The sequence below is a fragment of the Chryseobacterium sp. BGA-UO-ETr-SB22 genome (genome assembly GCF_059567885.1).
Genome location: NZ_JCAQOV010000005.1, coordinates 2,824,144 through 3,054,829, shown reverse-complemented (window position 1 = coordinate 3,054,829; position 230,686 = coordinate 2,824,144). Strand labels below are relative to the sequence as shown.

At 35.2% G+C, this 230,686-nt stretch carries 221 protein-coding genes, 2 tRNA genes, 1 other RNA gene, 1 pseudogene and 1 riboswitch (2 of these 226 running past the window's edge); of the genes and pseudogenes, 130 read left to right on the top strand and 95 right to left on the bottom strand.

Going from position 1 to position 230,686, the window contains the following annotated elements:
• The 3 genes in view from AC57AW_RS21235 to AC57AW_RS21225 are tightly spaced (at most 4 nt apart) and all read left to right on the top strand, a layout consistent with a single transcriptional unit that may run on beyond the window.
• On the top strand, positions 1 to 828 hold the 3' portion of the coding sequence (locus AC57AW_RS21235) for a TerY-C metal binding domain-containing protein (protein WP_318846713.1). Its footprint begins 216 nt before the window's first position; 828 of the gene's 1,044 nt are visible here — the last part of the coding sequence; its start codon lies beyond the left edge, outside the window; it ends in the stop codon at positions 826 to 828.
• The gene (locus AC57AW_RS21230; RefSeq protein WP_496353482.1) at positions 828 to 2,105 is read left to right on the top strand and encodes a PP2C family serine/threonine-protein phosphatase; all 1,278 of its coding nucleotides are present in this window, start codon (positions 828 to 830) and stop codon (positions 2,103 to 2,105) included. Before AC57AW_RS21235 ends, AC57AW_RS21230 begins: the two co-directional genes overlap by 1 nt.
• 4 nt (positions 2,106 to 2,109) lie before the next feature.
• Positions 2,110 to 3,621 carry a helix-hairpin-helix domain-containing protein gene (locus AC57AW_RS21225; RefSeq protein ID WP_496353481.1) on the top strand — a complete coding sequence of 504 codons (1,512 nt, stop codon included), beginning with the start codon at positions 2,110 to 2,112 and terminating at the stop codon, positions 3,619 to 3,621.
• A gap of 302 nt (positions 3,622 to 3,923) precedes the next feature.
• On the opposite strand, the gene AC57AW_RS21220 is transcribed toward AC57AW_RS21225, so the two are convergent.
• The 8 genes from AC57AW_RS21220 to AC57AW_RS21185 all read right to left on the bottom strand — a co-directional run bounded on the left by AC57AW_RS21220 (position 3,924) and on the right by AC57AW_RS21185 (position 10,350).
• Entirely contained in the window at positions 3,924 to 4,565 is a 642-nt protein-coding gene (locus tag AC57AW_RS21220; protein WP_496353480.1) for a T9SS type A sorting domain-containing protein, read from the bottom strand.
• 445 nt (positions 4,566 to 5,010) lie between these two features.
• Positions 5,011 to 5,451, bottom strand: a complete 441-nt coding sequence (locus AC57AW_RS21215; protein ID WP_496353479.1) for a GNAT family N-acetyltransferase — start codon at positions 5,449 to 5,451, stop codon at positions 5,011 to 5,013.
• Positions 5,452 to 5,473: 22 nt separating this feature from the next.
• A complete protein-coding gene (locus AC57AW_RS21210) occupies positions 5,474 to 5,995 on the bottom strand; it encodes a 3'-5' exoribonuclease domain-containing protein (RefSeq protein ID WP_318846718.1) in 522 nt (173 codons plus the stop codon).
• 180 nt (positions 5,996 to 6,175) lie between these two features.
• Positions 6,176 to 7,375 carry a tyrosine--tRNA ligase gene (tyrS, locus tag AC57AW_RS21205; protein ID WP_496353478.1) on the bottom strand — a complete coding sequence of 400 codons (1,200 nt, stop codon included), beginning with the start codon at positions 7,373 to 7,375 and terminating at the stop codon, positions 6,176 to 6,178.
• A 385-nt stretch (positions 7,376 to 7,760) separates the two neighbouring features.
• Positions 7,761 to 8,351 (bottom strand): NAD(P)H-dependent oxidoreductase, encoded by a 591-nt coding sequence (locus AC57AW_RS21200; protein WP_496353476.1) that lies wholly within the window; start codon positions 8,349 to 8,351, stop codon positions 7,761 to 7,763.
• 74 nt (positions 8,352 to 8,425) lie between these two features.
• Complete coding sequence (locus tag AC57AW_RS21195) at positions 8,426 to 9,244, bottom strand: helix-turn-helix domain-containing protein (protein ID WP_496353475.1); 819 nt, start codon at positions 9,242 to 9,244, stop codon at positions 8,426 to 8,428.
• 10 nt (positions 9,245 to 9,254) lie between these two features.
• Positions 9,255 to 9,752, bottom strand: coding sequence for a GNAT family N-acetyltransferase (locus AC57AW_RS21190; RefSeq protein WP_496353474.1), 498 nt, complete (start codon positions 9,750 to 9,752; stop codon positions 9,255 to 9,257).
• Positions 9,730 to 10,350, bottom strand: coding sequence for a TetR/AcrR family transcriptional regulator (locus AC57AW_RS21185; RefSeq protein ID WP_496353473.1), 621 nt, complete (start codon positions 10,348 to 10,350; stop codon positions 9,730 to 9,732). Before AC57AW_RS21185 ends, AC57AW_RS21190 begins: the two co-directional genes overlap by 23 nt.
• A gap of 97 nt (positions 10,351 to 10,447) precedes the next feature.
• On the opposite strand from AC57AW_RS21185, the gene AC57AW_RS21180 reads away from it, so the two are divergent.
• The 4 genes from AC57AW_RS21180 (at position 10,448) to AC57AW_RS21165 (ending at position 12,832) form a co-directional block, all read left to right on the top strand.
• Entirely contained in the window at positions 10,448 to 10,582 is a 135-nt protein-coding gene (locus tag AC57AW_RS21180) for a hypothetical protein (protein ID WP_496353472.1), read from the top strand.
• Positions 10,582 to 10,941, top strand: a complete 360-nt coding sequence (locus AC57AW_RS21175; RefSeq protein ID WP_496353471.1) for a hypothetical protein — start codon at positions 10,582 to 10,584, stop codon at positions 10,939 to 10,941. Before AC57AW_RS21180 ends, AC57AW_RS21175 begins: the two co-directional genes overlap by 1 nt.
• 236 nt (positions 10,942 to 11,177) lie before the next feature.
• Positions 11,178 to 11,753 carry a Crp/Fnr family transcriptional regulator gene (locus AC57AW_RS21170; protein ID WP_496353470.1) on the top strand — a complete coding sequence of 192 codons (576 nt, stop codon included), beginning with the start codon at positions 11,178 to 11,180 and terminating at the stop codon, positions 11,751 to 11,753.
• Between the two features lie 59 nt (positions 11,754 to 11,812).
• On the top strand, positions 11,813 to 12,832 hold the full coding sequence (locus AC57AW_RS21165) for an NAD-dependent epimerase/dehydratase family protein (protein WP_496353469.1): 1,020 nt from the start codon (positions 11,813 to 11,815) through the stop codon (positions 12,830 to 12,832).
• Positions 12,833 to 12,846: 14 nt separating this feature from the next.
• Here AC57AW_RS21165 and AC57AW_RS21160 read toward each other — a convergent pair whose 3' ends face one another.
• The gene (locus AC57AW_RS21160) at positions 12,847 to 13,470 is read right to left on the bottom strand and encodes a hypothetical protein (RefSeq protein WP_496353468.1); all 624 of its coding nucleotides are present in this window, start codon (positions 13,468 to 13,470) and stop codon (positions 12,847 to 12,849) included.
• 96 nt (positions 13,471 to 13,566) lie between these two features.
• Positions 13,567 to 13,947 (bottom strand): VOC family protein, encoded by a 381-nt coding sequence (locus tag AC57AW_RS21155; RefSeq protein ID WP_496353467.1) that lies wholly within the window; start codon positions 13,945 to 13,947, stop codon positions 13,567 to 13,569.
• A 188-nt stretch (positions 13,948 to 14,135) separates the two neighbouring features.
• Here AC57AW_RS21155 and AC57AW_RS21150 point away from each other — a divergent pair, with 188 nt between their 5' ends.
• Both AC57AW_RS21150 and AC57AW_RS21145 read left to right on the top strand, forming a co-directional pair.
• Complete coding sequence (locus AC57AW_RS21150; protein ID WP_496353466.1) at positions 14,136 to 14,699, top strand: TetR/AcrR family transcriptional regulator; 564 nt, start codon at positions 14,136 to 14,138, stop codon at positions 14,697 to 14,699.
• Between the two features lie 40 nt (positions 14,700 to 14,739).
• Positions 14,740 to 16,146 (top strand): MFS transporter, encoded by a 1,407-nt coding sequence (locus tag AC57AW_RS21145; protein WP_496353465.1) that lies wholly within the window; start codon positions 14,740 to 14,742, stop codon positions 16,144 to 16,146.
• 6 nt (positions 16,147 to 16,152) lie between these two features.
• Here AC57AW_RS21145 and AC57AW_RS21140 read toward each other — a convergent pair whose 3' ends face one another.
• The 10 genes from AC57AW_RS21140 to AC57AW_RS21095 form a co-directional block, all read right to left on the bottom strand.
• On the bottom strand, positions 16,153 to 17,262 hold the full coding sequence (locus AC57AW_RS21140) for a serine hydrolase domain-containing protein (protein WP_496353464.1): 1,110 nt from the start codon (positions 17,260 to 17,262) through the stop codon (positions 16,153 to 16,155).
• 103 nt (positions 17,263 to 17,365) lie between these two features.
• Positions 17,366 to 18,607 (bottom strand): serine hydrolase domain-containing protein, encoded by a 1,242-nt coding sequence (locus AC57AW_RS21135; protein ID WP_496353463.1) that lies wholly within the window; start codon positions 18,605 to 18,607, stop codon positions 17,366 to 17,368.
• 145 nt (positions 18,608 to 18,752) lie between these two features.
• Complete coding sequence (locus AC57AW_RS21130) at positions 18,753 to 19,484, bottom strand: class I SAM-dependent methyltransferase (RefSeq protein ID WP_496353462.1); 732 nt, start codon at positions 19,482 to 19,484, stop codon at positions 18,753 to 18,755.
• Positions 19,485 to 19,622: 138 nt separating this feature from the next.
• Positions 19,623 to 19,823, bottom strand: coding sequence for a YqaE/Pmp3 family membrane protein (locus AC57AW_RS21125; protein ID WP_318846734.1), 201 nt, complete (start codon positions 19,821 to 19,823; stop codon positions 19,623 to 19,625).
• A 28-nt stretch (positions 19,824 to 19,851) separates the two neighbouring features.
• Positions 19,852 to 20,235 carry a tetratricopeptide repeat protein gene (locus AC57AW_RS21120; protein WP_496353461.1) on the bottom strand — a complete coding sequence of 128 codons (384 nt, stop codon included), beginning with the start codon at positions 20,233 to 20,235 and terminating at the stop codon, positions 19,852 to 19,854.
• Between the two features lie 95 nt (positions 20,236 to 20,330).
• Positions 20,331 to 20,403: transfer RNA gene (locus AC57AW_RS21115), tRNA-Lys, on the bottom strand.
• Between the two features lie 4 nt (positions 20,404 to 20,407).
• Positions 20,408 to 20,482 (bottom strand) — tRNA-Lys (locus tag AC57AW_RS21110).
• Positions 20,483 to 20,495: 13 nt separating this feature from the next.
• Entirely contained in the window at positions 20,496 to 21,806 is a 1,311-nt protein-coding gene (locus AC57AW_RS21105) for a hypothetical protein (protein WP_496353460.1), read from the bottom strand.
• Between the two features lie 38 nt (positions 21,807 to 21,844).
• The gene (locus tag AC57AW_RS21100) at positions 21,845 to 22,261 is read right to left on the bottom strand and encodes a DUF1801 domain-containing protein (protein ID WP_496353459.1); all 417 of its coding nucleotides are present in this window, start codon (positions 22,259 to 22,261) and stop codon (positions 21,845 to 21,847) included.
• Between the two features lie 136 nt (positions 22,262 to 22,397).
• Entirely contained in the window at positions 22,398 to 24,416 is a 2,019-nt protein-coding gene (locus AC57AW_RS21095; RefSeq protein WP_496353458.1) for a M3 family metallopeptidase, read from the bottom strand.
• A gap of 198 nt (positions 24,417 to 24,614) precedes the next feature.
• Between AC57AW_RS21095 and AC57AW_RS21090 the strand changes: the two genes are divergently transcribed.
• Positions 24,615 to 25,145 carry an SRPBCC family protein gene (locus AC57AW_RS21090; RefSeq protein WP_318846739.1) on the top strand — a complete coding sequence of 177 codons (531 nt, stop codon included), beginning with the start codon at positions 24,615 to 24,617 and terminating at the stop codon, positions 25,143 to 25,145.
• A gap of 35 nt (positions 25,146 to 25,180) precedes the next feature.
• Here AC57AW_RS21090 and AC57AW_RS21085 read toward each other — a convergent pair whose 3' ends face one another.
• Positions 25,181 to 25,540 carry a DUF805 domain-containing protein gene (locus AC57AW_RS21085; protein ID WP_496353457.1) on the bottom strand — a complete coding sequence of 120 codons (360 nt, stop codon included), beginning with the start codon at positions 25,538 to 25,540 and terminating at the stop codon, positions 25,181 to 25,183.
• Positions 25,541 to 25,672: 132 nt separating this feature from the next.
• On the opposite strand from AC57AW_RS21085, the gene AC57AW_RS21080 reads away from it, so the two are divergent.
• The 4 genes from AC57AW_RS21080 to rimM all read left to right on the top strand — a co-directional run bounded on the left by AC57AW_RS21080 (position 25,673) and on the right by rimM (position 28,050).
• Entirely contained in the window at positions 25,673 to 26,122 is a 450-nt protein-coding gene (locus AC57AW_RS21080) for a hypothetical protein (RefSeq protein ID WP_496353456.1), read from the top strand.
• A 94-nt stretch (positions 26,123 to 26,216) separates the two neighbouring features.
• Positions 26,217 to 26,729, top strand: coding sequence for a nitroreductase family protein (locus AC57AW_RS21075; protein ID WP_496353455.1), 513 nt, complete (start codon positions 26,217 to 26,219; stop codon positions 26,727 to 26,729).
• A gap of 197 nt (positions 26,730 to 26,926) precedes the next feature.
• Positions 26,927 to 27,493 carry a 30S ribosomal protein S16 gene (locus AC57AW_RS21070; RefSeq protein ID WP_318846744.1) on the top strand — a complete coding sequence of 189 codons (567 nt, stop codon included), beginning with the start codon at positions 26,927 to 26,929 and terminating at the stop codon, positions 27,491 to 27,493.
• Between the two features lie 14 nt (positions 27,494 to 27,507).
• A complete protein-coding gene (rimM, locus tag AC57AW_RS21065; RefSeq protein WP_318846745.1) occupies positions 27,508 to 28,050 on the top strand; it encodes a ribosome maturation factor RimM in 543 nt (180 codons plus the stop codon).
• 60 nt (positions 28,051 to 28,110) lie between these two features.
• On the opposite strand, the gene AC57AW_RS21060 is transcribed toward rimM, so the two are convergent.
• The 5 genes from AC57AW_RS21060 to AC57AW_RS21040 all read right to left on the bottom strand — a co-directional run bounded on the left by AC57AW_RS21060 (position 28,111) and on the right by AC57AW_RS21040 (position 33,602).
• The gene (locus tag AC57AW_RS21060; protein WP_496353454.1) at positions 28,111 to 29,763 is read right to left on the bottom strand and encodes a serine hydrolase domain-containing protein; all 1,653 of its coding nucleotides are present in this window, start codon (positions 29,761 to 29,763) and stop codon (positions 28,111 to 28,113) included.
• Between the two features lie 115 nt (positions 29,764 to 29,878).
• Complete coding sequence (locus AC57AW_RS21055; RefSeq protein WP_318846747.1) at positions 29,879 to 30,793, bottom strand: helix-turn-helix domain-containing protein; 915 nt, start codon at positions 30,791 to 30,793, stop codon at positions 29,879 to 29,881.
• Positions 30,794 to 30,894: 101 nt separating this feature from the next.
• Positions 30,895 to 31,734, bottom strand: a complete 840-nt coding sequence (locus tag AC57AW_RS21050; RefSeq protein WP_496353453.1) for an SDR family oxidoreductase — start codon at positions 31,732 to 31,734, stop codon at positions 30,895 to 30,897.
• A gap of 138 nt (positions 31,735 to 31,872) precedes the next feature.
• Positions 31,873 to 32,676 (bottom strand): helix-turn-helix transcriptional regulator, encoded by an 804-nt coding sequence (locus AC57AW_RS21045; RefSeq protein WP_496353452.1) that lies wholly within the window; start codon positions 32,674 to 32,676, stop codon positions 31,873 to 31,875.
• On the bottom strand, positions 32,673 to 33,602 hold the full coding sequence (locus AC57AW_RS21040) for a helix-turn-helix domain-containing protein (protein WP_496353451.1): 930 nt from the start codon (positions 33,600 to 33,602) through the stop codon (positions 32,673 to 32,675). The genes AC57AW_RS21045 and AC57AW_RS21040 overlap by 4 nt, the downstream gene beginning before the upstream one ends.
• Positions 33,603 to 33,707: 105 nt before the next feature.
• Here AC57AW_RS21040 and AC57AW_RS21035 point away from each other — a divergent pair, with 105 nt between their 5' ends.
• The 8 genes from AC57AW_RS21035 to AC57AW_RS21000 all read left to right on the top strand — a co-directional run bounded on the left by AC57AW_RS21035 (position 33,708) and on the right by AC57AW_RS21000 (position 44,152).
• Positions 33,708 to 34,343, top strand: a complete 636-nt coding sequence (locus AC57AW_RS21035) for an LA_2272 family surface repeat-containing protein (RefSeq protein WP_496353450.1) — start codon at positions 33,708 to 33,710, stop codon at positions 34,341 to 34,343.
• Between the two features lie 2 nt (positions 34,344 to 34,345).
• Entirely contained in the window at positions 34,346 to 35,419 is a 1,074-nt protein-coding gene (locus AC57AW_RS21030) for a fatty acid desaturase family protein (protein WP_496353449.1), read from the top strand.
• 25 nt (positions 35,420 to 35,444) lie between these two features.
• Positions 35,445 to 36,086, top strand: a complete 642-nt coding sequence (locus tag AC57AW_RS21025) for a hypothetical protein (protein WP_496353448.1) — start codon at positions 35,445 to 35,447, stop codon at positions 36,084 to 36,086.
• Positions 36,087 to 36,240: 154 nt separating this feature from the next.
• Positions 36,241 to 37,980 carry a helix-turn-helix domain-containing protein gene (locus AC57AW_RS21020; RefSeq protein ID WP_496353447.1) on the top strand — a complete coding sequence of 580 codons (1,740 nt, stop codon included), beginning with the start codon at positions 36,241 to 36,243 and terminating at the stop codon, positions 37,978 to 37,980.
• Between the two features lie 479 nt (positions 37,981 to 38,459).
• On the top strand, positions 38,460 to 38,612 hold the full coding sequence (locus tag AC57AW_RS21015) for a hypothetical protein (protein ID WP_496353446.1): 153 nt from the start codon (positions 38,460 to 38,462) through the stop codon (positions 38,610 to 38,612).
• A 126-nt stretch (positions 38,613 to 38,738) separates the two neighbouring features.
• A complete protein-coding gene (gene asnS, locus AC57AW_RS21010; protein ID WP_318846755.1) occupies positions 38,739 to 40,187 on the top strand; it encodes an asparagine--tRNA ligase in 1,449 nt (482 codons plus the stop codon).
• Between the two features lie 160 nt (positions 40,188 to 40,347).
• Entirely contained in the window at positions 40,348 to 41,811 is a 1,464-nt protein-coding gene (rpoN, locus tag AC57AW_RS21005) for an RNA polymerase factor sigma-54 (protein WP_318846756.1), read from the top strand.
• A gap of 193 nt (positions 41,812 to 42,004) precedes the next feature.
• Complete coding sequence (locus AC57AW_RS21000; RefSeq protein WP_496353445.1) at positions 42,005 to 44,152, top strand: NHL repeat-containing protein; 2,148 nt, start codon at positions 42,005 to 42,007, stop codon at positions 44,150 to 44,152.
• Between the two features lie 181 nt (positions 44,153 to 44,333).
• On the opposite strand, the gene AC57AW_RS20995 is transcribed toward AC57AW_RS21000, so the two are convergent.
• Genes AC57AW_RS20995 through AC57AW_RS20985 form a run of 3 tightly spaced genes read right to left on the bottom strand, consistent with a single transcriptional unit; the run spans position 44,334 to position 47,173 of the window.
• The gene (locus AC57AW_RS20995) at positions 44,334 to 45,956 is read right to left on the bottom strand and encodes an AMP-binding protein (RefSeq protein ID WP_496353444.1); all 1,623 of its coding nucleotides are present in this window, start codon (positions 45,954 to 45,956) and stop codon (positions 44,334 to 44,336) included.
• Between the two features lie 58 nt (positions 45,957 to 46,014).
• Entirely contained in the window at positions 46,015 to 46,689 is a 675-nt protein-coding gene (locus AC57AW_RS20990) for a DUF8845 family protein (RefSeq protein WP_496353443.1), read from the bottom strand.
• Positions 46,682 to 47,173, bottom strand: a complete 492-nt coding sequence (locus AC57AW_RS20985) for an RNA polymerase sigma factor (RefSeq protein ID WP_062673949.1) — start codon at positions 47,171 to 47,173, stop codon at positions 46,682 to 46,684. Before AC57AW_RS20985 ends, AC57AW_RS20990 begins: the two co-directional genes overlap by 8 nt.
• 164 nt (positions 47,174 to 47,337) lie before the next feature.
• Between AC57AW_RS20985 and rnpB the strand changes: the two genes are divergently transcribed.
• The 4 genes from rnpB to AC57AW_RS20965 all read left to right on the top strand — a co-directional run bounded on the left by rnpB (position 47,338) and on the right by AC57AW_RS20965 (position 49,556).
• Positions 47,338 to 47,662, top strand: an RNA gene (gene rnpB / locus AC57AW_RS20980) — RNase P RNA component class A.
• 177 nt (positions 47,663 to 47,839) lie between these two features.
• Entirely contained in the window at positions 47,840 to 48,370 is a 531-nt protein-coding gene (locus AC57AW_RS20975; RefSeq protein WP_496353442.1) for a cysteine hydrolase family protein, read from the top strand.
• A 22-nt stretch (positions 48,371 to 48,392) separates the two neighbouring features.
• The gene (locus tag AC57AW_RS20970; protein WP_496353441.1) at positions 48,393 to 48,920 is read left to right on the top strand and encodes a hypothetical protein; all 528 of its coding nucleotides are present in this window, start codon (positions 48,393 to 48,395) and stop codon (positions 48,918 to 48,920) included.
• Between the two features lie 45 nt (positions 48,921 to 48,965).
• Positions 48,966 to 49,556 carry a glycine-rich domain-containing protein gene (locus tag AC57AW_RS20965; protein ID WP_496353440.1) on the top strand — a complete coding sequence of 197 codons (591 nt, stop codon included), beginning with the start codon at positions 48,966 to 48,968 and terminating at the stop codon, positions 49,554 to 49,556.
• Between the two features lie 11 nt (positions 49,557 to 49,567).
• On the opposite strand, the gene AC57AW_RS20960 is transcribed toward AC57AW_RS20965, so the two are convergent.
• Positions 49,568 to 50,437 carry a polyphosphate kinase 2 family protein gene (locus AC57AW_RS20960; RefSeq protein WP_496353439.1) on the bottom strand — a complete coding sequence of 290 codons (870 nt, stop codon included), beginning with the start codon at positions 50,435 to 50,437 and terminating at the stop codon, positions 49,568 to 49,570.
• Positions 50,438 to 50,741: 304 nt separating this feature from the next.
• On the bottom strand, positions 50,742 to 51,218 hold the full coding sequence (locus AC57AW_RS20955) for a DUF1573 domain-containing protein (RefSeq protein WP_318846764.1): 477 nt from the start codon (positions 51,216 to 51,218) through the stop codon (positions 50,742 to 50,744).
• 128 nt (positions 51,219 to 51,346) lie between these two features.
• Between AC57AW_RS20955 and AC57AW_RS20950 the strand changes: the two genes are divergently transcribed.
• From AC57AW_RS20950 to AC57AW_RS20920, 7 genes are all read left to right on the top strand, one after another.
• Entirely contained in the window at positions 51,347 to 53,962 is a 2,616-nt protein-coding gene (locus AC57AW_RS20950) for a valine--tRNA ligase (RefSeq protein ID WP_496353438.1), read from the top strand.
• Positions 53,963 to 53,984: 22 nt separating this feature from the next.
• On the top strand, positions 53,985 to 54,596 hold the full coding sequence (locus AC57AW_RS20945) for a DUF3239 domain-containing protein (RefSeq protein WP_496353437.1): 612 nt from the start codon (positions 53,985 to 53,987) through the stop codon (positions 54,594 to 54,596).
• A gap of 134 nt (positions 54,597 to 54,730) precedes the next feature.
• Positions 54,731 to 55,366, top strand: coding sequence for a DUF4241 domain-containing protein (locus AC57AW_RS20940; RefSeq protein ID WP_496353436.1), 636 nt, complete (start codon positions 54,731 to 54,733; stop codon positions 55,364 to 55,366).
• 67 nt (positions 55,367 to 55,433) lie between these two features.
• Positions 55,434 to 56,324, top strand: a complete 891-nt coding sequence (locus AC57AW_RS20935; protein ID WP_318846767.1) for a ribokinase — start codon at positions 55,434 to 55,436, stop codon at positions 56,322 to 56,324.
• 90 nt (positions 56,325 to 56,414) lie between these two features.
• The gene (locus tag AC57AW_RS20930; RefSeq protein WP_496353435.1) at positions 56,415 to 57,260 is read left to right on the top strand and encodes an alpha/beta hydrolase family protein; all 846 of its coding nucleotides are present in this window, start codon (positions 56,415 to 56,417) and stop codon (positions 57,258 to 57,260) included.
• Positions 57,257 to 57,901, top strand: coding sequence for an HD domain-containing protein (locus AC57AW_RS20925; RefSeq protein WP_496353434.1), 645 nt, complete (start codon positions 57,257 to 57,259; stop codon positions 57,899 to 57,901). The genes AC57AW_RS20930 and AC57AW_RS20925 overlap by 4 nt, the downstream gene beginning before the upstream one ends.
• A 220-nt stretch (positions 57,902 to 58,121) precedes the next feature.
• The gene (locus tag AC57AW_RS20920; RefSeq protein ID WP_318846771.1) at positions 58,122 to 58,715 is read left to right on the top strand and encodes a hypothetical protein; all 594 of its coding nucleotides are present in this window, start codon (positions 58,122 to 58,124) and stop codon (positions 58,713 to 58,715) included.
• A 54-nt stretch (positions 58,716 to 58,769) separates the two neighbouring features.
• On the opposite strand, the gene AC57AW_RS20915 is transcribed toward AC57AW_RS20920, so the two are convergent.
• The 6 genes from AC57AW_RS20915 to AC57AW_RS20890 all read right to left on the bottom strand — a co-directional run bounded on the left by AC57AW_RS20915 (position 58,770) and on the right by AC57AW_RS20890 (position 65,712).
• Positions 58,770 to 59,000: a hypothetical protein gene (locus tag AC57AW_RS20915; protein ID WP_496353433.1), complete on the bottom strand. Its 231-nt coding sequence runs from the start codon at positions 58,998 to 59,000 to the stop codon at positions 58,770 to 58,772.
• Positions 59,001 to 59,175: 175 nt separating this feature from the next.
• Positions 59,176 to 60,066 (bottom strand): DUF72 domain-containing protein, encoded by an 891-nt coding sequence (locus tag AC57AW_RS20910; protein WP_496353432.1) that lies wholly within the window; start codon positions 60,064 to 60,066, stop codon positions 59,176 to 59,178.
• Between the two features lie 98 nt (positions 60,067 to 60,164).
• On the bottom strand, positions 60,165 to 62,303 hold the full coding sequence (locus AC57AW_RS20905) for a T9SS type A sorting domain-containing protein (RefSeq protein ID WP_496353431.1): 2,139 nt from the start codon (positions 62,301 to 62,303) through the stop codon (positions 60,165 to 60,167).
• A 319-nt stretch (positions 62,304 to 62,622) separates the two neighbouring features.
• Positions 62,623 to 64,281: a ribonucleoside-diphosphate reductase subunit alpha gene (locus AC57AW_RS20900; RefSeq protein WP_496353430.1), complete on the bottom strand. Its 1,659-nt coding sequence runs from the start codon at positions 64,279 to 64,281 to the stop codon at positions 62,623 to 62,625.
• Between the two features lie 56 nt (positions 64,282 to 64,337).
• Positions 64,338 to 64,628 carry a hypothetical protein gene (locus AC57AW_RS20895; protein WP_496353429.1) on the bottom strand — a complete coding sequence of 97 codons (291 nt, stop codon included), beginning with the start codon at positions 64,626 to 64,628 and terminating at the stop codon, positions 64,338 to 64,340.
• 109 nt (positions 64,629 to 64,737) lie between these two features.
• The gene (locus AC57AW_RS20890; protein WP_496353428.1) at positions 64,738 to 65,712 is read right to left on the bottom strand and encodes a ribonucleotide-diphosphate reductase subunit beta; all 975 of its coding nucleotides are present in this window, start codon (positions 65,710 to 65,712) and stop codon (positions 64,738 to 64,740) included.
• Between the two features lie 424 nt (positions 65,713 to 66,136).
• Between AC57AW_RS20890 and AC57AW_RS20885 the strand changes: the two genes are divergently transcribed.
• From AC57AW_RS20885 to AC57AW_RS20675, 43 genes are all read left to right on the top strand, one after another.
• Positions 66,137 to 66,826: an ABC transporter ATP-binding protein gene (locus AC57AW_RS20885; protein ID WP_318846776.1), complete on the top strand. Its 690-nt coding sequence runs from the start codon at positions 66,137 to 66,139 to the stop codon at positions 66,824 to 66,826.
• A gap of 92 nt (positions 66,827 to 66,918) precedes the next feature.
• Positions 66,919 to 68,148, top strand: coding sequence for an ABC transporter permease (locus AC57AW_RS20880; protein ID WP_496353427.1), 1,230 nt, complete (start codon positions 66,919 to 66,921; stop codon positions 68,146 to 68,148).
• Between the two features lie 56 nt (positions 68,149 to 68,204).
• On the top strand, positions 68,205 to 69,476 hold the full coding sequence (locus tag AC57AW_RS20875) for an ABC transporter permease (protein ID WP_496353426.1): 1,272 nt from the start codon (positions 68,205 to 68,207) through the stop codon (positions 69,474 to 69,476).
• A 103-nt stretch (positions 69,477 to 69,579) separates the two neighbouring features.
• Positions 69,580 to 70,791 carry an efflux RND transporter periplasmic adaptor subunit gene (locus AC57AW_RS20870; RefSeq protein WP_496353425.1) on the top strand — a complete coding sequence of 404 codons (1,212 nt, stop codon included), beginning with the start codon at positions 69,580 to 69,582 and terminating at the stop codon, positions 70,789 to 70,791.
• A 120-nt stretch (positions 70,792 to 70,911) separates the two neighbouring features.
• Positions 70,912 to 71,484, top strand: coding sequence for a hypothetical protein (locus tag AC57AW_RS20865; RefSeq protein ID WP_496353424.1), 573 nt, complete (start codon positions 70,912 to 70,914; stop codon positions 71,482 to 71,484).
• Between the two features lie 48 nt (positions 71,485 to 71,532).
• Complete coding sequence (locus AC57AW_RS20860; RefSeq protein ID WP_496353423.1) at positions 71,533 to 73,059, top strand: glycosyltransferase family 39 protein; 1,527 nt, start codon at positions 71,533 to 71,535, stop codon at positions 73,057 to 73,059.
• 155 nt (positions 73,060 to 73,214) lie between these two features.
• Positions 73,215 to 74,120 carry an NAD(P)/FAD-dependent oxidoreductase gene (locus AC57AW_RS20855; RefSeq protein WP_496353422.1) on the top strand — a complete coding sequence of 302 codons (906 nt, stop codon included), beginning with the start codon at positions 73,215 to 73,217 and terminating at the stop codon, positions 74,118 to 74,120.
• 149 nt (positions 74,121 to 74,269) lie between these two features.
• Complete coding sequence (gene glyA / locus AC57AW_RS20850; RefSeq protein WP_318846784.1) at positions 74,270 to 75,535, top strand: serine hydroxymethyltransferase; 1,266 nt, start codon at positions 74,270 to 74,272, stop codon at positions 75,533 to 75,535.
• A 56-nt stretch (positions 75,536 to 75,591) separates the two neighbouring features.
• Positions 75,592 to 76,050, top strand: coding sequence for a regulatory protein RecX (locus AC57AW_RS20845; protein ID WP_496353421.1), 459 nt, complete (start codon positions 75,592 to 75,594; stop codon positions 76,048 to 76,050).
• Between the two features lie 355 nt (positions 76,051 to 76,405).
• The gene (locus AC57AW_RS20840) at positions 76,406 to 78,334 is read left to right on the top strand and encodes a polysaccharide biosynthesis protein (RefSeq protein WP_496353420.1); all 1,929 of its coding nucleotides are present in this window, start codon (positions 76,406 to 76,408) and stop codon (positions 78,332 to 78,334) included.
• A 39-nt stretch (positions 78,335 to 78,373) separates the two neighbouring features.
• Positions 78,374 to 79,198, top strand: a complete 825-nt coding sequence (locus tag AC57AW_RS20835) for a polysaccharide biosynthesis/export family protein (protein WP_496353419.1) — start codon at positions 78,374 to 78,376, stop codon at positions 79,196 to 79,198.
• Positions 79,199 to 79,204: 6 nt separating this feature from the next.
• Entirely contained in the window at positions 79,205 to 81,592 is a 2,388-nt protein-coding gene (locus AC57AW_RS20830; RefSeq protein ID WP_496353418.1) for a GumC family protein, read from the top strand.
• Complete coding sequence (locus AC57AW_RS20825) at positions 81,592 to 82,887, top strand: nucleotide sugar dehydrogenase (RefSeq protein WP_496353417.1); 1,296 nt, start codon at positions 81,592 to 81,594, stop codon at positions 82,885 to 82,887. The genes AC57AW_RS20830 and AC57AW_RS20825 overlap by 1 nt, the downstream gene beginning before the upstream one ends.
• A 6-nt stretch (positions 82,888 to 82,893) precedes the next feature.
• On the top strand, positions 82,894 to 84,084 hold the full coding sequence (lhgO, locus tag AC57AW_RS20820; RefSeq protein ID WP_496353416.1) for an L-2-hydroxyglutarate oxidase: 1,191 nt from the start codon (positions 82,894 to 82,896) through the stop codon (positions 84,082 to 84,084).
• A gap of 37 nt (positions 84,085 to 84,121) precedes the next feature.
• A complete protein-coding gene (locus AC57AW_RS20815; protein ID WP_496353415.1) occupies positions 84,122 to 85,246 on the top strand; it encodes a DegT/DnrJ/EryC1/StrS family aminotransferase in 1,125 nt (374 codons plus the stop codon).
• Positions 85,247 to 85,258: 12 nt separating this feature from the next.
• On the top strand, positions 85,259 to 85,831 hold the full coding sequence (locus AC57AW_RS20810; RefSeq protein ID WP_496353414.1) for an acyltransferase: 573 nt from the start codon (positions 85,259 to 85,261) through the stop codon (positions 85,829 to 85,831).
• 10 nt (positions 85,832 to 85,841) lie between these two features.
• Positions 85,842 to 86,855 (top strand): Gfo/Idh/MocA family protein, encoded by a 1,014-nt coding sequence (locus tag AC57AW_RS20805; RefSeq protein ID WP_496353413.1) that lies wholly within the window; start codon positions 85,842 to 85,844, stop codon positions 86,853 to 86,855.
• Positions 86,856 to 86,860: 5 nt separating this feature from the next.
• The gene (locus AC57AW_RS20800) at positions 86,861 to 87,496 is read left to right on the top strand and encodes a PIG-L deacetylase family protein (protein ID WP_496353412.1); all 636 of its coding nucleotides are present in this window, start codon (positions 86,861 to 86,863) and stop codon (positions 87,494 to 87,496) included.
• Positions 87,497 to 87,501: 5 nt separating this feature from the next.
• Positions 87,502 to 88,428, top strand: coding sequence for a hypothetical protein (locus AC57AW_RS20795; RefSeq protein ID WP_496353411.1), 927 nt, complete (start codon positions 87,502 to 87,504; stop codon positions 88,426 to 88,428).
• 2 nt (positions 88,429 to 88,430) lie between these two features.
• Positions 88,431 to 89,705, top strand: a complete 1,275-nt coding sequence (locus AC57AW_RS20790) for a lipopolysaccharide biosynthesis protein (RefSeq protein WP_496353410.1) — start codon at positions 88,431 to 88,433, stop codon at positions 89,703 to 89,705.
• An 85-nt stretch (positions 89,706 to 89,790) separates the two neighbouring features.
• Positions 89,791 to 90,894 (top strand): O-antigen ligase family protein, encoded by a 1,104-nt coding sequence (locus AC57AW_RS20785; protein ID WP_496353409.1) that lies wholly within the window; start codon positions 89,791 to 89,793, stop codon positions 90,892 to 90,894.
• The gene (locus AC57AW_RS20780) at positions 90,891 to 92,054 is read left to right on the top strand and encodes a glycosyltransferase family 4 protein (protein ID WP_496353408.1); all 1,164 of its coding nucleotides are present in this window, start codon (positions 90,891 to 90,893) and stop codon (positions 92,052 to 92,054) included. The genes AC57AW_RS20785 and AC57AW_RS20780 overlap by 4 nt, the downstream gene beginning before the upstream one ends.
• A 20-nt stretch (positions 92,055 to 92,074) precedes the next feature.
• A complete protein-coding gene (locus AC57AW_RS20775) occupies positions 92,075 to 93,286 on the top strand; it encodes a glycosyltransferase (protein ID WP_496353407.1) in 1,212 nt (403 codons plus the stop codon).
• Positions 93,287 to 93,314: 28 nt separating this feature from the next.
• Positions 93,315 to 94,007: an FkbM family methyltransferase gene (locus tag AC57AW_RS20770; RefSeq protein WP_496353406.1), complete on the top strand. Its 693-nt coding sequence runs from the start codon at positions 93,315 to 93,317 to the stop codon at positions 94,005 to 94,007.
• A 37-nt stretch (positions 94,008 to 94,044) separates the two neighbouring features.
• The gene (locus AC57AW_RS20765) at positions 94,045 to 94,956 is read left to right on the top strand and encodes a hypothetical protein (RefSeq protein ID WP_496353405.1); all 912 of its coding nucleotides are present in this window, start codon (positions 94,045 to 94,047) and stop codon (positions 94,954 to 94,956) included.
• Positions 94,953 to 96,098 (top strand): N-acetyl sugar amidotransferase, encoded by a 1,146-nt coding sequence (locus AC57AW_RS20760; RefSeq protein WP_496353404.1) that lies wholly within the window; start codon positions 94,953 to 94,955, stop codon positions 96,096 to 96,098. The genes AC57AW_RS20765 and AC57AW_RS20760 overlap by 4 nt, the downstream gene beginning before the upstream one ends.
• Positions 96,095 to 96,709: an imidazole glycerol phosphate synthase subunit HisH gene (hisH, locus tag AC57AW_RS20755; protein WP_496353403.1), complete on the top strand. Its 615-nt coding sequence runs from the start codon at positions 96,095 to 96,097 to the stop codon at positions 96,707 to 96,709. Before AC57AW_RS20760 ends, hisH begins: the two co-directional genes overlap by 4 nt.
• A 6-nt stretch (positions 96,710 to 96,715) precedes the next feature.
• Positions 96,716 to 97,480, top strand: a complete 765-nt coding sequence (locus AC57AW_RS20750) for an AglZ/HisF2 family acetamidino modification protein (RefSeq protein ID WP_496353402.1) — start codon at positions 96,716 to 96,718, stop codon at positions 97,478 to 97,480.
• A 99-nt stretch (positions 97,481 to 97,579) separates the two neighbouring features.
• Complete coding sequence (locus AC57AW_RS20745) at positions 97,580 to 98,614, top strand: polysaccharide biosynthesis protein (RefSeq protein WP_496353898.1); 1,035 nt, start codon at positions 97,580 to 97,582, stop codon at positions 98,612 to 98,614.
• Between the two features lie 14 nt (positions 98,615 to 98,628).
• Positions 98,629 to 99,051 (top strand): WxcM-like domain-containing protein, encoded by a 423-nt coding sequence (locus AC57AW_RS20740; RefSeq protein WP_496353401.1) that lies wholly within the window; start codon positions 98,629 to 98,631, stop codon positions 99,049 to 99,051.
• Position 99,052: 1 nt separating this feature from the next.
• A complete protein-coding gene (locus AC57AW_RS20735; RefSeq protein ID WP_496353400.1) occupies positions 99,053 to 100,171 on the top strand; it encodes a polysaccharide biosynthesis C-terminal domain-containing protein in 1,119 nt (372 codons plus the stop codon).
• A gap of 2 nt (positions 100,172 to 100,173) precedes the next feature.
• Positions 100,174 to 101,388, top strand: coding sequence for an O-antigen ligase family protein (locus tag AC57AW_RS20730; protein WP_496353399.1), 1,215 nt, complete (start codon positions 100,174 to 100,176; stop codon positions 101,386 to 101,388).
• The gene (wecB, locus tag AC57AW_RS20725; RefSeq protein ID WP_496353897.1) at positions 101,336 to 102,469 is read left to right on the top strand and encodes a non-hydrolyzing UDP-N-acetylglucosamine 2-epimerase; all 1,134 of its coding nucleotides are present in this window, start codon (positions 101,336 to 101,338) and stop codon (positions 102,467 to 102,469) included. The genes AC57AW_RS20730 and wecB overlap by 53 nt, the downstream gene beginning before the upstream one ends.
• A 5-nt stretch (positions 102,470 to 102,474) precedes the next feature.
• Positions 102,475 to 103,719, top strand: coding sequence for a glycosyltransferase family 4 protein (locus AC57AW_RS20720; protein WP_496353398.1), 1,245 nt, complete (start codon positions 102,475 to 102,477; stop codon positions 103,717 to 103,719).
• An 11-nt stretch (positions 103,720 to 103,730) separates the two neighbouring features.
• Positions 103,731 to 104,513 carry a methionyl-tRNA formyltransferase gene (locus AC57AW_RS20715; RefSeq protein ID WP_496353397.1) on the top strand — a complete coding sequence of 261 codons (783 nt, stop codon included), beginning with the start codon at positions 103,731 to 103,733 and terminating at the stop codon, positions 104,511 to 104,513.
• Positions 104,510 to 105,355 (top strand): polysaccharide deacetylase family protein, encoded by an 846-nt coding sequence (locus AC57AW_RS20710; RefSeq protein ID WP_496353396.1) that lies wholly within the window; start codon positions 104,510 to 104,512, stop codon positions 105,353 to 105,355. The genes AC57AW_RS20715 and AC57AW_RS20710 overlap by 4 nt, the downstream gene beginning before the upstream one ends.
• Positions 105,345 to 106,181: an NAD-dependent epimerase/dehydratase family protein gene (locus AC57AW_RS20705; protein WP_496353395.1), complete on the top strand. Its 837-nt coding sequence runs from the start codon at positions 105,345 to 105,347 to the stop codon at positions 106,179 to 106,181. The genes AC57AW_RS20710 and AC57AW_RS20705 overlap by 11 nt, the downstream gene beginning before the upstream one ends.
• 10 nt (positions 106,182 to 106,191) lie before the next feature.
• Positions 106,192 to 107,163: an MraY family glycosyltransferase gene (locus tag AC57AW_RS20700; RefSeq protein WP_496353394.1), complete on the top strand. Its 972-nt coding sequence runs from the start codon at positions 106,192 to 106,194 to the stop codon at positions 107,161 to 107,163.
• 19 nt (positions 107,164 to 107,182) lie between these two features.
• Positions 107,183 to 107,728 (top strand): dTDP-4-dehydrorhamnose 3,5-epimerase, encoded by a 546-nt coding sequence (gene rfbC, locus AC57AW_RS20695; RefSeq protein WP_318846808.1) that lies wholly within the window; start codon positions 107,183 to 107,185, stop codon positions 107,726 to 107,728.
• A gap of 96 nt (positions 107,729 to 107,824) precedes the next feature.
• Positions 107,825 to 109,126, top strand: a complete 1,302-nt coding sequence (gene rimO / locus AC57AW_RS20690) for a 30S ribosomal protein S12 methylthiotransferase RimO (protein ID WP_496353393.1) — start codon at positions 107,825 to 107,827, stop codon at positions 109,124 to 109,126.
• A gap of 385 nt (positions 109,127 to 109,511) precedes the next feature.
• Complete coding sequence (locus AC57AW_RS20685; protein ID WP_496353392.1) at positions 109,512 to 110,120, top strand: phage tail-like protein; 609 nt, start codon at positions 109,512 to 109,514, stop codon at positions 110,118 to 110,120.
• 24 nt (positions 110,121 to 110,144) lie between these two features.
• On the top strand, positions 110,145 to 110,879 hold the full coding sequence (locus AC57AW_RS20680; protein WP_318846811.1) for a hypothetical protein: 735 nt from the start codon (positions 110,145 to 110,147) through the stop codon (positions 110,877 to 110,879).
• A gap of 565 nt (positions 110,880 to 111,444) precedes the next feature.
• A complete protein-coding gene (locus tag AC57AW_RS20675; RefSeq protein WP_318846812.1) occupies positions 111,445 to 111,816 on the top strand; it encodes a septal ring lytic transglycosylase RlpA family protein in 372 nt (123 codons plus the stop codon).
• Between the two features lie 70 nt (positions 111,817 to 111,886).
• On the opposite strand, the gene AC57AW_RS20670 is transcribed toward AC57AW_RS20675, so the two are convergent.
• The 4 genes from AC57AW_RS20670 to AC57AW_RS20655 all read right to left on the bottom strand — a co-directional run bounded on the left by AC57AW_RS20670 (position 111,887) and on the right by AC57AW_RS20655 (position 116,360).
• The gene (locus AC57AW_RS20670; protein WP_496353391.1) at positions 111,887 to 112,651 is read right to left on the bottom strand and encodes an exodeoxyribonuclease III; all 765 of its coding nucleotides are present in this window, start codon (positions 112,649 to 112,651) and stop codon (positions 111,887 to 111,889) included.
• A complete protein-coding gene (locus tag AC57AW_RS20665) occupies positions 112,651 to 112,941 on the bottom strand; it encodes a YciI family protein (RefSeq protein ID WP_496353390.1) in 291 nt (96 codons plus the stop codon). Before AC57AW_RS20665 ends, AC57AW_RS20670 begins: the two co-directional genes overlap by 1 nt.
• 101 nt (positions 112,942 to 113,042) lie before the next feature.
• Positions 113,043 to 114,587 carry a T9SS response regulator signal transducer PorX gene (porX, locus tag AC57AW_RS20660; RefSeq protein ID WP_496353389.1) on the bottom strand — a complete coding sequence of 515 codons (1,545 nt, stop codon included), beginning with the start codon at positions 114,585 to 114,587 and terminating at the stop codon, positions 113,043 to 113,045.
• Positions 114,588 to 114,719: 132 nt separating this feature from the next.
• Complete coding sequence (locus tag AC57AW_RS20655) at positions 114,720 to 116,360, bottom strand: S41 family peptidase (protein ID WP_496353388.1); 1,641 nt, start codon at positions 116,358 to 116,360, stop codon at positions 114,720 to 114,722.
• 239 nt (positions 116,361 to 116,599) lie between these two features.
• Between AC57AW_RS20655 and AC57AW_RS20650 the strand changes: the two genes are divergently transcribed.
• From AC57AW_RS20650 to AC57AW_RS20610, 9 genes are all read left to right on the top strand, one after another.
• Positions 116,600 to 117,826, top strand: a complete 1,227-nt coding sequence (locus tag AC57AW_RS20650) for an HD domain-containing protein (protein WP_496353896.1) — start codon at positions 116,600 to 116,602, stop codon at positions 117,824 to 117,826.
• A gap of 71 nt (positions 117,827 to 117,897) precedes the next feature.
• The gene (gene lpxD / locus AC57AW_RS20645) at positions 117,898 to 118,929 is read left to right on the top strand and encodes a UDP-3-O-(3-hydroxymyristoyl)glucosamine N-acyltransferase (RefSeq protein WP_496353387.1); all 1,032 of its coding nucleotides are present in this window, start codon (positions 117,898 to 117,900) and stop codon (positions 118,927 to 118,929) included.
• The gene (locus tag AC57AW_RS20640; protein ID WP_318846818.1) at positions 118,922 to 120,319 is read left to right on the top strand and encodes a bifunctional UDP-3-O-[3-hydroxymyristoyl] N-acetylglucosamine deacetylase/3-hydroxyacyl-ACP dehydratase; all 1,398 of its coding nucleotides are present in this window, start codon (positions 118,922 to 118,924) and stop codon (positions 120,317 to 120,319) included. The genes lpxD and AC57AW_RS20640 overlap by 8 nt, the downstream gene beginning before the upstream one ends.
• Positions 120,320 to 121,114, top strand: coding sequence for an acyl-ACP--UDP-N-acetylglucosamine O-acyltransferase (lpxA, locus tag AC57AW_RS20635; RefSeq protein WP_318846819.1), 795 nt, complete (start codon positions 120,320 to 120,322; stop codon positions 121,112 to 121,114).
• Between the two features lie 23 nt (positions 121,115 to 121,137).
• Complete coding sequence (locus AC57AW_RS20630) at positions 121,138 to 121,473, top strand: hypothetical protein (protein WP_318846820.1); 336 nt, start codon at positions 121,138 to 121,140, stop codon at positions 121,471 to 121,473.
• 15 nt (positions 121,474 to 121,488) lie between these two features.
• Entirely contained in the window at positions 121,489 to 122,052 is a 564-nt protein-coding gene (gene efp, locus AC57AW_RS20625) for an elongation factor P (protein WP_318846821.1), read from the top strand.
• A gap of 70 nt (positions 122,053 to 122,122) precedes the next feature.
• On the top strand, positions 122,123 to 123,025 hold the full coding sequence (locus AC57AW_RS20620; RefSeq protein ID WP_318846822.1) for a UDP-3-O-(3-hydroxymyristoyl)glucosamine N-acyltransferase: 903 nt from the start codon (positions 122,123 to 122,125) through the stop codon (positions 123,023 to 123,025).
• Positions 123,026 to 123,115: 90 nt separating this feature from the next.
• Entirely contained in the window at positions 123,116 to 123,988 is an 873-nt protein-coding gene (gene sucD, locus AC57AW_RS20615; RefSeq protein ID WP_077419253.1) for a succinate--CoA ligase subunit alpha, read from the top strand.
• Positions 123,989 to 124,004: 16 nt separating this feature from the next.
• Complete coding sequence (locus AC57AW_RS20610; RefSeq protein ID WP_318846823.1) at positions 124,005 to 124,676, top strand: porin family protein; 672 nt, start codon at positions 124,005 to 124,007, stop codon at positions 124,674 to 124,676.
• Between the two features lie 110 nt (positions 124,677 to 124,786).
• Here the strand turns inward: AC57AW_RS20610 and AC57AW_RS20605 are convergent, their stop codons facing one another.
• The 3 genes from AC57AW_RS20605 to AC57AW_RS20595 form a co-directional block, all read right to left on the bottom strand.
• On the bottom strand, positions 124,787 to 126,097 hold the full coding sequence (locus tag AC57AW_RS20605) for an ABC transporter permease (protein ID WP_318846824.1): 1,311 nt from the start codon (positions 126,095 to 126,097) through the stop codon (positions 124,787 to 124,789).
• Between the two features lie 4 nt (positions 126,098 to 126,101).
• Positions 126,102 to 127,013: an ABC transporter ATP-binding protein gene (locus AC57AW_RS20600; protein ID WP_496353386.1), complete on the bottom strand. Its 912-nt coding sequence runs from the start codon at positions 127,011 to 127,013 to the stop codon at positions 126,102 to 126,104.
• A gap of 107 nt (positions 127,014 to 127,120) precedes the next feature.
• On the bottom strand, positions 127,121 to 127,471 hold the full coding sequence (locus AC57AW_RS20595; protein WP_103231678.1) for a T9SS type A sorting domain-containing protein: 351 nt from the start codon (positions 127,469 to 127,471) through the stop codon (positions 127,121 to 127,123).
• A 118-nt stretch (positions 127,472 to 127,589) separates the two neighbouring features.
• On the opposite strand from AC57AW_RS20595, the gene hemB reads away from it, so the two are divergent.
• Both hemB and AC57AW_RS20585 read left to right on the top strand, forming a co-directional pair.
• On the top strand, positions 127,590 to 128,579 hold the full coding sequence (gene hemB, locus AC57AW_RS20590) for a porphobilinogen synthase (RefSeq protein WP_496353385.1): 990 nt from the start codon (positions 127,590 to 127,592) through the stop codon (positions 128,577 to 128,579).
• Positions 128,580 to 128,711: 132 nt separating this feature from the next.
• Positions 128,712 to 128,858 carry a bacteriocin-like protein gene (locus AC57AW_RS20585; RefSeq protein ID WP_496353384.1) on the top strand — a complete coding sequence of 49 codons (147 nt, stop codon included), beginning with the start codon at positions 128,712 to 128,714 and terminating at the stop codon, positions 128,856 to 128,858.
• 81 nt (positions 128,859 to 128,939) lie between these two features.
• Here AC57AW_RS20585 and AC57AW_RS20580 read toward each other — a convergent pair whose 3' ends face one another.
• On the bottom strand, positions 128,940 to 129,233 hold the full coding sequence (locus AC57AW_RS20580) for a TM2 domain-containing protein (protein ID WP_496353383.1): 294 nt from the start codon (positions 129,231 to 129,233) through the stop codon (positions 128,940 to 128,942).
• Positions 129,234 to 129,386: 153 nt separating this feature from the next.
• On the opposite strand from AC57AW_RS20580, the pseudogene lptB reads away from it, so the two are divergent.
• Positions 129,387 to 130,112: pseudogene (gene lptB / locus AC57AW_RS20575) on the top strand (LPS export ABC transporter ATP-binding protein); the annotation flags it as partial.
• A 505-nt stretch (positions 130,113 to 130,617) separates the two neighbouring features.
• On the top strand, positions 130,618 to 132,345 hold the full coding sequence (locus AC57AW_RS20570; RefSeq protein WP_496353895.1) for an ABC transporter ATP-binding protein: 1,728 nt from the start codon (positions 130,618 to 130,620) through the stop codon (positions 132,343 to 132,345).
• 50 nt (positions 132,346 to 132,395) lie between these two features.
• Here the strand turns inward: AC57AW_RS20570 and AC57AW_RS20565 are convergent, their stop codons facing one another.
• Complete coding sequence (locus AC57AW_RS20565) at positions 132,396 to 132,860, bottom strand: carboxymuconolactone decarboxylase family protein (RefSeq protein ID WP_318846829.1); 465 nt, start codon at positions 132,858 to 132,860, stop codon at positions 132,396 to 132,398.
• A 120-nt stretch (positions 132,861 to 132,980) separates the two neighbouring features.
• Positions 132,981 to 133,553, bottom strand: a complete 573-nt coding sequence (locus AC57AW_RS20560) for a Crp/Fnr family transcriptional regulator (RefSeq protein WP_496353382.1) — start codon at positions 133,551 to 133,553, stop codon at positions 132,981 to 132,983.
• A gap of 95 nt (positions 133,554 to 133,648) precedes the next feature.
• Between AC57AW_RS20560 and AC57AW_RS20555 the strand changes: the two genes are divergently transcribed.
• Positions 133,649 to 134,602, top strand: coding sequence for a helix-turn-helix transcriptional regulator (locus AC57AW_RS20555; RefSeq protein ID WP_496353381.1), 954 nt, complete (start codon positions 133,649 to 133,651; stop codon positions 134,600 to 134,602).
• Between the two features lie 225 nt (positions 134,603 to 134,827).
• Here AC57AW_RS20555 and AC57AW_RS20550 read toward each other — a convergent pair whose 3' ends face one another.
• Positions 134,828 to 135,319, bottom strand: a complete 492-nt coding sequence (locus AC57AW_RS20550; RefSeq protein WP_496353380.1) for a DinB family protein — start codon at positions 135,317 to 135,319, stop codon at positions 134,828 to 134,830.
• A 172-nt stretch (positions 135,320 to 135,491) separates the two neighbouring features.
• Here AC57AW_RS20550 and AC57AW_RS20545 point away from each other — a divergent pair, with 172 nt between their 5' ends.
• From AC57AW_RS20545 to AC57AW_RS20520, 6 genes are all read left to right on the top strand, one after another.
• A complete protein-coding gene (locus AC57AW_RS20545) occupies positions 135,492 to 136,076 on the top strand; it encodes a hypothetical protein (RefSeq protein WP_496353379.1) in 585 nt (194 codons plus the stop codon).
• 327 nt (positions 136,077 to 136,403) lie between these two features.
• The gene (locus AC57AW_RS20540) at positions 136,404 to 138,824 is read left to right on the top strand and encodes a TonB-dependent receptor plug domain-containing protein (protein WP_496353378.1); all 2,421 of its coding nucleotides are present in this window, start codon (positions 136,404 to 136,406) and stop codon (positions 138,822 to 138,824) included.
• 195 nt (positions 138,825 to 139,019) lie between these two features.
• Positions 139,020 to 139,589: a cob(I)yrinic acid a,c-diamide adenosyltransferase gene (locus tag AC57AW_RS20535; protein ID WP_318846835.1), complete on the top strand. Its 570-nt coding sequence runs from the start codon at positions 139,020 to 139,022 to the stop codon at positions 139,587 to 139,589.
• A complete protein-coding gene (locus AC57AW_RS20530; protein WP_496353377.1) occupies positions 139,579 to 140,226 on the top strand; it encodes a thiamine diphosphokinase in 648 nt (215 codons plus the stop codon). The genes AC57AW_RS20535 and AC57AW_RS20530 overlap by 11 nt, the downstream gene beginning before the upstream one ends.
• Positions 140,227 to 140,318: 92 nt before the next feature.
• Positions 140,319 to 141,194 carry a tyrosine-protein phosphatase gene (locus AC57AW_RS20525; RefSeq protein WP_496353376.1) on the top strand — a complete coding sequence of 292 codons (876 nt, stop codon included), beginning with the start codon at positions 140,319 to 140,321 and terminating at the stop codon, positions 141,192 to 141,194.
• Positions 141,195 to 141,316: 122 nt separating this feature from the next.
• Positions 141,317 to 142,711 (top strand): type III PLP-dependent enzyme domain-containing protein, encoded by a 1,395-nt coding sequence (locus AC57AW_RS20520; protein ID WP_047378719.1) that lies wholly within the window; start codon positions 141,317 to 141,319, stop codon positions 142,709 to 142,711.
• 111 nt (positions 142,712 to 142,822) lie between these two features.
• Here AC57AW_RS20520 and AC57AW_RS20515 read toward each other — a convergent pair whose 3' ends face one another.
• Complete coding sequence (locus AC57AW_RS20515; RefSeq protein ID WP_496353375.1) at positions 142,823 to 143,482, bottom strand: HAD family hydrolase; 660 nt, start codon at positions 143,480 to 143,482, stop codon at positions 142,823 to 142,825.
• A 186-nt stretch (positions 143,483 to 143,668) separates the two neighbouring features.
• Between AC57AW_RS20515 and speB the strand changes: the two genes are divergently transcribed.
• From speB to AC57AW_RS20500, 3 genes are all read left to right on the top strand, one after another.
• A complete protein-coding gene (speB, locus tag AC57AW_RS20510) occupies positions 143,669 to 144,526 on the top strand; it encodes an agmatinase (RefSeq protein WP_496353374.1) in 858 nt (285 codons plus the stop codon).
• Between the two features lie 69 nt (positions 144,527 to 144,595).
• On the top strand, positions 144,596 to 145,438 hold the full coding sequence (locus AC57AW_RS20505; RefSeq protein WP_496353373.1) for a bifunctional helix-turn-helix domain-containing protein/methylated-DNA--[protein]-cysteine S-methyltransferase: 843 nt from the start codon (positions 144,596 to 144,598) through the stop codon (positions 145,436 to 145,438).
• 380 nt (positions 145,439 to 145,818) lie between these two features.
• Positions 145,819 to 146,427, top strand: coding sequence for an alpha-ketoglutarate-dependent dioxygenase AlkB family protein (locus tag AC57AW_RS20500; RefSeq protein WP_318847166.1), 609 nt, complete (start codon positions 145,819 to 145,821; stop codon positions 146,425 to 146,427).
• A gap of 223 nt (positions 146,428 to 146,650) precedes the next feature.
• Here the strand turns inward: AC57AW_RS20500 and AC57AW_RS20495 are convergent, their stop codons facing one another.
• The 4 genes from AC57AW_RS20495 to AC57AW_RS20480 form a co-directional block, all read right to left on the bottom strand.
• On the bottom strand, positions 146,651 to 148,510 hold the full coding sequence (locus tag AC57AW_RS20495; RefSeq protein WP_496353372.1) for a CocE/NonD family hydrolase: 1,860 nt from the start codon (positions 148,508 to 148,510) through the stop codon (positions 146,651 to 146,653).
• A 130-nt stretch (positions 148,511 to 148,640) separates the two neighbouring features.
• The gene (locus tag AC57AW_RS20490; protein WP_496353371.1) at positions 148,641 to 151,406 is read right to left on the bottom strand and encodes an outer membrane beta-barrel protein; all 2,766 of its coding nucleotides are present in this window, start codon (positions 151,404 to 151,406) and stop codon (positions 148,641 to 148,643) included.
• Positions 151,407 to 151,502: 96 nt separating this feature from the next.
• Entirely contained in the window at positions 151,503 to 151,922 is a 420-nt protein-coding gene (locus AC57AW_RS20485) for an SH3 domain-containing protein (protein ID WP_047387028.1), read from the bottom strand.
• A 6-nt stretch (positions 151,923 to 151,928) separates the two neighbouring features.
• The gene (locus AC57AW_RS20480; protein WP_318846843.1) at positions 151,929 to 152,420 is read right to left on the bottom strand and encodes a BON domain-containing protein; all 492 of its coding nucleotides are present in this window, start codon (positions 152,418 to 152,420) and stop codon (positions 151,929 to 151,931) included.
• 220 nt (positions 152,421 to 152,640) lie between these two features.
• Between AC57AW_RS20480 and AC57AW_RS20475 the strand changes: the two genes are divergently transcribed.
• Positions 152,641 to 153,891 (top strand): dicarboxylate/amino acid:cation symporter, encoded by a 1,251-nt coding sequence (locus tag AC57AW_RS20475; protein ID WP_496353370.1) that lies wholly within the window; start codon positions 152,641 to 152,643, stop codon positions 153,889 to 153,891.
• Positions 153,892 to 153,897: 6 nt separating this feature from the next.
• A complete protein-coding gene (locus AC57AW_RS20470; RefSeq protein WP_496353369.1) occupies positions 153,898 to 154,620 on the top strand; it encodes a phytanoyl-CoA dioxygenase family protein in 723 nt (240 codons plus the stop codon).
• 67 nt (positions 154,621 to 154,687) lie between these two features.
• Here AC57AW_RS20470 and AC57AW_RS20465 read toward each other — a convergent pair whose 3' ends face one another.
• Both AC57AW_RS20465 and AC57AW_RS20460 read right to left on the bottom strand, forming a co-directional pair.
• A complete protein-coding gene (locus tag AC57AW_RS20465; RefSeq protein WP_496353368.1) occupies positions 154,688 to 155,452 on the bottom strand; it encodes a hypothetical protein in 765 nt (254 codons plus the stop codon).
• A 10-nt stretch (positions 155,453 to 155,462) separates the two neighbouring features.
• Positions 155,463 to 158,264, bottom strand: a complete 2,802-nt coding sequence (locus AC57AW_RS20460) for a GH92 family glycosyl hydrolase (RefSeq protein ID WP_496353367.1) — start codon at positions 158,262 to 158,264, stop codon at positions 155,463 to 155,465.
• 94 nt (positions 158,265 to 158,358) lie between these two features.
• Here AC57AW_RS20460 and AC57AW_RS20455 point away from each other — a divergent pair, with 94 nt between their 5' ends.
• A complete protein-coding gene (locus AC57AW_RS20455; protein WP_496353366.1) occupies positions 158,359 to 160,701 on the top strand; it encodes a TonB-dependent receptor domain-containing protein in 2,343 nt (780 codons plus the stop codon).
• A gap of 108 nt (positions 160,702 to 160,809) precedes the next feature.
• On the opposite strand, the gene AC57AW_RS20450 is transcribed toward AC57AW_RS20455, so the two are convergent.
• The gene (locus AC57AW_RS20450; RefSeq protein ID WP_496353365.1) at positions 160,810 to 161,265 is read right to left on the bottom strand and encodes a hypothetical protein; all 456 of its coding nucleotides are present in this window, start codon (positions 161,263 to 161,265) and stop codon (positions 160,810 to 160,812) included.
• Positions 161,266 to 161,491: 226 nt separating this feature from the next.
• Here AC57AW_RS20450 and AC57AW_RS20445 point away from each other — a divergent pair, with 226 nt between their 5' ends.
• The 4 genes from AC57AW_RS20445 to AC57AW_RS20430 all read left to right on the top strand — a co-directional run bounded on the left by AC57AW_RS20445 (position 161,492) and on the right by AC57AW_RS20430 (position 165,755).
• Entirely contained in the window at positions 161,492 to 163,447 is a 1,956-nt protein-coding gene (locus AC57AW_RS20445) for a metallophosphoesterase family protein (protein ID WP_496353364.1), read from the top strand.
• A 40-nt stretch (positions 163,448 to 163,487) separates the two neighbouring features.
• On the top strand, positions 163,488 to 164,234 hold the full coding sequence (locus AC57AW_RS20440) for a hypothetical protein (RefSeq protein ID WP_496353363.1): 747 nt from the start codon (positions 163,488 to 163,490) through the stop codon (positions 164,232 to 164,234).
• Between the two features lie 119 nt (positions 164,235 to 164,353).
• Positions 164,354 to 165,460, top strand: a complete 1,107-nt coding sequence (locus AC57AW_RS20435) for an Mrp/NBP35 family ATP-binding protein (protein WP_496353362.1) — start codon at positions 164,354 to 164,356, stop codon at positions 165,458 to 165,460.
• A gap of 46 nt (positions 165,461 to 165,506) precedes the next feature.
• Positions 165,507 to 165,755: a NifU family protein gene (locus AC57AW_RS20430; protein ID WP_002977212.1), complete on the top strand. Its 249-nt coding sequence runs from the start codon at positions 165,507 to 165,509 to the stop codon at positions 165,753 to 165,755.
• A 111-nt stretch (positions 165,756 to 165,866) separates the two neighbouring features.
• Here AC57AW_RS20430 and AC57AW_RS20425 read toward each other — a convergent pair whose 3' ends face one another.
• The 7 genes from AC57AW_RS20425 to ppk1 all read right to left on the bottom strand — a co-directional run bounded on the left by AC57AW_RS20425 (position 165,867) and on the right by ppk1 (position 174,392).
• Positions 165,867 to 166,574 carry a barstar family protein gene (locus AC57AW_RS20425; RefSeq protein WP_496353361.1) on the bottom strand — a complete coding sequence of 236 codons (708 nt, stop codon included), beginning with the start codon at positions 166,572 to 166,574 and terminating at the stop codon, positions 165,867 to 165,869.
• 24 nt (positions 166,575 to 166,598) lie between these two features.
• Positions 166,599 to 166,991, bottom strand: coding sequence for a DUF3060 domain-containing protein (locus AC57AW_RS20420; RefSeq protein ID WP_496353360.1), 393 nt, complete (start codon positions 166,989 to 166,991; stop codon positions 166,599 to 166,601).
• 142 nt (positions 166,992 to 167,133) lie between these two features.
• Complete coding sequence (locus tag AC57AW_RS20415; RefSeq protein ID WP_496353359.1) at positions 167,134 to 170,172, bottom strand: choice-of-anchor I family protein; 3,039 nt, start codon at positions 170,170 to 170,172, stop codon at positions 167,134 to 167,136.
• Between the two features lie 141 nt (positions 170,173 to 170,313).
• Positions 170,314 to 170,463 (bottom strand): hypothetical protein, encoded by a 150-nt coding sequence (locus AC57AW_RS20410; protein ID WP_318846855.1) that lies wholly within the window; start codon positions 170,461 to 170,463, stop codon positions 170,314 to 170,316.
• A complete protein-coding gene (locus AC57AW_RS20405; protein WP_496353358.1) occupies positions 170,460 to 171,113 on the bottom strand; it encodes an NAD-dependent epimerase/dehydratase family protein in 654 nt (217 codons plus the stop codon). The genes AC57AW_RS20410 and AC57AW_RS20405 overlap by 4 nt, the downstream gene beginning before the upstream one ends.
• Positions 171,114 to 171,438: 325 nt before the next feature.
• The gene (locus tag AC57AW_RS20400) at positions 171,439 to 172,323 is read right to left on the bottom strand and encodes a Ppx/GppA phosphatase family protein (protein ID WP_318846857.1); all 885 of its coding nucleotides are present in this window, start codon (positions 172,321 to 172,323) and stop codon (positions 171,439 to 171,441) included.
• Positions 172,320 to 174,392, bottom strand: coding sequence for a polyphosphate kinase 1 (gene ppk1, locus AC57AW_RS20395; protein WP_496353357.1), 2,073 nt, complete (start codon positions 174,390 to 174,392; stop codon positions 172,320 to 172,322). The genes AC57AW_RS20400 and ppk1 overlap by 4 nt, the downstream gene beginning before the upstream one ends.
• 409 nt (positions 174,393 to 174,801) lie before the next feature.
• Between ppk1 and dnaK the strand changes: the two genes are divergently transcribed.
• A complete protein-coding gene (dnaK, locus tag AC57AW_RS20390) occupies positions 174,802 to 176,700 on the top strand; it encodes a molecular chaperone DnaK (RefSeq protein WP_496353356.1) in 1,899 nt (632 codons plus the stop codon).
• A 99-nt stretch (positions 176,701 to 176,799) separates the two neighbouring features.
• On the opposite strand, the gene AC57AW_RS20385 is transcribed toward dnaK, so the two are convergent.
• Positions 176,800 to 177,162, bottom strand: coding sequence for a winged helix-turn-helix transcriptional regulator (locus AC57AW_RS20385; RefSeq protein WP_496353355.1), 363 nt, complete (start codon positions 177,160 to 177,162; stop codon positions 176,800 to 176,802).
• Between the two features lie 93 nt (positions 177,163 to 177,255).
• On the opposite strand from AC57AW_RS20385, the gene AC57AW_RS20380 reads away from it, so the two are divergent.
• The 9 genes from AC57AW_RS20380 (at position 177,256) to AC57AW_RS20340 (ending at position 190,773) form a co-directional block, all read left to right on the top strand.
• Positions 177,256 to 177,699, top strand: a complete 444-nt coding sequence (locus AC57AW_RS20380; RefSeq protein ID WP_496353354.1) for a DUF3291 domain-containing protein — start codon at positions 177,256 to 177,258, stop codon at positions 177,697 to 177,699.
• 199 nt (positions 177,700 to 177,898) lie between these two features.
• Positions 177,899 to 180,616, top strand: a complete 2,718-nt coding sequence (locus tag AC57AW_RS20375) for a TonB-dependent receptor plug domain-containing protein (protein ID WP_496353353.1) — start codon at positions 177,899 to 177,901, stop codon at positions 180,614 to 180,616.
• A 20-nt stretch (positions 180,617 to 180,636) separates the two neighbouring features.
• The gene (locus AC57AW_RS20370; RefSeq protein ID WP_496353352.1) at positions 180,637 to 181,986 is read left to right on the top strand and encodes a DUF4876 domain-containing protein; all 1,350 of its coding nucleotides are present in this window, start codon (positions 180,637 to 180,639) and stop codon (positions 181,984 to 181,986) included.
• Entirely contained in the window at positions 181,976 to 183,568 is a 1,593-nt protein-coding gene (locus tag AC57AW_RS20365; protein WP_496353351.1) for a DUF6850 family outer membrane beta-barrel protein, read from the top strand. Before AC57AW_RS20370 ends, AC57AW_RS20365 begins: the two co-directional genes overlap by 11 nt.
• A gap of 5 nt (positions 183,569 to 183,573) precedes the next feature.
• Positions 183,574 to 184,713 carry a cytochrome-c peroxidase gene (locus tag AC57AW_RS20360; protein WP_496353350.1) on the top strand — a complete coding sequence of 380 codons (1,140 nt, stop codon included), beginning with the start codon at positions 183,574 to 183,576 and terminating at the stop codon, positions 184,711 to 184,713.
• Between the two features lie 360 nt (positions 184,714 to 185,073).
• Entirely contained in the window at positions 185,074 to 186,186 is a 1,113-nt protein-coding gene (locus AC57AW_RS20355; RefSeq protein ID WP_496353349.1) for a heparan-alpha-glucosaminide N-acetyltransferase domain-containing protein, read from the top strand.
• A gap of 308 nt (positions 186,187 to 186,494) precedes the next feature.
• Positions 186,495 to 188,042, top strand: a complete 1,548-nt coding sequence (locus AC57AW_RS20350) for a tetratricopeptide repeat protein (protein WP_496353348.1) — start codon at positions 186,495 to 186,497, stop codon at positions 188,040 to 188,042.
• 250 nt (positions 188,043 to 188,292) lie between these two features.
• Positions 188,293 to 189,831, top strand: coding sequence for a M20/M25/M40 family metallo-hydrolase (locus AC57AW_RS20345; RefSeq protein WP_496353347.1), 1,539 nt, complete (start codon positions 188,293 to 188,295; stop codon positions 189,829 to 189,831).
• 348 nt (positions 189,832 to 190,179) lie between these two features.
• The gene (locus AC57AW_RS20340) at positions 190,180 to 190,773 is read left to right on the top strand and encodes a carbonic anhydrase family protein (protein ID WP_496353346.1); all 594 of its coding nucleotides are present in this window, start codon (positions 190,180 to 190,182) and stop codon (positions 190,771 to 190,773) included.
• Positions 190,774 to 191,233: 460 nt separating this feature from the next.
• Here AC57AW_RS20340 and AC57AW_RS20335 read toward each other — a convergent pair whose 3' ends face one another.
• The 3 genes from AC57AW_RS20335 to AC57AW_RS20325 form a co-directional block, all read right to left on the bottom strand.
• The gene (locus AC57AW_RS20335) at positions 191,234 to 191,587 is read right to left on the bottom strand and encodes a cupin domain-containing protein (RefSeq protein WP_318846871.1); all 354 of its coding nucleotides are present in this window, start codon (positions 191,585 to 191,587) and stop codon (positions 191,234 to 191,236) included.
• Positions 191,588 to 191,606: 19 nt separating this feature from the next.
• Positions 191,607 to 192,023, bottom strand: coding sequence for a DoxX family membrane protein (locus AC57AW_RS20330; RefSeq protein WP_496353345.1), 417 nt, complete (start codon positions 192,021 to 192,023; stop codon positions 191,607 to 191,609).
• A gap of 150 nt (positions 192,024 to 192,173) precedes the next feature.
• Positions 192,174 to 192,965 (bottom strand): helix-turn-helix domain-containing protein, encoded by a 792-nt coding sequence (locus AC57AW_RS20325; protein WP_496353344.1) that lies wholly within the window; start codon positions 192,963 to 192,965, stop codon positions 192,174 to 192,176.
• A 163-nt stretch (positions 192,966 to 193,128) separates the two neighbouring features.
• On the opposite strand from AC57AW_RS20325, the gene AC57AW_RS20320 reads away from it, so the two are divergent.
• Positions 193,129 to 193,641 (top strand): thioredoxin family protein, encoded by a 513-nt coding sequence (locus tag AC57AW_RS20320; protein ID WP_496353343.1) that lies wholly within the window; start codon positions 193,129 to 193,131, stop codon positions 193,639 to 193,641.
• 68 nt (positions 193,642 to 193,709) lie between these two features.
• On the opposite strand, the gene AC57AW_RS20315 is transcribed toward AC57AW_RS20320, so the two are convergent.
• From AC57AW_RS20315 to AC57AW_RS20295, 5 genes are all read right to left on the bottom strand, one after another.
• On the bottom strand, positions 193,710 to 194,312 hold the full coding sequence (locus AC57AW_RS20315) for a hypothetical protein (protein WP_496353342.1): 603 nt from the start codon (positions 194,310 to 194,312) through the stop codon (positions 193,710 to 193,712).
• Positions 194,313 to 194,445: 133 nt separating this feature from the next.
• The gene (locus AC57AW_RS20310) at positions 194,446 to 194,841 is read right to left on the bottom strand and encodes a DUF7674 family protein (protein WP_318846876.1); all 396 of its coding nucleotides are present in this window, start codon (positions 194,839 to 194,841) and stop codon (positions 194,446 to 194,448) included.
• 51 nt (positions 194,842 to 194,892) lie between these two features.
• A complete protein-coding gene (locus AC57AW_RS20305; RefSeq protein ID WP_318846877.1) occupies positions 194,893 to 195,024 on the bottom strand; it encodes a hypothetical protein in 132 nt (43 codons plus the stop codon).
• Between the two features lie 80 nt (positions 195,025 to 195,104).
• Complete coding sequence (locus AC57AW_RS20300) at positions 195,105 to 195,461, bottom strand: DUF7674 family protein (protein WP_318846878.1); 357 nt, start codon at positions 195,459 to 195,461, stop codon at positions 195,105 to 195,107.
• A gap of 11 nt (positions 195,462 to 195,472) precedes the next feature.
• Positions 195,473 to 195,637: a hypothetical protein gene (locus AC57AW_RS20295; RefSeq protein ID WP_496353341.1), complete on the bottom strand. Its 165-nt coding sequence runs from the start codon at positions 195,635 to 195,637 to the stop codon at positions 195,473 to 195,475.
• A gap of 464 nt (positions 195,638 to 196,101) precedes the next feature.
• On the opposite strand from AC57AW_RS20295, the gene AC57AW_RS20290 reads away from it, so the two are divergent.
• The 5 genes from AC57AW_RS20290 (at position 196,102) to AC57AW_RS20270 (ending at position 200,453) form a co-directional block, all read left to right on the top strand.
• Complete coding sequence (locus AC57AW_RS20290; protein ID WP_318846880.1) at positions 196,102 to 197,115, top strand: nucleoid-associated protein; 1,014 nt, start codon at positions 196,102 to 196,104, stop codon at positions 197,113 to 197,115.
• Positions 197,116 to 197,177: 62 nt separating this feature from the next.
• Positions 197,178 to 198,140, top strand: coding sequence for a hypothetical protein (locus AC57AW_RS20285; protein ID WP_496353340.1), 963 nt, complete (start codon positions 197,178 to 197,180; stop codon positions 198,138 to 198,140).
• Between the two features lie 239 nt (positions 198,141 to 198,379).
• Positions 198,380 to 198,583 (top strand): bacteriocin-like protein, encoded by a 204-nt coding sequence (locus AC57AW_RS20280; protein WP_496353339.1) that lies wholly within the window; start codon positions 198,380 to 198,382, stop codon positions 198,581 to 198,583.
• A gap of 66 nt (positions 198,584 to 198,649) precedes the next feature.
• Positions 198,650 to 199,507, top strand: coding sequence for a GLPGLI family protein (locus AC57AW_RS20275; RefSeq protein ID WP_496353338.1), 858 nt, complete (start codon positions 198,650 to 198,652; stop codon positions 199,505 to 199,507).
• Positions 199,508 to 199,679: 172 nt separating this feature from the next.
• Positions 199,680 to 200,453: a cyclase family protein gene (locus tag AC57AW_RS20270; protein ID WP_318846882.1), complete on the top strand. Its 774-nt coding sequence runs from the start codon at positions 199,680 to 199,682 to the stop codon at positions 200,451 to 200,453.
• Positions 200,454 to 200,575: 122 nt separating this feature from the next.
• Here the strand turns inward: AC57AW_RS20270 and AC57AW_RS20265 are convergent, their stop codons facing one another.
• The 6 genes from AC57AW_RS20265 to AC57AW_RS20240 form a co-directional block, all read right to left on the bottom strand.
• The gene (locus AC57AW_RS20265) at positions 200,576 to 201,328 is read right to left on the bottom strand and encodes a succinate dehydrogenase/fumarate reductase iron-sulfur subunit (protein WP_496353337.1); all 753 of its coding nucleotides are present in this window, start codon (positions 201,326 to 201,328) and stop codon (positions 200,576 to 200,578) included.
• A 14-nt stretch (positions 201,329 to 201,342) separates the two neighbouring features.
• Entirely contained in the window at positions 201,343 to 203,259 is a 1,917-nt protein-coding gene (locus AC57AW_RS20260) for a fumarate reductase/succinate dehydrogenase flavoprotein subunit (RefSeq protein ID WP_496353336.1), read from the bottom strand.
• An 11-nt stretch (positions 203,260 to 203,270) separates the two neighbouring features.
• Positions 203,271 to 203,927 carry a succinate dehydrogenase cytochrome b subunit gene (locus tag AC57AW_RS20255; RefSeq protein ID WP_496353335.1) on the bottom strand — a complete coding sequence of 219 codons (657 nt, stop codon included), beginning with the start codon at positions 203,925 to 203,927 and terminating at the stop codon, positions 203,271 to 203,273.
• 16 nt (positions 203,928 to 203,943) lie between these two features.
• Positions 203,944 to 205,374 (bottom strand): anion permease, encoded by a 1,431-nt coding sequence (locus AC57AW_RS20250; RefSeq protein ID WP_496353334.1) that lies wholly within the window; start codon positions 205,372 to 205,374, stop codon positions 203,944 to 203,946.
• Between the two features lie 20 nt (positions 205,375 to 205,394).
• Positions 205,395 to 206,561, bottom strand: coding sequence for a porin (locus AC57AW_RS20245; RefSeq protein WP_496353333.1), 1,167 nt, complete (start codon positions 206,559 to 206,561; stop codon positions 205,395 to 205,397).
• A 170-nt stretch (positions 206,562 to 206,731) separates the two neighbouring features.
• Entirely contained in the window at positions 206,732 to 207,781 is a 1,050-nt protein-coding gene (locus AC57AW_RS20240) for a linear amide C-N hydrolase (protein ID WP_496353332.1), read from the bottom strand.
• 366 nt (positions 207,782 to 208,147) lie between these two features.
• On the opposite strand from AC57AW_RS20240, the gene AC57AW_RS20235 reads away from it, so the two are divergent.
• From AC57AW_RS20235 to AC57AW_RS20225, 3 genes are all read left to right on the top strand, one after another.
• On the top strand, positions 208,148 to 210,346 hold the full coding sequence (locus tag AC57AW_RS20235) for an ATP-binding protein (protein ID WP_496353331.1): 2,199 nt from the start codon (positions 208,148 to 208,150) through the stop codon (positions 210,344 to 210,346).
• Positions 210,347 to 210,367: 21 nt separating this feature from the next.
• Entirely contained in the window at positions 210,368 to 210,919 is a 552-nt protein-coding gene (locus AC57AW_RS20230) for a biliverdin-producing heme oxygenase (protein ID WP_318846890.1), read from the top strand.
• 117 nt (positions 210,920 to 211,036) lie between these two features.
• A complete protein-coding gene (locus AC57AW_RS20225) occupies positions 211,037 to 211,963 on the top strand; it encodes a malate dehydrogenase (RefSeq protein WP_318846891.1) in 927 nt (308 codons plus the stop codon).
• A 143-nt stretch (positions 211,964 to 212,106) separates the two neighbouring features.
• On the opposite strand, the gene AC57AW_RS20220 is transcribed toward AC57AW_RS20225, so the two are convergent.
• From AC57AW_RS20220 to AC57AW_RS20190, 7 genes are all read right to left on the bottom strand, one after another.
• Positions 212,107 to 212,781 carry an O-methyltransferase gene (locus AC57AW_RS20220; RefSeq protein ID WP_496353330.1) on the bottom strand — a complete coding sequence of 225 codons (675 nt, stop codon included), beginning with the start codon at positions 212,779 to 212,781 and terminating at the stop codon, positions 212,107 to 212,109.
• A 333-nt stretch (positions 212,782 to 213,114) separates the two neighbouring features.
• Positions 213,115 to 214,032, bottom strand: coding sequence for an alpha/beta fold hydrolase (locus tag AC57AW_RS20215; RefSeq protein WP_496353329.1), 918 nt, complete (start codon positions 214,030 to 214,032; stop codon positions 213,115 to 213,117).
• Positions 214,033 to 214,211: 179 nt separating this feature from the next.
• Entirely contained in the window at positions 214,212 to 214,784 is a 573-nt protein-coding gene (locus AC57AW_RS20210; RefSeq protein WP_496353328.1) for a Crp/Fnr family transcriptional regulator, read from the bottom strand.
• Positions 214,785 to 214,921: 137 nt separating this feature from the next.
• Positions 214,922 to 215,155, bottom strand: a complete 234-nt coding sequence (locus AC57AW_RS20205; RefSeq protein ID WP_496353327.1) for a hypothetical protein — start codon at positions 215,153 to 215,155, stop codon at positions 214,922 to 214,924.
• 112 nt (positions 215,156 to 215,267) lie between these two features.
• Positions 215,268 to 215,804, bottom strand: coding sequence for a GNAT family N-acetyltransferase (locus AC57AW_RS20200; RefSeq protein WP_496353326.1), 537 nt, complete (start codon positions 215,802 to 215,804; stop codon positions 215,268 to 215,270).
• 17 nt (positions 215,805 to 215,821) lie between these two features.
• Complete coding sequence (locus tag AC57AW_RS20195) at positions 215,822 to 216,214, bottom strand: VOC family protein (RefSeq protein WP_496353325.1); 393 nt, start codon at positions 216,212 to 216,214, stop codon at positions 215,822 to 215,824.
• 19 nt (positions 216,215 to 216,233) lie between these two features.
• Positions 216,234 to 217,019, bottom strand: a complete 786-nt coding sequence (locus tag AC57AW_RS20190) for a hypothetical protein (protein ID WP_496353324.1) — start codon at positions 217,017 to 217,019, stop codon at positions 216,234 to 216,236.
• 103 nt (positions 217,020 to 217,122) lie between these two features.
• Between AC57AW_RS20190 and pafA the strand changes: the two genes are divergently transcribed.
• From pafA to AC57AW_RS20175, 3 genes are all read left to right on the top strand, one after another.
• Entirely contained in the window at positions 217,123 to 218,769 is a 1,647-nt protein-coding gene (pafA, locus tag AC57AW_RS20185) for an alkaline phosphatase PafA (protein ID WP_496353323.1), read from the top strand.
• Between the two features lie 127 nt (positions 218,770 to 218,896).
• A riboswitch (cobalamin riboswitch) is annotated at positions 218,897 to 219,073 on the top strand.
• A gap of 32 nt (positions 219,074 to 219,105) precedes the next feature.
• Positions 219,106 to 220,932 (top strand): TonB-dependent receptor plug domain-containing protein, encoded by a 1,827-nt coding sequence (locus AC57AW_RS20180; RefSeq protein ID WP_496353322.1) that lies wholly within the window; start codon positions 219,106 to 219,108, stop codon positions 220,930 to 220,932.
• A 20-nt stretch (positions 220,933 to 220,952) separates the two neighbouring features.
• The gene (locus AC57AW_RS20175) at positions 220,953 to 222,008 is read left to right on the top strand and encodes a YncE family protein (RefSeq protein ID WP_496353321.1); all 1,056 of its coding nucleotides are present in this window, start codon (positions 220,953 to 220,955) and stop codon (positions 222,006 to 222,008) included.
• Positions 222,009 to 222,170: 162 nt separating this feature from the next.
• Here AC57AW_RS20175 and AC57AW_RS20170 read toward each other — a convergent pair whose 3' ends face one another.
• From AC57AW_RS20170 to gldB, 10 genes are all read right to left on the bottom strand, one after another.
• A complete protein-coding gene (locus tag AC57AW_RS20170; RefSeq protein WP_496353320.1) occupies positions 222,171 to 223,589 on the bottom strand; it encodes a CCA tRNA nucleotidyltransferase in 1,419 nt (472 codons plus the stop codon).
• Between the two features lie 37 nt (positions 223,590 to 223,626).
• Positions 223,627 to 223,971, bottom strand: coding sequence for a nuclear transport factor 2 family protein (locus AC57AW_RS20165; protein ID WP_496353319.1), 345 nt, complete (start codon positions 223,969 to 223,971; stop codon positions 223,627 to 223,629).
• A 108-nt stretch (positions 223,972 to 224,079) separates the two neighbouring features.
• Positions 224,080 to 224,628 carry an L-threonylcarbamoyladenylate synthase gene (locus tag AC57AW_RS20160; RefSeq protein WP_318846905.1) on the bottom strand — a complete coding sequence of 183 codons (549 nt, stop codon included), beginning with the start codon at positions 224,626 to 224,628 and terminating at the stop codon, positions 224,080 to 224,082.
• A 109-nt stretch (positions 224,629 to 224,737) separates the two neighbouring features.
• Positions 224,738 to 225,334: a hypothetical protein gene (locus AC57AW_RS20155; RefSeq protein ID WP_496353318.1), complete on the bottom strand. Its 597-nt coding sequence runs from the start codon at positions 225,332 to 225,334 to the stop codon at positions 224,738 to 224,740.
• A gap of 7 nt (positions 225,335 to 225,341) precedes the next feature.
• Positions 225,342 to 225,788 (bottom strand): hypothetical protein, encoded by a 447-nt coding sequence (locus AC57AW_RS20150; protein ID WP_496353317.1) that lies wholly within the window; start codon positions 225,786 to 225,788, stop codon positions 225,342 to 225,344.
• Positions 225,779 to 226,291: a DinB family protein gene (locus AC57AW_RS20145; protein ID WP_496353316.1), complete on the bottom strand. Its 513-nt coding sequence runs from the start codon at positions 226,289 to 226,291 to the stop codon at positions 225,779 to 225,781. Before AC57AW_RS20145 ends, AC57AW_RS20150 begins: the two co-directional genes overlap by 10 nt.
• A gap of 169 nt (positions 226,292 to 226,460) precedes the next feature.
• Positions 226,461 to 226,907: a GNAT family N-acetyltransferase gene (locus tag AC57AW_RS20140; protein WP_496353315.1), complete on the bottom strand. Its 447-nt coding sequence runs from the start codon at positions 226,905 to 226,907 to the stop codon at positions 226,461 to 226,463.
• 69 nt (positions 226,908 to 226,976) lie between these two features.
• Positions 226,977 to 228,116, bottom strand: coding sequence for a cystathionine gamma-synthase (locus AC57AW_RS20135; protein WP_496353314.1), 1,140 nt, complete (start codon positions 228,114 to 228,116; stop codon positions 226,977 to 226,979).
• A gap of 129 nt (positions 228,117 to 228,245) precedes the next feature.
• Positions 228,246 to 228,569, bottom strand: a complete 324-nt coding sequence (gene gldC, locus AC57AW_RS20130) for a gliding motility protein GldC (RefSeq protein WP_318846910.1) — start codon at positions 228,567 to 228,569, stop codon at positions 228,246 to 228,248.
• A 33-nt stretch (positions 228,570 to 228,602) separates the two neighbouring features.
• Positions 228,603 to 229,586: a gliding motility lipoprotein GldB gene (gldB, locus tag AC57AW_RS20125; RefSeq protein WP_496353313.1), complete on the bottom strand. Its 984-nt coding sequence runs from the start codon at positions 229,584 to 229,586 to the stop codon at positions 228,603 to 228,605.
• 52 nt (positions 229,587 to 229,638) lie between these two features.
• Here gldB and AC57AW_RS20120 point away from each other — a divergent pair, with 52 nt between their 5' ends.
• A complete protein-coding gene (locus AC57AW_RS20120) occupies positions 229,639 to 230,277 on the top strand; it encodes a leucine-rich repeat domain-containing protein (RefSeq protein ID WP_496353312.1) in 639 nt (212 codons plus the stop codon).
• Positions 230,278 to 230,289: 12 nt separating this feature from the next.
• Positions 230,290 to 230,686, top strand: partial view of a GNAT family N-acetyltransferase gene (locus AC57AW_RS20115; RefSeq protein ID WP_496353311.1) — the 5' portion only. 128 nt of this gene lie beyond the right edge of the window; only the first 397 of its 525 coding nucleotides appear in the window; its start codon is at positions 230,290 to 230,292; the stop codon falls past the right edge of the window.

Sequence of the window (230,686 nt, the reverse complement as noted above, 5' to 3'; positions counted from 1 at the left end):
ATTCCAATCGGGAGCGGGACATCACTTTCCCAGGGTTTGATCAAAGTTATGGATTGTATCGACAGGGATATTGTGAAAACTACCTATGAAAGAAAAGGAGACTGGAAACCCATCGTTTTCCTTTTTACAGACGGAGTTCCCACTGATGATGCCACCAAAGCTATTGAGAGATGGAATAACAAATACAGTGGAAAACCCAACACTATTGCCGTATCTATCGGCGAAAATACAAACTATAAACTCCTTGGTTCATTAGCCGATAATGTATTGCTTTTCAATAACTCTGATGAGAATTCCTATAAAGAATTTTTCAAATGGGTGACAGATTCTATTAAAACGACCAGCCAGAGCGTAACAGAAGCCAAGAAAGAAGGAATTAATTTGTCTAAAATCGATTCCCTTATTCTCGAGAAAGTAGATCCTGAAATGGAACAGAAATTCCCGGACAACAATTTTGTAGTATTGAACGGGAAATGTCAGGAAACTGAAAAACTTTATCTGATGAAATTTAAAAAAGCCTTTGCAGAGTCAAGTATTCCCGGAATGGCAACAAGATATTACAGACTGGATGGGGCTTATAAAATTGATGAAAAAGCATACTACAGGCTTTCTTCTAATCAGAAAACCCATCTTAAAATCAATATAGAAGAACTGGAAGGAGGTACTTCATGTCCTCACTGTGCCAATCCCATTGCATTAGCAACCTGTTCCTGCGGCGGAATCCACTGTCTGAGAGGAGAAGGATACAGCAAATGTCCATGGTGTGGAACTTCGGATTATTACGGATTTTCCGGTGGAGGATTTGATATTAACAGAACCCTGGGATAATGATGGGTAAATTTTTCAGGAAATCAACCTCTGAATCTAAACCGAAGACGATAGAACAAGCTGTTGTTTACAGGGAGAAAGAAGAATTTAAAGACGCTCATTGGATATTAAAAAATGCCAATGCAAAGCAATATTATGAATTCAGCCTTGATATAGACGATTTTCCGAACATAAAAATTCAGAATATCGGAAACCTGGAAGAAACAGGACTCACTTTTGAAAATAATACCCTATTAGGAACTCTGGTTACCAACAATATGTATCACCTGGATGTTCAGTTTTATCACATTCATGACCCAAGCCAGATTGAAATAAAGAAGATTCAGCTGTTTGTAAACGCAGACCCAAAAGACTTATGGAAGAATATTCCCAGTGATACAAATGCAGTTTTTTATAAATCAGAAGAAGACTCTTTCAAAGGTTTCTTTTCAGACAAAAAAATTGTTGTGGCATCCAAAAGAGGACGTTCCCATGCTCATGAAGGGAAATTTCGTGAAGATGATTTTGCAGTAAATAACCTTCCTGGAGACTGGAATATTGTTTCTGTTTCAGATGGAGCGGGTTCGGCAACAGCTGCAAGAGAAGGCTCAAGATTGGCAACGGCAACGATTAACCAATTTTTCAATTCGCAGGAAATTTTACACGATATTGAAAACAATATCAGTCGCATGTATGATATTGGATCTTCAAGGGAAGAGCAGTCAGATGCTGAAAAAAATATCAAAAATATTGTATCGGAGAGTGTTGTAGAGGTTTATCAAACATTAGAAAAAACGGCAGCAGAACATTCACTGTCTGTAAGTGATCTGCATGCTACACTGATTTTTATATTACTTAAAAAATTCAGTTTTGGATATGTCATTCTTAGTTTTGGAGTAGGAGACTGCCCGATTAACCTCATCAATTCTGATTTTTCTGAAGTGAAACTTTTAAATCAGATGGATGTGGGTGAGTTTAGTGGTGGTACCCGTTTTATTACCATGAAAGAGATTTTTAACGATCAATTGTCGTCCCGTTTTCGCATCACTTGTGTGGATGATTTTTCCTACCTCGTGCTGATGACAGATGGTATTTATGACCCGAAATTCATCACAGAAAATAAACTGGAAGATACAGAAAGCTGGAAATCACTTTTTGAAGATCTGGCCGGAAATAATGATGACCGTACTAAAGCAGATTTTATCAATGACGAAAAAATTGATGAACAACTTTTAATATGGAGCGATTTCTGGAGCAGAGGAAATCACGATGACCGAACATTGGCAATAATCTATTAATACCATGAAAAAGACCATTAAGGTTGTTTCTGTTCTGGACACAGCCAAATCCTATGAATACATAGATGAAAACCCTATCCGGGGCGGCGTGAAAGATGTGTACTTTTCTCCCGATAAAGATTATGTGGTGGCTTTTTACCGCAGTCCGCTGGATGAAGGACAAAAAGAAAGGATCATGAGAATTGTTTCTACCTATCTGCAGAGTATACAGAACGGGAATACCTCAGAGTACTTTCTGAACGAAATATTCAGATGGCCTTATGACATTGTTGAAAGAAATAAACTCACAGGAATTGTAGTTCCTGTTTATCATAATAAATTTTATTTTGCAAAAGGATACATCGGTTCAGATAATATTAAAGGACAGGATAAGGTAGGGAAATGGTTTACTGCACCCATGTTCAGGAATCAGCAGTATCCGTTGAGATTGGATCAGTCGGAATTGGGAGACTGGCTGAGTTATTTTCAGATTGCTGTCAATATCAGCAGAGGGGTGAAAAAACTGCATCAGATGGGGCTCGCGCATTCCGATTTATCTTATAATAATATTCTGGTAGATCCCGTAACGAAATCTGCCTGTATCATCGATATAGACGGTCTTGTTGTTCCCAAACTGTTTCCACCGGAAGTAATTGGAACTGCAGATTTTATTGCTCCCGAAGTGTTAAAAACCAAACATTTAAGCCTTCAGGATCCGGAAAGACATCTGCCTAACCAAAAAACAGATCTGCATGCCCTTGCTGTTCTGATTTACATGTATCTGCTAAGAAGACATCCTTTGCGAGGAGGAAAAATCTGGGATCTGGATTCCGAAAAAGATGAAATTCTGTCTATGGGAGAAAAAGCCCTATTTGTGGAAGATCCTGAAAACCCTTCCAATCAGGTAAAAGCAGATCATCTCCGGAAATGGGATGCATTCTGGGGCGATCCTCAAAAGATTCCTTATACCATAACCGGACCTTATATTTCAGATCTTTTCAGAAAAACCTTTATAGATGGATTACATGACCCAATCAGACGTCCCACAGCCAATGAATGGGAAGCAGCTCTGTTGAAAACCGTAGATCTGATACAGCCTTGCCATAATTCAAGTTGTACCGAAAAATGGTATGTTTTTGATAATACCAGCAGTCCTAAATGTCCGTTCTGTGGAACACCACATCAGGGAACATTACCGGTATTAGACTTATATTTCAAATTTGATGATGAGGTATGGAAACCGGAAAATCACAGACTGATGGTCTATCATAATCAATACTTATTCAAATGGCATGTTTCCAGGAAAGTGATACGTAACGAAAATCTGACAATGCAGGACAAAATGCCCGTAGGATATTTCACGTTTCATCAGGGAAGATGGGTATTGGTAAACCAAGGTTTATCAGGAATGAAAGATATTACAGAACAAAAAGAAATTCCACCCGGTTCTATGGTTGAGCTGACGGATGGTAAGAAAATATTATTGTCTGCAGAAGAAGGAGGAAGATTGATCTATGTAACAATGGCCAATCAGTAAAATTAGAATTAAATAGTTTTGTGAATAAAAATTTTGTCCAAAATAAGGACAGTAATTTTTATGATCGTAAAATATAATCTGGATCGTGAAAGAGAGGGGCGGAAGAGATAGTAGAAAGGCATAATTTTTATGAGAAACCATATCAGCAGTTCTTCCAGGTCACGGGGAAAAATATAATACATTTTATATTTTTTAACAACGATTTAAAATTCTTCCGGCTTTTAAATAACAGTTTTAAAATTAGCAGCCGGAAGAAAAAAGAGTAATATTAAAATAATTATGAGAATGTCTTAATCAGGTATTTATTCTTTAATCACGTTAGTTGTAGAATAGGTGTCATCAGAATTTTTTACCTTCAGAAAATACCTGCCTTTTATGTAAAAAGACATATTGATATTTTCTTTGTGAATATTTTTTGTATTCATTATTTGTTTGATGAACAGTAATTTTCCGCTGGCATCAAAAAGAGCAACCTCTTTTATATTTTCTTTTGATGTTATATGAAGTACATCAGTACAGGGATTGGGAAATACCTTCATTCCGTTGTCTTTTCCTGATGTCTCACTTACTTTTAAAGCAGCAAATGTTAAATTGATCCTGCTGTTATAATATTTATTCTGAGTCATATTCATATGGACAAAAGTAAACATGGTCTGGGTCTCTGATGTCAGTTCCAGCTCATAATATCCTCCCGGCTGAATATTGATCGCAATATTGCCTACAGGACCGCTTATAAAGCTGGTGTTTTGTTGACTGATAGCATAATTTAAATTGTTGGTAAAACGTATCTTATCTCCAATGACTACATTTTCGTTGATTTGATACAGAGAACCATCAGAATTGGCATTATTGACATTCAGTACAATTGTTTTACCAAAACTTTTTAAACTGAAAATGATAAAGGAAATCATTAAAATCCTTTGAAAAAGTAAATTTGTCTGCATTCGTTTTTAATTTAGTTGTTAGTATTCTTTAAGGTTTTTAAATCATTTATAATGATTAATTCACAATGCCTGATTTTGTGAAACGGCTCAAAGATATACAGGTTTGGAATGCTGAAAGCTGATGGAAATGAAATGCTGTAGCTGTTGAGTATGATAGATACGCATAGAAAGGAGAGTACCTCTATTCTTCCTTTAAAATAGGATCTCCTGATACCGGATTATTCTGGAAATAGAGTATGTGATAAGTAGCTGAATAATGATCAATTTACTGCAAAAGCAAAAAGTATATGAGTAATTGGCTTGTTTATTTTCAGATAGTGGTAGAATTTATGTTTACAGATTACTGATAAAATTGAAATGATAAATTATTCAATAGGAACAGGCTCCAGCCCGTTAAAAAAATAAAATGCCAACGGCTTTAGCCAAAACTTAGATGATTTTCAAATTATTGTTTTTCAGTTTCCATAAAATAAGAATACTGATCTTCGCCCACAATTCTAAAACCAAGAGTTGTATAAAGATATTGTGCCTTATTGGTTTTTAAGACGCTTAATGATACCGTTTTTCCAGCTAACGAAGCTTCCTCCAGAATATCAGCCAAAATCTTTTTTCCAAGTCCCTTACCTTGTTGGCTGGGATCAATCTGAAGTTGCAGAACCTCAATGTTGGTAAATGTTCGGTCTACTTTTAACAGTCCAATAGGTTGATTGTCTAAAAGAATAATATTGGCTTTTTCAAACTGATAAAGAACTCTTTGCAAAGTTGTTTCTCTGTCAGTAGATAGCCCCGAACTTTCATAATGAGGGTTCATAGTTTTCATTCTGAGATTAAGAAGAAAATCAATATCAGTATCGTCAGCTTGTTTGTAGCGCAGGTTAAGATCCATATTCAAAAATAAAAATTAGATTCTATTTTAATGCAATTTTCAGTCCCATTTCTTCTTTCATGTACAGCAAAACTTCTGCATTTCCCCGGGCATCATCTACCGGATTGTGCGTGTGCTCAGTCTTGCGAAGGTGCTTCCATTGTGCAAAAGTATCTCTTTCCAATCCACAGTAAAGATCAGAAAGCCTTCTGGAAGAAAAACCGAAAGGATTCCGTCCGAGAAAATGATGAAAATACCAGCAGATAAACATCCAGTCGAAACCATTATTATCACTGATGAAAATAGGTCTGCCTTTGGAATTTGTTTTAATCCAGTCTTCAAAGGCAAGCATCACAGTCTGAGGATCATCAAAATTCATTGTTTCTTCCCTGCTGAAACCGGAAACGGCTAAAGCATCAGGATTGAATTTCTCAGAAATGGGTTTCAGTTTTCCATAAAAAGTAGTGTCCAGCTCCTCCGTGACAAGTACTGCCCCGAAACAGACCATTGAAAAATCACCGGGAATCGGCCCATCCGACTCTATGTCAACCATGATGTAACTCATTGGAAATAGTTTTAAGAAAACGAAGATATTGAAATAAGTTGAAGGAGGGAAGCCGGAAGAAGGAAGCTAGAAGTAATTTTTGTGCTGTAAAGAACTTTTATTTAAAAAAAATCAATCAAATAATTTCAGGTGTTACTCGTCATCCAGAAACTTTTTTCTCCCGGCTTCCATTTTCTAGCCTTATATTAACTCAAAAAAGCCTCTTCTCCCGATTTTTATCTTCGTTTGAGGGATCAGTTCAATTTCTTCATCGGAGTCCGTTTTTTTGATGGTGTTGATTTGAACTCCTCCATTCTCAATTAATCTTCGGACTGCAGATTTGCTGAGGTCACTTTTAAGATGATGACAAAGCTCCACAAGAGATATTTTGTTTTGAATATTCGTTAAAGAACCTATAGAAAAAGTTTCATACACTTTCTCTTCAAAATTTTTATTTTGAAACTGATTGATAAAGTACTGTTCTGCATTCTCTGCTGAAGCATCATCATGGTATTGACTGATGATATTCTTAGCAATGATTTTTTTAATCTTCATAGGATTTTCGCCTTCTGTTATCCTGGAAATAAGAATGGTTTTTTCTTCCACCGAAAAATCTGTGGTCAGGTTGATAAATTCCTCAATCAATGCATCCGGAATAGACATTGTTTTTCCAAACATTTCATTTGGCTCGTCTGTCAGCCCGATAATATTGTTCAGGGATTTACTCATTTTTTCCTTTCCGTCAAGACCCTTCAGCAATGGCATACACATGACAATCTGTGCAGGCATTCCGTGTACCTCCTGAAGCTGTCTTCCCATTGTACAGTTGAAAAGCTGATCTGTGCCACCCATTTCGATATCACACTCAATTTTGACAGAATCAAAACCCTGAAGAATAGGGTATACGAGTTCATGCATGGCAATAGGAGTATTTTCCGTAAATCTTTTATTAAAATCGTTGCGGTGCATCAATTGAGCAACGGTAACTTTCGACAGTAGTTGGATAACCTCTGAAAAGTCAAGGGCATCCAGCCAGTCAGAATTGAAAACAATCTTTGTCTTCTGAACATCAATTACTTTGGAAAGCTGATTGATATAAGTCTGGGCATTATGCTGTACATCTTCAGCAGTCAGAGGTTTTCGGGCCTTATTTTTCCCTGTAGGATCACCAATTCTTGCCGTAAAGCTTCCTACGACTATAATGATCTGATGTCCCAGGTCCTGAAATTGTTTCAGCTTTTTTAGCACTACGGCATGTCCCAGATGGAGATCCGGAGCAGTAGGATCGAACCCCAGTTTGATAGACAGCTTTCTGTTTTCTACTTTGGCTTGTGTAAGTTTTTCCTCCAAACCGTTTTCTGGCAGGATGATAGCCACATTTTCTTGTAATAAATGAATCATGTTGAATAGTTTTAAAAATGAAAAAAGCCCGGACAGGTACTGTCCGGGCTCTATATATACGTGAGATTATTTTTATTGAATTACAGATATAGAAAGTCTTCCCGAACGATAGCTCGGAACGTAATATTCACTAAAGAATGGAAGACGTAATATACTGTTTAAGTGTTTCATTGTGATGTAATATTCAGGGATTTCCTGGAGAGCCAATATTTAAACCATTAAGACGTATTGCAAGGTTATAACAAGATTTGTTTTTAAAAAAAACTTAACCGTCCATCTATCCTAATGGCTTAAAATAATGGTTCAAAACAATTTTACTTGCGGTTTTTGAAGCTAATTTCATGCCATAAATCTCTTAAAAGCAAAATACAGGATGAATTGTTATTTAATAATTAAGGACATGCTCAGAATATAGATTTCTAATTTGATCTTTCCAGCTCTCAAGTTCTTCGGGAGTAGCTCTATCAGCCTTGTCGAAAAATAAATGTCTGATAATTTTCAGTCCGGAGTAGATGAAAATTCCGTTATCTGAGGTTAACGTGAGAGCTTTATCCATTCCAGTTTGTTCATATTCTTCATGAGATTTTCCGTGGGTATTGATAATGACAATTTTTTTACCTGTCAGAAGTCCTTTTTGTATGCCTTGGTCATAACGGTAGGCAAAGCCATAACTGAAAACACGGTCTATAAAGCCTTTCATCATAGCTGGAAGACCCGTCCACCAGATAGGATAAATAAAAGTAATCTGTTCAGCCCATGAAATATAGTCCTGTTCAAGTTGTATATCATCAGCTACCTTTCCCATGCGCTGTCCCTGCATATCAGCCAAAGAAAATACAGGATCAAAACCTGCTGCATACAAATCTCTCACAACGATTTCCTCATTTCTGGATTGAAGCGTTTCAACAACCGCGCTTAAAAGGCTATGATTTAAACTGTTTTCATTCGGGTGTGCGTAAATTATTAAATGTCTCATTGTTTTTCTTGTTAAGATTGATGAGACAAAAGTAGCGGGATGTACTTTGCAAAAATTGTAAGAAAACGAAACGCTTATTTAGACTTTGGATTACAGATCTCCTGCTGAAATTTCAAATACTGAGCAGGCGAAATATTCATAAAATGCTTGAAATCATGGATAAGCTGGCTTTGATCATAATAACCGCACCCATCAATGATGGTAAACCATTTCACTTTGCTTTGTTTTCCGGTTTCCTCTTCAATGATTTTTACAGCTTTTAAAAAACGGTTATAGCGGTTAAGTTCTTTCAAAGAATATCCAAACTGTTCCTTCTGTTTGCGCTGAATATTTCTTTCAGTCTGATGAGTCTGTTCCGCAATCACTTTGACAGGATTTAAAAGGTCATTTTCAAAACTGCTCAAAAGCTTGCTGGTAGCATCCTGATGCTGAAGATAAGGTCGGCAGAATTCAAGAATATGATTCACTTGCTCTGTGGTTGACCCTAATCCTGTCAGTTGATACCAAAGATCTGTAAAACAGTTTTCTTCCAGCAGTTCGTCCGGATGCCTTACCGGTTGTTCAATGGATACCTTTCCAAAAAATCTGAAGAAGGCATCATCTTTAAAATTAGCGACCAGAATAGAACAGCCTGTCGGAAGCGTATATTCAAAAGATTGTCTCACAGGGCCAAATATTATGCATTTATCTACTGTGACGGTCGTCTTTTCCCGGGTAGACATCGTAGCACTTTCACCAAAACAGAATAATAAAATAGTTTGATAAGTGGGCAAAAGAGTTTTGGTAACAGATAGATCAGAAGTATTTTCAGCAAAATAAAAATGGGTAAATACATTTTCAAATTCCTGAGGAACTGAAATTCTAAACTCATTATATTCTGGTGGTAATTCCATAAGTAAGAAATTATGAGATGAGATTTTTCTCCATTTTATAATTGGTAAGTGTAATTCCTTTTACATCGACAGTCTGTTCCTGAACAACCTGAAAGCCTATTTTCTCAAAAAAAGGTCTGGCTGTTTTACTTACATCTGCTGTGAGCCGCTTCTCATGATATTGCAGAGCTTCTTTTTCAATTGTATTATAAAGCCTGGATGCAATACCTTTCTGCTGATAATCTTTGTGTACAAAAAACAGATCAATATAATTCCCCTGATCAAGAGTACAGAAACCCACAATCTGATTTCCACCCTCAGCAATTAAAACATACTGACTGGTCATCACATCCATCCATCGTTCTTCATTCTCTGCACCGGATTTCCAGGCTTCGAGCTGTTGAAGAGTATAGTCTTTTTTGCACACTTCATCTATAGTGGTTCTAAAAAGCTCCAACATTTCCGGGAGATCATTTTTAATCCCTTTTCTGAGGATAATTTTGGGATTATCGGATGTACTGCTGTTCATAAAGTTTTTGCTGTTCTTTATTGAGAAGTGGATAGAAAAGATTCATCTGAAGAAGGGTATAATGCTGTATTGCTTCTGCTGGATTAAGCTTTAAAATAAGTCTGTTGTGAGTAAGCCAGTTGTCTGCAATAATGAAAATCTGTTCAGTAAGACAATCAACGATAAAATGAGGAACATCTTTCTGAAATATATTACTCTTTTGAAGATCTGAAAAGATCAGTTGGAATTCCTCTTTCCTGCTGAAATTGATCCCTTCATACCTGGATTCTATTTCAGGAATCTGGTTAAGAATATCTATAAAATTGATAAATATAAAACGGTAAGAATAAAAGATTCCACAGGTAGAATAGGTAAATTGATAAAGATCGTCCAGTGTTTTGTTTTCCAGTTTTTTCATTTCGTTCAGCAGCTCATCCATTTTCAGGGTAAGTTCTGCGAAAAGGATTTTAATGATGTCTTCTGAATGCCTGAAATGATAATGCAGATTGCCCGCACTGATGCTGAGTTCAGCTGCAATATGCCTTGTGGTGATATTGTTATATCCCTTGTCATTAAATAATTCCAGTGCTTTAGACAGAATTTTATCCTTGGTCTTCATCTTTCAAAGATAAGAATATAAGAGTGGATATAAATCATATTTTAAAAATTAGAACAATTGTTCTAATTTGATATATTTGCATCATAATCTTATGATAATGGAAGGAAAACGAAAATTCAATTACGAATCTGCAGATAAAAACGAAAGAGAAAATAGAACTGATCCACAGGAAGTGATATCCAAAATACTTCAGGTTATTCTCGGGATAATAATGGCGGTGCTCCACATGTGATGAAAAGGATAATTTCACATTGGTTTCTGTTGGGACTGGCAGTTTGGGGAGGAGTTATTTTAATGAGGCGAAACGGAATTTACATTCCCATTATTAACGATCATTTTACAGATTTTATTACCGTTCCTATGTATTGTTACCTGATAGAATATATCATGAATTCTATCATAGGATGCCATTGGAAGCCAGATTTAAAATTTGTATTGACGTCAGCACTTTACCTGTCTTTTTTGTTTGAAGTCCTTTGTCCTAATCTCTCTGCACGCTTTACCGGAGATTTTTTTGATGTGCTGGCTTATTTTGCTGGAGGAATGATATACTATTTTGTTAATGTAAGGCACTTGAATGTGCGTAAATAAAAAAGCCAACAGGTCTGCATCGTAAAAGAGACTGCTGGCTGTGGTATAGTTTTTATCCTGATTCAATAATTCTTACAATCTCAGTTATGCTTTTTTATCAGCAGTTTTCTTTCGATTATGTATACAAGACAATTATTGAATCCGGAATGTTACATGGGAAGGCGAATATTTTTTTAGCTAATAAATTTGAAGCTTTCTTTTGGTAACTTTGCAAAAGACTTAAAATATTCACTTCAATGCACGACAAGCTTTTACGATATATCCAGTCAGGCCATGACTTTACCGGTGAAGAAACAGAAGCTGTCAAACAATATTTCGAGCCGGTTGTGTTTTCAAAAAATACAGTGATAGAAGAAGCAGGGAAGACTCCTCATTATCTTTACTACATTGTTTCAGGCTATCTCAGGCTTTTTTATAATGACCAGAATGGTAGTGAAGTTACCACTCATATCAATTGTCCACCCGGATTTTTCACTTCTTATTCAGATTTTATTAATGGTACAGTTTCTGAAAATAATGTGGAATGCATCACAGATGCTGAACTTTTGAGAATTTCAAAAGAAAGTCTGGACTATCTAACTGCTAAAAGTCAGGCAATGAAAGATTTCAGTATTTCGGTTTTTCAACAGTCAATTGCTTACAATGAAAACCGTTCCAGAGAATTGTCCGTTTTGAATGCCGAACAGCGTTACCTGAAACTCATGCAGGACTATCCGGAAATTATTCAGAATGTTCCTATCCAGCACATCGCTTCGTTTTTAGGGATGAAGCCCGAAAGTCTGAGCAGAATCCGGAGAAAAATAATTAACTAACAAAAGTCAAGTGGTTCCGGTGACGAGATGATGAACTTTGCAGCATTAAAATCAATGCAATGACAAAGAATCATTTAAGTCTTGTTTCCGGAGCAAATGGACATCTGGGAAATAATTTAGTCCGATTTTTACTGAAACAGGGATTGCCGGTGCGTGCGGCAGTAAGAAATATCCATAACAGAAAACCTTTTGAAGGACTGAATTGTGAGCTGGTGCAGGCTGATATTACGGATAAAGTGTCTTTTGTAAAAGCCCTTCAGGGGGTTGAAACTTTCTATGCAGTAGGTGCTGCTTTTAAATTGTGGGCAAAAGATCCCAAAAGAGAAATCTATGATGTGAACATCGCAGGTACCAGAAACACCATCGAAGCAGCAGCAGAGGCCGGTGTGAAGAAAATAATCTATGTAAGTTCTATTGCCGCGTTGGATTATACTACATTGCCTACCAAAGAAAGTAACGGCTATAATCCGGACCGGAGAGATATGTATTATAATTCTAAGAATGATGGTGAAAAACTGGCTTTTGATCTGGCCGCAAAATTGGGAATAGAACTGGTTTCCGTGATGCCTTCTGCGATGATAGGCAGTGAAGCGTTTTCTCCGTTGAATGTTTCCTATGGAGTATTGAAACTGATCCTGAACAAGAAAATTCCGGTAGATACCAAAATTACTCTGAACTGGATAGATGTGAAAGATGTGGCCGAAGGGTGTTATCTGGCAGCTGAAAAAGGCCGCTCTGGTGAACGTTATATTCTGGCCAATGAAAAATGTATGACCATCACAGATACTACCATTTTAGCCAACCAGCTTTATCCTGAATTGAAACTGGAGATTCCCCGTTCAGTACCTAAAGGAATTTTATTCACAATTGCTGCCATTATGGAATTTACCGCAAAGCTCAGTGGAAAAGCTCCGGTACTCACAAGAAAAGATATTGCCATGTTTTCCGGATTACAGCAGGATTTTGATATTTCCAAAGCCCGAAATGAGCTTGGATTTAATCCCAAAAGTCCGGAACAGGCAGTGAAAGAAGCATTGGATTATCTGATGAAAAATCCCGAACTTTTAAAAGAGGCCTGAAAAAGTCTCTTTCTTTATTCCTGTTCAAGTTTGATAATAGGTCCTTTGTAAAACTTAGTAAGATCATACAGATCAGCAAAATGGTGCTGAAGGTCCGGGATGATGTTACCGTCAAATTCTTTTGAACCACATTGGTTTTCTGCCAGAAGATATAAAGACTGATTGTCCGGTTTCAGGTACTCACAAAGTATATTGTCCTGACGCTGCTCTCTGTTGATAAGCTCTGTAAGAAATATTCCGTAGATCAGAAATTGATTGAAGTTTTGGGAATCTACAATATAATTCATGTCTTGTTTCAGCAGTTTTTCATAGTCTGAAAGAATCTGAAGGAAGTTTTCGGCATGAACGGTTGTTGGTATTTCATAAAAAAGATCAATACCATTAATAAAAAGCTGTGTTTTAGCTTCCTCATGATCTGAAGAATACACTTTACTAAACCATTGAAAAATAAGGAGAAGTTCCTCCTGAGTAAGTTCTTCAACAGAGTCCTTAACCTTGTTTTTAATATTCTCAAGCGTATCTTTTGCATCAGATGGTAGGAATTTTAGAATATTTTCCTCCTCACGATCGAGCTTATTGTACAAATTAATTTTGGCAATAATTGGGTTGGTTTTGATGAAATAAAGTTCTTCCGCCATAGGTATTTACCAAATAATCTTTTAAAAATGGTTACTGAAAGATACAAAATATGCATCAACTTTATTTAAAAAAATAATATGTAGCGAATGGTATAACTATTTTACCACCTCATGCAGTGCAATTCTGTTTCCTTCTGAATCTTCAAATTCTGCTACGGCAAAACCATACTTTGCATCTGTTTTCTTAGGATAAAGAATAGTTCCTCCATGTTGTACAGCCTTTTCCAGGGTATAGTCAATACTCTCTGTTTTAAAATAAATAATAACACCGCTTTTGGAAGGTTTGTAGACATCACCTTTAGCCAGAGCTCCTGTAATCCCACTGTTTTTTTCTTCAAAAGGAAAGAGAGCCATCTCATAACGGTCTATTATTTCTTTCTCAAAACTAAAGTTGAAAACAGCAGAATAGAACTTTTCTGCACGCTCCAGATCATGCACAGGGATTTCGAAATATACTACAGGATTGGTCGATTTCATATTTTTTCCAAGATTGGGTTTCTGTGATTGACTGCAAGATACAGCTATTAGTAATAAAAACAGGAAAAGGGAAAATAAGGATTTCATGGCAGGGATTATTTCTTTGATCTAAAATAAAGTTTTTATCTGTATTTTAAAAATAGATAGACTTATCTATTTTTTTGTTTAGATTTGTAAAAATTTTCACGATGAAAAAAGAAAAAGTACGCGAGAGGATTACCAGGGTTGCTTCAGATTTATTTTATAAGCAAGGATACAATTCTACAGGAATCAATCAGATTATTGCAGAAGCGGATATTGCTATTGGCTCACTGTATAATCATTTTTCATCTAAAAATGATCTTCTTCAGGCCTATCTCATCAAAGAAGAACTAGACTGGTTTGAAGGATTTGAAAACAGTACATCTAAGATTTCAGAACCCAGAGAAAAACTCTTGGCACTTATTGATTTCAGGAAAAAATTACAGCAGACGTCTAAGTTTGCAGGTTGTCATTTCATAAAAATTGTTTCTGAAATAGGAGAAGGAAACCCATCTGTTTCTGGTTTTGCCAAACAGCATAAAGAAAAACAAAAAGATCTGATAAAAACACTCGTAACAGAATATGGGATAAAAGGACAACTTTATGATGTTGATTTAATAGCCGAGAATATTTTCCTTTTAATAGAAGGAGCGGTTGTAACATCTACAATCAGCAAACAGAATGATTCTTTTGATCAGGTGAAAAAAATTGTTCAGGGTTTACTACCCTAATTTTTTTTGAATCTTAAAGAATAGATATATCTATATAAAAATGAAACATAAGTATTTGAAATTATTGGTTATACTCTTTGGACAGTTGTTGACGATTATGGATATTTTTATCATTAATGTGTCTATACCTTCCATACAGCGTGATCTTCATGCTTCCAATGGCGAAATGCAGTTTATGATTGCAGCTTACCTGATCGGATTTGCTTCTTTTCTGATTACGGGAGGCCGGTTGGGTGATCTATACGGAAGAAAAAAGATCTATATCATCGGGTTGATAGCTTTTATGGTGAGTTCTATTGCCTGCGGAATTTCTGCAGGAGCAGAACAACTGGTTATTTCGAGATTTGTACAGGGAATTAGTGCTGCAATGATGGCTCCGCAGGTACTTTCGATGATTCAGGTTTTATTTCCTTTTCATCATGAACGTACAAAAGCAATGGGTTGGTACGGAATCACTATTGGAATAGGAACCATCATGGGGCAGTTTCTCGGCGGGTATTTTTCATCACTTACGATGATGGAAGAACCCTGGAGACTTATTTTTCTAATGAATATTCCTATATGTCTGCCCGCAATTTTTCTTAGTCTCAAATTATTAAATGAATCCAAAACTTTAGTAAAGCAGTCTTTTGATATAGGTGGTGTGGTAATGCTTTCTGCAGGATTGTTCTGTGCTACCTATACCCTTACGATGTCTGAACATGAAGGTTTTCATTTCAAAAATATTACACTGATGGTTATTTCAGCAGTAATTATTTTCGGGTTTATCATAAATCAGAAGAAGAGAATACAAAATGAATGTTCTTATCTGATTGATTTTGAACTTTTCCGTTATAAGAATTTCAATTTGGGAATTCTGGCCGTTTCCTTCTTCTTCATTATGTTGGATTCCTATTTTTATATTCTGTCGCTTTTTTTTCAGGATGGATTAAAGATCAGTCCGTTAGCAGCCGGAGAAATTATTGTCTTTCAGGGATTGGGATTTATAGTGGCATCCGCAGTTTCTGTAAAATTGATTTTGAGATATGGAAAAAAAGCCCTGATTGCAGGGCTCAGTTTTATTATCGTTATTCTTATTCTTCAGCTGTTTTTATTCAGAATACAGATCGGTTTTTCTATTTTCTGCCTGCTGTTGTTTTTGCATGGGCTGGGAGTAGGTTCAATCATTCCTTCGCTGGCCAATATTGCCTTGTCGGGAATGTCTGAAAAGCTGATTGGAAATGCTTCCGGGGTTTATAATACCTTTCAACAGGTGGCTGCCATCATTGGAATTGTTGCTGTAGGAAGTGTTTTTTACTATTTTTTGGGAACAAAACCTGCAGTACAGCATTATCACAATGCCTTTTCAGTGGCAGTATTAATCAATATTCTCTGTCTGATTTTTGTAATAGCTTCTATTTTTAGAGTTCCTGGCCATGTTCTCCCTGAAATAAGGCGTAAAAAATAGTCGGAATTATTTGTTTGCTTTTTTTGATGAGGTTTTGACTTCACTTAACGTCGCTTTCGCAATATTTCTGGTGACTTCAGTAGGAGAGTGGCAGTCGCAGTTGCTGAATCCTATCACATAGAGATCTTCACTGGGAATATAAACACCCATGCTTTTAAATCCGAATATACTTCCGCCATGTTCGCGGTCAGGTGTTCCATTACTATCTTTCAGATGCCATCCGTATCCATAGGTAAATTCTTCACCATTGTTCAGCTTATATTTCTGAAATGCTTTTTGGGTTTCTGTTGAATTCAACAGAGTATTCTGAAGTAAGGCCTGCTGCCATTTCACCATATCATCTACGGTAGACATCAATGAACCGGAAGAAAAAGGAACACTGAAACTGATGACCGTTTTATTGACAAATCCCTGTTCTTTTTTGTGATAGCCATAAGCTCTTTGCGGAATCACTTTTCTGTCTGAAGCATAGTAAGAATGGGCCATTCCTATTGCATCAAAAATATTTTTCTTGATAAAATCTTCATAAGAAGTTCCTGAAACCAGCTCAATGATATAGCCTAAAACTACATATCCGGAATTGTTGTAATCAAACTTTTCTCCGGGAGCAAAATCTACAGGTTCATTCTTGAAAAAATCAACCATTTCTTCAGGTTTCATCTCTTTTTGGGCAATAGAAGAAATGGATTTCATTTTGGTGAAATCTTTAATTCCCGAAGTATGGGTCAGAAGATGATGGATAGTGATTTTATCTCCGTTAAGGTAATTTTTAATGTATTTGGAAACGGGATCGCTGACAGTAAGTTTACCTTGTTGTTCCAGCATCAGAATAGCTACAGCAGTAAATTGCTTGGTCATCGATCCAATCTGAAAAACGTTTTCTGGGGTCATATTAACGTTGAGTTCAAGATTGGCTTTTCCAAATGCTTTCCGATAAAGAGACTTTCCATTTTGAGTAATCAGAAAAACACCGCCGGGTTCATTTCCGTTCCCGAATTCTGTCTGGATAATACTGTCAATTTTCTTTTCATATCCTTTTGTACGGATCTGAGCATCTGTTGTATTGCTAAAGAATAAAAGCAATATGAAGACAGAAATTAGTTTTTTAATAATCATATTTTTATACTTTGTTATGCAAAGATATAATTAATTACAATTACTATGTTATACAATATAGTTATTTGTGTTTTAAATTTTTTCAAAATTGATTTGCACTTGATTATTGTATTCGTTTGGTATTTAATTTAACACCGGTTGAAATAATGATCAGGTAATATTGCTGATCGCTGCCCTTTAAAAACAGATAACCATCTTCGGATTGAGGATTATCAAAAAAAGAAGTTGATGATTCAGGATAGATTTTGGTCTTTTCACCATCTTTGTCGAGAATATATAAAAAATGATCTTCTAAAATAACATTGAAAACTTGCGATTGATCAGCTTCAAGGGCAAATTTTCCAGTATATTGCCTAAGAACTTCATCAGGAACTTCAATTGCTTTTTTGTTAATCTTTTGAGGAATCGTATAAGACTGGCCATTCAAAAGATGAATAATATCTTCCGTCACTTTTTGAAAAGGAATATCGGTAAAATTGGAAGTGAAAATAAAGGTAATTCCCGATTTCAGATCCTGATAATAATAAGCTCTGTAGCCGGGCCTGCCTCCTGCCTGTGTCAGTTGGCTGTTCTTTCCAAACATTTTCAGAACAAGGTCTTTTCTGAGGTTCTTTCCGGAAATAAGCTGCTGACTGAAGCTGTACAAATCGTCAGTAGTAGAAAAATAATTTCCAGTTTCAAATCGATTGATGTTGGTATGTGCGACAGGAATGATTTTACCATTTTCACCCGAAAATCCATAAGCGAAATCAGATAATGTTTGAGCGGTATTAAACTCACCTGTATTTTTTAATTTATATTTTTTGATGATTTCAGTCTGAATAAAATTCCAGTATCCTTTATCAGACCGTTTATCAATGATAGAGTGCAGGATAAAGTATCCGACATTTGAATATAAAGTCTGGGTTCCCGGCTCGAATTGCAGCGTTTCCTTTTTGGCCAGTTCTATAATTTTTTCAAGACTCAGATGGTCATACTTTTCATAATCTTTGATTTCCCTTGGAAGCCCGGACTGATGAAATAAAAGTTGTTCAATAGAAATTTTTTCACCATTGGGAAAATCCGGAATGTATTTATTGAGGGTATCCGATAATTTCAGTTTTTCTTGCTCAACCAGTTTCAAAATTCCATACTTTACAAAAATCTTGGAAACCGATGCGATAATGAATTTACTGCTTTTAGTTACCTCTAATGCTTTACCTGCGTCCTGAATATTATAGGTTTTATCCAGAAGAACGGTGTTGTTTTTAGCAATCTTTACATTCCCATTGAAATTTTTCAGATCTGTTAGGGCTGTGAAATACTGATCCAGCTCTTTGCTATACTGTTGAGCAGGACAATTCATTGAAAAAATAAAAATGAAGAAAAAAGTAAAAAGCTTCATATTCTGTGATTGACAATGAAGCAAATATACATTTTAATCACTTATGAATCTTTCTAAAAACCAGGAGATTCCACGCAGAGTAATTGATCAGTCTGTCAGTTCAAAACTATTTTTCAACAGATATTAATAACATCATCGGTCTGCGGAGTTCTTCTTTCATCTCTGGGATTTCTTTCAACATTTCCTGACCCGGTTCCGGTTCAATAATCTCTTTGATGTTGAAGCCTTGTTTTAATAGGGTGTTTAAATAAGAAGTTAAGGTACGGTGGTATTTGATCACATTTTCTCCTAAAAAGGTAGTGTTTCTTTTTCCTTCCATGAAATACCGATCAACGGGCCAACAGATTTTTTCACCATTTTTATCATAGACCCAGTCCTGGCCACCTTCAGCAGTAAACACAGGATGTTCTACTGAAAATACAAAAGATCCTCCGGAGGTAAGCCATTTGTAAATATGCTGAGCAATAGTATCGAATGATTCCACATAATGTAATGTGAGTGAACTCAATATGATATCAAATTTTTCAGCAGGATAATCAACCTCTTCCAGAGCTTTTCTTTCATATTGAATTCCTTCCAGATTATTGATTTCCTGAGCTTTTGCAAGCATTCTTTCCGAAAGATCAATTCCTATCACAGATTTTGCGCCATTTTCTATGGCATAACGGCAGTGCCATCCAAAACCACAGCCCAGATCAAGAATATTCTTTCCCTGAAAATCCGGAAGCATATTTTTCAAGGTGTGCCATTCTCCAGCTCCTTCCAATCCTATCTGTGAGCGGAGCATTTTTTCGTACTGGTCAAAAAATGACGGATTGTCGTATTTATTTTCTTTCATAGCATAAAGATTGACGGTTCTTGTGATAGTAAACTAACGCGTTTCAGACTTTGAAAATCTTTCAGTCAAAGGAGTTTTTATTATTCCAGTACTGTAAATTTACGACAATTATATCAGACGGTTTTGAGAATAGCTGAATTACCTTTGGTTTTTGCGCATTGCTTTTATCAGCCTGTCATTACGTTGATCAGCTCTGTCATTGTTTAAAGAAAGAACAGCCCATATGGCGGCAGGAAGCCATCCTATCAGAGTGATCTGTAGAATCAGGCAGATAATCCCGGTGAGAACTTTTCCACGGACGATAAAGGATAAAAAGGGAAGTAATATGGCTAGTAACATGATTTTAAAATTTTAATTGAGAAGGATTCTATTGGGCTTGAGGATCAAAATAAGCTTTAAAAGTAAGTGGATCTTCAGTTTTATCTTCAACTTCTTCAAGATATTCTAAATATTCTTCCTGATGCTTTTCCATATAAACAAGTACAATGGCCAGGTTTACAAACAGGTTTTTGTCTTTAGAGCCTAAGTTTAAAGCTGTCTTTAAGTATTCCAGAGCCTTTTCATTTTCTCCCATATCGGAATAAACGGCACCAATATTAATTAAAGCTGAAGTGTTTTCAGGTTCAATCAATAAAATTTCATCTAATTCTTTGACTAATAAATCATTCAAAGTGTCCCAATGGTCTTCATTTTCCCATCTTTTAGCCTGAAGTTTTTTTACGTTTTCTAATCTTGATGTGATTGTACTCATTATTTATAGAATGGATGCTTGTTTTGTTTCCTGTACAAATTTAACTTTCTTAGAACAAAAAGATTCGTATTTTCTGTTCATTATTGTGTTATTAGGTCTGATAACAGGGCTCGAACCTGTGTCCTCCCGGTCCAAGAGCCGGGCGCTCTGCCACTGAGCTATATCAGATATCAGGATAGATGCAGGGCTCGAACCTACGTCAACCCGGGTGAAGAGCCGGGTGCTCTGCCACTGAGCTAACCTATCCTTTATTTTTTCTTTCAGATTTTTCCTGAAAAATATTTATTCTGTTTTAAAACCTTTGCTAAAAAAGGATTTGAAACCGTTACACCATGTACCAGTTCAGGAGTGGGTCTGAATGGACTTACTCTATGAGTACGGGGTGCAATCCATCCTGATTTTTCAGGATCTATGCCAGCTTCATTACAAGCATTGACAATGGTTTCCTTATTACAAAAAATTCTTTCCTGAAAAACTTCCCAGGGCAAAGGTACATTATTCCACACTTCTGTATTGGGATCAATCTTACCACCGGAAGATAAGTGCCATGCGATAACATCGGCAGCCATCAGACGCATCACTTTTCCAAAGCAAAGATCGTCAAGAACAGAATCGAGCCCTAGGGCATAAATCAGATTCATCCAGTTATCCCTGGCTTTATTCCAGGCTCCTGCTGTATTATTCCAGGTGGTGGAATCATTTCCTTTTTTTACAGCCATGGTTTTTCGGTAGATATCATTTTCATGCCAAAGTGTTTTCAGAAATTCTGAAATTTCTTCAAGAATAACGGTCCATCTTCCTAATAAATTTCCTTTCTGTTCATCTGTCAAATGCTGTAAAACTTCTTCAGAAGAGTAGATATAAGAAATAGCTGACCAATTTGTTTGTGACGGATTTTGTTTACATCGGTTGAAAAGCATCTCACATATTTCATCAAAAGGCTTGTCCTGACTTTGATTGGTAAAGGTGCTTCTCAGATTGCTGCGCGCATTGAAGTAAGCAATAAAACAGGCGGTATTCATATCAATGGAGAAATCTTCAAAGCTGATAGTATGAGAAAGCCCATGCTTGGCAATTTTCTGAAGCTCGATTTTTTTTGATTCCTGAATAAATTTCTGAAGTCTGATCTCAATTCGTTTCAACAGTCTCCATTTTTTATTGTAACTCCGCTTGGAAATATCCAGTCCAGCCAGTTTTCTCAAATCCTTATTGAGGCGGTCACTTCTGAAATCATTTTGTCCGATATCTTTGTGTATAATCGGAGAAACTTCTTTTAGAAAAGCTTCAATTTCATCCACATTGTTATACCCTGAATTTTCTTTTTCATTGATTTTAAAAATCTCAGTCGCTTTTTTGATCTGCTTTCCTGCTCCGATGGCTATTCCAAAAGTTTCCAGCATCGAGGTATATCCATAGAAATTTTTATTCAGAGAAAGTTTGGCTGCTTTACTTAAAATAGCATGTTCCTGAATTTTCAGATCGCTTTTTAAGATATTAACGATCATTTCTGCAACATCTTCTGGACGTCTGCGTTCGTCTAAGGTTGTATAAAGCTGTTTGATTGTTGCCATAATGACAAAGTTAAAAGATATTTTTACTCAGAAATATATTACTTAAGTCCATCCAGTATAGCAGCTTTCAGGATTTCAATGTTGATATCTTTCAATGCTTTGAATTTAATGCAATATCCGGTTACACTGGCTTTCCCTATTTTATCTCCATAGGTTGTGCTCAGATAGGTCTTATCAGCAATATTGAGAACATAAATTGAGATTCCAGTGGTGTTGGCACTCATTCCGATCTGATAGAAATCCCTGGTTTTTCCATCAGCATATTGTAAGGTATAGAATCCATATCCGATATTGGGATTGGAAACCGTTTTATTTTCACTGTTTTTACCATCGAGAAACCATAGTTGGCATTCCGGCATAAGTTCCAGAATAATGTGGTGCAGTTCCTGCATATCATTGCGTTTCTTTTCAGGCTGGCTGTTGATATAGTCTTTGATCTGTTCTTGGATGGTCATGTGAAATTTGAGATTATTGATCGACTAATGTACAAAATTTCATAAAGTACAGTATGCGTAATAATAAAACAAAAAGAACAGCAATTGCTGTTCTTTTGTATTTTCTTTTTCCTGATCTAAAATCAGTTTTTATTGGTTATCCAAATGCTCTTTTCAACAAACTCTCCACTTTTGGCTCACTGCCTCTGAAACTTTTATACAGTTCCATTGGATCTTTCGTTCCACCTGAAGAAAGCAAGATTTTATACTTGGCTGCAATTTCAGGATTGAAGATTCCGTTTTCTTTGAAGTACTGGAAAGCATCTGCATCCAGAACTTCCGCCCATTTATAAGAATAATATCCAGCAGAATATCCACCCTGGAAAATATGGGAGAAACTTGGGCTCATTGCTGTTTCAGAATTGGAAGGATAAAGCGTTGTCGCTTTGGTATACTTATCCTCAAAATCCTTTATACTTTCATTTTCTAACTCTCCAACTTTGGTATGATAGTTCATATCCAGAAGTCCGAAACCTAGCTGTCTTAAGGTTTGATAGCCTTCCATGAAATTTTTAGACTGCTCAATCCTTTCAATTTTTTCATCAGGTAATACTTCACCGGTTTTATAATGTTTGGCGAATGTTTTTAAGAATTCAGGTTCATAGCAAAAGTTTTCCAGAAATTGCGATGGAAGTTCTACAAAATCCCATTTTACAGAAGTTCCTGACAGCGTAGGATATTGGGTATCTGCCATCATTCCGTGAAGGGCGTGTCCGAATTCGTGGAACAATGTAGTCACTTCCTGGAATGTCAGTAAGCTAGGGGTATCTTTTGTCGGTTTGCTGAAGTTGCAAACGATTGAAATATGTGGACGGGAATTTTCACCGTTTTGTTTATACTGATTTTTGTAGCTGGTCATCCATGCGCCGGCTCTTTTCCCTTTTCTTGGGAAATAATCAACGTATAACAGAGATTTATAGGTTCCGTTTTCCTTTACTTCGTATACTTTTACATCTTCGTGGTATTTCGGAATGTCATTTCTTTCCTCAAAAGTAAGTCCGAAAAGTTTTCCAGCCAATCCGAATACGGCTTCCTGTACCTGGTTTAACGGGAAGTAAGGTTTTAATTCCTCATCATTAAGATCAAATTTCTGTTTACGAAGTTTTTCAGCATAGAATGTGTGGTCATAGCCCTGCATTTCTTCAATTCCGTCAGCTTTGGCTAAAGACTTTAATTCTTCAATTTCTTTATCAGCATAAGGTTTTGCTTTGGTTAAAAGTTCGTTTAAGAAATCAAAAACTTTTACCGGAGATTTAGCCATTCTTTCTTCCAGAACAAAATCTGCATAGTTTTTATACCCGATAAGTTCAGCTTTCTGCTGTTTCAGATGAAGAAGTTCCTTAATCAGATTTTGGTTGTCAAATTCTCCACCATCAAAGGATTTTTTACCATTTGATAACGCCAGTTCCTTTCTCAGTTCACGGTTTTCAGCATACGTCATGAACGGAATATAGCTTGGATACTGTAAAGTGACTACCCAGCCTTCAAGGTTTCTTTCCTTAGCTTCCTCTGCATATTGATCAATGATAGCTTCAGGAATTCCCGCAAGATCTTCTTTATTGGTAATGTGCTTAAAATAAGCATTGGTAGAAGCCAAAACATTCTGCCCAAACTGTAAAGATTTTAAAGAAAGATCCATGCTGATTTTCTTTAATGTTTCTTTGTCTTGGTCATTCAGTAAGGCTCCGCTTCTCACAAAACCTTTGTAGGTCTCATTTAAAAGCATTTTTTGCTCTTCGTTAAGATTGTATTTGTCCTTTTCATCATATACTTTCTTGATTTTGTTGAAAAGGGCTTCGTTTTGAGATATTTTTGAAGAATATTCTGTTAAGATCGGAGAAACCTCCTGAGCAGTCTGCTGGATCTCATCACTGGTCTCTGCAGAATTTAAGTTGAAAAAAATATTTGAAACCACATCCAGCTGTTCCCCGGAATACGCCAATGCTTCAATAACATTTTCGAAAGTAGGTGCTTCAGTATTGTTGACAATAGCATCAATCTCGGCTTCGGATTTTTGAATCAGTTCTTTAAATGCCGGAAGATAATCTTCATTTTTAATGTCACTGAATGGAGCTGAATGATATGGAGTGATAAATTTTTCTGTTAAAATATTCATTTTTTGATTTTTTATATAAGGTAAATGTAACGATTCATTGGGAATCACAGCTGAAACGCTCAAAAATAATGCCTTACTCACAAGTTATGACAAAAATACTTATCTTTAAATAATCTTGTCATATGGAAAGTGGGAGTGATGTGGGAATATTTAATTTTGAGAACAGATTTAAAATAAATAACCTTAAATATATAGACTATGAAAACACTCTTAAAAATCATCGGTGCCATCATTGTACTGGCTATCATCTATGCTGTAGTTGCAGTACTGGCTTTCAGTAAAGATTACCATTATGAAAAATCTATTGTCATCAATGCTCCAAAAGAAAAAGTATGGCCTTATGTAGGTACTTTAAAAGGCTACAATCAATGGGATCCTTTTTCCAAAGCTGATAAAAACATTGTCATTACCTATTCCGGAGACGGAGATAAAGTAGGAGATTCTTATCACTGGAAAGGAGATAAAAATGTGGGAGAAGGAGAACAGGCCATTACTGAGCTTGTACCGGATCAGAAAATGGCAACAAAACTTCACTTCATAGAACCGTTTGAGGGAGATATGAAAGCCAATTTCATTGTGACTCCTGAAGGTAGTGGAACGAAAGTGACCTGGATGATTGATAATGAACTGAACGCTATGATGAAGATTATGAAGCCAATGATGAATAGCAATATGGATAAAATGTTTAGTCAGGGACTCGGAGACCTGAAGAAACTTGCTGAAAAATAAAATGAAAGCCTTGTAAAATTTACAAGGCTTTTTTATTATAATTCTTTTTTGCCAATCTCATTGATTGAGTTATAATTTCCTTCCCCTTTAGGATTAGGTCCATATTCATTGGGTCCGTGGTCGCTCTCCGCAAATAACATCCATAAACCATAGAAAGGAATTAATTGATACCAACCGGAATTTCCTCTATCATGACATCTTTTTGCTCCCTGTGCAATAAGGAACCAAAGAAATGGAATCAGTAAAAGAAAGAAAACTATAGTAACACCCGCTGATGGTTCGTTACTCTGAAAATAAATATTGAATGGTACGGAAAATACCAGATATAGAAGATAGGACAATCCATATTCTGTCCTTCTGATTCTCCCATCAAATGAAAATGGTGCTTTAAACATGATTTTTAGTTTTAGAAAGGCAAAGCTAAAAATAATTTTTTTAAAATAATGATCTATTTTGTAAGAGTTATTTTATGATAAGCCTAAGAAATATTATTCAAAAATATTATCTTTATATAAAGAATCGATTGTATGGAGAAGATTGTATTTGAAAAAAGTGATATCAGAGACTTTGTGAAAATTACCATTGCAGAGAAAATTGAAAAGCTTAAAAACTTTATCGAGTTTACCCTGGAAGCGAGCCGTGACATCAAAAAAACTCCGAAATATGATAGTATGAGAGAAGAAATGCAGGAGGAAATTTACCAGATGCAGCGACAGCTGGGTGCTTTGAATGATCTTAATAGAAATATGGCAAAAGTCCTGAATACCGCTACAGAAAGAGTGCAGCTTGGCTCGCTGGTGATCACCAACAAGGCCCGGTTTTATATATCAGTGTCATTAGGGGAATTTTTTTTCGAAGGAGACCGGTTCTATGCAATCTCCCCCGAAAGTCCCATGGCCAAAAAAATGAATGGCATGAAACCAGGTGATGAATTTACTTTAAATAAAATCCATCAGAAGATCGTGGAAGTACTGTAAAAGTGATTATAAAGCTTATGAAATCGTATACAGATGGCAAATACTTAACATTTTAAATGAAAGAGATTGAATTCCATGTTGTAAATTTGCAGGTATGAATAAAGCATCCATCTTAAAAGAAATCATAGAGGAAAGAAGAAGTATTTTTCCAAAAGATTATACAGATACGGAAATTTCTCAGGAAGTTTTGGAGGAGATTTTAAACTCTGCCACCTTTGCCCCCAATCATAAACGGACAAAACCCTGGCGTTTTAAAATATTCAAAGGAGAAGAAAAAGCACAGCTGGCCTCAGAAATGCAGGCTATCTATAAAGCAATTACACCCGAACAGCTTTTCTTAGAAAAAAAATACAATGATATTGGTTTTAAGATCAATAAAGCGAATGTTGTCGTTTCTATTGTTGTCAATTTCAGCGGAATGGTTCCTGAGTGGGAAGAAATAGCAGCTGTTTCAATGGCGGTTCAGAACATGTATCTTACTTGTACGGCCAATAATATCGGATGCTATTGGAGTTCTCCCAAAATTGTAGATGAGTTGAAAGATTCTCTGACTATTGAAGAAAACCAGAAGTGTCTGGGATTATTTTACATGGGTAGCTTGGAATAAATAGCCCTGATCGAGTGGTTTGTTTAAGCTCTTTTTCTTTCTAAAAGAAAAAAGCGAGTAACGAGAGCAGGTTCCCGGCTTCTGAAAAAAATGAATTTATAAAACTTTTTACTTGTAGCTTTTTACTTCAAACTTTTTTACTATCTTTGCACTCTTAAATATTTAACTGGGACGAGTTCCCGTAAAATTCAAACATTATGTCAGTAAAAATCAGATTACAAAGACACGGTAAAAAAGGAAAACCTTTTTTCCACATCGTGGTTGCAGATTCTAGAGCTAGAAGAGATGGTAGATTCATCGAGAAACTAGGAACTTACAACCCAATTACTAACCCGGCAACTATCGAATTGAACGTTGATTCCGCTGTAGAGTGGTTAAACAACGGTGCTCAGCCTACTGATACTGCTAGAGCTATTTTATCTTACAAAGGTGCTCTTTACAAAAAACACTTACAAGGTGGTGTAGCTAAAGGTGCTTTTGATGAAGCTGAAGCTGAAAAAAGATTCAATGCTTGGGTAGACGCTAAAGACTCTAAAGTACAAGGTAAAGTAGAAGGTTTAGCAACTGCTAAAGCTGATGCTAAGAAAGCTGCTTTAGAAGCTGAGGTAAAAGTAAATGAAGCTAGAGTTGCTGCTGCTGCACAAGCTGACGCTGATGCTAAAGCTGCTGAAGAGGCTGCTAACGCACCTGCTGAAGAAGTTGTTGCTGAAGCTACAGAAGGAGAAGCTCCTGCTGCTGAAACTGAAGAAAACACTGAAGCTTAAGAACAAACCCTGTTATGCGTAAAGAAGATTGCTATTTTTTAGGTAAAATCACACGCAGACATGGACTTGCGGGTAACGTGATCCTTAAATTGGATACCGATCAACCCGAGCTTTACAATAAATTGGAATCAATATTCGTTGAAATCAACGGATTATTGGTTCCATTTTTTATTGAAAGATCATCATGGAGCAAACTTGATGCTCTGAATCTTGCATTCAAAAACTCTTCTGAGGCTATCATAGATCAGGTGTTGGGTAAAAATGTTTACCTTCCGCTTGCTTCACTGCCTAAGCTTTCAGGAAAACAATTCTATTACCACGAGATCATCGGGTATGACATCCTTGACGAAAACAATAATGAATGTGGAGTAATCCGTTCGATAAACGATCAGACGGCACAGAATTATTTCATTTTAGGTTTTGAAGGAAGAGAAATTGTAATTCCTTTGATCAAAGACTGGATTCTGGAAGTTAACAGAGAAGAGCGATTCATTAAAATGCAGCTGCCGGAAGGCTTGATGGACGTATTCCTGGTTCCATCTAAAAAAGACGAGTAATCACAATAAGCGATTACTCCGTCAATATTTCTATTATTATCTGAAACTTTATTATTGCAATTATTGATTATCCATCATCAAGGCGGGTAAAAGATATTCCTGTACCATTTTTTCAACTTGTGAGTGGGCATAAGGTTTATTGTAAGCTTGTGCGGTAATTACCATTACAACAGGTATCTTGGTGAAGATGATGATTTTGTTTCCACCATTTCCACTGGATTGAAAAGCTTCATAACTGCTATTTCCCACAGTATAAACTTTTCTCCAGAATAAATACCCATAGCCTTCAAAATCCTGACGGTCCGGGAAATAATTGGTAAAAGATTTTTTAATCCAGTCTTTACTCAAAATCGTTTTTCCATCCCAAACTCCATTACTGCTGTACAGCTGCCCGAATTTTGCAAAATCAAGAGCTTTCATACGCAGTCCTCCAGCCAGAGAAGGTTTTTGCTGTGGAGTAAACTGCCATTTATAATTGGTGATTCCAAGGGGCTGAAATAACTTTTTATCGGCATAATTTTTTAAGCCTTGAGGAACTGTTTTATCCAAAATATCTCCGGTTACCACAACTCCGGCAGTGAAATAATTCCAGTTTTTTCCTGGAGTATTCTCTGTCATTGGCAGATCCAATGTGAAATTCACCCAATTTTCGGTAGGATACATATTTTCTTCATTTCCGGCAGAGTCAGAATTTTCATCGTTTCCTTCAAATCCGGAGCTCATTGTTAATAAACTTTTTATCGTAACATTCTCTTTTTGAGAGGAGTAATTTTTAAATTGTTTCAGATCGTAAAACTCTTTCAGGTATTGATTTTCGCTTTTTATATATCCTTCTTTCACAGCAATTCCCGTCAATGCCGAAGAAAACGATTTTCCTACAGAGCGGGTATCCTGCACAGAATCTCTTCCGGATCCGTTGAAATATTCCTCAAGAAGCAATTTTCCGTCTTTTACAATGACAATTCCGGTTATGTTTTTAAACCTGGTTTCTGCAACTTTCTTATTCAGATTTCTGATGGTTTGCGTGTTGATTTTTTCCTGAGAAACTTTCCATCCGCTGTTGGGTTGGATAGGCTGAATAGCAATCTGCTGCTCTGAAATATTCTGTGAAGGTACATTGAGGGTGATTTGCCCTTCTGCGATAACAGATCCTATCTTGAGTGTAGAAGCATTGAGATACGGGCGCACTTCAATTTTTAAGGTATGATTTCCTTCTGCCAGAGCATCAATTCCGTTATGAGACATATAGAAACGCATCCATAAATATCTTCCCCATGAATCTTCGTTTTTACTGCTGAGAAGAGGAATTCGCAATGAAGTTTTGACTTTTTTGTTATCGGCAGTACCAGCACCTGTATTGAGGTTTTCTTTATAGATCAGCGTTCCATCTACATAAAATGAGAATTGATAATTCCCGTTTTTAATCAGTTCATCAACCGTCCAGTTGGGTTCAAGCTGATGTAGGTAATTGATAAGTGAGTTGTCAAAAAAAGCATGAATACCAAGATCTCCGTTTTCCTGAAATAGAGAAGAACTAAGAAAGTCCGAATCCTTCAAATTTTCAAGAGCAACAGTTTTGTTAAGGAAAACAATTTTTCCAGTATATTTTTTTTGAATGGGATTTTCAATTTTTTCAGGAGTGGTAATGTTTTTATTTTGTCCCTGATAAAGATAAAATGTGAAAGTAAAGATCAATAATAGGATAGGTCTCATCTTAAAAAAAGTATTTAAACAAAAATACTGAACTTCCTTATGGTAAAATAGAATGAAATTAACATTGTCATTTATTTTTATCCTGAATTTTATTGATATCCGCTTTATTTACATTCTAATTAAACAGCTTTCTAAATTCTCCCGGAGACTGATTGGTCTTCTGTTTAAAGAGCTTACTGAATGACTGAGGATGCTCAAACCCTAGTTCATAAGCAATTTCACTTACAGATAAACTCGTAGTACTCAAACGTTCTTTAGCAGAATCGATTAATTTATTCTGAATATGCTGCTGGGTATTTTGCTGCGTGTGTAAGCGGAGTAATGTTCCCAGATAATTGGGCGAAATATTCATTTGCTCAGCAATAGTTTTTACCGATGGAATTCCGGTTTCCAGGAGATTTCCACTTTCGAAATATAAAGAAAGAACATCTTCGAATTTATGCAGCAATTCATGACTGGATTTTTTTCTGGTGAAAAACTGTCGCTCATAAAAACGTTCAGAATAAATCAATAAGGATTCAATCTGTGAAATAATCAGTTCCTGCGTGAATTTATCAGTGTTTGCCTGATATTCACGTTCAATATTTTTAAGAATATCAACGATAATTCTCTCTTCTTTATCGGAAAGAAAAAGCGCTTCTTTTACCTGATAACTGAAGAAATCATAAGACTTTATTTTCTTGGTTAACGAAGTATTCCACAGAAAATCGGGATGAATCAACAGTAAAAATCCGGTAGGTTCTACTTCAACATCCTGTCTTATTTCCAGGCTTAAAAACTGCTGAGGAGAAACAAAGCACAATACTCCCGAATCAAAATCATATTGCTGCTGCCCGTAATTAAACTTTGGATTGACATTTTTTTTCAAGCCAATTGAATAAAAATTCTGAATCCACTTCAATTCATTATCCTCTATTACATACCGGACTTTGCTGTAATCCATCAAACTGATCAGCGGATGTTCAGGATTAGGAAGACCACAGAAGGCATGAAAATCTGAAATGGAATTAAAACGGACAGGTTGTTTCATAATAGCGAAGTTAGTTGTTTTTATAAAAGGTTTAATAGATTGTGTCAGAAAGCCTTCGATTCTGTTCTTAATAAACAAAGCCGAAGGATATAATTACAAAGTTAGATGGCCGTGTAAACAGTCAGGCTTTCCCATTTCTCAGCGTCTTTCTTTAAAATATCAATCTTATTATTCAGAAACTCCACAGTTCCTACACCTAATAATAAATGTACCGGTGGATTTTTTTCTTTACTGATCTGAATCAGTACATCAGCTGCCTTTTCCGGATCATTAGGCTGATTTCCGTTGATGTCATTAAGATGGGCCTGTTCAGAATTTCTTGCCGCTTCATAGGCTTGAATAGGATTGGCAGGTGTTTTCACAGAATCTTTATTTAAAAAGTCTGTACGGAAATATCCCGGATACACCACTGTAGCATGAATTCCAAAATCTTTTACTTCTTCAGCCAAAGCCTCAGTAAATCCGGCAACAGCAAATTTTGTAGAACAGTAAATTCCCCAACCCGGAAAATTAGCCGAATATCCGCCAACAGAAGAAATATTGAAGATGTTTCCTGATCTTTGCTCACGAAGATAAGGCATGGCATTTCTGATTACATTCAATGTTCCGAAAACATTCACTGCATAATTTTCTCTTGCCTCTTCATCCGTAAGTTCTTCCAGTGTTCCTATTTGACCATAGCCTGCATTATTGACCACTACATCTATTTTTCCGAAATGGTCAACCGTTTTTGCAATGGCAGATTTTATATCGTTATTGTCCGTAATGTTTACGCTAAGCGGAAGGAAGTTTTCAGAAGTTTCTCCGAGGGTTGAGATCAGGGATTCAACGGTACGGCTTGTGGCAGCAACCTGAAATCCTTCGGATAATAATTTTTTTACCAACTCGAATCCTAAGCCTTTTGATGCTCCTGTCACGAACCATACTTTTCTTGTTTCCATTTTTTAAATATTTTTTTGTTTAAATGATGGTACAAAGATGAAAAGTTACAGAAGGGAAAATGTATCCAAATCGGGGAATGATGTATCCAAATCGTGAATGATACTTTTGAGACAGTCTCCTTTACTTGCAGATATATTTTAAACTTTCAGAAGATTCCTGTATTTCAAAGGTGTAATCCCGATATTTTCTTTAAAACATCTGATAAAATGACTCTGATCTGAAAAGCCACATTCCATAGCAATATCCGTTAAAGAATGGGGTAAAGTGAGTAGTTCAAGTGATTTATTAAGTTTTAATTTTCTGAGATATTCACCAAGATTGCAGTGGAAATATTTATGAAAATCTCTGCTGAGATGAATAGGGTGAATGTTCAAAGTTTTAGAAAGTTCTGTAAGATTCAGGCTTTCTGTAAAACTTTCATGTAAGATCTCATTGATCTGACCTACCCAAATTGGTTTTCTATTAGTGCTTTCTTTCTGATGGGTCAATTGACTGAACAGATGTAATAATAGCTGATTGACAGCCAGATCAAAAGATAAGTCATTGGTTTTGGTTTCTTTGAACATCTGATAAACCAGTAATTTTAAAGCGGGATCTTTTATATTAAAACTGCCTTCCACTTTATTTCTCTGAATGTCAAAACGGTCAAACCAGCTTTGTGAAAGTTCAATGTGAAAACCTCTTGTAAAGATATCTGGCTTAATATTATAATGTGGATCTTCCCAATGGTGGTATAATAATGTTCCTGCAGAACAGCCATAGGTTTCTTTTCTATTTCCTTCCGTCATATTTCCCTGAAGAAGAAAAGTAAAATAAGCATTTTCATGATAATGCCAGTCTACATAAGGGTGCGTATACTCCGTATCGGTGATTGTCAATCCTTCTAAATTGACCATTTGATTGGTTTCTCCAAAATATTCGCCTTTACGAAGCGTATTCATGATAAATCTTGTTTTAATTGGTCAATTTGTTCATACATTTTATTAAAGAACATTTTCCTTTCCCGGTTTCCGGATTCGTTCAGTGATCTGGAGTTCTTGATCTGGTGCTCAAAATAGCTCAGAGAATCTTCACAGGTGATTTTATCATTGGTCATCATATATCCAAACATGCTGAAAGGAACAAAAAAAGAACATTGCTGCTCGTTTTTGAATAAAATACTATTGTTTAAAATTACTAAATCATTGACATATATCTGAAAATTAGTTTTTTCCAGTGTTTTAATTTCCAGCCCTTCCAGTAATTTTTTTAGGTCATCAAGAATAAGATCCACCTCATTTTTCTTTAATAATCCCATCTCATAATAAAATGAAATTTGTCTCAAAGCACTCATAATGGTGGTGTCATTCCAGATTTCTGTTACATTTTGTTTATCATAAAGATCTTTCAGCATGTCATTTTTTACAGAATGATATTCCATAGTAAACTCATGAAAAGGACTTAAAAATTTATCCTGATTCAATAAATTCATCCAGACATAGAACTTAAAACGTGAAAGCATTGAATCTGAAATGGTATAAAAAAACGGGATGTCTTTTGCAGAATAGTATACTTTAGAGTTGGTGATATTCTGAAAAACGTTTAGAATTTTCAGCGAGTTTTCGAAATAGTTTAAAAGGTCTTCGGTGGTTCTTACTGGTTGTGTTCTTTTAACGACCAATTGATTTTCTGTTCCCAGAAACTGATCCAATGAGATCTGATAGTATTTGGCAAGCTCCAGTGCTTCCTCAAAACTGAACTTAGCTTTCAAAGAAGTTCTTCTGTGTGCCGCATCATAACTGATATTAAGGATGTTGGCAATCTCATCATTTAAAGATCTTTCCCCGATTTTTCTTCGGATTTCCTTCAGTAGAGCTTCCTGGTGCATAGTTTTGTGATTTTCACAAATGTAGTATTTTTTTTAATTTTTTTTCACATTCGAAACCGGAACTTCTGCTGATAATTTTGAACTATAATTTTAAAATAACGAGTTATGAAAACACGAATTTTATTTACAATAGTTCTTTTATTCCATAGTCTGGCTTATGCTTCAGACAGTTTAAAAGTTGATTCTTTGAAACCGAGATTGATCGGAGCTTCACCCTCAAAGAATGTCAGAAATGTCAATGGAGTTTTATTCAAATATTATGATGAGGAAGATCATTTTAAGCCTAAAAAAGTAAACGGATTGGGAATGGGATTCAATTTTCTGGGTATTTTTCTTCCTCCGTTGATGCTTTTCAACCTACAATTACCAGATAATAATGATTATGTAGTAGTTCCCCGTGAAAAGATGAATATGATCAACGGACTTCAATTGTCTCTGATCAATATGGAACCTACCGTTACAAATGGTTTGGAGATCAATGTTTCAAGTAATATCAATACGTATGCAGTGACCAACGGCGTGGCTGTCTCTCCATTTTTTAATCTGCATCATGAGATGAAAGGTGTTTCTGTAGCGCCATTGGCCAATATTGGAAAGAAATGCAGAGGAATACAAATCGGGTTGTATAATAAATGTGATGATTTCAGAGGAGTACAGATTGGCGGATGGAATGAGAACGGGAAGAGAAAACTTCCTCTGATCAACTGGAATTTTAAGAAACAGAAAGTAAATAAAAAGTGATTATGAAACCTAAAATAAGATTTAAAAAAGCAACCTCTCCTTTTTATTCAGAATTGCGTGAAGAGGTGAAAGTATTGCTTACAGATGAAGTGACAAAAAAGGCAGGTAGATTGATGATTATAAAATTTATGTTTTATTCTATGAGTTTTCTGCTTTTGTATGCCAATCTTTTCAATCCTTATATGGAAGATAAGAATTGGCTGGTAGCTTTGAATTATATTGCTTTAGGTCTTACAGGGATATTATTGGCCTTTAATTCTGCTCATGACTGCGTACACAATACATTTTCCAGGTATAAAAAAGTGAATCAGATCATTTATTATATCACATTCAATCTGCAGGGAGTGAATGCCAGATTGTGGAGAAAAAGACATATTGCATCCCATCATGTGTTTCCTAATGTGGATGGCTGCGATGCGGATATTGATGATAATGTTTTTTTACGTCTGTCTGAGCATCATCCCAAAAGAAGAATCCATGCCTATCAACATTTTTATGCTACCGTGCTGTATTGCTTTTACACTTTACATTGGATTGTGATCAAAGATTTTATTTATGTCAGGAAAAAAGAGCTGGCCAACCTTAGAAATCAGTCCCATTCATTGATGTCTGTAGCGGAAGTTATCCTGTTAAAATTAGTTTACTTCACTTATATGTTGGTTTTACCTGTTCTTTTTACTTCTATTCCGTTGACAACGATTCTCATCTCTTTCATCATTATGCATGTGACGATTTCACTATTCTTTGTGCTGACTTTGATTATTTCTCACCTGAGTCTTGAAACAGATTTTCCACAAGCTGATGATGAAGGTTATCTTCCTTATGATTATTATGAACATCAGTTAGCCGTATCTCTTGATTATCATCCAACCAGCAGATTGGCCAACTGGATTTTTGGAGGATTCAATTCCCATGCGGCTCATCATCTTTTCCCCGGTTTGCCACACACGGTTTATACCATTATTACTCCGGCAATCAGAAAGGCTGCGCTTAGAAACAACTTTCCATATCACGAGAAAAGTATTGTGGATGCCGTGATTTCACACTACCAATATCTCAAAAAATTAAGTAAATGATGTTGAACCCTTAAATAATTAAATCATGAAAAATTATAAACTGATATTATTTTTACTGATGCTTTCCACCTGTGTTTTTTCACAAAATAAGAACAATGATACCTTGAATGTGAATACAGAAGAACCTTTTGATTATAAAAAATATTATGACTGTGATTTTGGAGAAGGAAATGTTTTGATTGTGATCAAAAAAGGAAAAGAATTTACAGATCTTAAAGATTTAAGAAAATCAGGGAAAGGTTTTGCTATTAAAATGGAAGCCATCTACAGTATGGAATTTACAGATGGAAAAAGATATGAATCAAGTGTGGTAAAAAATATTACCCAGGATAGCCTTTCAATCACGAATTTTTTTAACGAAAATGCAGCTAAACTTGTGGGAAACCCCTTTGAAATAATTACTTACCCGCTTTCATCTCTTAAATATATCCGCTTTATTGATGACCGGATGCTGTCCCTTTACAGCCGAAAAAATATCCAGAAGCATTTTGATCTGATTGTGAAAAAAATGGATCATGCAAAAATGTGTCCTGCTGTGATAGATTTTAAAGATAGAAACGGAGTAACAAAGGTTTGTCATTTTTATCTGACATCTCAGGGATATGATCTTCTTTATGAAAGTGATGGAAGAGTGTATTATCTTGAAGGCAGAGTAGAATGGAAATAATTTTTGAAGAGAGTGCAATTATCCGTTTGTACTCTCTTTTTATGGACTTATCAGCATTGATTTTAATGAAAATATCGACTAATAGCTGAAAAAAGCAAAAGCAGTGGTGTATCTACTGAAGAAAAATAATATTTTTGTAATATAGCTCGGATGAATGATGAAAATAAAATGTTTACTACTGTTTTTGATGATAGGGAATGTGTTTTTTCACGCACAGACCCATAATACAGAAAAAAATACTCTGGAAAAACGGACGTATAAAGAATTGGAAAAAGAATTCTATAACGCCCATGCCGGAGAGGAAAACAGTATAAAAAGTATTGCCAATGCTTATCTTAAAAAGGCAAAATCCGAAAACAATACCACTCAGATTGCTGAAGGGTATGTTATGCTTCAATTTGACGAAGATTTACCCATTGCATTGAAATATCTTGACAGCTTACAACACATCACCAAGAATTCAAAAGAAAATACCTATCCGGCAAGAATCTACCTGTTAAGAGGAAACCTGTATTTCAAGACTGATAATCTTCAGGCAGCCTTAAACAATTATATCCTGGGGCTGAAATATGCAAAAGAAAAAGGAAATAAGAGGCAGATTGCCATGGCACATATCAGTATTGCCTATCTCAACAATTATATAGGGAAACACGCGGAGACTGCAAAAGTACTGAGACACTACGCTTACGATACCGATTATATGAATGAGGCAGAGATAAATTCTCTCAAATTGAATCTGGCAGATGCTTATATAGAGACCAATAAAATGGATTCTGCTTATATATTGATAAAGGAAGGTTTACAGGGTTCCAGAAAGAATAAGGATGTTTACCGTTATTATCAAAACCTTGGGTTGCTGGGCTATTATCATCTTCATTCAAAAAACTACCAGAAAGCGATTGATGGCTTATTGGAATGTGAAAAATATTTCTTTACCAAGAATAATGGCAGTAAGAGAAACCATAATTATACTCTTTTATATTTAGGGAAATCCTATGCCGGACTTCAGAAAAAAGAAAAAGCAGTAGACTTTTTCAGGAAGATCGATTCCATGGTTCTTAAAACAAATTATATCTATCCTGAGCTGAGAGATGTATATACCTATCTGATTGATTATTATAAGGAAAACAATGCGAAGGAAAAACAACTGTATTATGTAGAACGGTTTTTAAAGGTTGATCAGGTTCTGGATACCCAGTTCAGATATATTTCCAGAGAACTTCCGAGAAGGTATGATACTCCGGAATTACAGCAGGAGAAAGAAAGCATTACCAATGAACTTACAAAAAGAAAGAGCCTCTTTTATATTGTGCTGAGCCTTTTATTGATATCACATCTCCTGTTTATCAACGTTTATTTTAAATACAAAAAATCCGAAAAGAACTATAAAAAGATTGCTCAGGATCTGATTCAGTCTGTTAATGAAAATAGAACAGATAAGAAATCTGAAACCCAAAGAGGAATTATGGCTGAGTCTCTTCCGGTAGAAAATACGGAAAATTCTGAAGACAAAACATCCAGAACTGTTTCTGAAGATATTGCCCAGACCATTTTAAAAGAATTAGACATCTTTGAAAGCAAAGACCAGTTTTTGAATAAAGGAATTACACTGGGAAGTCTTGCCAAAAAAATAAAAACAAACTCTAAATATCTTTCGGAAATTATCAATACTTACAAAGGGAAAAATTTTGCAACATATCTCAACGATCTCCGTATAGATTATGCCATCAGCAGATTGGCCACTGACAGAAAATTCAGGTCCTACAAAATTCCTTTTATCGCTGAAGAATTAGGATATAATAACGAACAGGCTTTCACTTTAGCCTTCAAAAAAAGAACCGGAACCCCTCTTTCTATCTATCTGAAAGAAATTGAAAATATGTCTTCAAATTAGGTTTAATTTACTGGTATTCATTTAATTATTGTTTATAGATTCATGATTTTAGGTATATAAATTTATGAATCTATAAACCATATACTTGTGTCCTTGTTTTCCTTACTGCATCTTTGCTTCAGGTAAAAACACAACCATTTATTTTGTATGTGCACAGTACAAGATATCAGTTCCAGACTGTTGATTAATTAAAAAGTCAAATCAGAAACTGTATCATAAAAATTAATAATGAAAAGGATAAAAACAGAATAATAACCACGAAAATAAAATGTAAATAATGAAGTATTTGTTTAGAAATTTAGAAATATAAAAGTGTAGTGATTATTTAAAAATCATCAATAAGTAAAACAAATCCGCAGAATCCATCCACAGTGTTTAAAAGTATAGTATAGTTTAATAGATGGATTCATGACCTGCAGTTTACCATAAAATTGTTACTTAAAAACTAATAACCATTTCAATAAATTAAAACTAATTCCATGAAAACTCAGAATAAAGTAAAATTTATTCTTTCTAAAAGTGATAGTGTAGTGTGTTCACTCAGGGTCAATGCGGATTTTATTGAAGTTCAGGACAATATTGAGTGGAAATGTAACCTGAAAATGAAGAGATGGATGAAGATGAACAGGTAAATTTCCTGAACTGAAAGTTTAAATACTTGTTAAATGATTTTTAAAGACAGCGCAATCATCAAGTTGCGCTGTTTTTTTGTAACTTTGCAGACATTAATTTTTATATAAAAAATTTATCATCAACAAATGAAAAAGCAAACGATCAAAGAAATCCTAAAGGATTACAAGAAAGTATTACATCATGACATTACCGTTTACGGATGGGTAAGATCCTTCCGTGCAAATCGCTTTATTGCGCTTAATGATGGTTCTACGATAAATAATTTGCAGATAGTTGTTGATTTTGAAAATTTTGATGAAGAGATTATCAAGAAAATTAATACGGCTTCTTCTCTGAAAGTAGTAGGTGAAGTGGTAGAAAGCCAGGGAGCTGGACAATCTGTAGAAATTGTTGCTAAAAAGATCATTATTTTAGGAGATAACTTTACAGAAGAACTTCAGAATACGATTCTTCAACCTAAAAAGCACAGCCTTGAGAAACTTCGTGAGCAGGCACACTTAAGATTCAGAACAAACCTTTTCGGAGCGGTGTTCAGAGTGCGTCATGCAGTAAGTTTTGCTGTTCACTCATTTTTCAACCAAAACCAATTCTTCTACATCAACACGCCGGTTATTACAGGAGCAGATGCAGAAGGAGCGGGAGAAATGTTCGGGGTAACCAACTTTGACCTGAACAATATGCCGAAAACGGAAGAGGGAGAAATTGATTTTGCACAGGATTTCTTCGGTAAAAAAACAAACCTTACCGTTTCAGGACAGCTTGAAGGAGAAACTGCAGCAATGGGATTAGGAAGAATCTATACATTCGGACCTACTTTCCGTGCTGAAAATTCTAACACCACAAGACACCTTGCGGAGTTCTGGATGATTGAGCCGGAAGTTGCTTTCAACAACCTTGAAGACAATATCGACCTTGCGGAAGATTTCTTAAAATATGTAATCCAGTATGTATTGGATAACTGTAAAGATGATCTTGAGTTCCTAGACAACCGTTTTGCAGAAGAGCAGAAAACAAAACCGGAAAAAGAAAGAGCAAAAGAAGGTCTTATCGAAAAACTTCAGAATGTAATAGCGAAGCGTTTCAAGCGTGTAAGCTATACAGAAGCAATCGAAATCTTATTGAACTCGAAAGAAAACAAAAAAGGAAAATTTGCTTACCCGATTGAAGAGTGGGGAACTGACCTTCAGTCTGAGCATGAAAGATATCTTGTTGAAAAACATTTTGAAAGCCCGGTAGTATTATTTGACTATCCAAAAGAAATCAAGGCTTTCTATATGAAACTGAACGATGACAATAAAACCGTTGCAGCTATGGACGTTCTTTTCCCTGGTATCGGTGAGATTATTGGAGGATCTGAAAGAGAAGCAAGATTAGATGTCTTAAAACAGAAAATGGCAGATATGCATGTAGATGAGCACGAGCTTTGGTGGTATCTTGATACCAGAAAATTCGGTTCTGTGCCGCATGCAGGCTTTGGTTTAGGACTGGAAAGATTAGTTCTTTTCGTAACAGGAATGACGAATATCAGAGATGTGATTCCTTTCCCAAGAACGCCGAAAAGCGCTGAATTCTAGAACCATAAAAAAAAGCCTTAATCACAAGTTAAGGCTTTTTTTATTTTTCAATAGTTTATTAAGATGGGATGTATAATGCAAAAATCATGCTAAATGCATTTTTTATCAAATAAATTTATTAAATTCGTAGAATATGTTATGTTAAAACGCAAATAAGAATATGCTTAAACAACACTTACAACTCAAATTAGGACAAAAGCTGGCCCCTCAGCAAATCCAGTTGATGAAGCTTATTCAACTTCATACTCTTGAATTTGAAGAGGAGTTGGAGAGAGAGTTAGAAGAAAACCCAGCTTTGGAAATTGCGAAGGAAGATTCTAAGGAAGATGAATATTCTTCCCTTGAAGAAGCTTATAAAGATGAGGGTACGGAAAGTATTGAAACAGATTTCGACGTCAATGAATATATTTATGACGACGAGCCAAGCTATAAAACCGCATCCAGCAACTATTCTCCGGATGATGAAGAATTTGACAACGAAAGCCTTCTAACGGAGGGACAGTCATTATACGATTATCTTACAGAACAGATTCACTTGGTTAATATCAGTGATGAAGACCTTAAGATTGCAGAATACCTTATCGGAAACTTAGATACAGACGGATATCTTAGAAGAGAAATCAAATCTATTGTTGATGATCTGGCTTTCTCACAAGGAATTTACACAACTAGAGAAAGAGTTGAGGATATTCTGGAGAACTATGTTCAGAAACTGGATCCATCAGGAGTAGGCGCAAGAGGCCTGCAGGAATGTTTATTGCTGCAAATTGAAAAGAAAGTAAGCTCAGATAAAGCAGTTTCTTTAGCTGCCAATATTTTGAGACATCAGTTTGAAGCCTTGACAAATAAGCATTACAACAAGATCATCCAGAAATATGATATTGAAGAAGAAGATCTGAAAGATGCACTGGATGAGATCTCAAAATTATCTCCAAAAGTAGGAGGAAATTTTGACACACAAACGATTACAATTAACCAGGAAATTATTCCGGATTTTGTGATTCAGGTAAAAGACGGTTTGGTAATTCCTATGCTTAACAGCAAAAATGCACCTACTTTAAGAGTCTCTGAAGAATATAAAGATATTCTGACAACTTATTCCCATGATAAAAATTCATCGGAACATAAACAGGCTGCATTATTTATCAAGCAGAAACTGGATGCTGCAAAATGGTATATTGATGCTATTAATCAGCGTCAGAATACCTTATTACAGACGATTACAGCGATTGTGAAGTTTCAGAAGGATTATTTCATTACCGGAGACGAAAAATCTCTGAAACCAATGATCCTAAAGGATATTGCAGATATTACAGGATTTGATATCTCTACTATTTCAAGAGTGGTGAAAAGTAAGTATGCAGATACACCTAACGGTATCGTATACCTTAAAGACCTGTTTTCAGACAGCTTAACGAATGATGACGGTGAAGAGGTTTCTACCAAGGAAATCAAAACCCATCTTCAGGAAGTAATCAGCAAAGAAAATAAGAGAAAACCGCTTACAGATGATGCATTAGTGGTAATCCTAAAAGAGCAGGGTTATAATATTGCCAGAAGAACGATTGCAAAATATCGTGAACAGCTCAATATTCCTGTAGCAAGATTAAGAAAAGAACTTTAAAAAATAGGAAAAAGCATCTCAATTTGAGATGCTTTTTTTATTATTGAACCTGTTTAAAATTTTCATTCTTCCTTTTTAATCTAATAAGTCCTTAGCAACCATTTCAGTACCGTATTTCTACTGAACAAAATTCAATCCTTTATCCCGACATTTGGTTAATAAATTTTTAACTGAACTCATTAACCATTTGCTTATGTCAACAAAAACCGTTCAATTCAGTGTTGAAGTGAAAAATATAACCATCACTTCAGGAAGTTTCCAAGTTTTTGGAATTGTTGAAAATTTTATTGGTGCTGTTAATAACAAAACCTCATTTGAAAACAATACTTTCAGTGTTGAAATTAAGAATGCAGAATCCGAATATTACGCTGTAACCGTTTGGGTACATGAATATATAATTGAAGATACTATATATAAAATTGAAGGCGAACCCTTGAGTTTATTGGCAACATTCTATCTTCCTGATGTCACTGCTCCTGTTATTGTGAATCCTGAATCCTCCATCGCTTCAATCTATGCATTTGCACGTATGGCAAAAGTAGATGATAATGGAACAGTTCACATTACAGGAACCGAGCGAAATATGAAAATCGCTTATGGAATGAAGAAGAATCTATACAAAACGGAAGGAGCCATCGGAGATATGATCAGTACATCACCGAATGGCTTTGAAACGAACAGTTATCCGATGTTCAACTCTTTATGTAATTTGTACTATTATTCTTTAACAAACCCAGTCATCAGCACAGGAAAGCCTTTTTACAGACAGTTTCTGGATTATGCCTGGCATGAACCTTCTGAATCAAACAAAAATTTCCTTCAGGCCATTCGAAATGTATTACATGATCCCTGTAATAATGCTGGCAATATCTATCAAATGCTTATTGGATTGGATGAAATTTACACCAATTCATTGATCTCGATGAAAAATATGACTGGTGATCAAAAAATTCCCAATAACTGGACCCTTACTTTAAAAAGTAATTCTTCAGGAGCTAAGAACTTTCTTCCTAGTGGTGCGGCATTTGTTGTTTTTGATGCAGATGATAATGCGTGGATTGCCAATAACTTCCGCGCCGGTTCTCCAGATTCCGGAACACATTGCCCTGTTTACAAATACGATGCTACACCTGCAGATTTTTCTCCGGTTCAGGGCGGTGGATTGCTTGGAGTAGCTTTTGGAGCTGCAATTAGCCCGGATAAAAAATATATTTCCTTCGGAAACTTCGGCTGGGGTTCAGAATATAACAATCCGCAAGAAGGAAGTATCTCCCGTTTTTATTATAAAGATGGAAAACCCGTAAGTCCTTCCAACGGTTTTACATTAGGACTTTCCCGGGTTCAGGGAATGGAATATGACAATCAGGGAAACCTCTGGATAGCTTCAGTGGGCAGTCAGGAACCTTTTGCACCTGCCAATCCGGGAGTTTATCCTTTTGAAAACAAACCGAGCGCAGTAGTTGTTTATCTAAAACCGGAAGATGATGACTTTGGGAAAGGTCCCACAGAGGCACTAACCCTTATCTGTAATGAATTTCCTGTAAAAAAGTCACCAGACTTACCTCCGCTACCCACGCAAACCCCTTATTTGAAAATATTTGATGTAATTCCTGATCATAAAGGGAGTGCATATGTTTCCTGTATCGGGAATTATGATAAAGATGTTCCTGAAAACTGTGCTTTTTCAGCAGTTTATAAAGTTACAATTGAAGGAAATCAATTGGTGGTAACAAATAGCTGGTTTAGCAATTATTCTGAAAGTGCCAATAAGCAGGAAGGTTATGAATCGCTTCGCCAGATTGCAATAAATGGTGATGGTGATGTTGTTGTGGTAGGTGTAAGCAGCAGCCGGGCTACAGTTCTTAGCCATGACCTTTCAACTGTTAAGAGATATTACGATGTCAATACCTATGCTCCCTGGGGAGTTAAAATAGATAAAAAACAGAGCGTTTTTCTAGCCAATTTTGGTCATGAAACAGATTTTAAGAATAATCCTGCGCTGGATATGCAGGGGCCTTTTGGAGTAACTATGCTTCGTGACCCGGCAAAACCGGAAACAGCAATGCTGCTTACTCTTCCTACGGGTGGTTCTGAGGTTACTTTAGCTAACGGATATCCTTTATATGGTACTCAGCGTAAACCAAAATTGAATGAGCCCAAACACGAAGGGGTACAAATGCAGTGCTATCAGCCGATTATGAGACTGACTTCAACAAATATTGACGGCGCCGGAAATCTTTGGTGCATGAACAACTGGAAACCGTCAGCTCTTGTAGATGTTTTTGATAACCCCGGAGGTGACGGAGTGGTCATTTTCCTGGGAATTGCAGAACCTGAATAAGCCGATTAATTTATTATATAACCACAAAAGTCACAAAAGCATTCATTTTAAAGTATTTTAGTCTAATGAGTAAGTTTAAAATGCTTCCGTTGGAAAGCTCACACAAGGTGAAAAATCAAACATTTTTATAAAACTTTTGTGCCTTTTGTGGTCAAATTTATCAATGTGAATTTAGACAGGCTCAATCTTTAAAACTGCCTAATTCAAGCTCTTTCATGGAGATTTCCCGCATTTCTACCTTTCTTATTTTTCCGGAAATGGTCATTGGGAATTCATCTACAAATTTCCAGTATTTCGGTACTTTATAGTGGGCGATTCTTCCTTTGCAGTATTCCTGCAGTTCTTCAGCAGTGATGGTAAAACCTTTTCTCACTTTTACCCAGGCCATCACTTCCTCCCCGAATCTTTCACTCGGAACTCCAATGATCTGAACATCCAGGATGTTGGTATAAGTATATAAAAAATCTTCAATTTCCTTAGGCGAAATATTTTCTCCACCGCGGATGATGAGGTCTTTTATTCTTCCTGATATGGTAATATATCCGTCTTTGTCCATTACTGCCATATCTCCGGTGTGCATCCAGCGGGCATCATCCAGTACTTTTTTAGTGTTTTTGGGGTCATTCCAGTATTTCAGCATGACAGAATAGCCTCTTGTACAAAGTTCGCCATGTTCCCCTCGCTTCAGAGTTCTGCCATTTTCATCAATAATTTTTATTTCAAGATGATCCTGAACAGTTCCCACAGTACTGACCTGCTTCTGCAGTGGTGTTCCTATTAAAGTCTGGGTAGATACGGGTGAAGTTTCCGTCATTCCATAGCAGATGCTCATTTCTTTAATATTCATCAGGCTCTCGACCTTTTTCATAATCTCCGGAGGGCATACAGATCCGGCCATGACACCTGTTCTTAGGCCTGAGAAATCATACTTGTCAAAATCCTTTACTGCCAGTTCGGCAATAAACATGGTAGGAACACCATACAAAGAAGTACATTTTTCATCGGAAACGGCTTTTAAAGTAATTTCCGGATCAAAGCTGTCGTTGGGAATTACCATACAGGCTCCGTGAGCTGTGCAGCATATATTTCCGATAACCATACCAAAGCAATGATAAAAAGGAACGGGAATACAGACACGGTCTTTCTCCGTATATTTTAATCTTATTCCGATAAAATAACCGTTGTTGAGAATATTATGATGAGAAAGTGTAACACCTTTCGGGAAACCTGTAGTTCCTGAAGTATATTGAATATTAACAGGATCATCAAACTGTACATGCTCTTCAAAACTGTGAAGAACTTCATCCGAAATATCCTGGCCGTTATTGACAAATTCTTCCCAGTTTTCATCAAAGAATATCTCATGCTCAAGGGTAGGGCATACTTCTTTGGCATACTCAACCATTTCTTTATAGTTGCTGCTTTTAAAACTTAAAGAAGAAAAGATGAAACGAACTTCAGACTGATTAAGAACATACGTCAGTTCATGAGTTCTGTAGGCCGGATTGATATTGACTAAAATAGTTCCTATTCTTGCAGTGGCATACTGCAAAAGAACCCATTCATACCGGTTGGAAGACCAGATTCCGATTCTGTCACCAGCTTTTGCTCCCAAAAGCAGTAGAGCTTTTGCAACAGCTGTTGTCTGATTGTAAAATTCCTGATAAGTAGCTCTGTAATTCTGATGAACACAGACTAATGCTTCCTGATGGGGGTGTTTTTCGACAGTACTTTTAAGATTGGCTCCGATGGTCTGTCCTAATAATGAAACCTCAGAAGTTCCATACACATAAGATAAGGGCATAGTTTAAGATTTGGTGGGCTAAAATTAATAATTATATCCCGAACTATGCCTATGTATATTAACTTTCCTGAGAATCTATTTCTCTAAGCTGCTTCAGATTTTTATCAAGCTTTTTAATAATCGTACCATATACCAGCCTGTAATAAAGCCAGATCATAGATATGCCCAATAAAGTGCTGACAACAATTCCTGCTATAATAATCGTAAGATTGGAGCTGCTAGGCTGTATATTCTGAGAATTTAAAGTGTAAAATATAAAAGCCGTTAATACAAACGTGAATACCAACAATATTACAATACTGATCAGAATAAAAGCATTGACCGTTGTTTTGAATTTAATGATTCTGGTGATAAGCCCCTTCAGATTTTCTTCAATCTTGATTCTTCTGTAATTCTGGTAGAATTTCAATACAAAATATGCTGTTATCAGTAAGCTTAAGACCTTTATAGCTAAATAAGCATGACCGAAGTTGTTTTCTACTTCTGGAGCTTCCTGGGCGCCTAATCTCTCCAGCATCTTACGGAAACTGTCTGATTCTTCTTCCTGGAAAAGGTAGAACAGTCCTAACACAGAAAAGAACAAAAATTCTATAACACTGATCCAGAAAATATACTTTATATAATTACGTGATTTTCTATTCAACATCTGGAGAATCTCCTTGCTGTCATATTTAGGCTGGACAGGTTGTTCCTGCCATGTTTTTTTTAAACTATCTAAATCAAATTCAGGCATATTTTTCCATCTGTTCTTTAAGGGTTTTCTTTAATCTGTTCATTTTCACACGTGCATTGACTTCAGTGATACCGAGGTTTTCTGCAATATCCTTGTAAGGCAGATCGTCAAGATACATCATGACAATGGCTCGTTCTACATTAGGAAGAGTTTTGATTACAGTATACAAAAGTGATACCTGCTGCTGTTTTTCATCGTCATCTTCCACAAAATCCTTATGGTTGATGTCCAGCTCATTCGTAGGAAGACTTTTGCTTTTTTTTCTAAAGAGAGTAATGGCTGTATTGAGTGCTACACGGTACATCCATGTGGAAATCTTGGAATTTCCTTTAAAGGAATCATAACTTCTCCAAAGCTGTAACACAATTTCCTGGAAAAGATCCTCTTCATCTTCCAGAGAATTGGTATACAGGCGCGATACTTTGATAATCAGACCCTGATTATCCTTGATAAGCTGCGCAAATTCTTTTTCTCTGGAATCCATAGATATATAATGGCACGAAGATAATAATAAAGTGGTAATTGTTGGAAATTATAATGTAAAATCATAAAAATGCAAAAATATAAAAAGTGAATTAACGCATTAGATTTCTCTGCTGCCTTAGCTTTCTCAGCATTCTTTGCGAAATTTATGTATCTTTGCAACCGCGAGAAAATCGGCTTGTTGATTTCCCGTTTTACGGGAGGTAGGAAAGTCCGGACACCATAGAGCAGCAAAGCGGATAACATCCGTCACCCGTGAGGGTAGGACAAGTGCAACAGAAAGCAAGTACAGTTCGGCTGTAGTGAAACCAGGTAAACTCTTTGCGGTGCAATGGTAAGTATATCGGTTCTTTTCAGTAATGGAAATAGGGGCGGCTCGTCCTGAAAGCCGAGGGGTAATCAGCTCAAGTGCTGCAGCAATGTATCACGTAGATAAATAACAGGCACTTCTTCGGAAGTACAAAATCCGGCTTATAGATTTTCTCGTTTTTTTTTTACAATATAATCTTCCTCAAATTTTATTCCTGAATCATACCTATCTTCATAGTTAGATGGGAAAGAGTATTGGTTTTTATAAGTCTAATATAAGACTTGTATGAAACCAAATGAGATAAAAGGACGACTTTTATATTTTTCTGTTATCACAAATTTGTACAAACAAATCCACATGAGAACAGCAATTACATTACATTCAGTTCCTGAAGAAAAACCTGGATATATTCTTATTCTACTCTATATTGCCTTTATATACGGTCTATTTTGGGCAATTGATCAATGTCTGGTTTATTTTTTAAGTAATATTACCAATATTGTACTGATAAAGATTCTTAATAAAATAATATGGGTCGGGGTGATGTTTTTACATTATTTGCTCATAAAACATTTCCTTTATCTGGTAAGAAAGCAAAGAAAACGCCCGGTTATATATCCTGTTGTAAACATTTCAAAAGAAGGAATAACTTATTATCCGGAAAACAAAAAAGCCGAATGGGAGTATATTTCTGAAATACAGATTATAGATTCAATATTGTCCGTAACTGTAGATTTTGATCCCCAAAAAGATTTTAAATTCAGCCTTTTCAATACGGATCTTCAGAAGCAAATGAAGCAGGAGGATTTTGAAAAGCTATTAAAGCATCATTATAAAAAAGAAATTTATACCTATACAACGCCAGTATCCTGCGGTTGCGGTTGTTAATTTTATTATATTAACATTCAGAATGAAAACTGAAATCACTTTATATAAATCCATAGAAAGAAAGCCGGGATACCCGCCGATTATTTTCTTTCTGCTGATATCAATTGCTCTATTGGCCGCTCTTTGCATAATGACTTATCTTTTGCTGACAAGCCGTAATTTCTTTAATTTTTTAATGTCCATTATTGTACTTGTACTGATATCCGTCTTCTTTTATACCTCAGTAAAAATCTTAATCAGATGCATTACGGAGCAAAGAAGGCCAGAACAAGAAGCGGTTGAAATACTATCCATCACCACAACAGGAATTTTTAACCATAAGACAAAAAAGCAATTGATCTGGGACGAAATTTCTGAAATTCAGATTATTGATGCCGTTCTTTCAGTGACAGTAGATATGCATCCGGAAAAAGATTTTCAATTACATTTAGCTGATACAGATGTTTATACGGATATGACCAGAGATGATTTTGCAAAATTACTTCAAGGTCATTACAAAAAAGAAATATATACTTATAACGCTCCTCCATCATGTGGATGTGGAGGTTGATGAATTTTTATTAAGAATTAGAGTAACCGATTAAATTTTGACATTATGAAACCAGAATTTACTTCCGTTTTATTGGATAGCACACAGTTAGATTATGAACAAAATCCTTTGTGGAAAAGGATTTCTGCATATCAGATTGATCATGCTGATGTCATTATTCCATTTTCCAGAAAACTGGCTCAGACTGAAGGGTGGACGAGAAGATTCTGTCTGCTTGCTATTGAAGAATATAAAAAGTTTGTTTATTTATGCTGTATCTCAAAAAACGGAGCTTCCCCATCAATTGTAGTAGATAAAGTATGGCATATGCATTTGCTCTATACCACCGAGTATTGGAAAGAATTTTGCCCAAAGATTCTGGAAAGAGAACTGCATCATTTCCCAAATGTAGGCGGAATTAATGATTATCATAAACATCAGGACTGGTATCTGGAAACATTAAAACTTTACATCAATATTTTCAGACAAAATCCACCCGACGTTTTCTGGCGCATTCCAAAGGAAATTGTCCCATTCCTACTATCGGAAAATGAAAATAGAATAAAAATAACCGGACAATTTACGTGGAAAAAAACCTTTGAAAAATTACATTCAAAGGTCTTTAATTATATTTACAGCAAATCGGTTTTGAAATAAACCATGACTGGTTATTCTTCCATTAATTGTTTTTTGGCCAGCTGAAGATCTTTCGTGTCTTTATCAGAAAGTGTAGGATATTTGAGATTCATTTTCTCAAGGGTATCAATAATGATCTGGATAGCAGCTACTCGTGCAAACCATTTGCTGTCGGCAGGAAGTACATACCAGGGAGCGTGATCTTTAGATGTTTCATTGATGGCTGTTTCATAAGCCTCCATATACTGATCGAATAATGCTCTTTCCGGAAGATCTCCCGCAGAAAATTTCCAGTTTTTTTCCTGCTCATTGATTCTGTCCAGAAGTCTTTTTTTCTGTTCATCCTTAGAAACATGTAAAAAGATCTTTACAACGGTTGTTCCGTTTTGTGAAAGGTGTTTTTCAAAATTTCGGATACTTTCATATCTGTTTTCCCAGAATGTATTGTCAAAATCTTTTACCGAAGACCAGGTTTTTTCACTTAAATTATATTCAGGATGTACTTTACAAACCAGGACACTCTCATAATGGGATCGGTTGAAAATCCCGATCATCCCTTTCTGTGGCAATGCGAGATAATGTCTCCATAAAAAATCGTGAGAATATTCTTTAGAACTTGGTGTTTTAAAACTGGTCACATTACATCCCTGAGGGTTTACCCCTCCGAAAACATGTTCTATCATACTGTCTTTTCCCGCAGCATCCATAGCCTGTAAAACAACCAGGAGAGACTGGCTTCCATCAGCATATAATTTTTCCTGCAGTTCACGGAGCTTTTCTTTCTCCTGAATCAGCATTTGCTCTCCCTCTTCTTTGGTGAGCTTTCCTTTATAAGATGTTGAAGCTTTTTTTATTGAAAATTTTCCATTTACCTTAAAGTCATCTGAGAAATTGGTGTCCATATAGTTTTAAGATTAAAAGATTAAAAGATTAAAAGATTAAAAGATTAAAAGATTAAAAGATTAAAAGATTAAAAGATGTTGTTAATTAACATTCAATAGGGGTGGGCTTTAGCCCAGCCTCTTTAAAGAAAAATAAATCCAAAGGCTTCAGCCAAAATCTAAATAATATGTTTTATAAATCCAATGCTATTTTTCTGCCACCTATTACCTATTATCCGCTACCTGCCATGCCACCTAAGCAAACATAAATGTAATAAAAAAACCGCCTCTATGGAGACGGTTTCTTTATTTTTTTGAGTAGAGATTACTTCGCAGCAGCCTTTTTAGCTAGTTTAGCAGCTTTTTTCTCAGCTTTAGCAGCTTCTTTCTGCTCAGCAGGAGTCAATACTTTTGCTTCAGCAACAGGAGCAGGAGCATTAGCGTCTACGTTACCTTTAATGTAGATTACACTTCTGCTGTTTGCAGGGTCGTTAGAGAAAACCTCAATCATTTTGTTGAAACCTCCAGGAATAGCAGTGTTGTATCCAACCTTGATCTTAGCGGATTTACCCGGCATGATAGGATCTTGGCTGAATTCAGGAGTTGTACATCCACAAGAAGGCTTTACGTTTGAAAGAATCAAAGGCTTATCACCTGAATTCGTTACAGTAAAGAATCTAGTACCGTCAGCATTAGGCTTAATAGTACCGTAATCGAAAGTTGTTTTATCAAATGTAATCGTTTGTGCAGATGCAATTGCAAATGTCCCCAATAATGCAATTCCTGCAATTAGTTTTTTCATATTCTTGAATGTTAATACGTTTGTTAGATAAATTTTGTGAAACAAAGTTAAAAATTATTTTAATTCATGCTTAAAAATTTTTTTCTTTAGACTATTTTTGCAAATTGCAAGCCAAAGAAATAGAATTTATGCAGATTTCAGAAAAGTACAATCCACAGGAAACAGAACAGAAATGGTACAATTACTGGCTGGAAAACAAATATTTCCACTCAGAACCTAATGACAAACCACCATATACCGTGGTCATTCCTCCGCCAAATGTAACGGGGATATTACACATGGGACATATGTTGAACAATACCATTCAAGATGTTCTGGTCCGTCGTGCAAGAATGCGCGGGTTTAATGCTTGTTGGATTCCGGGAACAGATCACGCTTCAATTGCTACCGAAGCTAAAGTTGTTGCTAAATTGAAGTCTGAAGGAATCAATAAGTCAGATCTTACCCGTGAAGAATTCCTAAAACATGCCTGGGAATGGACTCACAAATATGGAGGAACAATCCTTGAGCAGCTGAAAAAACTGGGATGTTCTTGTGATTGGGACAGAACCCGTTTTACAATGGAAGATAACCTTTCACAGCAGGTTATCATAAGTTTCGTAGACCTATATAATAAAGGGAAGATCTACAGAGGGCACAGAATGGTCAACTGGGATCCTGAAGCAAAGACCAATATTTCTGATGAAGAAGTAATATTCAAAGAACAGAACGGAAAACTATATTTCCTTAAATATAAAATTGAAGGCTCAGAAGAGTTCCTTTCAGTTGCTACTACACGTCCTGAAACCATTTTTGGGGATACTGCCGTATGTATCAATCCTAATGATGAAAGATATGCTCACTTAAAAGGTAAAAGTGTAATTGTACCGATTGTAAACAGAGTAGTTCCAATCATTGAAGACGAATATGTTGATATTGAATTTGGAACTGGAGCCCTGAAAATTACACCAGCACATGATGTGAATGACTACGAAATAGGACAGAAACATCAGCTGAAAATGATTGATGCTCTGGATGACGATGGAAACCTTAATGAGCACGGTTTACATTATGCTGGGAAAAACAGATTTGATGTAAGAAAGCAGATTGCAAAAGAACTGGAAGAAAAAGATCTTTTGCTGAAAGCTGAAGACTATGTAAATAAAGTAGGAACTTCTGAAAGAACAGGTGCTGTAATTGAACCTAAAATTTCAGTACAGTGGTTCCTTAAAATGTCTGAACTGGCTAAGCCTGCTTTAGATGTGGTAATGGATGATGAAGTAAAATTCTATCCTGAGAAATTTAAAAATACCTACAAACACTGGATGGAAAACATCCGTGACTGGAATATTTCCCGTCAGCTATGGTGGGGACAGCAGATTCCTGCTTTTTACTACGGAACTGGAGATGAAGATTTTGTAGTAGCTGAAACCGCTGAAGAAGCTTTAGAATTAGCAAAACAGAAGGCCGGAAATCAGGAACTTACTCTTGAAAGTTTAAGACAAGATCAGGATACATTAGATACTTGGTTCTCTGCGTGGTTATGGCCAATGTCAGTATTTGAAGGGCTTTTAGATCCTGAAAATAAAGATATCAAGTATTATTATCCAACTTCTGATCTGGTAACTGCCCCTGATATTATTTTCTTCTGGGTAGCAAGAATGATCATGTCCGGACTGGAATACAAAAAAGAAGTTCCGTTCAAAAATGTTTATTTTACAGGAATTGTAAGAGATAAGCAAAGAAGAAAAATGTCTAAATCTTTAGGAAACTCTCCGGATCCTATTGAATTAATGGAAAAATACGGTGCCGATGGAGTACGTGTGGGAATTCTATTGAGTTCTGCAGCTGGAAATGACCTTCTTTTTGATGAAGACTTAATGCTTCAGGGAAGAAACTTCATGACTAAAATCTGGAGTGCATTCCGTCTAATCAATATGTGGAACCATGAAGATAAACCTGCTATCGCTACAGATCTTCAGGCGATTGAATGGTTTGAAAATAAACTTAACAAAACAATCGTTGAAATTAATGATCAGTTTGAGAAATTCAGAATTTCTGACGCGCTTCATCTGATTTATAAATTAATTTGGGATGATTTTTGTGGATGGTATCTTGAAGCAATTAAACCAAATTATGGAGATGGAATTTCTAAGGAAGTGTATGACAGAACCATTATATTCTTTGAAGAATTAATGAAACTGCTTCATCCGTTCATGCCTTTCCAGTCAGAAGAGATCTGGCATTTGATTTCAGACAGAAATCAGGAAGAGGCTCTTGTTATTGCTCAACAGAAAAATGCAGCTGACTATAGTGAAGAAGTTATTAAAAACTTTGAAACTGCTAAAGAATTGATCTCTGGAGTTAGAAATTACCGTCAGACAAAAGGAATTTCACCAAGAGAAGCCGCTGAGGTATATACTAACGCGTCTGAATTTGCAAATGAAGCAGTAGTAAGAAAATTGGCTAATATTTCTGAAATCCATTTTGGTCAGAAAACAGATAAGCCAAGCTTTACCTTCCTGGTAGGAGCAACTGAAATTTCTATTCCTTTAAGTGAAAACTTAGATTTAGGAGAAGAAAAAGTAAAAACTGAAGAAGAACTGAAATATTTAAAAGGATTCTTAATTTCAGTAGACAAGAAACTTTCCAACGAGAAGTTTGTTGCCAATGCTAAACCTGAAGTTGTAGATGGGGAGCGTAAGAAGCAGAAAGATGCTCAGGATAAGATTGCGATCCTTGAAGAGAAACTGAAAAGTTTGTAAAATATTTAATACTCCTTAAAATATGGATGACAATAGGGATATTTTAACATTAGATAGTAGAACGGTTGCTTCAAATCCTGGAAGAGTTAGAGTAATGCCATTTGTATTGATAAAATACATTTATAAACCTATTTATTTGTTAATTGCTTTATTGTTTTCATTAGCTTTTGCATGGGATGTTTCATGGCTATGGGGAGGATTTGCTTTCATTATTCTTTTACTGGTAAATATTTTTTATTGGAGAAGACAAAAAGAACATTTTAAATATGGAGATTCTAACGGAGCAATAGTGATTTCTGAAAAACCTAAGATGATTGCTGTCACTACCAATCTATCCAAAGGTTTTGGAGGTGAGTTTCCTGTCATAAAGGTTTTGCCTTATAAAGGAAAAGGAAAACTCAATGATAGGATAGGAACAGTTGCTCTTTATGAAAATTCTGAAGAAAACCCCCACTGGAATGACTTTTTTCCAGTTCCTGTAAATTATGTTAATAATAATAAAGAGGAATTGAATGCTGTTTTGGAATCATATTCAGAAGAAAGCTGGGAAGTTTTGGAAAGCAGAATAAAGCAGCTAAAGCAACCATATAGAGAAGGATTATTTAAAATATTTGATGAAACAAGTAGTTGGTAAAAAGTATAGATATTTTTATCCTTGAAGAGAAACTGAAAAGTTTGTAAAACATAGACAATAAATTTTGTCAAAAATCTCAGGCTGGATACAGATGAAAAATTGTATCCAGCCTGATGGTTTAAAGAATAAATAAAATGACACATATAGAAAACATAAAAAAACTATTCTCGAAGGATTTTGTAGAAAATCCGTTGCTGGAAAGTTTTGAAGCAGGGAAGATTTATCTTTCCAGTGGAAAGCTGGTTGCCTGCGATCCACTGATCACCAATGATATGCTTCCTTTTACCACAGAGTTTCCGAAGGGAGATTTTTCTGTGATTGTGCACAAAGAAAGAAATAGTAACTGTGTGGCTTATGCCGAAATTATATTCAATAATTCTGAAATTAAAGAATGGAAACTGGCAACCACAGCAGGACAGAATATAAAGGAACTGGCAAAAGAAGAAATCTTTGGTTACCCCGTAGAAAGTGGGATGGGATGTTTTATGGATGTTGATACTCAAAACAGTCTCAACGAGCTTGAACAGAGATTATACCAGAATAAAGGAGGAGATTTTATGGGAATCTATGAAGAGTTTTTCCATGAGTATTTTTTTGATGAAAATGGAGCTATTGACCAGTATGCCTTCCTAAAACCTGCAAAGGAACATCCCGGAACGATATTTGGTTTTGAAACCGGATATGGTGAAGGGTTTTATGCCAGTTATATAGCGTATGATCAAAATCAACTGCCTGTGAAAATAATTACTGAATTTATAGAAATAAGTTAATTTAAAATTAGTTATTTTTGGAACACGATTTTGTCAGTTATAAATTTTAAAGCTAATACAAAACACAATGAATTTCTTATCAGAACAACCCCGAATTATTGTTGTGGGCAGCTCATCCATAGATTTGGTTCTTGAAACCGAAAAACTACCTTCACCCAACGAAACGGTTTTAGCCGTTAAGTCAGATAGCTATTTTGGGGGTAAAGGAGCCAATCAGTCGGTAGGTACTGCCAGGCTGGGGGCAAGTGTGTATTTTATAGGATGCGTGGGAATGGATCCTCTTGGGCAGCAGATCATGCGAAATCTGGTAAGTGAAAATGTAAATGTAGGTTTTGTACATGAAACAGATAGAGAATCTACAGGAACAGCCTATGTAACGACTTCTCATGGTAATGCCGCTATTGTTGTAGTGCCGGCAGCCAATAAATATCTAAGCAAATCACATATAGACGAAGCCGAGAAGTATTTTAATACGGCAGATCTTGTGCTGGTACAGCTTGAGGTTTCTATGGAAGTGGTAGAGCATACTGTTAAAAAAGCTAAAAAATATGGCAAGAAAGTAGGGTTGTATGCTTCTCCTGCAATGAGAGTCAGCGAAGAGATTTTAGAAAAGGTTGATTTTATTGTAGCCAAGAGCAACGAATTATATACCATTTTTGGTGAAGAAAAAAGAGAAGAGGTTCTTAAAAAATATTTCAATAAAGTTTTTGTAAGAGATGATACCAACTCAACCATTTACTTTGATGGTACAGAGATGAAATATTACAGAAACGATAAAGATGAGAAAGTTTACAAAATGGGAATGGGAGATGCATTTACTTCAGGATTTGCTATCGCGCTTTGCCATGGAAATTCTATCGAAGAATGTGTGAAATTTGGAAATGAAGTTTCATCAAGAGTTTCCGGAGGTAAAGGTTCACAGACTGGGCTGCCAAGAATGTCAGATTTCTTTTCTTAAAGCTATTTACGACATATCAAAAGTCTGAAACTTAACATAAAAATATAAGTAAAATGTCCACTTTTATAGTGGATTTTTTCTTTTTATACTATGGAAAAACTAATATTGACCACGGAAGATCATATTTCTCTGGCTGTCCATCTCTTTAAACCTGAAAAAAGTAATGGGAAACTGTTGCTGATCAATTCGGCGACAGGCGTAAAACAGCAGGTGTACTTTTCTTTTGCCAGCTATTTTTCTGAACAGGGATTTACGGTGATCACCTACGATTACAGGGGAATAGGACTTTCTAAGCCCAAAGAAATGAGAGGATTTCATGGTTCAATGAGATTGTGGGGCTCAAAAGATTACAAAGCTTTAACTCAATTTATCAAAACAAACTTTAAGGACTATAAAAAGTACTGTTTAGGCCATTCTGTAGGTGCTCTGATTTTGGGAATGAATAAGGATTCTGAAATATTTGAAGAATTTGTTTTTGTAGGAACACAAAATGCTTTTGTTGGCAACCTTAAAGGAACCACAAAAATTGAAGCCTATCTGGGATTTGGAATTGCCCAGCCTTTAACCACTTCATTATTAGGGTATTTTCCGGCACATTGGTTTGGATTGGGAGAAAGTCTTCCAAAAAATTGCGCATATGACTGGAGAACCTTAATTTTAAACAAGAAATCAACCAACAGACTGTTGGAGAAAATTGATAACTTTTCTAAAAATTTGACACAAAAAGTATTTGTAATCCGGGCAGAAGATGATATCTGGCTGACAGAAAGAGGCGTATTAAGCTTATTGAATACTACTTATCCTAATCTTAAACCCACTTACAGACTGATCGCTGTTTCAGAATCTGATAAGAAGGAAATTGGACATATCAATTTTTTTAGAAGTTACAATAACAAACTCTGGGATATTATTTTAAATGAACTGATAGATAAATGAAAAGTACGATTGAGAACACAATAGCATTTGTAAAAGAAAAATTAGAAGGAGCAGAAGCAGGACATGACTGGTTTCATATTGAAAGAGTCTGGAAACTAGCAGCTCAAATAGCAAAAACGGAAGATTGTGATAAAGAGGTGGTAGAATTGTCTGCGCTTCTTCATGATATTGCAGATCCTAAATTTCATAATGGTGATGAAACCATTGCTCCCAAAATATCCAGAGCATTTCTTGAAGAGCAGAATGTTCCTGAAGAGACAATATTGAAGGTTTTATTTGTGATTGAAAATATTTCATTTAAAAACAGAGATCAGGCACCGGTAAATCCATCTATTGAACTTAAGATTGTGCAGGATGCTGACCGTATAGATGCGATAGGAGCTATTGGAATTGCCAGAACATTCAATTTTGGAGGTTTTAAGAATAATCTGATGTACCATCCGGATATGAAACCTAAATTGGGAATGTCGAAAGAAGAATATAAAAAGTCTGATGGCACAACAATCAATCATTTCTACGAAAAACTATTGCTCCTAAAGGATATGATGAACACTGAAAAAGGAAAAAAAATGGCCGAAGAAAGGCATGATTATATGCTGAATTTCCTCGACCAGTTTTATAAAGAATGGAATGTAGATTAAGAATATTCTGGGTATTAAATTTTACATCGATATTTTCCAAAGTATAATTATCTACACTTATGTTGTGTAAACACCCATTTATCTGGATAGTTTTTTATGCATTAAACTCTGTAAATGCGAAAGAAAATAAGCTTCAAAAATTTTTTTAAATTGTAGGCTAAAATTAAAAATGTAGCCTTAGATATAGATAAAATAGAGATAAGAAGTATCTTTGTAAAATATGACACTCATTATTTTTATAATATTTCTGGCTTCTGTTCTTTCTCTGGTTTTGTTTAAGATAAAATCGGGAAGTATGGCAAAGTGGGCGAAGCTGTTTCGTATTGTAACAGTTGTTTTTTCAATCTCTGTTTTTACGTACTGGTTTATCAAGAAAAGTGCTGTGGCATTTGTAGATAATTCTGTGGGACTGCAGGTTGTCAATAAACTTCCTCAGGCATTGGATTTTTACCTGGTCAATGTAAATAAAACTGATAAAAATATAACACTTGAGCCTAAACATATTGGTAAAATACGTCCGGAATATTACAGGATAGAATACCTGAAAATGGATAAATCTGACGAATACTGGATCGTAGGCTATCTGGGAAAGAAGAATCTCGTGTATTTTTCCCAGCATTCCGTACCAAATAAAAATATTGATCAGATTGTAGAAGTACAGAATTACATCAATCAAAGTATGAAACTTTCTGAAGCTGCAAAAAAACAGGTAGACGCCTATAATTATGAAAATACAAAACTGGGGATCTGGATTGCGCTGGACTTCCTGCTTCTGTTTCTCAATCTGGTATTGCTTCTGAAGAAAAATAAATAAGAAAGAATGGGTAATGAGTATTATAAAAAGACTCATTACCCATTGTTATTTTTGCTAAGGATAATCCAGGATTTGCATAATTTGTTCCTTAAATTCCTCAGGACAAGATCTGATGAGTTTGTCTTTACTCTGTTTACTGATTTCTTTGGGGGTAATCCATTCCGTTTTATTGGAATTAAGACTGTGATGATCATATATCCTTTTTATGGTGTTATTTTCATAAAAAATATATTCATCACCAAGCCAGTTACTGGCAATACTGATTGTACAAATTTCCTTTTCCATGATTTATGTTTTAAAGCATAATGTTTAGTGAAATACATTATACTCTAATATACGAAATTTTTCTTTATGAAAAGGAGATGTTTGCTATTTATAAAAAAAGTAAAATAGAGTCTGTTTAATTTTTTATACTGAAATAAATTCTGTTTTTTGAATAATTCAGTACATTTTATGTCATTTAAAAGAGAGTTCCCGTACTTTCCGTTGCCATTTGTGGAATATGAATATCAGTTTTCCATTCTTCATTCAGTTTCTTGATAAAATAGGCAGATAATAGAGGAGAAGCTTTTTCAATATTCTGATGTACGAAAAAATAGAGATTCTGAAGACCTTCTTTCTTCCACTTTGTAAGATGCTTCAACCAGTCATCCAATCTTTCATAGTCACTTTCTGCATTAGCTCCTACATAACGGATGAATGCATTGGGCGTAGTAAGGCGCATATGGAGCATATCTCTTCTTCCGGCAGTATCTACGATGATATTGGTGATATTATTGGCTTCAAAGAGTTCACAGGTTGTATTAAGGATCTCTTCATCGGTAAACCATTCTGTATTTCTGAGTTCTATAGCTAAAGGAACTTCTTTAGGCCATTCTTTTACAAATTTTTCCAGTCTGTCATAATCCTTAGGCTTAAAATTGTCATGAAGCTGAAGAAAAGCCATTCCCAGTTTTTCATCAAAATTAATCACTGCCGAAGCAAAATGAGTCACCGGATCAGTCACATCAATCAGTCTTCTGAAATGGGAAACTGTATTCGTGATTTTAGGAAAGAATTTAAAATTCTCAGGCGTTTTTTCTTTCCATGTTTTTACCTGATCGGGAGTGGGCATTCCGTAGAAAGTAGCATTCAGTTCAATAGAATTAAACTGAGTGGCATAATAGGTCAGTTCATCTTTAGTTCCTTTAGGGTAAAATCCTTTAAGATCCGTTTTATTCCATTTTGCACATCCGATAGAAATGTTTTCCAGTCCTTTTTTATTAAGAGCCAGCATTTCTTTGGTTTTAGGATGATCTTTAGGTAATGTGAAATCTATTTTTGAAGGGTCTTCTACTTGTCCGAATTTCATATCTGTAGTTTTGGTATTAAACAATAAACACAAATATAAACCAAAAAAATCATAGAAATTTCTATGATTTTTAATGGAAATAATTGTATTGATGATATTTATTTTTTAATGATTTTTTTTGTAGCCTGAGTTTTATCAGTGGTGATTTTCATGATATAAACAGCAGCAGGGTAGGCTGAAAAATCAATGTTTATAATAGCTTGGCTGAAGTTTCTATCAAAAATAATTCTTCCCTGAGAATCTATAATTTTTATATTTTTTATAGGAGTATCGGAGCTGACCTGCAAGATGTCTTTTACCGGGTTAGGGAAAACTTTGACCTGTTTTATATTGAAGCCTGTATTGTCGCTCTTCAGGAAGGAATTACTGCAATTTGTTGTAAATGTGATATCAGGATATATTGTCTGAAGTTCATTAAGCTGGATATCATCTACACAAATGGATAAATTAGAGTTGTTATTGGTAATATCAATGAAATCTTCCGTAGAGCTGTTTCTCAGATTAGCAGAAATGAGATTAGACATATTCCATAAAGTAGCGGATTCCAGATGTGATGATGTGGAAAGATCAAGTTGAATAATCTGAGGACAGGTATTAAAATGTACATTCTTCAGATTAATATTATCGGAAGTGTTACTCTGGGTAAGCAAAGGTAGATTTGCTAATGTTAATGATTCTAAATTCGTATTATTTGAAGTATTCACTGAAGTAAGAAGGTCATTGTAGGAAAGACTTAATGATTGCAGAGATGTGCAGTCTTTGGTATCCAGAGTGGATATTTTTGTATTGCTTACCGCAATATCATTAAATCCGGTACATTGGCTGAGGTTGATTTCTTCTAAGTTGGAGAATGTATATCCAATTGACAAAGTCTGCAGCCCCGGACAGTTTTCTAAATCAAGTTTCTTTAAATTTCCGTTATTGTTAAATTCAAAATTGGTTAGCGAAACACAATTCTTAGTAATAATATTCTGAAGATTGCTATCCCCTTGCGTGCCATTAGTCACAAAACGATCTGTTTTTAAAGTATGCAGGAAAGGAAGATTGCTTGTATTCACGGTATTCATATATCCGCAGGAGTTGGTGAGGTCAATACTTTCCAATTTTTGGGCAACGCTGAAGTTTACATTATTGGTGATTTTTTGATTAAAAGCCTTCAGGGTTTTAAGTTTTGGAAGACCTGCAAGGTTCAGTGTATTTACATTCCCGAAATAAATTCCGGATGTGGTGGAGTATATATACCTGTTATAGAACGAACAGTCTAATTCTTCAAGATTAATCAGTCCTGCCGTACTAAAATCAATAGTTGGGGCATTTAAACCCATTATTTTATTTAAAGAAGAGCAGCCATTAAGGTTTACATTGGAGAAATAGGATCCTGTTGATTCATAATGATCTGTATTTGCAATAATCTCCTGTAGGTTTGTACAATTATTGGCGATCAGCTCAATATTCTGCTCTGAATACCCGGAAGAGTTGAAACCTCCTGTGACTGATATTTTTGTTAAAGTATTCAGGTTGGGAACGACAATCTTTTCCAGAAATTGACAGGAATCAAATGTAAGAGTCTGAATATTGGAATTTTCAATATACAATTCTTTAAGCTCAGCATAACTAATCACTGCATTATTGTTGATTTGCTGACAGTTTTTTATTCTTAAGCTGTTTTCATCAGGGTGCCATTGATTACCAGAGATTTGATAGGCGATGATATCGGCGATATTCTGAATTCCTGAACAGTTGTCAAAAGAAAGATTAATAGGAGATGCCATATATTGACCTCCCTGCGTTAAGTCATAATAAAAAGGTCTTCCCTGAACTTTTTTGATTTTAGTATTATTTGTAAAGCTGATGTTTGCAGTTTTGGTATTCCAAAAATAAAGTTCTTCGAGATTGGAAAACAGTAAAGCATCTGAAATCCCGTCTGGGAGATGGCTGTTGTAGTATGTACTGTTGATGTTATTCGGGTCAAATGTATCACCATTAGGATCAATATACATTTGGCCGGAATCTAACCTGATCGTCAGAACTTTAACCTGTTGCGCTTCTGAAAGCTGGATTTCACCATCTCCGTTATTGTCTATGGCAATAGAGTTTCCATTAAAGTCTATTGCAATCTGGTTCGTTGTGCTTGAGCTTAAAAGTAAAGCTTTAAATTTTGCATCAGAAAAATTCAGATTCTGAGAGTAAGCGATAGAAAATCCGCTTACCCATAAGGTAAATAAAAGTTTTTTCATATTTGAGTTTTAGTTATCAGAGAATGTTACAAATCCCTTCGTGTACAATCGGATGCCGTAAATATAATGTCTTTTTTTGAAAAAGATCCCTTTTAGATGTCTGTAGGCTTGTTTTCTGGTTTTATATAAAAATGAGTAATGAAAATTTATTATACTTAAACTTTATTTTAAATATCTTAAATATGGCTATCAATTTTTATTTGTAAAGAAAGGTTTATCTCTTGATTTTTTGGTATAAATTACCTGTAAAAGCTCTGATAAATAAAAAAGCACACTAAAAAGTGTGCTTTTTTAAATATAGCGTGTTTATTACTTGATCCTATGCTTCACAGCTTGAACATGAAACGAAGTTAACCATCATTTCTTTTGAAACAGATGAACTTCTTTGGTAGTAAAGTGTTTTTACTCCTTTTTTCCAAGCTTCAATATAAAGGTAGTTAACATCTTTTACAGGCATTGTAGAAGGAATCTGAAGATTCAGTGACTGTGCCTGGTCAATATATTGCTGTCTCTGTGCAGCCTGAGAAATAACTTCCATTGGAGAAATTTCTTTAAATGTTTTGAATACTGCCTTTTCTTCAGGAGTAAGCTCATTCAGATGTTGTACCGATCCATGGTTGAGCATGATTGTTCTCCATGTTTCTTCGTTATCCAATCCTTTTTCTTTCAATAATTTTGCAAGGTATTTGTTCTTACGCATAAAGTTTCCTTTCGCAAGACCTGCTTTATAATAGTTGGAAGAGAAAGGCTCAATTCCCGGAGAAGTCTGTCCTAAGATTGCAGAACTTGAAGTGGTAGGAGCAATAGCCATGGTTGTGGTATTTCTTAATCCGTACCCTTTCAATACTTCCGGTTCTCCGTATATGTTGGCAAGTTCTCTTGAAGCCTGCTCAGCCTGTTCTTTAATATGTCTGAAAGCTCTTGCATTGAACTGAGTTGCTTCAAAGCTTTCAAACGGAATCATATTTTTCTGTAAATAAGAATGGTATCCTAAAACTCCTAATCCAAGAGCTCTGTGACGCATTGCAAAAGTTCTTGCTCCCTGCAGGTAATAGTTCCCGTCAGTTTTGTCAATAAACTCAGATAAAACAGCATCCAGGAAGTATACTGCTAATTTTACAGCATCTGTATCTTTCCATTCGTCATACAGTTCAAGGTTCATAGAAGAAAGACAGCAGATGAAAGATTCTTCCATAGTAGATGGAAGCATGATTTCAGAACAAAGGTTACTTGCATTCACCGTCATTCCTAAATCTTTATAAACCTGAGGCTTATTTCTGTTCACGTTGTCTGTGAAGAAAATATATGGAAGACCTTTTTGCTGACGGCTTTCCAATACTCTTGCCCAAACTTTACGTTTCTCCATATCACCGTCTATCATATCCTGCATCCAGTAATCTGGCACACATACTCCGGTAAATAGGTTTTGAATTGGGCTACCGATATCTTTAATGGATAAAAATTCTTCAATATCTCCGTGGTCAATATCTAAGTAAGCAGCAAAAGCACCTCTTCTTACTCCTCCTTGGGAAACAACATCCATAGCTGTATCAAAAAGCTTCATGAATGAAACCGCTCCTGAAGACTTTCCGTTATCAGTTACAGCCGTTCCTCTATTTCTTAATTCTCCAAAATACCCTGAAGTACCGCCTCCAATTTTTGTCTGCATGATTACTTCACCCATTTTGTGAGTAATCCCTTCAATGCTGTCCGGAATGTGAGCGTTGAAACATGAGATAGGAAGACCTCTCTCAGTTCCCATATTCGCCCATACAGGAGAAGAGAAACTGATCCATCCTTTTGTGATCATTTCTTTGAACGCTGCTTGAAGTTCTGGCTTGTATAGTCTTTTTGCAGCAGCAGTGGTAATTCTGTCGATCGCTCCGTCTACCGTTTCACCTTTCAACAGATATCCTCTGTTCAGCATTTGCTCAGACTCTTCATTGAGCCACCATATATTTGAATTTTGCTCTTCCATAGATGTTATATTTTCGAATTCCGGAATGAGAGAATCACTCCGGAATTTTGTTTTTGTTATATTATTGATTGTAAAAATTCTACTTTGTGGGAATCGTTCAGCCCGCTTTCATCTCTTAATCTCTGAAATTCTTTAAAAGATGGAACATTCAAAACTTCATGCTGAACTTCTTCATTGATGTAGTTTGAATAATGTACAAAAGTAATACCGTCTTCCTTTACATAGACTTTATACTCAAAGGTGGAAGGATCTAAATTTTTGAAATCTTCCAGAAACTTTTGGATATTGGTTTTATTGTTTGGAACAAATTCGGGGTTTACCGTGTAGCTTACTATTACATTGATCATCTCTTCTGTATTTGTGCTTTTTTATTAATGAACTGGATTCCGCTAAGATCAGAAAGGAATAAATCCTGATACTGACTGCTTTGACGCTCGCTTCGCTCGCGCCCCGGTATTAAAACAAATCGTTTGCTGTAATACTCTTATCGTGCTTCGTATAGTCTACAGGTCTTTTTGCAAAGAAATCATCTAATGAATTGGCAAAAACTTCTTCCTCGAACCATACCATTGGTTTGTATTGTTCCGGAGTAATGTTATATCTTGTTTTCATGTTGATTTTCTTCAAACTGTCATCTACACGGTATTTCATGAAGTTTAACAGATCTTCTTTAGAAACATTGTCGATTTCTCCCAATTCGAAGATCCAGCTAAGGATATCTCCTTCTCTTGTGATAGATTCGTCTACTAATGTGTAGATGTCTTCAATATCGCTGTCTGTTAATAAGTCAGGTTGTTCCTCACGGATTTTGTTAATCAGATAGATTCCTGCATTGGCGTGAATCTGTTCATCTATTGAAGTCCATGCGATAATGTTGGAAACATTTTTCATGAATCCTTTAAACCTTGTGAAAGAAAGGATGATGGCAAACTGCGAGAAAAGAGAAACGTTTTCCACTAGAATACTGAATAACAATAAAGCAGAAACATATTCTTTCGGAGTAGCAGAATTAGCATGCTTTAAAGCATTTCCTAAAAACTCTATTCTTCCTTTTACAGCAGGAATTTCAATTACGTTAAGGAATTCATCATTATATCCTAATACCTCTAATAAACGGGAATATGCTTCAGAATGACGAAACTCGCATTCTGCAAAAGTAGATCCTAATCCATTGAATTCCGGCTTGGGTAGGTGGTTGTATAAATTCCCCCAGAATGTCTTTACAGACACCTCGATCTGTGCAATGGCTAACAGCGCATTTTTCACAGCATGCTTTTCATGTGGTTCCAACTGCGAATGAAAATCCTGAACATCTGCAGTAAAGTCCACTTCCGAATGTACCCAGAACGATTTGTTGATTGCCTCTACAAATTGAAGCACCTCCGGGTATTCAAATGGCTTATAACTTACTCTTTTATCAAAAATTCCCATATTAAATATCTTTATAATTAAATAATTTAGATCTCTGTGGATAACGTTCCGGAAATACTTAACTTTTTGTTTGTCTGCGTGTTGTAAAATAAAGTTATTCACTTTCGCAAATTCATATTTCTTGTAAAGAACTAATAGCAAAGTTCGAAAAAAAGAACTGATTTTGAAAGAGGTAAATACTAATAGGCTGACTTTTAGCCTGAAAAGTTTTCCACATTTACATGAAACTGGCTAGAATAATAGGCTAGACCACTATATTGAGGGTAAATACATGGAAAACTAAAGTTACAGTTAAACGAATTTTTATAAAGTACTATGAATAAAGGTTTATAATGTTAAACAAAAAAATATTTGAATAAATTTTTATTCTTGTAACAATTTGAAAATATCATCTACTTATTGGGTATAAAACATACATCACTTAATGTTAGTAATTCAGGATTTAAATAAGTCATACGATACAGGGAAAAGCAAACTTCATGTTCTTAAAGGAATTAATCTGAATATTTCTGAGGGCGAGTTTGTTTCTATTATGGGAAGTTCCGGTTCCGGAAAATCTACGCTTCTTAATATTATTGGGATTCTGGATGAAAAAGATTCGGGTACCTATGAATTGGATGGGGTTCCTATTGAGCATTTATCAGAAGTAAAAGCGGCAGAATACAGAAGTAAGTTTTTGGGATTTATTTTTCAGTCCTTTAATCTTATCAATTATAAAACAGCTTTGGAAAATGTAGCACTTCCTCTGTACTACCAAAACGTACCGAGAAAAGAGCGTAATCAGAAAGCTATGGAATATCTTGAAAAAGTAGGATTAGAACAATGGGCAACCCATCTTCCCAGTGAGCTTTCCGGAGGGCAAAAGCAAAGGGTAGCGATCGCGCGAGCTTTGATTACCAATCCAAAAGTGGTGCTTGCAGATGAGCCTACGGGAGCATTGGACTCCAAAACCACTCATGATATTATGAAACTTCTTCAGGATATCAACAATGAAGGAAAAACAATCATCGTTGTAACCCACGAACCGGATGTTGCTGCACAGACCAAAAGAAATGTAATTCTGAAAGACGGGGTTATTGAAAGTGATGAGTTTATTAAGCAGATTGTGCTTTAAGAATTTGATAATTTGAAAATGAGATAATTTGAAAATTTAACGATTCAATTTTTTAATCTTTAAATTTTTCAATCTTTTAATACCAATAAAAAATGTTTGACCTAGATCGTTGGCAGGAAATATTCAGTTCTATCCGGAGTAATGTACTTCGGACGGTGCTTTCAGGGTTTACGGTAGCTTTGGGGCTGTTTATTTTCATTGTACTTTTTGGAATTGGAAAAGGACTTCAGAATGCATTTTCTGAAGGGTTTTCGGGAGATGCTAAAAATCTTATTATTTTTTCTACAGGAAAAGCTTCTTTAGCTTATAAAGGTCTTCAGTCTGATCGAAATATAACAATGAATAACTCAGACTATGACTTTTTAATTAGTGCAGATAAGGAAAAAGCTGGACCTTCCAGTCCCAGATATAGTGCCAATTTAATGGTGAAATACGGAAAAGAAAGTGGCCTTTATCAGATTAATGGGGCTGAGCCCGGGGAGCAAGTCATTGAAAATAGAAAAATTATTGATGGCAGGTATGTGACAGCAATGGATTTGGAAAGGAAATTAAATGTTGCGGTTATCGGGAGAATGGTTCAGAGGGATTTGATCAAAAATGGAAGCCCGATAGGAAAAGAACTCGATATTAATGGAACAATGTATAAAGTCATTGGAGTTTTTTCAGATGATGGAGGAGATAGAGATGAGAGACATATTACCGTTCCGATTAGTACTTTACAACAGATGAAGAAAGGATCTGATACAGTAAATATAGCCTATATAACATACAATGATAAACTGACTCCGGATCAGGCCATTAAGTATGGTGATGAGCTTAAAGATAAACTAAAAGCGAGAAAAAGTGTTTCTCCTGATGATGAAAATGGGGTGCGTGTCTGGAACAATGCGAAAAACATGAATGATACATTTGCATTTATGGCAGTTCTTACAGCAATTGTTGGGTTTATTGGTATGGGTACGTTGCTTGCGGGAATTATTGGGATCAGTAATATCATGGTGTATATCGTAAAAGAAAGAACCAAAGAAATTGGGGTACGAAAAGCGATTGGAGCAAAGCCAAGCGGAATTGTAGGATTAATCGTTCAGGAAAGCGTTGTGATTACAGTGGTTTCCGGACTTATTGGTGTGGGAATAGGTGTTTTGGCATTAAACCTTATTGGGAACAGTCTTGAAGAGTTTTTTATTAAAAGCCCAAGTGTAGGATGGGGAGCTATTATTATGGCATTCATTGCTTTGATTTTTTCAGGATTGATTGCAGGATTTGTTCCCGCATACAGAGCTTCAAGAATTAAACCGATCGAAGCATTGAGAACAGAGTAATTGGTGCAAAAAAGAAATGAAGTAAATTCATAATTTATAACTTATAATTCAACAAGGTGAATATCATATTTAAAAAAGACACTTGGCAGGAGATTTATTACTCATTGAGGAATAATAAGCTCCGAACATTTCTTACCATGATCGGCGTAGGATGGGGGATGTTTTTGTATGTGAGCCTTCTTGGAGCAGCAAAAGGAATGGAGAATGGTTTTGATAAACTATTTTCAGGTTTTGCTACCAATTCAATCTTCCTGTGGGCACAGAAAACCTCTATTCCCTATGACGGATTTCCTAAAGGAAGAGAAGTTCATCTGAACTTAAATGATATGGAAATGCTGAAAAGAAAAGTAACTGCCATTGATTATATTTCGCCGCAAAATGCAAGAGGAAGCTTTACCGGAACACCGGGAGAAGCCATGTCAAGAAACGGGAAGAACGGAACTTATTCACTTACGGGAGACTACTCTGTAGGAAATAAAATTTCAGAAAAGAAACTGATCTTCGGACGGTATATCAATGACGCGGATGTTTCAGGGAATAAAAATGTAGTGGTCATTGGAGAAGAGATTTATAAAAACTTCTTTGATGCCAAGAAAAAAGAAAACCCAATTGGAAAATCGATTAATATCAAAGGATTATTCTTTAATGTAATTGGTGTTTTCCGGGTGAAAAAAGGAGGTGGATTTGAAAATGACCAGACCGCTTTTATTCCGCTTTCCACTTATACCAAAATGTATAATGCCGGAGACCAGATTGACATGTTTGCGATTGTAAGTAAACCTAATGCTAACGTCAATTCAGTAGAAGAAGACGTAAAGAACGTATTAAAAACAAAAAATAAAGTTTCCCCTGAGGATACCAATGCTTTCGGAAGTTTCAACCTTGGAAAAGAATTTAAAAAACTGACAGGTTTTCTTACCGGAATGCAGTTGTTGACTATCATCGTAGGTACACTGACAATCCTTGCAGGAGTTATTGCCATCTCCAATATCCTTTTGATTACAGTGAAAGAAAGAACCAAAGAAATCGGGATCAGAAGAGCATTAGGAGCAAAGCCGGCAGAAGTAAGAAATCAGATTTTGCTGGAAAGTGTGGTGATCACGCTCTCCTCGGGATTATTAGGTTTTATGTTTGGAATTTTTGTGTTAATGATTCTGAATGCTGTTACCCAAGGCCAGGATTCATTTCCTTTCTATAATCCGACAGTCAACTACGGAAACGTATTTGCAGCAATGGCTGTAATGGTGGTTTTAGGATTGATTATCGGGATGATCCCTGCACAAAGAGCCGTAAAAATCAGACCAATTGAAGCATTAAGAACAGAGTAATTAATTTGAAAATAAAAATAATTTGAAAATTTGATGATCATATACCCGATTCATCTTTTAATTTTTAAATCATCAATCTTTTAATAAAAAATAAACTATACATATGAAAAAGAAATTCACCTGGAAAAAAGCCATTTATATAGTGTTGGGGCTTTTATTTGCAGTGGCATTGTTCTCAGGGATTGGCTATCTTATCAAATCGAATTCTCAAGAAGGAGAAGCTTTCCTTACCCGTAAGCCTACGATCCAGAATATGGATGATAAGGTAATGGCTACAGGGAAAATTGTTCCCAAAGAAGAAATTGAAATCAAACCCAATATTGCGGGGATTATAGAAAAGATCTTAGTAAAAGAAGGAGATAAGGTAGAAGTAGGACAGCTGATTGCTACCGTAAAAATTGTTCCAAGCATCTCTGAAGTAAACGCTGCTCAGCAGGAAGTTCAGAATTCACAGATTCAGATCAGTAATGCTCAGATGAATGTAGGAAATATGCAGAAACAATTTGAAATGCAGGAGAAACTATACAAACAAGGTGTAGCTTCAAAACAGGAATATCTGAACTCTCAGCAGCAATTATTCTCTCAGCAGCAGACGTTGAAAAATGCTCAACAGCAATTGAATACTGCTCAAAAAAGATTACAGATTGCTAAAACAGGGGCAACTCCTGAGCTTAAAGGGCAGGGCTTAGCTACCACGGAGATTCGTTCCAAAGCTTCAGGTACCGTACTGGAAGTTCCTGTAAAAGCAGGAAGCCAGGTGATTGAAGCGAACAACTTTAACGCTGGAACTACAATCTGTTCAGTGGCAGATCTAAATGTTTTGATCTTTAAAGGTGAAATTGATGAAGCACAAGCTGGAAAGCTTAGCGAGGGAATGGATATGAACATCGTAATTGGTGCATTACAAAACAAAACTTTCCCGGGAAAACTTACCATGATTGCGCCTAAAGGAAAAGATAATGCAGGAACTATCAAATTTCCGGTAGAAGGGAACGTAACTAATCCTAATAATGAGTATATTAGAGCAGGTTTTTCTGCAAACGGTGAAATTGTTTTGAGTTCTCAGAAAAATGCATTGCTATTGGATGAGTCTTTAGTACAGTATGAAAAGAAGCAAGGAAAAGACGTTCCTTTCGTAGAAGTGAAACAAAAAGACGGGAAATTCAAAAAAGTATATTTGAAACTGGGAGCTAGTGACGGTATCAACGTTCAGGTTCTTCCGGGATCAGATATTACAAAAGATACTGAGATTAAAGTTTGGAATCCGTCTGATAAAGACAAAGAAGAACTGAAAGAAAAGTCTAAGAAAAAATAATAAACTACACTATACACTTTTAAACTGTAATCCTGGAGGAAATCTTTTTCTCCGGGATTTTTTATATAAAACCTTTACAAGAGTAAATTCCTATATTTGAGTCAGATAAATCCATGAAAAATGTGTCGATACGCTGTAAAAACTTATAAATCACATTATGTATGTTTTAAATGCCGGAAATCATTTAAACAGGCAGATGCCTATGATATTATACAAAGGATCGAAAAAGAAAAAGTATATCACGAGCCTAATGGAAAGGAAATTCGTAAAATAGGCTATGTCTTCACAAAAGCAGGATCAGAAGAGTTGCAGAAAATTGTTTCAGAGATAGAAAATAGAACTATAAAATGCCCTGAATGCAATAACGTGATGGCTGATCTTGGGAAGGACTTCAAAGCTCCTAAAAAAACAGCAGTCAAAGAATGGAAAATTGTAGAAAGTCTTTTTAAAACAGGAAAATGTTTTCATTCCTGCGGTTGTGATGGAATAGGATATATTCCCAAAAACCCTAAAGATTATGAAATATACCTGAATAATATATTAAAAACATATCAGGAATATTTAGCTGCCTGCCAGAATACTCCCATAGAAGAATGTACCAAGAAGATTGAAGAAATTAATTATTGGTCTGACAATATTCAGAAGATAAAAACTGAAATTATTAATAATAAGTTTGAAATAATTAAAGTGTAACGAAAAAGAGATTTAAACTGTCTTACCTTTAAATTCAAACTACATCCCATGAAAAAAGACTATTGGATTCTGCTTCTTTTTATCATTGTAAAGTTTATTCTTCAATACTCGCTGATAAGTCCTGAGTATGAACTCCACAGAGATGAATATCTACATCTCGATCAGGCCAACCATCTTGCTTGGGGATATTTATCCGTTCCTCCGGTAAATTCCTGGTTAGCATGGGTAATTAAAATATTGGGAAATTTCATTTTTTGGGTTAAGTTTTTCCCTGCTTTGTTCGGAGCATTGACGATGGCTCTTACCTGGAAAGTTGTTGAAGAACTTAATGGGAGTCTTTTTGCTAAAATACTTGCCTGTCTGGGAATATTATTTTCAGTGCTTCTTCGGGTAAATATGTTGTTTCAACCTACTTCTTTAGAAATTTTTCTGTGGCTGTTCCTTTATTATGCTTTGATTAAATATTTTAATTCAGAAAAAGTAAAATGGATTTACATTGGAGCAGTCATCTTCGGAATAGGAATATTAAACAAATACAATATCGCTTTTTCATTGTTGGGGCTTATTCCTGCATTGCTGGTAACAGATCAAAGGAAGATCTTCCTGCAGTCTCATGTGTATTGGGCTGCACTTTTAGCCTTAATCATTGTTTTTCCTAATCTTCTCTGGCAGTATCAGAATCATTTTCCGGTGATCCATCATATGAAAGAGCTTTCTGAAAAACAGCTTGTGCATGTGGATAGAATGGGTTTTATGAAATCTCAGCTTCTCTTTTTCATTGGGGTTGCTTTTGTTATGATAGCAGGCTGGGGCGCATTATTGTTATACAAACCTTTTGAGAAATTCAAGTTTTTCTTTTGGAGTTATATCATCACAATCGCTCTATTTTTGTTTTTTAAAGCAAAAGATTATTATGCGATAGGACTTTATCCGGTGTATATTGCCTTTGGTTCCGTTTTTCTGGGCCATTTATTTGAAAAAGGATGGAAGAGATTTTTGAAACCTGTCAGCATACTCATCCCTATATTGTTATTTCTTCCTTTGTATAATGTTGCCTTTCCAAATAAAAGTCCTGAGTATATTGAGTCCCATCAGGATCAGTACAAAAAGTTCGGGCTGCTTCGCTGGGAAGACGGAAAAGATCATCCATTACCTCAGGATTTTGCCGATATGCAGGGCTGGAAAGAACTGGCTCAAAAAGTAGATAAAGAATATTCCCGACTGTCAAAGTCAGGAAATACCATGGTGTTGTGTGATAATTATGGACAGGCAGGTGCTGTTAATTATTATTCAAAGGCAGGTGTTGTAGCGATGTCTTTTAATGCTGACTATATCAATTGGATAGATTTAAGCAAAAAATATAAAAATGTGATCAGAATCAAAGATGCCTCTGAAGCTGGAAAAGAACTTAAAGAATCAGGTTCTTTTTTTGAAGTGGCAAAATTATATGATTCTATTACCAATCCTTATGCAAGAGAAAAAGGAACGGCAATTTTTAGTTTACAGGGAGCGAAAATAGATGTCAATAAAAGGATTCAGGACGAAATTGATGAAACTAAAAATGAATGGAAATGATAGGATAAAACCATGATCAATAGTTTAAGATATAAAGATAATAGATAAAAAGCATTATCGCAATAATGTTGCATTAGTAAAATTTATTTTACCTTTGCGCTATCAACTATCAACTATCAACTATCAACTATCAACTATCAACTATCAACTGAACTATGGAAAACAAAAATTTTGATGTCATTATAATAGGAGGAAGCTATTCAGGATTATCGGCAGGTATGTCACTGGGAAGATCTTTAAGAAATGTCCTGATTATAGACAACGGAAAACCTTGTAACAAACAGACTCCGCATTCCCATAACTTTGTTACCCATGATGGGAAAACACCAGCAGAAATTGCAAAGCTGGCAAAAGACGATGTAGAAAAATATAGTACTGTCCGGTTTTATAATGGGACAGTTGTAAAAACAGTAAAAACAACTGAAGGTTTCGCGATTGAAACTTTATCTAGTGAGAAATTTCATTCTAAAAAGCTGATTCTGGCTTCCGGAGTGAAAGATATTTTGCCGGATATTCCCGGATTTGCAGAATGTTGGGGAATTTCTGTTATCCATTGTCCATACTGTCATGGTTATGAGATGAAAAATGAAGTGACAGGTATTCTTTCCAATGGAGATATGGCTTATGAATTTTCAAAACTGATTTTTAATCTGACCAAAAACCTTACCTTATTTACCAATGGAAAGGCTATTCTCACCCATGAACAAATCGAAAAACTGAATCAGAATAAAATTACCCTTAATGAGGATGAAATTGGAGAGATTAAACATGAAAACGGATCCATTCAAAAAATTGTTTTCAAAAACGGAAAAGAATTTCCTTTACAGGCTTTATATGCTAAAATTCCTTTTGAACAAAACATCAATGTATCCGGAGATCTGGGATGTGAGCTTACAGAACAAGGATTTATTAAAGTAGATATGATGCAGAAAACAAATGTTCTCGGAGTTTTTGCTTGCGGAGATAATGTAACAATGATGCGTTCGGTTGCTAATGCTGTTGCACAAGGGAATTTTGCAGGTGCTGTGGTTAATAAAGAACTTGTAGACGAAGAATTTTAAAGGATTTTTGATCAAATTAAAACGATCATAATATTTGATTTATTGATAATGTTTTTCGTTTTTTAGTGTTTAAAATCATTTTTTCAATAGAGAAATCTCGACGAAAATTCCGTACATTTGGGGTGGAAATTTCAAAAACTAAAAGTAAAATGGATATTATTTTCGACCTGATTGAAAAGGAAAGACAAAGACAAACTCATGGATTAGAGCTTATCGCATCAGAAAATTTTGTTTCTGAAAACGTGATGAAAGCTATGGGAAGTGTACTGACAAATAAATATGCTGAAGGATATCCCGGAAAAAGATATTACGGAGGATGTGAAGTTGTAGATGAGGTTGAAACATTGGCTATCAACAGAGCAAAAGAACTTTTCGGAGTAGACTATGTGAATGTTCAGCCACATTCCGGTTCTCAGGCGAATGCAGCCATTTATCTTGCAGTTTTGAAACCTGGTGATAAAATCATGGGGATGGATCTTTCAATGGGAGGACACCTTACTCACGGTTCTGCAGTGAACTTTTCTGGGATTCAATATAATGTAGTTTCTTACGGAGTACAGCAGGAAACAGGTCTTATTGATTATGACCAAATGAGAGAAGTTGCTCTAAGAGAAAAGCCAAAAATGCTTATCGCTGGTTTCTCAGCGTATTCAAGAGACCTGGATTATGCTAAATTCAGAGAAGTGGCAGATGAAATTGGAGCTACACTTTGGGCAGATATCGCTCACCCGGCTGGTTTAGTAGCAAAAGGATTATTAAATTCACCATTCGAGCACTGTCATGTAGTAACTACCACTACTCACAAAACCCTTAGAGGTCCAAGAGGAGGTATGATCATGATGGGCAAAGATTTTGAAAATACATATGGCCACAAAACTCCAAAAGGAGACATCAAAATGATGAGTCAGGTATTAGACGGAGCTGTATTCCCAGGTATTCAGGGAGGTCCGCTTGAGCATGTAATCGCTGGTAAAGCAGTAGCTTTCGGTGAGGCTTTGGATGTACAGTTCGAAACCTATGCAAAACAAGTTAAATCCAATGCTCAGGCATTATCAAAAGCGATGATCGACAGAGGATTTGATATTGTAAGCGGAGGTACAGACAACCACTTGATGCTGGTAGACCTTAGAAATAAAGGAGTAAACGGTAAAGAAACAGAAAAAGCATTAGTGCTTGCTGATATTACCTGCAACAAAAACATGGTTCCTTTTGATGATAAATCTCCATTTACAACATCTGGTATCAGATTAGGAACAGCAGCAATTACAACAAGAGGATTGAAAGAAAATGATATGGATACTATTGCAGGATTAATTTCTGAAGTGGTAGATAATATCAAAAATGAAGAAGTTCTTACATCTGTAAGAAAGAAAGTTAACGAATTAATGGAAGGAAAAGCTTTGTTCAATTACTAACAGGCGTTTCAATATCATATAAAGAATGGGCAAACGCTCATTCTTTTTTTATTCAAATGGAAAAGAAATCTTATACTTTCGAAGAAATCAAACAGAAACTGGTCAATTATTGTGTTTACCAGGATCGTTGTCATGTAGAAGTGGAACAGAAGATGAGAGAGTTTCTGCTTATTGATGAAGCTAAAGAAGAAATTATTTTATACCTCCTGCAAGAAAACTATCTGAACGAAGAAAGGTTTACACGAAGCTATATCAGAGGCAAATTTTATATCAAACACTGGGGCAGGACCAAAATAAAAATGAATCTGAAGCAAAAACAGATTTCAGAAAGATTGATCAATTCATGTTTTGATGAGATAGATGATTCTGATTATGAGAAAACGATCCTGAAAATTTTTGAAGGGTATTATTCCAAACAAACTGGTTTGAAAGAATATCAAAAAAAAACCAAGACAATAAAGTATTTGATGAGTAAAGGTTTTGAATATGAGAAAATAATTGATATTTTTGATTAATATATTAATAAATTAAAAAAAACTTGACATATGACTTTTAACAAAAAAACAATCAGTTCAGTGAAAGAGATTGATACATAAAGATTTAATAATTATTTTGAAGATAAAACAGCTGAAATAAAGAATTTCTATAGATAAAAATCGCCTTTATAAGACTTTATATGGTATGATTTTTGTCTGTGAGTTTAGCTGTACCGTAATGAAATTATTAAATTTCATAAATATAACATCAAATTTATTTTTGATTTCAACATATTGAAATAAATTTATTTTATTTTTGCATGATTGTATCGGAATTATCTTTGATCAGATGATCAGATATACACCTAATTAAATATGAAGACCAATATAGACAATGTACGATTCTCTTAGAAAAACAATATTTGGAGGGGATAATGTTGTCAATCTCTCAGACGTAAGATATCTTCCTAGATGGATAATTCTTGTAATAGATATTATTATTCTAGTTATATCTTTATTTCTTTCTACTTACATTATCGAAAAAATTACCAAGCAGGAATTTATATATCATGAAGATAAAAGCTTAATATTTGCTTTTATTATTATTGTGAATACTGCTTTTATGTATCTCTTCAAGACCTATGCCGGAATTATCCGCCATTCAACATTTATAGATTTATTTAAGCTTCTGATATCCTGTTTTTGCACAATGCTGGCTATTGGAACTGTAAACATTCTTTACTTCTGGACTACGGGAGCTAAGTTTATACTTACTCCTTATCTGATCCTTTATTTTGTAATTTCATTTATGGGATTGTTCCTTTTCAGATTATATGTGAAAGAGTTTTTTCATATTGTAAGGGAATACAGAAGAAGTGCACTGAAAAAAAGAATTTTGGTGCTGGGTATTGATGAACAATCAATTGCAATAGCACGTGCTATTCTGGATAATCCAAGCCTGCCTTATCAGGTTGTAGGTTTCTTAACTCAAAGAACAGATTCTAAAAGGGCATCTCTACTAGGAAAGCCCATTTACGGAAAACAAAAAATAGAAGAAAACACCAAAGAAGATCTTATTATTGATGGTATTCTCATTGTTAAAGAGATGATGGCCAGAGATGAGATGAATGCGTGGGTAAATTTATTTTTAGAGAAGGATCTTAATGTCTTCAAGGCACCATCTGTACAAAAACTGAGAGACAGTGATTTGGGTGGATCTATCAGGAATCTTCAAATTGAAGATTTATTAAATAGAAAACCTATTAAAATTCAGAACGAAAAGGTTAAGAGCAGACATTTTGATAAAACAGTATTAGTGACCGGTGGAGCTGGCTCCATAGGAAGTGAAATTGTAAGACAGGTGGCTAACTTCAATCCTTCTTTAATTGTCATTCTGGATCAGGCAGAAACTCCTCTTTATGAAATTGAACTTGAAATGAGAGATAAGTTTCCTCATATTGCTTTCAAATTTGTTTTAGGAGACGTTTCTAATTATCACAGAATGGAATCTCTGTTCCAGACCTATAACTTCTCGATGGTATATCATGCCGCTGCTTATAAGCATGTACCGTTGGTAGAAGAAAATCCGCATGAAGCAATTTTTGTTAATATATTAGGGTCAAAGATTGTTGCGACATTATCCAGCAAGTATAAAGTAAACAGGTTCGTAATGGTATCTACAGATAAAGCTGTAAACCCTACCAACGTAATGGGAGCTTCAAAACGAGCTGCGGAGCTTTTTGTACAGTCGCTGCAAAATGTAGATGGCAATGTTACTAAATTTATTACAACAAGATTTGGAAATGTATTAGGATCCAATGGTTCCGTAATTCCTCATTTTAAAAAACAGATTGAAGCTGGAGGACCAGTAACCATTACTCACCCGGATATTGTAAGATATTTTATGACTATTCCGGAGGCTTGTGAACTTGTACTGCAGGCCGGAACAATGGGCGAAGGAGGTGAGATTTTTGTCTTTGATATGGGTGAACCTGTTAAAATTCTTGATCTTGCGAAAAGAATGATCAAGTTATCAGGATTCGAACCTAATATTGATATTAAGATCATTTATACAGGATTAAGGCCCGGTGAAAAGCTGTATGAGGAACTCTTGAGTGACGATGCAAAAACACTTCCTACTCATAATGATAAAATTATGATCTCTAAAGATCCTTCTATTGGATTTGAAGAAATAGATACACTTACTAAGCAAATTACTAAAGCTTCCCTTAGAAGAGATAAAGTGGAAGTAGTAAGGATTCTTAAAACAATTGTGCCAGAATTCCGAAGTAATAATTCCATCTATGAGGCCTTAGATAAATAGAAAAAATATAAATGTATATTTGCACAATTTAACAATATAATGAAAGGAAAAATATTAGCAATAATCTTGGTGTCCTCTTTAGCGGTTTCCTGTAAAGTGAATCCTAATGCTAAGAATGATTTGAATTATATGCAGAATATAGAACAGGTTGCAATCAATGCCTCTGCTAAAAATTCAGCAAATACAATTCAAGCAGGGGATCAACTGGTTATTCTGATTACAGCAAAAGATATGGATGTTGTAAGACCTTTTAATCAGAATTATTCTTCATCAGAACTTATCCAAACAAATGCGATAGCAGGGGGAAATACTCCTAATCAGGGAACGACAGTATTGTCAGGACCTACATATATTGTAGATGCAAATGGAGATATTGATTTTCCAATATTGGGAAAGCTGAATACATCAGATAAAAGTTTGACAGTCTTTAAAGATGAGTTAAGAGAAAAAATGACGAAATATGTCATTAATCCAACAATTAATGTGAGGCTCTCGAACTTTAAGGTTACAATATTAGGAGAAGTAAATAGACAAGGGGACTATACTATAGCAAACGGGCAGGCAACTATTTTAAATGCATTAGGAATGGCTGGTGATTTGACTCAGTATGGAAAAAGAAATGATATCCTGGTTGTCAGAACAGAAAATGGTGTTGTTTCTCATGGACGTATTAATATTCATGATGCTAATTCAATTAACTCTCCATATTATAATCTGAAGCAGGGCGATGCCATTATTGTTTCTTCAAACAATACAAAAGATGTTATGGCAAAACAAAATCCCAATACTGGACTTTATCTGACCGCTATTTCTATCGCGGTTACAGCAATTGCCGTAGTAGTAAGTTTATTTAATAAGAAATAAAAATTGATGGATAACCAGCGAACTTCTCAATTTTCAGAAGCAGAAACAAAATCAAATAAGGTTAGTATTAATGATGTAATCAGACCATATTTAAGAAAATGGCCATGGTTCATTTTTAGTGCAATTGTAGCATTAGTAATCAGTTATTTTGCGATAAAATTTATCACACCAGTTTATTACGTAGAGACGACGCTACTTATAAAAGATTCAAAAAACTCATCATCAACTAATGATTTAGGTGTTCTTTCTGATTTATCAGGATTGGGAGGGATGAAAACAAATAGTATTTCTAATGAGATTGAAATACTGAAATCAAAAAAATTAATGCATGATGTTGTTATTAATCATAATCTTCAAACAACCATTATTGCTAAAGGTAGGATCAGAACTATTGAGCTTTACAAAGAATCATCCCCTATTGATGTAAAGATCATAAACGAAAAATCATCTAAAGGCTCAACTAATCCTATAACGGTAGAATTAAAAGGAGATCAGATTTCAATACAGTATGATGGGCTAAATAAAGAAATTACTTCCAGCTACGGTAGAATGATCAGTCTCCCGTTTGCTAATATTATTATTACTAAAAATAATAAATACAACGAAAAAGCTGCACAGGGAGCAAATACGAACAAATTAGAACTAAATATTTCGTCTGTTGAAGCAAAGGTTAATAGCTTAACCGGTGCTCTGAATGTAAGTCTTGCTAATAAAGATGCTACTGTACTTCGGCTATCAATGAATTATCCGCAAACTTCAAAAGCAGAAGATATCCTTAATTCTTTGGTTGTTGCTTATAATAATGATGCTATTTTAGATAAAAACCTAGAGTCTAAAAAGACATTGGATTTTATTGAAGATAGAGTGAAAAAACTTTCTGTTGAACTTGGACAGGTTGAAAATGAAAAAGAAAGTTTTAAATCCAAAAATAACCTTACCGATCTTGAAGTTGAAGCTAAAATTGATTTAGAAAGCTCAGCTACAGCTCGTGGAAAACAATTAGATCTTGATGCTCAGATCGAATTAACAAATTCTTTAATCTCTTTCATCTCTAGACAGGGGCAATATCAGGTTTTACCATCAAATATTGGATTAAATAGTACTGAGGCTAATTCTGGTATTACATCGTATAATCAGTTGATATTACAAAGAGGAAGGTTCTTAGAATCTGCAACTACGGAAAACCCAACGGTTGTAGAAATCAGCAAGCAAATCAATGTGCTTAGAACTTCTGTTGTTGAGACCCTTCAAAGAAATAAAAAAGGATTGGAGCTTGCTCGAAATGAATATGTAGGGGAGCAGAATAAAGTTTCTGGAAAAATTGCTAAAATTCCATCTATTGAAAAAATGTTTAGAGGAATAGAAAGACAGCAGCAGATTAAAGAGAATTTATATTTATTATTACTTCAAAAAAGAGAAGAAACAGCAATAGCACAATCTATTACAGCTCCTAAAGCGAGAGTTATTGATCTGGCTTATGCGTTAGCAAACCCTGTAGCCCCAAAAACAAAGGTTATTCTATTGGCAGCTTTATTTGTAGGGCTTTTTATTCCATTTTTAATAATTTATTTTTCAGAATTATTAAATAATAAAGTTGTTACTAAACACGATCTGGAAAAATTAGTACACGCTCCTATTATTGCAGAACTACCTAGTCTTGAGAAAGGAGATTCTGAGATCGTAAAAATGAATGATATTACTCCTATGGCTGAAGCATTTAGAATTCTTATCACCAATATGAATTTCATGCTTCCTAAAGAGAAAAAAGGGAAAGTTGTGTTTGTTACTTCAACAGTAAAAGGAGAAGGGAAAACATTTACTTCCGTCAATTTAGCTTTAACGTTGGCCAATCCTAAGAAAAAGGCGATTATCATAGGATCTGATGTCAGAAATCCTCAGCTTCAAAGATATAATCCGGCCAGAAAGGGACTTACCGGACTTACAGAGTATCTTTATAATGATGAGATGAAACTTGAAGATATCATTCATGTATCATCTTTTAATCCTTACCTGGATGTAATTTATTCAGGGATGATTCCTCCGAACCCAACAGAACTATTATCCAACGGTCGTTATGAGTTACTTCTAAGTGAATTGAAAGATAAATATGAATATATTATTCTTGATACTGCGCCATTGTTACTTGTTACAGATACTTTCCTTATTGCTGAACTTTCTGATGTCACTATTTATGTATCCAGATCCAGATACACAGAAAAAGCATTATTAGAATTTGCAAACAGCAATATCGATCAGAAAAAAATCAAAAATGTTGGATTTGTGCTTAACGATGTAAACAGAGAAGATTTAGGATACAGCAACAAATACGGTTATGGTTATAACCAGCATACAGAACAGTCTTGGTTTCAAAAAATAAAAAATAAACTTAGTTAATGATAACAACATATAAAATAGCTGTTATAGGCCAAGGTTATGTAGGTCTTCCTTTATCTCTTGAATTTGCAGATCACTATCCTGTTTTTGGATTTGATATCAATACGCAGCGTGTTGAGCAGCTTAATAATGGGAAGGATATAACGCTTGAAGCAGATGTTGATAAATTAAACAACGGACTAAAAAAATATAATGAATCTAACGGTTCTTTAGGCTATAAAGCAACAAGCCTGTTGTCTGATATTTCTGAAGCTAATGTATTTATTGTAACAGTTCCTACACCCATTGACAAGTATAATGCACCAGATTTAAACCCTTTAATTTCTGCCTCAAAAATGTTGGGCGAAATTATCAAAAAAGGAGATATTATTATTTATGAATCTACGGTTTTCCCCGGATGTACAGAAGAAGAATGCGTACCGGTTCTTGAAAAATATTCGGGACTTAAGTTTAACGAAGACTTTTTTGTAGGATATTCTCCGGAAAGAATTAATCCGGGAGATAAAGTAAATACGCTTACAAGTGTTAAAAAAGTAACTTCAGGTTCTACGGAAGAAATCGCTGAAGAAGTAGATAATCTATATAAGAAAATCATTACAGCTGGAACTCATAAAGCTCCAAGCATTAAAGTAGCAGAAGCCTCAAAAGCTATCGAAAATGCACAAAGAGATGTTAATATTTCTTTTGTTAACGAATTGGCTTTAATTTTTGATAGAGTAGGAATTGATACTAATGACGTATTGGAAGCTGCAGGGACAAAATATAATTTCCTTAAATATAAACCGGGATTAGTAGGAGGACATTGTATCTCCGTAGATCCTTATTACCTTGCACACAAGGCAGAGCAATTAGGATATCATCCAGATGTTATTTTATCAGGAAGACGTGTAAACGATTCTATTGCAAAGTTTGTTGCAGCTAAAGTAGTGAAGCTTCTTATTGCCAAAGGTGGAGTGATTAAAAATTCTAACGCCTTGATTTTAGGAGTTACCTTCAAAGAAAACTGTCCGGATGTCAGAAATACCAAAGTTGTAGATATTTATAGAGAACTTGCTGATTACGGAGTAAATGTAGATATTTATGATCCCTGGGCAAGCAAAGAAGAAGTAAGACATGAATATGGAATTGATATTCTGGATGTTCTTCAGGAAGGTAAAAAGTATGATTCTTTAGTTATTGCAGTATCTCATAATGAGTTTCTGCAAATGGATCTGGATCTGCTTAAAAAGGAAAATGCAGTGGTTTTTGATACCAAAGCATGTTTAGACAGAAATCTGGTGGATGCAAGACTGTAACAGATAATGAGCTATGATATTATAATCATTGGTGCTGGTTTAGTAGGATTGGCTACAGCCTATCAGACTAAGCTGAAAAATCCTGATTCTAAGATTTTAATTTTGGAAAAAGAAAACGATGTGGCATTGCACCAATCGGGACATAACAGTGGAGTAATCCATAGCGGGATTTATTATAAACCCGGTAGTCTTAAGGCAAAAAATTGTATCGAAGGGTATAACTCAGTCATTAATTTTGCTGAGAAATACGGAATAAGATATGATCTTTGTGGAAAAATAATCGTAGCAACTTCACAGGAAGAATTACCCCTTTTAGATAATATTTATAAAAGAGGTGTTGAAAATGGCTTACAGAATTTAAAATACCTTTCAAGAGACGAATTCCGTGAAATTGAACCCCATTGTGAGGGCGTAAAAGCAATCAAAGTTCCGCAGACCGGAATTATCGACTATCCGGGAATAGCAAAAAAAATAAAAGAACTTTTTGAAGAATTAGGAGGAGAAGTAAGATTTAATAATGAAGTAAAAAACATCATTGATAAAGGATCTGAAATTATTGTAAACACCAATATTTCCGAATTTAAAACAAAAAAGCTGATTTCCTGCGCAGGACTCTATTCTGATAAGATCACCAAAATGACCAACGAAAAAAACGATGTGGTCATTATTCCGTTCAGAGGAGAATATTATAAAATTAAGGATGAAAAAAAATATCTGGTAAAACATCTTATTTATCCGGTACCTGACCCTAGTTTTCCGTTCCTTGGAGTGCACTTTACCAGAATGATTGATGGTAATATTGAAGCTGGTCCTAATGCAGTGCTGGCTTTCAAAAAGGAAGGATACAATTTTTTCGATTTCAATTTCAATGAAACTATGCAGACCATGTTATGGCCGGGATTTAGGAAAATTGTAGCGAAATATGGGAAAACAGGGATGGGAGAAATGCATCGTTCACTTTCCAAATCTGCATTTACAAAAGCTCTGCAGAAACTTTTACCTGAAATACAGGAAAACGACCTTGTAACAGGAGGTTCAGGTGTAAGAGCTCAGGCTTGCGACAGAAATGGAGGATTGATTGATGATTTTGATATTGTGAAAAACGGAAACATCATTCACGTTAGAAATGCCCCTTCTCCGGCAGCCACTTCCTGTCTTTCTATAGGAAATAAGATCAGTGAGCTTATTGTGAATTAAAATATGCACCTCTACGTGCACTCAAAAAACTAAAGATATGAGAATTCAAATGGTTGACCTTAAAAGTCAATACCTGAAAATAAAAAAAGACGTAGATGCCGGTATTCAGGAATGTATAGACAATACAGCATTTATTAACGGTCCTGCTGTAAAAGAATTTCAACAGGATTTTGAAAAATATCTGGGAGTAAAACATGTTATTCCATGTGCTAACGGAACAGATGCTCTTCAAATTGCTATGATGGCACTTGATCTGCAGCCTGGTGACGAAATTATCTGCCCGGCTTTCACTTATGTGGCTACTGCCGAAGTTATTGGTCTTTTAGGATTAAAACCAATAATGGTAGATGTAAACGAAGATACTTTTGATCTTGAGCTGGAAGATTTACAAAAATATCTGACACCCAATACCAAAGCCATTGTTCCTGTTCATTTATATGGGCAAAGTGCCAATATGGAGAAAATTCTTGAATTTGCAGAAAAACACAATCTTTTTGTTATAGAAGACAATGCTCAGGCAATTGGTTCTGATTATACTTTTTCTGATGGAACTGTTAAAAAAACCGGGACCATCGGCCATATCGGGTGTACCTCATTTTTTCCGTCAAAAAATCTTGGATGCTATGGTGATGGGGGTGCTTTAATGACGAATGATGATGATCTGGCTTTAAAAATCAGAATGATTGCTAACCATGGTCAGGAAAAGAAATACTATCACAAAGTTTTAGGCTGTAATTCCAGATTGGATACCATTCAGGCAGCCGTTTTAAAAGTTAAGTTAAAACACTTGGACGAATACTCAGCTGCCAGAAATAGGATGGCTGATTATTACGATGAAAACCTTGTAGATATTGCAGAAATTCAAACTCCCAAAAGAGCTGAAAATTCTACCCATGTATTCCATCAGTATACTCTTAGGGTGAAAAATGGAACAAGAGATGGACTACAAAAATACTTGGCAGAAAAGAATATTCCAAGTATGATCTATTATCCCTTACCCCTTTACAAACAAGAGGCTTTTCTTCAATATGTAGAAGAAGGTTTTAGTCTTCCTGTTACGGAGCAGCTTTGCAGCGAAGTAATCTCACTTCCTGTACATACAGAATTTGATCAGGAAGTACTGGATGTTATTATTACAGAAATTAAGAACTATTTTAATTAATATAAAGCAGATATGTCAGATTTTTTTGCACACGAAACAGCTGTTATTGATGAAGGTTGCCAGATAGGGTCCGGGACCAAAATTTGGCACTTTTCACACCTTATGACCGGGTGTGTTTTGGGAGAAAAATGTAATATAGGACAAAACGTAGTTATCTCACCAAAAGTAGTTTTAGGAAAAAATGTGAAAGTTCAGAATAATGTTTCTATCTATGAAGGAGTAACTTGCGATGATGATGTTTTTTTAGGTCCTTCAATGGTTTTTACCAACGTAATAAACCCAAGAAGCGCCGTAAACAGAAAGAATGAATACCTGAAAACACATGTTGGAAAAGGTGCATCTATAGGAGCTAATGCAACTATTGTCTGTGGACATAACATAGGCCAGTTTGCTTTTATTGGAGCTGGAGCTGTAGTCACAAAAGAGGTGCTGGATTACGCATTGGTAGTAGGTAACCCTGCCAGACAAATGGGATGGATGAGCGAATTTGGACAAAGACTTCAATTTGATGCAGAAAATATTGCTGTTTGTGAAGAAAGTGGAGAAAAATACAGATTAGAAAATAATAAGGTTTCTAAAATTTAAAAACATACAAATGAGTGAAAAAATAAAATTTGCAGTAGTTGGCTGCGGGCATATCGGAAAAAGACATGCCGAAATGATCTCAAGAAATGAGGAATGTGAATTGGTAGGATTGATCGATGTTAAAGATAAATCTGTACTAGGCATTGAAAATTATGAGGTTCCTTTTTTTGCATCACTAGATGAGTTTTTAGCTTCCGGTATTGAAGTGGATGTTATTAATATTGCTTCTCCAAACGGATTTCACTTTGAACAGTCTTATAAAGTGATAGATGCAGGAAAACATGTTGTTGTAGAAAAGCCAATGGCTTTGAAAAAACACGATGCTGAAAAACTTATTTTCCAGGCATTGCACAAACATAAACAAGTTTTTGCCGTAATGCAAAACCGTTATTCTCCACCTTCTGTGTGGGTGAAAGAAATGGTAGAAAGCGGAAAGCTTGGTGAAATATACATGGTTCAGCTCAACTGCTACTGGAACCGTGATGACAGATATTATAAACCTGAATCATGGCATGGAAAACAGGATCTGGATGGTGGAACATTATTTACGCAGTTTTCTCATTTTATAGATATTATGTACTGGCTATTTGGTGATATTACCAATATTCAGGCAAAATTTGCAGACTTTAACCATGCAAATCTTACTGACTTCGAAGATTCAGGTTTTGTTAACTTTGATTTTGTAAATGGTGGGATGGGATCATTAAATTATTCTACTTCAGTATGGAATCAGAACCTTGAAAGTTCTATGACCATTATTGCTGAAAATGGAGCCGTAAAAATAGGTGGTCAATATATGGATAAAGTGGAAGTTTGTAATGTAAAAGATTATATATTGCCGGAACTGCCACCAACCAACCCAGGAAATGATTATGGTGCATACAAAGGTTCTGCCGCTAATCATCATTATATTATTGAAAATGTGGTAGATGTGTTGAAAGGAAGAAATGCCATTACAACCAATGCGTTGGAAGGATTAAAAGTTGTGGATATTATAGAAAGAATTTACGCTCTTAAAAAATAACGAATATGAACTTTAAGAAAGTTTTGGTTTTAGCACCTCATACAGATGATGGTGAATTAGGTGCAGGTGGTTTTATCTCAAAATTGATAGAGGAAGGTGCCGAAGTTTTTTATATGGCATTTTCTACTGCGGAAGAGTCTGTACCTGTAGGTTTTCCAAAAGATATTTTGAAAACTGAAGTTAAGGCAGCTACAAAAGTTCTCGGAATCAGAGAAGAAAATGTAATAATATTTAATTATCAGGTACGTAAGCTAAACTATGCAAGACAGGAGATATTAGAAGAATTGATTAAATTTAAAAGAGTTAATCAAGATATTGATTTAATATTGATTCCGAGTATTAATGATATTCATCAGGATCATTCTACAATCGCTAATGAAGGGATAAGAGCATTTAAAACAAAATCCATTTTTAGCTATGAGCTTATCTGGAATAATCTATCTTTTAATACACAGAGCTATGTATCTCTTGAAGAAAGACATATCAATAAGAAAATAGATGCATTAAAAGAGTATAAATCTCAAGGATTCAGAGATTATTTAAGTGCTGACTTTATCAGGTCTCTGGCAGTTGCAAGAGGAGTGCAGTTTGGAGTAAAATATGCTGAAACTTTTGAAGTCGTAAGATTTTCAATAAAATAATATATATGGTGATACTTAAAGAAATTATTGAAAAGCTTAAACCTATAGAAGTAATAGGAAATACTGATATAAATGTTATTAATGCTATTCAGTTAGATGAAGAGAATGAAAGGGACGACGTACTTATGTGGGTATCTGCCAAGTTTAGTGATAAACTTAAAAATATTTCTAAAGGTATCATCTTATGCGGAAGTTTGCCAGAACTTGTAAATAATGATTGTACATATTTACTGTTTGAAAACCCAAGATTAGCTTTTCAGAAGGTTCTTTCTGAATTTTTTATGCCAGCAAAAAAAATAGGAATATCCCGTACTGCAATTATTGGAAATAATGTTGAAATAGGAAAAGATGTTTATGTAGGAGAATATGTTGTGATAGAAGATAACTCTGTCATTGGATCTTTTACAACTATTGACCATCATACAACAATTAAGAATGACACTATTATTGGAGAGAATGTTATTATTGGAGCCAATAATACAATAGGCGGAGTAGGATTCGGATATGAGAAGGATGAAACCGGTGAGTATGTTTTTATTCCACATATTGGAAATGTTGTCATTGGTAATAATGTAGAAATAGGAAATAACACTTGTATAGACAGGGCTGTATTGGGAAGTACAATTCTGATGGATAACGTAAAGGTTGATAATCTTGTTCACATTGCTCATGGAGTACAAGTGGGAAGAAATAGTCTTGTTATTGCCAATGCAATGGTTGCAGGAAGTGTACAAATAGGTGAAAATACCTGGATAGCTCCATCTTCTTCAATTATCAACCAAAAAAAGATAGGAAACAATGTTACAATTGGATTATCTGCTGTGGTTGTAAAGAATGTTGAAGATGGGCAGACTGTAATAGGAAGCCCTGCGGAAGAGATATCTCAGGTATTGGCCAGGAAAAAAATTATGAATGAAAAATTATTTAAGTAGTTTTGAATTTTAGAAAAATTTTAAATAGTGTAAAATCGAATTCTTTTTTACAAAATGTAGCAATCCTGTCTAGTGGTACTGTTATCAGTCAGCTAATAGTAATTGCTACCTCCCCATTGCTTTCGAGAATGTATTCTGTTGAAGCATTTGGTACTCTTTCTATCTTTACCAGTTTTACAATTTTTTTAGCAGTACTTTCTACCGGACGTTATGAGCTTGCTATTGGACTTCCAAAAGAAGCTAATAAAGCTTCCACGATATTTAGGCTTATCATTTATATCAGTATATCAGTATCATTGATGTATCTCTTGATTATTTTCTTGCTAAAAAATGTATTTCATATTCAGGATAAAACCCACTTCCTTTCAAATAATGAGGCTTACATTGCCCCATTATATATTTTTTTAGGAGCTCTATATTCCGCACTAGGCTACTGGAATCAAAGAAATAAAAAATATAAAAAGATTACATTTACAAATGCAATACAAGTAGTTGTATCTTGTTCTGCTAGTATTTTACTTGGTTTATTGAGTTATGCTAATGGTATGATAATAGGATTGGTATTAGGTATACTCACCTCAGTACTATATTTACTTTTGACGGATAGAGAATTATTAATTTATTTAAAATCATATCCTTTAAAGCTGAAGGATGTTGCCAAAGAATATTCCTCCTTTCCCAGATATATGATTATCTCTGATATGTCGCTTACTGCAAGTCAACAGTTTATTCCCGTATTATTTTCTATTTTATACAGTACAACAATTGTTGGCTTTTTTTCAATGGCAAATAGAATGATACGACTTCCCAATATTATTATTACAACTTCTGTTGGAAATGTTTTCAGAAATGAGGCAATTGATGAAATAAGAAAAAAAGGTAATTGCAGCTCACTTTATAAAGCTACAATTAAAAAGCTTATCCTCATGTCGTTTCCAATATATTTAATTATTTTTATTCTTTCACCAAAATTGTTTGTATTTGTTTTTGGAGAAAAATGGGAAATAGCAGGGTATTTTTCCAGGATTTTATCTGTAATGCTTTTGATAGAATTTGTCGTAAGCCCACTTAATACTTTGTTTTATGTAGTAGGTAAACAAAAGATATTGATGAGGCTTCAGGTAATAAATGCTTTGTTGGTTTTTATTTCAATTTATTCTGGATATTATTATTTTTCAGATTATTATGTTTCATTAATATTATTTTCCGGAGTTTCTATTTTATCAAATATTGTTTTCTTAATTTTTACAAATAAATTATCAAAAGGTGTACATTGAAAAAGTAAATAAATTACAAGTCTTTTTTTTGGTTCTGATGCTTTATGGGTATGAGCTAATATCTTTTTTTCCTAGTTTACTGAACATGGAATCTTCAAGACCTGTTTCTGTAGGATATAGAGTATTTGTCTTTTTATTGGCTAGCTGGGTAATTCTTAAAAATAAAATTAGAATCACAAATAAACACCTTTTAATATATACTTTTTGGTTTCTGTATTTATTACGATTGCTTTATGATTCAGCATTGACTACAAAAATGATACAGTCTCCTATTGTAGATTATTGGGCTTTCTCTGCTGGTATTATTGCCTGTTCTTTGGCCTGTACAACAAATTTTTCTCAAAATACCATTATATCCGCACGAAAATGGGTGGTAATTGTTTTATATATTGTTAATTTATGGGGGCTGTATAATAACATTACACAACCCCAAATAGTACCGGATGATGTACTGATAAGAGCAGATGCAAATGCCGCTCTTAATACCGTTTCCTTTGGTAGAGCAGCTGGTGTTATGTTCTTTATTTGTTTTACTATATTTTTAGAAAAAAATACCCCCTGGCAGAAAGTTTTACTTGGTGTAGGGATGGGGATCAGTCTCTTCAATTTGTTTATGGCCGGCTCAAGAGGACCATTATTACAATTAGTGATAGTTATTGTTATATTTTTACTAAGTTCCAGAAAACTTATTAAGCCAAAATATATCCTTTTATTTGTTATTGTGGTAGTAATACTGATGAGCATTTTTCCTCAATATTTAAATATTTCAGAACTACTTTTTGAGAGATTTAAAGAAACAGGCTTTTCTTCTAATGATAGTGATCGGTATAGAGCAGAATTATTTAAGTCAGCCTGGAATCAGTTTCTTGATCATCCAATCTTCGGTGATTCCATTGAAACTATTTTTGGAGGTACTTATCCCCACAATCTGTTGCTTGAATCCTTAATGAGCATTGGTTTTGTAGGTGGAGTAATGATTGTTATAATTACCATAATAGCATTGATAAATGCAATCAGATATATAAAAATACCCTATTATAATTGGATAGGAGCAATTTTATTGATGGATGTGATTTCATCCAACTCATCAGGATCTATTGCCAATTATTTATTGTTCTGGCCATTACTAGCATTTACTATTAATAGCCATATTACAAAACAACAAAATGAAAAAATAATACAGACATGAAAATATTAATGCTGTGTGATGCCTACTTTATAAACTTTCAGTATCAGGAAAATTTAATTGCGAAGAGTTATATTAAATTAGGGTATGAAGTGGTAGTAATAACAAGTACAAATGAGAAAATTCTTGACTTTATTAATGATATTCATGATAATTCAGTTCCCGAAAAAATTGAATATGATAATGGAGTGAAAATTTACAGAGAACCTTATAGTATAAATATTCTAAACCGGATAAGACGGTTCAAGAATGTTAAAAGGATTCTGGACCAGGAAAAACCGGATTTTCTTTTTTCTCATGATATACAATTTAATATCGGGGATTTAGTAGATTATAAAAATAAGTATAATACCAGAATTATTATGGATTATCATGCTGATTCTACAAATTCTGGGAAAAATTGGCTGTCAATTAATATTCTTCATAAAATTATACGAAAAGGATATCTATATAAATATAAAAAGTATATTGATAAAATATATCCTGTAGTTCCTGCCAGTGAAGAATTCCTTCATAAAATTTATGGAATTTCATATGATGAGATGGAACTTCTTCCTCTTGGTTGTGAATATGATGAATGTGAAAAATTTAGAAATGAAACAGATATTATAAAACTGAGGAAGGAATACAATATTTTACCTAATGATATCGTAATCATCACAGGCGGAAAATTCCATAAGCTGAAACGTACCCATTTGGCTGTGAAGGCAGTAAAAAAAATAAATCAGAAAAATGTTCATATGATAGTATTTGGTACAGCAGATAAAGATCATGAAGATTATTTAAAAACCATGTTGGAGGATGCTGAAGGTACTAACATCCATTTTACAGGATGGGCGGACAGTAAAAAAATTTATGAACTAATGGCAATTTCTGATATTGCATTATTTCCGGCCAGTCAGTCAGTGCTTTGGCAGCAGTCAATAGGGATGCATCTGCCCCTTATTGTTGGGGATTTTGGAGGGCAGGATATGTCTTATCTCAATCAGAATAATAATCTTATAAAAATTGATACCCCTGATATTAATGAAGATTTTATTAAAGAAATTTTGTTAGATTTAATACTGCATCCTGAGAAAATTGAATCAATGAAAAAAGGAGCTGAAAAAACAGCAAAAGAGTATTTAGATTATTCTATTATTGCAAAAAGAACTCTAAGCTAAATAGCTGTCAGATAAGTCTTATGAAAATATTACAAATAAGCAGTGAAGTGAATATTGGATCTGTAGGTAGGATTGCCGAACAGATTGGAGAAAATGTCCTGAATGAAGGATGGAAAAGCTATATCGCTTATGGAAGAGAAGCTCTTCCCAGTAAGTCTGAAGTTTTTCAGATCGGAAATAAACTGGATGTTTATAAGCATGTTATATTGACAAGACTTACAGATAGACATGGATATGGGTCTGGAAAAGCAACAAAGGAACTTATTGAGAAAATAAAAGAAATTAATCCGGACATTATTCATTTACAGCATGTACATGGATATTTTATAAATATTGATATTTTGTTTAATTTTTTGAAAGAGATCAATTTGCCGGTTGTATGGACTTTCCATGACTGTTGGTCTTTTACAGGACATTGTGCCTATTATGAGCTGGTAGAATGTAATAAATGGGAAACACAATGTGGTGAATGTCCGCAAATTTCAGAATATCCAAAATCTATTTGGAAAGATAACTCAAAAAGAAATTATCTTGACAAGAAGAAACTATTTACCTCAGTAGCGCAAATGACGATTGTTCCCGTGTCTAATTGGCTCGAAGGTGAAGTGAAAAAATCTTTTCTTAAAAGTTATAATGTAAAAACAATTCATAATGGAATTGATGTTCAGCAGTTTGATTATAAAGAAAATGATTTCAAACAACGATATAACATTGAAAATAAATTTTTATTACTAGGAGTAGCTAGTCCTTGGGATAAGAGAAAAGGATTGAAATATTTTATAGAATTATCGAAAATACTGTCTGATGATTATAGAATTGTATTGGTTGGATTAAGTAAAAAACAAGTTGAAACACTACCTTTAAATATTATTGGATTTGAAAGAACGAAAGATGTAAACGAGCTCGCAGAACTTTATTCTGCTGCGGATGTGTTTGTAAATCCTACTTTGGAAGACACTTTTCCCACTACCAATTTAGAAGCTCAATCTTGCGGAACACCTGTTATTACTTTTAAAACCGGAGGTTCTCCGGAAGCGATAAGTGCATTAACAGGAATTGTGGTAGAAAAAGATGATGTTTCTGGACTTGTAAACGCCATTGAGAAAATTAGAAAAAATACCCGTGCTTTTTATTCCGAAAATTGTAGAAAAAGAGTCTTGGATTTATTTGATAAAAAAAATGCCTTCAAAAATTATATAGATTTATATAAAGAATTAATAACGAAGAATTAGTAACGAATAATTAGAAAACCAAATAGATATGAGTTTAACTGTAAAAATACGATCTACAATCAATGCATTGACCGGAAAAATTACTAATGTAAAAAGAAATATAAGTATAAAACATAAATGGTATGGTAATGATTATAGTGGTTTTTATGTTTCTCCAGTAAAACTTAGTGACCAATCTATTATCTATTCTTTTGGTGTGGGTGAAGATATTTCATTTGACGAAGCTTTGATCAAAGAATTTGGATGTAAAGTATATGCATTCGATCCTACTCCAAAATCTATAGAATGGGTTAAAAATAGAAATATTCCCTCAGAATTTACTTTTTTTTCCTATGGGATAGATGACCATACGGGAGTGGTTGAATTTTTGTTACCCAAAAATGATAACCATATTTCAGGAAGTGTTATAAATCAAGTCAATGTTGATGAAAAGAAAGCTGTAAAAGCATCAATGAAATGTCTCTCAGATATTGTTAAAGAATTGGGACATTCATATATAGATATAGTGAAAATTGATATTGAGGGTTCTGAGTACAAGGTTTTAGAAAGCATATTGTCTGCTCCTGTAGAAATAGGTCAGCTGTTAGTAGAAATTCACGAGAGATTTTTTTCAGACGGAAAAGATAAAACCAAAGAACTTCTTAATTTATTAGACCAAAAAGGATTTAAATTATTCGGGATATCGAATTCAAAAGAAGAATTATCTTTTATAAAAGTATAGTTGCTTATTTCTTTTTTATAATCGTAAACAGAAAATCATGAAAAGTTTATTACCATCATTATTTTTACTGTTGATGGCTTGTACATCAACTTCACAAGTTAAAAATAACCAGACAAAGTTCTATTACTCATTAGGTAAAATGGGAAATAAGGCTGATAATTATTTAAAACAGATAGGAGCTGTTGAAGCAGGTTTTTTAGATGAAGGACAGTTTATTTCCAGAACCGGAGATAAGTATTATCTGAACAAAGACTTATTAGAAAAAGAAATCAATAGGGGAGTACCCGATAAAAATGCAAAAGGGATTGTTTATATAGACCTGGAAATGCCATTTGAGGATATGAATGGTAAAGATAAAGATCTTGCTGCAAAAGGGATGAACTATTGCCTTGAAGTATTAAAATATGCAAAAAAAGCAAGACCAAATATAAAGTGGGGATTTTATGGATTTCCATTTGCAAGTGTTTGGGGAGCCAATAAAGAGTTTTTTGACGAACAAAACAAATTTTCACCCTTATTAAAAGAATGTGACGTTTTTTTTCCATCACTATATACCTTTTATAGTAATCCCGCAGCAGTTCTTGCTAATGGTAATTATTTGGAAAATAACCTAAGTGGACTTATAAAATTAGGAATTACCTATAAAAAGCCCATTTACCTTTTTATGTGGCATAGATACCATAACAGTAATGAAAAGGATGGAATGAAAGAAATCTCAGATAAGATATGGAAGGAACAGATGGAAACAGTTGCAAGTCAAAATGTAAATGGTAAATTTGTGGATGGAATTTTGTGGTGGGGGGCTGATGCCTATTTTTATGAAAGACCTGAGGCTGAAAATATGAGAAGAGAATTTAAAGGAACCCTCGATAATTTTATTTCTCATAATGATGAATCGATAATAAGGAAAGCAAAGATAATAAAAGACGTTTTACAAAGTAAAAAATGATGAATAATAGACCATATCAAATCTGTACTAAAACTATAATGGACACCACAGACCCTAATATCATTTTTAATGAAAAAGGGGAAAGTGATTATTATACTAATTTTAAAGAAAATATAGAACCCAATTGGCATACAGATAAGCAGGGATATGATGAATTGATGAAAATTGCTGATAAAATAAAAAAAACATCTAAAAATAAAGATTTTGATTGTATTATCGGTTTAAGTGGAGGATTAGACAGCTCTTATGCAGCTTATATCGCAAAAGAAATTATGGGAATCCGTCCCTTGATTTTTCACGTTGATGCTGGATGGAATACAGATAAAGCAGTAGGTAATATTGAAAAACTGATCAATGGTCTGAATCTGGATTTATACACAGAAGTAATCAATTGGGAAGAAATGAAAGACCTGCAGGTCGCATTTTTGAAGTCTCAAATCTCAGATCAGGATTTACCACAGGATTATGCTTTCTTTTCTGCATTGTATAAATTTGCAAAGAAAAATAAAATCAATTATGTGCTTACAGGAAGTAATTTTTCTACCGAATGCTGCCGAGAGCCTGAGGAATGGGGAGGTTTTCCTGGGATTGACTCTACCTTAGTAAAAGATATTCATTCTAAGTTTGGTAAAAGACCTCTTAAAACATTTCCGATAGTTGATATTCTTTCCTATAAAATCCTTTACAAATATGTATACGGGATGGAGGTATTCAAACCTCTGAATCTTGTTCCATTTGATAAAAAGGAAGCAGAATCTCTTTTGGTAGAAAAGTTTGGTTGGGAGCCTTTCCAACATAAACATCATGAATCAAGATTTACCCGTTTTTATGAAGACTATTGGTTACCAAGAAAATTTGGTTACCAAAAAAGAAAAGCACATTTTTCTTCGCTTATTCTTACCGGGCAGATGACCAGAGAAGAGGCTTTAGACAGAGTATCAAAGCCTGAACTTTCAGAAGAATTCTTACAGAAAGAGTTTGAATATGTTGCCAACAAGTTAGACCTTACAAAAGAAGAGCTACAACAGATTTTCGAAGGCGAAAATAAGACATATAAAGACTATAAAAATAAAATGGGTATTATTAAATTTGGTGCTCAGACTATGCAAAAGTTAGGTTTAGAAAAGAGATTATTCAGATGATAACAATTATTGACTACGGTGTAGGAAACATTAATGCTTTTGTAAATGTTTATAAAAGAGTAAATGTGCCAGTTAAAATTGCCAAAACAAAAGAAGATTTGGAAGGAGCACAAAAATTGATCTTACCTGGAGTAGGGCATTTTGATCATGCTATGACTCAGCTGAATAATTCGGGAATGAGAGAGAAGCTTGACGATTTAGTGCTCAACCAAAAAGTACCTGTTATTGGTATCTGTGTAGGAATGCAGATGATGGCTAACAAAAGTGATGAAGGAATCATGGAAGGTCTTAAATGGATTGATGCTACTGTTAAGAAATTTGACGAAACTAAAATTCAGCAGGTAACCAGATTACCTCATATGGGCTGGAATGATGTGAAACCTGTGAAAGATGTAGGATTATTTGAAGGATTACAAGATAATTCAATTTTTTATTTCCTTCATACTTATTATTTTGAATGTAATAATAATGAAGATATCATGGCAGTTACGGAATATGGAGGAGAATTTGCCTCTGCTGCCCATCATGAAAATAAATACGGAATACAATTTCATCCGGAAAAAAGTCACCACTATGGTGAGATTTTATTACACAATTTTGCAAAACTTTAAGAGTCTATGTTAAGACCCAGAATTATACCTTCTCTTCTGATACAAGATAACGGATTGGTAAAAACAGTCAATTTTAAGAATCCTAAATATGTAGGAGATCCTATCAATGCGGTAAGAATTTTCAATGAAAAAGAAGTTGATGAGCTTGCTATATTTGACATAGATGCCACTGTCAAAGGATTGGAACCTAACTATAGTTTGATTGAAAGAATTGCCAATCAATCCAGAATGCCTCTTTGCTACGGAGGAGGAGTAAGAACTGTAGAACAGGCCCAGAAAATTTTTGGTCTTGGAATAGAGAAAATTGCTCTCTCATCTGCTGTTCTTCAAAATCCTCAGCTAATTACTCAAATTGCAGAAAGAGTAGGGGCACAAAGTGTTATTGTTGTTTTGGATGTAAAGAAAAAAATATTTGGTGGATATGAGGTTTATACTCATAATGGTAAAAAATCCACAGGAATTAATCCTTTTAAATTTGCAGAAGAAGCTCAGAAATTAGGTGCAGGAGAAATTATTATCAATTCAATTGATCAGGATGGTGTCATGAAAGGATATGATATGGGATTAATAGATAAGGTAAGAGAGAAGATTTCATTGCCTCTTACAGTTTTAGGAGGAGCTGGCTCATTGAATGATATCAAGGAGGTAATAGATAAGCATGGGATTATTGGTGTTGCTGCAGGCAGTTTATTCGTGTTTAAAGGAATTTACAAAGCTGTATTAATCAATTACCCCTCCTTTGATGAAAAAGAAAAATTAAGACACAAATAATTTTATGATAGGAGATAATTCTTTTTAAGATTGAAGTTTATTTTTTCCGAAAAGCTTTCTTAAGAATTATAAAATATGATAAAGAAAAAAAATATTACTATGCATATAAAAGATAAAATACTTCTTATCACAGGTGGAACAGGTTCATTTGGTACAGCTGTTTTAAGAAAATTCATAAATACAGATCACTTCAAGGAGATCAGAATTTTTTCTCGTGATGAGAAAAAGCAGGATGATATGAGAAATCAGTTTAAAAATGATAAACTGAAATTTTATATAGGAGATGTAAGAGATTATAATAGTATTGAACCTGCAACGAGAGGTGTGGACTATATTTTTCATGCCGCAGCACTGAAACAAGTTCCATCATGTGAATTTTTTCCAATGCAGGCTGTAAAAACAAATGTAGAAGGAACACAAAATGTTATTGATGCAGCTGCCAGAAATAAAGTTAAAAAAGTTATCTGCTTAAGTACAGATAAAGCTGCCTATCCTATTAATGCAATGGGGATTTCCAAAGCTATGATGGAAAAAGTTGCTGTAGCCGCATCAAGAAATCTGGAAGAAACTGTAGTTTGTCTTACGAGATACGGAAATGTAATGGCTTCAAGAGGATCTGTGATTCCTTTGTTTATCAAACAAATCAAAAGCGGAGAGCCAATAACAATTACGGATCCTAATATGACCAGATTTTTGATGTCTCTTGAAGAGGCTGTAGAACTTGTATTATTTGCATTTGAACACGGAAACTCCGGAGACTTATTTGTTAACAAAGCTCCGGCAGGAACTATAGGTGATTTGGCACAAGCCTTAAAAGAAATGTTTAAGGCCGAAAATGAAATTAAAATAATAGGAACAAGACATGGTGAAAAGTTATATGAAACACTATGTACTCGTGAAGAAATGTTAAAAGCCGAAGATATGGGAGGTTTCTATAGAATTCCTGCCGATAACAGAGACTTGAACTATGCACAGTTTTTTTCTGAAGGAGTGGAGGATGTTTCGAAAATAGAAGATTATCATTCCCATAATACAGAGCAGCAGGATGTGGAAGGAATGAAAAATCTATTATTAAAATTACCTCTGATCCGAAAAGAAGTTTTAGGAGAAGATTTATTACAATATCCCGATTAAAAATATAATATCTAATGAATTTACCTGAGGTTTTCAAAGGAGGGAAATTTTCGGATGAAAGAGGAAGTCTTTTTTTTAATAATAACTTTAATGCATCTGAAATTAAAAGAGTTTACTGTATAGAAAATGCAGATCTGCAGTTTATCAGAGGATGGACAGGACATAAAACTGAACAGCGTTGGTTTTCAGCTTTATTAGGAAGTTTTATTATAAGGTTGATCAAAATTGATGACTGGTCTGCCCCATCCAAAGGATTAGATATTCTAGAATATCATTTAGACACCCACAAAATGGATGTGCTCCATGTTCCTGAAGGTTATGCAAGTGCTATTCAGGCTGGAGAAAAGGCTTCAAAATTATTAGTAATGGCAAATTATTCTTTAGGAGAAATAGATGATGATTATCGTTTTCCTATAGATTATTTCGAAAATTTATAAAATGAAAAGAATAGGAATTACGGGACAGAATGGGTTTGTAGGATCTCATTTATATAATACTTTAGGACTAAAGCCGGAAGAATTCGAAAGAATTGAATTTAAAAAAGAATTTTTCAATAGTTCCGAGCAGTTAGATCATTTTGTGGAACAATGTGATGTCATTGTACATTTAGCGGCTATGAATCGTCATTCGGACCCACAGGTTATTTTTGAAAATAATATCAATTTAGTTAAAGAATTGATTGCTTCTTTAGAGAGAACCGGATCAAAAGCTCATGTTCTGTTTTCGTCTTCCTCTCAGGAAGAAAAAGATAATCTATATGGAAGGTCCAAAAAAGAAGGGAGAGAACTTTTTTCAAATTGGGCAAAAGAAAATGGAGGAACTTTTACCGGGATGATCATTCCAAATGTTTTTGGACCTTTTGGTAAGCCTAATTATAATTCTTTTATAGCAACTTTCTGTCATAAACTTACTCATGGAGAAGTTCCGGTTATTGATAATGATGGAGAAGTCAGACTTATTTATGTAGGAGAGCTTGTTCAGGAAATTATAGATACTATACAGACAGGAGAAACTAAAGAATTGTATGAAGTTTCTTTTACTTCTGTAAATAAAGTTTCGGAAGTTCTGGAAAAACTAGAAAGCTACAAAAAACTTTATTTCGATAATGGGGAAATTCCGGAATTGAAAAGCAAATTTGATTTAGATCTGTTCAATACTTTCAGAAGTTATTTTGAACTCAAAGATCATTATCCTGTAAAGTTTACTCAGCATACAGACCCCAGAGGGGCTTTTGTGGAAGTTATTCGTTTAGGAATTGGCGGACAGTGTTCCTTCTCTACAACAGTGCCCGGAATCACTAGAGGAAACCACTTTCATACCAGAAAAATAGAAAGATTTGCGGTCATTAAAGGAAAGGCTTTGATACAGCTAAGGAAAATAGATACAGATGAAGTGCTGGATTTCTATCTGGATGGTAATGAACCTGCTTATGTAGATATGCCTATCTGGTACACCCATAACATTAAGAATATTGGAGAAGAAGAATTGTATACAATTTTTTGGATCAATGAACCTTTTAATCCCGAAGATGCGGATACTTACTTTTTAACTGTCTGAATATGATAACGGTAAATAAAAATTATATTGAGTATATTTTTATTTTTTTTCTGACTTTTGGGTATATCTTTTTCTACTCACTCGCAGTTCCTTTTAATGCCCCGAATACACTCTTTTCGGTTCCTTTTCGTGTTGTTATGTTGTTGATAAGTTTTTACATAATCTACACTAACTTTGACACGATAAAGAAAAGAAAAACAACAGTTATTTTTACTATTCTTTTTTGGGTATTTTATTTTGTGAAAGCTATTTGTAGCTTTAAAACAGATGCTTACCTGCAGAAAGTATTAAATAACGAACAACAAATTTATATAAGAATTATTTGTTTGAATTTAATACCTTATATAGCTGTTTTGAGTATTAATTTTTCAAAAGAACTTGTAACAAAGCTAAATAGCTTAATATTTAATTTTTTATTAATTATTTTAGGAATAAGCTGTTTATATACCATATTTGTCTTTCAGGCTTTTGAAAAATCGAGTGGAATATTTGCGGGATACTATATTAGCACTGGGCATTATGGTTTGTCTTTACTGATAATATCAGTCTACTGTTATTTTGTGTCACCACAAAAAATTAAATCGATTTTAGGGATACTTATTGGTGCTTTTACTATATTTAGTTCTTCCGCAAGAAGCCCCATGTTAGCAGCTTTTATTATTTTATTTATAGTATTATTATATATTAATAAATTAAAATACTGGATGGCATTAATGCTTTCAGCACTTCTTTTTATTTTAGGGATTTATATTTTGAATAAGACAAATTTTGCCGAATTTGAATTTGTTGCCAGAATGTATAATGCTATTTTTGAAGGGGATGGATCCGGAAGATTTTATTACTTAACAAAAGGTTGGGATATTTTTAAAAATAATATACCTTTTGGAGGACGTATTTTATTTGAAGATGGTATGTATCCGCATAATGTTTTTATAGAAGTTCTTATGAGTATGGGACTTGTTGGAATCATTTTGTTCTTTTCTTATTTTAAAGATATATGGAAGTTTAGGATGAAATTTATTAGTAAGAATACATACTACTTACCATTTATTTTGTTTTTTATACAATATTTTGTTCTTGTCCTGACTTCTTACAGTCTATTTGCGAACATGGAATTCTGGACTTTTTCAACAGTATTTATATCAATAATTTTATTTTGTCATGATGAAAAAATTAAAAGTAATGACTGTCGTGGGAACACGGCCGGAAATCATTAGATTATCAAGAGTATTATCAGCACTGGATGCATCCGAGGCTGTAGAACATATTATTGTCCATACAGGACAGAATTACGATTATGAACTTAACCAGATTTTCTTTGAAGATCTTGGATTAAGAAAGCCGGATTACTTTCTAGAGGCAGCGGGAAAATCGGCTACAGAGACCGTTGGGAATATTCTTATTAAGATTGATCCGGTTTTGGAACAATTGCAGCCTGATGCTTTTCTGGTTTTAGGAGATACCAATTCCTGCCTCTGTGCCATCCCAGCAAAAAAAAGACAGATTCCTATTTTCCATATGGAAGCGGGAAACAGATGTTTTGATCAGCGTGTGCCAGAAGAAACCAATCGTAAAATTGTTGATCACACTTCAGATATTAATCTGACCTATTCGGATATAGCACGTGAATATTTATTGAAAGAAGGGCTGCCTGCAGATAGAATTATTAAAACAGGATCACCAATGTTTGAGGTCTTAAATCATTATCTGCCTCAGATTACCAGTTCAGATGTTCTGCAGAGGTTAAATCTGGAAGAAGGAAAATATTTTGTCATTTCATCCCATAGAGAAGAAAATATTAATTCTGAAAAGAATTTTCTGGGATTAATGGAAAGTCTTAATGCAATTGCAGAAAAATTCGAATATCCAATTATTGTTTCTACTCATCCTAGAACAAGAAACATGATTGATAAAATGAAGATTTCTGTAAGACCTGAAATACAATTTTTAAAACCTTTGGGTTTCCATGATTATAATGCACTTCAAATGAGAAGCTATGCCGTATTATCAGATTCAGGTACTATTTCAGAGGAATCGTCAATTCTTAATTTCAGAGCCCTAAACATCAGAGAAGCTCACGAAAGACCTGAAGCTATGGAAGAAGCATCAGTAATGATGGTAGGCTTATCTCCTGAAAGAATTTTACAGGGATTGGTTCAACTTCAGCAACAGAAAATAGGGAAAGAAAGAAATTATAGACCGGTATCAGATTATTCTATGCCAAATGTTTCTGAGAAGATGGTGAGAATTATTCTTAGTTATACGGATTATGTAAACAGAGTAGTCTGGAGAAAATAGAAATAATGGCTAAAAAAGTACTCATCCACAGTATTGTTTTTGCTCCTGATGCCGTTTCTACCGCTTATCTTTATAATGACATTGCATATAATTTAAAAAAGAACGGCTTTGAAGTAGAAGTTCTTTCAACAATGCCACATTATAACAAAGTTGATCAGAGTAAAACAAAATTCAAAAAAAGATTTCTAGGACTTTATTATTCTAGTAATTATAAAGGCATCAAAGTATATCATGTACCTCAGAAGAAATATGAAAGTGTTCTTTTAAGAGGCTTTATTATGATTTACTGGCATTTGTTATCGTTTTTTTTGGGAATGAAAATTAAGAATGTTGATGTTATTATCAGTCCTTCACCACCTCTTACTATTGCATTAGTATCTATTGCACTGGCAAAACTAAAAAAGGCGAAGTTTATTTATAATGTGCAGGAAATTTATCCTGATTTTTTTGTGAATCAGGGCAAAATGAAATCTCAATTCGTTTTAAATATTCTTAAAAAACTTGAAAAATTTGTTTACAAACATTCAGATTCATTAGTAACAATAGATCAGAATTTTAAAAACACATTGATTCCAAGAATTGAAAACCCTGATAAAATTGAGATTATTGCTAATTTTGTAGATACAGAACTTTACTATCCAATAGATCGTCCGGTAGTTAATGCCCAGTTATTTCCTGCTAATGATAATTTGAAAGTAATGTATGCTGGTAATATTGGTTTTGCTCAGGATTGGAATCCACTTATAGAGGTTGCAAAAAAAACAAAAGGAATGCCTGTCAGTTATTTTGTTATTGGTGACGGTGCCTGCAAATCATGGCTTAAAACACAAATTGACGCACATCAGCTGAATAATATAAGTTTAGTTGATTATCAGGCAAGAGAAACTATATCTCACATGATTAATTATGCAGACCTGCACTTTATTTTTATGAATAAAAAACTGGAAAAAGATGGTCTTCCCTCCAAAGTCTATACAATTATGGCTTGTAAAAAACCTTTACTGGTAATCAGTAATAAGAATACACCTCTTTATGACCTGCTGGAAAATACAGGTGCTGCGTTTTTGATTGAAAATTCGTCTAATAACGTCAATGAAGAATTATTTACTGCACTGCAGGAAGCATTGAATCATAAAGATAGACTGAAGCAAATGGGGGAGAAAGGATTTGATATGGTGCAAAAAGATTATACTAAAGAAAAAGTTACTGAAAAGTATTATAAACACATAAATAATGTGATAAATAGCTAATAAAAACAACGATGAAAATAATTATTATAACTCAGGAAGACTCCTTTGTTGTTCCCAAAAATATTGAAAAGATTCTGCATTTAGAAAATGTGGAACTTTTAAAAGTAATAGATATTGATTCTAATTATAGTCTTGTTAACAAGAAATCATATTTTATTAAAGGATTTGGATTATTGCAGACTATAAAAATGGGACTGAAAGTAATTTCAGCCAAGGTTCTGAACAGTATAGATATCATTACATCTTACAAGCTTGATATTAAACCCAAAAGTCTAAAAGCTGTTTCGGAGAGATATAATATAAAATTTGAAAGAATCAAAAATCCCAATTCAGTAGAATTTTTAGAAGAAGTAAGAGCTTTGCAGCCAGATCTTATTGTATCCTACTCTGCACCTGTAGTATTTAAAGAGCCTTTATTGAAGATTCCCAAACATGGATGTATCAATTTGCATTGTTCATATTTACCTCATTATGCAGGAGTAATGCCCAGTTTTTGGACACTATATAAAAAAGAAAAAACAACGGGAGCTACAGTACATTATATGGATTCAAAAATTGATAACGGAGCAATTCTGAATCAACAAGAAATCCAGATTTCTCAGAATGAAACAATGTTTTCCCTAATTTTAAAAAGCAAAGAAATTGGTGGGAACATCATGTGTGAAACTATTCGTGATATTCAAAATTCTAATATTACAATTAAAGAGAATTTTGCAGAGAAAGGGAGCTATTTTACCTGGCCTACGGTTGACCAATTTCAAGACTTTACCAAAAACGGAGGAAAATTAATATGAATAAATATGCCGTGCTTAGTATGGATGTGGAAGATTGGTACCATCTGGACTATTTTACAAAAGATGAATGTGAGTTAAGCCAGTCTACTTTAGATGGATTAGATATTTATTTGGATATTTTGGATCAATATGATATTAAAACTACCTTTTTTATTGTGGGAGAACTTGTAGAAGTTTTAAAAGATAAGATTAAATACATAAAATCTAAAGGTCACGAAATTTGTCTGCATTCATATGCTCACAAAAGACCTCTTCAGCTTAGTCTTGATGAGTTTAGGAAAGATACAATTGACGGGATCAAGTCATTTAGAGAATTTACTGGTCTTGAAGTGGATGGATACAGAGCTCCATGTTTTAGCTTAGATAGACCACGATTAGAGATTTTAAGAGAATTAGGATTTTCATTTGATTCCAGCAAAATAAAATTTGATGCACATGACTTATATGGAAGCATTAATCTTGATGATTTTGAGGAATTCAGTCCAGCAATATATAAGAAAGAATCATTTTATGAATTTGAAGCTTCTACTGTAGAAGTATTAGGGAAGAACTTGCCGGTTTCAGGGGGAGGATATTTAAGGATCTTTCCTTGGATTGTTACGAAAATGCTTTTGAAGAAATATTTTAAAAAAAATCAGCATTATTTCTTTTATATTCACCCTTTTGAGTTTTCTAAAAATTATAATATTACTGTTCCGGAAAATACAGATTTTAAAACAAAAATCAGATTTACTCAAGGAAGGAAGAGTGTTGAAAATAAAATGCATAAACTCATTAAATTATTGAAAGAGAATAACTATAAGTTTGTTACATTTAACCAAATTATTAAAAATGAAGGCTAAACTGCTTTTGACAGGAGCAAGCGGATTTATAGGCTCACAGATATATAAAGCTCTAAAAGAAAATTTTGATGTTACTGCTATTTCTTCTACTTCTGTGGTAGAGGGTTACACAGCCCTTAACCTTTTGAATGAAAATGACTGTAAAATTTTTTTCAAAGATAAAGAGTTTGATTTTATTATTCATGCTGCTGCAATAGCGCATGGCAAAAATAAGATCAATGCAATGAATGTGGGTGAAGCAAATGTTTTGATGACAAAAAATATTTTTAACTTTCTTGATGTAAAAAATACAAATATTATTTTTTTAAGCTCAGTTTCCGTATACAGTTTTAAAAATAATAAAGAAATAATTTCGGTGAATGATCAGCCGTTACCTGTTACAGAATATGGGGAAAGTAAGCTGGTATGTGAAAATTTATTAAGCCAGAAAAAATCCAAATCACTACATATTTTACGACTAACCCCTGTTTATACAAGAAATAATTTAAAAGATTTAGGAAAAAGAATTTTTCTTCCGATATTGAATACTACATTTTTTACAAAACAAAAAAGAACTTATTCATTATGTCATGTTGATGAGGTTGTTAAAGAAGTAATAAACTCAATGAATGCTGGCCGGAATTCATTAAAGATTGTAAAGGATTCTAAAGATTATACACAGGAAGAGCTGTTGTCATTTTTTAAAATCCAAAAACCGCAAATGATTATCAATCAAAATATTGTTAAACCATTATTTTTTGCACTAAGCTTATTCCCTATTTCAAAGTCGAATGTTGTAAGGGATATGTTTACTAAGTTGTTTTATTCAGCTGTATATACTAACTAATTTTATTTTGATGAATGAATTTATTTATTTAGTGATAATAGTATTACTGTTTCTGGCTGAATTGATTTATTTCAAGATAGCCGATAAATATAATATTATAGATAAACCTAACCATAGAAGTGCCCATACGCAGATTACTTTAAGGGGTGGAGGGGTTATATTCCCTATTGCTTTTATACTTTTTTGCCTGTTCAATTTTAATGAAGTAATTCATAATTACTGGACTTTTGGATTAGGAATGCTTGCCATTTGTATCATTAGTCTTATAGATGATATTAAAACATTGTCAAATAAAATAAGACTTTCGATTCAGCTTATTTCTGTTGTTATGCTTTTATACTTTGTAAACGCATTTGCTTTGATGCCGTTTTGGGTGTGGCCAATAATGTTTATTATGATTATGGGAACTTTGAATGCCTATAATTTTATGGATGGAATCAATGGAATGACAGGGTTATATAGTTTGGTTACAGTTTGTTCTCTTATTTATATCAATAAGGATGTTGTTCAATTTACTGATAGTAACTTTATATACTATGCAGCTTTGGCGTGTATTGTATTCCTGTTTTTTAACTTTAGGAAAAAAGCAAAATGTTTTGCAGGAGATGTCGGAAGCATGGGAATTGGTTTTTGGGTAATAGGACTTATAACTCTATTGATCATGAAAACTCAGGATTATAAATATATACTGTTATTATCTATTTATGGGATGGAAGTCGTTTTGACGATCATTGAAAGAATTATATTAAAAGAAAATATTTTTGAAGCACACAGAAGACATCTGTATCAACTTTTTGCCAATGAGAAAAAAGTTTCCCATCTATTGATTAGCTTTGTATATTCCTTTTTACAACTTGTAATAAATGCTTTTTTAGTACATTCTACTCTTCCAGTATGGATAGTTGTTCTCATTGTATTTTTGCCTATCGGAGGGCTGTATCTATTATTAAAATGGAGCATTAAAAAACAATATAATCTGTAAATTTTTTTAGAAATAAATCATGAAAATTAAAGAAACCCCGCTTAAAGATTGCTATATCATAGAGCCTACAATATTTGAAGATGAGAGAGGCTACTTCTTTGAAAAATTCAACGAAAAAAAATTCGAAGAATTAACAGGAATGAACGGTCACTTTGTACAGGATAATATTTCCAAATCTTCTTTTGGCGTACTAAGAGGGCTGCATCTCCAGAAAGGCGAGCACGCACAGGCAAAACTGGTATCATGCCTGGAAGGTAGTGTATGGGATGTTGCTGTAGATCTTAGAGAGGATTCTCCTACTTTCGGAGAATGGTTCGGAATAGAGCTTACCGCAGAAAATAAACTACAGCTTTATGTGCCGAGAGGTTTTGGACACGGATTTGCAGTACTGAGTACTCACGCTGTATTTTCCTATAAATGTGACAATTTTTATAACAAAGAATCAGAAGGCAGCGTAAAGTTCAATGATCCCGATCTTGATATTGATTGGAAAGTTGATGAAAAAGATGCTATACTTTCGGAAAAAGACCAGAATGCTCCTGGATTTAAAGACAAAAACTTTTAAAATATATCACTGAAAACCACTTTTATAAGGTGGTTTTCATTTTTTAATTCTTAACTCTTCAATATTTTGTATCTTTGCAGACTCAAAATCAAAACGATGCGTACAAAATCTGTAGGGAAGAAGAAAATCAATGTAGTCACTCTTGGGTGTTCCAAGAATGTATATGATTCTGAAGTATTAATGAGCCAGCTGAAAGCTAACGGCAAAGAAGTGGTTCATGAAGACCGTGGTGACATTGTTGTAATCAATACCTGCGGATTTATTGATAATGCTAAAGAAGAATCTATCAATACCATCCTTGATTATGTGGATGCTAAAAATAGAGGTGAGGTTGAAAAAGTATTCGTTACAGGATGTTTGTCAGAAAGATATAAGCCGGATTTGATAAAAGAAATTCCGGATGTAGACCAATATTTTGGGACAAGAGACCTTCCGATGCTGCTGAAACATCTTGGAGCAGATTATAAACATGAACTGGTAGGTGAAAGGCTTACAACCACTCCAAAACATTATGCATACCTTAAAATTTCTGAAGGTTGCGACAGACCATGTTCTTTCTGTGCGATCCCATTGATGAGAGGAGGCCATATGTCTACCCCTATCGAAAAACTGGTTTTAGAAGCTCAGAAACTGGCGAAAAAAGGAACAAAAGAATTAATTCTTATTGCACAGGATCTTACTTACTATGGTCTTGATCTTTATAAAAAAAGAGCGTTAGGAGATCTTTTAAAAGAATTGGTGAAGGTAGAAGGAGTAGAGTGGATTCGTCTTCATTATGCCTTTCCTAGTGGTTTCCCGGAAGATGTTCTCGATATTATCCGTGAAGAACCTAAAGTTTGTAACTATATAGATATTCCTCTTCAGCATATCAATTCCGATTTGTTGAAATCAATGAAGAGAGGAACTACCCATGAAAAAACAGATGCTCTTTTAGGCAAATTCAGAGAAAAAGTTCCGGATATGGCAATCAGAACAACCCTTATTGTTGGATATCCTGGTGAAACAGAAGAAAGATTCCAGGAACTTAAAGACTGGGTAAGAGAGCAGAAGTTTGACAGATTAGGATGCTTTACATATTCTCATGAAGAGAATACTACGGCTTATGTATTGGAAGATGATATTCCACAGGAAGTAAAAGAGGCGAGAGTAGAAGAAATCATGGAACTACAGTCTCAGATTTCATGGGAAAAGAACCTGGGAAAAATAGGTAAGATATTCAGATGTATTTTTGACCGTAAAGAAGGGAATTATTTTGTAGGAAGAACGGAGTATGATTCACCAGATGTGGACAATACCGTTTTGGTTTCTGCTGAAGATACCTATATCTCCATAGGTGAATTTGCAGAGGTGAAAATTACTTCAGCAGAAGAGTTTGACTTATACGGAGAATTAGTCTAGCTAAATACTTACTAATCAATTAAAAATAAGATTTATAAATTAAATTATTAATAAAAATTAACGTAGAATTTTCTCGGGAGTCTATTTTTATTTTATTGATAATCAATTTGTTAATATTTTGCATAATTAAGATTTTTTAATTTTCTATTATAAAGTATATAAATTTGAAAATTATATCTTAAATTTGCGCAAGAAGCAATGTTTTTAAATTATATGCTTTCAATGAGTTAATCATTAATAATGAAGCTAGATTCAATTAAATGTATTAGTTTCAATATGAGATTCACAAGTTGGGATGTATTTTCCTCTTTTTGAAAATATTGATGAAAAAAATGTAATTAAAAATCTTTAAAAACTTATGAAAAAATTTTTATTAACAGCAATTATGCTTGTTGGCCTTTCGGCCCTTTCTAAGGCTCAGCAGGGGCGAGTGGGGATTAACACAACCACACCTGCCGCGACGCTAGACGTAGTAGCTAATACTACGGACAACGCTAGACCTGATGCCTTATTAGTCCCTCGTATGACAAGAGCTCAATTATTAGCTAAAGATGCGGCTTATACTGCAGCTCAGAATGGAGCGCTTGCTTTCGTTACGACGATTGACGGTACAGCAACTCCTAAAACAACAAACGTTACAGCAGTAGGGTTCTACTACTATGATGGCCAGACTACCAATACTTGGATTACTGTAGGTGGTGGCGGTGGTGCTGTAGCAGCTCCTTCTGTAAGAATCTCTACAACTGGATCAGATTTATCTGCTGCGGATTTAAATGGTTATGTATTTATTGATACAGCGGGTTCAGTAAACTTGGCAACTATTCCTGTAAGTGCTGCTACTAAAGGTAAAACAGTTACTATCGTAAGGATAGGAACTGCCACTGTTAGTATAACCGGAATGAATGCAAGTTCTGTTAACTCTATTACTGTTCAAGGTAGAGGTATTGCTTTTGTTTATGATGGTACTGCATGGCAGTCTTACTCTGTAAACTAATCTTAATTTTACACACATTTAGTTATGAATAAAAAAGTTTTATTAGCTTTTGCCTCTGTAGTGGCAATGCTTCAATATACGAATGCGCAGGTTAGAACAAATGGTTTTGCCAGCGGAAATATACAAGGACAAGGTGCTTTCCTTGATGCATCAGGAAGTACTGGAGGTTTTACAGATAGTGCTAGTGATGGGAAAGGACTTGTTTTTCCAAGAACAAACCTGACAGCCTTCACATTTGCAACTCCTGTTACAGATGAAGATAACTTCCCAACAGCTTATGATGGTATGATTGTTTATAATAGCGGAACTGGAACAACAGTTTCTGGTATTGCTACAAGCGTTACTCCGGGATATTATTATTTCTCTAATCCAACTGGTGGAACAGCAAATGGTTTTGCAACTTCTACTGGTAGATGGGTTTCACTTTCAACTTCACCTAAAGTAACTGTCGGAACAGCAGAAACAACAACAAATACATTAATTAATATCAGCCCGGGAGTTGATAAGCAGCTTTATGCTATCAAAGGAACTTTCACTGCAAGTGGTACTTCTACGGCAGTTAATATCCCAGCTCCTACAGGAATGACTACTATGTATGGTATTACAATCTATAAAGCAGGTACAAACACTGTTTATGATAGAAGTTTATATTCTTTTAATCCAGTTGCAACTCCAGGAAATGCTATTACAGGATCTCCTAGTATGTCTGTAGTGTATCCTAACGGTACATATGATTATGTATTAGAATATTTAAAATAAGACATTTATTTAATTACATATAAAACCAATGAGAAATCATTGGTTTTTTCTTTTTAAGAGATTTACGTTCATTTCTTTTTTCGGGTAACAGATCGTCACTTATTCATTTTTTTGAATGGCTTAAAGCTGGTATTTGTTGAATAACGGAACAGTCTATAAATTTTAACAAAATAAATAGGTGTTAAAAAATAGTTCAGACATCTTGTTTTATAAAAGCAGATGTCTTCTGTCAGAAAGTTTTTCAGGAATCATGTTCTTAAGACTTTAATTTTTTTAAGATTGATTTTTGGATTTTGATTTAACTTTATGAATTTTGTAATCTATTGATTATCAAAGGTATTTAGAATACGAAAATTTAAATTATGCATACATTAGTTAATTATGTTAACTTTTTAGATTTTTTTTTAACACTTTTTAACACTGTAACTTAAAAGCCCTATCCATAGGCGGTTACAACGATGTTTGACATTTGTTTAATCTTTTGTTAACTGTTTTTAACATATCGAATAGTGTTTTCTAAAGATTCCTGATACTTTTGTCCCGTCAAAACCAATAAAAGTTCAAGATGATGAAAAGATTCATTCTCGTAATCATAATGATGATTTCAACCTTAGGTGTTTATTCTTTTACGAGTAATGCCTTAGATGCGAAAAAAACAAGTTATGCATCGTACTACCACGATAAATTTAACGGTAGAAAAACTGCTAGCGGAGAAGTCTTTGATAACTCAAAGTTTACTGCAGCAAACAGAACGCTTCCATTTGGAACAAACGTTAAGGTGACTAACCTTAAGAATGGTAAAGAGGTAATAGTGAGAATTAATGATAGAGGGCCTTACCATTCATCAAGATCTTTAGACATGTCTAAAGCTGCGTTCGATGAGATTGGAGATATCAGTCATGGTACAATTCCGGTCGAATATGAAATTGTCGATTAGTTTTATGATTTAAATTAAAAAAAAGCCAGCTGAATCAGCTGGCTTTTTGTATGCATCTAGATCTTGTTGATTATACATCCAATTCCAATAAAGCAGGACAATGGTCAGAATGTACAGCTTCCTTTAAAATAACAGCCCTGGAGAGCTTATCCTTTAAACTGTAAGAGGTGAAGTTATAATCAAGCCTCCAGCCTTTATTTCTTTCTCTGGAATTTTGCCTGTAGCTCCACCATGTATAATTGTCCGGATCATTATTAAAAAATCTGAAACTGTCTATCAGTTCACATTCATTCATGAAATTGGTCATCCATTCTCTTTCCATAGGAAGGAACCCTGAAACATTCTTTAAACCAATTGGATTGTGAATATCAATCGCTTCATGACAGATATTAAAATCACCGGATATAATCAGATTGGGAATTTCTTTCTTTAAATTTTTGATATACTCCAGAAAGTCATGACAGAACTGCATTTTGAAATCCAGTCTCTCAATATTGGAAGCAGAAGGAACGTACACGGAAATCGCGGAATATCCGTCAAAATCTGCACGGATGATTCTCCCTTCATTATCATAGCTTTCAATGCCGCAGCCATACTCCACATGATTGGGTTTGATTTTTGAGGCAATTCCGACCCCGCTGTAGCCTTTTCTTACCGCTGAATGCCAATAACTGTGATAACCTAATTTTTCAAGGCTTTCGATGTCTATCTGATCGTTTCCGGCTTTACTCTCCTGAATACAGATGATATCCGGATCAGCAGTCTTTAGCCAGCCCAGAAAATCTTTTGTAAAAGCAGCTCTGATTCCATTGACGTTGTATGTGATTAATCTCATTAGTCTTCTATAAAAAGTTTAAAATTTTCATTGTATTTCGAAGGGATAAATTCTGTAAAATCATAGTCTGCTACCTGATGAATATAAAAAGGATCTTTAGAGATAATCTGTTCAATTTCATTTTTAGACTCTGCATTGGCTATGATGACACCTCCCGTTCTGGGTTCTTTTCTTCCTGAAGCGATAAACTTCCCGGATTCATAATATTTATCAAGGAAAATGTTGTGCTGGGGAATAAGCCGTTCTATATTTTCAATAGAAGTCTTATAGGTAAGCGAAATAATAAACATGATTTATTTTTTACGAAGATATGAACTATAAAAAAAGAAGCGGAAAAAATCGAATGATTTTTTCCGCTTTAAACCCAAAATTAAATAAACTATGAAAAAAACTACTTGGGTTCTAAAATACTGAAAGGAATAATACACTCTTCCAGTGAAATTCCTCCATGTTGGTAGGTTTCTTTATAGTAATTAACAAAATGATTGTAATTTTTAGGATAAGCCAGGAATATATTATTTTTAGCAAAAATATATTTCGAACTTAAGTTTCCTTTTGGAAGGAAAAGTTTTTCCGGATTGGTAATTGCCCATACATCACTGTCATCATACGTTAAACTTTTACCTGTTTTATACCTGATATTAGTAGAAGTTTCTCTGTCTCCTACCACTTTACTTGGCTTTTTCACATATACCGTTCCATGGTCTGTGGTGATAACCAGTTTATAGCCGTTTTCTGCTGCTGCTTTTACGATCTTCAGCAAAGAAGAGTTTTCAAACCAGTTGAAAGTAAGAGAACGGAAAGTCTTATCATCACGGATCAGCTGATCTACGATGTGGTTGTCTGTTTTTGCGTGAGAAAGAATATCAATGAAGTTGTATACAATTACAAGAAGATCATTGTTTTTATGCTGGTTGAAATCATCATAGATCTTTCTTTCAAAATCGGCATTCAGTACTTTAAGATACTTCATCGATTTTGATCCTAAACCAATCCTTTTCATTTGATCTTCCAGGAAGTCACGTTCAAATTCATTTTTGTTTCCTTCTTCATTATCGTTAAACCATTTATCAGGGAAACGTTTCTCGATCTCAGAAGGCATTAATCCAGCAAAGAAAGAGTTTCTCGCATACTGTGTAGCGGTAGGAAGGATACTGTAGTAATAATCTTCCGATATCTTATTGTAATATTTTGTAAATAAAGGTTCAATTACTTTCCATTGGTCAAAACGAAGATTGTCTACCATCAGTAAAAGGACTTTTTCTTTTTCTACTTCAGGTTTCACTTTTTCCTTGAAAAGCGTGTGGCTCATTAGAGGCTTGTCTGAATCAATAAGCCAGTCCGCATAATTTTTTTCAATAAACTTGGCAAACTGAATATTGGCTTCTTCTTTCTGAGACTGCAGAAGGTCAGCAAATTCATTATCTGCTACCTTATCAAATTTGATTTCCCAGCTAAGAATCTTTTTATAATATTCTGCCCATTCCTGATACGTTCTCAGGTATGAAAGTTCCATAGAAAGGTTTCTGAATTCCTGCTGGTACTGTAAAATCGTTTTTTGCTCAACAAGATTATCTTCCTGAAGATTTTTCTTTAGGGAAAGTAATATCTGGTTAGGATTTACAGGCTTTAATATATAATCGGCAATCTGAGATCCGATGGCCTCTTCCATAATGTGTTCTTCTTCGCTTTTGGTAACCATTACAATCTTTAAGGCATTATCTTTTTCCTTAATCATAGGAATGGCTTCCAGTCCGGAGATACCCGGCATATTTTCATCAATTAACGTTAAAGCAAATTTCTCTGAATCCATAAGTTCCAAAGCCTCATTCACATTATTAACGGGGGTTACCTGGTAGCCCTTTTTTTCTAAAAATACGATATGAGGTTTAAGTAAATCTATTTCATCATCGATCCATAATATCTTTTCTGACATAATTTATTTTTTACATGGTTATTCTATCAAAATGTTGACCAAATCCTTTTAAAATCTCACAAAATAGAAAGATTAAAAGTTAAATATTAGTTAAATGAAAATATCGTTTGATATTTCACTATTTTGTTTCATTTAATCAGTGGTTTTTATATATTCCAGAGCTCTTTCCAGGACTTCGTCTTTTCCGTTTTTAAGCCCTTCCACACTAGGTTTCACAAGAATATCCGGAATGATGCCAATTCTCTGTGTTTCCCGTCCGTCAGGATAATAAGCTCCAAGTCCTGTAAACTGAGTATCAAGATTGGCTATTTTAAACATAATGACATCTCCATTGGCTCCTGAAGTATTACTCCCTATAATTCTGGCTTTTGGATGCTGCTTAAACATCATTGTTGTGGTCTCTGCCTGGCTTTGGGTACTCTCATCTACTAAAACGATTACATTCCCTTTATAGTATTCAGAATTTTTCCTGCCGGTAACATTTTTTCTGCTGTAAAATTTACCGGGATAATTAGGATCAGGGAAAGTAAACTGATAATAAACGGACGGTGCAGGAAGCAAAAGATAGCTTAAAGGGATAACTGTTTGCTTGGGATAATTTCTAAGATCAAAGATAATAGATTTTGAAGATTTTAAACTGTTGTACATTTCATCCAGATCTTCCTTTTCTATAATCCCCATATTGACATACCCGATTTTCTTTTCCTTATCCAAAAATTTCCATTTTCGGGGAGCTTTACTTTTCTCATGAATAATATCTTTAGCAAAATACGTTTTGGTTTTGATTTCCATATTTTGTCCTTCTCTTTCAATTTTTACAGAAATAGAATCGCTGTTGCTGAAGAGAAGTTTGCCTTTTGCCTTGTTGAATTTACCCCATGAATTGGAGGCGGGAATATATTTTCCAAAATTGTTGACTATTTGTGGAATTGTTTTTCCTTCAATGTCATAAATAACATCACCTTCATGTAAAGGACTTTTATCCCGCGATCTTGTGGTATTGATTTTTGTAATCACGAGTATTCCTTCGGCGTAGGAATACTCTGCAGGAACTTTCCGGTTTCCATATAAAGTAAGTTGTATTTCTTTTGATGAAAGATAGGCGTGGGAATCATCTGTTTTGGTAACCAGTTCCGCCAATGTTAAATGATAATTTTCATCACTATCAACCATAAGGAATTTGGGAATCATTTCCGTAAGAACATCATTCCAGTTTTGATCCGTTTCATATTTATAAGGAAAAAAATACTCTACATAATTCCAATATCTGAATAGTTCTAATAAACTGATGTTTTTTGAAGTAAATTTTGAACCATAAGATTTTTCGTTTCTGAAATATATTTTTCTTCCGCCTTTTCCAAAGTAATGATTGTCATCAAGATTGCGGTTGTTTTCAATATAATGAAGCTTTTGAGATAGGTCTCTGGAGAAAATTTGATGATTATCTATCCAGCTCAGATCAAAATTTTTAAGAAAATACACTTTATCATCCTTTACTGAGCATTCTTTACAGGGTGTAACTTCTCCGAGACTTTTGATCCAGTCAACGTAAAAATTATTCAACGCCTCTTTGTCATTAATAGATTCAAGTTCGTCAATCTTCTGAAATAGCTGTTTATCCCAGTTCAGGTTTCCTTTTGCTACATGAGGATGATAATATTTTAAAAATCCCCAAACTCTGCAGAGGGATTCCAGTTTTTGTGTTTCAGTTATAAGTTGTGCGGATAAATTTAAACTTAAAAGTAATAAAAAGAAAAGAGAATATTTTCTCATTAAGGGTTGCCGTGTTTTCTCTCAAAGATAGTCCTTTACTACAAGAACAGCAAAAGGTTTCCCCAAAAAGATAGAATTAAAATTAAAAATGAATCGGAGAGATTTTTAACGTTATTAAATAGCTGTTGTTTGTGAAAAATATGAATGTTATCAGTTTTTAAACCACCTGTTTTAATGGAAATTTAATAAAAGTCTAAATTTAAAAATGCCTAACTTTGTTTACTAATATTGACGTTTCAATGCAGAATAAGCTAAAAATCATCAACGATCCTGTTCACGGATTTATCAAAATTCCCCACGAAATTTTATTTGATATCATTGAGCATCCTTACTTTCAGAGATTAAGAAGAATCGGGCAGACCGGACTTTTGAATCTGATATTTCCGGGAGCTACTCATACAAGATTTCATCATGCCCTGGGAGCAATGCATCTGATGTTTACCGCATTGGAGACATTGAAGCAGAAAGGGGTGAAAATTTCTGAAGAAGAGGAAAAAGGAGCAATGCTGGCTATTCTGATGCATGATATTGGTCATGGTCCGTTTTCTCATGCGCTGGAAAGTATGCTGATGGATGACTGGCATCATGAAAATCTTTCCTTACTCCTGATGAATAAGCTGAATGAGGAATTTGAGGGTCAGTTATCAATGGCTATTGAGATGTTTCAGGGGAAATATCATAGAAAATTTTTCAACCAATTGATCTCTTCCCAGTTGGATGTGGATCGTTTGGATTATCTGAAAAGAGATAGTTTTTTTACCGGTGTATCTGAGGGAAATATTAATACCCAGAGAATTATTTCCATGATGAATGTCTGTGAAGAAGGTGAACTGGTGATTGATGCGAAAGGAATTTATTCTATTGAAAATTTTCTGACGGCCAGAATGTTTATGTACTGGCAGGTCTATTATCATAAAACTTCAGCGTTAGCAGAGTTTCTTTTGGTTAAAATCCTTGAAAGAGCAAAATATCTGATTTCCCAAGGTACAGAGCTCCCTGCAACGGATAATCTTAAATATTTTTTATACCGTGAAAAGAGTGCTGCAACAGATGAAGATGTGGAGAGATTTACGAGTCTTGATGACAATGATGTGATTCAGGCGATGAAAGAATGGCAGAACTCGGATGACTTTGTGTTATCATATTGGTGTAAATGTGTAATTCAGAGAAATTTACCTAAAACAATTATTTCATCACATCCATTTGCACAGGAAATAATTGATGAAAAAGTAAAAAATACCAATGAATTTTTCAAAATCAATAATGGAAAAGAATTGGTTCATGAAATAAAAAGAAAACTTTTACCCTATCATGCGGAGAAGCAGCCAATCTATTTATTGCATAAAAATGGTAAAAGAACAAGGCTTCATGAGTCGGAAGATCAACTTTTATCAGGGTTAATTGTAAATAAGACTACCCGCTATATCCTTATGTTTCCAAGAGATATCTCCAGGCTAGACTCTTAAATAATATTAAAATTTACGATCTGAAACCAAAAAATGTTTGCAAATTCTAGAATTTCTTATCTTTGCAGAATATGGAATTTACAGCTTCGCAAATTGCAAGTTTTATTGACGGAAAAATAATAGGTGATGAGAATGCACTTATTAACGGGGTTTCACCAATTGAAAATGGGGAATCAGGACATCTTTCTTTTATAGCACAAGATAGATTTTCTCATTTCTTGGATACCTCACGATGCTCTGTTATCATCATTTCGGAAAATCTTCTGGAGAAAAATAATTATAGCCCTACCTTAATCGTTGTAAAAGATGCCTATCTTTCTTTTCAGATCCTGATGAATTTATATCAGGAAATGCAGGGAAGAAAAGAAGGTATAGAGAATGGTTCTTCCATTCATGATACAGCGGTAATAGGAGATAAAGCATATATCGGAGCATTTACTTATGTTTCTGAGAAAGCTAAAATCGGGGAAGGCTCACAGATCTATCCACATGTATATATAGGAAAAGGAGTGAAAATTGGTAAAAACTGTAAAATAGACAGCGGCGCCAGAATTTATGACTATTGTATCATTGGAGACAACTGTGTGATTCATTCCAATACGGTAATTGGGGGTGACGGTTTTGGTTTTCAGCCAACAGCCGAAGGTTTCAAAAAAATACCACAGCTTGGAAATGTAATTATTGAAGACGATGTTGAAATTGGCTCAAACTGCAGTATTGACAGAGCAACAATAGGCTCTACAATTATAGGAAAAGGAACCAAAATTGATAACCTGATTCAGATTGCTCACAATGTGAAAATAGGACAGAACAATGTAATTGCAGCACAGGCCGGAATTGCAGGCTCTACTACCATTGGTGACTGGAATCAGATTGGAGGACAGGTAGGTGTTGTAGGACATATCAAAATAGGAAATCAGGTGAAAATTCAGGCCCAGAGTGGCGTGAATTCCAGCGTTAATGATAGAGAAACATTGTATGGCTCACCAGCCATCAGTTATAATGACTATTTGAGAAGTTATGTTCACTTCAGGAATCTGCCTGGAATAGTAAATAGAATAAATAATCTTGAGAATAACTCAAAAGATAATACTAATGAGTGATATGCAAAAAACACTTCAGCAAGAGGTAACTCTTTCTGGAATTGGCCTTCATACAGGTAGAGAAGTAAAACTTACCATTAAACCTGCTAAAGAAAATACAGGTTTTGTATTTGTAAGAACAGACCTGGAGGGACATCCTCAGGTAGAAGCAGATGTAAATTATGTTGTAGCAACAGAAAGAGGAACTACATTAGAAAAATTAGGGGTAAAAATTACCACTTGCGAACACCTTTTGGCAGCTCTTGTGGGCTGTGATATTGATAACGCAGTTTTAGAAATGGATGCCTCTGAACCACCTATTCTGGATGGATCTTCAAAATACTTTGTTGAAGCTATCGAAAGCGTTGGTGTAGCAGAACAAGGGGTAGCAAGAGAATATCTTGTTGTAAAAGAAGTGCTTACCTATAGTGACCCGGCAACTGGCTCGGAAATCACAATCATCCCTTCAGATACTTACGAAGTAACAACAATGGTAGATTTTGGGACTAAAGTATTAGGTACTCAGAATGCTACTCTTAAAAATATTTCAGAATTTAAAGATGAAATCTCATCAGCAAGGACATTCAGTTTCCTGCATGAGTTGGAAATGCTTTTAGATCACGGTTTGATCAAAGGTGGAGATATTTCCAATGCTATTGTATATGTAGATAAAGATCTTACTCCTGAAACTACAGAAAAACTAAAGAAAGCCTTTGGAAAAGACAATGTGTCTATCAGACCAAACGGTATTCTTGACAATCTTAATTTAAATTATCCTAACGAAGCTGCAAGACACAAATTATTAGATGTGATTGGTGACCTGGCTTTAGCAGGAGTGAAAATAAAAGGTAAAGTTATTGCCAACAAACCGGGACACTATGTGAATACTCAGTTTGCGAAAAAATTAAATCGTCAGTGGAAATTGCAGAAAAAGAAAAACGTTCCAGATTTTGATCTGACAAAAGAACCCGTATTTGATATCAACGGAATTATGAAGCTTATGCCTCACAGACCTCCGTTCTTATTGATTGATAAAGTACTTGAACTTTCAGACTCTCACGTAGTAGGTTTGAAAAATGTGACAATGAACGAGCCATTCTTCGTTGGACACTTCCCTAAAGAACCTGTAATGCCTGGAGTACTTCAGGTAGAAGCATTAGCGCAGACAGGAGGTATCCTGGTACTGGCCAGCGTTCCGGATCCTGAAAACTATTCTACTTATTTCATCAAAATTGATAAGGTGAAATTTAAAAGAAAAGTAATTCCTGGAGATACTCTGATATTCAAAATTGAATTGATAGAGCCTATCAGAAGAGGAATTGTTCATATGCAGGGATATGGATACGTAGGAGATACAGTAGCAGTAGAAGCAGAGCTTATGGCTCAAGTTGCAAAAAATAAAGTTGATTAAATGATTCATCAATTAGCAGCCGTAGATAAACGTGCGAAAATCAGCAAAAATGTAATCGTAGAACCATTTACTACAATTGCAGGGGACGTAGAAATTGGAGAAGGAACATGGATTGGTCCTAACGTTACCATTATGGAGGGTGCAAGAATCGGAAAAGATTGTAAAATCTTTCCCGGAACTGTAATCTCTGCGATCCCTCAGGACTTGAAGTTCGATGGAGAGGATACACAAACAATTATTGGAGATCATACTACTTTAAGAGAATGTGTAACTATCAATAGAGGAACCAAAGCTCTAGGATATACAAAAGTAGGAAGCCACTGCCTGATCATGGCAACTTCACACGTTGCTCATGACTGTATTATAGGAGATAATGTGATTATTGCAAATGGTTGCGGTATTGCAGGACATGTTGAAATTGGTGACTTTACCGTAATGGGAGGTTTATCAGCTGTTCAGCAGTTCGGTAAAATTGGAAAACATACCATGATTTCCGGAGGATCTTTAATTAGAAAAGATATTCCACCTTATGTGAAAGTAGCGAGAGATCCAATTTCTTATGCAGGGATCAATTCTGTTGGATTAAGAAGAAGAGGTTTTTCTAACGAGAAAATCTTTGAAATTCAAAAGATCTACAGAGCTATTTTCCAGATGAAGATGAATGTTTCTCAAGCATTGGCATATATTGAAAAAGAAATGCTTCCAACGGCTGAAAGAGATGAAATTCTACAGTTTATTCAAAACTCACCTAGAGGTATCGTAAAAGGATATGGTACCGGAAAGGATAGAGATTAATTTAACTTAAATACTATCAGACAATGAAAGGTTTAATTGTACTTATTGCACTTTCTGCAACATCTTTTTTGTTTGCTCAGCAAACAGAAAAGTCTGAAACAGGAAAAAAAGAAAAGCCTTTTACTATAGAAAGAAAAATTTCCGAAGAGTCTAATGATAGTATTGCTAAGAATAACTTAAATGGTATTCTGAAACAGAAAAGTATCGGAAGTTCAATATTAGGAACAACTGATCAGTATAAATCTGATATTCAGATGAATGTAATCAGGTTGAATAACAACGTGAATACATTCAATAATAATACATTTAATAGAATGATGCCTCAAGGACAAGGTATCGAAATTAAAAAAAGAAAATAAATATTTATATAATTAATGGCAACAAGTAACGATATCAGAAAAGGTCTTTGCATCGAATTTAGCAACGATATTTTTAAAGTAATCGAGTTTCTTCACGTAAAACCAGGGAAAGGTCCTGCATTTGTAAGAACAAAACTAAAATCTGTGACAAACGGAAAAGTATTAGATAATACATTCTCTGCTGGCCACAAAATTGATGAAGTAAAAGTAATCACTAGAAAGTTCCAGTATCTTTACGATGACGAGAACGGTTTCCACTTCATGAATAACGATGATTTTTCTCAGTTATATTTAAATAAAGAAATGATTGAAAACTCAAACCTGATGAAAGCAGGTGAAGAAGTAACAATTATTTTGAAAGAAATTGACGAAACTCCACTTTCTGCTGAACTTCCACAGTCAGTATATCTGGATGTGATTGAAGCTGATCCGGGTGTAAAAGGAAACACTGCAACCAACGCTCTTAAAAACGCAATCGTTGAAACAGGAGCAAGAGTAATGGTTCCTTTGTTCATTGAACCGGGAGACAAAATTAAAGTAAGCACTGAAGACGGTAGCTACTTAGAAAGAGTGAAATAATAAATAAAATTTACATAAATTCGGTTTGCACTAGCACTCCGAATTTTGTTTTATAAGAAAATCTATTGTTATGAGATTCCATTCTCCACAAAAGCTTAAAACAATTGCAGATTTAATAGGGTCAGCATTTGTTGGTCCTGAAGACTTTGAAGTATTGGGAACGAACGAAATTCATATGGTAAAGCCAGGGGATATCGTTTTTGTAAACCACCCCAAATATTATGACAAAGCTTTAAACTCTGCCGCTACTATTATTTTAATTGATAAAGAAGTAGAATGCCCGGAAGGCAAAGCGCTTTTAGTTTCTGATGATCCTTTCAGAGACTTTAATAAAATCAACACTCATTTTACCAGAATATATAATTTCACAGAAGTACTTCATGATGTGGAAATAGGAGAGGGTACGAAGATTCACTCTTCCGCAGTGATTGGTAACAATGTGAAAATTGGAAAAAATACCCTTATCTTCCCTAATGTAGTGATTGGTGACCGTACGGAAATTGGTGATAATGTCATTATTCAGTCCAATACTGTTTTGGGAGGTGATGCGTTTTATTACAGAAAATTAAATGGAAACTTTGACCGTCTTATTTCTGTAGGAAATGTGATCATCGAAAACAATGTGGAGATCGGAAATGGCTGCACCATTGACAGAGGTGTTACAGATTCTACCATCATTGGTGAAGGTTCTGTTTTGGATAATCAGATTCAGATCGGACATGATACCGTTATCGGGAAAAAATGTCTGATTGCTTCTCAGGTAGGAATTGCAGGATGCTGTATCATTGGAGATGAGGTGACGTTATGGGGACAGGTAGGCATCGCTTCCGGCAATAAAATTGAGGCAGGATCTGTACTTTTGGGAAAAACAGGAGTGAACAGAGATTTGGAAAAAGGAACCTATATTGGGATGTTTGCAGAAGATTTCAAGACTTATCTGAAAAAAGAAGTAAAGCTGAGAAATCTCAAATAAACTATTCCAAAGGTTTTATCCAAAATCAAAGAAATTTAAGTAAATTTGTGAGCATTAATAAAATAATAAATAAATTAAAACAACAATAAAATGTCAATTTTAGTAAACAAAGATTCTAAAGTAATTGTACAAGGATTTACAGGGAACGAAGGAACTTTCCACGCTGGTCAGATGATTGAATACGGAACAAATGTAGTAGGTGGTGTTACTCCAGGAAAAGGAGGTAGCGAGCACTTAGGAAAACCGGTATTTAATACAGTGGCTGATGCTGTTGAAAAAGCAGGAGCAAATGTAAGTATCATTTTCGTACCACCGGCATTTGCAGCAGATGCTATCATGGAAGCTGCTGAAGCAGGTATCAAAGTGATTGTATGTATTACTGAAGGTATTCCTGTAGCTGATATGGTAAAAGTAAAATCTTATATTGCTGACAGAGACTGCAGATTAATTGGACCAAACTGCCCTGGAATCATTACTTCTGAAGAAGCTAAAATTGGTATTATGCCAGGTTTTGTTTTCAAAAAAGGTAAAGTAGGTATCGTTTCAAAATCAGGTACCCTTACTTACGAAGCTGCTGACCAGGTTGTAAGAGCAGGTTACGGTATTTCTACGGCTATCGGTATCGGTGGTGACCCAATTATCGGAACAACTACAAGAGAAGCATTAGAATTATTCATCAACGATCCTGAAACTGAAGCTGTTGTAATGATTGGTGAAATTGGTGGTGGTCTTGAAGCTGAAGCTGCAAGATGGTACAAAGCAAGCGGTTCTACGAAACCAGTTGTAGGATTCATCGCTGGACAAACTGCTCCAAAAGGAAGAACTATGGGACACGCAGGTGCTATCGTAGGTGGTGATGAAGATACAGCTCAGGCTAAAATGGAAATCATGAGAGAAAACGGTATCAACGTTGTAGACTCTCCTGCTGACATTGGTGCTACTGTAGCAAAAATTCTAGGATAACATAAAACCACATCATATGAAAAAACTTTTATTAGCCTCAGCTTTGACGCTTTCTGCATTATCTTTTGCACAGGTGCAATGGAATAATACAAGATTCGGTCTTACCGCAGGTTTAAACTACTCAAGAGTAGCAAATGCCCACAATCCCTCTGGCCCAAGATATACCTTCCAAGGTGGAGCTTTGGCTTTGATCCCCGTAGGGAAGGCAAACCAATTCTTTATACAACCCGAAGTCCTGTACTATGGTGCTGGAGAAACCGGGAAAGATAAAGATGCTAAAGGTAAAGATGGTTACGATGCAGTATATGCCAATAACTATTTGAGTGTACCACTTTATTTCAAAGGATACTTTTCAGAAGCTGAATCTGAATTCTTTGGAATGATTGGGCCTAGATTTAACTTCTTGGTAAGTCAGGACGTAAAGAATCCTCCTGTAGGAAGACCTTACTATGATCCGGACGTTACTGATCCTACACAACCGGCAGGAGTAAACGGAAAAGCAAAAAGCTTTAACTGGGGACTTGGACTAGGCGTAGGGTATAGCTATAAGAGACAACTTGAAGTAGCTTTGAAATATGATTTAGGACTTTCTGATACTTACCCTGGTCTTGTAAAAGAAAAAGGAGGTAGTGATAAGAAAAAATCAGAACAGGTAATTGCACTTACTTTAAGCTATATATTCAAATAGAATATCTCAGAATATATAAAATCCCGGAAAACTTAGTTTTCCGGGATTTTTTTATTATAAAATTGTAAAAAGGCTGATGGGTAATATTTACTCTCAGTCCTTTCGCTTATTTATCCTTTTATCCACTTCCAAAGCTCTTTTAGAGTAGCTTTATTGCCATACATCAAAATACCTACACGATAGATTTTTCCGGCCAGGAAGATCATGAAAATAGTGGTTGTCAGCAATAATCCAATGGACAATGCAATCTGCCAGGCAGGAACTCCAAATGGAATTCTTGCAATCATAGCAACCGGTGAAGTAAACGGAATGATTGACAGCCAAAAACCTAGTGGTCCGTCCGGATTGTTCATCAGCGTGAAGCTTCCATACATTCCCAGTGTTAAGGGTAAAATTGCAAATAAAGTAAATTGCTGTGTCTCTGTTTCGTTATCTACTGCAGAACCAATTGCTGCATAAATAGAACTGTAAAAAATATATCCTAAAAGGAAGAAAACGATGAATACAAAAATAATCAGTGGGAAATTCAGTTCCAGCAAACTGTGCGAGATCTGAGTAGCCAGCTGTCCCACATCCAGTTTACTTGCAATCTCGTCATTTCCACCCGGAATACCCTTCTGAAGAGGAGAGAAACCAGTATTTAAGACCAGTGCTCCTATGATAGACATGGTGATCCAGATCAGAAACTGTGTCAGTGCAACCATCGTTACCCCAAGAATCTTACCCATCATCAGCTCAAAAGGTTTTACAGAAGAAATAATAATTTCTACAACACGATTGTTCTTTTCCTCAAGTACACTACGCATTACCCTTACCCCATAAATAATGATAAACATAAAGGTAACATACATCAGAATCATACTCAGCCCGGATTTCACTCCAAAAGCCAGATCAGAATCTTCTTTATTATTATCCGTAACATTAATGGTCTTTAATGCGAAGCTTTTATCAAGATCAATTAGCTGAGTCTCCTGAATACCCAATTGCTTGATTTTTTCTTTTTTAACAACATTGCTGATGTCAGAAACAATTTTCTGCTTGGTGTCAAATCCTATTTTACTGTTGATCACAAGCCTTGCCTCTTTTTCAAGCGCATCGAAATTCTGATCTTTCAATTCCGGAAGAATCAAAATACCATCCAGAGATTCATTTCCTTTTAAATTGTTGATCTTGGATTTTTCATCTGCGGCAGAAACAAAAACGTAATTTAATTTATCATTAGATTTAAGCTGATTCATAAACAATCCGCTCTTATCAACCACTTCTATAATACTGTGTGACTCATTTGCCTTGAACATTAAGCCAACCACCGCTCCAAAAGCAATGATCATTATGGGCGCCAGCAGAGTTAATATGATGAAGGATTTTTTCTTAACCTGTGTAAGAAATTCTCTCTTGGTAATTAAAAAAATATTATTCATAAAATTAAGGATGGTTACTTACAGCATTAATGAACACTTCATTCATACTAGGAATTCTTTCGTCAAACGATCTCACTTTACCCACTTGTACAAGATCAAGAAGAACATTATTCTGACTCTCTTCATTTTTCAGATCAAAAGAAACAAGATTATTTTCGTTTGATACATTAAAGATGTCATACTTATTCTTAAAATTGTCAAACTGGTCGTTACTGACTTCAGAAAGTGTAACTCCAAAAATATTTTTCTTGAATTTTTCCCTTACGTCAAAAACCCTTCCGTCAATAATTTTTTTAGAATTGTTGATCAGAGCAACATAATCACACATCTCTTCTACACTTTCCATTCTGTGGGTAGAAAGAATGATGGTTGTTCCGTTATTCTTAAGATCAATGATCTGATCTTTGATTAAGTTGGCATTTACGGGATCAAAACCTGAAAAAGGTTCATCAAGAATTAAAAGATGTGGTCTGTGGAGAACGGTTACTACAAACTGGATCTTCTGTGCCATTCCTTTAGAAAGTTCAGATAGCTTTTTCTTCCACCATTGGTCGATGTTCAGCTTTTCAAACCATTTTTTGGCTTCATTCAGAGCATCGCTTTTACTCATCCCTTTCAGTTCCCCGAAATATAGGATCTGATCGCCAACACTCATGTTTTTGTACAATCCTCTTTCTTCGGGCATATAGCCGATGTCTTTAATATGATCTGGATTCAGTTTTTGCCCGTTGATGAAGATATCTCCGGAGTCTGCCTGAGTAATTTGGTTAATGATACGGATAAAAGAAGTTTTTCCGGCTCCGTTGGGTCCTAAAAGGCCATAAATACTGCCTTTTGGAACATGGATGCTGAAATCATCCAGGGCGACCTTTTTTCCGGCATTGTAGGTCTTTTTAATATATTCAGCTTTTAGCATTAAATTGTTCTTTTTACAATTAGTATAAGAAAGTCCCGAAAGTTACGGAAATATTAAAACAGAATTAATGTAAAAGAAAAAATCCTGATGATTATCAGGATTTTAATTTATTGTTTCACGATTTGAGTAACTTTCTGCGTGTTGTCGCTTAAAATATATCGGATCATATACTTTCCGGGTTTCAATTTTTCAATATTAATCTCACCGGAATTCATATTCACTGTATAGTTAGCGACCTGCATACCCAAAATAGAATAAAAAGTCACACTTTTGATTCTTAAAGAAGAATCTTTTGCCTTAATGATAAGGAAATCCTTTGCAGGATTTGGATAAGCAAGCAACACCCCATCATCCGCTTTCTGAGTGATGGAACCCGGCTCTCTAAGCTGAGCTTTTAAATTGTTGGAAAATCCAACAAAAGTGCCTACAAATAGAAATAAAAGTAAAAGTTTTTTCATCAAATTTATAATTTCTCGAATATATGTAACAAATGTAATAAATTCTATAATTTCATACAATAGTTTTTTGTAGAACTTATATTAAATTTGTAGAAACTTATTCAAAAAGTATTCCAAAATGATACATTCAAGAAATAGAAGACTTAGAGTTAATGAATCTATCAGAAGTTTGGTAAGAGAAAATGTGCTTACAACTGATGATTTTGTAATGCCGATCTTCGTAATGGAGGGCGAAAACAAGGAGGAGGCAATCCCGTCTATGCCGGGTATTTTTAGGCGGAGTATAGATTTAACGGTGAAAGAATGTAAGGAATTATTTTCTTTAGGAGTAAAAGCTGTCAATTTGTACATGAAAGTGTCCGAACACCTGAAAGACAATACAGGAAAAGAAGCCTGGAACAAGGACGGATTGATGCAGCGTACAATCAAAGCAATCAAAGATGCTGTTCCGGGAATGATCGTTATGCCTGATGTAGCACTGGATCCCTATTCAATTTACGGACACGACGGAATCATTGAAAACGGAAAAGTTATCAATGATCCTACCAATGATGCCCTGGCAAGAATGTCAGTATCCCATGCAGAAGCAGGAGCAGATCTTGTGGCGCCAAGTGATATGATGGATGGCAGAGTACAGGTAATTCGTGAAGCATTGGAAGAAAGCGGTTTTACAGACGTAGGAATTGTAAGCTATGCTGCTAAATATGCAAGTTCTTTCTATGGACCTTTCAGAAGTGCTTTAGACAGTGCTCCAAAAGATGACATGGAAATTCCGAAAGATAAAAAAACATATCAGATGGATTTCCACAACACCCGTGAAGCATTGAATGAAGTATTTAAAGATATTGACGAAGGAGCAGATGTTATTATGATCAAACCGGGACTTCCGTATCTGGATATTGTTTCCAAAGTACGTGAAGCTATTGATCTTCCAATTGCAGTATACAATGTAAGTGGAGAATATGCCATGGTAAAAGCGGCTGCTCAGAACGGCTGGCTGGATAATGACAAAACGATCATTGAAAGTTTAACTTGTTTCAAAAGAGCAGGAGCAGACATGATTTTTACTTATTTTGCAAAAGAAGCGGCTATCCTTTTGAATAAATAAACGGTTAAGATAGCAATGTTAATGTTAAGTTAATGGGCTGATTTGAAAACTTCCGCGTAAATAAAAAATATACTTTTGAGTAAAGCTAATTTCGAGAAACGAAAATAATTAAAACATCAAAAGAATTTATTTATGAGAAATCTAAAAAAGATTGAAAGAAATCAATTGAAGGAAATCAAAGGCGGAGAAGTGATTATTGATAATCCAAACTGTGGGACATGGTGTAAAGGAATCTGGCATCCATGTACAATTAATCATTTAGCTTGCCCGCCGGATTAATCATTTCAATATAAAAATAAAACAGGCTGTTCAGATAAGAACAGCCTGTTTTATTTTAAATAACTTGATGATTTAATATTGTTATAACCAACCTTTTTTCCCATAAACATAAGTGTCGTCAAACTGTTTATCACTCATAAAAAGATATAAAATACCTTCAATAAAAGGGATCACAGAAGCAGCTCCTAAAGTAACAATATTTAGGACTAACTGAATAACGCCTTCTTTTGTATAGCCCAGATAAAACTTATTTAAAGCCAGCCAGCCCACAAGAATTCCCAATAAAGCCGCAGGAAGTTTCTTTTCCGAACGGTATGGGACATTGCTTTGCTGGTTTTGTCCATTTTCTGTTTTTGTGTAGCCGTAATTTTCCATTTCTTAATGATTATAATTGATTGTGATGTTTTACGATAAGTAGCTAAAAATAGTAAAAAGTTACAATGATTTGGAAGTGAACAAGTTTACATTTAAATCAACAAGTTGATATTAACATAGAAGTGAAGTTTATATTTTTGATATATTTGTCCTATGATTTTACGAGGAGAAAACTTAATCAAGGAATACGGTCCTAAAAAAGTTGTAAAAGGCGTTTCTGTACAGGTTCAACAGGGAGAAATTGTTGGTTTGCTGGGTCCGAACGGAGCGGGAAAAACCACATCGTTTTATATGATCGTAGGGTTGGTTAAGCCCACTTCAGGAAAAATTTTCCTGGATAAGCAGGAGATTACTACAGATGCAATGTACCGCAGAGCCCAAAAGGGAATCGGATATCTTGCTCAGGAAGCTTCCGTTTTCAGAAAACTTTCTGTGGAAGAAAATATTATGGGTGTATTGCAGCTGACCAAGCTTTCAAAACGTGAGCAGCAGATGAAATGCGATGAACTTGTGGAAGAATTTTCTTTACAGCATGTCCGTAAAAACAGAGGAGATCTTCTTTCCGGAGGAGAAAGACGTAGAACCGAAATCGCACGCTGTCTGGCAACAAGCCCGAACTTTATTCTATTGGATGAACCTTTCGCAGGGGTAGACCCCATTGCTGTTGAAGATATCCAGAAAATCGTAAGAAGCCTTGTCGATAAAAATATCGGAATTCTGATTACCGACCATAACGTACAGCAGACATTGGCAATTACCAACAAAACCTATATCATGTTTGAAGGAAAGATCCTGAAAGAAGGACTTCCGGAAGACCTTGCCAATGATCCGCAGGTAAGAGAAGCCTATCTTGGTGAAAACTTCGTGTATCAGAGTATTTTGGATAAACCTAAAAAGAAAAAATACGCCTACAACATATGGGCAGGGAACTTTGATTCAAAAGGGCAGTTGCAGGGATTTGTCAGTGAAAATTTTAGTCAGTTTGATGATTTGAGACGCATGTACGGTTTTGAAGATATTAGTTTTGCTTCACTAGGAAACCCTGAAATTAAGCATATCTTTGATGAAGTTATAGATAAGAATGCCAACAACTCATTTATTTTCCAGAAAAAAGAAATCAATTCCCAATATTCTCTGGAACAGGCAGAGGCAGAGTCTAAAGAAGCCAGCACAAAAGAACTGCACTATCTTACAACTTATCTGTTTGAAGGATAAAATATAAAGCATTTATTTGCTGAACATCATAATAAAACGTACCTTTTTCTTTTGAAAGCGGTACGTTTTTCATTTAAAAATGATTTCTATGGCTAAACCTTTTAACAGAACCGTAACCTTATTCGGAATCTATAAACAGCTTGTCCCATTCATCAGACCTTACCGACCCATGATTTACGGAACCTTGTTTCTTACTTTTCTGGGTGCTCTGGCAGCACAGGTAAACCCGATTGTTTTGAAATATACGGTAGATGAGGTCACCAATCTTACCCATCTTCCGCATCCGATGACAGAGGGAATTCATATTCTTATCATCATTTCAATTATTTTGCTGGGAAAAGAACTGCTCAATATTTTCATCAATTTCGGACAGAAGTTTTATGGTGAAAAAATCAGAATCAATGTGAGTTCTGTGTTAGCTCAGTCAGCTATTGATAAAATTTTAACTTATAAAGTTGCCTATTTTAACGATGAAAATCATGAATCCGGAAAATTACAGATCAGAATAGACCGTGGTATAGAAAGCTTGACAAAACTGGTGCAGAATTTTTTTATTGATATTCTACCGCTCTTTTCCAATGCCATTATTGCGCTGATCATTATGTATATGCAGAATGTGTATGTGGGGCTTGTTTCTACGATTATTGTTCCGATTTATTTCTACATCAGTTCCCTGCAGGCAAAAAAACTGAACGGAGTACGCCGCCAGCTTAGAAATCAGAGAGAGAAAAAGACCTCGGGACTTCTGAATCTAATCAATTCCATTATGGTCATTAAAAGTTTTGTCCGTGAAAAATTTGAAGGAAAAAAACAGTATGATCTTCAGATGGAGCTGATGGAAAGCCAGATGATCACAAGAAGAACTAACTTTATTTATGATGGATTAAAAACGTTTATTGAACAGTTCGGAGTTGTTTTGATCATTCTTTTAACCGTTTATCTCGTTTTGGATCAGCAAATGACGATCGGTGCTATCATGCTTCATATTATGCTTTTCAACAACGTTTCGGCACCTATCCGCCAGCTGCACAGGATTTATGATGATATGAATGATGCCATGATCTATGCTGAAGGTTATTTTGATATCCTGAATGCAGATAACGAAACCGAATCAAACGGAACCTTTGTAGAAAAACAAATCAAAGGAACTTTTGAACTGAAAAATGTTGATTTTACTTATCCCAATGGTACAAAAGCTCTACATGATGTTTCTATGAAAATTGAAAACGGAAAAACAACGGCTTTGGTAGGATTGAGCGGTGCAGGAAAGTCAACGATCATTAATCTTTTGTGCAAATTTTATTTTCCTGATTCCGGAGAAATTCTTCTGGACGGCATAAATCTTAATGAATTTGACAATACTTTTCTGAGAAGTGATCTTGGGCTGGTACTTCAGAGAAATCACATCTTTCAGGGAAGCATAGAAGATAATATCCGCTATGGAGACATGAATGCAAGTTTTGAAGAAATTCAGGAGGCTGCCAAAAAAGCTTATCTCCATGAACAGATCATGGATCTTCCGGATCAATACCTTCATGATGCTACGCAGCTTTCCGGTGGACAGCAGCAGAGAATTGCCATTGCCAGGCTGTTTCTGAAAAATCCTCCGATTATCTTTCTGGATGAACCTACCGCCAGTCTTGATGCGATTGCTACAGAACAGATCAAAAACTCTCTGGATGCCATAAAAGAAGGAAGAACCGTTGTCATCATTTCTCATTCCCTGTCACAGATTCTGGATTCTGATATTATCTATGTGATGAAAAAAGGTAGAGTGGTGGAAAATGGAACTCATGATGAACTTTACAATAAAGAAGGTACTTACCGGGAGATATTTGATGCATCAGCCCGCAGTTTGAATCTCGATAAACTGGTGAATACTTTCAAAGAAAATTAAATAAAAAAACTCAGCGGACAGGCTGAGTTTTTTATTTTCATAACAATCGTTTAATGCGCTTTTTCAGGAACCTGATAGGTGCCTACATCCGCTCCGAAGGCAATATTTATCCTGTTGTAGCTGTTGATCGCAATAACTGCCATTGTTAAATCTACGATTTCGGTTTCAGAAAAATAATGACTTACCTTAGTATAAATTTCATCACTCACTTCCTTACCATTTAAAGCCGTTAAAGTTTCAGCCCATAGCAGTCCTGCTTTTTCTTTATCTGTATAAAACGAACATTCTCTCCAGGCGCTTACCAGAAATATTCTCTGTTCAGTTTCACCTTTTGCTATTAATTCTTTGGAATGCATATCCAGGCAGAAAGCACATCCGTTCATTTGTGAAACCCGGAAATACATCAGTTCAAGAAATGAATTGTCCAGTGATGAATTCTGTACCTGAAATCCCATGTTGTGAAGTGCATTTACAGCCTTGTTTCCGATCGCAAATGCATTGATTCTTTGTGACATAATATTTGTTTTTGATTAATTATGTGACAAATGTAGAACTGTATTTTCCTGATTTTTTTACAAATGATAAATTTTATAAGGAAAGATTTTAAAAGCTGGAAGAGAGAAGCTTCCTTTCCTCTAAAACTTCTGCGCTCTGATTCTGCTTAAAGAAACCTGAGTAATTCCGATATAGTCTGCCAGATCTCCAAGACTGATACGTTGAATAAGGTCAGGTCTTTGTTTCATGAAATTATGATAACGTTTTTTCCCGTCGTCTTCCAGCATTTCACTGATTCTTCCCATCATATTCACCGGAGCTTTTGAGTACAATTTGCTGAAAAGTGTTTCTGCCGTGTGATATTTTTTGCATAACCCTTCAATAACATCTTTGTGTATGCGAAGAACTTCAGTGGGTTCCAGAGCAACGATCATGTATTTTGACGGCTGTCCAGTAAGAAAACCACTCAACTCAGCGAAGAAAGCATTTTCTGCAAAAAATGTCATAATAAAATCTTTATCACCATTGTCGAAAAATAGTTTGACAAGTCCCTTTTCGATAAAATAAAAATACCTGCAGGTTTCATCACCTTTTAACAGAAAATCTCCTTTTCTGTAAGTTTTGGATTCCAGATGAGAAACAAGCCCGTCTATCACTGCCTGTTCCGGTTTTAAAATTTTTTCAATAGACTGAATGAAATGAGTATGATGCATAAAGAAGAGACTGTTTTGTGAAAAATAAAATTAATAAAAAAAGCAATCCCATTTATAAGACATACCTCGAAAAAGAATTTTAGCTTTGTGATATAATGAACGATCACTACCTTAAAAAACTTGATCGGGTAACCGCTATTCTTACCCAATTACAATCTAAACCTATTGTTCGGGCACAGGATCTGGCTGAAAAGTTCGATGTAAGTATCAGAACCATTTACCGTGATGTAAAAACCCTGGAAAATGCGGGGATTCCCATTGTAGGCGAAGCAGGTAATGGCTATTCTTTAATGGATGGGTACAAACTTCCTCCCATTATGTTTACCAAAGAAGAGGTTTTAAGTTTCATTACTGCCGAAAAGCTGATGCAGAAATTTTCCCATCAAAGTTTAGGAAGCCATTATCAGGCAGCCATGGAAAAAGTACGCTCAGTATTGAGAAATTCTGATAAAAATTTGATTCAGAATATTGAAAAACAGATTGATGTTTTTAGTTTTCATACCGATTCCGGAGATTCTCTTAAAAATGTGATTCCTATTATTTTAGAAAGCATCGCAGACAAAACCCAGTTGAATATTAGATATCAGACGGTAGATGGAAGAATAGACAACAGAACCATTGAAACTGTCGGGATGTTCTTTGAGTTTAATTTTTGGTACATCATGGCATTCTGTACTTTGAGAAAAGATTTCAGACAATTCCGGATAGACCGGATTTTAGAGATTTCAAAAACCTTAAATCCCTTTTTACAGGAATATGGACAGGTGAATGATTATCGTAAAAAATCGAACGGAAATAAAGTCAAAGCCAAACTGTTGGTAGACAAAAAAATAATGTCTCATTTGGTGAATTCCAAAAAATATTATGGACTTACTGAAGAAGTAGAAACTGAACAGGGAGTAGAACTTACTTTTGAAACAGAATGGATCAGTGATGGATTTCCCCGCTGGCTTATCACTTTCGCAGACTACGCTACCGTCCTGGAGCCGGAAAGTCTTCGCATCAGGTTGAACGAACTGCTTGTAAAGATGGCAGAAAGACATCAATAAAACCCCAACAGAGTAATTGTTGAGGTTTAAAGACTTAATTGAGGCAAATAAATGAAATGGTTAATAAGCCAAGGGCAAAATCGCAAAAAAGCTAAATTTGTTTAGTCGCAAAAAATGATATAAGTTGTTGAGATGGAGAAAATCACTAGTAATAAATGACATTGCAGATGTATTTTTCATGATTTCCACCTTTTTGCAATTTTACCGCTTCACTTTTATTTAAAATTAAAATCTTTCCCAGAAGAAAGGTGGTTCAATTCCTAAAGCTCTCAGATAAACATATCCCTGCCCGCGGTGGTGAACCTCGTTATCTACAAAATAAAGGATGTTCTGATATACCGGGAATTCATATTCTCCAAACAAATTGAAGGTTTCCTGGAAACGCTCTTCAGAAATCATATTAAAATAATGGTTGATTACTCCTGTTTCTTCATCCCACTTTTGTAAAAGTTCTTCTTTTGTTTTTGGATTAAAAGCTTCTTCATTGTAAGCTTCCATAGTTCCTTCAACAATTCCTTTTAAAGCAGGTCCACCAATGCCAATCAGCTCTACTGCCAGTTTTGCAAACGGTCTCATTCCGCCTATTGAAAATTCAAATAATTCTTTTTCAGGAAAAGCTTCAATTACTCTTCTTGTAAGATTTCTGTGTCCCTGCCAGTCATTTAATACCTGCTCAGAAGTCATGAATTGTTTTGTGGCTGTTGCTGTAGTTGTCATAATGTATTTGTTTTGTTTGTTGTTGATACAAAGGTAATGGAGGGTTATGACAACAGTTTGTCAGTAGTATTTTTGATTTTGAAAAAATATTTTTTTCTTTGCTAAAATATCCTGACCTACTTTTCCGTTAGAAGGAAGGATATTAATAACAAAAAACGCTATTATTAGAATTATGAAGAAGTATATTTTGCCTGTTGTTACCGCTTTTTTATTAGTATCATGCAATAAAATAGAGGAGAAAATTGATCAGACTGTTCAAAAAACAACAGAAACTGTGCAGCAAAAAACACAGCAGGTTGTGGAAGAAACAGTAAAAAAGACTGTCAATGAATCTATAAATTCTTTAACCAATTCCGAAGACGTTAAGTTTAATACAGTTTTCCCTGGTACGGGTGCTGCCATCGTATCTGAAGAAAAAGGAAAAAAGATTAAAATCCCGGGAAGATCTGAAGGTTACATTTTTAAATACAAAGCAGACATTGCCGTATTGCTCCCATTTTTAGAAGGACAGCCTACTTCTGATGAAAGTAAATCAGAAAAGAAAGCCCGAAAGATTGATGGACAAAACATCATAGATAAAATCAGTCTTTTATCAAAATTTCTTCCTGATAATACCTTTGATGCAAGTATTCTGGAAGATATAAAATCCGATAAAAACATTCAATATTATAAATTGAAAAGGTTTCCCAACAGTAGTACAATTATCTACAACCCAAAAAATCAGACCATCATACAATACGTAGAGGTAAATAAATAATTTGGATATGGCCGTTTTAACGGCCATTTTTTATATACAGTCATTGTGAGCTATAGGTGAAGCAATATCAAGCTACGAAAACTACTTATCAGAATGAAATCATATTTATTCTCTGGTGTAAGTTAATCGCTTTTTCAGACATAATTAGGAAATCATTACTACATTTCTTTTTATATTATTAATAAATTACTTGGTGTTTGTGAATTTGTATATTTTTGTAAATAAACATAACTTATGTGGTTATGGAGTATTATTCATATCATATGATTTATTTTTATATTTAATAGTGATATTTTTACTAGATTTATTGAATAATTGTCAATTGATATGAAAAAGGAATTATTTAATAAGAAAATTTGTGCACTGGTATTAAGCGGAGCTGGTGCAATGGGATATGCTCAGGACAGCATAAAACAAAATAAAATAGATGAAGTTGTGGTTACAACGGGTAGAACTAAGCCCAGAACCATCATTACTTCAGCAATTCCTATTGATAATATTTCGGCAGTACAGCTAAAATCTACAGGGCAAATTACTTTTGATAAAGCTTTAACTTATGCTGTACCCTCTTTTAATTCATCACAACAAACTGTTTCTGATGCAACGGCTCACTTTGATCCGGCAGATTTAAGAGGATTAGGCCCATCCAGAACATTGGTTTTGGTTAATGGTAAAAGAAAAAATCAAAGTGCTTTAATTTATGTAAATGATACACCTGGAAAAGGTGAGGTAGGGACGGATCTGAAAAGTATTCCATCTGCCGCCTTACAGAATGTAGAGGTATTGAGAGATGGTGCATCTGCACAATATGGTTCTGATGCTATTGCAGGAGTGATCAATATTATTCTTAAAAACAGCGTTGGAAAAAGTACAGTCAACCTTTTTTCAGGTATTACTTCGGAAGGAGACGGCTTTAATATCGGAGCAGATTTTAATACAGGAATCAAAGTTGCAAAAAATGGAAGTTTGAATCTTACATTGGGATATTCTTCCCAAAATAGAACTAACCGTGCGGGGTCTGTTACAAAAGACGGACTTTTTGGTGTGGATAATGCTTGGACGCAAGCGAATCCTGGTTTAGGAATGATTATAGGGCTGCCGGAGACAAGAGTTGCTAATATGTTTGTAAATTTTGAATTGCCAACAGGTGAAACGGGCAAATTTTATGCTTTTGGTGGGACAACTTACAGAAATGGAACTAGCTATGGTTTGTATAGAACACCTTATTGGGTAGCTTCAGATTTTGGTTTATTAACTCCAAAAGGACAACCTTATAATGGCTTTCAACCGGAATTTAAAACAGATGTTTATGATTATAATTTAACCTCCGGATGGAAAGGCATGTTTGGTAAATGGAGTTTTGATGGGAGTGCAACCTTTGGCTCTAATGCAGTAGATTATGTAGTAGGAAACACCATTAATACATCTTTGGGCAGCAATTCGCCAACCCGTTTTAAAGCAGGTGGCCATCAGTTCAGTAATATTATAGGAAACATAGATATCAGCCGGGATTTTGGTGCGCTTGTTTTAGGAGCTGGAGCAGAAGTGCGCAATGAAAACTATCAGGCGAAAGCGGGAGAGGAAGCATCTTATATAGGAAGTGGTGCAGAATCATTTCCAGGACTGCAGCCTCAGAATGAAGTCAATAAAAATCGTCAGAATATCGGAGCTTATATAAATGCTGAATGGGATGTTACGAAAAACTTATTACTGGGAGGAACTGTGAGATATGAAAACTTTAGTGATTTTGGAAATAATGTTTCCTGGAAAGGAACTGCAAGATATAAGTTGTTAGATGATAAATTAGTTTTCCGTGGGTCTGTTTCTACAGGATTTAGAGCACCTTCATTACATCAGATTTATTATTCCAATGTTCAAACCAAAATTACAGGGAATACTGTAGCTAATCAGGGTACTTTTAATAATGACTCTCAAATTGTAAGATCTGATCTTGGTGTACCAAAATTAAATGCTGAAAAAGCTTTTAACATTACTGGAGGATTTGCTGTAAAACCTTTTAAAAACCTTACTATTACAGCAGATTATTATAGAATAAAAATTAAAGACCGGGTACTTTTCTCAGGAGATATTGGTTACAAAACCGGTGCTCCGGGGAGTCCGGATATAACAAACCCTGTGGAAGTAATATTAGATAATAATAAAATAACTTCCCTGAAGTTTTTCACGAATGCTGTCAATACAGTTACTCAAGGGGTAGATTTCGTCGCAAATTATTATACTTCCGCTATTGGCAAAGGAAGATTGGGAGTTATTGCTGCTTTCAATTATAATGAAACTAAAATAGTAGATAATATCGCCGTTCCGAATATTTTGGCTGAAAATGGTTACTCAGAAAACTTTTTTGATAGAAAAGAACAATCCAGAATTACCTCTGCAAGACCAAAAACAAAAACTATTCTTAGTCTTTCGTATGATATTTCAAAGTTTAACTTTAACCTTAATAATACTTATTTTGGTTCTGTTACTTGGCAGCACGCAACTGATCCTGCTAAAGATCAGACATTTTCTGGTAAGGTAATTACAGACATTGTTTTAACATATAAAATCACCAATGACCTTAAAATTTCTGGAGTTGTGAATAATTTATTTAATATTTATCCGGATGTAATAGATAGTAAAGGAGATGTAGTAACAGATCTTGGAGGAAGATTCAAATATCCTTGGGAGGTGAACCAGTTTGGATTTAGCGGAACAATTTTTCAGCTAAATGTTAATTATACTTTTTAATCTATAAATAAATGAATAGACATTTGCTTGGTCATGTTTAACAAAGAATAAGCAATCTCAAAAGATATAGAACCCAGATATACAAATAGTAGCTGACATTAACTCCTAATGTCAGCTAATTATTTTTCAGGCAGAATAGGCGGTTATTACTACTTTTTACATTGTACTTTATACAAAAAAAGGTATTTTAGTAGTATGAAAATTTATACGAAAACAGGAGATAAAGGTCAGACGGCATTATATGGCGGAACAAGGGTTTCCAAAGCCAGCGCAAGAGTAGACAGTTATGGAAATATAGACGAGCTGAATTCATTCATCGGGATTGCAAAAAGCCATATTGAAGATGAAGAAGTGTTGAGACAATTGAAGAAAATACAGTTTGACTTGTTTACTGTAGGTTCTGAGGCTGCTACACCTGTAGATAAACTGATGCTGGCCAACGGAAAATCACGTCTGCCGATCATTATTTCAGAGACAGAAATTGAAGAACTGGAACAGTGGATGGATGCTTTTGAAGACAAACTTGAACCGCTTCAATACTTTATCCTTCCAGGGGGAGGGAAATCTGCCACTTTTTTACACGCTGCAAGAACCATCTGCAGAAGAGCAGAGCGTTCATTGGTATTTTTGAATGAATCAGAAGAAGTACGTCCTGAATTGATTAAATATTTAAACAGACTTTCAGATTATCTTTTTGTGTTGGCAAGATATATTTCAAAACTGAACAACGAACCGGAAGAATACTGGAACCCGAATGAAAGATAAAGCATTACTTTTCATCAACGGAGATGCTCCAAATTCGTTACCAAATCTGGAAGACTATGGTTTGATTGCCTGTACAGACGGTGCTTTTCATTATCTAAAAAGACTGAGCTTTCCCTTGGGTAAGCTGGATTTTATATCTGGTGATTTTGATTCGCATTCCGGATCAGACGAAGATATGTATCAAGGAAAATTTATCCTTACATTGGATCAGGAAAAAACAGATTTTCACAAAGCTTTGGAAATTATTCTGGAAAGAGGCTTTTCGGAAATTGATGTTTTTGGAGGAAGTGGGGGCGAACAGGATCATTTTCTTGGAAATCTCACCGTTGCTTATACATTTAAAGATCGGATGAATATTAAATTTTTTGATGAATTTTCAGAATATTATTTTATTCCCAATCATTTTAAATTGGAAGGAACGAAAAATAGAATGATTTCTCTCTATCCATTTCCATCGGTGAATAATATAACCATTCAAGGACTCAACTGGCCATTGACGAATGAAACTCTAAGTATTACCTCAAGAATAGGAACCCGAAATTTTGCTGTTGAAGATGAGATTTCCATAGAATATAAATCAGGTGATGTTTTATTATTTGTAGGAATCAATGAAATAGAATATCCGGCAATCTATTAAAAGGATCTGATTATATATCAATAGAAATGGGCTTTAGCCCATTTGATAAAAATACGAATCCACTGGCTTTAGCCAAAACTTATTAAAAACAATTGAATAGATTAATTAAAATATCAGTTTTCACCATTTCATTATGCTGTATTTTCTCATGCAAAACACAACATTTTGAAACACCTGAATATGGTAAAAATGAAACTGAAAAAGTAATTCATATTAAAAAAGTGAATAATTTCCGAACGGTTGGAAATATTAAAAATGCAGAAGGAAGAACTTTAAAAGAAGGAAGATTCTATAGAAGTGCCCATCTTCATAAGCTGAAAAAGAAATCTTTTGATGATATGGAAAAACTGGGCATAAAAGAAGTTATTGATCTTAGAAATTCGAAAGAAATATCTCAAAGTCCGGATCAGCTTCCGGCAGAAACTATTTATAAAAAATATTCAGCATTTGAAGATGAAGGTGATCAGCTTGCTCAGGCGAAAAAACTTGTCCTTAAAGGTAAAGTGAATGCTTCTGATGCAGACAAAAGAATGATCGATTTCTATCGTGAATATGTTACGGAAAATCCTGAAACCATCAAGAAAATCATTACAGAGATTCTGGAATCTAAAGATCCGGTTTTGTATCACTGTACTGCGGGAAAAGATAGAACAGGGATTACCACCGCGCTCATCTTAACGATTTTGAAGTTTGATAAAGAAACCATTTATAATGAATATCTGCTATCCAATAACTACAGAAAAGATATTATTCAGAAAAGACTTCGTCTTGCCAATCGCTTACATTTTATCTATCCAAAGATGGATTTAAAGGTGCTTGAAAAACTGAGTTGGGTGGAAAAAAGATACCTTGATGCTGCTTTTGAAGAGATCAATAAAAAGTATGGCTCTACAGATGCCTATATTCAGCAGGTATTAGGGATTTCAGATGCGAAAAGAACAGCGTATATTCAAAAGTTTACCTATTGATTATCAGAGATAAATTTTTGCAGGATATGATATTAGGTCTTAATTTAAAATTATAATAATTTTAACACCCAAAAATCAAACTTTTTTAGCAATTTTGCATTTCTTAATTCACTTGTTTAGAAATGAAAATAAAGTACTCGGAACTTATTGATCAGACATTATATTTTCCTACAGAGGAATTTAATGTATCTGAGAACAATTTGTTGTTCCACGACGTTCCATTGATGGATGTAGTTGAACAATTTGGCACTCCGCTAAAGATTAGCTATCTGCCGAGAATTTCTCAAAATATTCAGAAGGCCAAAAGCTGGTTCAAAGAAGCTTTTGAAAAAACCGGATATAAAAAGAATTATACCTATTGCTATTGCACAAAATCCAGTCATTTCAATTTTGTATTGGAAGAAGCTTTAAAGAATGATATTTCGATAGAAACATCTTCTGCTTATGATATGGATATTGTGAAATCTCTTTACGAAAAAGGGAAGGTAGATAAAAACATTGAAGTAATCTGTAATGGTTTTAAAACTGATGATTATCTGACAAATATTTCAGATATGATCAACAACGGTTTTGAAAACATCACCCCAATTCTGGATAATTACAGAGAATTGGACAAACTTACGGAAAGCATTGATTCTACTTTTAATATCGGAATCAGAATCGCATCAGAAGAAGAACCGAAGTTCGAGTTCTATACCTCAAGATTAGGAATCGGATATAAAGATATTATTCCTTATTACAGTCAGAAGATTGCTGAACATCCGAATGCAAGATTGAAAATGCTTCACTTCTTCATCAATACAGGGATCAAGGATACTTCTTACTACTGGAATGAATTGTATAAATGTCTTCGTGTCTACGCACGTTTGAAGAAAATCGCTCCTGAAGTGAATTCATTGAATATCGGAGGAGGATTCCCAATCAAAACTTCTTTGAACTTTGATTATGACTATCAGTATATGGTAGAAGAGATTGTTTCTCAGATCAAGAAATTCTGTGAAGAAGAAGGAGTAGAAGAACCGAATATTTATACGGAATTTGGAAGCTTTACGGTAGGGGAAAGCGGCGCGAATCTTTATAAGATCATTTCTCAGAAACGTCAGAATGACAGAGAAAAATGGAATATGATCGACTCTTCTTTCATGACCACACTTCCTGATACTTGGGCGATTTCAAGACACTTTATCATGCTTCCGCTAAACCGTTGGGAAGATTCTTATGAAAGGGTATTCTTAGGAGGATTGACCTGTGATTCAGATGATTATTATAACTCTGAACAGCATACCAACGCAATTTATTTACCGGTTTTCAGTGATACTAAGCCATTGTATATAGGATTCTTCCATACAGGAGCGTATCAGGAAACGATCGGAGGATATGGTGGAGTACACCACTGTCTGATGCCTCAGCCGAGACACGTCCTGATTCAAAAGGATGAAAACGGTGAGTTGCAATATGAAATTTTCCGTGAAAAACAGGAACCGGAAGATATCCTGAAAATTCTTGGGTATAAATAATTTTATGATCAATAGGGATGGGCTTTAGCCCATTTACAATCAATAGAAAAGTCAATTGGCCTTAGCCAAAACTTATAAAAATAAAGCTCTCAGATTCTGAGAGCTTTTTATTTAGAAATATTTTGAAATTTTATCCAGTTCCAATTCTTCATAATCAGAAACTACGGTGTCTGCCAATGTATAATCCTGATTTTTTGAATGAGGACTTCTGTAGGCCGCACAGAAAATTTTAGCCCGATGTGCAGCGAGAATTCCGTTGGTAGAATCTTCAATTACCATACAGTTTTCAACAGATTCACCTGCCATTTCTGCAGCCAGTAAAAAGACTTCAGGATGAGGTTTTGATTCTTTTAAATCGGCACCGCTGATTTTTCCGCTGAAATATTTTTTCAACCCGAATTTTTCAAAAACCATATTGATGGTTACCATGGTAGCTGAAGAAGCCAGAATAAGTTTTATTCCATTTTCATGATAATGTTCAATCAGTTTTCTTACCCCGGGAATTAAATCAAATTCATCATCATTATAAAAATAATCTTTGAAATGAGACCTTTTGATTCCTGCAATGGATTCATAAGTTTCGTTTAAATTAAATTGATTGATCAGAGTTTCAGAAACTCTTTTGGTAGAAGCTCCGGTAAAAGAGGTGTACAGCTCTTCGGAAACCGCAATTTCCAATTCATCAAACGTTTTGAAATAAGCTTTTCTATGCAATGGCTCTGTATCTACAATCACTCCATCCATATCGAAAAGAACAGCTTTTAAAGACATATTAAAAGTTTTGTGCAAAAATAACTTTAAAATTTAAACATTGAAAGATTTAAAAATTTAAAAAACAGAAAGGAAGGTTAAAAATTCATAACAAACCGTTCATTATTTATAACTCAGGTACTATTTTGTATCTTTGTGAAATCATTTAATCTTTCAATCATTTAATTTTTTAATTAATAATTATATATGAAAACATACGCAGGAATTCCCGAGGAAAACGCAACGCTAGAGAATTCGAAAGTAATGTTGGTAACTGTTCCTTACGATGGAACTTCAACATGGGGAAAAGGAGCTGATAAAGGCCCTGAATTATTCTTAGATGCTTCTGAAAACATGGAGCTTTATGATATTGAAACCCAAACAGAACCTTATCTTCAGGGAGTATATCTGGCAGGAGAAATTTCTGAAAACTCCAGTCCGGAGGCTATGACAGAAGCTGTTTACCAGAAAACCAAAGAACTTTTGAACCATGAAGAGAAAGTATTTACTTTATTTGGAGGTGAACACTCTGTGTCTATCGGTTCTATCCGTGCAGTAGGAGAGAAATTTGAAAACCTTACCGTTCTTCAGTTGGATGCTCATACAGACTTACGTCCTGAATTTCACGGTTCTACTTCTAACCATGCTTGTGCTGTGTTTGAAGCTAACGAGAAACATAATCTTGTACAGGTGGGAATCCGTTCTATGGATGTGGAAGAAGCTCAATATTTACCCGAAGGAAGAGTATTCTTTGCTCACGAGATTGCAAACAACGAAAACTGGGTGAATGATGTATTGGAGAAAGTTTCAGGAAACGTATATATTACAATAGATCTTGATGCTTTTGATCCTTCTATTGCTCCTTCTACAGGAACTCCTGAGCCAGGTGGGTTACAATGGTATCCAACACTGGAATTATTAAGAAAAGTATTCGAAAAATGTAACGTAGTAGCATTTGATATTGTAGAATTAATGGATTCTCCAATGGCTAAGCCAACCGCTTTCCTTGCGGCTAAGTTATATTATAAAATGCTAGCTTATAACGATATTTATAACAACAACTAATATTCCACAAGAATCGGATTTTTTCTGCCATATATTCTTTGGAAATTTGTGAGGTAAAATAACAATACAATGTCCACACAAAGTCAGATAGATTATAACAGAATTGCGAAGGCGATAGAATATATCCAGAGCAATTTCAGGCTTCAGCCAAGTTTGGAGGAAGTGGCAGAGAATATTCACTTAAGTCCCGCCCATTTTCAGAAGATCTTTACAGATTGGGCAGGAACAAGTCCGAAAAAGTTTTTGCAGTTCATTAGTCTTGAACATGCTAAAAGCTTGTTGAAGGAAGAAAAAGCAAGTTTGTTTGATACCGCTTACGAGACAGGATTCTCCAGTACCAGCAGGCTTCATGACCTGTTTGTGAAGGTAGAAGGAATGTCTCCGGCAGAATATAAAAATGGCGGAAAAAGCCTTAGTATTCATTACAGCTTTTCTGAAAGTCCTTTCGGAAATATAATAGTAGCTTCTACAGAAAAAGGAATCTGCTATATGGCTTTTGAAGACAATAAAGAAACAGCATTTGGGGAACTGAAACAAAAGTTCCCCAATGCTTCTTTTACAGAACATCAAGACGTTCTTCAAAAGAATGCACTGTCCATATTCGATAAAGACTGGACAAAACTCAATAATATAAAATTACATTTAAAAGGAACCGATTTTCAGCTTAAAGTCTGGGAAAGTCTGTTGACAATTCCAATGGGTAAACTGTCTACTTACGGCAGTCTGGCTGAAAAAATAGGAAATCCTAAAGCATTCAGAGCGGTAGGAACAGCTATTGGAAGTAATCCTGTTGCATTTCTTATCCCATGTCACCGTGTGATTCAGTCTACCGGACATCTTGGAGGATACCGTTGGGGAAGTGATAGAAAACAGATGATTGTTGGCTGGGAAGGTTCACAGATGTATTCGTAACGTATTTTTACCACAAAAGTCACAAAAGGATTTTGAGAGATGGATAATAAGATTAAAAATTATCTGTTATAAAGTTCACAAAAAGAAAATCAAAGATTTTCGAAGACTTTAGTATACTTTTATGCATGAATCTTGTTACTTAAATGTATTAGAACTTTTGTGACTTTTGCGGTTGAAAAATATTGAGCCTTAAGTTTTGGCTAAAGCCAATAGATTAAATCATTTTTTATTTAACGGATTAAAGTCCGTTTCTATTGATACAAAAGTTACTGTGTCATTTGTGAAAATATTGGTGTAATTTGTGTTTAAATATTAAGATCATAAATACATTTTACATCTTACCTTTTACAAAATAAAAGCATTTAAATTAAAAAACTATGATGAGTCTCTTCGAAGAAATATCAGACTATCCAATCAATATACTTCCGAATGACGGAACTGTTCATTATTACGGAAAGGTTTTTTCTAAAGAACTTTCTGATTCTTTTTATACCTATTTGCTGAACCAGATTCCCTGGGAAAATGATGAAGCAATGATCTTTGGAAAACTGATTTTAACGAAACGTAAAGTGGCTTGGTTCGGCGAAAAGCCTTTTGAATATACGTATTCTAAACGAACAAAATATGCCAAATTCTGGACTCCCGAATTACTGGAATTAAAGAAAAAATGTGAAGAGGTTTCAGGAGAAACCTACAATTCATGTCTGCTCAATTTATATCACGATGGAAGTGAAGGAATGGCCTATCACAGTGATGGTGAAACGGATCTGAAGAAACATGGTGCCATTGCTTCTCTGACCTTTGGAGCAGAAAGAAAATTCTTATTTAAACATAAAACCACCAAAGAAAAAGTAGAAATATTTCTTGAAAACGGAAGTTTATTAGTTATGAAAGGAACTACTCAGGACCATTGGCTTCACAGGCTTCCACCCACTACAAAAGTGAAAACTCCCAGAGTAAACCTTACTTTCAGAACCATTGAAGAATAATTTTTTTAGAGAGACGTTACCCACAACGTTTGTCATTCCGTAGGAATCTCAATACAGATTAGATCGATTACGCAGACTTTAATTTTTGATAATCGAAAATTAAGCTAATCATTTCTATCAATAGGAATGGGCTTTAGCCCACTAAACAAAAACAATAAATTCATCCGGCTTTAGCCAAAACCTGAAAAATAAAAAAGCTGTTCGTTTGAACAGCTTTTCCAATTTATTTTAAAACTTCAGCTTCAATAGAGCTGTCATCATATACTTTAATAAACGCTTTGGTGTAATCTTCTTTGGTTGCAAAATTGGGATTATCCATAAACTTCTGCGGATTGATGGCAAAAAGCGGAAACCATGTACTGCTGATCTGAATCTGGATTTTATGTCCTTTTTTGAAGGTGTGAACTACATCCTGAAGTCTGAAATTAACAGCTGTTTTCTGATTAGGAACCAAAGCTTCTCCTTTTTCTTTGGTATTTCTGAATCTGGCAGGCATTATTTCACTTCTTACCATCTGATGATAGTTACCATAGATAACGCCATCTTTCTTTTCTGCAGGTTTGAAATCTTCAGGGTAAACGTCAATTAGTTTTACCGCAAAATCCGCATCTGTAGAAGAAGATGCAATATTCAGTTTCGCCATGATCTCTCCGGCAAATGCCATATCTTCCGTCAGAACATCTGTTGTGAAAGTCAATACATCAGGTCTTCCGACTGCAAATCTCTGGTCTTCCGACATATAATTTTTTGGAGTAAAGCCATTGAAATCTTTTAAGTGATCTGAACTTAAAACAGGATTATTAGGATCACTATAATATTCAGAATATCCTTGTCCGGAAGTTTTCTTTAAGGTCTTGTCCGCTAAGTAAAAATTAACTTTCTGAGCATTTTTAGGAGGGTAAGAAGTAAATTCCTTCCATTCTTTAGCTCCGGTGTCATACATCAGTGCTTCAGGAAGTCCGGCATCTTCTTTTGTATTTCCTTTTAAATAGTGGTTGAAGAATTTTGTTTCAATATTTTTCTGGTAGTAGGTTGCAATACTGTCTCCAAAATAGGTTTCACTGTGGAAATGTTTCCCTTGCTCCTGAGACCATCCACCGTGAGAGAAAGGTCCCATTACTATCGTGTTTTTAGCCTTAGGACTTGTTTTTTCAATTGTCTTATAAATATTCAGAGGACCGGAAAGATCTTCTGCATCAAACCATCCCCCAACAGTCATTACAGCGTGATTGATGTTCTTCAAATGAGGAAGAAGGCCTCTTTTTTGCCAGAATTCATCATAATTGGTATGATTCATTATTTCTGTCATGAAGAAATTATTCTTATAATATTTTTCATACCCCTCTTTCAGGGTACCCATGTCTCTGTAGAATTTTAATCCGTCTTCAGAAGTCTGTTTGATGAAAGAATCCATATACCAGGCCTGTTTTTCAGGTTGTGTTTTCTGAACTCCAAAAACAGGGAATGTTCTGAAATAGCCTAACATAAACCTTCCGTTGTGAAGGAAGTCATCATTCCAGAAATCTGAGATAGGTGCCTGAGGCGAAGAAGCTACTAATGCAGGGTGTTGTGACAATGTTCCTACAGCAGTATAAAATCCCGGATAAGATGTTCCGAACTGACCAGCTTTACCATTATTGTCCTTTACATTTTTCAAAAGCCATTCGATGGTATCATACGTATCTGTACTTTCATCAACATCTTTTTTGGTTTTACGTTCTACCTGTGGAGTCATATTGGTAAAAGTACCCTCACTCATATATCTTCCGCGTACATCCTGATACACAAAAATATACTTGTCTTTCATAAGATAAGTATTGGGACCTACCTTTGTTTTATATTCATTTTCTCCGTATGGGGCGATGCTGTAGCATGTTCTCTGCATCAGAAACGGATATTTGTTTTTGTTTGATATATCTTTCGGGATATATACAGCTGTGAAAAGCTTCACTCCATCACGCATCGGAATATAAAATTCTTTCTTGGTGAAATTGTCTTTAACGAAAGTATCTTTCTGTTCCGTCTTCTGAGCTTTTCCAAGAATGAAAAAAAGAATACATAATACTGAAATATGGATCTTCATAAAAAAAATTTACTGCTAATTTAAAAATAAAAACACTGTTATTGATCAATCTTCTCTGTATTCATAAAAATAGCCGGAAATATCCGGCCATTATTAAAAATATATATATAAAAGTATGGTGTTGCTTTCTTTACAGTTTTTTACCTGCAAACTTGTTCAGTTTCATGCTGATAGAGAACATGATGTATCGTTTCAGGATCAGATCTTCACGGTCTTCAAAATAAGAATCTGTGATTGTTCTTCTTACGCTTTGATTTTGATTTAAAACATCATAAATCTTCACTTTTGCTGTAAACTGTTTTTTGTAGAATGAATAGCCCAGACTGGTATTCCAGAAATAGAAATCTTTTTTAAACCCTGGAGCAATATTGGAATTGGTATTATATTCAAAGTCGTTTCCAAACACAAATCCGCCCTTCAGCATATAATTGGTCAGTTCCAGTTTTAATGACTGGTTGGCTGTATTCACACTTTTTAAATTATAATTGGTATAATTTGAGAAGCTGTATCCAAGTCGGTAAGAAGGTTTTATGGTCATTTTATCTTTGATCTCATACACAAGATTAAGACCAGGATTTAGATTGTATGAGCTGCTGGTAAAAGATTGTCCGTCAACAAAACCATTATTGTAATTGTAATTCATGTTGAATGTCGGGTTAATGGTCAGTTTGTTATTTTTCCATTTCAGGTTTTTACTGAAGCCCCCGCCGGCATTAATGCTTTTATTTCCGCTTACGTTGTTATAAGTCACCACTTGTTTTCCTGCATTATCATAGGTAGAAAAATTAATGATGTCGTTATTTCTGTAAGTAAAACCAATATTGAAATAGTAGCTGAGGTTTTTTACTTTATTATAATTATTGAAATACAGGTAAAGATTGTTGATCCAGGTATTTTTCAAATTGGGATTTCCTTGATAGGTAATCAAAGGATTGGATTCATCTTTATAAGGAGTCAGCTGTTCTGCAGTCGGAATGTTGAAGTTAGAGTAATTATAGATACTTAAGGTTTTACCTTCTCCAAGCTGATAGTAAAGGTTGAGATTATATTCAGGCAATACGAAATTTTTCTGCAGGTCATATTGTTGTCCATTGTAGATAGAGTTTACTTTCATATCTGAAATGTCGAGGTTCACCGAAGCCCAGAAGTTTAGTTTATTTTTATTGATCTGATAGCTCAATTCAGGAGAGATCTGATTGATTCTCTGTTTCATATTATTTGATAAAAGCTGGTTGAATTTAGTGTAATCTCCAGTAGCGTTATCAAAATCGTTTACATTCCTTAAATCCCTCGCTGATCTCGCTTCATATTTTATTTTAAAATTTACACTGGACGAATCGGAAATGGGTTCTGAATATCCTGCACTGAAATTGAATGAGCTGTTCTGATTTTTATTTTTGGCTAATTGATCACGATTATCTTTTGTTATCCCATTTTCATCATAAAATGTATTCTGGGATTGGCTTAGATTATCCCTTTTAGACTCAGAAATAGAACTGTTCATATTGGCTGAAAGTACACGTCCCTTTTTCTTGAATTTTCTGGAAAAATAGATGTAAGGATTAAATGAATTGTTTTCCGAATCATTACTTGAATAGGAGTTGCTTTCATTCAGAAGACTGCCATTCTTCAAAGTAGATGATTGTGAATTATTGAAACTAAAACTGCTGTTTTTAGTAAATCTCGGGGAAAAATAAACACTTGTCATAGAATCTAGTTTGATTTTGACCGAAGTATCAAAGCTGTACTGCTTAGATTCATTTTCTCCGTTACTTTCAGAATTGGTCTGAAGCGTATAATTGGGTAGAAGGGTAGATCTGGAAACTTTGGATCTCGACTCTGTATTAGAATCCGAATGCATCAGACTGAAAGAATCCAGATCAGCATTTTTCCCCATTTTATCACTGTAATTCAATCCAATGGTTGTAGAACGCTGAATTCCTCTTGTACCGCCTCCCTGGTTATAATACGTCACATTTCCTACCGTTGATACTGATCCACCCTGCATCATCCATGCATTCCGGCCATTCCCCATACTGTCAAAAACCTCATCCCTGGAAAACCCTTGTGAGTTGATATTATTGGAAGAAGCAAGAATACTTACTTTGGTATCGCCTTTAAAATAACTGGCCAGCCCGCTTGCTTCATACCGTTTATCCGATCCGTAGCCGACCGTAAGCCTTGTCAGCAATCCTTTATTTTTCTTTTCATCAATATTAAAATTGATGGTGGTATTTTGAGATTGGGCAGCTTTCCCACTCAATTCTTCCTCCTTTGTTTTGGTGGTTGTAAACTGAATATTCTTGATGATATCTGCCGGTAAGTTTTGAAGGGCAATTTTACCATCTTTATCAAAGAAAGGCTTTCCGTTGATCATAATTTGATCCACTTCCTTTCCGTTGACTGTAATTTTTCCATCATTACTGATTTCTACACCGGGAATTTGCTTCAGAAGTTCCTCTATTTTACTGTCAGGTCTTACTTTTATTGCCGCTGCGCTGAATTCAATGGTGTCTTTTTTAATTTTTACCGGCGATGCCGTGATTTTTACCTCATCAATATTGTTGACAATACTTTGTTTCTCAAGCTGGATATCTCCTAAAGATAAGGGCTGATCTATTTTTTCAAATTTTTTCGAATAAGACGATAATTTATCAGCATCAATTTTCAAAATGGAAGGTTCTTTTACATCATCAATCTTCAGAGAAAATTTTCCTTCTTTATTGGTGGCTGTGTAATTGATAATGGATGAATCTTTTTCTTTCAAAAGGTAAACGGTGGCATTTTCTATCGCTTTCTTTTCAGAATCTGATATTTTTCCATCGATGTGTAATTTTTGTGCATGCAGAATAAAGGCTGTGAACATCAAAGCCAATAGCACCAAAGTTTTCTTCATTAGTTTTTTTTTCAGAGCCGTAAAAATATAAAAACATCCCAAAATTGGGATGTTTCTATGCTTTATTTGTGAAAATTTATTATTTTTTAATAAAAATTATGCTCTTAAATATCTTGAATAAGCATATCCTTCCTGGCCGTCAGCTGTTTTCACTTTCCACCAGTCATCAGAAGTTTGTTCAATCAGCGTTACAGAAGAACCTTTAGCAGCTTTCCCTACAACGGCAGCTTCAGTAGAAGGTTCCTGTCTGATATTCAGGTTAGAATCTTCCGTTGCCACTGTTAAAGAAGCTCCAGAAGTAAGACCTGCAACCTGTACATCAATATTGATATCTGAAGCAGAATAAGTAGAATCAATAGCTCCTAAAGCATTCCATACAGCATCTTTAGCCGCAGTGTTGGAAGCATTTCCGGAAACATAAAGAATTCCGTCCTGCTCCTGAACCTGAAGATTTGAGATCCCTGCAGACTGTGCTGCTGAAACTACGCTTGAATATTTATCTTGTAATTCGCTCATTTTAAATTATTTTACGATTAGGTTGTTGTTATACTTTCCGATTTTCAAAGCATCTACAGATTCTTTGATTTTTCTAGCCTGTAGGCCGGAAACATTTCCTGTAAGAGTAAGCTGTCCGTTTACAACTTCTACTTTTACAGAAGGGAAATCCTTCACCGCATCCTGAACTTTTTTCTGAACTGCAGGATCTACAGCAGAAGCAGTTTCAACTGGTGCTGCAGGAGTAATAGCAGCAGCTACAGTAGACATATCCATTACGTCTTTTACTCCAGTGATCGCTTTTAATTTTGCAATCATAGCGTCTTTAGACTGCTGATCTGCGAAAGTACCGCTTAAGTGAGCTACACCTTCTTTTACTTCAACAGAAGCATTGGGATTAGAAGTTACTACCGTTGTAGCCTGAGTCTGAAGGTCGGCATCAGAAACTTTCTTTTTACAAGAAATTGCACCGAAAGATACAGCTACAGCTAATGCAGCCATTGCAATAGTTTTTTTCATATTGTATATTTATTAATGTTGTTATACAATCAAATGTAATAATAAAATTTGTACCAAAAGAATAAAAATTCAATAAATGTTTCTTAATTTTTTTACAATATTTTCTAAATCAGGCTTTTAATTTTCAGGGATTAAAAACTTAATGTAAAATTAATCCCGTTTGAAGAAAATCTCCTGCCAATTGAAAAACCATTATATTTGCGCAAATTGAACTATATATATGAAAGGACAGAATAAACTTTTTATAGCAATTATCATTGCCCTTCTTGTAGGAGTAGGAATCGGAGGTATTGTACACGTAAAATATCCTGAAAATGCAGAACCTTTTGCTAAGAACATAAAACTGTTGGGAACGGTTTTTATCAGATTAGTACAAATGATTATTGCTCCTTTGGTTTTTACGACCTTGGTGGTGGGTATTGCCAAAATGAGTGATATTAAAATGATCGGAAGAGTAGGAACAAAAGCAATGCTTTGGTTTATTTCAGCTTCTCTGATTTCCCTTTTTATCGGGTTAATCCTCGTTAACTGGCTGGAACCGGGACATGTTACAAAATTACCTATTCAGGACGTAGCTTCTGCTGATGAACTTCTTAAAAGCAGTAAAAGTTTTTCTATGGAAGACTTTGTAAAGCATATGATTCCTAAAAGTTTATTTGAAGCCTTTGCTACCAATGAAGTATTGCAGATCGTGATATTTGCTGTGATGTTTGGAGTTGCACTGGCGAATTTAGGAGAAGAGTATTCTAAGCCTGTAGTGAAGCTTTTTGATATCATTGCTCATGCTATTCTTAAAATGGTAGGATATATTATGTGGTTTGCTCCACTGGGAGTATTGGGAGCTATTGCAGCAGTAGTGGCTACCAATGGTTTTGAAATCTTTAAAGTATATGCTATTTATCTGAGAGACTTCTTCTTTGCTATAGCAGTGCTTTGGCTGGTACTCTTACTGGTAGGTTATTTTATCTTAGGAAACCGTCTTTTTGATCTGTTAAGAAGAATTAAAGAGCCGTTACTGATCGCTTTCTCTACTACAAGTTCAGAAGCTGTATTCCCGAAATTGGTGGAAGAATTGGAGAAATTCGGGTGTAACAGCAGAGTAGTGTCCTTTATTTTACCTTTAGGATATTCATTCAACCTGGATGGAAGTATGATGTATATGACATTCGCTTCCATCTTTATAGCACAGATTTACGGAATCGAAATGAGCCTTGGACAGCAGATTACAATGCTATTGGTATTAATGCTTACTTCAAAAGGAATTGCCGGTGTTCCGAGAGCTTCTCTGGTAATTATCGTGGCAACATGTTCTATGTTTGGTATTCCGCCGGAAGGAATCGCTTTGATTTTACCAATTGACCATTTCTGTGATATGGGTAGAAGTATGACGAATGTATTAGGAAATACATTGGCAACTTCAGCAGTTTCCAAATGGGAAGGACAGTTGACTGAGCCATTAGACGAAATTTAAATATCAATGAGTTTAAATAACTTACAAAACAATAAAAGCCATATTCTTGAATATGGCTTTGCTGTTATCAATAATGTGTTTTCACAGAAAGAACTTGAAGAAATAAATCACGTTCTGCAGCATATAGATACCTCAAAAGAGAATTTCAGAAAATCTGAAGATCTGTTTGCAATTAGACAGTTTCTAAAAGAAGTCCCTGAAATCAAAGACCTTGTTTTTAATGAAAACATTCAGAAAGTAGTTAAAGAAATCTTCGGAGAACACTATTTTGTGGTAAAAAGCATTTATTTTGATAAGCCTGAAACTTCCAATTGGTATGTAGCCTATCATCAGGATCTGACTATTTCTGTGGATAAAAAACTGGAGCTGCCTGATTTCGGTCCATGGACAACCAAAAAGAATCAGTTTGCCGTGCAGCCACCACTAAACGTTTTAGAAAATATCTATACCATCAGAATTCATCTGGATGATACCGATGAAAATAACGGAGCTTTGAAAGTAGTTCCAAAGTCTCACGCAAAAGGCATTTACAGACCGGAAACCATCGACTGGACGATTGAAACAGAAGAAATCTGCAACGTTGAAAAAGGCGGAATTATGATGATGAAACCTTTGACACTTCATGGTTCAAACCGAACAACCAACGGGAAGAAAAGGAGAGTGATCCACATCGAGTTTTCTGATATGGAACTTCCGGAAGTCCTGCAATGGTCAGAAAGAATGAATTAAAAAACGCCCTTCGAATTTTCGAAGGGCATTTTTTGTTGGAAGCGGGAAGAAGGTATTATTTTAGTTTTTAGTCACAAGATATGACTTCACCGTATGGGTCATTTATATTCTCCTTATTATAAGAGAGGAATAGCAGAGCTTCTTTTGGATTGGTATTCCAGAAAGATGTGGGTGTGGAAACTATCATATTTGTTTTGAGTATCTTTTCGATTGTATCATCCTTACTTCCAAAAGTGGTAACAGGAGTAATTTCCTGAATTTTTGACCTATCATCTATTTTTACTTTATAGATGGCAAAAGGTTGCTTAGGTTTGAATCTACTGATTTTTGATAAATCAGATCCATATTCAGTTTGGGTTTCATCATAGCAGCTAGTAAACTGTAAGCCCATAAACCTGAATTTATTATTATCTAAGTAGGTAAAGGCTTTACCCAGATTTTTAAGCCATGAATTTTCAGTTTTTGTTGGTTTAATTCCCAGTTTTGTTTTTGGAGTACAGGATGAAATAGAATAGGTGCTATCGGATTTTAGAAAAATCAGATATCTTTCATTAGGCTGTACATCAATTTCGCATGCTCCGGAATACGAATTTCCAATCAGACCTCTCACATTCATCGTTTTGAATGTTGTTCCTTTATAAACTTTTTCGAATTCAACATCAGCTTTATAGTTTCGCTGTTGAGAATCTTCATCATAGACTCTTACAATTTTAATTATGCCTACAATGCTTGCATTTAAATAATTTTGTGGTAATGTTTCAAATACACATTTGCAGGCTGAAACGTTTATGATACTTAAAAGTAAAAAGAGCACCAATGATAATTTTTTCATATCTGTAGTTTTATTTAGCAGAAATCTCATCAATAAAGATGTAAGCATCTCCTCCTGCTCCCTGGTGCCATTCTGGAAGTTTTCCAAAGTAATATGCTTTTACTTTGATGTATCGGGCTTCAGTAGGAAGAATCTCTGTGGAAAAATCTTTGATCTGTACCTTTTCATCCTTAGGATCAAGGTCATTGTCAATGGTTTTCAGAAGAATAAAATCTTTCCCGTTCATGGAAGCGTAGTATTCCACTTTTTTAGGCATCAGAATCCATGCTCTGCTGTCCTGAAGATAAGTGGAAGATAGTGATTTGATGTGCTGAGGAGATTTAAAATCAATGATTGCTTCAAAATTCTGTCCCTGATAGCCATGCCATTCACCCTTTCTCCAGTTGACATCGCCTCTAATTCCGTCGATAAGAGCCAGCTTTCCGGTAGCACTGTACTGTGGAGTAACTTTAGACAGGATATTAATATCCCAATAATTAGGTCTTCTGTTGAAATTGGCTGTGGTTACAGAACTTTTTTCTCCACTTCTTTCAGCGTAAGCCATTACCTGGGTAGTTTTTGTGATAGAGAATGGTCCTTTATAAACAGAGAAAGTCTTTCTTTTATTGCTGTCACTTTCATCCATGGTCATATAATATACCTTGTCATTTGGATTCAAGGGAGTGATCTCAACTTTGGTAGAAAAATCAAAGATTCGGTCGGCTGCAATCACAGGTGAAGCTGTTTGTTCAGTATATTTAAAGTCCTTAACAGGTTTTACATTTTCGAAACCAAATTTTTTAAGTTCTGCTCTGCCGGTGTTTTTAGTAATGGTTTTTGTTGTGCCATCTTCCAGATGAAGCTTGATTTCATCAAAATAAGGTGTTGTCGTTTCCCATTCCGGTAATCCTGGAGTCACAGAATAAATTCCCATGGAACTTAGAATATACCATGCACTCATCTGACCGCAGTCTTCATTGCCGATCAATCCGTCAGGTGTGTTTTTATAGAAATTATCAAGGATATATTTTATTTTGGCATCTGTTTTTTCAGGTTTGTCAACAAAATTGTACAGGTAAGCAATGTGGTGGCTTGGCTCATTTCCCTGAGCATATTGTCCCATCAATCCTGTGATATCTACCTGCTCTCTTCCTGTTGTTGTATCTGGAGCAGTAAAGATGGCATCAATAAACTGTTCAAATTTTTCTTTTCCACCATGCGCAGCAATAAGTCCCGGAATATCCTGCTGTACAGAATAGGAATAATGCCATGAATTTCCTTCCGTATAATTGTTGTTGACTTCTCTCGGATCAAATGGTTCATACCAGTTTCCATTCTTTCTTGGCTGTATAAACCCTGTTTTAGGATTATAAAGGTTTTTCCAGTTTTGAGAACGCTTCATGAAATATTGGTAATCTTCTTTTTTGCCTAAAATTTTTGCCATTTGGGCAATACACCAGTCGTCATACGCATATTCTACCGTTTTGGAAACACTTTCATGTTCATCATCAATACTGATATAATTATTCTGTTTATAAGCATTCAACCCGAAAATATCCTGCATTGCTGAACCTTTAGCTGCCTGAAAAGCCTTTTCGTAATCAAACCCCTGAATTCCTTTAGCCATTGCATCTGCAATTACAGAAACGGAGTGATAGCCAATCATACATTCTGTTTCATTGGAAGCCAGTTCCCATACCGGAAGTTTTCCACCCTGTTCATATTGTTTGATAAAGGTGTTGATAAAATCTGTAGTTCTTTTTCTGTCGATTAAAGTCATTAACGGATGAGCTCCTCTGAAGGTGTCCCAAAGTGAAAAGACGGTGTAATAATCAAAACCATTTGCCGTGTAGAGTTTATTATCCCTGCCTCTGTATCTTCCGTCAACATCCATATTGATGTTTGGTTGGGTGAAAACATGATACAAAGCGGTATAAAAAACGGCTAATTTATTTTTATCATCAGATTTTACTTCAACTTTTGAAAGTTCCTGATCCCAATTGGCTTCTGCCTGTTTTCTTACAGCTTCAAAATCTTTGGACTGACCTTCTGCCAGCATGTTTTTTCCTGCCCCTTCATACCCTGTAGGAGAAATGGACACTTTTATATTGATTTTTTCTCCTTTTTTAACTTGGGTTGAAAATGCCAGGGCAAGCTTTGTTCCTGTAAAAAGATTGTTTTCCTGTTTTCCGTTACCCTCTTTTTTTGAAATTTTCATTGGCTTTGAAAACTCAATTCTGGCGTAGATGTATTGGTTGGTGGCCCAGGCTTCACTTCTTCTGAAAACCTCAATGGTTTTATCATCAATGATCTTTACTTCTCCTTCCAGAAGTTTATCTCTGTGGTTGAGGTCTAGAATAATATTGGCATCACCTGCAGTATTGAAGGTATATTCATGGTAACCAACTCTTTTTGTCGTTGTCAGACGTACTCCAATATTATGTTTATCTAATTTTACCGCGTAATATCCGGCAGCCGCTTTTTCATTTTTATGCGAAAACTTTGAAGAATACTCTTTACTGTTCAGGCTCGGTTTTCCCATTGTCGGCATCAGCATAATGTCTCCATAATCTGAAACTCCTGTTCCGTTCAGGTGGGTATGAGAAAAACCGTAGATCACGGAATCCGAATAATGATATCCGCTGCATCCGTCCCAGCTTCCATCAATTCTCGTATCTGGAGAAAGCTGTACCATCCCGAATGGAACAATTGCTCCCGGAAAAGTATGGCCATGGCCTCCGGTTCCTATAAAAGGATTCACATATTGGGAGTAATTCTGTGCAGAAATGACCTGAGTAATAAATAAAGAAAATGCTATAAGCCTTTTTTTCATGTTCTGATTTTATAAAGGCGAAGATATTGAAAAACAGTATAACAGAGGTAATAAAACAGAGGGGCAGGTTGTCTTATAGAAAACGATATAATTCATGAAGAAGACATTACTTTCTGTAATCATGCTGTTTCCTGCAGCTGTATTTGCCCAGACGATAGAAGGGAAGATCTCACAAACCGGAAATGCGGTTCCCTATGTTGAGATAATTGCTGTAAAAGGTGAGAAGAAGCAGACTGCTATTTCGGATGAAAAAGGAAATTATTCACTGAAACTTTTAGAAAACGGAATGTATACTATTAAGCTTATCCAGGATGGTGTAGAAATATCCAGTAAGGAACTGGCGGTAAATGATGAGGTAAAACACGATTTTTTTATTGAAAAAAAGAAAGAAAAACAGATCGAAGGAGTTACGCTTACCGCCAGAAAAAAGCTGATTGAGAGAAAAGCAGACAGACTAGTCTTCAATGTTTCCAATTCGGTGGCTTCACAGGGAATGGATGGTGCAGATGCTCTGGCAACAACCCCCTTGGTAAAAGTAGATGAGAATACAGGTGTCTCCATTGTCGGGAAAAGTGGAGTAGCCGTAATGATCAACGACAGGATTTTGAATTTGTCAGATGCAGAGCTCGTTACTTACCTTAAAAGTCTCAGATCTGAAAATATAGAAAAAATTGAAGTCATTACTTCACCTCCTGCTAAGTATGAAGCGCAGGGGAATAGTGGTCTGATCAATATTGTTTTGAAAAAAAATCAGAATCTCGGATGGAGTGGGAGCTTTACTTCCAGTCTGCAGCAGACGACCTATACAGGAAATTCAAACAGCGCAACAGTTAATTATCAAAATGAAAAATTGCGCACTTCATTGAAATTAAGACAAAATAAAAATGAAAAGCATTCTTACGAAAACTATTGGATAGAAGGTGCAGATGGCCTTAAAAGTAACGATAACAGAAGGGATTTTGGAGATGGACTTGGAGCGAATTTAAGTTTGGATTATCAGCTGGGTAAAAAGTCCAATATCGGATTTATTTATGATTTAGGATTCGGGCATTCCAATATGGATATCACGAATACTTCGGACTATTTTCAAAATGGCAACTATACCAATACTTTACTTACTTATGCGGAACACAGAGCTAAAAGTAAACAGCATACGGTGAGTGCTTATTATGATCTTAAATTCGGGAAACAGGACAATAAACTGAGTATTACAGGAAATTATTTTTCCAATACGCCGGAAACGACCATTGATTTTACCACTACAGAAACCTCTGGTGACCGATTTGTTGTAAAGTCGCCATCTATGGTGGATTATAAAATTTATTCCGGGCAGGCAGACCTTACATTGCCTTATCAGTTTGCAAAGACAGAAGCTGGGGTGAAATTCACCAATTTTGATAATAATTCTAATATTTTCTATCAGAATTTGACAAATGGAGATTACATTACAGATCCTCTGAAAAGCAATGAGTTTGAGTATAATGAGAAAAATTATGCGGCTTATATCAGTTTTGAAAAGTCTTTCAATGAAAAATGGTCGGCAAAAGCAGGCTTACGGTATGAATATTCTGTAGTCAACGGGAATTCTTTAACTTCAGGTCAGCAGAACGAAAATTCTTACGGAAAATTTTTCCCTACAGCTTATATCAGCTATAAAAGCAATGAGAATCATACATTCAACCTGAATTATTCCAAAAGGATCAACAGATCGGGATTCCGTGCTATCAATCCGTACCGATGGTATATCAATATCAATTCTTATTTTACCGGAAATCCTTTTCTGAAGCCCTCTATTAATCATAATTTCGAATTTTCTTATGTCTATAAAGGAAAATTATCTGCATCCGCTTATTTTCAGAGAACATTGGAGGCATTTGGCCAATTGGCGAATCTGAAAGGCGAAAACAGGGTAAGTACTTTTGAAAACTATTACAATCAGAATAGCATGGGAGTTTCGCTTAACTATTCGGATACTTTTTTCAAAAAATGGGAGGCTAATTATTCTGCCAATTATTCTTATATGAATACGGATGTTTTTGCCACTGATGCGTTGTCCAGAAAAGGGAGCAGTTATGATTTCGATTTTCAGAATAATATATCACTCAACTCAAGCAAAACGATACAACTGATCCTGAATTACTGGTTTCGTCTGCCTTCCAATTCCGGAAATTCATATATGAAGTTTGCCGGCAATTTTACGTCAGGTCTGAAACTGAGCTTTATGGAAAGAAGTCTTCAGCTGAATGTGTTTGTTTCTGATATTTTGAAGCAAGGGAAGAGTCTGGGAGAAATCTATTATACCACCGGAACTCATTCATACAATAATTATTACGATGCCAGAAGGCTTACGGTATCTGCAACGTATACTTTTGGAAATAAAAAAGTAAAAGGTACAGACCGCAATGTAAGATTTGATGAAAAAAACAGAGCGAACTAATTACTTGCATTTAAGTCACAAAAGAATTCTAAAACTTAAGTTCTTTTTTATGATTCATGTCATTCTGAATGAAACGGAGTGAAATGAAGAATCTCATTGCAGAAATGCTTAGACTTCTCCTTCAAAGAAAGCATTGAGATATTCTTCCTTATCTTTTTCTTCTCTTTCAGAACCCAGGTATTTTTTCCAGGACTGGGATTCATGATAGACAATGCCCATTTCCCAAACACAGTAAGTAGGGAGGTGGGTTTTGTTTCTGTCCCATATTTCAAAGTTGCCGGAACCGTCATAATAAACACTTTCCCATAATTCATTTTCATTTCGCCAGGTACATACTAACAGAAGGTAGTTTTCTCCACAACGGTGCATGATGATAAATCCAAGATCATTAATGTTTTGAAAGTCTTCTTCTGCATTTTCAACACATAATCGGGCATTGTGAATCTCCTGTGGAGAGATTTCTGCCGGATCCTCGGCCAGATCGTACCATTTGAATTTCGTTTTTCCGACCGTAAAAATTCCTTTTGGCAGTGCATATTTAGAAGGGTAGGTATTGGCTTTCATAATAATTATTTTACAATGATAATGGTGTTGATAAATCTAATTATTTTATTTTAAATAGCTATTCATAACTATTTTTATTAACGGATAAAATACCACAAAAGTGTTATTTGAATCAAATCGTAAATTTCATACATTTGATTGTAAACTAATAATTTTCTGTTCTTATATTCAAAAAAAACCTTAATACAAGAACATTAGGAAAACCAACACCAACTCAATACAAAATATGATGGAAACACTATTTTTTTACCTTTTGCTGCTCGTTGCAGTTACGTTTCTGATATTTTACTTCAAAGACAGTTTCTATTCTGCTAAAAAAGTGAAAATATTCAAAGATGTTGATGAGAAATATCCCTATTACTTTATTCCCCAAAAACCTGTCAAATGGTTTGATTTTACCGGGTTGATGAATAGTTTCAGAATGGTTTCTCTTTCTGCAGACATCCTTTCTATCATTGATAAAAGAGAAATGCAGACCGCTTTGGGAAAAGATACCGGCAGGGAGCTGACAGAGAATAATTGTGATGAATCGGAAGATGAATTCTGGTTTGATTTCATTGCAGACACTGGCGATGGTTTTGATGCTACTACCTCTGTTTTTTATCATTTGACGAGAGATAACTATACCTATTCTTTTAAAAATGAATTCAACAGGGATGTTGAAGATGAGGCTGAAATCAAACTGAAAAGAGGATCTGTTTTGGTCGTGGGAGGGGATCTGGTGTATCCCGTAGGCTCTGAAACCAATTATAGAGACCGTTTCAAAGGACCTTTAAGACTTGTCGCTCCTGATACAAGAGAGGCTGGCCCGATACTTATTGCAACACCGGGGAACCATGACTGGTACGATGGTTTAAGTGCTTTTTTCAGGCTGATGTGCCAGAGAAGTAAAATCAGTGATTACAGAACCGTACAGAACAGGAGCTATTTTGCCTATTCACTAAGGGACAATGTTCATTTAATGGGTATTGACAATCAGTTACTGGGTGATATTGATATTCCTCAAATGACTTTTTTTACGGAATATGTCGAAAAAATTTCAAAAGGAAATGATACTAACCATGTTATACTGCTTATTGCAGAACCTTATTGGTATAATTATCAGATAAAAGACAGACACAAGAGAAGACAGCGTATGGATAGCCTCGAATATATCATCAGAACGATGAAAGAAGCTGTTAGAAAACTGGAGGCAAGTAATATAAAATCAGAGATTATTTTTGATGTAGTGCTTACAGGAGATATTCATCATTATTCACATTATAAATTAGATGAAAATGAAAAAGGCTATGATAAAGAGATCAAACATTATATTACCTCAGGAGGAGGTGGCGCTTTCGGGCATATTACCGATTTTTTAAAAGATACCATCACTCTTCCTATCTTGCAAAATACAACGACTACAGAGCTGACGTATAAACTGGATGGAAGATATCCGTCTAAAGAAAAATCCGGTAAAAAAACATTCTGGAACCTTATTTTCTTTATCATCAATTATGAATTTACCGTATTGCTGTTTTTTCTCTCATTAATTGTTACCTATATCCATTGTTACTCAGATTCTATTTTGAAAGGGTTGATTTTATTTTTAATTCCTGTGATCTTTCATTTTACCATCACCAAAATCACCAATACAGAATGTTCCGAGAAAGAAAAATGGACGAGCAAAATTCTAAGGGGATTTTTGTTTGTGTTGTCATTTGCTATTCAGTGGTTTGTATTTATGAAACTTCCAACGTATGGATTTGCCTTTTTAGAGGACAGCCATTTGTCTTTTATTCATATAGATGAAATAAAAAGCTTTTTTAAAATTCCGCCGGGATGTGATTATTTTGTTTCTCAGCTGATCATTTCCGCCCTTTTGCAATCCATACTTTTTGGATGGTATATTCTTTTCGGATATCATTTTTTTAAATTGTATGTCACTGAAATCTCATCCGGAAAAATAAACACCGGAAATAAAAACTTTCTGAAGTTTAAAATAACGGATAACGAAATTGTCATCTATGTCGTTGCTATAAAAAAAACATACCCATGGATGAATTTATTAAAAAAGAAACAGGCTTCCCACCTGCAAAAAGAGATGCTTACGGAGGATCCGAAGAAATTTATAAAAGATAATTTCAAGCTGGATCCGGATAAAAATGTGAAAATTATTGATAAAATAACCATTTCATTATAACCTCAACTTCAAAATAACTATAACCTTAAAAACGAACCTCATGGAAACTAATTTTAAAAAACCTGCTCAGGATGATCATAACGGAGTGCTGATCTCTTATTACCAACTGCGAATGTTTATCGGATTACTTGGGTTTCTCCTTTCATTTCTTCTTTTTATAACCACCTATTTTCTCAATGATGAACATCCGCTCAAAGTAAGCATCAGCCATTATTACTACAGTTTCGGACATGTGATCTTTGTAGGAACATTATGTATTCTGGGCGGATTATTCGCTACTTACAGGGGAAAAGATAAATATGAAAATAGGCTTTCAAATTTTGCAGGCATAATGGCGGTACTGGTGGCTGTCTTTCCAACAAACTTTAAAGGGTATGGAGGAAATATTTATATTACGATTGATAAAGCAAATTATCAGGAATGGTTCAGCTGGGCTCACTATATCAGTGCAGGACTGCTTTTTGTGTCTTTTGCTGTTTTTTGTCTTTATTTCTTTCAGAAAAGTGATAAACAACAGGATGGTGAACCTATTTCCGAAGAAGAAGCGCTTAAGAAAAGCCGTAGAAACCTATATTATAAATTCTGTGGCTGGGGAATACTTATCAGTCTTGCCTGCATTGGGCTCATCGCTCTTTTAGGAGATGATTCGGCTTCTGCGAATAAATTTCTGATTTATTCTACCCTTATTTTTGAGACCACATCACTGTTTTTCTTCTCTACTTCCTGGCTGTTAAAATCCAGTGAATTCTGGAATAAAAATATTCCATTAGTGACCTATTTCAGGTAATAATTTGTAGAGACATAAAAGTCTGAAAGTCTGGGTTTACAAAAGAATTTATCTATGATAGTGTTTACTTATTCTAAATAGGTGAAAAATGCGTAAATTTGTAAACAATTTATATTTATATGTTGACGAAAGAAAAGGTTCAGGATTTCCTTAAAGAAATAGAAGTAGACGATTTGGTGAATAATTTTCAGATTATGGGTGATGATGTTTATATAGACATGACTGCTCATTCGCCTGCAATGCATGAAAAGAAAAAACTGGAGGCTGCAATGAAACAGGCTTTTGCCAGTGAGTTTGGAGAAAACGTTCATTTAAAACTTAAAATCGTTTCTCCGGAGCCTAGTGAAATTCAGCAAAGTCAGATCAAAGGAAAACAAATTCCGGGAATTCAAAATATTATTGCTATTGCTTCCGGTAAAGGAGGCGTAGGAAAATCTACAGTTTCTGCAAATATGGCAGTAACGTTAGCTAAAATGGGCTTTAAAGTAGGGTTATTAGATGCTGATATCTATGGTCCTTCAGTTCCTACCATGTTTGATACAGAAGGGGAGAAACCTATTTCTGTAGAAGTGAATGGAAAGAGCATGATGAAACCTGTTGAGAACTATGGTGTGAAAATGCTTTCAATAGGATATTTCTCCGGAGCCAATCAGGCAGTAGTGTGGAGAGGTCCTATGGCTTCTAAAGCACTGAATCAGATGATCAGAGATGCTGCATGGGGAGAATTGGATTTCTTACTAATAGATCTTCCTCCGGGAACAGGTGACATCCACTTGTCAATTATCCAGGAAGTACCGGTAACAGGTGCGGTGATCGTAAGTACACCTCAGCATGTTGCATTGGCAGACGTAAGAAAGGGTATTGCTATGTTCCAGATGGAAAGCATCAATATTCCTGTTCTTGGATTGGTAGAAAATATGGCTTATTTTACACCGGAAGAACTTCCTGAAAATAAATATTATATCTTTGGCAACCAGGGAGCGCAATATTTAGCTGAAGATCTGGGAATTCCTGTATTGGGAGAAATTCCATTGATCCAAAGCATCAGAGAAGCAGGAGATGTAGGAAGACCGGCTGCGCTTCAGGAAGGATCTAAAATTGCAGATATCTATACAGAAACTGCCAGAAAAATGATAGAAAGCTTAGTGGAAAGAAACAAAAGTCTTCCTCCTACTGAAGCTGTGAAGATTTCAACAATGGCAGGATGCTCACCAAAAGCAAAATAATAATAACTTTCAATAATTTTGAAAGTACCAAATTGAACTGAAAAATATGGAAACAAACATAACGCACGAAGATACAGTAACAAGAGTAATGGAAGCTCTGGAAAGCATCAGACCGTTTTTGAACAAAGATGGTGGTGATATTGAGCTTATTGATGTGAAAGATAATCAGGTGTTTGTGAAACTTTTGGGTAACTGTTCCGGATGTTCGTTGAATTTCTCAACCCTGAAATTAGGTGTTGAAAATACCATCAAACAACATGCGCCAGAAATCGAAAAGGTAATCAACGTAGAGTAAAATTATATCTGAGATATTTTTAAAATACAGACCTCATTGAGGTCTGTATTTTTTTTGTATAAAATGATGATGAATATAGTTTCCCAACCTCATAGGTTTCTGATTACAAAATTAATTCAGTAGAACTTTGACATTATAATCTTCAAAAATCTCAACAATTTGTGTAAACTTTGTTTTCAGTATTGCTTTACTTCTTTTATGATTAAGCCAATTGATTTCTGAGATGGATTTTACTCCGAAATCTCCACGAAGACAATCATATAATGAATATAAATTACGTCCGAAATATCCTGAAGTTCCATGGATTTCCTCTCCTAATGTGCAGAAAAAACCATCTAAACTATGGAATTCATTTCCATCAATCTGAATGTTAATATTTTCTCTGATTGTTTCAGGTTTACAAGAATGTAAAGCATAAACAAGCCACCCCTGAAGTTCGTCTTTTCTAAAGCTTTTCCAGATGTTTTTTTCAATCATTTTATTATTGAGTTTCATGTCCAGAGCTTTTTGATACCCTTTAGGACTGGTCCATGCAAAACCAGTTAGAATGATGTTTTTTTTTGATCTGCTTATTTTTATATTGCTGATAAAAGTACCTGATATAATGTTATTTTCCTGATCAAGGTTGTAAATGAAACCATTGTTTTCATAAATTTTAGAGGCATTTTCTATAGCAGAAATAATACTGTGTACGTTATGAACATTCACCAGCCTTACTTTTTTATAAGCAATAGGATTAGCTCCTTCAATATTCTTTACCTGATCTATGAATGTGATAATTTCAGGATCATTTCCTGTATCTAATGCAAATCCAAACATGCAACGTGTCTTTTCTAACTATTTTTATTGTTTTACGACTTTATTTCCCACTCCGGTAAGAGAAACATCCGGTTTTCCTGATTTTGTTCCGGAAGTCCGATAATAGACTATATTGCCACCACCTTCTATGGTTACTTTGTCTACTTTATCAATGTATACTTTATTGCCGGTTCCGGAAACAGCAATCTTTTTTGCACTTCCTTTGATGGTTACCGTGTTATCACCGCCTTCCACCTCAGCAGTTCCTTCGTTGAGTGTATAATTGAGTTTGTGGCCCACACCTTCTACCTGTATGGTTTTATCATTGTCTGTTTTCTCTACTCCTTTTGTAGATTCTGTTTTTCTGGATTGTGAAAAGGCAGTACCTGTTCCCAGTAACAGGATAGCCAGAATTCCTGCTGTCTTAATACTTTTCATTGTGAATTTGGTTTTGTTAAGGGTAAATATAAAAATAAAATGATTTTTTCATGCATTTTAAAAGTTAAATCATCTTAAATTTCCAGGTAACAAAAAAGCCCCGGAAGATCCGAAGCTTTTCAATCAACTAAATAGTATATGTTTACTTTACAATAACTCTTTTGATTTGCCCTTCTGACGTTTTTACAAGGTAAACACCAGTAGAAAGATTGGATGTGCTTATTGTTAAAGCATTCTTTTCTTTTCCGATTAATTTTCCGGAGATATCATACAACTCATAATCCTGTTTTCTGTTGAAGTAAAGTGTATTTCCTTTGTTCACAGGATTTGGGAATATGTTGAAGGTTGCCTGTTCAGTTTTTGTTTCACCAGTTCCCAGCGTAGCCGGAGTAGCCACTTCATACATGGATAATGTTCCGCTGATCTCGTTGGCAATAATCACATACCCTTTATTGGTAGTTGTGTTTTCAGGCGCAATATAGATGATTCCTTCAGGGCCGTTGTCTCCTCCGTAAGCTGAAGTAGAACGGGAATGTTTATAATCGGTGAAAGTAGGGTTGTTAGGATCTGTGATATTATACACCATAACGCCTCCGGTTCTTTCTAATGTGATAAAAGCATAGGTCTGTCCGCTGATATTTCCTAATGCTACACCTTCAGGTTCAGGACCTTTTGCACGGCTTCTGTTTTTAACAGCATTAGATTCATTATCTGCATTAAAAATTAACGGCTGATAGGCTGCAATATATCTTTCAAACTGATCTCCACTGTCATATACAATCTGTTTGGTATCAGCATTGAAAATAGAGAACGAACGCGCTCCCAAAGCCGATATTTCTTCAAATTCTGCATCTCCGTCTGTATTTCCTGTAGCAGATGAAACCCTGAATCTTCCAAGGTTATAAGAAGCCTTTAAAATACTTGAATTCGGGAAAAGTACAGGATCTAAAATATAGCTGTTTGCCCCCACAGTGGTTCTTTCGCTGTATCCTGAAAGGTCTTTTTCATCCCCTTCATTGGCTGTTACAATATAATGGGTGCTTCCTACTTTATAGTTCTGTACCGCATCCGGAACGTAATAAGTTTTTACCGGCCAATTGGCAATTAAAACCTCTCCATTATTGTCCGAAGCATCAAAACCATTCCCCGGAAGGCTCATGTCTTTTTTACCTAATCCCCAGATTCCTGTGATGGTTTTAGTCGCCAGGTTAATTTCAGCAACAGCATTGTTTTCCTGAAGTGTTACCCATGCTTTCTGACTGTCAGAACTGATGGTCACGTATTCAGGTTCCAGATCCTGAGAAAGAGTATTGTTGGTTCTTACCTTTCTTAAACCTGTAGCTGTTAATGCAGCAAGCTGAGACTCAAAACTGTTGAAATTGAGAGTCGTTACATTACTTTGCGTAAGATTTCCGATACCGCCGGAAATGTCAATGATACTGATTGTTCCCTCGGGATCTACGGTATAAGCATCATTAGGTTCGCCTTCGTTGGCTGTCACAACTTTTGTTCCGTCAGGGGAGAAGGTGATCATATCCGGTAAAGCTCCTACACTTACCTGCTTCAGGAAGTTTCCGTTAATATCGAAAAATATTACAGAACCATTTTGCTGAGGATCGGTATTAGGAGAAGCGGCTGCAATGATTCCGTTTTTCACAGCAATACTTGTGATTCCGCCATAAGCAGCCATATTAACTGTTTTTACAACGGATGGAATGGCCGGATTACTGAAATCAATAATGTCAAAAACATCTGTAATAGAGCTTATTGTGAATAAACGTTGAGTTGATGCATCATGAACTACAATTTCCGTAGAACTGTTATTATTTCCTGAAGGATCAAAACTTCCGAGATAATTCAGTTGGATCTGATGAGAAGGTACTGGTGCTGCTTTATCATTATCTACAATATAAACCGTTGCAGTATTGTCTCCGGAAATAGTTGCTCCGGTAGGATTTTCAAGGCTTACCACAAAATATTCGGCCTGCTGTTCTGCCACTGTGTCATCAATAATAGGAATGTTAACGGTATAACTCGTCGTAGATGGAGTGATGTTAATCGTCTGGTTGGCTAAAGTAAAATCATTAGCATCAGCGGTACTGAACGGTGCCGGTTTTACAACAAGATTTACCGTAGCCGTTGATGGATTGGTGATATTGATTTTAAATGCAAGATTTCCTGCATTTTCATTGACTTTAATGAAGTTTTTTTCCAGAGAAATCGTAGTTCCAGCTGTAGTGAAAGTACTGGATGTAACGGCAGTAATCCCATTATCACTGAAATCTTCTACCGTATTGGGCTTCAGTGCTACATAATAAGTTTGTCCTGGTACCAGCCCTGCAGTTGGGATCACAGTGATCATATTATTGCTAAAGGTCGTCGTAAAAGGAATGGGTGTTCCTGCAGCATTTCCAAGACGAAGTTCTATAAGATTTTGAGCATTAGAATTATTGATCGCAGAATTATCTGTTAATCTTACATTTTCATTAAAAGTTAATGTAGGATTTACAGTAGTTGAAGCATTATTGGTATTATGAGCAGGAAGGTAAGCGACTGTTGGTGGAGTGGTGTCAGCACCTCCGGCTGGAGCAGCATCTACCGTAAAGTTATCAAAACGGTTGTTACCTCCGGTTCCGCCTCCTGTTGCTGAGAATTCAACTTTTAATTTAAAATTAGGATTGTTATTTACTCCTTGTATGGCAGAGAAATCAAGAGTAACCAGTTGAGGATTGGCATCCTGGGGATTCACGGTCTGAAACTGTACAAAAGTAGTTCCGTCTGTTGAATAAGACCATGTCTGAGTACCTGCTCCCTGTCCTGATCTTCGGGTAGTGAACTTAGCAATAACATTGTTGTATCCTGTGGTAGGCAGATTAAACTGTAATCCTCCTCCAATTGGATTATTGAACCTTAAATGGGTTCCGGATGCATCTCCATTTCTGGCATTTAAATTTTCATCACTAAAATTCTGCCCGGTACCACCTGCAAAATCTATTATACTTGTACCTCCTGCTATAGCTGCAAGAGAACCATTCACCATGGTAGAAGATGGTGCAGTGACTGTGGCAGCAGAAGTGTTATTGTTGAAATTCCAGTAATGAATCAGTGTTTGTCCGAAAAGACCGCTCTGAAAAAAGAATGCGGCAATCACAGACCCTTTTAATAGGTAGTTGTTGATCATTTTTTACTTTAATTAGGTAAATGCAAAAATGAACTTTATGTTTCGTAACTATTTTAATGGAATTTTAAGAAATGTTTAAAAAATAGGTTTGTTTCCGATAAAAGATAAAATTATGTTCGATTGAGGGTTTGTAGGATGTATTTATTTTCCTGATTTTCCGGAGAAATTTAAAATTGTTCCTGACTTATTTTCTTCCAATGGGTGTTTCTGCATATAAAAATATCCTGAAACGGCAGTCACAAGCAAGAGTAAAAAAATAACCAGAACAATTCTTCTTAACATGTCTCTCATATCGCTAAATTTTTAATATCTCTAATTTCTAAAGTAGATGTGGGGTATCCTTTTTGTGTCACATTGATCATTGCTCTACCCACTTCCTGTAAAGTTAATGATTTTGATTGGAAAAAAACAGGAAAAATCCAAATAAAAGGTTTAAAAAACCATTTTACATTCAATTGACCATCAACGGGTTTCATGAATCCGGGACGAAAATTGTAAGCCCCTTTGAACTTCATCTTTTTCAAATCATTTTCTGTTCTGCCTTTTACTCGTGCCCACATCAATTTTCCACTCTCAGTACTGTCTGTGCTTGCTCCAGACACATAGTTGAAAACTATTTCCGGATTTTGATTCAAAACGGCTTTTGCAAAGTGCAGGGTTGTATCATAAGTGATTTTGGTGTAGTCTTCTTCCTTAATGCCCATACTGCTAATTCCTGCACAGAAAAAACAGGCGTCATAGCCTTTCAGTTTTTCATCATTTATATCTATGGATAAAAAGTCTGGGACAAGATATTCTTTCAGTTTGGGATGTGATTTTCCGGAGGGTTTTCTGCTTATGCTGAGGATTTCAGAAACATTAGGATTCTCAAGACATTCCATTAAAACGCCTTCACCTACCATTCCTGTAGCTCCTGTAAGAATTATTTTGATTGAGTTCATTGTTTTGCTATTGATATTGGTATGACGAATGGGGATGAGGTTTTACTTTAAATTTTGGTAAAATTTTTAATAAAAGATAAAAGATAAAAGATAAAAGATAAAAGATAAAAGATAAAAGATGTTGGTGTTAAAATTCAATAGGGCTGGGTTTTAACCCATCTGACAAAAAAATGATTCATCTATTGGCTTTAGCCAAAACTTAATAACAGAAGAGAATATAGAGATTGCTTCGTCGCTTCGCTCCTCGCAATGACAATGCGGGATGGATGCCAAAATAAAAAGCCAACACAAAAAATGGCTGGCTTTACTATATTATTAATTATTGTTACTTTTTGTGTTGTAACTGGCTGTAAATATTATGGATCAATCCGTCTGCTACGGATATTTTAGGGACAAAGATCCTGTTGATATCAGACCAGGACATTACATTATTGAAGATGCTCAGGGCATGTACCAATACATCGGCACGGTCTTCTCTAAGGTTGTAATTGCTCATTCTTTCTTCCACAGACAGCTCATTGAATTCTTTATACACTTTTTTCAGATGAGACAAAGACATTGGCTTCCCGTCTTTGGTTTTGCTCATGGAGAATACTTTGTTGATGTTTCCTCCTGACCCAATGGCTACAATTGGTTTTTTGCTGACGATATTTTTTTTGATTTCATCCTTCATTTCTTTCCAGTTGTCCATTGTAACCAGATTGTTGAGAAGACGGATGGTTCCGATATTGAAAGATTTTTCGTAGACCATTTTACCATTTTCGTAGAAGGTAAGCTCTGTAGAACCTCCGCCAACATCAATGTATAAATAAGCGAATTCTTTGTCAAGACCTTCTGCAACATGGTTTTCATAGACCAGGGTAGCTTCTTCATCACCGGAAATGATTTCGATATCAATTCCTGATGCTTCCTTTACGAGGCTGATAATTTCATTACCATTGGCAGCATCACGCATGGCACTGGTAGCACAGGCCCTGTAATGTTCTACTTTGTATATTTTCATCAGGTCGCTGAAGATTTTCATGGAATCAATAACCATTTTTTCTCTTTCCGGACCTATTTTTCCGATGGTGAAAACATCCATTCCCAGTCTCAGAGGAATTCTGAGAAGGTTGAGTTTGATGAATTCAGGTTTTCTGTTATTTATCTTAACTTCATTGATAAGAAGGCGGGCTGCATTACTCCCTATGTCTATCGCTGCTATCTTCATTTTTTGCTTGTTTTAGCTTTTAAATATTTATAGGTTTCTATTTGTGAACGACATTCTTTTTTATCATTTCTTATGTATTCGTTGCTGAGCTTTTTATCCAAAATTCTGGCTTTTACATTATCCCTAAGCTGAATGTCAAGAATTTCTTTTAATTCTTTCTTAAGGTTCTTGTCAGTGATTTTAGCCGCAGCTTCAATCCTGTAATCCAGGTTTCTGGTCATCCAGTCAGCGGAAGAAATGTACATGTCTTCTGTTCCTTTACTGTAGAAATACATTACTCTGGCATGCTCCAGGTATTCATCTACAATACTTATGGCTTTTATTTTTTCTTTAAACTCTTTCTGGTTTACAGCACAATAGATTCCTCTTACGATCAGCCTGATTACCACACCAGCCTGGGCAGCAGCATATAGTTTTTCTATCAGCAGTCTGTCGCTCATAGAATTTACCTTGATAATGATTTCTGCTTTTCGGCCTGCTTTAGCTTCTTCGATTTCTTTATCAATATGGTGAACAATCTTTTCACGCATAAATTGAGGGCAAACTAATAAATTTTTACAAGTTTTCAAAATCGTAATAAAATCATCCTTCGGTTTTTTCAGTACATTGAAAACTTTATTGATGTCTGCCATGATACCGCGATCAGCTGTAAGCAGCAAATGGTCACCATATATTCTTGCTGTTTTTTCGTTGAAATTTCCAGTACTTACAAATCCATATTGAATGGTTTTATTGTGCGCTCTCTTTTTTATCACACACAGTTTAGCATGTACTTTTTTGTTGGGAATTCCCACAAGAACTGTAATTCCCTCCGGTTCAAGCATGTCTTTCCATTTCAGATTGGATTCTTCATCAAATCTTGCCTGAAGTTCCAGCATTACGGTGACTTCCTTACCATTTCTTGCAGCATAGATAAGCGCGTTGATGATTTTTGAGCTGCTTGCCATGCGGTAAGCCGTGATCTGTATAGATTTTACATCCGGATCTAGGGCTGCTTCACGTAGAAGGTCAATTACCGGATTATATTTGTGATAAGGGAAAGTAAGAAGAACGTCTTCTTTTAAAATAACATCTGTCACTCTTTCACCATGCTCAAATGCCTGATGAGTAAATGAGCTTCTTTCCACAGGTCTTTCATACGTTTTAAAAACATCAGGAAAATCCATGAAGTGCTTGAAATTATGGATTTTACCTCCCGGAATAATGCTGTCTTTTTTCGTTAAATTTAATTTTCTGATCAGGAGTTCCAGCAGGGCTTTATCCATATCTTTATCAAAAACGAAACGGGTAGGCTTTCCTTTTCTTCTATTTTTGAGTCCTTTTTCTATTTTTTCTGCGAAGTTGGTTCTGATGTCATTGTCAAGATCCAATTCTGCATCTTTTGTCACTTTAAAAGCATTGGCAGAAAATTCATCATATCCAAAATAAGAAAATATATGCGGAAGGTTGAATGTGATCACATCCTCCAGCAGCATTACATTTTTCTCTTCGGGATCTTCCGTTGGAAGTAATACGAATCTCCCTACAAAGCGGGAAGGAATCTCAATGATAGCATAATTGCTGGAATATTGCCAGTCTTTTTTTCTCATTGCAACCCCCAGATAAAGACTTTTATCTCTCATGTAGGGCATTGGCGTATTTTCATGAAGAAGGATAGGAATTACATTGGATTCTACCACCTCATCGAAATATTGTCTCACAAATTCTTTTTGTCCTGCTGTCAGATTTTTGGAATTTTTAATGGAAACTTTATGATCAGCCATTTCAGCCTGGATTTTTTTCCAGGTTTTATCGAAATTCAGCTGCTGTCTCATCACCACTTCATTGATTCGCTGAAGGATCTTGGAAGGTGGTTGGTAGAAAGATTCAGCAATCACTTTTTCCTTAAAATCCATGGCACGCTTTAATCCGGCAACACGTACTCTGAAAAACTCATCTAAATTGTTGGAGAAAATTCCTAGAAAACGTATTCTTAAATGTAAGGGTACATTTTCATCCATGGCTTCCTGTAAAACTCTTTCATTAAAGGCAAGCCATGTGATATCTCGTGGATTAAAGTGTAATGACATTCTAAATGTGTATATTTTATCAAAAATAATAATTCGTAAAGATTCTGCCTCTATTTCTTAGGTTAAACTTTGATTAATTTTTAAAGGTTGGTGAATTAATTTGCGTTGTTGATAACAATTGTGTTGATAATCAATAGATTTTTGGTATTAAAGATAAAGGGATCCCTAACTTTATGTAGAAAAATATAATATATGTATTATTAATCTTTAGGAAGGACAGCACTTCTTATCTATGCATTTTGTTGAAGCTTGCATGAAAATATTTCCATATTAAATCATACAAAGCCTCGATTTTATCGGGGTTTTTATTTTTATTGTGTCATTTTGTCATAATTCTTTGAATGGTACAGATATTGAGAAATTGAGAGTGTAAATTAAATATTAGAAATTAGAAAAAATATAAAATATTATGAGTAAAATAATTGGAATTGACTTAGGAACAACCAACTCTTGTGTTGCTGTAATGGAGGGTAAAGACCCTGTTGTTATTCCTAACGCAGAAGGTAAGAGAACTACTCCTTCTATCGTAGCTTTTACGGAAGACGGAGAAAGAAAAGTAGGTGATCCTGCAAAAAGACAGGCTGTAACGAATCCAACGAAGACTGTTTACTCTATCAAAAGATTTATCGGAACACACTTTAAAGATGATGCTTCTGAAATCACAAGAGTACCTTATAAAGTGGTTTCCGGACCTAATGATACTGTAAAAGTAAAAATCGACGATAGAGAATATACTCCGCAGGAGATTTCTGCAATGACTCTTCAGAAAATGAAGAAAACTGCTGAAGATTATCTTGGACAGGAAGTAACAAGAGCGGTAATCACTGTTCCTGCATACTTCAACGATGCACAGAGACAAGCTACTAAAGAAGCTGGTGAAATTGCTGGTCTTAAAGTAGAAAGAATTATCAACGAACCTACAGCTGCAGCGTTAGCTTACGGTCTTGATAAGAACCATAAAGATCAGAAAATTGCAGTATATGACCTTGGTGGTGGTACTTTCGATATCTCTATCCTTGATTTAGGAGATGGTGTATTTGAAGTATTGTCTACAAACGGTGATACGCACTTGGGAGGTGATGACTTTGATGATGTGATCATCAACTGGATGGCTGATGAGTTCAAAGCTGAAGAAGGTGTTGAATTAAAATCTGATGCTATTGCTCTTCAAAGATTGAAAGAAGCTGCTGAAAAAGCAAAAATTGAATTATCTTCTTCTCCACAGACTGAAATCAACTTACCTTATATCACGGCTACCGCTACAGGTCCTAAGCACTTAGTGAAGTCTTTAACGAAAGCTAAATTCGAGCAATTATCTGCTGATCTTGTAAGAAGATCTATGGAGCCTGTTGCTAAAGCATTAAAAGATGCTGGTCTTTCAACTTCTGATATTGACGAAGTAATCTTGGTAGGTGGTTCTACAAGAATCCCGATCATTCAGGAAGAAGTAGAAAAATTCTTTGGTAAAAAACCATCTAAAGGAGTTAACCCGGATGAGGTTGTAGCTATTGGTGCAGCAATCCAGGGAGGTGTATTGACAGGTGATGTAAAAGACGTATTACTACTTGACGTTACTCCACTTTCTTTAGGTATTGAAACAATGGGTTCTGTATTCACAAAATTAATTGAAGCGAACACTACGATCCCAACTAAAAAATCTGAAGTATTCTCTACTGCTTCTGACAACCAGCCAGCTGTAAGCATCAGAGTAGGACAGGGAGAAAGATCAATGTTCAACGATAACAAAGAAATCGGTAGATTCGATCTTCAGGATATTCCACCAGCACCAAGAGGAGTTCCTCAAATTGAAGTAACTTTCGATATTGATGCTAACGGTATCCTAAGTGTATCTGCTAAAGATAAAGGAACTGGTAAAGAGCAGACTATCAAAATCCAGGCTTCTTCAGGTCTTTCTGACGAAGAAATCGAAAGAATGAAGAAAGAAGCTCAGGAAAACTCTGCAGCGGATGCTAAAAGAAAAGAAGAAGTTGAAATCTTCAACAAAGCTGACGGATTGATCTTCCAGACTGAAAAGCAATTGAAAGAATTTGGTGAAAAACTTTCTGCTGACAAAAAAGCAGCAGTTGAAGCAGCTCACACAGAATTAAAAACTGCTTTCGAAGCTAAAAATGTTGATGATGTAAAAGCTAAGACTGAAGCATTAGATGCAGCATGGATGGCAGCTTCTGAAGAATTATATGCAGCAGGTCAACAGCCAGGTGCTGATGCAGGTGCTGGAGCTCAGAATGCTGGTGGAAACGCCGGAGCTGAAGATGTACAGGATGCAGACTTCGAAGAAGTAAAATAATAAATGTAACATTAACATTTAATTATAAATCAACCCCGCAGTAATTTATTTACTGCGGGGTTTTATTTAGACTGATATTCAGATTTAATACATCAACTTTTAAAGTGTTTTTTTACTTTCTAAGATGGTTTTGCCCCAATCGTTAATATGATTTAACAAAGGAATAAATGATAATCCTAAATCTGACAAACTATATACAACTTTTACGGGAGGCTTTGTTCCAAATACTGTTCGTGTTATTAATTGATCTCTTTCTAATTGCCTCAGTTGAATACTTAAGGTTGTTTCAGTAATAAAAGAAAGCTCTTTTTTTAGTTCGCCAAACCTTTTATCACCATTTTTTAAGTGACAGAGAATAACTGCTTTCCATCTTCCTCCAATGAAATCCATAACAAAACTTACTGCACAGGGATATGATTTTTGATCAACATTGATGTATAAGGTCTTACATTCTTTTTCCATCTTTTTTATAGTATCTAAATTGATAGTTATTTTATGCTAATAGTACAGAATCTATTTTTACACAATATTAATCAGAATAAAAGAAATAAAAAAATGTACCAGCTAGCACAAATTAATGTTGCCCGAATGATAGGAGCTAACATAGAAGATCCGGTAATGAATGAGTTTGTCAGTCATTTGGATTCAGTAAACCAATTGGCAGAGGAAAGCGATGGGTTTATTTGGAGACTGAAAGACGATGAAAATAATGCTACAAGTTTTAATCCGCTTAATGATGAAAAAATTATTATCAATATCTCTGTATGGAAAGATATAGAATCGTTGGAATATTATACTTATAAGACATTTCACGTTGATTTTGTAAGAAGAAGAAAAGAATGGTTTCAAAAATATGGAAAGGCCTATTATGCTTTATGGTGGATTAAGGATAACGAATATCCAAATATTGACGAGGCATTAAAACGTTTGAAATATTTGCAGGAAAAAGGTTCATCTTCCTATGCATTTAATTTTCAATCTGTTTTTCAAAAGCCATAGCTAAATATATAATGATAAAGAGCAACTTTAATACACTATAAATGCGGTATATTAAAGTTGTATTATTATTGTATTCTTTATATGGGGAATTAAATACGTATATTGTTTTATTTTAAGTTAAAATAGCTTAAACAATTTCAAAAACTTACTTTTTATTTAGAATAATTATAATTAATTTTGCGGTCTAAATATTTTAAGGGTGAAATTATCGTTATTAGCAGGTGCTGTTTTTCTAACAGCAGGCGGATTCTTGTCTGCCCAAAAAGTAGAAATTTTTCACAATGGACAACGCAAAACGGGAGAACTTGTCAGTGGTGGTTTGAAAGAATGTAAAGAACTGCATAAAAATGGCAATTCTATGATTCTTAAAGGAAAATGTCAGATCACTTTTCTGAATGACAATAATAGAGAAGAAACCATTATAATAAAAGAAGGGGAGGAACTGAATTTGCAGATTCTATCACCTAAAAGTTCACCTCGTGAAAGATCAGAAATCAGAATCGAAGGTGTACAGCTTACAGCGAGAAAAAAACAATTTTCTGAGATCGTTATTCAACAGGAAGCGCTTCAAAACCTGCAGTCATTTTCAATCGGTGACGTATTGCAGCAATTACCCGGTCAATATGTACAGCAATTTGACAATACCCAATTTAAAAATATTGTATTCAGAACCGCCAGCGGACCTTCAATTACGGGCTCCGGAACTGTTCCGGGAGGTGATGATTTTGGAAACAGAGCGTTTGGAGTACAGTTGATGGTCAATGATATTGCATTATCTAATAACGAAAATATGCAGAGCTATGATTCTGCCAACAGCGGTCCTTTTGGAATAAGCTTTAATACTTCTACCAAAGGAGGAAACTTAATGCCGGGACAGCCTAACTATGGGGTCGATTTAAGGGAAGTTCCTACAGAAAATATAGAAAGTATTGAAGTTATACAAGGAGTTCCAGATGCCAAATATGGAGATTTAACTTCCGGATTAATCAAAGTTACCACAACGGCGAAAGCATCACCATTACGATTGGATGCCTCTCTGAGAGAAGGAACTTATCAGGTTGGCCTTACCAAAGGTTTTAAAATTAATCAAAACAATGCCCTGAATGCTTCCGTTGATTATATGAATTCGCTTTCAGATCCCCGAACCAGTCTTGTAGGGTATGACAGAACAAATGTCAATTTTCTTTGGTCAAGTAATAAAAATGGCTTTAGAAATAAGCTGTCTGCTTCATTTTCTACCAATAGCAGCAAGGGAAAAAGAGACCCGGATGATGTGGACGGAATGATTATCAATGTCGAAAATAAAAGCTTTTCATTAGGAAATAATATCAGCTATTTTTTCGCACAGAATGGTAAAAAAACGTTCTTTAAATCAATCAATGTCGATATGGGGATAAGCTATGCAACTCAGCTTACAGAGCGAAGATATTGGCTGAACCAAGGTGCTCGTCCTTATGGGAACTCTACAACAGATGGTGTTTATTATGCACCTTATACACCACCAAGTTATGAGAATCAGGCGTTTTCAGATGGTAAACCTCTTAATATCTACACCAATTTTAGTATTAACGGAATAAAATTAACTTCTTCCAAATGGGCTCACAATTATAGTGTGGGTGCTAACTTCCGTTATGGAGATAACTTTGGAAAAGGAAGATACGGAACGGCAGGTCAGCTTACGACAATTAATACTGCAGGACAAGGATCCAATGGGATGAGAGATTTTAATTACAGGGATAATGTATTTTCCAGTAAACAGTATGCACTGTATATTCAGGATAATATTACCAAAGTCTTTGCTAATAAACACATTTTTAAAACAAATCTGGGTCTTCGTTATGATCTGCAGAATTCATATTCTACCTATTCGCCAAGGGTAAATACATCTTATCAGATGGGAAAATTTTCTGTGAGAGGAGGATTTGGATTAACATCTAAAGCTCCTTCCCTTAATCAGATCTATACATCACCGAGATATTTTGACTTTTTATTAGGGGATTATCGTTTGCCGGGATATTACTCAGCAGCAATTATGCAAACAGTAGTGACTCCAGGAGATAATGCAAACCTTAAACCTTCAAAAAGCTGGAAAACGGAAATAGGAGTTGATTACAGATTTCCTTTCGCAGTAGTAAACCTTACAGCATATTACAATAAACTGGTTGATGGTTTTACCACTTTAAGTGTTCATAAGATCATGGATAAAGCCAAAGTGGATGTCAATATATCAGGAACAAACGTGCCTACTTTCGAAGTGGTAGGAACTGAAAAATTTAATTACCTCCAGAACAGAATTATTAACGGATACCAGTCTTCAGATAAAGGATTGGAACTGATGGCCAGTTTCAAAAAAATAGAGGCCCTTAATCTTGTGATTGGTTTTAATGCCAGTTACGTAGAAACTTCCGGACAAAAAGATGAGGGACTTTACAAAATCAGTGCGCCGGAGATTATGGATAAGGATTTCCAATATGGGATTTATAATGATATTAAAAATAAAAGATCCATGGCCAGAGCGAGTTTCAGCTTTGATTATCACCTGGCTTCATCTGGGTTAATTATTGGCCTGAGAACAGATCATTTTCTTTCAGACAGATCCCTGACAGGAATGAATGACATTTATCCGATAGGGTATATCAAACATGATGGAGAAACGCAGATGATTCCTGAAAATGAACGTACCAATCCAAAATATCAGGGATTATTCCTGAAACCTTCTGACGAAAAACTTTCAGGGTTATATAACAAAACACTTCATAATGTTCATTTAAGGGTTACAAAAGATTTCTTAAGTGGTTTCAGATTGTCAATATATGTAAGTAATGTTTTCAATTTAAAAGCATATGACGAAAGAGGAAGTGTCTACGGCAATTTTACTTCTACTTCGTTCGGAGGAAATATTTCATACAGATTTTAATAATACTAAAAATAAAAATAATGAAACGATTAATACTATTGTTAATAGTTCCCGTTCTTACCCTTGTTGGATGCAACAGAGATGATGACTTTGGAGGAAATAACGAGATTAAGCCTGTTCCGTTTACGATAAATATTAAATATGATGCTTCCAAATATCCTTCTGTAGCAGATAAAGGCGTAGCGAATGTAACTGTTATCCTGAAAAATACAGCAACAGAAGATCAGATTGTTGGAAAAACAGATGCCAACGGAGAACTGAAATTAGATGCCGTTCTGCCGGGAAGCTACAGTGTCCAGGCTGAACTTCAGCTAAAACAGAGTGAATATGAACAGCAGCTAGGGGAGGAAACAAGTTATGAAATTGTTCACTTCGGAGGGTTTGATGAAAAAGTAACCATTAATGCCAATACTTCTTCCAAATTGGTCAGAATCATCAGTGGAAATCTTGGTGATCTTGTGATTAAACAATATTATTATGCAGGTTCTGATAATAAATTAGGAGCCAATTTCAGAGACCAGTTTATTGAGATTCACAACAATTCAGATCAGACTATTTATGCTGACGGCTTATACCTGGTATTTCTGGAAGGAAATGTTAATAGTAACGTGACCACCTATACTTTATCCAACGGACAGTATGACTGGAGCAAAACTGCCGGAGGAGGTGCATCAGCCAATACAGATTATGTATACTCTAATATACTTATCAAAATACCTGGAAGCGGTAGTCAATATCCGATTTTACCAGGGAAAAGTATTATTGTAGCTCAGACAGCCATTAATCATAAAATGCCTTTCGATGATATTAACGGTATAGGAATAGCGATACAGGAGCCTGACAGAACTGTTGATCTGAGCCATGCTGACTTTGAAACATATATGGGAGATTATAATATAAGTATGGGTAAGAAGCCTTTCGCATGGGATATTCAGAATATTATGGTGCCGGATATGCAGGTTACTTACTGGAGTATTGCCTCTAATGACCTAATCCTGAATGTGAATTCTATGCTGGGATTGGGGATTCTGAGAGCAACGGATGCAGAAGTGGCAAGCTGGCAAAAAGTAGCAGCTCCTAAAGCACCTACAGGAACCCTATTTTTGCAAATTCCTAAAAACTATATCATAGACGGAATAGATATTACAGATAAAGAGCAAAAAGTACCTAAAGATTTCCCTGCAGATATAGATGCTTCAAGAACTTTCATTGTCAACCCACAGGGGCAGGCTGAAGGTACTTTTAGCGGATTTTCTGTCATCCGTAAAACGAAGGAAATTATAAGTGGACGTGTGGTATTGCAGGATACGAATAATTCTGCCAATGATTTTGTAACGATTAAAGCAAACCCTAGAGGATATGCGCAATAATAAAAATAAGACAATTAAAGTTTTTCAATACGGTATGTTAGGATTAGCTGCATTAGGCAGTCAGTTTTTCCATGCTCAAACTAGTCATTTAGATAGTATTAATATAAGTTCTGTAGAAAAAGACATTAGAATAAATGATCCCTATATTTCATTTTTCCAGCCTTTGGATTTTTCACGGACAACCTTTCAGTATTCTTCTGTAAAACAAAATTTTAAAAGAGTACAGACTGCAGGAGAAACAGGCAGTTTTACGTTTCAGTCTGAAGGAGTCTATAAGCTGAATAACAAAATTGCCTTATCTGGAAGACTTAAAGCAGACAAAACTACCGAAGAAGATGTTCCCTATATTCTGAGTGATGAAAGAACTACGAATTCTTCTTTTATTTATAATCCTTCATATTATTGGGTTCCGCGTTCGGCAAGATGGCAGAAACAAAACTATTTTATCAACGGACAGTTTGCCTATAATCCTGTAAAACCTGTAATCCTGCAATTGGGAGGAGAAGGAAGTTATTCCAAATCTTACCGTCAGAATGCAGATCCAAGACCGAAGGTAGATGATTACAAATACAAAGCATTTGCAAAATTGGGTCTGAAATGGAAGCAGCATGCCATTTTCGGAAAACTGAGCTACGTACATCATTACAAGGGAAATGACATCATGTTTGTCAATATGAAAGGAAATGTACCTGCGAATGACAGTATTTATATCCGTTATAATGAAGGATATGGTAATCAGTATATCGGGAATACTATGTATAAAACTTCAGAATATAAATTAGGAGGTTATATCTGGGGTGGTGAATATGCCTTTAATAATGGAAATACCCATTTTTCTGCAGGATACGATTATAAAAATCTGATTGAGCGTTTTTACAGAGTTTTTGAATATCAGGATGGCAGCTTTAATTGGCATAAAGACTATACAAAATATTCCGGGCTGAAAACGGATCTTCATAGTTTCTATCTTAATTTTCTAGGGAATTATAATGGTAAAAAATGGGCTTCTATGTTGAAATATCAGGATCAGCTTGATACCAACTACAACTATCCTTTGGACTACACATCGTATCGCCTGGAGCAGAAAAATCTTTTCTGGCAAAATAGTGTGATATGGTTTAATCATAAAAATGAAGCATTTAAAATACTTTTCGACGCTGCATATGGAAAAAATCATGTAAAGGATTTATCCGTAGTAATGGACAGGAAACTTTCTTTCTTCAATTACCGTCTTGGAGCGGAAAAAGAATTTGCTTTAAAACCTTCCCATAAAATAGCGATTGGGCTTTCTCAAAATCTTTATGTGCCTTTGGAAAAAGAATTCAATTATCAGCCTTACCAAAGCACAAAAGAGAATATCTTTGCAACTAAGATCGCTCAGCCGGACTTTGCTTATGATGCAACACCTAAAATAGGTCTTAATTTTAATGCAAGTTATATTTTTGATCAGAACAAAATAAGGTATGAGCTGTTTGGGAGTTTTTCTCAAACCTGGCTGATGAACAGTACGTATAAAAATCAAGTGGACTACAATGGCAGAGCTAATCATGTTGCCATGGTAGGATTGAATGTGTATTATTAAAAATAATGAAAGACAGATATATTGCTTTTCTGGCCATTGCCGGAATCGTATGTTTATTAAGCTATACTTCAAATGACCCTACGGGATATACCGTAGAAGAGCTTCGTACCTTATACAGCAGCGGCGATCAGAACAAATGGCCGGCTGCTCATTTATTTGATGAAGCGAAAGAAGGTTTTCAGGATATCGGACCTTTGTCTAAAATGAAATTTCCTGAAGATAATCCTTATTCCGAAGATAAAATGGAACTGGGAAAAATGTTGTTTTTTGATCCGAGATTATCCAAAAGCGGACAGATTTCCTGTGCCAACTGTCACAATCCTGAAATTGGATGGTCAGACGGGAGCAGAGTTTCCTTTGGTCACGACAGGCAGACGGGAACTAGAAATGCACCTACTTTGGTAAATATTGGATATGCTAAAACATTTTTCTGGGACGGCCGTTCAGCGACTTTAGAAGAGCAGGTGAAAGCCCCTATTGAAAATCCGGTAGAAATGAATCTGCATATGTCAATGGCGACAAAGAATATCAGGAAGATTAAAGGTTATAAAGCCTTCTTTGTAAAAGCTTTCGGAAATGGGGAAGTGACGGAAGAGAAAATTGCAAAAGCCGTTGCTACATTTGAACGCTCTCTGATAAGTCCGCCATCAAAGTTTGACAAATTCGTTACCGGGAAAAAGGATGCTTTAACGGATTCTGAAATCAACGGACTTCATTTATTCCGTACCAAGGCGAATTGTATCAATTGTCACAACACCCCTTATTTTTCTGACCAGAAGTTCCACAATTTGGGACTGACGTATTACGGAAAGAAATATGAAGATCTGGGAAGATATATCGTTACCAAAGAGAACGAAGATGTAGGAAAATTCAAAACCCCTACGCTGAGAGAAGTTTCTGAGAATAAGCCTTACATGCATAACGGACTTTTCCCCGAACTGGCGAACATAGTTATGATGTACAACGCCGGAATGGGAAGAGAAACTCCAAAAGGAGATCAGCTCAATGATCCTAAATTTCCCCATAAATCAGAAATGGTAGAAAAACTGAATCTGACGGACGACGAAGTTTTTGATATCGTAGCATTTTTAAAAACGCTAAACAGTTACAAATACAAAATGCGCCCACCGGAATTACCAAAATAATGATTATAGTAAAAACTCTTCCAGCTCTGGAAGAGTTTTTTATTTTATGAAATAGTAATTATTGAATTCAATGATGAAGAATTCTCGCAATCGGATATTTGGTGATTAATAAATATCGCTTTTATCAATTTAGTATCTGGTTTTTTGGTTTGGTTGGGGTGGAAATTTATTCCAAAATGCTCTTGGATTTCATAATAAATATTTAAGCATTAATTGTTTATGAAAATTAATTTATGAATTATGAAATGTGGTTTTAATTTGTATATTTGATTTTATTTAGAATAAATAAAAATATTATTTAAAGAAATAATAATGAATACAATTTTATCCATCTAATCCACCATTTTCACTAAAAAAACTATGGAACAACTAAACAAAAGAATCCTCACACTGGATTTAATAAAAGGTATAAGTGTCATCGGAATGATCATCATACATACCTTATTGGTGTATGCCAATGTAAAATCACAATATGAAACAGCAATTGGCAGTTTTATTGTTTTTCTCGGAAGGGGAACTTCCATTTTCCTGATCTGCATGGGAATTACCTTCATGACTTCCAGCCATCAAAGTCTTAAGAGTTCTTTGAAGCGGGGTGTTTTACTTGTATTTGCAGGCCTGTTCATGAATTTTATGAAGTTTATGATCCCTGTGATTTTTAATTTTGCTCCTGATAATTTTATCCAAAAATACGGATGGCATGCTCCTATAGAGCAGCAATATGTTTATCTGGTACAGCTGGGTGATATTTTACAGCTGGCAGGAATGTCTTTGCTGTTTGTCGGGTTTATCAGAGAGTATGTGAAAAATAAATATATCATTCTGGCGATAGGTCTTTTCGTTGCACTGATATCCAGAGAAGTTAGTGGAATTAATTTTGACTATCCTGTGATCAATTATGTTCTGGATCTTCTTTTTAATACTGATTATCCGGCATATGTATATTTTCCTGTTTTTCCATGGATGGCTTTTATCATCATCGGAATGTTTTTCGGAAAATGGTTCCAGGAGTTGAACTACAACAGCAAGCAGTTATTTAGAAATATGCTGTATGTGGGATTGGTTTTCGTGGCAGTTGGTGCGCCATTGGTTTTTCTATATGGCGAATATAACTACAACGGTTTCTATCATATGGGACCCGGCGGAGTTGTTTATTTTGCAGGCTGGACGCTGATCTTCCTGTGGATTATCTATACTCTCACCGTAAACAGTAAGGAAAATAAGGTGATTAAAGTTTTAAAATACTGCAGCAGAAACCTGACTTCCATGTATATGATCCAATGGATACTGATCTCGTGGGGAAAAGGAATTTTTGGGTACAGACAGCACAGTATTGGCTATGTATTGGTATTAATCGTATTCTATATTATCCTCACATTTTCAGTGCAGACTTTGGTAGATCTTATAAGAAAGAAAAAAACGCTATTCTATTTCCAACAGACTTCAGTGGATGAAACGGTTTTGAAGGAATAGCAAAAGTGAATCAGTAAGGTATTTCCGTAAATGGAATGATATTCAATCATCTCAGTTTGGATTTATATATTAAGCTTTTAATGATATCAGGGAGGTTAAAGTCGGAAGAGCGAAATTTCTGAAGTTAAAAAACCGTACTACAGGTGAATTTTATTAATTTTTAGTTTTATGATTAACCTTTATTCTCCTCTTCCAGTTACAAAAGATTAATTTTTTACACCGAACTCTGGTGAAATAACTCCTTAGAAAGGAAATACCACTTTTTTTCTCATAAATTCATATATTTAACACGAAAACACAATGGATTTATGAGAAAAAATATTTTATTTTTTTGCCTTTTTTTCTATTTATTTGTTCCCTCACAAAATAAAATAGACCGTATTCTGGACGCAGGAATAATAAAAGATCAGCCTCAGGGTATAAGAAAAGCAATAGAAGATGCTGCGGCCATCATAAAAAATGAGGATGCAACAGACATACAAAGAATAAGAGCTTATAACATGATGAACAATGCCTATTTTATAATGGGCGAAACTCCAAAAGCATTAAATGCCATCATGAAAGCCAGGGAACTTTCAGAAAAAATAAAAAGCCCTGAGTACACTGCATTGTCTTTATCTCTGATAGCGCAGGATTACCGCCAGTTGTGCTTAAATGAGCAAGCAGTAGATTATTATAATCAGGCACTCCGTTTAGTATCAAAAATTAATACCCATCAGAAAGAAACTGTCTTTTTAGCAGCTGGTGCGGCCTATGAAATCGGGAATATAGAGTATGCAAATGAGAATGACAGATCCTCTTTAAAATATTACCAAAAATCAATTCAGTTATTACAGGATATTCCGAAAGAATACAAGGCTCATCAGAAATTTAGTTATCTGCTGGCCAATAACTATCTAGCAATGGGTAAAAGCTATATAGAAATGAAAAAAAATGATTCGGTCAGGATCTGTTATAATAAAGCCAGAGATATTATTTACCCTGTAAAAGATAAAATATTACAAGTTTACCTTCTTAAAAGTTATGGCGAATTGTATTTTGCTGAAGGTAATTATAAGGCCGTTATAGATTCTGCAGGAAAAGCTGAGAATATTATTTTTTTCGATGGTTTTGGTTTAAAAAGCGGTCTGTATGAATTACTTGCAAAAAGTTATGCAAAGCAGGGAGATCATCTCAATTCCGAAAAGTATTATCATCTTTTGGAAAATCCTCAAAAGCAGAGAGATCATGATCTGAATAATGCCACTTCCCTTGCCTTCACCAATTCGAAAAAAGAAATGCTGCATGCAATTGATATTCAGGAAAACTGGAAGTACATGCTTATCATTACCATTGTAGTGATTATATTGGCCGCGGGCATCGTCATATTGATACTAAGAAAAAGAGCGCTTAAAAATAAAAACCGGTATCAACAGGTTATTGAAAATCTAAAACAGGAAAATGAACTGAAAAAACAAGTTCCTATTAAAAATTCTGAAATCATAAAATCTTCATCCTCTATCACTGAGAAAACAGAAAAAGAGTTATTAACGAAGCTCTCAGAATTTGAAAATTCTAAAAAAATTGTCAATAAAAATCTCACTATAGCATCTCTGGCATTTCAGTTGGGGACCAATACAACTTATTTGTCTGAGGTTATCAACAAACATAAAAATAAGAATTTCAATTCCTATGTGAATGATCTTAAAATTGGATACATCATCAATAAAATATATACTGATCCCAAATATCATACCTATAAAATAACGTATCTAGCTGATGAGTGCGGGCTTCCCTATAGCAGCTTTGTATCTGCTTTTAAAGAATATACAGGGATGACACCCTCTGTTTTTATTAAACAGAAAGCCAAAGAATAATTTCTGAATAATTGGTTATAACTGTTTGATTTAGTTAAGGTAATGTATTTTAAAACACCTCTGGATTTAATAATTTCAGAGGTGTTTTATTTTGTGGCAGTAGTATTCACGTTTAATTTTGAAAATGAAAGAAGACGAAAATTATAACAGATCAAAGTAGTTTACCATGTTGGTATTGGTGCTACAATAAATTGAGATGAAGATCTCTCTGGATTTATAATTGAAGGGTCAGGATAAAAACACAATCAACATGAAAAGGAAAAAAATTCTCATTACAGTCTTTGCTTTTTTAGGACTTCTAATTGTATTCTTCGTAATCCGTACGCTTACTTATCCGTTTACCAAAATGGAGAAAGTCAGCAAAGATTTACCTAAAATAATGGTCAGTGATTCTTCAGTATACAGGCTTTCGGGAGGAATCAAAATTCCTACAGTTCCCTCAGGGGATTCTCTGAAATTTGATTATACCAGTTTTGATGCATTTCATGAATTTATAAAAAAAGAATATTCCTATATATATCAACATGCTGAAAGCTTTACAGTGAATGGCCATGCGCTTGTATTTAAATTAAAAGGCACAAATGATGATTTAAAACCTATCTTATTCCTGTCCCATATGGATGTTGTACCTCCAGGTTCTGCCCGGATCAGGAATACCCAGGAAAATATATTCCGTCCAAAAGATAAACCTGGTACTGCGGTGAATACTATTGCCAAAGAATGGGATTACGGACCTTTTTCTGGTGCTGTTACAAACGGGAAGATATATGGAAGGGGAGCTTTGGACATGAAGGGAATGCTGTTCGCTCTTATGGAGGCATTACAAAATACAATAAAGAGCGGGCAACAGCCTAAACGTGACATCTATCTTGCTTTTGGTTTTGATGAAGAAGTAGGTGGAGAACTTGGAGCTGCGAAAATAGCGGCATACTTTAAAAATAAAGGTCTTTGGTTTGATGCCATATATGATGAAGGAGGATTTATTCTTGAAAAAGGAAATCTAAAGGGTATAGATGCTAACGTAGCATTGATAGGTTGTGCTGAAAAAGGATTTCTGTCATTGAAAATTAAAGTTAAAGGTTTAGGTGGTCATTCTTCAATGCCGCCGTCAGAAACGGCCATTGGAAGAGCGGCTATTATGATGCAGAGATTGGAGCAAAATCCTATGAAGCCTATGGTTATCCCACTGATGCGTAATTTTTTTCAGAATGTAGGCGGTTCTATGTCCTTTACATCAAGGTTGGCTATTGCCAATGCATGGCTGATGGAGTCTGTTTTATTATCAGAACTCTCAAAAAATCATTCAACAAATGCTCTCATTCGTACAACAACGGCATTAACTATGATGAAGGGAAGCGATGCTCCTAATGTACTTTCTTCTGAGGTGGAATTTGTGGCCAATTTCCGGTTGTTACCGGGAAATACAATTGAAGAAGTGAAAAAGCATGTTGCAAAAGCAACTGAAGGATTCGATGTTGAAGTAAGTATAGTGGATAATGCCAGAGAAGCTTCAAAAGTTTCACCGGTGGATACAAAAGCATATACAATAATGAAATCTTCGCTTAATCATGTTTATTCTGATCTTCTTATAACACCTTATTTAACAGTTGGAGGAACAGATGCTATTAAATATCAGGAGCTGAGTGATCATATTTACCGTTTTATGCCCATCAAAATTAATAATTCAGAACAGCAAAGTATGCATAGTACCAATGAACATATCAGTATAGAGAACTATACGAAAATGATCAGTTATTTTGAGTTTATTATGAAGAATTATGATAATTAGAATTAGTCAGAAAGCTTTATAGTTTCTATGATCAGCTGATGCAAAGTCATGCTAAAATAAACAACATTTTGTATGTCTAGAGAATGATGGTTTGAAACTATTCGAGGAGGGTGATTTTTATGAAAGTTTAGACAGCTTTGCTAAATAAGGACTAAGCAGTTTATATAAAAATAACATTAAAATAACTAATAAATGCAAATAAAAGATAATTTCATTAAGGTAATGATGATGACTTTAATTATTATAATGAGCTTCACATGCTGTAAAAAATCAGAAAAAAGACGGGAAACTATTTCTGAAAATGAAATGATTGATGAGCAGTTTTTAACCGAAGAAGACTAGTCGAAATTGACTCCGGATCTTGTTTTGGATATTCTTAAAAAGAGAAATAATGATTTTGCTAATGATAATTTGACCATTCGGAATACCTCGCAAAGAATAAGAAAGGCTTCTTTAGGACAATATCCCAAAGCCGTTGTACTGTCTTGTCTGGATTCAAGGGTGCCGGTGGAGGATGTTTTTCATTCAGGAATTGGAGACTTGTTTGTAGCGAGGGTTGCTGGAAATATTAGCAATGAGGATATTTTGGGAAGTTTGGAATTTGCATGTAAAGTATCCGGTGCAAAAGTAATTATAGTCTTGGGGCATGAACATTGTGGTGCTGTAAAATCAGCAATTGACCATGTGGAACTCGGTAATATTACCGCTCTTTTATCCAAAATAAGACCGGCTATAGAGAAGGTCAATGGTTTTAAAGGAGAAAAAACCTCTGGTAACAATGAATATCTGGAGGCTGTTACAAAGGCAAATATTAATCAGACTATATTCAACATAAGAAATAGCAGTCTTATCCTAAAAGAAATGGAAGCAAAAGGAGAAATAAAAATAGTTGGTGGGGAATATCATATGGAGACAGGAAATGTAGAGTTTCTAAGCAATTAAAAAAATAGCGGTTATCACTTATACGGATGTGTAGGATAAAGAGAAAAGCTCCGGTTGTACTGTGTTTGTGAATAAATAGAAGGTAAAATGAGGGACTTTTTTTCCTGAAGATTCCAAATACGAAATGAAGGTATTCTGGCAGATTTGGCTGGTGATAAAGAGTAAACCTTTGATAGCCAGTAATACTCCGGAAGTGGTAACTGCTTTTTTGATAATTAAAACCTAATTACAGTCGAACATTCTGCGAAATCAGCTGATTCTCAGATTGTCAATTGTATATAATTTGTGCTAAGGTTCATCGTTTTATATATTTTCTCACAGTTTCATTCCAGGTATTAGTAGATTATGAAAGAAAGAGAATATTTTAATTTTCAATCTGATCTACTTTTTGCCTAAAGTATTTGTAACAGTTTATAGGTAACCACAGTAAAATTTTTACTGTGGTTTTTTGATAGTCATTTTAAAGAAGTTCCACCTCCTCAGGTATTACAAAAAGAATAATACAGCCTTTTTCAGATTTTACGGAATGTTTAAAATTAGGTGGGGTATACAAATAATCTCCTCTTTCAAGCTGGGCTCCTGCAATACTGGCATCACCTTCCATGATAAATAGTTCTTCTCCGGCGGGATGATTGTGATAAGGATAGCTGGCTCCCGGTTCAAATTTTAAAAGAATGCTGGTAGAACGGTTTTTCTCTGGATCAAATTTTAAAGATTTTACAAAAATACCTTCATAATGAATCCCTTTTTCAATTAATGGCTGCCATTCTTTTTGTTCTGTTTTTACGATGTAATCGTGGATGTTGGTGTTCATGATATATAAATTTTAATTGTTATTGTAAAAATTGGTCTAAACTCCACTGATAGCGGGAGAAAGTACTCAGGAGAAATGCTCCGGCACTGAATGCAAAGACAGAATAATCTAAAGGTTCTTTAATGCCGAAAGAAATACTCATTGCAACCGCAAATAATAAAGTGAGAATGGAGGCGCATTTTGCTGTTCCTTTTATCTGATAGCCTAGCAGCAGCAGAATACCGATTGATAATTCAGCTGCAGTAGACAATACGGCAATAATAGAAGCCCATGTCTGCGGTAAAAATGAATTTGTTTCAGCGGTATAATCAACAAAATTTTTCCAACCTGAAGATTGCGCTCCCCAAAGATTCAGCCTGCTTGCTACGGCAGATAAAAATCCAAATGCCAAAGTGATCCTTAATAAAAAAAGGGCGGTGTCCTGTTGAGTTTTCATACTATAATTTTTAGGTCTTAATTACAGGTACAAAGTTCAACGAAAACCTTTGCCTAAAGAATAGACAATTCCAGAAAAAGCATATAATATTTAAATGCTGAAAAGAAGAATAATCGAAAAGTTATGAGCTTTTTTTATTCAAACGGAAAACTAAACTTCCTTTACCGCTTTCTGATAATCTTTGGGAGAACGGGAAGTATGTTTTTTAAAGAAATTCGAAAAGTAAAAAGGATCATTGAAGCCAAGCAGGTAAGCAATTTCTTTTACCGTTAGTTTTTCATACAGTAAAAGTCTCTTTGCTTCAGAAATAATAAGACTGTAGATGACATTCTGAGCCGTTTTGCTGGTATGGAGTTTTGAAACCTCATTCAGTTTAGCTTCAGTGGTTCCAAGGATATCAGCAAAATGAGAGACCTGATAATTATTTTTGAAATTGTTTCTGACACTTTCAAGGAATTTTAAAAATAAAGCATCCGGTTTCCAGATTTCATCACCGTTGGCAATTTTACTGCGGTTGATTTCCACCAACAGCAATTCCACCAGAGAATGGGTAGAGATCAGATATTGATAAGGCTGATCCAGAATTTCTTTTTCAATGGTGTTCAATGTTTCAGTGAAAAATTCAGGATGTTGTACGGTGATCATTTCATTCATTCCGAAATGACAAAAAAGTCCGTTGTGAAAAATAAGTTCGATATCACTGTCACTTTTACAGAAAAAATCCAGCGTAAATTCCAACGCAGTAAGTTCTCCATCCACAGATTTTAATTGATGAAACTGTCCGGAAGTAATTGTGATGGTCTGTCCGGTTTTCAGGATAAAAATATTTTCGTCAATCAGAATTTCAGCACTTCCGTGATGGCACCAGAATAATGTGTATCTGATGACCCGTCTTGGTTCAGGATGGCCTGCCTGATTAGAATATTTTTTTATTTCAATCATGTTTAAACCTATTTAAGAATAGAAAATTCCATTTTTATACTGTATCAGAAAGCAAATTTATCATGGACTAAATTACAAAATGTTTAACTAAATTGATTAGTCTCAAAGTCATATTGTTAAAGAAAAATACTTAAATTCGTGTAGATTTAAACAAAAATTCAGAATGAAATACTCTAAAATTATTATCGTTGTTACTCTGTTTTTATTTCAGTTAGGAGCCGCACAGGAAAAAGCAGATGTAGTATTAAATACAGCTTTCAAAGAAGCTAAAGCAGGCAAGAAAAATGTTTTACTGGTATTCCATGCTTCATGGTGCAAATGGTGCAAGATGATGGAGAAAAATATGGATCTTCCTGAAGCCAAACCTATTTTTGATAAACGATTTGTTACTGCTTATGTAGATGTTCAGGAAAGAGGTGACAAGAAAAGCCTTGAAAACCCAGGTGGACAAGATCTGATGAATAAATATAAAGGTGAAAATGCAGGACTTCCTTTCTGGCTGATTCTAAATCCAAAAGGAGAAGTATTGGCAGATTCCTTTAATGCCAAAGGAGAAAATCTGGGATCACCAGCCACGCCGGAAGAAGTAACCACTTTCATTGCCAAGCTGGAAAAATCCTCAAAACTAAATAATGAAGAAGCACAGACCATAGAAAAGGTATTTGTGAAGAAATAAGACTTAAAAAAATAGAAAAATTCCTCCAACGAATTCATTGGAGGGATTTTTATTATATCATCGGTTGATTAAAGCTTCTTATAGTAATATTCAATATTCGTCCATAAAACCTGATCTCCTGATTTTGTCATATCAGATGGAGTGATAAAAAGAATTCCAAACATATTGTCATATTGGGTAGTGCCAAAAGATACATTCTGAACAACCGTCAGACCATTACCACTTTCTCTCGATTCACGTTTCATATACTGTAATGTTCTCTTCAAAGTAAAGGTAGAATTCTCTTTATTGAAATCACCAATGTAAGTTGGTTTATTAGTATTATTCTCTTTGATGAGTACAGAGTCATTTTCGATCGTGAAACTATACGTGAAATCTGTAGATGAGGTTTCAGAAATCAATTTGATGGTCTTGTTTGTGAGATCAAGACTTATCTTTTTCCACGCAGGTTCCTGGTACATGCTCCAGTATTTGTTTAGATAAGATTCATCAGGATTAGATTTACTTCCGAATGATCCGGTATAAAGAGTGGTTCCTTTTACTGCATAGCTTTTGAATTCAAATTGATACATTTCTTTATCAATTGGCTTCGGATCATCAATGGTGTTATCATTATTTCCACATGAGATCATCGAGAGCGATATCATCGCAGCATAAAAAGGGTACTTCATCGTTATTTTTTTTACAAAAATAGAGGTTTTACACGTCTTGGTGAAATAGAATAGGGTGTCATTTGTCAGTAATAAAGCGAAAAAGCAAAAAGACGAATTCACTTATTTGCCTTTTTGCTTTTTATTTTACATGTTATTTCCCAAAATACATCATATCCTGCTTCTGTTGTTCATTATAAATGATCTGGAAGCTTACAGGCATATATTGATAAAGGAGTTTCCAATGTTGAATCTTTGCGTGTTTTTTGAAGCTTTCAAAGGATCTTATAAACAGATTTTCAATCATGGTTCTTACATAAGAATCCCCATTTTTATAGATTGAGTCCATCAGTTTAAGGTGATGGGCAATAATACTGATTTTAGATTCCTGTAAAAGATTCTTCAGATAGTTCACGGTAGCCTGCATGATCCCAGCGAAATTGTCCTGAACAGACAATTGTGTGATTTCATTGCGAAGTGGCGGATAGAAAAATTTTAAGTATTCAACAGCTATTTTTTGATTAATAGTTTGCATTTGTACTTTCATCATAATTTAGAATTTTTCAAACACTTTTTATTGCAGCGAAATGTATACCAAAATTTAAAGGCATGCTGCAAAAATAAATACTCCTGCTATCACAGCGATGTGAGTGAGTAATATCTCTGCATTGTGTCTGTTAGTCGTAGTTTTCCAGGTTTTCCAGTCTGAAATCCTTCTTATTTTATTTTTCATAATCTATTGATTGTGAGTTATTTTTAATTTTGTTTAATTTAAACACTTTGTAATGAAACGGATAAAAAATGTAATAAAACCTATATACCGTGACTGTAAATTTGTCTTGAATACACCTTCTGAAGATTGGTAGAAATGTGACTAAAAATCACTTTTCTGTATTCTTCACTGCAGAAAGCGGTACAATTGTCCAGAGAATAGATAAAAGTAGTCTCAATAGCATTCTTTAATACCGTATCTCCGTCAGTGTAAATTTTGTCCATTTTCTGTAAACTTCTGAACAGCAGATTTCTGTCATTTTGGCGGATCATGTTTTTAATACGCTCTGTGAAAGTGCGGATGATGCTGTAGGAGTTTTGAATTTTGATTTCTTTCACTTCTTGTTCAAAATCAGGAACCACATCTGTGATTTCCTTTACGGCTTGTAGATAATTCATAATATTATATTTTAATGGTGAGTTTGTTCCAGCATTCTGATGATGGCGCCAAAGATGAAAATGGTTAAAAAAGCAAAGAAGAGCAGATGATAGGGCTTCAGCCACTTTGGAGTTTCAGGTCCTCTGCTTTTTAATCTTCTCAGCTTGTCTATTCTGTTTAAAGTCTTTAAGTCCATATTTCTATGTTTTCAAATCATGATGCCAATGGTATTCCGTTGGAAATGGATTTTATATAAACTACTGTTATTTAGTTTATTGTGGTTTTATCCTTGTTGTTTTTAATTAAAAAAGCATGTCAAAATGATAAGGATTTTATCAAAATGGAGAAGGTTTAAGAATAAATTACTTGCCTTAAAACTCACCACAAAGTCACAAAAGAGTTGAACTGTTAAATTATTTAAGGTCACCAGCTTTATGTATAAGAAGTACTCATAAGTTTTGAAAATCTTAGATTTTCACCTTTAGTGAACTTTTTAGTGTTATCATTAACCTTCTAAAATGTGCTAAAGTGTTTAAAATAAAACCTTTTGTGCCTTTTGTGGTAGAAAATAAAGTTTACATTCTACCAAAATCAATATTATTTTTAAGTTTCGCAGAAAGAATAAGAATGAATATCTTTGCAGTCCAAATATTCAGAAAAATGTTTTCAAAAATAATAGTACACAGAGTCGGAAATAAAATCAATGGAGATTCTCTGACGCTTTCGCAGGAGGAATTGAAGCTGGAAGAAGGAATGGCAGAAATGCTTGAGGATTACTTTTTAGGTTCTTTTAAATCGGAAGAAACTTTCCATTTTTATAGTGATACTTACCTGGTGAATAATCCGGTTTACAGTGCAGTATCAGAAATTTTTGATGACAAATCCAAATTTATCTGGGAATCTGAAAACCTTGCAAAGCATCTTTTCGAAGCTGCAGAAAACCCAAGAGTTCAGAGTGGGGAACTTTTCATTGTTCTTTTTGAAGATGAAAGTGACCGTCCGGATAGAGTAGACAAAATCGGGATCTTTAAAACGGAGAAGAGAGAATCTTTCTTGAAAATTAATCCTTCCGAAGAAACATTTGATATTGAAAAAGATCAGGGAATCGGTTTGTCTAAAATTGATAAAGCGGCTTTGATCTACAACAACAATAAAGAAACCGGATATGTACTTTCTGTAGTTGATAACAACAAAAACGGAGATATGTACTATTGGTTCGAAGATTTCCTGAAAGTAAAGCAGCGTGATGATGAATATTTTCACACGCAGGAAGCTTTGATGGTCTATAAAGACTATATCACAAAACAGCTTCCTCAGGAATTTGAAGTTTCCAAAGCAGACCAGGCCGATTTCCTGAATAAATCTATCAATTTCTTCAAGGAAAAAGAAGAGTTTAAACTGGATGAATTTGCCAGTGAAGTATTGGGAGATGAGCACGTGATTGAAAGTTTTGTGAACTTTAAAACAGATTACGAACAGGATATGCAGGTGAATATTGCTGAAGAATTTCCAATCAGTGAAGCAGCGGTAAAAAAGACTCAAAGACACTTTAAAAGTATCATTAAGCTTGATAAAAATTTCCATATCTACATCCACGGAGACAGACAGAAACTGGAAATGGGGGAAGATGATAAAGGAAAATACTACAGACTTTATTTCGAAAAAGAGGTATAAAAAAGAATTCTCCCATTCAATAATAATATCATAACTTTATCTCACCACACAAAATAAAAGTTATGAAATTTTTGATCATTTTCTGGGGGGCTTTTTTCTTTTTTTTCAGTGCTCCTTTTCCCATTTTCATCTATATGATGGGTGAGGAACTGGCGACAGAACCGAGAAATTCATTAGCTGTGAGCTATGGATATCTCGGTTTTTCTTTGCTTATATGGCTGTATGTTATTGCCTTTTTTGTCAATATTCTTTTTATAAAGACCTTTAAAGAGAAGAATACTATTCAATCTATATTGCGGAACGGAATTCCGAGAGACGCAAAAATCATCAACTATAAACTCCTGAAGTATATTCCGAAAACCAATATGAATATTATTCAGATTGTTCTTTCGTTTCCTAATCTCAGAAATACATTGATTGAACATGAAATGATGTTTCACGACTCCAAGCCAAAGGAAAAAAGGTTTGATGTCGGAAATAAGGTGAAGGTTCTGCTTAATCCTAACGTTTCACAGGAGCCTTACTTTATTTTAAGTGATCAGAAAGTGGGATTCAATACCTCCGGAATTGTTTTAAGAATTGTGTTTGCTGTATTTCTGATTGCTTACATAACCGGACTCTATTATTATTTCTATATGAGGGAATCTTTTGATTTTGGCTGGAGATTTCTGACTTTTATGCACCCGATTATTTTCAGTGGAGTAATGACCCTTATTTATATATTGGTTTTTCAGTTACTGATCAGCAGGCTTTTTAAAAATAAAAAAGAAGAACGAATCCTCTTCTCAGGAAGAAATGCGGAAGCCAATATTATCAGTGTAAGCCAGACGGGTCTTCTTGTAAATGATCAGCCACAAATTATGTTTCAGGTAAGTTTTAAAGATTTCAGAGGAACTGAACATATCACCGTTTACAAGAAAGTTGTCAGCCTTTTAAATCTTTCTTCTGTCCCTAAATACGGAAGCATTGAAATCATGTATGATGAGAACGATCCGAAGAAAATTATGATTCCTAAAGGGTTTTAGGGTAAAATAAAGTAATGTATCGAATTAATTATTTAACATAAATAAAAATAACAAAAAGCATTTTTTTAATAAATGCTTTTTATTTAAGTAATATGATAAATCAATTCAATTTTATACGAAAAAAAATTAAGTAAAAGATATATTTTTTTTCAGAAAATCAACTGCTTAACATAATAAAAAACATCCTATAGATATGAGGTTGTTGTATATATTTGAGACCTAATTAAAAAATGTATTTTATGAAAAAAATTAAAAAAATGACTCGTGAGGATCTTAAAACTGTAAAGGCAGGCCAAGTTTGGTATGCTGAAACTTCTTGTGGCGTACAAGCTACCACTACCCAAGATTGGACAGCAGAGCAAGCAAATGCTTGGGTTGAAGCTCTTGAAGCAAATTATTGTAAGGCAGCTTCTCATTACGGACCTAGTAATAATCTAGCCTAATTAATGTAAATGCACTTATAGTAAAAGTTAACATTATAAGTGCAATTTATAATGAAAATATTTCTTATGCATTACCATAAAAAACTAATACAACTGTTCATTTTATTTTATAGTGCTATATTCTTTACCCAATCATACAAACAGGATACTCTGCGTGGGGAATTCACTTATCAATTAAAAGCAAAATTTGACACACGAACTGATTATCTACATGAAGAAAAATTTTCATTACAGATAGGAGATAACCGTGCATTTTTTGCCAGTGTTATATCGCTAAAAGGTGATTCGGTTATGGCAAATTCAGGAACAACTACAAAGAATGCTGATGGCAGTATAACTCTTGGTTGGAAAAAAGGAGTTGTGATTCCGAAAACAGGTTTATCTTTTACCATAATTCAATCTAACGAAAATATACAATATTTTAAATCAGTTGGAATGTCTTTACTTACTTATAAAGAACCAATAATAAAGAATTGGAAGCTTGCGGATGAGACCAAAGTAATTAATACAATTAATTGTAAAAAGGCACAAGTTACTTTTAAAGGTCGGAACTGGATAGCATGGTATTCTCCTGAAATCCCGTTGCCTTACGGTCCATATAAGTTTAGCGGATTACCAGGACTAATTGTCAAAATAACAGATGATAAAGGAGATTTTGATTTTGAGCTGATAAAATCTATACCTGCATCTAAATTAAAAGGTAAATTAATTACCATTAAAAAAAGCAGATATACAGAAGCGATAGAGACCACGCAGCAAAAATTAAAGCAAGCAGTTAGAAATGCTGATGCCAATGCTGCCGCCGTACTTGCAAGTTATGGAACAACAATTATACAAGGTCAAGAAATGATGAGGCAAAGACAAAAGGAAAGAGACGAAAATAAAAAATACGAAAACCCGATAGAATTAGAAAAAGATCAGTAACTAGCTGATCTTTTTTCGTATACTGATCAGACTGTAACCCAATCAAACATTCAAGAATCTGAAATCTTGTTTTGTTAAAAAGAGACCTTTCTTATTTAACTAGGAAGGGGTTGAAGTTTCCTCTTTGCCTTCTTCTCCTCATTAGCTATCTTTGTTTCTTTAGCTGAATCATATGAAAACAAAAATAGTCGATCTTACAAAACCCATTCAATACAATGCAGGTGACCCCTGGTTCATGAGGGTGAAAATTAAACATAAAGCACACAGAAAATCACACTGGCTGATTCGGTTGGCACTAAGACTTCCCGCGAGACTTTTTCCTAAAAACTGGACGGGCTGGGCAGATGACACGATCAAAAATATGGGACTTCATGCTACAACCCATATTGATGCTCCATGGCATTATGGTCCTGTCGTAGAAGGCAAACCGGCTAAAACCATAGATCAGATTCCTTTGGAGTGGTGCTTTGGAGATGGAATTGTGATTGATTGTACTCATAAAGAAGATTTTGTGGCCATCACTATAGATGATCTGAAAAAAGACCTTGATAAGAACGGAATTACTATAGAGGAAGGAAATATTGTTTTGATCAGAACCGACCGTGACAAAATGATGGGAACCTCAGATTTTGTAGAAAAAGGAACCGGAATGAGCAAAGAAGCTACAGAATGGCTGATTGATCAGGGCGTGAAAGTAATGGGAATCGACCAATGGGGTTGGGATCTTCCTCTGAAATATATGGCGCAGAAAGCCAAAGAACTCAATGATCCCGAATTCTTCTGGGAAGGGCATCGCGTAGGTATCGAAAAAGAATATTTACACATTGAGCAGCTTACAAATCTTAGTGCATTACCTCCATCCGGATTTAAAATCTGTGTATTTCCGCTTAAAATTGTCGGTGGTTCTGCAGCTCCGGCAAGAGTGGTAGCGATGATGAATGAATAGAATGCAAAAGGAGAATTTGTTCTATTTTATCGGTGTTCTCACAGTAATTTAGCACAAAATAAAAAAGGGTAAATCTGCCTATTGACAAATTTACCCTCTTATCTTTCTATTCTTTCGCTTGACTAGTTTTTCTTTCTGAAAAACAATGATCTGCTATACTCAAAATTCATTCTGGCGATATTGAGTACGGAAATTCCTTGCGGACATTCCACTTCACAGGCTTCTGTATTGGAGCAGTGCCCGAATAATTCGGTATCCATCTGAGCCACCATATCCAGAACCCTTTTGCTTCTTTCTTCTTTCCCCTGAGGAAGAAGAACCATATGGGTGATCTTGGCAGACGTAAACAAAGCTGCACTGCCGTTTTTACACGTAGCAACACAAGCTCCACATCCGATGCACGCCGCAGAATCAAAAGCTTCCTCGGCTGTCTGGTGGGTAACCGGAATGGCAGTGGCATCAGGAGCCTGACCTGTATTTACAGATACAAAACCTCCTGAAGATATAATTCTGTCAAAAGCAGAGCGGTCTACTTTTAAATCTTTCTTTACAGGGAATGCCTCGGCACGGAAGGGTTCTATCAGAATCGTTTCACCATCTTTAAAAGACCGTAAATGAAGCTGACAGGTCGTTGTATTTTTCAGAGGACCATGGGCAATACCGTTAATCATCATTCCACATTGTCCGCAGATTCCTTCACGGCAGTCGTGATCAAATTCTACAGGTTCATCACCTTCGATGATCAGTTTTTCGTTCAATGTATCCAGCATTTCTAAGAAAGACATATGAGAATTCAATCCTTTCAGGTCATAACCTACCAGTTTCCCTTCACTTTTTCTGTCTTTCTGTCTCCATATCTTAAGATGTAAATCCATAATTTTCTGTTTTTCTATTTGTAACTTCTTACCGTTGGCTGAATTTCTTCAAAGGTTAAAGGTTCCTTGATCAATTCTGGTTCGCTATTTTCACCTGCCCATGCCCATGCAGAGATAAACTGGTATTCTGCATCATTTCTCATGGCTTCTCCGTCCGGAGTCTGGAATTCTTCGCGGAAATGAGCACCGCAGGATTCGTTACGGGTTAAGGCATCATAGCACATCAGTTCTCCAATTTCGAAATAATCGGCAACACGGCCTGCTTTTTCCAGTTCGGTATTCATTTGACCTCCCTGTCCGGAAACCCTTACGTCCTTATAAAATTCCTCTTTCAGTTTTCGGATTTCCTGAATGGCATATTTCAGACCTTCTTCATTTCTGGCAAGTCCGCAATAATCGTACAGGAGTTTTCCTAATGTTTTGTGGAAATAATCTACAGTTTTGCTTCCTTTGATATTGATAAAATCAGTAATTTGGTTTTTAACGGCATTTTCAGCCTGTTCAAATTCAGGCGAATCCGGTGAAATTTTCCCGGTGTGAATTTCATCTGCCAGATAGTTTGCAATGGTGTAAGGCGCAATGAAATATCCGTCTACAGAAGCTTGTAAAAGAGAGTTGGCTCCCAATCTGTTAGCTCCATGATCCGCAAAATTAGCTTCACCTAAAGCAAATAATCCCGGAACGGTAGTCATCAACTCATAATCTACCCAAAGGCCACCCATTGAAAAGTGGGCAGATGGAGAGATCATCATGGGTTCTTTATAGGCATCATATCCCGTTATTTTAAGATACATATCAAATAAATTTCCATATTTCTCTTTGATTTTATCCTTTCCCTGTTCCTGTATTGCTTTAGAGAAATCAAGATACACTGCATTTTTCAAAGGCCCGATTCCAAAACCTGCATCAATTCTTTCCTTTGCAGCACGGGAAGAAATATCTCTCGGAGCAAGATTCCCGAAAGCCGGATATCTTCTTTCAAGGTAATAATCCCTCTCATTTTCCGGAATATCATTTACTGGCCTGTTTTCAGCTTCCTTCAGCGGTACCCAGATACGTCCGTCATTACGTAATGATTCAGACATTAAGGTCAGTTTAGACTGATAATCTCCGGATTGCGGAAGAGAAGTAGGGTGCACCTGAATCCAGCTTGGAGAAGCCATTAAAGCCCCTTTTTTATGAGCTCTCCAGATGGCAGAACCATTACATCCCATAGCAAGAGTGGACAGATAATAGATTTTCCCGTAACCTCCCGTTGCCAGTACTACAGCATGAGCTGCGTGTCTTTCAATATCTCCTGTGTCTAGATTCCTTACGATAATTCCTCTGGCTTTACCATCAACCGTAACCAAATCAAGCATTTCATGTCTTGAAAATAATTGTACCGAACCTTTTCCAACCTGTCTCATTAAAGCCTGATAAGCTCCTAGCAGCAGCTGTTGTCCAGTTTGTCCCCTTGCATAGAAAGTACGGCTTACCTGAACCCCTCCGAAAGAACGGTTGTTCAGATACCCTCCATATTCACGTCCGAAAGGAACTCCCTGAGCTACGGCCTGATCGATGAGGTTCAGAGAACATTCTGCCATGCGGTATACATTGGCTTCACGGGCTCTGAAATCTCCTCCTTTCAGGGTATCAACAAACATTCTGTACACACTGTCACCATCATTTTTGTAATTTTTAGCGGCATTTACACCTCCCTGCGCTGCCACAGAGTGTGCTCTTCTCGGGCTGTCCTGGAAACAGAATGATTTGACATTATATCCCATTTCTCCCAAAGAAGCTGCAATAGAGCTTCCTGCAAGTCCCGTTCCTACAACAATCACATCCAGTTTTTTACGGTTGGCTGGGTTGACGAGTCTTGCTTTCTTTTTATAATTTTCCCATTTATGTTCCAATGGGCCTTGTGGTATTTTCGAATCTAAAATCATGACCGTTCTGTTTAATGATAAGTAAAGAATACATACACCGGCATCAATGCAAAACCTACACAGATAATGATTGAATAGGCAATTCCGATAGTTTTGAACCATTGTACAAACTTAGGGTGATAAAGCCCCAGAGTTCTTACAGCACTGTATATTCCATGAATCAGGTGATAACACAATGCGATCATTGATAAAACATAAATGATAACGTACCACCATTCTTTAAAGACATTCACTACTAAAATGTATAGGTCTTTATTTCCGTTCTCATCCAAAGGAGGATTTCCGAATTTGTAGATATACCAGAAGTTCTGGAAATGGATTACTAGGAAGATCAGGATTAAGGTTCCGAGGATTCCCATATTTCGGGAAGCCCATTTACTGGCTCTTCCACGTCTGTCTGTCTGATAACCGCCACCGGACTTTCTATTTTTTAAACTAATAATCAATCCATCTACAGCATGCAGAATAATACTGGCATACAAAACGTAAGAAACTATTTTGATAATAATATTTCCAGATAAAAAATGCGAATAGGCATTAAACTGCAGATGTGCTTGCTCTTGTGGCAGAAAAAGCTGAAGATTTCCAAGGAAATGAATCAACAGGAAGAATCCCAAAAAGAGTCCTGTAAGGCACATCAGCATTTTTCTTGACAATGTTGATAACATATTTTTGATTTAAAAATTAATAATATCCTAAGACTTTCATCCACAATCCTCCTACAACCATATAAATGATCAAGAGAACGATTCCTATTTCAAGACCTCTGAGCCACCATACTTTCAGGTCTACATATCCGCTTCCGAAAAATACCGGAGCAGGACCGTGTCCGTAATGGGTAAGCACACCATAAATAGAACCCATGAAACCTAGCATCATCGCCAATAGCATAGGAGGAATTCCCAAAGAAACACCAACCCCTAACAATGCAGCATACATGGCTGCTACGTGAGCTGTAGCACTTGCAAAAATATAGTGACTGAAGAAATAGACGATAATAATAACCGGGAAGGCTACCTGCCAGCTCAGACCTCCGATCTGAACTTTGATAAGGTTACTGAACCAGCCAATGAAGCCTAATTCATTCAAAGAACTTGCCATCATTACCAATACGGCAAACCAAACAATGGTGTCCCATGCTCCTTTTTCACTTTTTACATCCTCCCAGGTTAATACTGAGGTTAGCAGCAATAATGTTAATCCGATAAATGCAGTAGTTGTTGCATCAATAGAAAGCGCTCCTCCAAATATCCAAAGGGCTAACAGAATAAAGAATGCCAAGAGCATCAGCCATTCATTTTTAGAGATAGGTCCCATTTCTTTTAATTTCTGAGCGGCCATTTTCGGAGCATCACCTGTTTTTTTCAGTTCTGGCGGATATAATTTGTATAATACCAAAGGAACCACAAAGAATGCTACTGCACCGGGAATAAAACCAGCAGCAGCCCATGACATCCAGGTAATATCAATCCCCAGATTGGCTGCAAATTTCTGACACATCGGGTTACTTGCTGTCCCGGTAAGGAACATAGAAGAAGCGATGAGGTTCATATAATAACTGTTTAACGTCAGGAATGATCCTAATTTTCTATGGGTTTCCGGTTTGTCAGGTACGGAATCAAAGCTTATCGCCATAGACTTCATGATTGGGTAAATAATTCCGCCACCTCTTGCTGTATTGCTCGGAATAGCAGGTGCCAGACAAACATCGGCAAGGCCCAATCCGTAAGCCAATCCCAATGAGCTTTTACCAAAAACTCTGATGAACAGAAAGGCAATACGGTTTCCAAGTCCTGTTTTGATAAATCCTCTGGCGATAAAGAAGGAAATCCCGATCAGCCAGATTACTTTATCTCCAAAACCGGAAAGAGCTTTTGTAATAGATTTTCCTGCATCTCCGGGAGCAACAACCTGTGTAAGGGCTGTGAAACCAATGGCCATCATACACATCGTACCCATTGGAGCAGCTTTAAGGATGATTCCTAAAATAGTGGCTGCAAAAATGGCAAACAGATGCCAGGCATTCTCGGCAACACCTTCCGGAGCAGGAATGAACCATATGATCAACGCAACAACAAATGTGATCGCTACGTTTCTGATATTTATTTCTTTCATAATACTAACTATTTAATGGGTTAAAACCTACTTTGCACTTGCACAATAAATAGATTATTGTTGTATTGTGAGGTGTTTTCCACCTGATATTTATAGCGGTCAAACTGTACTCCCAGCTGAATTCTTGCACCGTAATTTTTCAGGAATTCTAGGCCGAACATCGGGGTAATCGTTTGTCTTGGGTTGGAAGCCAATCTGAAATTGGTGTCAAGATATTCATATCGGCAGGACAGTTCGAAGGCACTCAGATTTTTGTGGTTGATCTCATATCTTAGATTTGGAAGGAAGTATGCTCCGCGGATCAGATATTGGTCAGGATTCTCAGGTCTCAATTCAGGTGCAATGGAGTTATACAGGACATGGTTGGTAGCCTGTTTTGCTTCCAGCTGCATATCAAGACTCCATTTCGGATCAAACTGAATCAGTGAGCTTAGGTCTACTCCCAGTGCATATACTTTTTTACTGAATACTTCTCCAGTACCACCATTCAAACCTACATTGAAATTGTATTTTTTGGATAATCCAAAAACAAGGCGGGTAGAATACTGTTTTCCGTTGTCATTATCATTAATCTGGTTTTTTCCATTTCCGTTCACCACTGAAACAGCGTATTGGAAAGGAATTTCTCCCAGCTGAAGCTGTCCTGTAGCAGACATTCCGATCTGGAAACTCGTCCAGCCCAGTTTTCCGAATTCTGTATACTGATTAGACCAGTCTAAAGATTTAATAATATCAATGGGATAAGTTTCTTCAATACCAAACCAAGGTCTGAATTGACCGACTGTAATGGCTAATTTAGGATTGAAAGTATACTTCAGATAAGCATTTTCAAGAACCCTGCTTTTAGGATCATTTTTAAAATCGGCAAGATTGGCCAAAACAACAACTTCTGTGCGTTTGCTGATCTGTGCCCGAACCTGAACTCTCATGTATTTAAGCATGAAATTATTATCAGTTCCGGAACCATCCATATGATGAAGTCCATTAACATCTACATCTTTACTCATCCCAACCAGATAACGTGCCTGAAAAAGGCCTTTGATCTGCAGTTGCGGATATTTTACATTGTCTTCTTCCTGTGGAGGAGAGGTGGTCTTCAGAGAGTCCTGATTTTGTGCATAAGCTGATAACCCGCAGGCCAGCAAGCACAGGATCAGGCTTTTCTTTTTTATCGAAAAAAAGGCCATATCTATTTTTGTTTTTTACTGTGAATATTATTTTACCACACCGACTTTATAACCACTTGCAAATATTGATTTGACTTCCTTCAGAGAAAGAAAATGGTGTTCGGTTAATCATAATGCAGTATGCTTAGGGTATTATTTTGCTAAGCAGAAGCATTGTTGTGATGAAATATCTATTTTAATCCTAAGAATGTGAACGGTGCAGATTCTTTAAAATTTGCATTGGATTTACCGTTGTAAGTGTTGTTATTACTCAGATCCAGTTTCATCACTTTTCCCTTAGCACTTAGGTCGAAATCTTTAAGATCTACCCAAAAAGTATTCGGTGTGAAAACCGTTTCAAAATAATATACCAGGTTTTTCTGATCTGATACAGAGCGCCATCTGGTTGATGAAATATTAGGCTCTGTTGCAGAAGTAATTCCATAAGGGACGGAACAATTTCTGATGACACTGAAAACACTCGCTATAGCTGTACGGGTATCAGCAGTCTGCGGTATTGCATTCACATAGTAAGAAGCTCTTACGAAGCGGTCTGCAGCTCGGTTAGTTCCCGGAAGCATTACCGTTCCCGGAATTCCTTTCCAGTAATTGTTTAGAGCCAGCTGTTCTTCAAAAACAGGAGAATTGGTCATTACCGTATAAGACGGATCATGATGAATAACCAGTTTACCGTCAATATACTCAAATACGGCATTGTCTCCTGAAGCATCGGAAATGGAAAGATGAATTGTTGTAAATCTTTCCGTCCCAGGAATATAATCACTTACAATAACGAAAGGTTCTTTTCGTGAAAATTCTACTGCTTCTTTTACTGTGGCGAAATTATCGAGATAATATTGTGCCCATAATGATATGGCAAGTCCCTTTTTACTTCCTTTTCCATCAAATTTCGGATACTGGGATTCTCCTAACCAAAGAAGGTTGGCAACCAGTCCTTTTTCGTTCATTCCGTCTGCAGATGCAATATCCCAGGAAGAGCTGATCAGGCTTCCATATTTGGAATTCCATTTTACAGATTTAGAGCCTACTAGTCCGTTGCGGTCTATTCCTTTTGGGAACACCCACAGGTTAGCAGGGATTTCGTCACGCCAGTCCATAGAACGGGCTGTAATAACGGTATTCTGAGGGCCTTTGTAAACTACTCTTGTACATGCTTCTGATGGATTCCATAATCCTATAGAGAGGACCAGAGAAAATAAAATTAATGGGAACTTTTTCATAATAGTATTATTTGAATTTAAATTTTATATTGAATTTATTGTGAATAATTCAATTAATTTTGATCATATTCATTATTTGGTGATATAAATTTAGATAAATTTGTTTAAATAAAATAATTATTAAGGTTAATAATGTGTAATTCATGTTATGAATCATGGTTAAAGAGTGAAAACGTGATTAATGGATTTTTTTTTGTAAATTTTAGATATATCTCATAAAAAAGAGGTGAAAATGAAGAATATTTTAATGTGTTTTTTACAGGTGTATTGTATGAAAATAGAAGGGGCAGAAATTTGAAATAGGTACCACAAAATAGAAAGCTGTTTCAAAAAGCACTATATTTGATAGTTAGACTGAAGAGATATATGAATTTTATAGAATGCCATGAAGAACCTATCCATATTCCGGGTTCTATACAAAGTTTTGGTTATTTGATTGGCATTGATGCGGAGTCCCATACCATTACTTTTTTTAGCCGGAATATTTCGGATATATTTAAAATCGGGAGTTCAGAGGAGCTGTTCGGAAGAAAGCTTGCTGACTTTCCGGAAAGTTTTCAAAGCATTATTGATTCAGAAATCTATACTTCACTGGATAAGTTTACCAGAAGGAAGAATGAAACTTATTTTGACAAGATTTTTATTGGTGATACAGAGTACCATTTTTCTGTTTTCAGAAGTGAACTTTATATCTTCATGGAGTTTGAAGAAGTTCTGATTAACCCTAATAAACGGATTTCAAATAAGTACGATAACTTTTACATCATCGATAATGAAAAGGAGCTCTGGAATCATCTTCTGGAAACCCTGTCGAAGGTGGTGAACTATGACCGTATGATGGTTTACAAATTCATGATGGATGGTTCAGGAAAAGTAATCGCTGAAAAGAAAAATGAGAATATGGAAAGTTTTCTGGGGCTTCATTATCCGGAGTCTGATATTCCAAAACAGGCACGGGATCTTTATCTGAAAAAAAGAAAGAGAATCTTCAGCAATGTATATGCGGATACGGTTCCTATTTTGAGCAAAAGTCCTGAAAATATTGACCTTACTTTCTCTGCATCCAGAGGAATGTCGCCTGTTCACGGGCAGTATCTTAAAAATTCAGGAGCGGCTTCAAGCTTCAGTGTTTCAATTATTATTGATGATCATCTTTGGGGGTTGGTAACCTGCCAGAATGTAGAGCCTAAGCATATTGACCTTGAAGACAGGGTACAGGCCGGAATTTTCACGACTCTGGCTGCGAATGCTTATTCATCATTTAAATCCAAAAGCGAACTGAATTACCGTTTGGAACTGAATGAGAAAGTATCTCAGCTTAAAACGGAGTTCTTAAAACATAATATTCTGTTTGATTCTCTTATTGAGTGTAAAACAGAGATCAGAAATTTACCCGAGGCAGATGGGCTTGCCATTGTTTCGGATGAGAGCATCGTAACAGACGGTAAAACTCCTAATCCGGAAAGTCTTAGTAGAATTGTACAGTGGGCACTTGAGAATACCAATGAACGGATCTATGTGAACCGCAGCTTCCTTAAGGATCACGGTGGAGAACTGGATGTGCCTAAAAATGCTGCAGGTATGATTATTTATTTTATTGAAAGAGATAAAAATGAAATGCTGATCTGGTTTCGGAAAGAATTTGATGAACATATCAACTGGGCTGGCAATCCGGAGAAAAAAATAGGTGTATTTTCTCAGAATGGAGAAGAAAAGCAAATGGTATCACCGAGAACTTCCTTCCACATTTTTACAGAAAATATCAAAGGGAATTCTAAAAGATGGAATTCCAGAAACGTAAGTGCGGTACAGGCTGTAAGAGATTTGATTTTAGAAACCTCTCACAAAAATTATAATGCCATTAAAAGGCTTAATGATGAGTTGAAAAAAGTGAATGACGAACTTGATAGTTTTTCTTACACGATTTCACATGACCTGGGAACTCCGCTTACAGTAATGAAACTGAATGCACAAATGCTTTTGGGAAATCTTACCAATGATTCTACAAAAAGCAAAACCAAAATCAACACGATTATCGAGGAAATCGACAATATGGCGGAAATGATGCATGATGTACTGCAGCTCAGCCGCGCCAAGCATAGTGAAATACAGCTTGAAAGTCTGAAAACGGCTCATACGATTGAAAAAATTTCTCTAAATGCCAAGATGACCTACGGCAGTCCGAATAGTGAAATTATCATTAAGGAATGCCCGGATGTATTGGCTGATAAAACCATGCTTCATCAGGTATTCCTGAATATCATCAATAATGCCGTGAAATATTCATCCCACAAAGATCTTCCGAAAGTGGAAATTGAAGGGACAGAAGACGGGCAGACTGTTATTTACAGGATTTCTGACAATGGTATCGGTATTCCTGAAGAGGAGAAGCACAAGATGTTTAAAATCTTCAACAGGATGGACAATGCCAAGAAATTTAAAGGAAATGGAGTAGGGCTGTCTATTGTACACCGTATCATGAAAAGAATAGGAGGAAATGTGGATTATGAAAGCAGTAGTGAGGGAACTTCCTTTATTTTAACGTTCAAAAAGCCTTATATTTGAGAAACTTTTAAAACGTTATTTATGGTATCAGAATATCTTAAACAGAATACAGCAGATTATCACGATGCAGCAGAGAAACTTTTTAATTCTGAAAAGATTTTTAACAAAACTTTCACTTTAGAGGATTATAAAAAGATCATCCATACCAATTACCTGATGCTTCTTCACAGTGAAGCCAAAATATTCAGCAGCCTTTCTGATAAGTATGCAGAAAAGCTTCAGCTTGATGCAAGAAAGAAGCTTTCTCTTATTGAAAAAGACCTTAAAAGCCTTTCTCTGGAAAATCAGGCTGCTACCCACAATCTTGAATTCAACAATGAGCATGAAGCGCTTGGAGCAATGTATGTGATTGAAGGTTCTACGCTTGGTGGGAACGTAATTGCTAAACAGCTTTCTAAAACGGAAGGTTTTGATGAGGTTACTTTCAACTTTTTCGGATGTTATCAGGAAAATACAGGGCCTATGTGGAAAAATTTCAAGGAGGTTCTGGATACGGAAGTGGCTGAAGAAAACTACCATGACGTGCTTTCCGGGGCGAAAAAGCTGTATACGTTTTTACTGAACGTCAACTAATTTATTTTAATTCTAATTAAATTCCTGAAAAATTGCGCATTTTTTCAGGAATTGTTAAATTTGGGGAGTTTCAAATTTAAACTTAACTAACAAAAAATAATTTTAAAAAGTAACAATATGAAAGTAACTGTAGTAGGTGCAGGCGCTGTAGGAGCAAGCTGTGCGGAATACATCGCAATGAAGAACTTCTGTTCAGAAGTAGTTTTGGTAGACATTAAAGAAGGGTTTGCTGAAGGGAAAGCAATGGATCTGATGCAGACAGCATCTCTTAACGGATTTGATACAAAAATTACGGGTACAACAGGAGATTACAGCAAAACTGCAGGTTCTCATGTAGCAGTAATCACTTCAGGGATCCCAAGAAAACCTGGAATGACAAGAGAAGAATTGATCGGTATCAACGCTGGTATCGTGAAAGAAGTTACTGAAAACTTAGTAAAACATTCTCCGGAAGTAATCATTATTGTAGTTTCTAACCCAATGGATACTATGGCTTATCTTGTTCACAAAACTTCAGGTCTTCCTAAGCACAAAATCATCGGAATGGGTGGTGCATTAGACTCTGCAAGATTCAAATACAGATTGGCTGAAGCGTTAGAAGCTCCAATTTCTGATGTTGACGGAATGGTAATTGCTGCTCACAGTGATACAGGTATGCTTCCATTATTGAGCAAAGCTACAAGAAATGGGGTTCCTGTAACTGAATTCTTAAGTGAAGATCAACAAAAATATGTAATCGAAGAAACTAAAGTAGGAGGAGCTACTCTTACGAAATTATTAGGAACTTCTGCTTGGTATGCTCCAGGTGCAGCAGTTTCTGTAATGGTTCAGGCGATTGCATGTGACCAAAAGAAAATGATTCCTTGTTCTTTAATGCTTGAAGGTGAGTACGGACAAAACGATATCTGCTTAGGAGTTCCTGCTATCATTGGAGCAAACGGAGTAGAATCTATCGTAAACGTAACGCTTACTGCTGAAGAGCAATTGAAATTCTCTGAAGCTGCAAATGCAGTAAGAGAGGTGAATGGAGATCTTAAATTCTAATTTACTGTATTTTATATAAGAAAACCGCGTCATTTGGCGCGGTTTTTTGTTTTTTTATTAAAACTGTTTATAGATGTCTCGCTTATACATTTGTGGAAGCAAGCTGGAAACCCAGTAATGTCCAATTTGTATTTGCTTGTCAATCAGTTAGTCTGATTAACAACTGCAATGGCCATTCCATCATGTTCTTTAGCGCCAACAGTTTGAAGAATAGTGGCCGTAATATTTTTGTTATTGCTTAATAATTTGTTTAATCTTTGAACTCCTTGTACTTTTTCATCCTGACTGTTATCGTCAAGAACCTTTCCTTCACGGATCACATTATCCAATATTATGATTGTACCGGGACGCGATAGTTGAAGAGCATACTTGAAATATTCTGTATAAGGAGGTTTATCTGCATCAATAAAAATCATATCAAATTTTTCATTCTTTTCCTTTATCATCTGAGGAAGAAGGTCCAGTGCTTTACCGATTTTTATTTCTACTTTATCAGAAAGTCCTGCATTTTCAATGTTTTGCTGAGCAACTTTTCCGTGGTGTGCATCAACTTCTATTGTAATTATTTTACCGTTGATGGGTAAGGCTCGTGCAAGCCAAATGGTACTATATCCTCCTAATGTTCCTAATTCCAGAACTTTTTTTGCATTGCAAGCCATCATCATTACCTGCAAAAATTTTCCCTGATTGGCCGAAACACTATGCTGAGGAAGTCCTGCGGCATCAAGAGATTTAATTGTATCTTTTAATATCTGATCTTCAGGGGCAAGTAAATCACTGATGTAGTGGTCAATTTCTAGAAAAGAATCCGTTTTCATAGTATTAGAATTAGAGTTAGGTGAATGTTTATTTCTTACTACTTCATTATGCTTTTCTAAATTTACATTTATTTCAAATATTACTAAGTATGTTTTTTACTGATATTTGTTGTAAATAACTGAATATTAGTAAACAGAACTCTAGTTGTGAAAGTTTATATTTTTTATTGAGTATAAATAGTTTCGGGGGGGGCCAAGGGCGCGCCGCAAAAATTTTATTATAAAAATTGAAAAAAAAAAAAAAAAAGTTTTTTTTTTTTTTTTTATTTATGTGGGGCGCCCCCCCCCCCGCCCCCCCCGAAACTATTTAATTATAAAATTGCCAATACAACATCACTTCGTTGTTTTCACAAAATGGGTGACAGCAGTCACAAATTCTTTATTTTTCTCATAATACAAAAGGTGTCCACCATCAATGGAAACTAATTTCTGATTAGGAAACTGAAAGGTTTTATAATGCTGAGTTCCGACTGCTTTATCCTTTTTTCCGGTGATAATCAATACAGGAACATGGATGTCTTTTGTAATGGGGGCATAATCAGCATAATATTCCGGGAAGTCTTTGGGTTTTGAAATGACTGCCATTCCGAAGTCGATGATACGAGGATGGAGAGAATCGATCTTATCAGATTCTTTTATGGTTTCGATATCTTCGGTAAGGAATTTATATCCAATTCTTTTTTTCCTTAATGCACTGCTTATTTTTGAAAGTTCTGAAGAAAGGCTGTCTTTAGGGATTGCTCTGTTTTTTGTCTGTAAAAGACTGTTTCCATATTCAATCTGTTCTTTGATAGATTCATTATTCAGAAAATGAAGGGTAATATTGGCAAGAATGAGTCCTTTGGTATACTGGGGATATTTTTTTGCATAACTGACTGCAATAATTCCACCAAAAGAATGTGCCAGTAAGAAGACCTTTTTCAACTTGAGATGCTGTCTCAGCTCTTCAATATCTTGAACCATTTTATCAAGATGATAATTTTCTGAAGTGCCGGATCCCCCGGAACCCCGCTGATCCATATAGACCATCTGCATATTTTTTTCCAGACTACTTCCTCCCATCAGTTCAAAGGATGGATAACCCTGACCAGGACCTCCGGGAACATAAATACAGGCTTCTCCTTTTCCGGAGACTTTATATTTGATCTTTACGTGATCTGAGGTTTCATAAAAACATTCAGAGTGATGTTTCTGAGCCGAAACAACAGTCAGGGAAGTGAAAAAAAAGAGTAGGAGAGCAATTGTTTTCATATAATTATAACAACTGTAAGGGGCTGTTTATTACTAAGATTAGAAATTATCTTTCTTTGCTTTGTCACTTCATAAGGTCTTTGGGGCTTGAAGACTTTCCCTTTTTAATAGAGCATTCCTTTCCAGATCAATGTCTTCATATATTATTTTGTTTGTGATTAGATTTTTGGATGGTGATTTCAACGGATCATCCTTCGTTTCCGGATTCTGCTTAATGTTTCTCTTGCTACTCCCAGAAATGAAGATAGTTGGGTAAGGGATATGCGTTGCAGCATTTCGGGATGTTTGGTTTCAATATATTCCAGTCTTTCCTGTGCAGTATAGAGTTTGAATAGATTTGCAAACTCTTCCTGTCTGGAAGCAAACTGACGAATGCAATGGCGCCCCAATGTTTCAATTTCAGGAACCTTTCCGGCAGCTTCAAATAATTTTGCCTTATCAAAAATAATGGTATGAAGTTCTTCACAAGCGATGATATTGAATTCAGATTGCTGTCCGCTTCCAAAACTGCTGATATTGGTCGCTATTTCGTTCTCAAAGAAAAATCCAGTGTTTTTTATGACTCCTTCTATTTCATAATAGCTTTTACAAAATCCTTTATCAATATAAAATAGAGAATCACAGATTTCACCTTCTTGTAACATCAGTTCATTTTTCTTGTAATGTCTTTCCGAGAGGGCAGGTTGAAGTATTATCCAGCTCTCGTCAGAAAAGGGAGTAAGGGATCTGATATAGTTAAGTAGATTTTCCATAGTATTGTGAAATCCTATTTCTGCGAAAATAATAAAATTGACCGAGATTACTTGTAAGAGTCATTTTTCTTCAGAATAGAGCCACAAAAAAGAGCGGTAAAAACCGCCCTCAACAAGATTTTATCTAACAAAATATATTACATATAAACACACCCGCATCCGGTTTCCCATTCCTGGCAAAGACGCATAGGTTCATTGCAGCCGGGGTTACCACCACCACCTCCGGAAACTCTGTAACAAGTACCATCGCTACAATAGTATGAGCCTAGTGTTGGTGGACAATTACCATCCATATCACATAATGCATAAGGAGTATCACCACCACTTATCAGCACAAGCTGGCTTCTCTTTAGTTTTTTGAAATTTTTCATAGTAATAATCTTTAATTTGTTGATTACTAATATATAGAAAAATTAGAACACTAACAAGTGTTTTAATTGGGAAAGTTTAAAATATTCTATGATAATATCCGTTTTATCAGATTTATTCCACATCTAAAGTCATGAAAAAAGCGATCTCGTCCGAATTATTGTATAGTCTTGTATTCAGTCCGGTAATATTGAACCCCATTCTTCTATAAAACTGGATAGCAGGGTAGTTGGTATTTTGTGTTTCGAGCTCAATGACTCTGCAGTTTAATCTTCGGGCTTCTTTAATGGCACTTTTAATCAGCATAATTCCGATTCCCTGTCGCCTGTGTTTTTCGTCAATCAGGATGTTTTCGATGTACAGGCTGTTGTTCCATGTTCTGTGCTCACAGATGATCCAGCCTGCAAGTTCTTCATCAACAAAGGCACCGAAAGAATTTCCCTTTTCAATGATGGTATTCAGTTCTTCCAGATCTTCAGAAGTAGTCTCCCAGTTTTTAGTATAAGGCAGAGTCTTTTCTTTTAAGCTGAATTCAAAAGAACCTCCAAATTCAATAGAGGAAACTGAATATATTCTGTCTGTTGTATAGCCGTTATGTCCCCAGTTTACACTTAGATCAGAGATTAATTTTTGTAATTTTCTTATTTCCACGTGAGATATTTTTAAGCTTATTGAATTTCAGTACAGATTTCTACCAGATAATTGTTGGGATCTTTGATGTAAGCTGTTTTTTGCCCCCAGGGTTTTACTGCAATATCTTCGTAAAGAGAGGCGCCGTTTTTTATGGCTTTTTCCACCAGAGCTTCTACATTATCCGTTGTAAACCCAAGTTCCATCCCGAAAGGTTGATTTTCAGTTTTTGATGTTAAAAATCCTTTCTTAATATTAGAACCTGCAAGATCCACAGAGGCAAATGACAAACTGGTTTCTCCGGTAAGCAGCTCTCCATAATCCTTTTCAGGAGTGATAAATTTTATTTCGGTATCAAAGGTGTTTTTATAAAAATTCATAGATTGCTCTACATCTTCTACATACAAAATGACATATTTGAATTTGATCATATGATTGAATTAAATGGTTTTATTTTTTATTTAAAATATATTCTTCATCCACTATGAGTTCTGCGTGAGGACCCTGTAAAGGATATTCTTTGAAACTTCCGAAGTGACCGAAATGAAGAGGGTATTTCTGGGTAAGCTGGCGCACTTTACTCCCAAATGAATTGATGTCAACTTTTTGAACAGCTTCTTTGTTCTGTCTGCCATTGCTGAAAAAGAGCATCAGGTTGCAATGATCTTTAAAATCAAAATCATTATAATAAAATACATTGAGATTTTCTTCTTTGCATATTGATGCTAAATCATCAATAAGACTTTGTTTAAATTGTAAAGGCAGATTACAATCAATTCTTACAGCGTAATTTTCAGCATTGTTTTTCTTGAAATCCGAGCCAACTATTTGAATAAACCGATGTTCTATACTTTTGAATTCTTCTCTTTCCGGAGCATAACTTTTGCTGGATTGAATGGTAAAAGGGATACTGGAATCTAATAATACAGCATTTTCACGAATCAATAGTTCTTCTATTTCTTCTGCCAGCTGAAAATGAAAATCAAAGAGCTGATAATCTCCGATATTGATGATCAAATTATTTCCATCGATATCCAAATGTAAATAGGTTTCTTTGAAACGTCCTTTCAGTTCTTCCAGCTTTCCGATAAAATCGTCTGTATTTTTCACCTGAACTTTTGCCGCCAGTTCTGCAGGATTATCAGCATGTCCACCATATCCCGGGAAAAAATTGAAAAACTGAAAGTTATATAAATGATCCGGAAATTTGAAATACCAGTATACGCCTAGAATCATAGCAGATTGATTGATGAATTGTGCAATAATCAAATTTAAATAAAATTTCACACTCCAAAACTTTCAAAACCCTTAAATTTGTTGTCAATAAAAATTTACTTGGATGCTTAGGAACATTTCAATTGCGGCAGCTACTTTTTTGTCCGTAGTTACAATCAATGCACAGAAGAATAAAAATACCCAACTGGAAAGACCAAAACTAGTCGTAGGTTTGGTTGTAGATCAGATGCGTTGGGATTATTTATACCGTTTTTATGGTAAATATGGGAATGACGGTTTCAAAAGACTTTTGAATACAGGATATTCTTTGAATAATGTACACATTCCATACGTTCCTACCATTACCGCGTTGGGACATACATGTATCTATACAGGTTCAGTACCGGCTATTCACGGAATTGCTGGAAATGACTGGACAGATAAGGAAACAGGAAAAGGAGTGTACTGTACAGCTGATGAGAGCGTTCAGCCAGTAGGAACAACCAATGTAAAAACAGGAAGTCACTCTCCAAAAAATCTTTGGTCTACTACAGTAACTGACGAATTGAGATTAGCAACCAACTTTCAGGGGAAAGTAGTGGGTGTTTCTTTGAAAGACCGTGCTTCTATTCTTCCTGCAGGACATACTCCAAACGGAGCATTCTGGTTTGATGACAGCACAGGAAATTTCATTACCAGTACCTGGTATATGAATGATCTTCCACAATGGGTAAAATCATTCAACGCTCAGAATCTTCCTGAAAAATTAGTAGCCAACGGCTGGAATACTTTACTTCCAATCAATCAATATACGGAAAGTGCACCGGACAATTCTTCTTGGGAAGGACTGCTGGGAAGTGCAAAAACGCCTACTTTTCCTTACAGCAACTTAGCAAAGGATTATCAGACTAAAAAAGACAACATCCGTTATACACCTTTCGGGAATACGCTAACATTGAAGTTGGCAGAAGCTTCTGTAGAAGGTGAAAAACTGGGTGGAGATAATATTACAGACTTCCTGGCCATCAACCTTGCATCTACTGATTATGCAGGTCATAAATTCGGACCCAATTCTATTGAGGTAGAAGATGTGTATATCAGATTAGATCAGGATTTAGCAGAATTCTTCAATTATTTGGATTCTAAAGTAGGAAAAGGAGAGTATACAGTTTTTCTTTCTGCTGACCATGGTGGAGCGCATTCTGTAGGATTCCTTAAAGAGCATAAAATCCCGACAGGTTTCTTCGGTGAAGATGCAGAAAAGAATCTGAACCAAAAACTAAAGGATAAATTCGGAGCTGATAAACTGATCAATGCGATTGATAACTATCAGATTTATTTTGACAGAAAAGTTTTGGCAGACAGTAAACTTGAATTGGATGATGTAAGAAACTTCGCTGTAAAAGAACTGGAGAAAGATCCTACAGTTTTATATGCAGTTTCTGTAGATAAAGTTCAGGAAGCAAGCATTCCGGAGCCTATCAAACAAAGAATTATCAACGGAATCAACAGACAGAGAAGTGGAGATATCCAGTTAATTTCTCATGATTCTATGCTTCCTCCATATTCTAAAACAGGAACTACTCATAGCGTTTGGAATTCTTATGACTCGCATATCCCATTGATCTTTATGGGTTGGGGAGTTAAGCAGGGAGAAAGCAACAAGGCTTATCACATGACCGATATTGCACCTACCGTATCTTCTCTACTGAAAATTCAGTTCCCAAGTGGAAATGTAGGAAACCCAATTACGGAAGTTATTGGTAAATAATTGTATACGATTATTCTATGATACATGGCTGCTTTCAACCGAAAGCAGCTTTTTTTGTGAGTTATTGCTTCAAATTTTCAATCCGCTACACACTATTCTCACTTTTTGGCAAATACATATAAAAACCTATCTTTGCAAAAATTTTGGTTTCCAGTATTTTGGAATGAAAAGGGAATCGGGTGTAACTCCCGGACTGTCCCCGCAACTGTAAATCGCAATAAAAGTTTCTGTAAACAACCACTGTCTAAAACGGGAAGGAGCAGAATGCGAAAGTCAGGAGACCTGCCGGAATTATAATAAAAAAACATATTGCTTTCGGAGGAAAAGTAAAAAAGTATGGATATAAAAAGATCTTTAGTACTGCTTTTTTCATCTTATGGCTGTTTTCTTTTTGGACAAGAGAAAACCATCGACACTATTTATGTCTTCGATAACCAGATGAATAGGGTGAAACTTTTTCATCCCGTAAAAATAATTTCGGCAGAAGAGGCCGAGAAAAACTCCAGTAATCTTTCAGAACTTCTGAGATTTCAGTCACAGGTATTTATCAAAGAAAATGGCCGTGGGGCTGTTTCTTCGCCATCTTTCCGGGGTACTACTGCCCAGCAGACTGCCTTTGTATGGAATGGGATAAATATCAACTCCAGTTTTTTAGGACAGGGAGATATCAATAATATTGCTTTGTTCGGATATGACCAAATCGGTATAAAAGCCGGCGGAGGAAGCGTAGTCTACGGAAGTGGAGCTATCGGGGGAAGTATTCACCTGAATAACACCCTTGATTTTAATAAAGGCTTTCATGGTTCTGTATTTTCTGAAGTTGCTTCTTTCAATACCTATAATAATTTTGTAAAAGGTTCTTACAGCAATGATAAGTTCAGTTTTAAAGCTTCCGGAAATTATTCTGTAAGCGAAAATAATTATGAGGTAAGTGATCTAAACTATCTCAACAGAAACGGGAATTACTACAATACGACATTCAATGCAGGTGCATCTTATAAGATAAACAACGATCATAAAATTTCGTGGCAGAGCCAGTTTTTCGATTCTTCACAACATTATCCTGTATATGAAGAAACGGGAACAAAAACAAAATATAAGACTCAAAGTGTAAGAAGCCTTCTTTCCTGGGACTGGAACAAAGCGAAGTTTAGCAACTCCCTTAGAGCAGCCTATACAGAAGAGAATTTTCAGTATTTTGGTTCTTTAAACCTGCCTAAATCCAGTGGCGGAACAGGGAAAAATTACATCTTTAAAAATGATTTCAATTACTTCCTGAATTCTAAGTGGAATTTTAATCTTATCGGAGAATTTCAGATCAATAAAGGGGAAGGATATGCGAGCGGAATATCCAGTGTCAGCAGAAATGTTGGTTCTGTTTCCGGATTGTTGAGATATTTTGCAACAAAAGATCTGCGTTTTGAAGGTGGATTCAAGAAAGATTTTGTGGAAGATGTGAAGTCACCAATTATGTATTCATTCTCCGGAAAATGGAGTGTTGCAAAATGGTATGATGTAAGCGTTAACGTGTCAAAAAACTTCAGATATCCGTCATTTAATGATATTTATTATGAGCCGGGAGGAAATAAAGACCTGAGACCGGAAACCTCTACTCAGGTAGATATGACCAATGAGTTCAAAGTGGGAGATTTCAGACTTGCCTTGTCTCCGTATTATATGAACATCACAGATCTTATTGCATGGCTTCCAACGGCTAAAGGATACTGGCAGGCATTCAATGTCAATAAAGTTGAATCTTACGGATTAGAATCTCAGCTGTCTTTTAGTAAACAATTGGGAAATCATAAATTCAGAGCGAATGCAGGGTATTATTATGCAAGATCTATAGATAAAGAAACGCAGCTGCAGAGACCTTATGTTCCTATGCACAGAGGATCTGCCAATATAGATTATGAATATGGTTTCTTTAAGTTTTTTGCACAGGGATTACTGAATGGTGTTACCTATACCACAAGTGATGAAAAGAGATCAGAAGCTATTGATCCTTATTTTCTTTTGAATATGGGTGTTTCAGCAACTTTAGCGAAAAAATATACCTTAGGGTTTAAAGTGAATAATCTAACAAATACCTATTATAAAACGGTTTCTTTTTATCCTTTACCGAAAAGAAACTATAGTGTATACGCAGCAATAAATTTTTAAAAATTAAAATTGAATAAATTATGAAAATAACTAAACTTTTAACTGTACTATTTGCAGTAGTGTTATTATTTAACATGTCTTCATGTACAAGTGATTCTGCTGAGTTTGAAATCTCTCCGATCACTTACCAGAATGGATATTTTATCTCTAATGAAGGTAACTTCAACAGCCAGGGAGCTAAAGTAACCTTCCTGACAAGAGATTTGAGTATGAAACAGGATGACGTATATGGTTATAACAACAATAAAGAAATTTTGGGTGACGTTCTTCAGACGATTGGTCTTAACGGAAATAAGGCTTATCTTGTAATCAATAACTCAAACAAAATTGTTGTAGTAGACCGTTATACATTCAAAAAATTAGCAGTAATTACAGATCAGATTGATAACCCAAGAGGGATTACTTTTGCAAATAACTTTATCTATGTTGCCAACCTGAATTTCTCTACGAATGCAACAAGCGTAACGAAATATAAAGCTTCTGACTATTCATTTGTAAGCAAAATCACTATGACAGGCGGGGCTGATAAAACAGTAGAAGCTGGTGGAAATGTTTTTGTACAGAATGCAACATCAGGATTCGGAAATATGATTACTTATATCAATACTTCCAATGACAGTAAGACTGAAATGACAGTTCCAAATGGTAAAATTAACAGTACTATTTCATACAAATCTAATGTTTACACAATTTCTTCAACAGCTGCAGATTCTTATGTCTATAAGATTTCAAGCACTGGAGCAATGACTCCGGTAGTAACACTGACAGGAATTCCAAACGCTACCAACCTTCAGATTGATAACGATAAAATCTACTTCAGTTCTGCAGATAAAGTATATACAACAAGTTTAGCGACCCCTACAGTTCCTACAGCTCCATTGCTAACAGCTGCAGATGGTGGTCCTTATTTTACGCTTTATGGATTTAACGTTATTGATGGAAGAATCTTTGCATCAGATGTTAAGCAATTTACAGCAGAAAGTGAAATGGTAATTTATTCAGCAACTACGGGTAACAAAATTAGTTCTCTTAAAACAGGAGGTCTTGGTGCTAACGGTACTTTCCTGAATCCATAAACCTTACAACATATAAAAAAATAATTTTTTATTTTTTCATCATTTGTGTTTTTTTCCGGTCGGTTTCTTTGAAACCGACCGGCTTTGTTTTCATAAGTGGAAATAAAAAAGCCCGGCGGGATGGAACATCCCGCCGGGCTTTTTATTATTTATCAATTGAACTTATATTGTCAATCCCAGTTTCTCTGCCTCAGCAATCACAAACTTTGTAGCTTCTTCTTTTTCATTAGGAATTTCCCCTTCAAGAATAGCTTCTTTTACTTTCTCCTTTAAGATACCGATTTCGCGGCCTGGCTTAAGATTAAACATTTCCATGATCTCTTCTCCTGTAATAGGCGGCTGGAAGTTTCTTACCTGATCTTTTTCTTCCACTTCTTTGATCTTTACCGCCACATATTCAAAATTTCTTTTGAACTTCTCCTGCTTCTTAGAGTTTTTAGTGGTGATATCTGCTTTACACAGGGTAAAAAGATCTTCAAGGTTTTCACCGGCATCAAATAAAAGTCTTCTCAATGCAGCGTCTGAAGCATCATCAGTTATCAGAGCAATAGGTCGCGATGAAAGCTTAACCATTTTCTGAACATATTTCATATCATTTCCTAATGGTAACTTCAATCGCTGGAAAAGTGTCTTGGTCATTTTTGAACCTAAAAACTCATGACCATGAAATGTCCATCCTGTACCTTCTACAAATTTTTTCGTAGGAGCTTTACCAATATCATGTAGCAAAGCAGACCAACGAAGCCAAAGATTATCTGTATTCACAGAAATATTATCTACAACTTCCAGGGTATGGTAAAAATTATCTTTATGAGTTTGGCCTTCCACTTCTTCCACTCCTTTTAATTCTATCAGCTCCGGAATGATCAGTTTCATAAGACCGGTTTGCTCCATCAGTCTCAATCCGATAGATGGCTTTTCAGAAAGCATAATTTTGTTGAATTCTACCATGATTCTTTCCATAGAAACAATCTTGATTCTTTCAGCTTCCTGCTGGATAGCCTGCAGAGAATTCTCCTCAATTTTAAAATTTAAAGTTGAAGCAAAACGCACCGCTCTCATCATTCTCAAAGGATCATCAGAATAGGTCTGAGCCGGTTCTAAAGGAGTTCTTAAAATACCCTTTTCAAGATCATCAACCCCATTGAAGGGATCAATCAGTTCTCCAAAATTAGCTTTGTTTAAAGAAATAGCCATCGCATTGATGGTGAAATCTCTTCTTTTCTGGTCATCTTCCAGGCTTCCGCCTTCCACTTCGGGTTTTCGGCTGTTTTCGGTATAACTTTCTTTTCTTGCTCCCACAAACTCAAGTTCAAGTTCTTTATACTTGATCATGGCAGTGCCATATGTTTTGAATACGGAAACCTTTAATTTAGGATCTAGATCCTGAGCTACATTTTGAGCAAGCTCAATACCACTTTGCTCGGTCACAAAGTCTATATCTGTAGAAGCTTTTCTTTTCATCAGAAGGTCACGAACATAACCGCCCACAATATATACAGACTGGTTATTCCTTTCTGCTGCTTCAGAAATTATTTTAAAAAGTTTTAAATTCTTATTTTGATTAAGATTAATTATCATCGTTAATAATAGTGTCAATTTCTACCAATGTTACTCATTAATCGTAATGAGCATACATTCTACTAATTTTTCCGTCTTCATTAAAAAACATGACTTCAACAGCATGTTTATCCATGATCGACTTATAAAATAATGCTGCTGAATCTACTCCTGCCGTGGAATGAATGAGATCAAAATGAAGATCCGGAAACTTATCCAAGGCCTTTCTCCAATATTCACGGACGGCTTCTTTTCCTTTTAAAGAGCTTTCTTTGCCGCCTGTAGCCATAACTATCATGGGTGTGGTGATCTCAATATCATCTGAATAATGGGTGAGAATAGCCTCTAAATCATGAGAATTCCATGCACTAATCCACATTTGAGCAAATTCCTGATGATTCATAGCAAATAATTTATGAGTTGAGTTTGCAAAGATAGAATTAAAAAAAAGAAATCCTGCCGATATGAACTGACAAGACTCTAAAAAAATAAACAGAAAGTTCCCGGATTTCTATTCCCGAAGAACCTTTATTCTATTATCGCTCCATATTTTGATAACGGAAGAACCTGAGTATTTTGAAACTTTTTCTCTGTCTTCTTCCACTGCATAATCTACAAGACTGATCATTTCCTCAGAAATATCAGAAAATTTTAACGGACTTTTCTCACCACTGAAGTTGGCAGAAGTAGACACCAAAGGTTTGTTTAGTTTTGTAATCAGTTTCTTGCAGAAATCATTTTTTACCAATCGGATTCCGATGCTTCCATCCTCAGCAAGAAGTTCTTTGGGCAAGCCTTTTGGGTTTTCATAAACAATGGTTACCGGTTTTTCGCTGAGATCAATAATTTCCCAGGCCATCTCAGGAACATCCACCAGATCCTGAAGTCTTTTTTCAGACTCCACAAGAATAATCATGGATTTATTTTTTTCACGCTTTTTGATGTCAAAAATTTTATTGACAGCTTCTATATTGGTGGCATCGCAACCAATTCCCCAGATCGTATCTGTAGGGTAAAGGATTGTTCCTCCAGATTTTAATATTTCAATAATATGTTCCATAATTGTATGTGAATTCAAAGAGTGGATAAAGGTAGAAAATCTGTGAATTTTAGACAAAAAAATAGGATGTAAATGTGGTTTATTGGTTTGATTCTTACCATAAGACAGATTACAGTCCGTGAAAAAATGAATTGAAATAAGTTGTTCGCTTAATTGGTTCAATATATTCTGGGCGCAGTATTTTTTTAAAATCTCTTTTGGTAAGATGCTGTGAAAATAATACGGTAAAATTTGACCTTAATCCTTCTTTAATTACTGTATAAAGAATAGCATTGTCTTTAAAGAAAATAATAGTTGTTTGCTCATAATTACCCGAAAAACTATAAAGATCAGAAGCTTCGTTAAGAAAAATCAGATTGTCAGAGATTTTACTGATTCTATAATTATACTTTTTTCCATATTCAATAATTCTTTTTTTAGCTTCTTGTTTATGGATATCAAATGTAATTTCTTTTAAATGCTTTTCTGTGAATTTGCAGTATAGAACATATACGCTAAATATAAGTGAACATGTAAGGATAAAATATTCTAAACTACTATTGAGGGAAGGTTTTATTTCTCTAAGACAAAGTATCGAAGCACTTGCCAATACTAAGAAACCCAAGTAGATAGAAATAGTATCAAACTTATCATATGAGCTTTCTTCAAAAACTAATTTTTTAGATTGAATACTTTCAGTGATTCTTAAATTTTTTAGAGATCTCATTGGATATTTAAGATAATCTTTGGCTGCTATTAAATTTAGGTTTTATGGATAAATAAAATGAGCTAACTACTAAAAAAATAATAGAAACTACCCATAAAAAATAACCTGTTTCTAAACTGTATATTTTTCCCATCCTTCCATTTTCAGCGGCTAAGATTTCTTTCCAGAAAAAAAATGAGATAGCAGGTACTATGGCCATTAGACCGAATATAAGTGATAGTAGAGAATACTTTTTATAACAACACATTACTGAAATGAAAAACCAAATATTGGCAGTCCATACCAAAAACTCAAATATTCCACCACCCAAAAAGCTAATGGGACCTATAAGGAATGCTTCAAATGATTTATAATTTTTAATCTCTCCCATGTCTTCAATTGTAAAAGCTGTAAAACAAAGGGAGAGTGTAAAGATCAGCATACTGATTAGTGCTGTACGTTTTCCTACATCCATCCTAACTTCGATAAATATCTTTCTTCAATAATATTCAGGTGATGGTAATTGTGTCCTACAATCAGTTTTCCTATGGTTTCTACAGTTATTTCATGGCCATTGGCTGTACCTGTATTTTGTAAAGCCGAAGGTTGAAGTGTTTCTAATAGAATCTGGGAAGATTTCCTCACCAGTTTGTATTCATCCAAAAGAGATTCAAGTGTTCTTTCACTGGCAAAAGACTGATCGGCATATTCATTTTCATCAAATCCCGGAAGATTGTTTTTTTCTCCTCTGGCAAAAGCTAATATTCTATATTGGAAAACTCTTTCCGTATCAGATAAATGGAGTAGAAGTCCTTTCAATGTCCATTTTCCTTCTGCATAAGCAAAATTAGACTGTTCTTCGGTAAGATTGGAATAGATTCCTATGGTTTTATCAGCTGATATTTGCAGTTCGTTTAACCAGTCTCCGGATGGAATCTGATCTAGATATCTTTGAATGTATTTTTGAAAATCGGTCATATTATTTTTTTTGTTTTTATAAATTGATTTTGAGGTGCGGGACTCGAGGTGCGAGTTCCTAGATTTGGGGTTCGTGATTCGAGTTTTTGATATAAATAACAGAGGAGTTTTTGAATATTTTATAAATTATACATTTTACAAAAATTATTTACTACCTATTGCTCATTACTCATGAATTGCTCCACTCGTAAAAATTAGAAGAGTCATACTGTTCAAATCCGCAGGCCGGATACAGCTGATTCCCGATATCATTACTTTTTCCTGTTTCTAAAAGGATACCGCACGCTTTTGATGAACGGCAGAGTTCCTTAGATTCTTCAATTAATTCTTTTGAAAAGCCTTTTCCTCTGTGATTTTCATTCACGTAGAGATCATTCAGCAGCCAGTAACGCTGCATTCTTGTAGACGAAAATATAGGGTATAATTGTACGAAACCTGTTAGCTTCCCATTTTCTTCTGCAACAAAGATTTCTGAATCTTTATTTTCAAGTCTTTCCTGAAGAAAACTTGTAGCGGCAGGAATATCTGAGGTCTTATGATAAAATATTCTGTACTGGTCAAATAGTTCAGCCAGCTGAGGCAAGTCGGAAATGTCTGCTTTTCTTGTGTTTTTCATAGTATTAGGTGGTGTTTATAATAAAATGAGAAGGATTAATTAACCCTTCTCATTTTAGTTTATAGTATGTTAAGAAAAAGCTTTCTCAAGATCTGCAATAAGATCTTCTGCATCTTCTATTCCTACGCTTAAACGAACAAGGTCATCAGTGATTCCCAGTTCAGCACGTTTTTCTGCCGGGATTGAAGCGTGAGTCATCAAAGCAGGGTGGTTAGCCAAAGATTCTACTCCTCCTAAAGATTCTGCCAAAGTGAAAACTCTTACTTTTTCTAAGAATTTAATAGCATCTTCTTTCTTTCCGGATTTAAAAGTGAATGAAACCATTCCTCCAGCTTCCTTCATCTGAGATTTTGCCAACTCATACTGAGGATGAGATTCTAATCCAGGATAAATTACTTTATCTACAGCAGGATGATTTTCAAGATATTGTGCTACTGCAAGTCCATTGTCAGAATGTCTCTGCATTCTTAATGCCAGTGTTTTGATGCCTCTCAATACAAGGTAAGAATCATGAGGTCCTAAAATACCACCACTTGCAAACTGAATAAAGTGAAGTTTCTCTCCCAGTTCAGCATCTTTAGCAATAAGTGCTCCTGCAATCACATCAGAGTGTCCTCCTAAATATTTCGTTGCAGAATGCATTACGATATCAGCTCCCAGATCAATAGGTCTCTGGATATAAGGTGTTGCAAAAGTATTGTCTACTGCTACTAAAATATTTTTTCCTTTCGCAATCTCTACAACCGCTTTGATGTCTACTAATTTCATCAATGGGTTGGTAGGTGTTTCTACCCAGATCAGTTTCGTTTTATCTGTGATAACATCAGCGATTTTAGAAACATCATCAAAATTAACGAATGTAAACTTCAGCTGATATTTTTCAAAAAGTCGGGTAAACATTCTGTAAGTACCTCCATAAAGATCATCTACAGCAATTACTTCATCACCAGGATTTAATAATTTCAAAACACAGTCGATGGCAGCAAGACCAGAACCGAAAGCTAAACCTCTCGCTCCATTTTCAATACTTGCCAAAGAATCTTCCAATGCCTGTCTTGTAGGGTTGGCAGCTCTTGAATATTCATATCCGGAATGTACTCCAGGGCTTTTCTGTGCAAACGTAGAGGTTAAAAATACAGGAACATTTACAGACCCTGTTGCAGACTCATGGTGCTGCCCTCCGTGAATTACTTTTGTATTAAAATTCATAATTTTTTGCTTTAGGCTTGAGCATTAAGCAATAGGCTTTAGGAAATATTGCTTAAGCTGATTGTTTTTTATTAAAATTGCTCTATGCTGAATACAAAAAGCTTACCGCTTACTGTATATCATGCATTTTTACTTAATGGCAGATTTTACAGCAAATTCTTCTGCAACCTCTTCCATCCATTGTGCTACATCCTCTTCTCCGGTTGCTCTCTGATATGTGCTTCCTAAAGATATTAAAATCTGGTGGATAAACATCTTCATCTGGTCTACAGGCATTTCTTTGGTCCAAAGATCAATTCTTAATGCCTCTTTTGTTTTTTCATCCCATACAGAAATCATGGTTGCTTTAGTATCTTGTTTATCAATACCTCCATCCTGAGCGTTCCATGTAATGTTTTCAGGAACATGATTTTCATCAAGCTCTACATCTATCGTAATCTGAGTCTTTCTCATTTTTCTATTTTTTTCTAAATTCTAAATTTTCTATTATTTAAGTTTCGGCTTATAACCGGATTGATTAAAAATGGTAGTGGCATCCATTTTCAGGAAAGCGGTAAGTTTTGTCTCAGGCTTTTCCTTAAGGTATGCCTTACAGATTTGCCATCCTGTAAAAATTCCGATTTGTGGTGAAGATTCATTATCGATCTCCGTATAAAATTTCGAGAATGGTCCCGGCGAGATGAAACGCTCTCCCAATCTTGGATCATCGCCGAAGATCAGGTTGCTTTCTACAAAATAATTCCAGATATTGGCTTCATTACCCGTTGCCCATTCATACTGTTTTTTAGTATAATTCATTTTCAGATAATCAGGAACATCCGGAAGAAAAGCATCCTGAAGAATCATTACTTTTCCGTTCAGAATGATCTGATCAATGAATTTCTGATGATCAGGAGATTCCGTTACAATATTTTCAGCAAAAAGCTGAGATACCTTAGGAACAATATTCTGTGGGTTCATTGATTTTTGAAAATACAGTTCCAGCCCTTTATAATTAGGATTTCCGTCTCCCATAAAACCTGTAATATCTATAAATAGAAGATTTCCTTTCTGATCATAAAATATAGGATCCTGAATCATCTGTAATGCAGATGAGAATAAATATACTTTGGGGCTTTTGAACTGTGGAAAATAATACTTGATGTGCGAAAATAAACTCTTTAGCTCCGTTTGTAATGTAGCCTGGTCTATTTTTCCGATAGCTTCCTTGTAGATTTTGATCTCTTCTGCATCTGTCCTTCTTTTCCCGAAATCTGCGTCTGAAACACTTCCCTGAAACCAAGGAAACTGAGTTTTAAACTGCTCCAGCGGAACATTCGGATTGTAAAATTCTTTGGAAATATCTGTTACATCAATTTTTTCGGCAGTCTCTTTGACTTCTACCTTCCATTGATTTTCAGGTTCTTTTTTGCAGGAAACAAGTCCGGCAGCTAAAATAGAAGAAAGCGCAATATATCTAAAAATCTTCATTATTTTTACATGGAATTTAAGTTTACAAAAATAAGGATTAAATACACAATTTATGATGAAAATTAAAATAATTACAACCCTTTGCCTTATTTGTGGACTTTCTTTTTTCTATGGACAAAAGCTTGAATTTAAAGATAGAAACTTTGAAAAAGCAGTACTCGAAAATTTTGATCTGAATAAAAACGGAATACTTGAACCTCTTGAAGCGGGGACGGTTACAAATTTATTCCTTATTCAGAAAGGAATTACTTGCACTGAAGATCTGCATCTGTTTAAAAATATAAAAATGATTATTCTGGATGATAATATGATCCCGAATATTGCAATACACAATCTGGATCAACTGGAATTGTTTTCCTGCACAGGATGTAAAATTTTGTCATTCAAAGCAGAAAACTTAAAAAACTTAAGTTCTTTATATCTGGATAATAATCTGTTGGAAGGAATTTCGCTGAAAGGAATTCCAAAAATTGACCAATTAACATTATCTTTAAATCAATTAAAAACAATTGACCTGACTGAGTTTAAAACAGTAAGAAAATTGAATCTGGAACATAATAAGCTTCAAAAAATTGATATTTCCGGGAATCCAGCTTTGCAAACCCTGAATATAATGGGAAATAAGATAAAAGAAACGGATATCAAAAAAGGAATAAAAACAGATGTTACCATTTTTGGAGCGGGAGAGTAAAAACTAATGATTATGAAAATAGAAACAAAACGACTGATTTTAAGAAAGCTTGAAGAGACAGATGTTGAACGTATCTTTCTTTTAGATTCTGACCCTGAAGTGATGAAATATATCGGGGTACCGGTATTGACAAATATCAGTGAATCCAGGAATGTTATCAGCATGATTCAGAAACAGTATGAGGAAAATGGAGTAGGAAGACTTGGAGTGGTAGAAAAAGAAAGCGGAAAGCTGATAGGATGGAGCGGGTTAAAATTATTGACCCATGAAACGAATGGTTATCAAAATGTTTTAGAACTGGGATATCGTTTCTTACCGGAATCATGGGGGAAAGGATATGCTGTGGAAGCCGGAATAGCCTCTCTTGAGTATGGTTTTAATGACCTGAATGCGGAGATTATTTACGCCT

Bases quoted from the DNA above. Each gene is read 5' to 3' on its own strand.
- AC57AW_RS21075 (WP_496353455.1), top strand. From the start codon at position 26,217: ATGAATAAAGCATCCATCTTAAAAGAAATCATAGAGGAAAGAAGAAGT.
- AC57AW_RS20720 (WP_496353398.1), top strand. From the start codon at position 102,475: ATGGCTAAAAAAGTACTCATCCACAGTATTGTTTTTGCTCCTGATGCC.
- AC57AW_RS20555 (WP_496353381.1), top strand. From the start codon at position 133,649: ATGAACGATCACTACCTTAAAAAACTTGATCGGGTAACCGCTATTCTT.
- AC57AW_RS20355 (WP_496353349.1), top strand. From the start codon at position 185,074: ATGGAACAACTAAACAAAAGAATCCTCACACTGGATTTAATAAAAGGT.
- AC57AW_RS20650 (WP_496353896.1), top strand. From the start codon at position 116,600: ATGCAGAATAAGCTAAAAATCATCAACGATCCTGTTCACGGATTTATC.
- AC57AW_RS21220 (WP_496353480.1), bottom strand. From the start codon at position 4,565: ATGCAGACAAATTTACTTTTTCAAAGGATTTTAATGATTTCCTTTATC.
- AC57AW_RS21150 (WP_496353466.1), top strand. From the start codon at position 14,136: ATGAAAAAAGAAAAAGTACGCGAGAGGATTACCAGGGTTGCTTCAGAT.
- wecB (WP_496353897.1), top strand. From the start codon at position 101,336: ATGAAAAAATTAAAAGTAATGACTGTCGTGGGAACACGGCCGGAAATC.
- AC57AW_RS20175 (WP_496353321.1), top strand. From the start codon at position 220,953: ATGAAAATAACTAAACTTTTAACTGTACTATTTGCAGTAGTGTTATTA.
- AC57AW_RS20225 (WP_318846891.1), top strand. From the start codon at position 211,037: ATGAAAGTAACTGTAGTAGGTGCAGGCGCTGTAGGAGCAAGCTGTGCG.
- AC57AW_RS20640 (WP_318846818.1), top strand. From the start codon at position 118,922: ATGAGTGATATGCAAAAAACACTTCAGCAAGAGGTAACTCTTTCTGGA.
- AC57AW_RS21215 (WP_496353479.1), bottom strand. From the start codon at position 5,451: ATGGATCTTAACCTGCGCTACAAACAAGCTGACGATACTGATATTGAT.
- AC57AW_RS20315 (WP_496353342.1), bottom strand. From the start codon at position 194,312: ATGAAGTACCCTTTTTATGCTGCGATGATATCGCTCTCGATGATCTCA.
- AC57AW_RS20325 (WP_496353344.1), bottom strand. From the start codon at position 192,965: ATGATTGAAATAAAAAAATATTCTAATCAGGCAGGCCATCCTGAACCA.
- AC57AW_RS20330 (WP_496353345.1), bottom strand. From the start codon at position 192,023: ATGAAAACTCAACAGGACACCGCCCTTTTTTTATTAAGGATCACTTTG.
- AC57AW_RS21165 (WP_496353469.1), top strand. From the start codon at position 11,813: ATGACAAAGAATCATTTAAGTCTTGTTTCCGGAGCAAATGGACATCTG.
- AC57AW_RS21040 (WP_496353451.1), bottom strand. From the start codon at position 33,602: ATGCACCAGGAAGCTCTACTGAAGGAAATCCGAAGAAAAATCGGGGAA.
- AC57AW_RS21045 (WP_496353452.1), bottom strand. From the start codon at position 32,676: ATGAATACGCTTCGTAAAGGCGAATATTTTGGAGAAACCAATCAAATG.
- AC57AW_RS21175 (WP_496353471.1), top strand. From the start codon at position 10,582: ATGAAAAGGATAATTTCACATTGGTTTCTGTTGGGACTGGCAGTTTGG.
- AC57AW_RS20600 (WP_496353386.1), bottom strand. From the start codon at position 127,013: ATGCTAAAAGCTGAATATATTAAAAAGACCTACAATGCCGGAAAAAAG.
- AC57AW_RS20960 (WP_496353439.1), bottom strand. From the start codon at position 50,437: ATGGACACCAATTTCTCAGATGACTTTAAGGTAAATGGAAAATTTTCA.
- AC57AW_RS20195 (WP_496353325.1), bottom strand. From the start codon at position 216,214: ATGATCAAATTCAAATATGTCATTTTGTATGTAGAAGATGTAGAGCAA.
- AC57AW_RS20905 (WP_496353431.1), bottom strand. From the start codon at position 62,303: ATGAAAAAACTTTTATTTACCTTATGGGTAAGCGGATTTTCTATCGCT.
- AC57AW_RS21095 (WP_496353458.1), bottom strand. From the start codon at position 24,416: ATGAATATTTTAACAGAAAAATTTATCACTCCATATCATTCAGCTCCA.
- AC57AW_RS20835 (WP_496353419.1), top strand. From the start codon at position 78,374: ATGAAAGGAAAAATATTAGCAATAATCTTGGTGTCCTCTTTAGCGGTT.
- AC57AW_RS20205 (WP_496353327.1), bottom strand. From the start codon at position 215,155: ATGAAAAATTTCAAAAAACTAAAGAGAAGCCAGCTTGTGCTGATAAGT.
- AC57AW_RS20505 (WP_496353373.1), top strand. From the start codon at position 144,596: ATGTCCACACAAAGTCAGATAGATTATAACAGAATTGCGAAGGCGATA.
- AC57AW_RS20700 (WP_496353394.1), top strand. From the start codon at position 106,192: ATGAATGAATTTATTTATTTAGTGATAATAGTATTACTGTTTCTGGCT.
- AC57AW_RS20985 (WP_062673949.1), bottom strand. From the start codon at position 47,173: ATGGATTCCAGAGAAAAAGAATTTGCGCAGCTTATCAAGGATAATCAG.
- porX (WP_496353389.1), bottom strand. From the start codon at position 114,587: ATGTCAGAAAAGATATTATGGATCGATGATGAAATAGATTTACTTAAA.
- AC57AW_RS20670 (WP_496353391.1), bottom strand. From the start codon at position 112,651: ATGAGATTAATCACATACAACGTCAATGGAATCAGAGCTGCTTTTACA.
- AC57AW_RS20810 (WP_496353414.1), top strand. From the start codon at position 85,259: ATGTCAGATTTTTTTGCACACGAAACAGCTGTTATTGATGAAGGTTGC.
- AC57AW_RS21050 (WP_496353453.1), bottom strand. From the start codon at position 31,734: ATGGAAACAAGAAAAGTATGGTTCGTGACAGGAGCATCAAAAGGCTTA.
- AC57AW_RS20140 (WP_496353315.1), bottom strand. From the start codon at position 226,907: ATGAAAAACACAAGAAAAGCAGACATTTCCGACTTGCCTCAGCTGGCT.
- hemB (WP_496353385.1), top strand. From the start codon at position 127,590: ATGATACATTCAAGAAATAGAAGACTTAGAGTTAATGAATCTATCAGA.
- AC57AW_RS20920 (WP_318846771.1), top strand. From the start codon at position 58,122: ATGACACTCATTATTTTTATAATATTTCTGGCTTCTGTTCTTTCTCTG.
- AC57AW_RS20765 (WP_496353405.1), top strand. From the start codon at position 94,045: ATGAAAAGTTTATTACCATCATTATTTTTACTGTTGATGGCTTGTACA.
- AC57AW_RS21145 (WP_496353465.1), top strand. From the start codon at position 14,740: ATGAAACATAAGTATTTGAAATTATTGGTTATACTCTTTGGACAGTTG.
- speB (WP_496353374.1), top strand. From the start codon at position 143,669: ATGAAAACATACGCAGGAATTCCCGAGGAAAACGCAACGCTAGAGAAT.
- AC57AW_RS20190 (WP_496353324.1), bottom strand. From the start codon at position 217,019: ATGATTCTAGGCGTATACTGGTATTTCAAATTTCCGGATCATTTATAT.
- AC57AW_RS20470 (WP_496353369.1), top strand. From the start codon at position 153,898: ATGAGTTTAAATAACTTACAAAACAATAAAAGCCATATTCTTGAATAT.
- AC57AW_RS20825 (WP_496353417.1), top strand. From the start codon at position 81,592: ATGATAACAACATATAAAATAGCTGTTATAGGCCAAGGTTATGTAGGT.
- AC57AW_RS20240 (WP_496353332.1), bottom strand. From the start codon at position 207,781: ATGAAAAAGTTCCCATTAATTTTATTTTCTCTGGTCCTCTCTATAGGA.
- AC57AW_RS20450 (WP_496353365.1), bottom strand. From the start codon at position 161,265: ATGAAAGCCAATACCTACCCTTCTAAATATGCACTGCCAAAAGGAATT.
- AC57AW_RS20410 (WP_318846855.1), bottom strand. From the start codon at position 170,463: ATGAGAGACATGTTAAGAAGAATTGTTCTGGTTATTTTTTTACTCTTG.
- lhgO (WP_496353416.1), top strand. From the start codon at position 82,894: ATGAGCTATGATATTATAATCATTGGTGCTGGTTTAGTAGGATTGGCT.
- AC57AW_RS20760 (WP_496353404.1), top strand. From the start codon at position 94,953: ATGATGAATAATAGACCATATCAAATCTGTACTAAAACTATAATGGAC.
- AC57AW_RS20845 (WP_496353421.1), top strand. From the start codon at position 75,592: ATGGAAAAGAAATCTTATACTTTCGAAGAAATCAAACAGAAACTGGTC.
- AC57AW_RS20975 (WP_496353442.1), top strand. From the start codon at position 47,840: ATGAGAACAGCAATTACATTACATTCAGTTCCTGAAGAAAAACCTGGA.
- AC57AW_RS20480 (WP_318846843.1), bottom strand. From the start codon at position 152,420: ATGAAAAAAACTATTGCAATGGCTGCATTAGCTGTAGCTGTATCTTTC.
- AC57AW_RS20455 (WP_496353366.1), top strand. From the start codon at position 158,359: ATGAAGAAGACATTACTTTCTGTAATCATGCTGTTTCCTGCAGCTGTA.
- AC57AW_RS20285 (WP_496353340.1), top strand. From the start codon at position 197,178: ATGAAATTTTTGATCATTTTCTGGGGGGCTTTTTTCTTTTTTTTCAGT.
- AC57AW_RS21185 (WP_496353473.1), bottom strand. From the start codon at position 10,350: ATGAAGACCAAGGATAAAATTCTGTCTAAAGCACTGGAATTATTTAAT.
- AC57AW_RS20715 (WP_496353397.1), top strand. From the start codon at position 103,731: ATGAAAATAATTATTATAACTCAGGAAGACTCCTTTGTTGTTCCCAAA.
- AC57AW_RS21225 (WP_496353481.1), top strand. From the start codon at position 2,110: ATGAAAAAGACCATTAAGGTTGTTTCTGTTCTGGACACAGCCAAATCC.
- AC57AW_RS20550 (WP_496353380.1), bottom strand. From the start codon at position 135,319: ATGACAACTACAGCAACAGCCACAAAACAATTCATGACTTCTGAGCAG.
- gldC (WP_318846910.1), bottom strand. From the start codon at position 228,569: ATGAGAAAGACTCAGATTACGATAGATGTAGAGCTTGATGAAAATCAT.
- AC57AW_RS20605 (WP_318846824.1), bottom strand. From the start codon at position 126,097: ATGAATAATATTTTTTTAATTACCAAGAGAGAATTTCTTACACAGGTT.
- AC57AW_RS21035 (WP_496353450.1), top strand. From the start codon at position 33,708: ATGAAAACACGAATTTTATTTACAATAGTTCTTTTATTCCATAGTCTG.
- rfbC (WP_318846808.1), top strand. From the start codon at position 107,183: ATGAAAATTAAAGAAACCCCGCTTAAAGATTGCTATATCATAGAGCCT.
- AC57AW_RS20365 (WP_496353351.1), top strand. From the start codon at position 181,976: ATGCGCAATAATAAAAATAAGACAATTAAAGTTTTTCAATACGGTATG.
- gldB (WP_496353313.1), bottom strand. From the start codon at position 229,586: ATGAAGATTTTTAGATATATTGCGCTTTCTTCTATTTTAGCTGCCGGA.
- AC57AW_RS20150 (WP_496353317.1), bottom strand. From the start codon at position 225,788: ATGGATGTAGGAAAACGTACAGCACTAATCAGTATGCTGATCTTTACA.
- AC57AW_RS20460 (WP_496353367.1), bottom strand. From the start codon at position 158,264: ATGAAAAAAAGGCTTATAGCATTTTCTTTATTTATTACTCAGGTCATT.
- rimO (WP_496353393.1), top strand. From the start codon at position 107,825: ATGCGTACAAAATCTGTAGGGAAGAAGAAAATCAATGTAGTCACTCTT.
- AC57AW_RS20230 (WP_318846890.1), top strand. From the start codon at position 210,368: ATGGTATCAGAATATCTTAAACAGAATACAGCAGATTATCACGATGCA.
- AC57AW_RS20865 (WP_496353424.1), top strand. From the start codon at position 70,912: ATGTGTCGATACGCTGTAAAAACTTATAAATCACATTATGTATGTTTT.
- AC57AW_RS20735 (WP_496353400.1), top strand. From the start codon at position 99,053: ATGAAAAGAATAGGAATTACGGGACAGAATGGGTTTGTAGGATCTCAT.
- AC57AW_RS20530 (WP_496353377.1), top strand. From the start codon at position 139,579: ATGAAAGATAAAGCATTACTTTTCATCAACGGAGATGCTCCAAATTCG.
- AC57AW_RS20795 (WP_496353411.1), top strand. From the start codon at position 87,502: ATGGTGATACTTAAAGAAATTATTGAAAAGCTTAAACCTATAGAAGTA.
- AC57AW_RS20815 (WP_496353415.1), top strand. From the start codon at position 84,122: ATGAGAATTCAAATGGTTGACCTTAAAAGTCAATACCTGAAAATAAAA.
- AC57AW_RS20220 (WP_496353330.1), bottom strand. From the start codon at position 212,781: ATGAAAACGGATTCTTTTCTAGAAATTGACCACTACATCAGTGATTTA.
- AC57AW_RS21090 (WP_318846739.1), top strand. From the start codon at position 24,615: ATGAAAACACTCTTAAAAATCATCGGTGCCATCATTGTACTGGCTATC.
- AC57AW_RS20120 (WP_496353312.1), top strand. From the start codon at position 229,639: ATGATGAAAATTAAAATAATTACAACCCTTTGCCTTATTTGTGGACTT.
- AC57AW_RS20400 (WP_318846857.1), bottom strand. From the start codon at position 172,323: ATGAAGATAGCAGCGATAGACATAGGGAGTAATGCAGCCCGCCTTCTT.
- AC57AW_RS20490 (WP_496353371.1), bottom strand. From the start codon at position 151,406: ATGAAGAAAACTTTGGTGCTATTGGCTTTGATGTTCACAGCCTTTATT.
- AC57AW_RS20250 (WP_496353334.1), bottom strand. From the start codon at position 205,374: ATGAAAGAAATAAATATCAGAAACGTAGCGATCACATTTGTTGTTGCG.
- AC57AW_RS21200 (WP_496353476.1), bottom strand. From the start codon at position 8,351: ATGAGACATTTAATAATTTACGCACACCCGAATGAAAACAGTTTAAAT.
- AC57AW_RS20860 (WP_496353423.1), top strand. From the start codon at position 71,533: ATGAAAAAAGACTATTGGATTCTGCTTCTTTTTATCATTGTAAAGTTT.
- AC57AW_RS21170 (WP_496353470.1), top strand. From the start codon at position 11,178: ATGCACGACAAGCTTTTACGATATATCCAGTCAGGCCATGACTTTACC.
- AC57AW_RS20445 (WP_496353364.1), top strand. From the start codon at position 161,492: ATGATGGAAACACTATTTTTTTACCTTTTGCTGCTCGTTGCAGTTACG.
- AC57AW_RS20310 (WP_318846876.1), bottom strand. From the start codon at position 194,841: ATGATGAAAGTACAAATGCAAACTATTAATCAAAAAATAGCTGTTGAA.
- AC57AW_RS20415 (WP_496353359.1), bottom strand. From the start codon at position 170,172: ATGATCAACAACTACCTATTAAAAGGGTCTGTGATTGCCGCATTCTTT.
- AC57AW_RS20475 (WP_496353370.1), top strand. From the start codon at position 152,641: ATGAAAGGACAGAATAAACTTTTTATAGCAATTATCATTGCCCTTCTT.
- AC57AW_RS20930 (WP_496353435.1), top strand. From the start codon at position 56,415: ATGGAAAAACTAATATTGACCACGGAAGATCATATTTCTCTGGCTGTC.
- AC57AW_RS21055 (WP_318846747.1), bottom strand. From the start codon at position 30,793: ATGAAACAACCTGTCCGTTTTAATTCCATTTCAGATTTTCATGCCTTC.
- AC57AW_RS20885 (WP_318846776.1), top strand. From the start codon at position 66,137: ATGTTAGTAATTCAGGATTTAAATAAGTCATACGATACAGGGAAAAGC.
- AC57AW_RS20295 (WP_496353341.1), bottom strand. From the start codon at position 195,637: ATGGACTTAAAGACTTTAAACAGAATAGACAAGCTGAGAAGATTAAAA.
- AC57AW_RS20135 (WP_496353314.1), bottom strand. From the start codon at position 228,116: ATGAATTTTAATACAAAAGTAATTCACGGAGGGCAGCACCATGAGTCT.
- AC57AW_RS20165 (WP_496353319.1), bottom strand. From the start codon at position 223,971: ATGAATCATCAGGAATTTGCTCAAATGTGGATTAGTGCATGGAATTCT.
- AC57AW_RS20830 (WP_496353418.1), top strand. From the start codon at position 79,205: ATGGATAACCAGCGAACTTCTCAATTTTCAGAAGCAGAAACAAAATCA.
- AC57AW_RS20595 (WP_103231678.1), bottom strand. From the start codon at position 127,471: ATGAAAAAACTTTTACTTTTATTTCTATTTGTAGGCACTTTTGTTGGA.
- AC57AW_RS21125 (WP_318846734.1), bottom strand. From the start codon at position 19,823: ATGTTACTAGCCATATTACTTCCCTTTTTATCCTTTATCGTCCGTGGA.
- rimM (WP_318846745.1), top strand. From the start codon at position 27,508: ATGCGTAAAGAAGATTGCTATTTTTTAGGTAAAATCACACGCAGACAT.
- AC57AW_RS20665 (WP_496353390.1), bottom strand. From the start codon at position 112,941: ATGTTTATTATTTCGCTTACCTATAAGACTTCTATTGAAAATATAGAA.
- AC57AW_RS20585 (WP_496353384.1), top strand. From the start codon at position 128,712: ATGAGAAATCTAAAAAAGATTGAAAGAAATCAATTGAAGGAAATCAAA.
- AC57AW_RS20785 (WP_496353409.1), top strand. From the start codon at position 89,791: ATGGAATCTTCAAGACCTGTTTCTGTAGGATATAGAGTATTTGTCTTT.
- AC57AW_RS20430 (WP_002977212.1), top strand. From the start codon at position 165,507: ATGGAAACAAACATAACGCACGAAGATACAGTAACAAGAGTAATGGAA.
- AC57AW_RS20265 (WP_496353337.1), bottom strand. From the start codon at position 201,328: ATGGATTTACATCTTAAGATATGGAGACAGAAAGACAGAAAAAGTGAA.
- AC57AW_RS20800 (WP_496353412.1), top strand. From the start codon at position 86,861: ATGAACTTTAAGAAAGTTTTGGTTTTAGCACCTCATACAGATGATGGT.
- AC57AW_RS20260 (WP_496353336.1), bottom strand. From the start codon at position 203,259: ATGATTTTAGATTCGAAAATACCACAAGGCCCATTGGAACATAAATGG.
- AC57AW_RS21100 (WP_496353459.1), bottom strand. From the start codon at position 22,261: ATGACCATCCAAGAACAGATCAAAGACTATATCAACAGCCAGCCTGAA.
- AC57AW_RS21085 (WP_496353457.1), bottom strand. From the start codon at position 25,540: ATGTTTAAAGCACCATTTTCATTTGATGGGAGAATCAGAAGGACAGAA.
- AC57AW_RS20915 (WP_496353433.1), bottom strand. From the start codon at position 59,000: ATGGAAAAGGAAATTTGTACAATCAGTATTGCCAGTAACTGGCTTGGT.
- pafA (WP_496353323.1), top strand. From the start codon at position 217,123: ATGCTTAGGAACATTTCAATTGCGGCAGCTACTTTTTTGTCCGTAGTT.
- AC57AW_RS20245 (WP_496353333.1), bottom strand. From the start codon at position 206,561: ATGGCCTTTTTTTCGATAAAAAAGAAAAGCCTGATCCTGTGCTTGCTG.
- AC57AW_RS20305 (WP_318846877.1), bottom strand. From the start codon at position 195,024: ATGAAAAATAAAATAAGAAGGATTTCAGACTGGAAAACCTGGAAAACT.
- AC57AW_RS20840 (WP_496353420.1), top strand. From the start codon at position 76,406: ATGTACGATTCTCTTAGAAAAACAATATTTGGAGGGGATAATGTTGTC.
- AC57AW_RS20580 (WP_496353383.1), bottom strand. From the start codon at position 129,233: ATGGAAAATTACGGCTACACAAAAACAGAAAATGGACAAAACCAGCAA.
- AC57AW_RS21080 (WP_496353456.1), top strand. From the start codon at position 25,673: ATGGAGAAGATTGTATTTGAAAAAAGTGATATCAGAGACTTTGTGAAA.
- AC57AW_RS20280 (WP_496353339.1), top strand. From the start codon at position 198,380: ATGAAAAAAATTAAAAAAATGACTCGTGAGGATCTTAAAACTGTAAAG.
- AC57AW_RS20145 (WP_496353316.1), bottom strand. From the start codon at position 226,291: ATGACCGATTTTCAAAAATACATTCAAAGATATCTAGATCAGATTCCA.
- lpxA (WP_318846819.1), top strand. From the start codon at position 120,320: ATGATTCATCAATTAGCAGCCGTAGATAAACGTGCGAAAATCAGCAAA.
- AC57AW_RS20535 (WP_318846835.1), top strand. From the start codon at position 139,020: ATGAAAATTTATACGAAAACAGGAGATAAAGGTCAGACGGCATTATAT.
- AC57AW_RS21120 (WP_496353461.1), bottom strand. From the start codon at position 20,235: ATGAGTACAATCACATCAAGATTAGAAAACGTAAAAAAACTTCAGGCT.
- AC57AW_RS20495 (WP_496353372.1), bottom strand. From the start codon at position 148,510: ATGAAGATCCATATTTCAGTATTATGTATTCTTTTTTTCATTCTTGGA.
- AC57AW_RS20745 (WP_496353898.1), top strand. From the start codon at position 97,580: ATGCATATAAAAGATAAAATACTTCTTATCACAGGTGGAACAGGTTCA.
- AC57AW_RS20925 (WP_496353434.1), top strand. From the start codon at position 57,257: ATGAAAAGTACGATTGAGAACACAATAGCATTTGTAAAAGAAAAATTA.
- AC57AW_RS20680 (WP_318846811.1), top strand. From the start codon at position 110,145: ATGAATAAAAAAGTTTTATTAGCTTTTGCCTCTGTAGTGGCAATGCTT.
- AC57AW_RS20900 (WP_496353430.1), bottom strand. From the start codon at position 64,281: ATGGAAGAGCAAAATTCAAATATATGGTGGCTCAATGAAGAGTCTGAG.
- AC57AW_RS20350 (WP_496353348.1), top strand. From the start codon at position 186,495: ATGAGAAAAAATATTTTATTTTTTTGCCTTTTTTTCTATTTATTTGTT.
- AC57AW_RS20160 (WP_318846905.1), bottom strand. From the start codon at position 224,628: ATGGAACATATTATTGAAATATTAAAATCTGGAGGAACAATCCTTTAC.
- AC57AW_RS20335 (WP_318846871.1), bottom strand. From the start codon at position 191,587: ATGAACACCAACATCCACGATTACATCGTAAAAACAGAACAAAAAGAA.
- AC57AW_RS20180 (WP_496353322.1), top strand. From the start codon at position 219,106: ATGGATATAAAAAGATCTTTAGTACTGCTTTTTTCATCTTATGGCTGT.
- AC57AW_RS20995 (WP_496353444.1), bottom strand. From the start codon at position 45,956: ATGCCCTTATCTTATGTGTATGGAACTTCTGAGGTTTCATTATTAGGA.
- glyA (WP_318846784.1), top strand. From the start codon at position 74,270: ATGGATATTATTTTCGACCTGATTGAAAAGGAAAGACAAAGACAAACT.
- AC57AW_RS21190 (WP_496353474.1), bottom strand. From the start codon at position 9,752: ATGAACAGCAGTACATCCGATAATCCCAAAATTATCCTCAGAAAAGGG.
- lpxD (WP_496353387.1), top strand. From the start codon at position 117,898: ATGGAATTTACAGCTTCGCAAATTGCAAGTTTTATTGACGGAAAAATA.
- AC57AW_RS20380 (WP_496353354.1), top strand. From the start codon at position 177,256: ATGTACCAGCTAGCACAAATTAATGTTGCCCGAATGATAGGAGCTAAC.
- AC57AW_RS20740 (WP_496353401.1), top strand. From the start codon at position 98,629: ATGAATTTACCTGAGGTTTTCAAAGGAGGGAAATTTTCGGATGAAAGA.
- AC57AW_RS20500 (WP_318847166.1), top strand. From the start codon at position 145,819: ATGAGTCTCTTCGAAGAAATATCAGACTATCCAATCAATATACTTCCG.
- AC57AW_RS20880 (WP_496353427.1), top strand. From the start codon at position 66,919: ATGTTTGACCTAGATCGTTGGCAGGAAATATTCAGTTCTATCCGGAGT.
- AC57AW_RS21140 (WP_496353464.1), bottom strand. From the start codon at position 17,262: ATGATTATTAAAAAACTAATTTCTGTCTTCATATTGCTTTTATTCTTT.
- AC57AW_RS20540 (WP_496353378.1), top strand. From the start codon at position 136,404: ATGAAAAAGGAATTATTTAATAAGAAAATTTGTGCACTGGTATTAAGC.
- AC57AW_RS20320 (WP_496353343.1), top strand. From the start codon at position 193,129: ATGAAATACTCTAAAATTATTATCGTTGTTACTCTGTTTTTATTTCAG.
- AC57AW_RS20730 (WP_496353399.1), top strand. From the start codon at position 100,174: ATGATAACGGTAAATAAAAATTATATTGAGTATATTTTTATTTTTTTT.
- AC57AW_RS20255 (WP_496353335.1), bottom strand. From the start codon at position 203,927: ATGTTATCAACATTGTCAAGAAAAATGCTGATGTGCCTTACAGGACTC.
- AC57AW_RS20855 (WP_496353422.1), top strand. From the start codon at position 73,215: ATGGAAAACAAAAATTTTGATGTCATTATAATAGGAGGAAGCTATTCA.
- AC57AW_RS20425 (WP_496353361.1), bottom strand. From the start codon at position 166,574: ATGTTTGGATTTGCATTAGATACAGGAAATGATCCTGAAATTATCACA.
- AC57AW_RS20945 (WP_496353437.1), top strand. From the start codon at position 53,985: ATGGATGACAATAGGGATATTTTAACATTAGATAGTAGAACGGTTGCT.
- AC57AW_RS20780 (WP_496353408.1), top strand. From the start codon at position 90,891: ATGAAAATATTAATGCTGTGTGATGCCTACTTTATAAACTTTCAGTAT.
- AC57AW_RS20560 (WP_496353382.1), bottom strand. From the start codon at position 133,553: ATGCATCATACTCATTTCATTCAGTCTATTGAAAAAATTTTAAAACCG.
- AC57AW_RS20610 (WP_318846823.1), top strand. From the start codon at position 124,005: ATGAAAAAACTTTTATTAGCCTCAGCTTTGACGCTTTCTGCATTATCT.
- AC57AW_RS21230 (WP_496353482.1), top strand. From the start codon at position 828: ATGATGGGTAAATTTTTCAGGAAATCAACCTCTGAATCTAAACCGAAG.
- AC57AW_RS21000 (WP_496353445.1), top strand. From the start codon at position 42,005: ATGTCAACAAAAACCGTTCAATTCAGTGTTGAAGTGAAAAATATAACC.
- AC57AW_RS21025 (WP_496353448.1), top strand. From the start codon at position 35,445: ATGAAAAATTATAAACTGATATTATTTTTACTGATGCTTTCCACCTGT.
- AC57AW_RS20710 (WP_496353396.1), top strand. From the start codon at position 104,510: ATGAATAAATATGCCGTGCTTAGTATGGATGTGGAAGATTGGTACCAT.
- AC57AW_RS20435 (WP_496353362.1), top strand. From the start codon at position 164,354: ATGTTGACGAAAGAAAAGGTTCAGGATTTCCTTAAAGAAATAGAAGTA.
- ppk1 (WP_496353357.1), bottom strand. From the start codon at position 174,392: ATGTCATTACACTTTAATCCACGAGATATCACATGGCTTGCCTTTAAT.
- AC57AW_RS21135 (WP_496353463.1), bottom strand. From the start codon at position 18,607: ATGAATTGTCCTGCTCAACAGTATAGCAAAGAGCTGGATCAGTATTTC.
- AC57AW_RS20775 (WP_496353407.1), top strand. From the start codon at position 92,075: ATGAAAATATTACAAATAAGCAGTGAAGTGAATATTGGATCTGTAGGT.
- AC57AW_RS21060 (WP_496353454.1), bottom strand. From the start codon at position 29,763: ATGAGACCTATCCTATTATTGATCTTTACTTTCACATTTTATCTTTAT.
- AC57AW_RS21155 (WP_496353467.1), bottom strand. From the start codon at position 13,947: ATGAAATCGACCAATCCTGTAGTATATTTCGAAATCCCTGTGCATGAT.
- AC57AW_RS20385 (WP_496353355.1), bottom strand. From the start codon at position 177,162: ATGGAAAAAGAATGTAAGACCTTATACATCAATGTTGATCAAAAATCA.
- AC57AW_RS21030 (WP_496353449.1), top strand. From the start codon at position 34,346: ATGAAACCTAAAATAAGATTTAAAAAAGCAACCTCTCCTTTTTATTCA.
- AC57AW_RS20890 (WP_496353428.1), bottom strand. From the start codon at position 65,712: ATGGGAATTTTTGATAAAAGAGTAAGTTATAAGCCATTTGAATACCCG.
- AC57AW_RS20565 (WP_318846829.1), bottom strand. From the start codon at position 132,860: ATGTCACAAAGAATCAATGCATTTGCGATCGGAAACAAGGCTGTAAAT.
- AC57AW_RS21020 (WP_496353447.1), top strand. From the start codon at position 36,241: ATGATGAAAATAAAATGTTTACTACTGTTTTTGATGATAGGGAATGTG.
- AC57AW_RS20360 (WP_496353350.1), top strand. From the start codon at position 183,574: ATGAAAGACAGATATATTGCTTTTCTGGCCATTGCCGGAATCGTATGT.
- AC57AW_RS20520 (WP_047378719.1), top strand. From the start codon at position 141,317: ATGAAAATAAAGTACTCGGAACTTATTGATCAGACATTATATTTTCCT.
- AC57AW_RS20215 (WP_496353329.1), bottom strand. From the start codon at position 214,032: ATGAAAACAATTGCTCTCCTACTCTTTTTTTTCACTTCCCTGACTGTT.
- AC57AW_RS20155 (WP_496353318.1), bottom strand. From the start codon at position 225,334: ATGAGATCTCTAAAAAATTTAAGAATCACTGAAAGTATTCAATCTAAA.
- AC57AW_RS21195 (WP_496353475.1), bottom strand. From the start codon at position 9,244: ATGGAATTACCACCAGAATATAATGAGTTTAGAATTTCAGTTCCTCAG.
- AC57AW_RS21105 (WP_496353460.1), bottom strand. From the start codon at position 21,806: ATGGCAACAATCAAACAGCTTTATACAACCTTAGACGAACGCAGACGT.
- AC57AW_RS20210 (WP_496353328.1), bottom strand. From the start codon at position 214,784: ATGGAAAATCTACTTAACTATATCAGATCCCTTACTCCCTTTTCTGAC.
- AC57AW_RS20545 (WP_496353379.1), top strand. From the start codon at position 135,492: ATGAAGAAGTATATTTTGCCTGTTGTTACCGCTTTTTTATTAGTATCA.
- AC57AW_RS20570 (WP_496353895.1), top strand. From the start codon at position 130,618: ATGATTTACGGAACCTTGTTTCTTACTTTTCTGGGTGCTCTGGCAGCA.
- rpoN (WP_318846756.1), top strand. From the start codon at position 40,348: ATGCTTAAACAACACTTACAACTCAAATTAGGACAAAAGCTGGCCCCT.
- AC57AW_RS20990 (WP_496353443.1), bottom strand. From the start codon at position 46,689: ATGCCTGAATTTGATTTAGATAGTTTAAAAAAAACATGGCAGGAACAA.
- hisH (WP_496353403.1), top strand. From the start codon at position 96,095: ATGATAACAATTATTGACTACGGTGTAGGAAACATTAATGCTTTTGTA.
- AC57AW_RS21070 (WP_318846744.1), top strand. From the start codon at position 26,927: ATGTCAGTAAAAATCAGATTACAAAGACACGGTAAAAAAGGAAAACCT.
- AC57AW_RS20910 (WP_496353432.1), bottom strand. From the start codon at position 60,066: ATGAAATTCGGACAAGTAGAAGACCCTTCAAAAATAGATTTCACATTA.
- AC57AW_RS20940 (WP_496353436.1), top strand. From the start codon at position 54,731: ATGACACATATAGAAAACATAAAAAAACTATTCTCGAAGGATTTTGTA.
- sucD (WP_077419253.1), top strand. From the start codon at position 123,116: ATGTCAATTTTAGTAAACAAAGATTCTAAAGTAATTGTACAAGGATTT.
- AC57AW_RS20895 (WP_496353429.1), bottom strand. From the start codon at position 64,628: ATGATCAATGTAATAGTAAGCTACACGGTAAACCCCGAATTTGTTCCA.
- AC57AW_RS20620 (WP_318846822.1), top strand. From the start codon at position 122,123: ATGAGATTCCATTCTCCACAAAAGCTTAAAACAATTGCAGATTTAATA.
- dnaK (WP_496353356.1), top strand. From the start codon at position 174,802: ATGAGTAAAATAATTGGAATTGACTTAGGAACAACCAACTCTTGTGTT.
- AC57AW_RS20970 (WP_496353441.1), top strand. From the start codon at position 48,393: ATGAAAACTGAAATCACTTTATATAAATCCATAGAAAGAAAGCCGGGA.
- AC57AW_RS21015 (WP_496353446.1), top strand. From the start codon at position 38,460: ATGAAAACTCAGAATAAAGTAAAATTTATTCTTTCTAAAAGTGATAGT.
- AC57AW_RS20675 (WP_318846812.1), top strand. From the start codon at position 111,445: ATGATGAAAAGATTCATTCTCGTAATCATAATGATGATTTCAACCTTA.
- AC57AW_RS20750 (WP_496353402.1), top strand. From the start codon at position 96,716: ATGTTAAGACCCAGAATTATACCTTCTCTTCTGATACAAGATAACGGA.
- AC57AW_RS20370 (WP_496353352.1), top strand. From the start codon at position 180,637: ATGAAACGATTAATACTATTGTTAATAGTTCCCGTTCTTACCCTTGTT.
- AC57AW_RS20770 (WP_496353406.1), top strand. From the start codon at position 93,315: ATGAGTTTAACTGTAAAAATACGATCTACAATCAATGCATTGACCGGA.
- AC57AW_RS20965 (WP_496353440.1), top strand. From the start codon at position 48,966: ATGAAACCAGAATTTACTTCCGTTTTATTGGATAGCACACAGTTAGAT.
- asnS (WP_318846755.1), top strand. From the start codon at position 38,739: ATGAAAAAGCAAACGATCAAAGAAATCCTAAAGGATTACAAGAAAGTA.
- AC57AW_RS20630 (WP_318846820.1), top strand. From the start codon at position 121,138: ATGAAAGGTTTAATTGTACTTATTGCACTTTCTGCAACATCTTTTTTG.
- AC57AW_RS20465 (WP_496353368.1), bottom strand. From the start codon at position 155,452: ATGAAAAAATTATCATTGGTGCTCTTTTTACTTTTAAGTATCATAAAC.
- AC57AW_RS21160 (WP_496353468.1), bottom strand. From the start codon at position 13,470: ATGGCGGAAGAACTTTATTTCATCAAAACCAACCCAATTATTGCCAAA.
- AC57AW_RS20345 (WP_496353347.1), top strand. From the start codon at position 188,293: ATGAAAAGGAAAAAAATTCTCATTACAGTCTTTGCTTTTTTAGGACTT.
- AC57AW_RS20935 (WP_318846767.1), top strand. From the start codon at position 55,434: ATGAATTTCTTATCAGAACAACCCCGAATTATTGTTGTGGGCAGCTCA.
- AC57AW_RS20485 (WP_047387028.1), bottom strand. From the start codon at position 151,922: ATGAGCGAATTACAAGATAAATATTCAAGCGTAGTTTCAGCAGCACAG.
- tyrS (WP_496353478.1), bottom strand. From the start codon at position 7,375: ATGATTCATTTATTACAAGAAAATGTGGCTATCATCCTGCCAGAAAAC.
- AC57AW_RS20300 (WP_318846878.1), bottom strand. From the start codon at position 195,461: ATGAATTATCTACAAGCCGTAAAGGAAATCACAGATGTGGTTCCTGAT.
- AC57AW_RS20170 (WP_496353320.1), bottom strand. From the start codon at position 223,589: ATGATAATTAATCTTAATCAAAATAAGAATTTAAAACTTTTTAAAATA.
- AC57AW_RS20870 (WP_496353425.1), top strand. From the start codon at position 69,580: ATGAAAAAGAAATTCACCTGGAAAAAAGCCATTTATATAGTGTTGGGG.
- AC57AW_RS20235 (WP_496353331.1), top strand. From the start codon at position 208,148: ATGAATTTTATAGAATGCCATGAAGAACCTATCCATATTCCGGGTTCT.
- AC57AW_RS20275 (WP_496353338.1), top strand. From the start codon at position 198,650: ATGCATTACCATAAAAAACTAATACAACTGTTCATTTTATTTTATAGT.
- AC57AW_RS20685 (WP_496353392.1), top strand. From the start codon at position 109,512: ATGCTTGTTGGCCTTTCGGCCCTTTCTAAGGCTCAGCAGGGGCGAGTG.
- AC57AW_RS20420 (WP_496353360.1), bottom strand. From the start codon at position 166,991: ATGAAAAGTATTAAGACAGCAGGAATTCTGGCTATCCTGTTACTGGGA.
- AC57AW_RS20405 (WP_496353358.1), bottom strand. From the start codon at position 171,113: ATGAACTCAATCAAAATAATTCTTACAGGAGCTACAGGAATGGTAGGT.
- efp (WP_318846821.1), top strand. From the start codon at position 121,489: ATGGCAACAAGTAACGATATCAGAAAAGGTCTTTGCATCGAATTTAGC.
- AC57AW_RS20705 (WP_496353395.1), top strand. From the start codon at position 105,345: ATGAAGGCTAAACTGCTTTTGACAGGAGCAAGCGGATTTATAGGCTCA.
- AC57AW_RS20955 (WP_318846764.1), bottom strand. From the start codon at position 51,218: ATGAAAAAACTAATTGCAGGAATTGCATTATTGGGGACATTTGCAATT.
- AC57AW_RS20805 (WP_496353413.1), top strand. From the start codon at position 85,842: ATGAGTGAAAAAATAAAATTTGCAGTAGTTGGCTGCGGGCATATCGGA.
- AC57AW_RS20440 (WP_496353363.1), top strand. From the start codon at position 163,488: ATGGAAACTAATTTTAAAAAACCTGCTCAGGATGATCATAACGGAGTG.
- AC57AW_RS20290 (WP_318846880.1), top strand. From the start codon at position 196,102: ATGTTTTCAAAAATAATAGTACACAGAGTCGGAAATAAAATCAATGGA.
- AC57AW_RS20515 (WP_496353375.1), bottom strand. From the start codon at position 143,482: ATGTCTTTAAAAGCTGTTCTTTTCGATATGGATGGAGTGATTGTAGAT.
- AC57AW_RS21180 (WP_496353472.1), top strand. From the start codon at position 10,448: ATGGAAGGAAAACGAAAATTCAATTACGAATCTGCAGATAAAAACGAA.
- AC57AW_RS21210 (WP_318846718.1), bottom strand. From the start codon at position 5,995: ATGAGTTACATCATGGTTGACATAGAGTCGGATGGGCCGATTCCCGGT.
- AC57AW_RS21130 (WP_496353462.1), bottom strand. From the start codon at position 19,484: ATGAAAGAAAATAAATACGACAATCCGTCATTTTTTGACCAGTACGAA.
- AC57AW_RS20270 (WP_318846882.1), top strand. From the start codon at position 199,680: ATGAAAACAAAAATAGTCGATCTTACAAAACCCATTCAATACAATGCA.
- AC57AW_RS20655 (WP_496353388.1), bottom strand. From the start codon at position 116,360: ATGAGAAAATATTCTCTTTTCTTTTTATTACTTTTAAGTTTAAATTTA.
- AC57AW_RS20950 (WP_496353438.1), top strand. From the start codon at position 51,347: ATGCAGATTTCAGAAAAGTACAATCCACAGGAAACAGAACAGAAATGG.